The organism is Rahnella sp. EDr1-12, assembly GCF_049206505.1.
GTDB classification, from domain to species: domain Bacteria; phylum Pseudomonadota; class Gammaproteobacteria; order Enterobacterales; family Enterobacteriaceae; genus Rahnella; species Rahnella rivi.
This window is the reverse complement of record NZ_JBLZNY010000001.1, coordinates 461,373-689,619: the sequence shown is the minus strand read 5'-3', so window position 1 is coordinate 689,619 and position 228,247 is coordinate 461,373. Positions and strand designations below refer to the sequence as shown.

Below are 228,247 nucleotides of genomic sequence, written 5' to 3'. Positions count from 1 at the left end.
AATAAAAAAGCCGGAGGAGTGATCCCCCGGCTTGTGGTTATCAGAGACCTAACAGGCCAATCCAGTAACCGAAGATACCGATGGCGAAGAAGCCAACGATGATCCACAACGCGTTCACTTTCTTACGCAGCAACCACATACAGCCGAAGGTCAGCAGCAATGGCACCAGACCTGGCATCAGCTGGTCCAGAATCGTCTGTACCGTGGTGACTGTGGTGTGGCCTGTCTGGTCGGTAATTTTCGATACCACCAGCGGGATGTTAACGTGGGTCCATTTGTTAACCAGCGCCCCCATGACAAAGAGGCCGAGAATCGACGCCCCCTCAGTCAGTTTTTGCAGGAAGCCGCCGCCCATATCACTAACGATATCGACACCTTTTTTATAGCCATATGCCACGCCGTAATAACGGGTCAGCAGGCGCACTACGTTGAACAGAATAAAGAACAGCAACGGTCCGAGCAGACTCCCGGTCATCGCGATACCTGCACCCAGCGCAGCAAACACCGGACGTACAGTACCCCAGAAGATCGGGTCACCCACACCGGCCAGAGGCCCCATCAGACCGACTTTCAGACCGTTGATGGCTGCGTCGTCGATAGGTGCGCCGTTGGCACGCTGTTCTTCCATCGCCAGCGTTACACCCAAAACAGGCGCTGCAACGTAAGGATGGGTGTTGAAGAATTCCAGATGGCGTTTGATCGCCGCTTTGCGATCGTCGTTATTTTCAGGATAGAGACGACGAATTGCAGGCACCATACAGAAGCAGAAGCCCAGAGCCTGCATACGTTCGAAGTTCCATGACCCCTGGAAAAGGTTGGAGCGCATAAACACACCGCGAATGTCGCTTGCCGTGAGTTTTTTAACTTCAGTTTTATCAACCATGTCCTTCACCCTTAATCCAATTCGTTATCGAGATCGTTAACACCCGGAGCCGCCGCTGCTTGCGCAGATTTGTTGTATTTCGGGCTCAACTGGATGTAAAGCACTGCCATCACCACACCAATTACACCCAGTGCTACCAGGTTGAAGTTAGTGAATGCCGCAGTGACGAAACCGAGGTAGAAGAAAGGCATCAGGTAGCCAGCACGCATCATGTTGATGACCATGGCGTAACCGACAACAACAATCATACCACCCGCGATATTCAGGCCGTTGGTGACCACTTCCGGAATCGATGCCAGCAGATCATGAACGATGGCAGTACCCACAGAAACAGCAACAATCACGGCTGGAATGGCGATACGCATTGCCTGAAGAACCAGTGCCGAAACGTGGATCCAGGTGATGGCGCTCAGATTCCCTTTCTCAGCGGCTTTATCAGCAGCGTGCTGGAAGGCAACGGTGATGGTACGAACGATAATGGTTAATACCTGGCCGGCAGCTGCCAGAGGGATCGCCAGCGCGATACCCGCACCGACAGACTGTCCGCCGGCAATAACCAGAATGGTCGAGATGATAGAGGCGAGAGCAGCATCTGGCGCAACAGCAGCACCGATGTTCATCCAGCCCAAAGCGATCATTTCCAAAGTACCGCCGATGATGATCCCGGTTTTAACATCACCCAGAACAAAACCGATCAAAGTACAGGCAACTAACGGACGGTGAAACTGGAACTCATCCAGAATCGAACCCATCCCGGCAATACATGCAACAATAAATATCAGCACAATTTGTAGTGTGGTGATCTCCATTGCACTTCTCCTATGACCAAAGGACGCTGAGTAAAAACAAGCACATAGGGCACAGATAACGTTGAGGTCATCTGCCCGAAACGCATGTGCTTATTAATTCATCTTATTAATAAGATCCATCATCTTGAGACGTGAATCCGAGGACACTTTACGCACTTCAAGTTCAATACCTTTAGCATCCAGTTTTTTGAATGCTTCGATATCTTTCTCGTCGACGGACACGGCATTATTCACCTGGGTTTTACCCTGACGGAATGCCATACCACCGATATTGACGGTCGTAATCTTTATGCCACCTTCCACCACACGCAACACGTCGGTTGGATTGGTGAACAGCAACATCACACGGTCGCCTGCGTATTTTGGGTTGTTGTAGACACGGATAGCTTTCTCCACATCGACAACGTGTGCGGTAACACCGGGAGGAGCAACCTGAGTCAGCAACGTTTTACGCACGGTATCGGCAGCGACTTCATCGCTGATAACAATAATGCGGTTGACGTTGGTTTCTTTGGTCCAGCGGGTCGCTACCTGGCCATGGATCAAACGGTCATCGATACGGGCAAGACCGATCTTCATGTAGTCATTCGGGCCGGAAGGTTGAACCGGGGCGGCTTTTTTTGGCACAGGTGCGGCGACAGGCGCTTCGGTGGCAGGTTCCGGGGTTTTCAGCGCTTTCACGCCAATACGTCCGGTTTCCACTGCAATGGCAACCAGCTCTGCGAAAGAGGGGTTGTCATCACGTGCCATGAACGTTTCTGCCAGCATTGGGATATTCACACCGGTGACAACTTCGTAATTTTCCTTATCGACAACAATGCGGCTGGCGGCGTTAAACGGGCTGCCACCCCAGGTGTCGACCAGGAAAAGGACGCCGCTGCTGGTGTCTAAACCACCCAACTTTGCCGTGTACTTTTCGATCAGGGTTTCGGCGTTCTCGCCGGGTACGAAATCGATATAGGCGACGTTATCCTGTTCACCTAAAATCATTTCCGCTGTTTTCAGCAACTGCTCAGCTGCTGACCCGTGCGTGCCGATGATAATAGCAATACTCACTCGCTACCTCCTCTGTTAACTCCGTTAAGAGTTATGCACATAAGTAATGGTGCTGACGATGACATCCGCCCGTTTTTATTCCTGAGGCGGACAGGGCATTCCCTGCATGAGACTGAACTCAAAGAACGTCCGTTAATTTCTGATAACACTGATAAACAGTAAAACAGCAGAACCTCAACAGGTTGTGCAACGTGATTTATTTTAGTGTGTGAAAAAATAATTTTTGTGACGACTGTCCGTTATTCAACGACGTATTGTGAATACGCTTTCACGTGCACAATAAAACAGCATAGATGTTTCAGAATGATGCTGGAGGTAAAAGATCATACTTTCCCCTGATAATCATTCCTGATAAAGTGATTTTCCAAATAATTGAACAGGAGTACCGGGCCTCAGCCCTCCCTATGGACTGTCACCGACGTCACTATTCTTCGCTTCTTCACCTCATCAATACCGGCAAATCCGCCCCAATGGGCCTGATTTTTGCCGCACTGAAACCGCTTTCATCTGTGAGTTACCCAGTTAAAACTTTTTGCCGGGCGTCTGAATGCTCAGCGAATCGCGTTTCTTTGCGTCTTTTTTCTTTAACTCATTGCGGAGTCTGACATGGAATTTTTGATGGACCCTTCAATATGGGTCGGTTTGCTGACACTTGTCGTCCTGGAAATTGTTCTGGGTATCGACAATCTGGTCTTTATTGCCATTCTTGCGGACAAACTGCCGCCAAAACAGCGTGATAAAGCGCGTATCATCGGCTTGTCATTAGCCCTGATCATGCGTTTAGGTCTGCTGTCGCTGATTTCGTGGATGGTCAAACTGACCACGCCGCTGTTCAGCATTGCCCAGTTTAGTTTCTCTGGTCGTGATCTGATCCTGTTACTCGGCGGGGTTTTCCTGCTGTTCAAGGCGACGACAGAGCTGCATGAAAGGCTGGAAGGGCATGAAGAGCACGGTTCACAAAATCGTGGGTACGCCAGCTTCTGGTCGGTCGTCGCCCAGATTGTGGTGCTGGATGCCGTCTTCTCTCTCGATGCGGTGATCACGGCGGTCGGCATGGTGAATAACCTCTACGTCATGATGACGGCGGTTATCATTGCCATGGGCGTCATGCTGATGGCCTCGAAATCGCTGACGCGCTTTGTGAACAATCATCCGACGGTGGTGGTGCTGTGTCTCAGCTTCCTGCTGATGATCGGTCTGAGCCTGATTGCAGAAGGTTTTGGCTTCCACATTCCGAAAGGTTATTTGTACGCTGCGATCGGCTTCTCCATTCTGATTGAATTGTTTAACCAGATTGCCCGTCGTAACTTCCTGAAAAGCCAGTCCACCAGGCCGATGCGTGAACGTACCGCCGAGGCGATTCAGCGTCTGATGGGCGGGAAACGCCAGCATCAGAATGAAGATGAACCTTCCGGTGATGTGCTGCCTGCGAATGAGACGTTTGCCGAAGAAGAGCGACACATGATCACCGGCGTACTGACGCTGGCATCACGCTCACTGCGCAGCATTATGACGCCGCGTACCGAAATATCCTGGGTGGACTGCGAACGTTCTCCGGCAGAAATCCGCAGTCAGTTGCTGGATACGCCGCACAGCCTGTTCCCGATTTGCCGCCATTCACTGGATGACGTGATCGGTGTGGTGCGTGCGAAAGATCTGCTGGTGGCGCTGGAAAACGGTGAAAGTATCGTGGCCTTTGCCGAAAAAACGCCGCCCATCGTGGTGCCGGAAACCATGGATGTCATCAATCTGCTGGCGGTGCTGCGCAAAGCGAAAGGGCGTCTGGTGGTGGTCAGCAACGAGTTTGGTGTGATTCAGGGGCTGGTTACGCCGCTGGACGTGCTGGAGGCGATTGCCGGTGAATTCCCTGATGAAGATGAAACGCCTGACGTGATTGCTGATGGCGACGCCTGGATTGCCAAAGGGGGCACGGATTTACATCTGTTGCAGCAGATCCTGGACATCAACACCCTGGTCAGCCCGGACGATGATTTTGCATCACTGGCGGGGCTGCTGTTGTCAAAATCAGGTCAGATGCCTGTGGCCGGTGAAGTGATTGATATGGCGTCGCTGCACTTTGAAATCCTTGAAGTGACGGATTACCGTATTGAGCGTGTACGCATAACGAAAATTCAGTCTGAAAACGGGTGGGAAGAAGACCAGTAACCGCGGTGTACTTCTGCTGAGAACGGCGACTTCGGTCGCCGTTTTTTATGGCTGTTATTCGTCAGACTCCTCTTCAACCGGTTGAAGTGCCTGGGTCGATTTCTCGTAGCGCGCCAGCCAGATCGGAAACACTTCAATCGGCATTGGCCGGGCAAAATAGTAGCCCTGCAGGGAATCGACTTTACGTTTACGCAAATAATCGACCTGCTCACGGGTTTCCACCCCTTCGGCAATCAGTTTCAGATTAAGGCGCTGCGCCAGCGTGATGATCGTATCCGTCACCGTGGCATTGATGGCATCGGTGCCAATTGAGGCGGTAAACGCCTGGTCGATCTTCAGCACGTCTGGGTTGAGCGTTTTCAGATAACTCAGTGAACTGTGGCCGGTACCAAAATCATCGATGGCCAGTAAAATCCCCATCTCCTTCAGTTGAGAAATCTCGGCAGCTCTGAGCTCCTGCAACCGCGTGCGTTCCGTCAGCTCCAGCATCAGTGAGACGGAAGGCTCAGCGGGAAGCCAGATTTTGCGGATATCATCCACAATTTCCATATTATTGAAGTGCTGCGCTGCGACGTTAATACTGACGTAAAACCCCGACGTGGCGGGGAAAACAGCGAGATTATCGGTGACGGTTTTAATCAGATAGCGGGTGAGCGCGATGATTAATCCGTGCTGCTCGGCGAGCGGAATAAACACATCTGGCGACACCCACTCCTGCCTGCGATTTTTCCAGCGCATCAGCGTTTCCACGCCAATGCAGCGGCCATCGACGCTGTTAATAATGGGCTGGCAATACACCTTAAATTCGCGGTGCGAAATCCCGTGGCTTATCGGATAGGCAAGGCTTATCCGGCTGCCTGACAATAAATAGACTGCTGTCGCCGTCAGTAAGCTTATCAACATGGAAAGAGGCAGATGAGACGCCAGCTCTGACCACGCCAGCGCCGAGGCCTCTTCGCCATAAATGGACACGGTGAAATCATAATTTGGCGACGTGACGGTCAGTAACGGCTGCTGCGGCAAATTCACACTGGGAATAATTTCGTTCTTTCCATATTCCAGACTTTGCTTCATGACGTTCAGAACAATATGGCGCGCATACGGCGGTTGCGGTTCGAGCAGGAAATTCGACAGGATCCCGATGTTATACACAAACAGCTGACCGTTGAGATTATCGGGCGTGGCGGGCTGCCAGAGCAGCAGGGTAGGGATGTTCAGCCGGCTTAATTTCGCAGCGCGAAGTTCCAGCCGCGTTTTGCCTTGCGCGATATCGGGCAGCGTTTTATCGAGGCTGAGATCCAGTGCACCAATCAGGCTTGAGCAGGTGATGGTGCCATTATTGACGAGGGTGATAGAACGCAATGTCTGCATCAGAGCGACAGTTTGCTGCAAGGCCGGTTGTAATTCACGGCAGGTCAGCGCCGGATCGACAGGGGTGGATTGCGCAGCAGGTATAGCGGGTTCAAGCAGTTTTTCGAGTTTCTGAACGGTGTGTAAGGCGACGCGTTGCTGATCGGCGGTGATCACCTGGCTTTGTTCATAAATACGGATACTGAGTGTTAACAGCAGGGTAAAAATACCCATCGCGCCGGCCAGTGCAAGGCGATAGTAGCGATACTTCGCAAGTCCGGTCTGGGAGAACAGCATCGTTCTAATCCTTTTATCCCGTGTAAAGTGCAGGCTTACAAGTGTTCATTTTAAAGGTTTACCGATGCAAAACAGCCGTTTCATTATTATTGATAGTAGCCGTAAATCGCCGGATGCTCTTCCTGCGTGAAGAAGGAAAATCAGAGAAAATCCAGATTTGTGACGTTGTCACTTACTTAGCGTCTGTTCATTTTATCTTATACGTGATGGTACAGAGTGAAGCAGTCTGTGCGGCAAAACAAGCGGAAATCAGCATGCCGCACCTGCAAGGTATAAGCAAGTCTCACGGCCATTAAGTATTGATAATACAACAGGTTTTTCTTAACAAAGATTTAATGACTAAGTGACAGTTCCAGGCTGATATATCCTGCGGCGAACGGTTAAAAAAACAGTTCTTCGCCGCCGCAGGCACAAGGAAAACCTTGGTAATATCAGTCGCACTGTACCTTGATCGCCAGACCGCCGCGGGAGGTTTCACGGTACTTGGCATTCATGTCTTTACCCGTTTCGTACATGGTTTCAATCACTTTATCGAGAGAAACCCGGGGCTCACTGGTGCGGCGCAGCGCCATGCGTGCTGAGTTAATGGCTTTTACCGAGGCAATCGCATTACGCTCAATACACGGCACCTGAACCTGACCGGCGACAGGATCGCAGGTCAGGCCGAGGTTGTGCTCCATCCCGATCTCTGCGGCGACGCAGACCTGCTCCGGGCTTCCGCCCAGCAATTCTGTCAGACCGGCAGCGGCCATAGAACAGGCGACGCCGACTTCGCCCTGGCAGCCGACCTCAGCCCCGGAAATAGAGGCATTCATCTTATAAAGAATACCGATGGCGCCGGACGTCAGGAAATAGCGCAGATAAATGTCCGGGCTGACCGACTGAATGTACTTGTCGTAGTACGCCAGCACCGCAGGAACAATCCCGCAGGCACCGTTCGTCGGTGCAGTAACCACGCGTCCGCCGGCTGCGTTTTCTTCATTCACCGCCAGCGCAAACATGTTCACCCAGTCGATGACGTTCATCGGGTCTTTTGACAGCTGATCGTTTGATACCAGCATCCGGCGCAGTGCCGAGGCGCGGCGGGGGACACGCAGCGGGCCGGGAAGCACGCCTTCCGTGTTTAAACCGCGATCGATACAGGCCTGCATGGTGTGCCAGATTTTCTCGAAATACTGCTCGATTTCCTGTTTGCTGTGCTGCGCCAGCTCGTTTTTCATCATCATGCCGGACAGCGACAGGCCATTTTCTTTGCACTTCGCCAGCATTTCACTGGCCGAATTAAAGCTGAAAGGCACCGCCACTTCATCCAGCACCGGCTGGCCGAAATGCTCGTCATCGACAATAAAACCGCCGCCGACGGAGTAATAGGTTTTGCTGTAAACCAGTTTGTCACCGGCAAAGGCGTGGATCTGCATAGCGTTTTCATGACGCGGTAAATTCTCGCTCCGGAAAACCATGCCCGTGTCGCGCGGGAAATCGACTTCGTGCTGCGTTTCACCCAGCGGCAAACGCTCACGTTGCTCAACGTCGCGGATAAAGTGGGGAATACCGTCGATGTCAACGGTATCTGGCTGGTTACCCGCCAGACCTAAAATAATGGCGATATCTGTGTGGTGGCCTTTACCTGTCAGTGACAGGGAGCCAAAAACGTCCACGGCGACACGCGTAACGGCAGGCATCATGCCCTGTTCGAGCAGGTCATCAGCGAACTGTTTGCCTGCTTTCATCGGGCCCAAAGTATGGGAACTGGAAGGGCCAATCCCGACCTTGAACATGTCGAAAACGCTAATCACGTCGAATACTCCTGTAATTGATAACGGCAGGGAACGGGATCCCTGACACCCATAACTGAAATCTGGCCCCGTGGGGAGATCTGATCTTATGGGTAGATCCATAGTGTAAAAGGGGTTAAGACCAATAGTTTCATTTTTCGCATGAAATAAACTTATTTGATGCGAAAGTGTGATCGATGTGTAACCGTTGAGGTCAGTCTTTAACCTGCCGGGCCAGCTGACGAATGATCGACGCGGTAAGTCCCCAGACAAATTGTTGCTGATACCAGGATAAATACACCCGGTGGTGGATCCCTCTGCGATGAATATCCAGAGAGTGATAGCGGGCCAGATCGAACGCTTCCTGAAGCGGCATTTCGAACAGCTCTGCCACCTCGTCTTCCTGCGGGTGGAATGTCACATCCACCGGTAACAGGCCAATGACCGGGGTCACCTGAAACCCGCTGCTGCTGTCCTGCGGTGCCAGCGTGCCTAACACGTGCACCTGTTCGGGCGGAATGGCGACTTCTTCCTGCGCCTCGCGCAGCGCGGTGGCAATAATCGACGCGTCGGTGGCATCGGCTGCGCCGCCGGGAAACGCCACCTGGCCGGGATGCTTGCGCAGGCTGTCTGATCGCCGGGTCAGTAAAATGGTTGGTTCTTCACGGCAAATAATGGGGATCAACACCGCTGCCTGACGGGTTCCGCGCAAATGTTGTGCGGGCAGGCGGGGCTGCTGCAACTGAAAGCGCAGAATAAAATCTTCCACGGCGGGTGAAAATGCCTGCAAGGTCGGCTGTTGTTCCAGCAACGTCACGGCTGTACGACTCCTAACTGTGGCAGGATGCGGGCAATTTTATCGAACGTCTCCTGATATTCGGCCTGTTCCTGACTGTCTGCAACGATGCCGCCGCCTGCCCAGCAGTAGATTTTCCCCTGCTCGGTAAGCAACGTGCGGATAGTGATATTGCTGTCCATAGTGCCGCAACAACTGAGGTAAGCAATACTGCCGCAGTAACCGTTTCGTCGCTGCGGCTCGAGTTCTTCGATGATTTCCATCGCGCGTACTTTCGGCGCACCGGTAATCGATCCGCCAGGGAAGCAGGCGCGCAGCAGGGCGCTGGCGTGGCAGTCGTCCGGTAACTGCGCGGTGATGGTGCTGACCAGATGATGAACAGCCGGGAAAGGCTCGACCACAAACAGTTCGGGAACCCGCACGGTGCCGGGCGTGGCTACGCGACCAATGTCATTACGCAGTAAATCGACGATCATCAGATTTTCGGCCCGATCTTTTTCCGACGCGGCCAGACGTTCAGCCTGACGGGCATCTTCCAGCGGATCTTCACAGCGCGGCAACGTGCCTTTGATAGGGCGGGTCTGGATCTGCTTATTCCTCAGCCAGATAAAGCGTTCCGGCGAAAGGCTGAGCACGGCGTTTTCCGGCAAGCGCAGAAATGCCGAGAACGGCGCGCGGTTGGCCTGATTCAGCCGCAGGAAAGCCTGCCATTCATCTCCCTGATAATCTGTGGAAAAACGCTGCGCCAGATTGATCTGATAACAGTCACCGCTGTGAATATATTCCTGAATCTGGCGGAATTTCTCGCCATATTCCCCGCGGCTCATGTTCGCCTGCCAGGGTGCATTCAGGCGAAAAGACGCGGTATTTACCGGCTGCGCATGCGCTTCGAGCCAGCGCAGACGTGCCTGCACATCGCCATGACAGACCAGCGTCAGACGCTGTAAATGATGATCGGCGATCAGCGCCCAGTCATAAATGCCGACGGCCATGTCCGGCAGATGAATATCGCGCCGGGCGATATCCGGCAGTGTCTCGACACGACGGCCTAAATCATAGCCAAACAGACCCAGCGCGCCGCCCTGAAAAGGAAAATCATCCGCGCTGGTTGCCTGTAATCCGCTGGCCGAAAGCTGCTCTTCCAGCAGGGTGAACGGATCATCTTCCCGCGATACCACGCTGCCGTTTTGCTCAACCAGGGTGACGTTGCCGCGCGTGGTCAGCGTTATCTGCGGATCCGCCACCAGAATGTCGAAGCGGTTATGCTGATGCTGTGCGGCACCCGAGTGCAGCAACATGGCCCAGGGCAACGCAGAAAGTGGCGCGAACAGCGTCAGCAAGGCATCTGGCTGATAGGGCAACGAATGATGAACAACGGAGTGAGCGGGTTGCATGGCGGGTTTCAGTTTCTCTGGCGCGATAAATGATGTAACAGACCTGTGATCCTAACATAGATCAGGCCACCGGAAACCAGCGCAGGCGATTTGCGTGAATAAGGCGTATACTGTTCAACCCCGCAGCCTGCGGGTGTTGTTTCTCTCTTGCCTCATCCAACACGTACAACAGGAATTTCCTATGCTGACAGGTATGCCTTCACTTTCACATAACGAACAAGAACAGGCCGCCGATCGTATCCGCCAGTTAATGGAAAACGGCATGAGCAGCGGCGAAGCCATTGCCACCGTTGCGGCAGAAATCCGTGAAACGCATAAAGGCGATCGCGTGACCGTCATTTTTGATGACGAAGACGAATAACATTCGAACCTGAGACGCTTATAAGAGCCGATCTCGTGATGACAAAAAAGCCGGACCCTTTACAGGTGTCCGGCTTTTTTTCGTGATGAACTGACTGAGATTAGCCTTTCACACTCACGGCGGCGGCGGCCAGCTTCGCCTGCTCGACGGCATCTTCCACATTTTCGGCAATGGCCAGCGCCACACCCAGACGGCGTTTACCGCTGATTTCCGGTTTGCCGAACAGGCGGATCTGATTGTATCCGGTCAGTGCATTTTCCAGACCGCTGAAAGTCACGTTGTTACTGGTCAGTTCAGGCAGGATCACGGCAGAGGCGGAAGGGCCGAACTGGCGGATATTACCTACCGGCAGGCCGAGGAAGGCGCGAACGTGCAGGGCAAACTCAGAGAGATCCTGAGAAATCAGCGTTACCATGCCGGTATCGTGCGGGCGCGGTGACACTTCGCTGAAGACCACGTCGTCGCCGCACACAAACAGTTCGACGCCAAACAGGCCTTTGCCGCCCAGAGCTTTCACCACTTTTTCGGCGATGTCTTTCGCGCGCTGTAACGCCAGTTCGGTCATCTGCTGCGGCTGCCAGGATTCACGGTAATCACCGTCTTCCTGACGATGGCCGATCGGCGCGCAGAAGTGGATGCCGTCAACGGCGCTGATGGTCAGCAGCGTGATTTCGAAATCAAATTTTACCAGCCCTTCAACAATCACGCGCCCGCCGCCAGCACGGCCGCCTTGCTGCGCATAATCCCATGCGGTTTGCAGCTGGTCTGCGCCACGGATCAGGCTCTGGCCTTTACCGGAGGAGCTCATCACCGGTTTGATGATGCACGGGTAACCGATTGCGTCTACCGCCTGGCGGAAAGACGCTTCATCATTAGCAAACTGGTAGCTCGACGTTGGCAATTGCAGCGTCTCTGCGGCCAGGCGACGAATACCCTCGCGATTCATGGTCAGGCGCGTCGCTTCAGCGCAAGGTACGACGTTGTGACCCTGTTTTTCCAGTTCAACCAGCATGCTGGTGGCGATAGCTTCGATTTCCGGCACGATGAAATCAGGGCGTTCGCTTTCAATCACCTGTTTCAGGGCGTCGCCGTCCAGCATATTAATGACATGGCTGCGGTGAGCGACCTGCATCGCCGGTGCATCAGCGTAACGATCGACGGCGATCACTTCCAGGCCAAGACGCTGGCATTCGATCGCCACTTCTTTACCGAGTTCGCCAGAGCCTAACAACATGACGCGGGTGGCGCCGGTGCGCAGTGCAGTACCAATGGTTAACATAGCTTCGTACCCAGATCTGTGATGAAGAAAAATGAGAATTTCGGCGCGCAGTATATCTGAATTTATGCCATACGAAAACGATTGCGCAGCATCTTAAACGATTTCAGCGACGCAATCCGGCCAGGGCATCTGCGGATTTTTTCAGTCCGTTTTCTGCCGTTTAAGGCAGTCGGCGGGCGTCTCTGTTATCATTTGGCCAAACCATGGCGCCAGACCTTCTGCCGCTGCCCCGATTTTTGCCTCACATAAAGAGTTATCGCCTTGAGCACGCATTCCTTTTCAGCCCTGACATTGCCCGCTGAGCAACTTTCTAACCTGACCGAACTGGGTTATGCCGAAATGACCCCGATTCAGGCCGCTTCTCTGCCTGCCATCCTGCAAGGTCAGGACGTCCTGGCGAAAGCCAAAACCGGCAGCGGTAAAACGGCAGCCTTCGGTATCGGCCTGCTGAACAGCATCACCGTGGCACAGTTCTACGCGCAGGCGCTGGTGCTGTGTCCGACCCGTGAACTGGCGGATCAGGTCAGTAAAGAGTTACGTCGTCTGGCGCGATTCACCCAGAACATCAAAATCCTGACCCTGTGCGGCGGCCAGTCCATCGGGCCACAGCTGGAATCTCTGGTTCGTCAGCCACACATTGTTGTGGGCACGCCGGGCCGCATTCAGGAACATTTGCGTAAAGGCACCCTGAAACTGGATCAGCTGAAAGTGCTGGTGCTGGACGAAGCAGATCGCATGCTGGATATGGGCTTTAGCGAAGATATCGAAGATGTGGTCAGCTATACACCGCCAGCCCGTCAGACTCTGTTGTTCTCCGCGACCTATCCGGATGGCATCGAGCGCATCAGCTCTAAATTCCAGCGTCAGCCGCTGAAAGTCGAAATTGAAGGCGAGGAAGATGTTGCTGATATCAAGCAGGTCTTCATCGAAGCCGATAAACATCAGCGTTTGTCCCTGCTGGCGGCGGTGCTGTATCAGCATCAGCCGACGTCGTGTGTGGTGTTCTGTAATACCAAACGCGACTGCCAGGACGTGTGTGATGCACTTTCCGGTAAAGGCATCAGCGCACTGGCGCTGAACGGCGATCTGGAACAGCGCGACCGTGACCGCGTGCTGGTGCGTTTCTCTAACGGCAGTTGCCGCGTACTGGTGGCGACTGACGTGGCTGCGCGCGGGCTGGACATCAAAGATCTCGGTCTGGTCATCAACTACGAACTCTCTTTCGATCCTGAAGTGCACATTCACCGCGTCGGTCGTACAGGCCGTGCAGGCACCAGCGGTCTGGCGGTCAGTCTGGTGACGCCACAGGAAATGGTGCGGGTGCACGCGCTGGAAGATTATACCCGTCAGACCTTTACCTGGCAGCCCGCAGCGCAGGCGCTGGCAGCGACACCGGTGGCGCTCGATCCTGAGATGGCGACGCTGTGCATTGACGGGGGGCGTAAAGCCAAAATTCGTCCCGGCGATATCCTCGGTGCTCTGACCGGTGAAGCGGGTCTGACGGCTGCGGAAGTGGGTAAAATCGATATGTTCCCGATCCACGCGTACGTGGCTATCCGTCAGAAAAGCGCCAAAAAAGCGTTACAGCGTTTGCAGGAAGGCAAGATCAAAGGCAAAAACTGTAAGGCTATTATCTTGCGTTAACGGATTTTCATCCCGCTTTTGCGTTGCAGGTCTTATTGTTAATGTTGTGTTATTACCTTGTTGAGGATTATATTATCTGACGCAAGCGATGACCTTGTCAGTTGTAGGGATATGGATCCTGCAAGGTCAGTGATAACGATCGACAAAAAGCGGGAAGACGCACAATGAAAAAGATGATCACAGGCGTGGTAATAGCGTTAGCAGGAATGAGCGGGATGAGTCAGATGGCGCAGGCCGCTGAACCTGAAGTCAGAACGGCGACGGTCGCACCTTGTTCCACCGCCAGCAAAGATGAGATTGCAGCGCTGGTTAAACGTGATTTCCTGCAAAACCGTATTCCGCGCTGGGATGCCGATAAGAAAACCCTCGGGACTTCCACACCGGTGGCGTGGGTCGTTCCGGACAGCATCAGCGGCGATAATGCCCGTTGGGAGATCCCGCTGAAAGTTCGTGGCGATCATACCGACAAAACCTATCAGGTGACGCTCAACTGTCAGCTTGGCGAAATCAGCTACAGCGCACCCGTTTAAGCATTTCCTGCGTCCGTTGCCAGCCAGCGGACGCATTATTCCTTTCTTTTCCGTCCCTTGGTTTCCCCGCATAAACCTGTCACTCTTACTACACCACTAAGAGGACAAAGAGATCCCGCGATGATGACACCTCCAAAGGCTGAAAAACGCCCTGAAACCCTGAGCGTACACGGCGATGAACGCGTCGATAATTATTACTGGTTGCGTGACGATGACCGCACCGACCCTCAGGTTTTGGCCTATCTGACCGCCGAAAATGCCTACACCGATCAGGCCATGCAGCCGCATCAGGCGCTGCGTGAAACCCTTTATGGCGAGATGGTGGCACGTATTGCCCAGCAGGATCATTCCGTTCCGTATGTTAAACACGGTTTCCGTTATCAGACACGCTATGAGCCGGGCAACGAATACGCCCTCTATCTTCGTCAACCTGCAGACGAGACGGAAAACTGGCGCACGTTGATCGACGGCAACGAACGCGCCAAAGACAGCGAGTTTTATACGCTGGGCGGGCTGGATATCAGCCCTGATAACAAACTGATGGCCGTTGCTGAAGATTTTTTGTCGCGCCGCCAGTACGACATCCGCATCAAAAATCTGGATGACGAAACCTGGACCGACGATCTGCTGAAAAACACCTCCGGCAGCAGCGAATGGGCGAACGATTCACAGACGCTGTATTACGTGCGCAAACACAAAAAAACGCTGCTGCCGTATCAGGTTTATCGCCACGTTATCGGCACTGACCCGAAAACAGACAAACTGGTGTACGAAGAAAAAGACGACACCTTCTATGTGGGTCTGGATAAAACCACGTCAGAAAAATACATTCTGATCCATCTCGACAGCACCACCACCTCGGAGATTTTACTGCTGGATGCTGACGATCCGCAGGCGACACCTCAGGTCTTCCTGCCGCGTCGGAAAGATCACGAATATGCACTCGATCATTACCTCGGCAAGTTCTATATCCGTTCCAATAAAGACGGTAAAAACTTCGGCCTGTATCAAAGTGACCGCGGTGAAGAGTCCGCCTGGCAGGCTTTGATTGCGCCGCGCGATGAAGTGATGCTCGAAGGTTTTAGTCTGTTTCGTGACTGGCTGGTTGTGGAAGAACGTGAGCAGGGGCTGACGCATCTGCGCCAGATCCACTGGCAGACCGGTGAGGAAAAGTCGCTGGCGTTTGACGACCCGACGTACACCACCTGGCTGGCCTATAACCCTGACCCGGACACCTCGCTGTTGCGCTATGGCTATTCTTCCATGACCACGCCGAGTACGTTATTTGAGTTGGATCTGGATACGCAGGAACGCACCTTACTCAAACAGCAGGAAGTGAAAGATTTTGATCCGGCGAACTATCGCAGTGAACGTGTTTGGGTCACAGCCCGCGACGGCGTGAAAGTACCGGTTTCACTGGTTTACCGCGCGGAGTTATTTAAGCCGCACCAGAATCCGCTGATGCTTTATGGCTACGGCTCTTACGGCAGCAGCATGGATCCGGCGTTTAGCGGCAGCCGCCTCAGCCTGTTAGATCGCGGTTTTGTTTTTGCTCTGGCGCATATTCGCGGCGGCGCAGAGCTCGGTCAGCAGTGGTATGACGACGGTAAACTGTTCAACAAACTGAATACCTTCAACGATTTCATCGACGTGACCAAAGAACTGATCGCTGAAGGTTATGGCGATGCGAAACAGGTGTACGCCATGGGGGGCAGCGCAGGCGGCTTGCTGATGGGCGCTATCATCAATCAGGCACCGGCGTTGTATCACGGCATCGTGGCGCAGGTTCCGTTTGTTGATGTGGTGACAACGATGCTGGATGAATCTATCCCGCTGACCACCGGTGAGTATGACGAGTGGGGTAACCCGAACGACAAAGCCTATTACGACTACATGCTGCAATACAGCCCGTACGATCAGGTGCGCGCCCAGGCATATCCGCACATGCTGGTCACCACCGGCCTGCATGATTCTCAGGTGCAATACTGGGAGCCGGCAAAGTGGGTGGCGAAACTGCGTGATGTGAAAACGGACAGCAACCAGCTTCTGATGCACACGGATATGGATTCCGGCCACGGCGGCAAATCTGGCCGTTTCAAAGCTTACGAAGATATCGCGCTGGAATACGCCTTTGTGCTGGCGCTGGCGGCAAAAAAATAAGTCTGCAAGTCCTGAAAAAATCCCATAAAAAAACCCGCGCTGAGCGGGTTTATTCTACGAAGTACATTGTTAAGCAGATGCTTTCTTGGCTTTTTTATCAGCCTTTTTTTCGGCAGGGGTTTTCAATGGCTTTTTCTTCGCATTCTTTTTGCTATCCATTCCTTTACTCATGATTGCCTCTCTTTAAAGCTGGTGGATTGGGTTGCCCGTCTATTTAGTGCCAAATTGGCTCAGGTTGCAAGTCCCTTCTTGTTTCTGACAGGACTTTACAGTCATGTCTTCCGGTTCATCACCGGGAGTTCCTGATGAAATTGCGTGATAAGTATGCGAACAGCATACAAAAATTCGATTTTGATGCAGAACAACTTGTCGTTGGCTGGCCGATGCGCTGTTATTGAGTTGTAAAAACATCTATCAATACTCTGGCCAAATAGAACAGGAAATGTCATGCCAAAATTAAAAGGGTTATATCCTCCGTGTGAGGCTTATGCCAGCGGCTTGCTCGATACCGGCGATGGTCACAAGGTTTACTGGGAGCGCAGCGGAAACCCGAACGGCAAGCCGGCTGTCTTTATTCACGGCGGGCCGGGCGGCGGCTGTTCATCGGTACATCGCCAGCTGTTTGATCCCAATGATTATGACGTCATGCTGTTTGATCAGCGTGGCTGCGGGCGCTCCACACCCCATGCGAGCCTCGACAACAACACCACATGGCATCTGGTTGAAGATATTGAGCGTCTGCGCAAGCTGGCGGGCGTGGAAAAATGGCTGGTCTTCGGTGGCTCATGGGGTTCCACGTTGGCACTGGCTTACGCCCAGACCCATCCCGAACACGTCAGTGAAATGGTGTTGCGCGGTATTTTCACCATGCGCAAACAGGAGCTGACCTGGTATTACCAGGATGGTGCGTCGCGCTTCTTCCCTGAAAAATGGCAGCGTATCCTCTCTATTTTATCCGAGGAAGAACGCAAGGATGTTATCGCCGCTTATCACGCACGCCTGACATCCAGCGATCGCGCAGTGCAGCTCGAGGCTGCAAAAATCTGGAGCTTGTGGGAAGGGGAGACGGTCACGCTTCTGCCTGCGGAAGGTTCGGCGTCATTTGGTGAGGATAACTTTGCGCTGGCTTTCGCCCGCATCGAGAACCATTACTTCACGCATCTTGGCTTTTTAGACAGTGATGACCAGTTGATACGTAACGTTGAGCGTATCCGGCATATCCCGGCGGTGATCGTGCATGGTCGCTATGATATGGCCTGTCAGGTGCAAAACGCATGGGACCTGGCGAAAGCCTGGCCGGAAGCTGAACTTCATATTATCGAGGGGGCAGGGCACTCATTTGATGAGCCTGGGATCCTCGATCAGCTGATTCGTACCAACCAGCAATTCGCCACCCGCCGGTAATCGCTTTCCCCTCCCGTTTGCCTAAAGCTGCGTTACTTTTGCTTCGGTTCATAAGGTAAACGGGAGAATTTATGGGATTCGCCGCGATAATGCATCACACGCTCACGAAAGTAGGTGCGCAGATGTTCAGGCTGTTGCCGTTCTACCATTTCGGCCACAACGGGCATGTTGTAACGCTCTTTGAAAGCGACCGCTGAAGCCGCCAGATCGATGTTAATCCGATCCATCTCATCTTTACTGATTTCTGCCAGATTGATACTCATTGCAACCTCCCGTGCATCTCATTTGCGCGCATTGTACCCGAGCACAACGCCGGGGTGAACGTCGTTGGCTCACTTTTATGTTCCGCTCAAAAACCCATTTTCGTTAAATGCAATTTAAGTAAATAAGAACTATTCAGGTTGTGGAAGTGATAATTATATTCATCAACATGCTTTTAATTAATTTCGCGAATAGGAATGATTCTTTTTAATATACATTTAGATGTTAATGGTTATCATTATTGGATATTTACGATAAAAATAAATCCATATATATCAATGAATTATTTTTAAATGTTGCCTGTATGGATAATAATGTGAATTGGCTGTTCTTATTTTGTATTGATACGGGCATAATGCGGGTAAATAAACACATCCGCCTGCCTTAATTATTTTATGGAGCCGCATCATGCTTAAAAAAGAAATGATCGATCAGCTTAATGAACAGCTGAACCTTGAATTTTATTCAGCCAATTTATATTTGCAGATGAGTGCATGGTGCAGTGACAAAGGCTACGAAGGCGCGGCAGCGTTTCTGAAAAAGCACTCGATGGAAGAAATGGATCACATGCACCGCCTGTTCAAATATGTCAGTGATACAGGTGCATTGCCGCTGCTGGGCGCTATCGCCGCACCGCCGGTCAGCTTCGAATCCCTGTCTGATCTGTTCATGCAGACCTATGAGCATGAGCAACTGATTACACAAAAAATCAACGAACTGGCCGATCTGGCGATGACGCTGAAAGACTATTCTTCCTTCCACTTCCTGCAATGGTATGTGGCAGAGCAGCATGAAGAAGAAACCTTGTTCAAATCTGTTCTCGATAAACTGGCTCTGGTCAGCAACACCGGCAACGGCTTGTTCTTTGTCGATAAAGATCTTAAAACCATGGCGGCACAAGCCCCGGCCGTATAAACCCGGTTTGTGATGCTCATAAAACGCAGAATGCTCCGGCTTCTGCGTTTTTTTATGCATTTATGACAAACGTTTTACATGGGATTGCGATAAAGTGGCGGCGTTATAAATTCATCATTACGCAAGCCAAGGAACTATCGTGTTGAAAAAAACCTCCTCTCTTTGCCGTGCCATGGCAGTCTCAGCCGTATTGCTGAGCGGATTTATCTCACAGCAAGCCCTCGCGCATGCACATCTTAAAACCCAAACTCCCGCTGCGAACGCCGTTCTGAGTGCCAGCCCGACCGAACTCTCCCTTGGGTTCAGTGAAGGTATCGAACCGAACTTCAGCAAAATCACCCTGGCAGACGCCGCCAAAAAAGCCGTTAAAACTGGCGCGATGACACTGGCTGCCAATGACAATACCCAGGCGGTCGTTCCTCTGCCAGAGGCGTTGACATCCGGCAAATATACGGTGTCGTGGAACGTGGTGTCAGTTGACGGTCATAAAACCCACGGTAACTACAGTTTTACCGTTAAATAAGTTATGAGTCTGACTGCACTGTTCGTCCTGTGCCGGTTTGCCCACTTTGCGTCGCTGATGCAAATTTTCGGGTTGAGTGTGTTTTGCTCCCTGCTGGCGCCTGCTGGTTTTTCGGGGATGTTACTGCAAAGAAATCAGACCCTGATGATGTGGTCCGGCGTGGTCGCCGCGATCACGTCTGTCGGAATGTTGGCGATTCAGGCTGCGCTGATGGGCAATGGCTGGAGTGACGGCCTGAACCTGAATGTCTGGTTGCTGGTGCTGACCACCACTTTTGGCGAAGTATGGCGCTGGCACTTGTTGCTGACTGCCGCGCTGCTGCTGGTGTTACTGATGGACTGGCTTCCGGTTCGCAACCTGCTGGTATTTCTGTGCTCGCTTGGTCTGCTGCTCAGCCAGGCGCTGATAGGCCATGCCGCCATGCATCAGGGGTTATTAGGGCTGGTGCAACGCATCAATCATATGGTTCATCTGCTTAGCGCCGCCTACTGGTTTGGCTGTTTGCTCCCGTTGCTGACATGCATGTTCTACGCCCGAAAACCTGAAGTCCGGCCTTACGCTATTGCCACGCTTATCCGCTTTTCGACCTGGGGCCACGCGGCAGTCGCGCTGGTGATACTGACCGGTATCGCCAACACTGCCATTATCCTGCAACGTTGGCCGACAGATATGACCTCGCTTTACCAGTGTCTGCTTGAGATCAAAATCGTGCTGGTTGGCATAATGGCCGCCGTCGCCGTATATAACCGTTATCATCTGGTACCACTGATGAGCAAAGAACCCGAGCAGGCCGAACGACGTTTTGTGCTGATGACCCGGATAGAATGGGCTCTGGCGTTGATCGTTCTGCTGCTGGTGAGCCTTTTTGCTACGCTGGCACCGCGCTGAAACAGTTATTAATAACGTATTAAGAATAAAATTATTACCGAGGAAATATCATGAGGAAATCACTGCTTGCCTGCGTATTGCTGACCTTGTCCGCCAGCAGTCTGGCCGCGCCACAACTGGAAACCGTCAGCCGTTTACAATACGGCAAGGCATGGGCTTTCACCCGGGAAGAGGTGATGCTGCAATGCCGTCCCGGCCATGCGTTATATGTGATCAACGACAGCACACTGGCGCAATATCCTTTGAACGATGTGGCGAAAGAGCAGGTGAAAAATCGTCAGGTCCAGGCGGTTCCGCTTGAAAAAATCTGGCTTGATGACCCGCAGAATCCGGGACAAAAAATGAGCCTCGCGCCATTTATCACCAAAGCGGAATCACTCTGCTGAGTTGCTGTGCGGCGAATAAGTGACTGTTGTTAAACTCATGCTTTGCGAATGTTGTCACATAATGAAAATAATACAGCATTGTTATTATCACTATGTTGCGAGTTGAGTGGAAAATAGTCAGCTGTCGGCTATCCTTTACATTGTACGGCTTAACAGCCTGCATTAATGCCAACTTTTAGCGCACGGCTCTCTCCCAAGAGCCATTTCCCTAGACCGAATATAGGAATCGTATTCGGTCTTTTTTTTGCCTGTTTTTGAAATCAACCACTTATAATAAAAACAATCACTTAGGCTCTTTTCACTTACCCTCAATGTTACTCATTTGGATTCTCCATCGCCATTTTATCGCCACTGATTTGAGCCAGCGGATTCATGTAAATAGCGTCTTCTAAGTGATCGGGGGCGAAGTGTGCATAGCGCATCGTGACGCGTATATCTGAGTGCCCGAGGATGCGCTGCAACACGATGATATTGCCGCCGGCCATCATGAAGTGACTGGCAAACGTGTGCCTTAGAACGTGCGTCATCTGACCTTCTGGCAGTTCGATACACGCCAGCCTGATCACCCGATAGAACTGCTTATAGCAGGGCGAGAAGGGCACGCCTTCGCGGGCGACCAATTCGTCATACAGAGGGCGGGCGAGGGGAACGGTACGATTCTTTTTACCTTTGGTATTGATGAAGGTGAGTTTGTACGGGGAGATCTGCGAGCTTTTGATTTTGGCGGCCTCGTTCCACCGTGCGCCGGTCGAAAGGCAGAGTTTAACGATCAGCGTTAATTCATCATTCCCGTGCTCTTCACAGGCGGCCATGAGCCGCAGAATTTGTTCCTGGTTCAGCCATGCCATCTCGCGTTCCGGCTGATCAAACTCGCGGATATTCTCGAGAGGGTTTGGCAGCGACCATTCTCCCAGGCGTTTCAGCTCATTGAACACCGCCCGCAGAAAAGCGTGCTCACAGTTCACAGTGCCGGTCGAAACCTTACGGGTCGCCAGACTGGTACTGTAGCCGTTATCAATCTCACCGCGCAGCCGCTGATCGCGATAATGCGCCCAGTCTTTCGGCGTTATGGTACTGGCTATCGGGTCACCCATGCCCGCGCTGATAATCTTCAGTTTGCCCAACCGTCCCTTTTTATCATTCAGAGAGCAGCCGTGCAGGCTGTACCAGAGATCGACCAGTTCGCTCAGCTTCCGCCGGTCTTCCTTCTCACCCAACCACGGTTTATTCTTTGCCTGATCCATAGTGTAAGTCTCAAAGGAAACGGCTTCACCTTTGGTATCAAACTGCCTGCGGCATCGCTTACCTCCACTCCCGTTCGGGTAGCATTCACATAACCATTTACCGGTAGACAGCTTTCTTACACTCATCACATCCTCCTTTTTGAGAATGTGAATTTTACTGTATATAAAAACAGTGTAAATGTTTGATTTAGTCAGGCGTATACATGTAAGGGGATTAATTCACTGAATCTATGAAAGTAAAAACCCGCTTTCGCGGGCTTCGTCTCAGTGCATTTGCAACGACTGCTGACTATGTTTATCCGGATGCAGCAGCACGGCATGGACGGTTCCTGGCTCAACAATAATATCGGCGATCGTTTCATGAGTTTTGAACGTGCAACTGCAATTGATATTCTGACACTGGTGATAACGCTCTTTGGTATTGGTGCTGAGGTAACGGCTTGAACGGGCGTGAGCTGCGTGCTGGCATTTGGGGCAATGCATCATAATAATCACCATATAATCATTTAAATCAGATTCAATCATTGTATGTTATTTCGAAAATCATACACTCGCTATTACAGTGTTTTACATTAAACAAAGAGGTTGCAGTGGGCGTCGAATTTCATATCACACGTGCTGAGTTCTGGGCTGATAATGAAGATAGTCAGATTTCCAGCGAAGAATGGTTGAATGTTGTTAATACCGATCCTGAGTTTTCCATTTATGAGCCAAGTGGTGAGTTCTTTGCATTATGGTCAGGTGAAAGCGCTTATCCAGAATCATGGCTTGAGTGGTGTAATGGCAATATCTCAACGAAATGGCCTGATACAGCCTTGTATTTGAAAATGCTTGAAGTCGCTAAAGTTCTAAATGCGAAAGTTATGGATGATGATGGTACCGAATACTCTTCACCAGGTGAGTGGGTGTTTACACCAAAATCTTGACAAAAGAACGAGGCGCTAATACGCCTCGCCACTTTCCGATGCCTCATAACTCACATCTGACAACAACACCTCCAGTTCCAACCCGGTCGTATAGCCGCCATTGTTCAGGCTGTGCGTGACCTTGCTGATTATCCATGGCTGCGCGTCGATCACAGCTTTAAAGCCTGACACCGCCAGCGGGGTTTCGGGGAACAGGTCGGCACGTCCGCGAGCTAGTGAGATAGAAAACTGTGCGACGCCACGCTGTAGCTTGTCCCATTTGGCCTGTGCTGCCCGCATGGCGGCCTTCTGCGTGGCGTAGACCGTCGTCAGCGCAAACACGTTTTCATCACTGCCCGCCAGATATTCGCCTTCTTTCGCCTCCGGCGCTTTTTGTGCTTTCGCCGTGGTCTTTTTAGCCGCCGGATGTTGCAGGGCGCGCAGGTGCTTTTCTTTTTTCTTCCGCTGTACCTTTACCCTTTTGGGCTTTGGTTCTTTGGTATGCAGCCAGGTTGCTGATACGCCGGTGTAAGCGTCACGGTCAGCAATATTGAAGGTGTGCCCGTCGCCGTCGCTGCGGGTCAGCGTCATTTGCGGGATCGGCTTGCCACTGGCGGTGAGGGCTGAGCCTGGCTTAATAAAAATCAGTTTACCGGCCTTGATGGCGACAACCCCGCCGTTCAGTTCGGCCAGACGGGTGATAAACGCTGCATCGGTTTCCTGCGTCTGGTCGATGTGCGAAACCTTCACACCCTTGAGCGACTCGGCGACGGCGGGCTCAAGACTGTTGCGCGCCGCCACGGCGGAGACAATCGCCTCCAGCGTCGTGTCGTGATAGGACTGATCGCGGCGGGAATTCAGGCTGCCGCGATAGTCCGCGCTGCGAGCGCGCAGCGTCAGCGTATCCGGTGCGCCCCGATGCTCCACTTCGTCCACCGTAAACTCCCCCTTATGGAACAGCGCCTGACCTTTCCAGCCCAGAAAGACGCTCAGCACCGCGCCGCGGGGAGGCATCTGCATCAGCCCGTCCGCGTCGTCCAGCTCGATGTCGAGCTGGTCAGCCTCAAAGCCGCGGTTGTCGGTCAGCGACAGCGAAATAAGTCGCCTGCTGATATCCGTGGTGATGTCTGAACCGGCGAGTTTAACCATGTAGTCCGGCGCAATCTGTGCGCCGTTATCCATTGCGATCGTGGACATCATGACATCAGCCCGCCAGCATACTTCTGCGCATTGCTGGCAATCCCGCCCGCCTGATCCAGAAGGCCGTCGGCCTGAGTTTTGATATCGCCGAACATGGCGGTCAGGCTTTCGTCCACCCGCTTGAGGCTCAGCGTAAACTCAATTTTGCGGGCGGCACCGTTAGCGAAAAACTCCGAATGTTCGTCACTGAGGCTTTCCACCACGAACATCCCGTAAATCGCACCGTTGCCGCCAATCAGCGACCAGGCGCGACCTTGATCGGCCATCAGGCGCAGCGCGTCCAGGCTCAGCCTGCCGCCGGTGATTTCCGGCAGCAGCGTGCCGGTCAGGGTGATTTTTTCATCCCCTTGACCGAGAAACTGCGGCGCGGCGCGCAGGCCGATCCGGTCATTGGTCGGCCAGCGGTATTCCGCCGAGCGTTGCAAACTCTGATACGGCAACGTTTGCAGCATAAACACGAACATCCCCAAAGCCAGCATCATAGAAACCTCCTTAGCCGTAATTCATTGAGCTGCGCGCCGCAGAACGCTGGCGGCGCATGTAATCTTCAAATAAACGCATTGCCTCGGCGGCGACATCCTTCGCACTTTGTCCGGGCGCGGCGTAGACGTTGAAAGTGGGGGCGGCAGCCGGAGCCTGATTCCGCATCAGCGCCGCCGTATCACGACGCCCCGTGACGCTTACCGGACCACGTACCAGCTCCGCGCCGTTCTCGCCCACAATGCCGACTTCACCAGCGGAAATGTCGCCGCCTTTATCAAACATGCCCGCATAGCCGTAAGCCTCGCCGCCGGTGCCATAAAACTGCGCAGGGGAAGAAAACCCTTCCGCCGGTTTCGGCAGTCCGTTGCTGACGCTCACCGAAATGGTTTTATCGCCGTCCGATTTCATCCAGTCCGGAAGAAAATCCGTCATGCTGGAAAGCTTGTCTTTCAGCGCCTGCCACTTCGCGGCAATCCCGTCCATCAGCGCGGTGATCATGCTGCTGCCCGCTTCCTGAAATTTGGCCGGAAGGCTTTTCACCACGTCGAAAATCTTCTGGCCAAAAGACTTGAGGAAATTGATATAGGCCGCAAACCCCGCTTTTGCACCGTCTTTAATGCCCGTCCAGACCGCTGCGAACTTATCCGATAATCCCTGCACACCGGCAACGATGCTGTTCCAGGTGCCGGTCAGCCAGTCGGTGATGGTTGCCCAGGCTTCGGTCGTCCAGGCGGCAATCGCGTCCCACATCTTTTTAAACTTCGGCTCCAGCGTGCTCCAGTTCGCCCAGATATAAATCGCCGCCATCGCGATCAGTGCGACCACGGCCAGCAGCGGGTTTGCCATCGCGGCGCGTCCCATCCACAGCAGCGCGGTGCCCACGCCTTTCAGTGCCATGCCGATATAGCCCAGACCTTTCACCACCGGACCGACCACCACGCCCAGCACGCCGAGGCCGACAACCAGGCTCGTCACCGCCAGCGCAGACTTAACGATAGTGCCGGTCAGCTTCGGGTTGGCCTTCACCCATTTGCCCACATTGCCGAGCCAGTCCGTCGCGGATTGCGTCAGCTTTCGCAGGCTGGAGTCCTGTTTATCGAAGGTCTCGATCTGCAAATCCTCGAACGCGGACTGCATGTTTTTCAGGTCGCCGTCGAGGTTATCGGTCTGCACTTTGGCGACCGACGCCGCCGATCCCTGCGAGTTTTCCAGCGCGGTTTTCTTTTCGGTCAGCCTGCCGTTGCCTGCTGCCTCCACCAGCTTCACCGCGCCTTTCATCGCTTCCTCACCGAAGATCACTTTCAGGTATTCGGCCTGCTGTGCCGTCCCGAGCTTGTTCCATTTGAATGAGACGTTGATGTCGGTGAGGATTTTCTGAACAGGCAGCATATTGCCTTTCTTATCCCGCGTGCTGATCCCCAGCTCCTTCAGCGCCGCCGGTGACTGCCCCGTCGGTGCCTGCAACCGGCTGAACATCGCGCTGGCACCGGTGCCCGCCATGCTGCCTTTGATGCCGTTATCCGCCAGCACGCCGAGCATCGCGGTAGTGTCTTCGATACTGGCACCCGCCGCCTGGGCGATAGGTGCCACGTATTTCATCGCCTCGCCCAACTCAATCAGGTTGGTGTTCGAGCTGGTAAACCCTTTGGTCATCACGTCAGAGACGCGCTTAATCTGATCCATCGGGATGTTGAACGCCGACTGCATGTTAGTGACGATGTCGGCGGCGTCGGCGATATCAATCCCCGAAGCCAGCGACAGGTTCACCGTGGATTCGGTTGAGCTGAGAATGGAGTCGGCGTTATAGCCGGAGCGGGCAAGTACGCCCTGCGTGCGTGCAACGTCCATCGGAGAAAATGCCGTACTTCCGCCGATATCGCGCGCCTGCTGCCGGATAGCCGCCAGCTTTTTGTCGGTTTTATCCAGCCCGAGGATCGCCTGTGTGCCGGACATCTCTTTATCAAAAGTGATGCCTGGGGCGATAAATTTCCCCTCTGCATACAGCGCCGCCGAACCCACGCCCATCGCTACCGCGCCGTTATTTCGGATAGTGTCGCCTGCGCGCTGGGTTGCCTGAAAACGCCTGCGGCTGTTGTCCCGCCGCTGCTGCTGCCGGTTCAGCCTTGCAAGCTCCTCCCGCTGACGGGCAAGCGTGGCGTTCGCCTCCTGCGAGCTGGCTCGTAACCGGCGCTGCTCGGCGGCGAGGTTCCGCGTGGAAATCCCCGCCGACTCCAGCGCGCCGCGCTGACGTTGCACAGAGTTGCGCAGGCTGTTTTCTTTGGCCTGTAACTCGCTGGCGGCGCGCTTCGCTGCCTCCATCAGCCGCGTCTGCTTAGCCGTCGGGTTCGCGGTATTGGCAAACGCCTGCGACAGCCGGCTGGCTTCCTCTTTGGCTTTTTTCAGGCTGGCACGGGTGACGGCCAGCTGCGCGCTGGCCTTGCGAAAGCCGTCGATTTGCGACGCCTGCGCGTTGAGATTACGCAGGGTGTCCTGCGTGTTGCGGATGTTTCCGCTGAGTGCCTTACTGGCTTTTTCCACCGAGCGGAAAGGACGCGACGCCCGATCCACGGCGTTCAGCAGCACCTGCAATCGTAAATTACTCACTTTCGGCTCCGCTACGCAGTAACGCGCGACGCCGCCAGCCGATAATCTCGGTCAGCGACATCGCAAAGAGTTCCGAGGGCTGCCAGTGAAACACCGCCGCAATGTCAGCCATCAGGTCGTCAACTATCAAAGAGGCGGGCAGTTTTACTGTTCCGATTTCGGCGATAAAAAACCGACCACCTTGCTCGCCAGGGCGATCAGGTCGGGCAGGCAAAGCGCGTTGCACTCCTGTTTGGTGAGGATCGGCAGCGTGATGCGCGGCAGCACCGTCACCAGCGCGTCAACGTCCGCATTCGACAAGGAGGCAAGGCCGATGCCGCGCAGATGACCGGCGTTTGGCTTGATGATTTCAACCTGACTAATCACCATTTCGCCACGGGTGATCGGTTCTTCCAGGGTAATGACGTTTTCGTTTTCGATAGCGGCTTCATTAATCTGTTTCATGACATTCTCTTAAATCGTAAGGGGTATAGCAGCGCCGCGAACCAGCGCCGCTCAGGGGTTACAGGCCGATGTTTTTGCGGTGCTCCGCCAGGCGGTCAACGCCGTTGACGATTTCCACCATGTTCACGGTGTCCACCTCGATCACATCCTGCCCGTTGATGCTCAGCTTGAAATAGGTGCACTGGGTGGACACTTTTGTTTCGGTGTCTTCGCCCTGTTTGTACTCGCCAAAATCAATCTCTTTGTGACGCCCGCGCATCACGACTTCCACCGCGAGCGTTTCGCCGGTGTCGTCCTGCTGGAAGGAACCGGCAAAGCGCAGCGGCGTAGCGTCAACCGCCCCCCACTGCTGGAGCACCAGCGTATCCAACCCGCCCATCGTCCATTCCAGCGTCAGCGCGTCATCGTCCAGCCCGAAGTCAATCGGCGCGGCACCGTTCATGCCGCCGCCGCGATAGTTCTCCAGCTTGCGTGTCAGCTTTGGCAACGTCAGCGCGCTGACCACGCCGACGTAGTTGTGACCATCGTTAAACAAGTTCAGGTATTTCAGTTTCTTTGGCAGTGCCATGGTTTAGCGCCTCTTAGCTGTTGATGGCCGTGGCGAACGTCGCCAGGTACTGATCGGTGATGCGCTGACGCAGGGTTAAATCTTCCAGCGGCGGCACCGGCGTATAGTCGTAATCAATGAACAGCTTGCCCGCTTTCAGGGTTTCGACGGTGTTAGCCTCCGCGTCGTACCAGCAGGTGCCGTCGATGATCAGACCGACGGTTTTCATTTCGCGCAGTTTGGCGTTGATGCCCGCAATCATGTCTTTGATAAGCGTCGGGGTCATTGGCCTGTCCATTGCCCACAGGTGCGCTTCGGCCATGGTGTCCGCCAGCACCTGCGCGGTGCGGGTGTAGTTCTCAAACAGGAACAGCGGATCGTCAGAGCAGGTGCGCTGCCCCCAGAACTTAAATCCGCCTTTGCGGATAAGCGTGGTGACGCACGCCTGGTTCAGCAGGTCGGCGTCGGTGCCGGTGGTCTGTAAATCCCAATAGACGCTGGCAGACAGGCCGGTCACGCCATTGATGCCGACGTTTGACAGGGTTTTATGCCAGCCGGTTTCGGCGTCGATTTTGGCACGCAGGCCGAGGGCATAGGCGGTGGCGGGCGCGATGTCGCTGGCGTTGGTGGTGGTGTTCCAGGCGACGAAATCCGGCCAGATGACCATCAGCTCACGCTGGCTGAAATTCTCCCGGTACTTGATGGCATCGGACACGGTTTTGCAGCCGTAGGCGCTTACGTAGCCAAAGGCGCGCAGCTGCTGACACACGGCACCGAGCGCCGTCGCGACGTCCAGATTATCCAGCCCCGGCACGCCGAGAATGCGCGGCTTTACGCCGAGTTCGGTTTGAGCAGACAGCAGGGCCTTCATGCCGGTATACATGCCGGTGGCGTCGGTGCCGCCGATGATGTTCGAGGTGGTTTCCGCCTCGGTGTCACCTTCTGCCACGCGCACGACAACGACAACGACAACGGGTTTAGCCTGGTTGGCAATTGCCATCAGTGAGGCGCGGAGTGTGCCGGTTTTACCGGCCTTGCCGGCGGCGGTCAGTACGTTGGTGATAAGCACCGGCGTATCGAGCGGGAACGCGTCAGCGTCAGCATCATCGCTGGTGCAGACCATCCCGATAATGGCGGTGGAAACGGTGGAAATAACGCGGGTGCCGTCGTTGATTTCAACAACGCGCACACCGTGATGATAATCAGCCATGGTGTTTTTTCCTGTGATTGGGGTGAGGTCAATCATCGCGTGTTGTGTACGCGCAGGCACGGCGGGCGGGGTGTGTGGGAAATGGCACAACGTGGTGAAGGCCAGATACAAAAAAGCCCCTCGTGGGGGCAGTGGTCAATAGAATTGAAAAGCGGGGGAGTTAATTCTCCAAACCTAATTTTTCAGCCAGCCGGTGCAAAGCACAAACGGACATCACGCCCTCAGCGGCTTGTGAAAATGCCGCCCAGTTTGCCGCGATAAAACCCGCAACTATCTCCGCTTCTTCCTGGTTTAATTCCATTTCATCCTCCTAAAAAGTCTGGGGATATCCTTAGACATATACGGGACATGTTCAAATAGTTACTACTGATCAATTATCCGTAATTGATCGTTTTCAGCGATCAATTTATTCAGGTACAGCAGGCCAGTCGATATCCGGCGCAGCGGATAAATCCAGGCGATTCAGCGCAACGCGGTATTTCTTCCAGGCTTTCAGGCTCGCCAGTTCCTCGTCGGTGGCGTCGTCAACATCAACCGCATCCTGTAGCGGAGCAATGGCGGCGGCGGCCTGGCTGAGCAACGTATTTTTTTGCTATGCGGCGACTTCAATCGCAGGCTGTACAAATTTCACGAACTCGCCGTTTGCATAGCTGTAAGGGTGATCACTGACATCTTCCGGCAGCGCTTCGCGGCTGATTTCGTAAATGCTCACGCCTTCAGATAGGGTGAGAAAGTTCGGGTTACCCGACCAGGTAGAAATAAATCCGTCAGCACCAACGGCAATGAAACAGTTTTCGCCCTGCCATTTTTCATCTCGCAGTTTGTACCAGTCCTGACCCGTTTCATCTTCGAAATACATCACGGGCAGGGGAATGCCTTCCTCTAACACCTGCTTAGAAATTTTGATATTTTTAAATGTGATCATCTTAGTTACCCACCTGACGCCAGCTTCCGCTGGCCGTTCTAATCATTAATGCGCGGTAGTATTTCCCCATCATTCGGCAGTCGCCCATATCCGAGCGGATATTTAACCCCGTCATGAAACAACCGGTAGGCGCTTCCCAGTTCTGTTGCGCCGTCCATCCCGCATTCTCCAGCGCCTGGCTGCCGCGCTGCACGTCATAAATAAAGCGAGAGTCCGACCAGGCGCTGGTTGCTAAATAAACCAGCGCATTATTTGATGCACGCCTCATGTAAGGGGCATTTGGGTTATCAGCCTCGAGGCCAACATAGGTGATCCAATCACGGTGAGCATACCCTGACAAATCTTGCTGCGGCGGCGGGAAATTGGTGGTGTAAACCTCTCCCATATCAGAAGAATCTACCTGAATTTTGACCTTAGAACCCGTCCATCCGATATAGACTTTGTTGCTCTGCATACCGGCACCGCCGCCTTGCTGAACAGCGGCAAAGTTCCCGACATTCCCCAGCCCGACATTCGAGTTGGTGAGGTTGATGTCTTTGGTGCCGTCAAAGGCCACACCGGCAATCTTGCGGGCGGTGGCGAGTTTAGAAGCCGCGACAGCGGTACCGCCCGCCGGTAACGCGCCGACGTCTGTCGGTGTCGGTTTGTTGGCCTGACAGTAAATTTCATTCCACGCAGACCACGGACCATCAACACCGTTCCACGCACCCGTCATAGAGCGGGTGAATTGCCGACCGTTGTTATTAAAAGCAATTTGCTGCGTCGCATTCGGACCCCAGGTAACGAAAATCACGCCGACAAAATTATTTATCGGATAGCCTTTTTCTGTGGTCGCCGCAGCAGCACCTGGCACGCCGTAATGCCCAAACATGCTGCTGCCGCGCAAGGTGTTCGGCGTATCCGCTGCGGCAAGGTTCGCGCGGATTTTAAAGGCGGTCGCAATCTCATCCGAAAGTGCCTTTTCACTGGCGACGCTTTGCGCTGCCGTCCATGCGCCTACATCTGCGGCTGTGGGTTTATTGTTGGTGCCATACAGAGCAACCCATGGGCGCCATGGTCCATCCTTCCCGTTCCAGTTGGAAGAAAGCCCGCGCACCCAGATGTTGCACGTATCAAAAGTAATAAACATCTGCTGGCAGCCGTAAGCGCTGCCGGTAACAAACAGCGTGCCCGCTTTGGCCTCGGGGTAATTTCTGTCTGCCGTCGCGGATGCGTTGGCGGACTGGTGATAGATCGCCGCCTGAACAGCCGTCAGACTAAATCCCACGGTGTTTAGGTCAGTTGAGCCGAGGGCAGAGTTTGCGGCAACAGAACCGACGGTGCTGGATTGCACCCAGTCACTCCATGGACCATCTGTCCCGTTCCAGACGTTGCTCGATGCGCGCTGCCAACATTTACCGGAAAGGTGTTCGGTGTAACGCTGGATCACGCCGTTAGTGTAGGCACCCGGAAACACTTCCAATATACCGGCCAGCATTGCAGGGTAGCCGTTGGCTACTGTTGCCTGCGTAGGGGATGTCTGGGAATAAATGCCGAACTTGTCACGCCCAAACGTATTGATATTGGTGTTGCCGAGATTGGTAGACGATAGTGGCATCGCTCCCACGTCCACCGCCGTCAGAGTTTGGTCTGCGCTTAACGCCTTACCGTTAATTTTGCGCGTGGAAGGTACGCGGGTATTGGCGTTGTCGTTGGCAGCCTTCACCGCTTTTGGCGTGGCGGCCAGCGCTTCGCTGGTACTGCTGACCGAGCTGCTCAGCTGAACAAATCCCTTTGCCGCCGTCGTGCCGTCTGGATGATTGCGTGATTTCTCATGCGCGGCCAGCAGGTCATTCACATACTGCTCAGTAGCCATAATCACCGAGTCGTCGATCAGCAGGCTGATTGCCTCGGTGTTGCTGACCGCAATCACCATGCGCAACGTCTGCGTGCGACCTGAACCCTCCGCAAGCGTCGGTTTATAGGTGTCCGCCATGTTGCAGACGGCAATCAGCGCGCCGTCGCTGCTGAACAACCCCATTTCACGCATCCAGAAGCCGCCGACGCTGGCGGAAATCACCGCCTCAGCAATCACCCAGTTACCATGAGTCGGATCGAGCTTTAAGGAATTGAGCGGCGTGCGGTAGACCTCTTTCACCAGTTTGGTCTGTGAGGCAAAAGGCGTTGTTGCCTTGCCGTTGCCGTCGCCGACGGCCAGCTGCGTAATGTTAATGTCAGTCCCCGCCGCAATGGCCGCCGCGATGCGCGCCTGGCCGAGCGTGGTGACAACGGATTTAAATGTGCTCATATCGTCCTCTTATGCGGGATAAACGGTCAGCAGCTCGCCGACGTACTGCGCTGCGCCGATGTAAACGTCGCCTTTAATATCCTGGGTAATGGTCAGCCCGATCAGATGACGGCTTGCGGGTTTGGCGTCGGCTATCAGCCGCTCCATCTCTAAATACATTTCTTCAGTGATGCCGGTTTCCAGCACGCCGATGTCCAGGCGAAACGTCCCCGGTTCGTCGTTGGTTTCCCACCACTCAGTCACGTTAATCAGGTAGCCGAGCGGCTCCACCACGCGGCGGATGGCACCGATGGTTCCCTTATGGCAGTGAATGAACCAGGCCGACTGAATGACGCGGCGCTTAGTGGCAACCGGCCAGTTTTCATCCCAGCGGTCAACCGACAGCGCCCAGGCCAGATAGGGCAAAAACTTCACCGGACAGGCCAGCGGATCCCAGAGCTGCCGCAGCGGCACCGGCACGTTTTCAAGCGCGGCGCAGGCGTCGGCGGCGGCCACTTCCAGCGGGGAGGAACCGACGGGCAGCAGGCCATCACTCATCGTAGCCGCCCACTTTTAAGGTGTAGGCGGTGCAGAATGACGCCTGGGTTTTGTCCAGCTCGATGTCGGCCTTCGGGCTTTTCAGCTCTACCCGCTGGACGCCCTCAACGTGCAGCGCGGCGTAAATGGCAGACAGCCGGATGTCGCGGCCTAGCCGATGCTGCGCGGTGGTGTAGGCGATAAGCTTCGCTTCGGCGGCTTCGCGGATGGGTTCGGATTCGGGACCAGGGAACAGATACAGCACGGCATCAATGGTGTAATTCACGACGGTGGCTGACTGAACGGTCACGCGGTCGGCCACGGGGCGCACGTTTTCATCGTTGAGCGCGGCCTGCACTTTCGCCAGCAGGTCAGCGGGCGCGGTGCCGTTGCCGGTCTGTGCCAGCACGGAAATCGTCACGCAGGCGGGCGACGGACTGATCACCGAAATGTCCGCCACGCGCCCGTCGGCAGAGCGCCCGTGATACTCATACGCGCCGACCGGACCCGCCACGCTCAGCCCTTCAAACGCCTGCTGCGCGCGGATATGAAAATCGGCGTCGCTTTCCATCACCGCAGCCACGGCGGGCACGCTGGCGGTATCCGCAGGCGTGATCGTCAGGCGTTCGACGCTGAACGTCGCCGCGATGTTGTCCAGGTCTGCGCCGGTGGCGTAGGCCAGCATCACGGCCTGCGCTGCCTCGTTAACCCGCTGACGCAGGATCACTTCGCGGTAGGCGTTTTCCTCCAGCAGTTTCACAATCGGCTCAGACTCCAGCGTCAGCGTGCGGGCGATGGCGGCCTGCTGGTCTTCGGGGTAAAGCGACACCAGCGTGGCTTTGCGCTCCGCCAGCAGAATTTCATAATCCAGTACCTCCACCACGTCGGGGGCGGGTAACTGGCTCAGGTCGATAGTTGCCATTATTCAGCTCACTGGAAGGGTTAAGGAGATGGCGGCGGACGTGTCTTTGCGGATGCCGGTGAGTTCAACCACCGCTTTCCCGTCGAACGTCGTTTCAAAGGTGATGCCGGTGAGGCTGACGCGCGGCTCCCATTTCAGGATCGCGCTGTAACAGGCCGCCATGATTTGCAGCCGCAGCGCCGCGTTCTGCGGGCGGTCAGTCAGCTCAGACAGCAGCGAACCATAGTCACGGCGCATGACGCGGGAACCGACGGGCGTGCGCAAAATGTCGCTGACCGACTGCTGGATGTGCGCCAGGTCTTCGACGCTGCGCCCCGTATCGCGAGCCAGCCCGATGTATTTTGCGTTACTCATGACGGCACCTGCGTTTGACCGCCGCCCGTCTGGACGCCGCCGTGTTTATGGGTATGCACAACCACGCCGTTTGACGTGATGCTGCCGCCTGAATGGGTGAGGTTGCCGGTCATGGTGCCGCCCTTTTTAATCTCGATGGTGGCGGTGGTGAGTTTGTTAGTGCAGACCACTTCCGGCGTGTCGAGAGTGATGCGGGTTTTCGCCGTGCATGTAATCAGTGGGGCGGTGACAGCCAACTTATCGGCAGCGTTCACCGTGGCTGACTTAATGCCGGTTGCCAGCAGCGCGCCGGTTTTGGGTTCGTACTCAATCACCGCGCCGTCAGGGAACGTGACGTGTACTGCATCCGCCGAGGCAGACGGGGCGGGGAATTCATCAGAGAAAACGCCGGGCATCACAAAGGCGGTATCCAGCTCTCCGCCCAGGCAGAACAACAGAACCTGTTCACCGGCGGACGGTGCCCACCAGGAACGGGAACGCCCCGCGTGGGAAGTTATCCAGTGCAGCCAGTCGGTGACGTTGCCGCCGGTGTTTACGCGACAGGTGCCCGCAACTAAATCCACCTCGGCAACGGTGCCAATGCGGATCAGATTGCGCAGCAGGCGCGGAATGTCGTTGTTTGGGATAGATGTATTCATCATTTAATGATGATGGAAAAGTGATTTTTTTCGATGCAAATGGATTGTTTGATGCATCAAACAAAAGTATTTTAGTAAAAACCTAACTCTAGGGAGAGTGGTATGGCGACGAAAAGATCTAAAAAAAGACTGTCATTTACAATAACTATTATCATGGCTCAATCGATTGCGCCGAATACAATTCAACGAGATATGCCCTATCGGTACTCGAATGGGCACAGTGACTCTCTTTATATAAGCAATTCTAAAATAGTAATTTCTGGCGATCGAATCAAAGAGGTTGACTTCATAGGAGTATTTTCAAATTATAAAAGTGAAATTTACTCACAGATTGTAAAATCTATAATTTATTATTTTTGCGTTGGGGGTTTTATTTGTAAAATAAAATCCATAGAATTATATAATAAAACAGGTGAACAAATCGGGGAGTTTGAAGATGGAACGATAAATCAATTAAGCAAAAAGTTTATTGAATGCCAATTTTTGAAGAACATTAATCTTGAAAAGCTTAATGTTATTTTTGAAGCCAATAAAAAAGCAGGTTCATATTACTATTCTTTAAGCTATATAATAAGAGCTTACTGTATTAATAATCCTTACGACTCCTTTGAAAAACTCTGGAAAGCATTTAATTCTATTTATAAAGAAGTCTCTAATTCTGAGCAAGACTTGGCAGGTCAGTCAAAAATTCGGGATCTGATGATTAACAGACCTCAGGACTTTCCTGAAATAAATGCATTGGTGACAGGTTTAACTGCAAAACAAATTAGAGATAAAGTAAAATGGTTTGAAATGCTTAAAAATGACTACAACACACAGGCCAAAACAGAAGCTTTCAAATCTTTCATAATACGTAATGAAGACTTTAGGTTGATGACTATCTTTGATGAGACTTTAAGTTTCAGAGAAGATTTCTTGACTCAACACGGTTCTTATAACCTTGTTAAGAATCATATTGACAACCATATTGCTTTGCAAACAATTAATAATATGCATGTGGCTGCAACTTTGTGTATCAAATACATGTATTTCATAAGGAATAAATCTATACATGCAGAGCACGCGGATGGAGCTTTTAGATTATTTCCACACAATAAAGAGGATAAATCTGTTAGATGGTGTTCATCGTTACTCACAGCTCTATTAATCGACCTTATTAATAGTAATTAAAAACTCGAAAAAGGACATGTGCGTTATGCATCTGAAAGATAATTGACACTTCAATTATTTAATGAGGGTCATAATTAGTTCATCTTCAACAATCTTCATATCCTCCGCGTCCAGCCCCAGCAGCGGGCGCGCCGGATACCGCACTTCCTCCGCCCTGACCGACGGGCGATCCCGCAGCCCGTACTGATGCACCTTCGCCATGCGCTGAACCTGGCCGGTGAATTCCACCACCACGTCCCTGTCCGTGCCTTTGGACTTCATGTATTTAGCCGTGCGCAGTTTGGCGAACATCTCCCGTTTAATGCGGCCTTTCTTGTCCCTTAAAGGCTGTGACTGACGCGGGGCGAACGGCTGCCCCTCCGGCGTGACCTGCCGCTTAATACGCTGTTGCTGATGTTTGCGCAGACGCTTTGCTATGGTGGCGGCCATGGCCTTACGGCTCTGCGGAGACAGTGCCTCAATCAGCCCCGCCAGGCGGTTATCAAACGCGGTCAGCTCACTCATTCCACTGACTCACTAACTCGCCGTGCAGGTACAGCTCACGCGGCCTTTCCACCGGCTCCGGCATCGGCGGTTCAGGAAAATGCTCCACGTGCAGACCGGCGTCAATCTGTTTGACGATCACGCGCTCGGTGAGCTGCAAATGAATAGCGATGTCATAGCTCCCATCATTGAGCATATCGGCCTTAAATGTGTAGCCATTCTGCTGTTTTTCCGGCGTCGCCATGATGTCCGGTTGATGCTCACGCAACCAGGCAAGAATGGGCACCATGACCAGATCGCTGTCCTGTGTAAAGTCGGTGATCAGCAGCTCGACCTGGTACTGATATTCGAATGACAGAGAACGGGCTAACGTGGAAACGATGCGCCCGTTATCCACAAACATCCGCAGCTGGTCGGGGCTGGTTTGCAGCACCGGCACGGCGTCAGTCAGGGCTTTTCGTAGCTGTGCGGGTTTTAACACGGTGTTCCTCCTGGCATTGTTTGACCGCTTCCACCTAGAGGCCGCAGGCGGTCAGCGCGGCCTCCAGGTTTCTGACATCACTGCTTAAATCGCCGTTAGTGGCGGGTGAGCTTGCCGGTATCGGGCAGCTCGTCACCGCCGGACAGCCAACGTAAATAATCTGCGGCGCTGGCGAAGGCGGGACGGGCGTGCATCCGGCCAATGCCGACAGGCAGGCGAGCGCTATACCAATCACGCATTTCCTGATTTTCATTGAGTAACCTTTGAATTGTGTATTCCCGATCCCGCGCCCGCTGACCGGCCTGCGAGAGCTGCGCGCGCAGGCTTTGTTCCTGGCGTTCACGCGTCACGGCGTCTTCATTCAGTCGGTGAATGGCGTCGTCTCGGCTTTCGATACCGGCGGACAGCGTGCCGATAATACGCTGCGCTTTTTCTACGTCATCAGTCAGGCCGCCGATACGCCAGGTTTGCAGCCCCGTCAGCGCGCACGCGGCCAGCATTAACAAAATTAAAACGCGCATCAGACACCCCGCAGGCAGTAGGAAAGCTCATTCGCGCGGCGTCGCTCCAGCCCGGTGACGCGCACGCCGTTCACAAACACCCAACGCGACAGCTGTTCGCAGGCTTTTCGCCATTCGCCCTTGTTGATGAAAAACGCCAGGGTGGATTTACACGCCGCCGTGACGCCGACGTTGAACGCGAACGACATTACGGCGTCATATACCGGCTGCGGCATGGCAACCGGCATACATCGGGCAATGCCTTTCTCCACCCGCATCACGTCTTCCACCAGATTCACGGCGGCCTGACGTTCGCTTATTTGAGTCTGCGGCTTCACGCCTGCGGTGTGCCCGATGCCGTTTGTCCAGACGCCCGCGCTGCACTGGTAGGCGGTAAGGCGGCAGCCTTCAAAATCAGCGATAAGTGCCAGACCGGCGGCGGACGTTTTCAACGTCGGCGTTTGCGGCAGCAGCGCGGCAATCGCCAGGACAGCGGCGACGGCGCAGCGTCTAACGATTGATGGCTGCATTTATGTCTCCTCTGACGCCCATAGCTTTCAGCAGGCGGTAAGTTTTGCGCCGGTAGTACCAGTTCACCAGGAAGGTCGCGACGCCGACGGCGGCACCGACTAAAAAGGCAATATCCTGCGGCGACATTGCGCCGAGCCACGCAAGAAAGGCCGCGACGCAATAACAAATAAACGAGGTGATGCGCTCCATGGTCATCAGTCCCAAAGTGAGACGGTTTCACTGACTGCGGCCTGGGTTATGTCCGGCAGCTCCACCGCGTAGCCATGGGGCAATATTGCCCCGGCAGCGGCCAACCCAACGTTAGCCGCGTAAACCTGCTCAACCACCGACTGGGTGCGCCCGTAGTATCGCCAGCAGAGCGAATCCACGGTGTCGCCTTGCTCGGCAATGACTTTCATCAGAGCAGCCCGATCACACAGTGCGACACGCCAGCGACATCGCTGATCGCGTTTCGACCGTCACGCCATAAATCATCAACGGTGCTTTCGACGATCACGGCCTTTTTACTGCCCGCGTCGGTGGTGTCGCTGTTCGGATATCGTTCTGCAAGAATGGCTGCCGTAATGGATGAAACCGCCCGCAGATAGGCACAGACTTTGATACTTTCATCATCAATCTGGTCTGCCGGGACATCAGCGAGAGTTTTGTATCCCTGAGCCAGTTGTGCGACGCGGTAGCTGTAAAGCTCGGCATTCACTTCGGTCAGAGCGTACTTAATGACGGCGCGCAGACGTTTGGTGGTCACCGTTCCTTCCAGGCGCAGCGTGTCGCGCAACTCCACCGGACTGATATCCGGCCAGAAGTGCGTGTTTTTGATCGCGGGTTCCGTCGCGGCGTCCGGCTTTGGTGCAGGTACAACAAGAGACATAGTGACCTCTGAATAGGGGACGGTGGACGCCAGCGTTGAACGAGGTCACAGACCTGTCGCGGCTGGCGTGCCGTCCGGCGCGGGGCGCGTTCTGTTTAGCTGCTGGCAGCCTTTTTGATGGCTGATTCCAACCGCTCAATATCCTTTTTAACGCCGCAGTTGCTGTTCAGCTGGAAGGCGCGTTTCAGGTGTTGCAGGGCGAGCGGTAGTTTCTCCGCATCGCGATACAGGTAACCGGTAATTTTGTGCAGCTTGGCGCGTACCTGATCCGGCATATCCTGACTGTCAGTCAGTTCCATCGTGGTCATCAGTACATCGAGACTGACCGGCTCACCGGCAGCATGAGCGCGGGTGCTCATGTCGGCGATTTCCTCCGCCAGCGCATAACCGGCAGGACGTTTGCCGAACGGCATCGCCAGCTTGTAATGCAGCGCGTAGCGGGCGATTTCCAGCGCACCAGCGTAGTCACCGGCATCAATACGCCAGATCATGATGGTCATCAGGATGGCGTCCTGAGCACCTTTCCCCTCGGCGAGAACGCCCGCCACCCACGGCGCATATTCGGGCAGCATCTTGCGTTTGAGTTCTGCCTTTTTCTCAGCGGAATAGGCTTTCTTCAGGGCTTTCTGGTCAGCATTAAGCTTTTGCAGCAGCAGTTCATAGCCGGTGGCATGACGCAGCAGGCTGGTATCCTGCTGCGCGGCTTCGATAGCTGACTGCCGCAACAAATGACGTCGGGCAGGGCTGGTCATGGTTTACTCCTGAGCTGCCGGTGCGGTGGTACCGGATGCAGTTTTGATAGCATCAACGATCGCCGAGGTGAATTTACTGAGTTCGGCCTTTTCAGCAGCGTCGTCTTCTCCGGCGGTCACTTCGATGTTCTCGATCAGGCAGCCGCAGCCGTAATCTTCCACCACGTAATCCTCGTTAATGGATTCGTAGTTTTCGATACGGTCACGCTTTGGTACTTCCTCAACGTGGCGGCGGTGCGTGCCGTCCTGCCAGTAAATGGACAGGTTATCCAGACGGGTGATCAGCATGGCATCGGCAGGGAAGCCGGGGACACGAACGGCGGGCAGATTGCCGATGCGTTTCTGGCTGACAATCAGGTCGGCGGCCATCGCCTCAGTGTTTGGCTGCTGTTTGTTGATCAGCGGGAAATACTTATCCGCGAGCAGCTTGCGGCCGCAGATCACCACCAGTTCGGTGTCGTCCTGATAGATGGGGTCGATCAGTTCATTCACCGCGTCAAAGACCAACGCGTCGAGGTTTTTGTACTCACCTTCGCCACCGACTTTCACCGCCTCATTGGTCACGGTGCCGTCTTCGGCGACAATCATGCCCATCACTTTAGACGGGGCATTCAGGCGGTATTTTTGCAGCCAGCCCACGCCGACATCCTGCAGCAGCGGATTCTGAACGCGGTTAGAAGTCGGTGCGCGGGAAACACCGTTAAAGCCGACCAGGATGCGATCCAGCGCCTGACGCTTAATAATGGCGTCACGCAGGCGGGTCTGAAAATCGTTATAGCGCGCCCACAAATCCAACTTGCTGTACATCCAGTGGAAGTCGTAGTTGGTTTTGGTGCAGTGGTAGCCTTCCTGATCCAGCTTGGTGAAATCAGCCGTTTCGCGCTCGTCACCCGCATCAGTGTTGGTGGTACTGGCAATCGTGCCGGTCACGCCGACGCCCACTTTCGCCCCCATCATTTCGTCCACCGGAATGATGTTGATGCGGGTCAGGAACTCTGAGGACTCCTGCAATCGGGTCATCAGCGTCTGCGTGACGGACGGCTCGACGTTAAATTTTTTATCCAGCGTGCCGACGTCAACGTTGTTGAGCTTTGCGAGCTGGGAGAGGAACGCATTAAATTTAAAGCGCGTTTCTTTTTTCATGACTTATTTCCTGAGGGTGAATTAAAGATGTCGGATCAGCAGTCGGTCACTGTCTCGTCAGCGCTTGTACCGCCGGTTGCGTGTGGGCGCTGGTTAAAGTTCTGCGCCGGTGTCTGCGCAAGCTTGCCTTTCAATTCAATGAGGGCGTCATGTTCGGCAGCGGTGGATTTTTCCAGGGTATCGACGCGGCTCAGTAGGTCAGTCAGGCTGGTTTCATGTTTATCAATTTCGGTCTGAGCGTATTGAGCTACCTCGCTGACAGCTTCGTGAATATCGGCCAGGCGTGCATCGTCGGACGCCTGCTTACGTGAAAGCTTTTGTTTCACCAGCGCGAAAAGAGAAGGGGCAGTTTCCGGCGCATCTTCAAACTCAATCAGTGCTTCGGTGGCGACGGTGAAGAGGCTGTCCGGATCGGTTTTACGACCGGCAAGCGGGTTCTGTTTTGCTGTACGGCTGAACTCCAGCATCTCAGTGCCGAGGCTTGCGGGGTCGTCGGTGACGGCCAGACCGACCAGGTAGGATTTATTTGAGTTGGCGAAGTTGCGTTTGATCTCCATCGAGGTGTAAACCTTCTGCCCGTCGCCGACCATCTGCGTTAAATCCGCGGTCGGGCTGATCATTGCGTACAGCGCCCATTTGTCATGGAGCAGCGGTTCAGCTGCATCATCAATTTGTTCGGCTTTCAGCTGGATCACGTCGCCGTAGCGGCGGAAATCGCTGGTCGGTAAAACGCCTTTGATGTGCTCCAGATTGACGCGGGCGCCATAGGCTTTCGCGCTGTATGTCTCCGCCATTTGTTTGATGTCGTTAGCATCAATTTCGCGGCCGTCGCAGGTGTCGCCTTCGACCCCGATGCGAAACCATTTCGATACTTTCTTTGCCATGTGACTGACTCCGGTAATGAGTGTTGAGAACGGGAGTTAGTTTCCAGACAGTCACCGCAGGCCGCCAGCCGATGCAGGTTGTTGCCCGATGGCACAACGTGGGCAGCGCGAAAAACGGCTGTCTGGCCGGTAACGTGGCGGCATGAATATTTCAAACTCCACCATCATCAGCGACCCGCGCCGACAGGCGGCACTGCTTTACTGGCAGGGTTTTTCTGTGCGGCAAATCGGGGAGATGCTGAGCCAAAAAACGCCGACCGTGCAGAGCTGGAAAACTCGCGATCAGTGGGAGGCCATTGCGCCTATTTCCCGCGTGGAAACCAGCATGGAAGCGCGGCTGATCCAGCTCGTCATGAAAGATGTAAAGGAGGGGAAGGACTACAAAGAGATCGACCTGTTAGGCCGACAGATTGAACGCCTGGCACGGGTAAATCGCTACAACCATACTGGCAGCGAGGCTGATTTAAACCCGAACGTTGCTAACCGTAATAAGGGCGAACGAAAGGTACCCGATAAGAATGTTTTTAGTGATGAGGCCATTGAGAAACTCGGCGACATCTTCATTGAAACGTCGTTTGAGTATCAGCGTGGATGGCATCAGGCAGGGCTTCAGCACCGTATCCGCAACATCCTCAAGTCCCGCCAGATCGGCGCAACCTTCTACTTTGCCCGGGAAGCGCTGATTGATGCGCTGACCACCGGACGGAATCAGATTTTCCTGTCAGCCAGTAAGGCGCAGGCGCACGTCTTTAAAAACTATATTATCGACTTTGCCCGACAGGTCGATGTCGATTTAAAAGGCGACCCGATTATGCTGCCGAACGGCGCACGGCTGATCTTCCTCGGTACCAACGTCCGAACTGCGCAGAGCTACACCGGCAATCTTTACCTGGATGAATACTTCTGGATCCCCAAGTTTCAGGAGCTGCGCAAAGTCGCCTCCGGCATGTCGCTGCATAAGAAATGGCGAAGCACCTACTTTTCCACGCCATCCAGTCTGGCACACAGCGCCTACCCGTTCTGGTCGGGAGAACTGTTCAACAAAGGCCGTCGCAACAAAGCCGACAGGATTGACCTGGATTTAAGTCACGCTCACCTGTCGAAAGGCGTGATGTGCGATGACGGCCAGTGGCGGCAGATTGTGACGGTGGAAGATGCGCTGTCTGGTGGTTGTAACCTGTTCGACCTGGAACAGCTGCAACTGGAATACAGCCCCGCCGAATATGAAAACCTGCTGATGTGTGAGTTTGTGGATGATCAGGCATCGGTGTTCCCGTTCGCCGAGTTGCAGGGCTGCATGGTAGACAGCCTGGACGAGTGGGAAGACTTCGATCCGTATCTGAAACGGCCATTTGCCTATCGTCCCGTGTGGATTGGCTATGACCCGTCGCATACCGGCGACAGCGCAGGCTGCGCGGTAATTGCTCCGCCGGTGGTTTCCGGCGGCAAGTTCCGCGTGCTCGAGCGTCACCAGTGGAAAGGTATGGACTTTGCCGCGCAGGCCAAAAGCATCGAGGAACTCACCAATCGTTATGCCGTTGAGTACATCGGTATCGATGCGACTGGCATCGGGCAGGGTGTATTCCAGCTTGTGCAGCAGTTCTTTCCTGCGACGCGTGAGATCCGTTACAGCCCCGAAGTGAAAACCGCGCTGGTACTCAAAGCAAAAGACACCATCAGCTCCGGCCGCCTGGAATATGACACCGGCCATACTGACATCACCGCGTCGTTTATGGCGATCCGCAAAACGATGACCGCCAGCGGCAACCGTTCTACCTACGAAGCCAGCCGCAGTGAAGAGGCCAGCCACGCCGACGTCGCGTGGGCAATCATGCACGCCCTGTTAAACGAACCGCTGACCGCCGCTAATGGCGGACAAAGCCCGAACATTCTGGAGTTCTATTAAATGAGCAAGCGCAAATACCGTAAAGCTACGCAGACCACGACAACTGAAAGCCAGCAGGGCGCAGAGGTATTCAGCTTCGGTGATCCGACGCCGGTTTTAGACCGCCGCGAGATTCTGGATTACATCGAATGCACCGGTAACGGCCGCTGGTATGAGCCACCGGTCAGTTTCGACGGACTTGCACGCAGTCTTCGCGCCGCCGTTCATCACAGCTCTCCTATTTACGTGAAGCGTAATATCCTCGCCTCGACATTTATCCCGCATCCACTGCTGAGCCAGCAGGAGTTCAGCAAATTCGCGCTGGACTATCTGGTGTTTGGGAATGCGTACCTGGAACTGATCCGCAACCAGCTCGGAGAACCGCTGCGCTTTGAGGCTGTTCCGGCTAAATATGTGCGTCGCGGAGTGGAAGAGGGGACGTACTGGTTTGTGCAGGGCTGGAAAGAGCCGCATCAGTTCGCTACAGGCAGCATCTTTCATCTGATTGAACCGGACATTAACCAGGAGATTTACGGCCTGCCGGAATACCTGAGCGCACTGAACTCTGCCTGGCTGAATGAAGCAGCGACGTTGTTCCGCCGCAAGTATTACCAGAATGGTGCGCACGCGGGCTACATTTTGTATATGACCGACGCCGCGCAAAGCAGCAGTGATATTGATTCAATGCGTAAAGCAATGAGGGACACCAAAGGCCTCGGCAACTTCCGCAACCTGTTCATGTACGCGCCGAACGGCAAGAAAGACGGCATTCAGATCCTGCCGCTGAGTGAAGTCGCCACCAAGGATGATTTCTTCAACATTAAGAAATCCAGCCGTGACGACCTGCTGAGCGCGCACCGCGTTCCGCCGCAGATGATGGGGATCATTCCTGATAATGCGGGCGGGTTTGGGGATGCGGAGAAGGCGGCGCAGGTATTTGTTAGGAATGAACTGACGCCGCTGCAGGAGAGAATGAAGGAGATTAATGGTTGGTTAAAAAGAAATGCAATAGCTTTTATTCCATATGGGTTCATTGCTGCGAAAGAACCCATATAATTTAATTACATCATTCCTAACGCTTTTTTAATTACTGCGTCCAAATCATCTCCTTTTGGCAAGTTGGGGCCAGTCGTGAATCTTTTTGAAAATTCGTCTAAATCGAAAATGATTTCTCTTTCACTGATTAGTTTTCGTTGTTCACCATTTGCAGCTGGCTCACCTAAGGAGTATGTATGAACTGTTATGCTTTTATTCGTTTGTGTTTTTAAAAGAGGTATGTCTGCACCAATAACATCTTCAAATTTATTATAGACAATCTCAGGCAATATAAAATAAAGACCTTTTTTTACATAATTTGATCGAGAGTAAACAACTCCTTTTCTTATTATTTGTGGTATGAGTCTTTTGTGTACATTAGCCCAATTCAGTCCATGTTGTGAAGTTGGTAAGTTATCAATGATATCTATAGGTTTGAGGTTTTTGTAAGCATGCCAAGCATCTCTGTAATTTCCAGTTATATCAATGCTTTGTATTTCTACGCCTACGTATTCTTTAAGTTCCCCGTCAGTGATTCTGACCAAAACCCAGTCCATCGATAGAGCCCTGCCAACTTGAACTTCTTTCCCTGAGTTTTTACCGAGGGCTACGATACAGTCTTTGTAAGTCGCCCTATATTTTATGAAATTACTATAAGTCAAAAAAGGGACATCATCACCAAATGCATCGCGACTGACTTTATGCAAGGTTTCATAGTCATTAGCATAAAGCCTATTTGGACAAATAATAACGTCTCCATAAGGAGACGTTACACTGCATGTGCCATAAATTATTGTTTGATCATGATTTACTTTTATGCATTCTTTATTAAGAAATGGGCATGCTCCCAAGTTCCAAAGAGCCCTGACTTCAGGGCTAAGGTCCATAGGGTTATAGCCAAATACTTCAACCAAATCTCTTCTTTTTTTCATTTTGACATCCAATCATTTTAGCAATTTCTAATCCAATAGCCCGAGCCATAAGTGGTGGTACGGCATTGCCAACTTGTTCATATTGCTGGGTTAAATTACCTTTAAATACGTAACTATCTGGGAAGGATTGAATGCGTGCCGCTTCTCTAACAGAAAGAACCCTATCTTGGGTTGGGTGGAAAAAACTACCCCAATGAGGATCACACTTCGTCAGAATAGTCGAGCATAATCCGTCAGGATGCAATCTGCCGTAACGTTTCGTATGGTCACTTCTCCGAGCTCTCTTTAAGCCGTCCGGCAAGAGTTCGAAAGGTATATCTCTCCAGCTTCCTCCTTGAGGAATATGCTTAAGCCGATCTAGATTGACTTTACCGAGTTTGGCGCACTCATGGTTATAAATTATGTTAGGTGAGTCCTGTCTTAAAACTTTCTGATAATCTGATTTTGGTTGAGAAAGATATACCGACTCATGAGATCCATTTCCACCAGTTATCGGAGGTAAATCTGAGATGGCATCCCACACTGTTGTATGTGGTATCAATTGGTCAGCAAATAATGGTGGAACTTGAAAGCACAGTTCTTTAGAACCAGCAAAATTTGCCACAGCTTTAGCGTTGTATTCGGGCTCTGGAAAACTAATCGATTTTCCATGACCGTAGATTGCTATAAAAATAGTTCTAAATCTCATTTGAGGAACACCGTAATGCCCTGCAAATAAAATTTTATGTGCAACGCTATATCCCATCCGATTTAATTCTTTATAAATTTGCTCAACAACAGTTCCTTTACCTAGGGATACGATCCCAGGAACATTTTCTATCAGAATTGCTTTAGGTTTTAATACCTCTGCAACTCTTAAGTAATCCTTGAAAAGATGGTTTCTAGTATCGTCAAGTGTGCGGATTGGTGCATTGATTGAGAAACCTTGACAAGGTGGTCCGCCAGCTAATAAATCAAGTTCTCCGGCCTTCAAGCCCAAAGATTTCATTAGATTACTTTCGGCAATAGCGCGGATATCACCAACAACCATCTCAGCATTTGGATGATTTTTGCTGTAAGTTTCTGCATAAACAGGAACAAGTTCATTGGCAAAGATTGATTGAAAACCAGCCATGTCTAATCCACATGTTAGACCACCAGCCCCTGCAAATAAATCCAATGAAATCATTTTGTTACTCATATTCCAACCTATCAATCCAATTTACACAAGGGCAGCTAATGCTCTGCATGATACCTTCCGTGCCTGTTTTTATCCATTTCAACCTTTAAACACATAGCGCGCAATGCTATCCCCGCCACGCCTGCCCGCTTTATAGGTCGCTTTTGATGCAGTTGCGCGATCCGGTGTGATCCACGCCAGCACTGGTGTGGCGGGGAGAAAAGAGCAGGGCGATCACCATGCGAAATCATGCACTCAATGCATGCAGAGCTGCTAAAAGAGGATCACCCGATGTTCCAGGCTATTCTTCGTCGTCGTAAACCGTGAAGGGCGGATACGTGGCTTCCTCTTCATCCAATACCTGATCAGCCATATCAGAGATCATTTCCATAACCAGTGCGTACTCATCATTTCTGCACTGGGCTGACTGTGCGATGTCAGCCATTAGCCGGATTTTAGTCAAAGCCATTTTTAGCTCATGAGAGGATTCCATTACTCACTCCAATGCACTGGTTATTTGTACAGTATAATATGTCCATTCTTTAACAAATTCCATAAAAAACTGCATGTTAATGGTCGAGCCATAGTTCTGATGAATACTTAATCAGTTATCATTCCCATAAAATTCTGCCCAATCCTGCAGCGGAGGGTATTGGATCTCAACGTCTCCAAAAGTGATTTTTGCCCCCCTGACTAATGCCTCCAGCTCCCACTTCTCCGGTCTGATGTCGTGTTTGAGCAACTCTTGTTGAATCTGAGGCAATCTGTCACGTTCCTGCGGGGTCAATCTGGCAGAAGGAGCTGCAACACGCCTTTTAGTCGGGTCAAAACTACGCTGAGCTTTGCTGATCCTCGGTGTTTCTTCGCGTATACGCGCCACAATCGCCTTCACGGCGGCAGTGTCTGTCCAGTCAATAACTCGCAAGTTGTCAGAAGTGCTCGCTGTGGTGACGCTCCCAGCAGGGTTATCGCGCCCATTTGCGGCCGTTTTGTTCCCTCCCAACCCACAGTTATTGACAGGACTCCGAGGCGCGCCGTGGGCGCTTTTTGAGGTCAAAACCTCAAGGTCAACGGCGGAAGAAACGATGCGCCATTGTGTTGTACGGGTTTCATAAACACGGGAGTCGCCGAGGTGAGGCGCGAAAATACCCACAACCTTTTTCACTTCTTCGTCGTAGGCGTTCAGTTCAGCAGCAACCCGACGAGCTACACGAACGGTCTGATCTTCACGTGGAACATTCGCGCCGCCTTGAGCCTCCATGTACGCCATAAAATCACCGGCATCAGCAGCTGCGCGTACGGCTTCGACTTCTTCGTCAAAGGTTTGGGTCAGGCTGATGGAACGGATACGGCGACACTCGCGGTATGAACCCATCGTTGGCAGACCGATAGGGTGAAACTGCGGGATACGCCAGGTAGCAGCCCAAGCAGTAACAGCGGCAGCGGAGTCTGTCAGCAACTCTCCGGTTTCGTGATCACGCTCGCCTTCCAGTGCGTAGCCATCGATATTCTTCGCAATGTATTTAGCGATGTAGCCAGCCGCGCCGCCACGGTTCAGATGTTTACAGTCAAAACGGTTCTTTGCTGCACCGCGTTCGTCGCCGTCTTCTTTCATGGCATATTTGCGCATGATATCGGTCACCGGCTGACGCATGGCGGGTTTGGTGAATAGCATCATGTGCCAGTGCGGCGTCGCGTCGTGGTGAGGTTCCACCACCCGCATCCCGTAAACGGACAGGCCACTGTCTTTGAACGCGGTGCGCATTTTGCTCCAAATCCCGCACAGATAACGCTGCGCGTCTTTCGGGGTATAGGCCTCTTTGTCCCATGCGTGATTGCGCTGAACGCGCTTTTTATCGCCCTTGCCAACCATGCGGGTCGGGTGAAATTTGGAAGGCGTGGTGATGGTCAGTAACATCCCGACGTCGCCATTTGCGGCGGCATACTTTTCTGTGCCGGCGATCGTGCTCATTAACTCCATGCGGCGGATCTCAGGGTTTGAAATACTCGCCATCACTTTGTCGATCAGACTGAAACGTTCCCCGGTTTCGATGTTCTCCAGTTCGCAGCTTTTCAGGTAGTCGAGATTCGACAGACGGCGCGCACGCACTTCACGGATAGCCTGCTTACTAGCATATGGGGAAGCGTCGCGGTTCACTTTGCCGATGGCGATCAGTAAAGATTCACGCCAGCGGGTGCGCTGACCTTTTAGCTGGCGTAACCACCAGTCCGGATTAACCAGACGCGACATGGCAGCGATAGCGGAAACGGCATCCAGTTTGCCTTTGCAAAATTTTGTCCAATACATCGGCGTGATATTGAAAGCCTGTGCCATACCGGCGATTTCGCTGTACAGCTCGCACTGGGTATCACGCTCAAAAAGAATCGAATTATCCCCGTTGTACTGAGCAAGCAACTGATCGCAACGTTCTTCATAGATTTCTTTCAGTTGTCCGGCGATGTCCTGAGCGAACCGGCGCAGCGGTTTATCGCTCATACCCGGCAGGCTGTGATAGGTATCTGCCTCAGACATGAATTTCATGGAGGCTTTAATATTCATTGCGTGAGCGGCATTGACCGCCCCGACGCGGGGAAGGATGCTGCGACCGAGGGTATAAACCAGATATTTATTGGCGGCGTGAATACCCTGAGTTTTCAGCAGATACGCATGACGACCTGTGAAAATTTCTCGCAGGTCGGTAGAGAGGTTTTTTACTCTGATTAAAACAGCTTGCCCCTGATCGTATTCATCACGGGTAAGCGGTCTTTCAAAGCCAGAAACGGCCTGGCGTGGTTTGTTCCAGGGAAACGCCCAGACTTCGGGCGTTATAATCTGAGGGGGGAAGCGGCTTGCCAGCATCATTCTGAAACCGGGTGGTTAGCCTGAAATACAGCAACCGCAAAACCACGAGGCGTAGCACTGCGTTTATTTTTGGTGGCAGTCGATTTGCCACCGCAAAACCGCCAGCCTGGATTGTCTTTATGCAGCGGGGGGACGCGTTTCAGTTTCGGTTTTTTAAAGCCATTACCGGACCAGATGCATGTCCCTTTGTTGTAGGCATCCTGACCCGGGTAAACATCCGGATAAACCGGATGCTGATCGTCAGATGGCAGATATCCGCCGAAGTCGCAGGGATGGAAAGTGAAATCAGGTTTGCGGTAAATACTTGAAAGCACACCCACCGGATTTTCAAATGCCCAGCGGGAATTCACCATTAATCCAACCAGACGGACTAAATCAGCCAGCTCAGCAGCTTCAATCTGAAATAAAGGGTTGGCTTTACGTTTTGATTCAAAATGACGCGCACCGGCTACAGTCAGATCAGTACATTCCGGAAAACCGAAAACCATCGCGACGCCGGAACCCACCATTTCAGCTATTTCACGCGCCTGTTGAAATTTTTTATCAGCGGAGAACCACATGCCGACCTTTACGTGGTTACCATCCCGGGTGATACCTGCATCATGCTGCCCGTCAAAACACCAACATTCATAGCCTGCATCGAGCCACGGCTGAGCCATAAGGCCGGTGTAGTCGTAGAGGAAAATAGCTTTAGGTGAAGTACGTCCATCGACTAAACCGCATGCTGAATCCATTACAGACCACCTTTAAAATCAGAGAAAAAATAGCGGGCTGCGTTCACGCCAAGGAGAAGAAGAACTATTGAGAAATAGATCATTGCTTTCTCCGGTAATGTTTGGCGTTCAGCTCAGCGCGTTCTTTGCAGTAGACACAAAGCTCAACACCAGGAAGAGCTGCGCGGCGTGCTTCGGGAATCGGTCGGTCACAGTCAAGACAGAACGTTGAGGAAACACCCGCAGCAGATGCGCGGGCGGCTTGGATTTGGGCTATCAGAATTAGGTCTGTGCGCTCTTGTGCGGTATCAATTACATCAGCCATTGTTACGCCTCCGCTTCACTTTGGATTCGGTTAGCTTCGATACGGAGTGCTTCTGCAGCCTCAACGCCTGTCATTTCACGTTTGAGGATGAAACTGGCAATCGCTTCCAGGCGGCCAGCAAATACCACCGCTCGATTGGCGCGTTCTTCATTACGAGCAGTGTCCAGCATCAACGATAAATCAGGAACAGAAGTGTAATCGTGTTCTGGTGAAGCTAAATCAATGCCCATAACTGGCAAAGCAACAATATTCTGACGGGTGTTATCAATCATGTTTTTCATATAAGAACTCCTGTTTTCAGGCAAAAGAATGCCCGGCGGGTTGACGCCAATTATTTTGAATTCGGGTTAGTGTTTAATATTAATCTTGCAATCATCATCACTGATAAATTTCGGCAGTGATTCAGTTAAACCAAGCAAAGAATTTAGCGCCGTAACTACTTGATGCCTTTCAGTCGGCGTTAATTCAGCAAACTTCATCTCAAGATGGCGGCGAGATAAGCCAGCATGAAAACAGATTGTTCTACGCATATGCAGCGGCTGAGTATCAAATGTTTCCTGCGCTACATTCTTTCTGAAATCAAACATCTCTTTAATTCTGGAAATATGTTTTTTGCCTATTTGAATATGTTCTTCATTGACTAAAGACATAATCACCTCAACTAAACAGACGCTTTAAAAGCGTTTTTGAATTTCTCACGGCCTGCGGGGCAGTGGCTTGTAACATTGAAGGGTTCCAGCGCTTTCCACCTGGCAACTCGATGCAGCCATTGCCGAAGTGGCGAGAGGGACTTTGCTGTTTTAAAAATGGAGCGATAGAAACAGCCATAGTCACATCAGCCCATTTGTCGTCACGCTTGCAATAGCACCCACTGCGGATGCCAGGGCAGGGGATGCCTGTACTCGGCCTTGAACAACTAAACCGATCAATGACAGATGGCGAATACCGGCATTAACACCTTCGAGCAAGGACATTCGACGCTGAGAACTGACCGTGCCACCTTTCACTGCATCAGCTGCAATAGAGCCTACGGCGGCAGTTGCCTGTAGTGCGTAGGTTGAAAGATTAGAAGTAGCAATCTCATTGACAGGAACAGACGGCAGGCAATTTATCTGTGCCAGCATGCCATCGAGAAGGGCGGCATCCTCGGTCAAATCTGTGATTAAAAGAACTTCCTCACAGGTAAGCTTATGAGGTTGCTCAGGGTTGAGCTTATTGCGCAGGATTTGGGGCTTAGTGCCCATCATTGCTGCAAGTTCGGTAAGGTTATGACGATTCACAAATGCCTTACATGCATCGTCAAAGTGAGCGTGTTTGGAAACGCGATAATCAAACATTGTTAGTCCCTGCTAGTTTGAATAATCTGACTCAACGATTTATGTAGCGGCACTTGATGGCTTGCTGACGGTTTTTTTCACGCCAGGCCTCAAGATTGATCAGGGCATTGCCATGACGTTCCATAACGACAGTTTGCATTTGACCTGTTTTTCGGTTTTTGCGTTGCTGGGTGATTGTAGTTGAAGGAGTTGGTGCAAGAAGGACGACTCCATTCGCGATCCACTTTTCGAGGACTGCGGAGCTGATACCATTAATTGCAGCAAAATCTTTCTTAGAGATTGTTGGGGAATTGGCAAGCGTAGTCAGTTGCAAACTTATTGAGTTCACAATAGTTGCAGACAGAGCTGACTCCAAGGCCGGTAGCAACTGGGAAACAACCGAGTTTAATAGTTCCTTAGAAACGACTTTCTTATCAATGGTCGCTTGAATTGCATTCTGATTAGACATAAAGCAAAATCTCCCTTTGAGCAGTTTGAGTTCTACTGTGTAACATGTGGTGTGTTGTCACTTTAGAACGCTTTATTTGAACTGTAAATCTCTTTTAGCGATTTATTGGTAAAAAAAATGCGTCTAGAAAATGCTGTAGCTGCTGATGTGCTGGAAAGAATCCTTTCGGCATATGGGTTTACGATGCAAAAAGAACTGAGTGATAAGCTCGGCATTGCGAAGAGCAATGTTGCTAGTTGGCTTCAGCGTGGGCAGGTTCCAGGTAATGTATTGGTGCAGTGTGCGCTTGATACCGGAGCGGATGTTCAATGGTTAGTGACTGGTGTGTTTGCAAATGCAAATAAATTTATTTCCCGGGAGTCGCTAGGACATTCAATACTTAAGGGGCAGCCTCTGATTGCGAAAATGCTGCAATCAGGTGGAAAACCTGTTCTGCAACGCATCTTGGAAGCTTACGGTTTCAAAACTCAGAAAGAGCTTAGTGAATATCTTGGAATCTCGACAGGAACCATAAGTACATGGGTGCGCAGAGAGTTTTTTCCTGGTGATGTAGTGATTGCATGCGCCTTGGAAACCGGGGTTTCACTTGCATGGCTCTCAACAGGTGAGGCAGATTCAAATCATCTCTTGAAAGGCAATACATATCCTTCTCAACCTTATGTTGTTTTGAAAAAATTTACGATTTCATCATCCATTTTAATTGAAGATGGAACTTGGATTGCAGATGCCTCCTTAGTAACAAATGGAAATAAATCTTTGTGTTATGTTGAGAAAGATAATAATTCATGGATTGTAGATTTCGGCGAAAAAATAATTGGAAACGGGAAATGGCTATTAAATGTTGATGGTGCCCATGATATATATACTATATCAAGAATACCCGGAAATATGATTAATGTCGTGAATGGGAAAGCTGGTTTTAAATGCCAGCTTGATGATGTGAAATATATTGGGGAAGTAAAAAGAACAATAATATTGGAATGATTACTTTATGCGTTGTACTCTTTCAAGGAGGCAGCGAAGAGGAGAAGGCGATGAGTGCTTACATCGATGATTTTAAGTCATTTCTTTTGGAAAACACAGCAACCGATACTTTCAGGCGATTTATACTTCATTCAGACTGCCAGATGATAGACTCTAGCCAAAGTTATGCGCTGAAAAGTAACATATGCGATAAATTTGGTATTAACTTTGACAATGTGGTCATTGTCGGTTCATGTAAGTTAGGATTTAGCATTAAACCTAATAAAAGATTTGTTCCATTTGGTGAAGAGTCTGATATCGATGTTGCAATTGTTTCACCATTTTTATTCGAGAAAATCTGGAAGTCAGCAATTGAATATAAGTATAGTGGTGCTGATTGGCCAAGTAAAAATAATTTTTTTCGATATCTTGCTGCTGGCTGGATTCGCCCTGACAAATTTCCGCCAAGTAGTAATTTTGCATTCTCAGGGGATTGGTGGGATTTCTTTTCAGAGATGACAAATTCTCGGAGATATGGGGATTTTAAAATTGCTGCGGGTATTTATTACAATTCTTTTTTTTTGGAAAAATATCAACAAGTTTGTCTGGAACAATGTATCTCGGAGATTCGATCATGACAATGAATACTTCAGCTTCAAATAGACGTTTAAGGGTTTTGCTAACGGCAATTGGATCAGGGGCACTGATCCCTCAGCCTGACTTTCAAAGGCGTCTTGTTTGGACGAATAAAGATAAAGTTGAGTTCATAAGAACGGTTATTTCGGGTTATCCTTTTCCTGAGATTTATATTGCAGCAGGTAGAGTTGATCCTAAGACAGGTGAGGGTGCAGAAGTATTAGTAGATGGCCAACAGAGAGTAACAACACTATACCAATACTTTAAAGGCGATCCTGACCTAAGGTTACCAGCAGATATAGAAAATTATGAAAATTTGCCAGAAAACAAACAAATTGAGTTTCTTGAGTATAGTGTGGTTGTTCGAGATCTAGGTGCTATGTCAATTGAAGTAATTAAGGATATTTTTAAAAAAATAAACTCAACTAGCTATGGTTTAAATGCAATGGAGATAGACAATGCTAGGTATGATGGTGAGTTTAAAAAATTCAGTGAAAAACTATCTGAACATAAGTTTTTCTATGACTATAGGATTTTTACTTCGTCAGATATAAAAAGGATGAACGATGTAAGATATTGTTTAGGGCTTGTTACCACAATAATGTCTACATACTTTAATAGAGACAAAGAGATAGAAGTATATCTGGAAAAATATAATGAAGAGTTCGATGCCAAAGACCTGCTAAATACGAATGTCACCATGGTTTTGAGCTTCATTGACTCGATGAACTTTACTGCCAGTAGTCGTGCAATGAAAAAAGCTGACTTTTATACTTTATTTGTTGAGGTTCATCGTCTGATGATATATGAGGGTGTGGATTTAGATAATTCTAAATGCAGAAATTCTTTAGATGCTTTTTATGAAAAAGTTGAAGAGGTATCTTCAAACACATATAAAGGAACAGAAGATGAACCTCAAGTATATTATAAGGCTGCATTACAAGCGAGTAATGACCGTAGCAATCGTATAAGTAGAGGGAGGATCATTCACTCAGTACTTATCGGTGATTGATTTGAATTACGGTAGTGGTTGTTTAACTACCGTATTTTTATATGTGTTAAGGATTTGAGTGGTTTGAATATGACCTTGCAAACAATAAAAGATATATTACTAGTGTTTAGCTTCATTATTTCTATAGCTACGCTAATTGTTCACTTCAGAAATAGTAAACTTCAAAAGTTAAGTTATTTAATGAATCGTAATAACTCAAGGGTTGGAGAGACAAATTTTGAGTTCGTTGAATGTAAACAGGTAGGTGATGAGTATATTTTAAAGTTAGTACTTTTCAATCCTAGTTCGGTTGCAACAGTCGTTAAAAGTTTGACAGTTACAAAAACTGTAGAGCACCCTAATTTTATTATGTGCAAGTTAGGATTTATGAAAAAAGTTAAGGTGCAATTCAGGTGGAGCCCTGCCGTAGACAGCCACAATTTTATAGTGACTCTTTATAAAGAGTCCTATGAATTACTGTATGTCAAAGATGTTGCAGTCTTTTTTGTAGCGATATCAGGACATGTCAATCGTGATTTGCATCATATCGAGCTAAGAACAAATCATGATTTCCAAACGGTCACAACGAGAATCGATGGTTTCAATGCTCGTTTCCCAATTCATTTTGAACAATGGTTCAATGGTTGATGCATATTTATCGCCACATAATCGCCAATTGTGGTGATAATCAACTGATTTAATTCATTTGTAGTCGTATTCGGTCTTTTTTTTGCCTGTTTTTTAAATCAGTAAATTGCATTTAAAACAATCGCTTACTTCAATTTTTATTCCTCCTGGTTTTACGGATCCGGACTTTCTGCCGCCACTTTTTCGCCAACCATTTGAGCCAGCGGGTTCAGATAAATAGCGTCTTCGAGGTGATCGGGAGCGAAGTGCGTATACGCAGTCGGCCACGGGACGCACGTTTTCATCGTTGAGCGTGGCCTGAACTTTCGCCAGCAGGTCAGCGGGCGCGGCCGGCGCAGGAAATTCATCAGAGAAAACGCCGGGCATCACAAAGGCGGTGTCGAGTTCGCCACCCAGGCAGAACAGCAGAACCTGCTCACCGGCGGACGGTGCCCACCAGGAACGGGAACGCCCCGCGCGGGAGGTCAGCCAGTGCAGCCAGTGCAGCCAGTCGGTGACGTTGCCGCCAGTGTTCACGCGACAGGTGCCCGCAACTAAATCCACCTCGGCAACGGTGCCAATGCGGATCAGATTGCGCAGCAGGCGCGGAATGTCGTTGTTGGGGATGGAAGTATTCATGCATAAAAGAATGCCGCCCTGTCAGGCGGCATACAATTTGAGGCGGGTTGATAGCGGGTGGCACAACGTGCGGATCACTGACTGAAGAGTATTAGCTCAGATTTGATCTGACAGTCTGGTTTGAGCGATAAACGGACACTGAATTATGAAATGTCGTTCATTGCGCAATGATTGAAGAACGAGTTTATATTATTAGCAGTGTCGATAAGTGCATCTCAATTAGAGAGGTTTTCGATTTCTTCTAAATATTTATCTATTCTTTCCAACTCTATTTTTATTTTATGAGCCATTGTTAATCTGTATTCATTTTGTTCAAAATTTGTGATGTGCAGCTTTCCATCCATGGCTGTAAATGACTGCCCTCCTCGTAGGCCGTTCATTGCACGACTTACACCCTCCATTTCACTTCGATATAAAGAAACTTTTTCATAAGTTGCTGATATTAATGTTTTTAATAATTCTATTCTTGCGGACTTTTGTGCGGATTTCCCACTTTCGGAAAGCTCTTCCTTCTGAGATAAATAAGTTCTTATCAAGTAAAAAAGAGTTATCAACGATATTAATGGATTTGCGCTGTTGCTGATGTTTTCGCAGACGCTTTGCAATGGTGGCGGCCATTGCCTTACGACTCTGCGGAGACAGCGCCTCAATCAGCCCCGCGAGGCGGGTATCAAACGCGGTCAGCTCACTCATGCCACTGGCTCACTAACTCGCCGTGCAGGTACAGTTCACGCGGCCTTTCCACCGGCTCCGGCAGCGGCGGTTCTGGAAAATGCTCCACGTGCAGACCGGCATCAATCTGTTTAACGATCACGCGCTCGGTAAGCTGTACATGCACAGCGATGTCATAACCGCCATCGTTGAGCATGTCGGCGGTGAATTTAAAGCCGGTTTGTTGCTTTTCTGGCGTCGCCATGATGTCCGGCTGATGCTCACGCAGCCAGGCCAGAATGGGCACCACGATCAGATCGCTGTCCTGGGTAAAGTCGGTGATCAGCAGTTCGACCTGGTACTGATATTCAAACGACAGCGAGCTGGCTAACGTGGAAACGATGCGCCCGTTGTCCACAAACATCCGCAGCTGGTCGGGGCTGGTTTGCAGCACCAGCACGGCGTCAGTGAGGGCTTTGCGTAGCTGTGCGGGTTTTAACACGGTGTTCCTCCTGGCATTGTTTGACCGCTTCCACCTGGAGGCCGCAGGCGGTCAGCGCGGCCTCCAGGTTTCTGACATCACTGCTTAAATCGCCGTTAGTGGCGGGTGAGCTTGCCGGTATCGGGCAGCTCGTTATGGACTTTGCCGCGCAGGCCAGAAGCATCGAGGAACTCACCAATCGTTATGCCGTTGAGTATATCGGCATCGATGCGACTGGCATCGGGCAGGGTGTATTCCAGCTTGTGCAGCAGTTCTTTCCTGCGGCGCGTGAGATCCGTTACAGCCCCGAGGTGAAAACCGCACTGGTACTCAAAGTAAAAGACACCATCAGCTCCGGCCGCCTGGAATACGACACCGGACACACAGACATCACTGCTTCGTTTATGGCGATCCGCAAAACCATGACTGCCAGCGGCAACCGTTCAACCTACGAAGCCAGCCGCAGTGAAGAGGCCAGCCACGCCGACGTGGCGTGGGCAATCATGCACGCCCTGTTAAACGAACCACTGACCGCCGCCAACGGCGGACAAAGCCCGAACATTCTGGAGTTCTACTAAATGAGCAAGCGCAAATACCGTAAAGCCACGCAGACCACGACCACTGAAAGCCAGCAGGGCGCAGAGGTATTCAGCTTCGGTGATCCCACGCCGGTTTTAGACCGCCGCGAGATTCTGGATTATATCGAGTGCACTGGCAACGGCCGCTGGTATGAGCCGCCAGTCAGCTTCGACGGACTTGCCCGCAGTCTGCGCGCCGCCGTTCATCACAGCTCTCCGATTTACGTGAAGCGGAATATCCTCGCCTCGACGTTTATCCCGCATCCGCTGCTGAGCCAGCAGGAATTCAGCAAATTTGCTCTGGACTATCTGGTGTTCGGAAATGCGTATCTGGAACTGATCCGCAACCAACTCGGCGAACCTTTGCGATTTGAGGCCGTTCCAGCAAAGTATATGCGTCGCGGGATAGAAGAGGGGACTTACTGGTTTGTGCAAGGATGGAAAGAACCGCATCAGTTCGCTGCGGGTAGTATTTTCCACCTGATCGAACCGGATGTAAGTATCCCGGCTTTAGTTCCACACACTTTTTGAGATTTCCGGTCTGCCGGAATACCTGAGCGCTCTTAACTCTGCCTGGCTAAACGAAGCCGCGACGTTGTTCCGCCGGAAGTATTATCAGAACGGTGCTCATGCGGGCTACATTTTGTATATGACCGATGCAGCACAAAGTAGTAGTGATATTGACTCAATGCGAAAGGCGATGCGAGACACCAAAGGCCTGGGAAACTTCCGCAACCTGTTCATGTACGCTCCAAACGGCAAGAAGGATGGCATCCAGATTTTGCCGCTGAGTGAGGTCGCAACCAAGGATGATTTCTTCAACATCAAGAAATCCAGCCGTGATGACCTGCTGAGCGCGCATCGCGTTCCACCGCAGATGATGGGGATCATTCCTGATAATGCGGGCGGGTTTGGGGATGTAGAAAAGGCGGCGCAGGTGTTTGTTAGGAATGAACTGACGCCGCTGCAGGAGATAATGAAGGAGTTAGATTATTTTATTAGTGAGAATGTAATTCGATTTAAGATATATAGTCATTAATACTAATGATTAAACTATTCTGCAATCATGTTATTGCGGAGAAAATTCTCCGCTTTAATTATGCTTTAATATATTTAAATCTAAATGCATGAGCAGACGGATCCAAAGGTTTAATTTTTTCATCGGAGCGGAGTTTTTGTAAGGCTTTTTTAACTTTTTGCATGTCATCTTCGCCACTGAGTTGTCGCGCTAACTTGTTAGTAAGTTGTCCAGTTGGGTTATCATCAAAGTATTTCATTATAACGTCTTCTATAGAGGCTATAGTCTGATGCTTTATAATCACAACAAAATTATTACCCCTTTCTTCAAACTCAGGTTCGACTAAACCAGCTTTTCTCAGCTCATTTTTTGCAGTATCAAGACCTTCACCAATGTCATGGTTCACTGGATTTGGTAGCCTATGAAGTAATCGAACCAAGTTCGGATTACGTGAAAATCGTTCTTCATATAAATTAGCTATAGTCATATAACCTGGAAGCCTGCCAGGGCTTAGAATCTCAATGCGATTGTCATAAACTTTAACGTGAACATCATCATTCAAACTGTAATCACGATGTATAACAGCGTTCACTAAAATTTCTTTTAGAGCTTCTGCTGGATAGCTCAATTTTACAAGGTTATCACCGTCCTTAAAAGAGGCGCCATCTACATACTCTCTGACCTTTTCGATAGTTTTGAGAATGACACCTTCAAGAGTCCCGTCAATTGTAACGGGGTCTTCTTGCAACTGCTCACGTTTGTATTCTGTTTCCGTAGTTCTAAGCCGATAGACTTTAACAGCACATCGAGTATCTAAGCTTCCTTGAGGTTCTTCATCAAATAATAAAACACACCCTACATTAGGTATGAAATCGCCATCCTTTTTTGTTAGCAATCTATTTTTTTTCAGAAATACTTGGGGTGCCTGTGTTGTATCAACTCTTTTAAGATAATCATGATAATATGCACTGTCTAAAATATCTTGTGTATCAACAACGTCAACCGCCCTTTTCTCATACGGTTCAGCCCCTTTTGAATAAGATAGCTGAGTAATTCTATCCCCTTTTATTTTTACTTTTTGAGCATTAGTCCTTAAAAAACAATCACCAGATGCAGTCTAGTGAACCTTCGGGCTTTTAGGTATGTCAATATGTAAAATCAAACCATCATTTGGCGTTCTAAAATAATCAATTTCCACATTTTCTACTGCAGGGTTGGTGTTTTCCAAAAGAATAGCGATAATAGCATTAGCATCTTCGGGTTCATCGAATCCCAAAATGCGATCACGTTGAGTATTTGCATCCTCTATGCCTACAAAAATGTTGCCACCATCGGCATTGGCGAAAGCAACAAAAGTTTCTTGTAATTTATTTGGGGCAATTTGTTTACTTTTAAAATCATTAAAGTGATCTTCGACAGTATCCAATAATCCTTTAACTTCCTTTTCTGACATCTTGATGATCTCATACATCTCTAAAAATCCCTTGTGCAATCATTGATTGTTCTAATTTACCATTCTTCGTATTTTTCACAAGGTGACAGTTAAAGCTCTGAAAGTTTGCGCGCAATGCTATCCCCGCCACGCCTGCCCGCTTTATAGGTCGCTTTTGATGCAGTTGCGTGATCCACTGTGATCCACGCCAGCACTGGTGTGGCGGGGAGAAAAGAGCAGGGCGATCACCATGCGAAATCATGCACTCAATGCATGCAGAGCTGCTAAAGGGGGATCACCCGATGTTCCAGGCTATTCTTCGTCGTCGTAAACCGTGAAGGGCGGATAACTGGCTTTCCCTTCATCCAATACCTGATCAGCCATATCAGAGATCATTTCCATAACCAGTGCGTACTCATCATTTCTGCACTGGGCTGACTGTGCGATGTCAGCCATTAGCCGGATTTTAGTAAAAGCCATTTTTAGCTCATGAGAGGATTCCATTACTCACTCCAATGCACTGGTTATTTGTACAGTACAATATGTCCATTCTTTAACAAATTCCATAAAAAACTGCATGTTAATGGTCGATCCATAGCTCTTATGAATACTTAATCAGTTATCATTCCCATAAAATTCTGCCCAATCCTGCAGCGGAGGATATTGGATCTCAACGTCTCCAAAAGTGATTTTTGCCCCCCTGACTAATGCCTCAAGTTCCCACTTCTCTAGTCTGATGTCGTGTTTGAGCAACTCTTGTTGAATCTGAGGCAATCTGTCACGTTCCTGCGGGGTCAATCTGGCAGAAGGAACTGAAACACGCCTTCTAGTCGGGTCAAAACTACGCTGAGCTTTGTTGATCCTCGGTGTTTCTTCGCGTATACGCGCCACAATCGCCTTCACGGCGGCAGTGTCTGTCCAGTTAATCACTCGCAGGTTGTCAGAATTGGACGCTGTAGGCGCGCCCGCAGCTTGGCTATCGAACCTATTTGCGGCTCGTTTCTTTGAACCTAACCCACAGTTATTGACAGGACTCCAAGTTTGCACCATGAGATTAATATTGCTATGGGGAGAAAGATAGTATTTGAAATTTAAATTCTTAAGAGAAAAAGGCTAGAAGGCTGAGGTATCTCTCAATAGCGAGCAAGTCATCTGAACGAGTTAATCATCTGTCCCTAGGCAATGATGAGGTGGGGCTAACATATTGGGAATGCATTAATAGCTTAAGGAAAAATACCCTGTATTGAATTCTACAGGGTATTATGACTTTTCTAAATTATTTTAATTATAACGGTCAGCATAGAGGTAGCGACAATAAGTTGTTGTTCCACTTACCGTCAGCATATGTCCTTATAAATTTCGGACTTCCGTTACCTGGATCAACTACACCTACATCCGCACGGCCAGCAGAAGCGGCTTGAACAAAGAAAGTGTGTGTCTTATTTTCAATGTGATTTACTACTTGTGCTACAGTCATTTTACTACCTTGTGGTGTGAAATTTGGGCTACCCACATGTGTAATATGCTCATGAACTTTATTCGTACTAGAAAGTGTAATACAAGTTATCTGCACGTCTGACATCTGCTTCTCCATTTTGCTGTGTTATTAAAATTTCTCTGGCCAAAATCAAAAAATCACATACCAACCTGTTTAGATTAGAATGAATATTTGAAATTTTGTTTTTATGGTCAGAGTTGCATCATGCTTCAAGTTGATTAAAGCATGATTTTTTGTTGCAAAGTTTGATTGACTTCACAAATAGTAGGGGCTTAATCATAATCATTAATCTTTCTCAAATGCATTGAGTGACATCAATCCCCATGCTAGTTTACGTAATCTCCACATTTTTACGAATGTTCTCAGCTGAATATAGTAGACTTTAAAAATAATACATTTTGGGTGATAACTTAATGAGCTAACTTAATGAGCTAAGTTAGCTAAGGATTTAATCATGCACCCCATTCATGTCAATTTAAGAATGCTCAGGCCTAAGTATACATGGGGTAAACGACCCAGTTGGTAGCATCATTTATTTCATTTTAAAGATTTATGGAAGGCGTAACGTTACTGATTTGCTTCCTAGAGTCTCCCCAATTAATTCTGAAGAGGCGAGAATGGCAACGAGTATACATCGTGAGTTATCACGAAATTTTATCTTAGCGAATTTAGAAAGTTTTATGGCAGGACAAAATAAAAAATGTATAGGCGTTTTATGTGAAAGTTCTATATCCAAATTTTTTTCGGGAGGATTAATTTACTCTCGGCATACTAATAACATTCCCTATGAAAGTGATGATTTATTTGAGCGATTAATGCCTCAACTCAGTAATCAGGATATTGCTTAAGTTTTCATTGGCGTGGCGGCACTTCAGTGAGTCAGGCCTGCCGTCCGAAAATATTGTGCAATATAAATGATAGTCGAGTTTCTAGAACGAGCGCGAGCGTATTTAATGCTGGCTTTAGCGTAACTGAACCTCAGTAACGTCCGCTTCTGGAAAGAAGCGGACGCTATAAAAAGATTCAAGCTCGATAAAAAAGAGAAGAATGTATTTTTTAGGTAAGATGAATAGCGCAACTAATTAGCATGTATTTTTAATATTTCAAAGCAACTTTCTTAGGGCGTGTTACCTTTATATTTACCATATTGCTATCTCCTTTACGACCATTAAAAACATAATGCACTTCGCAAAAAATTCTATACTGCGAAAAAAATTCTGAAAATGCTATATGTAATTCACGTGCCCATGGAAGACGCTCAACTTCCTTATCAAAAAAATGACGTATAAACCCAGTATTTTCTCTAAGATGAAAAATATTATTTCTAAATATCCTGAGTGAGTTCGAGTGCTCTTTCATCAACTTTCCGATACTATCTGAAATTGGTAATAATTCTTTAAAATCTCTAGGGCGTTCATTATCGAGTAAGAGTCGCATGTTTAAGATTTTAAATCCTTCGCAGACCACACCTAAAAAACCTAACCATGTAGAAAGATAAATTCCCATGTCAAATTTTTCTTTCTGACTCAAATGGCCTTTCTTTGCCATTTTTTGGTTGAGCTTATTGTAATTTTTAAACATAAGATCAGCCGTTTCAAAATAATTAATTTGGAGTGTTAATACACGGTCTCGATTGCGACATGGGAGCATGTCATCAGGGGTTCGGCAATCTGTATCTATAGCATAAATATGTGGGGAATTAGCAAAGTAATAAAGGTCATGATCTGAAGAAATCAGCTCTCCATCATCTAGGGCCTTATTTAAATGATCAGTGACATCACCAAAATTTCTGAAACCGTAATCTGTTAATTTTTTACCTGCAAAGTTGGTTAACCACCAAGAATTAAACCCTCCTACCTCACCTCGCTCCCCAAAATCAAAGTCTACGCTCCCAGAATTTAGATCTACCCTGCACCCAGCCCCATGTTTATAATATTTTACACCACCATCTAACTCACCAATACGGGGTATATCAGATTCAATCCATCCATTGCAACTAGATGGCATGTTAATTCCAGACCGATGCATTAGCTTTAAAGCAACTTGGACATTATCTTGAAAGTCAACAATCAAACGATAAAGATTATTATTCATACCACAAGCTCGCTTCGTATTATTGATAAAGGGATGCAATACGTGACTTGGAACCAAAAACGCTATTAAGGATAATATCTCCTTTTCCGAGAAATTAACACTGGCTATGCTCTCAATACCCGCTCTTAGCACAGAGCTGCCTATCTGATTAGGTTTGGCTCTGTGCCGCAGTTGTGTCAGGTTAAGCCTGAGCCAATAAGTATTAGCAATTCATCTTCCACGATTTTCATATCCTCCGCGTTCAGCCCTAAAAGCGGGCGCGCCGGATACTGCACTTCTTTTGCCCTGACCGATGGGCGATCCCGCAGCCCGAACTGATGCACCTTCGCCATGCGCTGAACCTGACCGATGAATTCCACCACTGCGTCTTTGTCCGTGCCTTTGGCCTTTATGTATTTAGCCGTGCGCAGTTTGGCAAACATCTCCCGCTTGATGCGGCCTTTCTTCGGTCGCAGAGGCTGCACCCGTCGCGGGGCGAACGGCCGCCCCTCCGGCGTGACCTGCCGCTTAATGCGCTGCTGCTGATGTTTGCGCAGACGCTTTGCAATGGTAGAGGCCAGGGCTTTACGGCCAGCCGTTCGCTGATGTGCGTCTGAGGCTTCACGCCTGCGGTGTGCCCGATGCCGTTTGTCCAGACGCCGCGCTGCACTGGTAGGCGGTAAGGCGGCAGCCTTCAAAATCAGCGATCAGTGCCAGACCGGCGGCGGACGTTTTCAGCGTCGGCGTTTGCGGAAGTAGGGCGACGATCGCCAGTACGACGGCGACGGTGCAGCGTCTAACGATTGATGGCTGCATTAATGTCCCCTCTGACGCCCATAGCTTTCAGCAGGCGATAGGTTTTGCGCCAGTAATACCAGTTCACCAGAAAGGTAGCGACACGGACGACGGCACCGACCAGAAAGGCGATATCCTGCGGTGACATTGCGCCGAGCCAGGCGAGAAAGGCCGCGACTCAGTAACAGATAAACGAGGTGATGCACTCCATGGTCATCAGTCCCAAAGTGAAACGGTTTCACTGACTGCGGCCTAAGTAATATCCCGCATCCACCGCTGAGCCAGCAGGAGTTCAGCAAATTTGCGCTGGGCTATCTGGTGTTCAGAAATGCGTATCTGGAAATGATCCGTAACCAGCCTGGCGAACCGATGCGCTTTGAGGCCGCGCCGGCTAAATATATGCGGCGCCGAGTGGAAGAGGGGACGTACATGTTTGTACAGGGATGGAAAGAGCCGCATCAGTTCACAGCAGGCAGCATCTTTCATCTGATCGAGCCAGATATTGACCAGGAGATTTATTGTCTGCCGGAATACCTGAGGGCGCTGAACTCTGCCTGGCTGCTTAAAGCAGCAGTGATATTGACTCAATGCGCAAGGCTATGAGGGATACAAAAGACCTGTGCTATTTCCCAAACCTGATCATATACGCACCGAACGGCAAGAGAGACGGCACTCAGATTCTGCCGCTGAGTGAAGTTGCGACCGGGGATGATTTTTTTAACATTAAAAAATCCAGCCGTGATGATCTGCTAAGTACGCGTCGTGTACCGCCGCAGACAATGGGGATCATTCCTGATAATGACGGAGGGTTTGGGGAGGTGGAGCAGGCGGCGCAAGAGTTCGTATGGAATGAACTGAGGCCGCTACAGGAGAGAATGAAAGTTATTAACTCAATATGCACAATCATTTCATTTGCTAACTATGAGTTTGATATAGGAGTGATTTATTCAGTCGTTCAGACACGATAAACTTGCCACTTACTAATTAATAAAGATTGATTTTTTCTAACAGCAATTTATTTCGTATATATAAATACAACATATACAAATGAAAATGGTGGTGCGAGTGGCCCTTCTCATATGTTCAGAGAAGAGCCCAACATTAGAACTTGGTCCAACCACCTGTTTCTGTGGCTAATAAGGTGTTTTTTTCTCGTATATTAGGTCTGATAACGGGAATTGTTGAAGAAGACAGAGGGGCTTCATATTCTATTTTAAACACAGAGACAATTTCTGTGAGTTGACGTGCTTGCTCTTCCAGTGAAGCAGCTGCAGCAGCTGATTGCTGAACCAGTGCGGCATTTTGCTGTGTAACACTGTCCATTTGAACTACAGCTATACCAATTTGACTTATCCCTTTGCTTTGTTCAGATGATGCAGCGGCTATCTCGCTCATGATGTCATTTACACGGCTGACTGAACTCACTATTTTATCCATTGCTCCGCCAGCCAGTGTAACTTGTTCTGACCCGGACTTAATGTTCTCGACCGATTCATTAATGAGCACTCCAATCTCTTTTGCCGCTTGCCCACTGCGTTGTGCAAGGCTTCTTACTTCACTGGCAACGACTGCAAATCCCCGACCTTGCTCACCGGCTCGCGCTGCTTCAACGGCAGCGTTAAGTGCAAGGATGTTGGTTTGAAAAGCGATACTGTTGATCACGCTAATAATATCGACGATTTTATGTGAGCTTGCATTAATCTTTATCATTGTGGATACAACATCGTTAACTATATCGCCACCTTGATTTGCTTCCCGAGTTGCCTGATCTGCCAGAGTACTCGCCTGAGTTGCATTATCTGCGTTGTGTCGGACGGTTGAGCTAAGTTGTTCCATGCTGGCAGCAGTCTGTTCAAGTGCTGAAGCCTGTTCTTCAGTTCTGGATGAAAGATCGGTATTTCCAATAGAAATTTCACTTGAGCCTTTGTAAATTGAATCAGCACTATTGCGTATGTCGTATACCGTTTTAGCCCAGTTAGTCTGCATTTTATTAATATAAGGAGTTAACTGGCCTACACAGTTGTTACCTTGATCAGAAAGCTTGCTGTCAAGTTTACCTGATGCCAAAGATTCAAGGTGCGCTTTTACAATATTTAATGGTTTAACGAGAAAGTTTGCTAGATAACGATCGCTCGTTAGCATGATTACAACACTCACACCCAAAGCACATATAAGTATATACTGACACCATTGAACCCATTGAGTAATCCTCTGATTTGCCTCAGCATTAAGAGTCATTATTTTTTGATTGTATTTATCAATGGCACTACTAAAATTTCTTCTCAGTGGAAGATACTTATCATTTTTTAAAGACTGGAAAACACCTGTGTTTTTTTCTATCGCTGATTTGTACATCGGAGATAAAGCATCGTTAAAAAGAGATAACGAGCTGTTATATATAGCATTCACAGTGTTTGAGTCGAGATTTCCATGTCTAATGCTTTTAAATTGATTAAGTCCACTTTTAAGACTTTCTAACTCGATAAGGGCTGCTTTTGACTCTAGATCGTAAACTTCATTTTCATTCTTATCCAAACCTATCATTGCACGCTCTAATGCTGTGACAGCACGATAATACTGCGCGTTGGCATTATTGATGATATCGCCGTTTTGCTGCTGAACATTAGTAAGACTAAGCTCCCCTTTCAACTCAGTAAGCGAGTATAACGCAAAGCATGATGCCCCAGTCCACAAAAAAGAAAAGGTAACGAGAATAGTAATTAATGCTGTTCGTATTTTTATATCTCTTATGAATCTCACTTTATATACCTCAAGTGTTGGATACTGTACTGCGCCTGAGAAAGCCGCGAATTTTTCATAATCTATATAACAGCCAGGACAGTTGTTTTATATTTTACTAACAATGATATCGGCAATATTATTTTTATCTTGAGATGTTTAGTGATTTTAAAAAATAAAAATGAATAAATTAGGCCTTCATGTTGAAAAGTATGAATATTATTTCAGCGTGTAGAAGTGTTAATTTTTTTTATTCTAATTGTATCTCGTTCTTAAAAGGCTAAAAAAATGAATACTTAAAGAAAATTATTTCCTAATAGAGCGCAATGCTATCCCCGCCACGCTTGCCCGCTTTATAGGTCGCTTTTGATGCGGTTGCGCGATCCGTTGTGACCCACGCCAGCACGGGTGTCGCGGGGAGAAGTGAGCAGGGCGATCACCATGTGAAATCATGCACTCAATGCCTGCAGAGCTGCCAGAAGGGGATCACTCACTCTTCTCTGCACCGTATTCCCTTTACTGCAAGCTCCTCGATGATTAACAGCTTCGCAAAGCTATGCTTTACTGAAACCATACCTGGTTGAATCTGATTGGAGGAAGCATGTTGATTTACAATGTTTTCGGGAGATACCTCGGGGTTTTAAAAGTGCCTGAGGGTTGGCAGGTTTTTCGCGTGGATATCACCGAAAGAAAGTTCTCGCGGCTTTATGAAATTATCATTCCTGATGAAATGACTGAGAGTGAGATCCCCGGCTGGCTTGGGGATATTTTTCATGAGGCAGCGAGTGAACGGCACCCTGATGTGGTTAGAGTTGAGTGACCATGTTGAGGACAAAAAAAAGCCCGCTCGGGGCGGGCTGAAAGGGGTAAAGCGAGGGTCTTACATATCGGGAAGGACAGTTCCCGATTGACACAGGAGAAGAAACATCGTCTTCGGAATCTAAGGTATCAAACAGAATGTAGGGTTATGTCAGAGCAAAGTAAGTTTGCCTGGTGACATGTAACCCGTGCAGTAGCGGGTTTACATTGAGCTTATAACCGCTATCTTTTTAACAGGAACATAAGCCTGATAAAGGGAATGTGATGCGATATTGGACAGGCACGATAGTTATTTTCAGTATCGCCATACTCTGCGCCCTGTGGCTTGGCGACCGTATTCCTCAGGCTTATAACCCGTTCGCGCCACTGGCTGTCAGCGATGCGCCCAACCTCATTACACGCTATAAACTCCGTCGTCTCGACGGTAACCCGCAAGCCTGTCTTGATGCGCTTGATCGCGCGCAATCATCCGGTGCGATTCAGTTTATTCGTGCAGAAAATATGGGGGGAAAGTGCCCGCTGGAAAATCCCGTGCGGGTGAGGGGATTTGGAGATGTGGCACTCAGTTCAAGTTATCTGGCGAGTTGTCGTCTGGCCCTGAGTAGCGCGATGTATGTTTCTCAGGTTGCCAAACCACTGGCGTCAGAGAAATTGGGTTCACCGCTTACACGCATCGACCATTTAGGCAGTTATGCCTGTCGGAATATCTATAGCAAACCTGATGCCCGGCTGAGTGAGCATGCCACCGCTGAAGCGCTGGATATCGCCGGGTTTCGCTTGAAAGATGGCCGGCAACTGACAGTCTTAAAGCAGTGGCCGCAATCCGGTGATGAAGCACAGTTTATACATGCACTGTTTTCAGAAAGCTGTCCGTACTTCGGAAACTCAATAGGGCCGGATTACAACGCAGCGCATGCCAATCATTTTCACCTTGGCATGCGCTGGTTTGGTTTTTGTCGTTAATAGATGAGAACTTTATTCGGCCAAATACCGTTCAACCAGACGCGTCCAGTAGGCTGCCCCAAATGTCAGGCTCTGATCGTTAAAGTTATACGCCGGATTGTGCAGGGCGGCGCTGTCTCCATTCCCCAGGCGTAAAAAGCATCCCGGTTTTTGCTGCAGGAAGTACGCAAAGTCCTCACTGCCAGAAATCGGGGGTAAATTGTCTATTACGTTCTCTTCCCCCAGCAGTTCTTTTGCCACACTGAGAGCGAAAGCAGTTTCCTGATCGTGATTAACCAAAACCGGATACCCAGGAACATACTCGATTTCCGCCCGTGCTCCGTATCCTGTTGCGTGATGTTCAACCAACGTGCGGATGCGTTCTTCAAGGATCTTACGAACCCCGGCATCGAATGAGCGAACGCTCATTTCCAGGCGAGCAGTTTCAGGAATAACGTTTGACGCATGGCCCGAATGCAGTGAACCGATGGTGACCACCGCCGTTTCGTTAGGATCAATGCTACGTGACACAATCGACTGCAAAGCAACCACCAGGCTGCCCGCAACCAGAATGGGGTCTACGGCCATATGTGGCCGTGCAGCATGGCCGCCTTTTCCATGAATAGTGATGTTCACCGTATCGCAGGCCGCCATGAAAGGTCCGGAGCGGAACATCATTTTCCCAACCGGGTAGCCTGGATGATTGTGCAGGCCGTAAACGGCGTCGCACGGAAAACGCTCAAACAGCCCCTCTGCCAGCATGCGTTCCGCACCGCTGTTAAAGCCGATTTCCTCCGCAGGTTGAAAAATCAAATGTATGGTGCCGGAGAAATTTTTGCTTCGGGCCAGCTGTTCCGCCGCACCCAGCAACATGGTGGTATGTCCGTCGTGACCGCAGGCATGCATTTTTCCCGGGTACTGACTCGCATAACTCACGCCAGTTCGTTCAGCGATAGGTAATGCATCCATATCTGCGCGAATGCCGATGCTGCGCGACCCGGAACCCGACGTCAGCGAACCGACCACACCGTGTCCCCCCAGACCCGTGGTCACCTGATAGCCCAGCGCACGTAATTTATCCGCAACCAACGCAGCGGTCGCGGTTTCTTCGTTTGAAAGTTCAGGATGTTGATGCAGGTGTTGGCGAATTTCTCGCAGTCCCGGCTCGAGATCGGCGACGTCAGCGATGGTGCAAAGTGTTTTATGAGTCATTATGAGTATCTGTCTGTGCCTGAGAGATATCCGGTCTACGTGACCGGTGCCACATGGTTACTTCAGACAGAATGCAATGCCAAATCTGGGCTGGCAATCACTAAATAAATCCTCTGATAAGGTTTGTTCAATATCTGGAATGTTCAATTCAATACCGCTATGTAATTGATGTAACGGATTAAAGTATTTTACGTGATGTCGTCCAAAAAATGATTTGCGCTCTGGACAGTCGGGAGAGGGTTTTGGGAATATCTGGCAGGCGGAAAGTGACCTGCCAGAAAGGCATTCATTTAAGAGGGCTTGAGAAATCAGGCAGGGAGGTAAGTGATCGAATGTTCCAGGGAGTCACATTGAGAATCAATGAGGACATTCCAGATACCTTTATAAGGGATGCCGACATAGGCCGTGTTTTGATCTTTCACCGTCAGTACGTCGCCGAAACCTGAGTGGCGGTTCTGTTGCTCCGTGTCATTTTCGCACATGAGATGGATATGGCATTTCTCTGAACAACGAATGACGACAGTGTCGCCCCCAAAAAGACTTAATCTGGCTCGCACATTTGGCATGACTGTCCCTCAATATAAAGTGATGTATCTGAAATACGCCGTAACTGAACACTGCCAGGGTTTACGCCGGACTCTCTGGAGTGATGTAAGTCACACAACGTTCTGTAACTTATAAAAGCAGACTGCAGGTGGCGAAATAATGACCTTAATCAATAGTTATGAGATTGCGCATCAGATATTCAAATGAGTCATCGATGTGTTGTAAATAAGGGTGCTTAAAACTTCATCAAAAAGGTGTCATGTGTTTTCACGGTTAAGAAAGGGTAAAGAAGCAAGCGGGGCGGTAACATTCATCGGTTATCGTGAACGTCAGTGACTGCCGATATTCATTCGTTACAGAGTAATAAAATAGCTGCTTTTTCTTTCGCAAGCTGACACCCTATAGGTCTGGCATGTGTGCACGCTTGAAATTGATTCTTATCGGATTTTTTACCGTCTAACTCGCTTGTTTAGCGGGTCATGAAAAGAGTGTGCACTACACTTTCTTATCTCATTCAGTCATAAGGGCATCGGATGATTTGCTCCGAAACATTCAAACACTTCAGAAATTTCAGTGCATTAGCGTTGATTCTGAACGCGACTTTTAGCCTGCCGGTACAAGCGGATGATGCGCTGCTACGGGCTTGTGGCAATGCAAATACGGCAAAAGATTGCCAGTTACCTTTCCAGCAGGGGCTTTCCCCGGTTCAGGTGAGTTTGACCCGTGAACCTTTATGGGGTTATGTCGATACCAGCGGACATATGGTGATTAAACCCGCCTTCAGCGAAGTCAGCGGCTTTGTTAATGATGTTGCCGCCGTCAAAAAGGGCGATAAGTTCGGTTATATCGATAAAAAAGGCAACTGGGCGATTGAGCCGCGCTTTACCCGCGCTACCGATTTCAATGCTCTGGGGACCGCTCTGGTCGTGACGGATAATCGACTGGCGATGATTAATCGCAAAGGTGAAGTCATCAAAACCCTACCTTTTGCTGCCTCTTCCGACACTAAAGGATTCACGCAGGGTCAGGCGCTGGCGAGTGTACAGGTTCAGGTGTCACCGGCATTATGGAATGCCGCCACCGATCGATCTCTTGCATTACCTGATGACGTGATGGCCCTCGATTTACCGCAATCGGGTCTTATTCCGGCGAAAAAACGTGATACCGCCACTGACGGATTTTGGGGTTATCTGGACGAGAACGGTCAATGGGCCATTGATCCGATGATCCTGAAAACCCGCGACGAACCTGTGCTTAACGGCAATGTGGTTGCGGTGAAAACGAAGAACGACTGGACATTTGTTGATCGTCAGGGAGTTTCCCTGAGCAAAGAGCAGTACAAATCTGTTCGCCCGCTGTCCTCTGGCAGCTGGTTGGTGACCCTGAACGATAACGGCAAACAACTGCTTAGCAGTAAGCTTGAAAAAGTGCAGGATATCCCTGCCGATCAGGCTGAAAACGTCCTCGTCTGGGGCCGTGCCATTATCGGGCAAGGCAGTAAGGGCGTTACCATTATTGGTGCCGATAATCAGATCGTCTCGGTGAAAGCCAACAAACCTCAGTTATTACAGCAGGGTGGCCGACTTTGGGTCACGCAAAACGAAGGTAAATCGCTGCAGGTCATACAAATCTATAACAATAACGGCGTAGCGCTGCTCAATGATGCCACGCTCGCGGCGTTAAAGGATTATCAGTTGCAACCGCTGGCGACCAGCGTCATGACGGATGATGCGCCTGTATTACCCGCAGAGAGTCAGGATGCCTCGCGGACTTTGCCATGGGCTGTGCTGACCTCATCAGATGCCGCCAGGCCACCCGCCATTTTAACCTCGCAAGGCGCGGTGCTCTCGGACCCGCAGTGGGCATCGATTGATAATGCAATCTCTCAGTCACCACTGATTATCCATACTCAAACCAAAAAAACAGGGGCGGTGGATTCAGCAGGGAAATGGGTTATCCAGCCGGTCTACTCGCAAATCAGCCCGTTTAACGGCGATTACACCTGGGCCGTGGACGACAGCAACAAAGCAGAGACTCGTCGTTTAATCGACCGCAACGGCAATGCGGTTGATGTGCCTGCGGATATTCAACAAAATGCCCAGCGTCTTTCTGCCGCAATGTTGTATTACGCGGTAGGCGAAGGTGATTCACGGCGCTGGGGTCTTTGGGATATTGCCAGCAAAAGCATCAAAGCTGCCCCTCAGTACCTGCAGATTGAATCCTTCGACGACGGTTATGCGCTGGCGAAAACAGATGCTGGCTGGGGCGTGATTAATCTTGATGGAACCTGGGCAATTGCACCGGATGCCAGCCTCAGCGGCAAACCTCAGTATGTGGGTGACGGGATGTTTACCTTCTCTGATAACGATCAGCCCGGTGAACGCGGTGCAGTGACCGGTCATTTCGCCCTTTATAATGCGCAAAGTGGCCAGGCGATGGCCACTGACTTGATAGCCAGTCCGCAACGGGTTGGGGAAAATCACTGGCTGATTAAGCCGTCGGAAGGTGGCGTGTCCTTAATCGATGATGCCGGCCGTGCGCCTCTGAGCAAAGGTATTGTCGCATCCTCAAGCTCTGTTAAAGGTGACTGGGTGATGCTGAATTTCTCGGCACACTTCGGCGCCATTAACGGCAAGGGTGAATGGCAGATCCCGCCACTGTATACCGCAGAGTTTAACTTCATTTCTCCACTCAACTGGAGCCGTGCGGTAAGTGACAACAATACAACGCTCATCAACGATCACGGCGGCGTTCCGCTTGATGGTTTTGACCAGGCACAACCGCTGAATTCACTGGTTCGTCTGGCAATGAACGATGACGCTACTGGTGAAACGGTACTGTTCGATAACGATGGCAATGAAGTCCGTCGCTTCTCAGGGCTCAACAGTCTGCTGGCCGATAAAGCGAGCTCAGGCGTAATCCCAATGCGAGACAATAAAGGCCTGTTCGGGTTTGTGGATCAGCAGGGCAAAAAACTGATCGGCGCCTATTTTGATCAGGTGGGATCGATGAATGACAATTTCGCCGCCGCTATGAAAAAATCGACCTACGGTAATTTGTTCGGTTACATCAATCCTACCGGCCGGTTTGCAGTGTTGCCTAAATTTAACTGGGCAGGCGATTTCAGTGAGAAACATGCGTGGGCGGGCGGTAAGGGCGTGGTCAGCCTGCTGAACGCTGAGGGTGCCGTTCAGGCGAAGATACAAGTGCGCTGCAATCAGCGTGTCATTGTTGATACGAAAGGTGCCTACCTCTGGCCAGCCAAAGCGCCTTCTTGCAGTAACGGAGGCAATTAATGATTGTTAGTAAACCTTCAAGGTTACATCGCGCACTTTTCGGTGCGTTTCATACCACCAGCGCGCTGGCCTTATTGACACTAACAATTCCCGCGATGGCGGCAGAGTCCGACAGTTGTTTCGCACCATTACCCTCGGCTCAGGCTGAAATGCAGGCGCGTAATGCGCAGCCTCTGGTTCAGAATCTGTGTCTGCGTGATGTTCACGAAGGGCGGGCCGCCGTCCGCTTACCGGAAGAGAACGGAAGCGGTGACCGTTGGGGCTTTTTAGACAACAAGGGCCAACTGGTGATCAAGCCCGTCTTTGATGACGTCGGGGATTATCATTACGGAACCGCCGCCGCGAAGCAGCAGGGCAAATGGGGTTTCATTGATACGACCGGCAACTGGCTGATACAACCGACTTTCGACAGCGTGCAGCCTTTCACACAGTCGGGTCTGGCTGTGGTGACGCTCGCGGGCAAACCGCAACTGATTGATCGCAAAGGAGCGCAGGCCGGTAAAGCTTTTGATGAGTTAGTTGATGAAGCAACCCTGACTGACGGTGTTCCTGCGCGTTTGCAGCTTTCGTTTAAAAGTGTCTTGCTGTCGCCGGACGGTGTCCGGCATGTCGCGACGGACAAAATGGAGATCGTCGAGCCTTTTGGTGCCAGCGGTTTGTTCATCGCGTTTGATGCAAACAAAGGTTATGGCATTGCTGACGAGAATCTCGCCTGGCGTGTTGAGCCCCAGTATTCGGCGCTGACGCTCGACCCGAGAAATCCTGCTGTTGCATTGGCTAAAAATGCCGACGGTATTACGCTTATCCGCGCAGATGGTGTGCAGGATGAGCAGAAATATCTGACGGTCAGTGAAGAAACCGGCGCATTCTGGCTGGCTAAAACCGCCGATGGCATTAAGTTGCTCGATAATTCAGCCGCTGTCATCGCGACATTTAGCGAAGCCGGGGCGTCTGCATTGCAGGTGTCAGGTGACTATGTTCTGAATCCATCGGGCAAAGAAGCGTTAACGGTCTTTGTTCCAGGGCGCAAACAGCCGCTGACGGTGCCTGCTGCCAGCCAGCCTCTGGGGCAAAACACCGGTGAGTTTTTAGTGCTGACCAAAGGTGAGCAGAAGAAAGTGAACACCATCGTGGCGCCATCCGGCGGCATGATCGGCGGGGCACAAAATGTCGGATGGCTGGCACAAATCGCCAGTGCTGAAGTGATTGATCATCGCCTGTGGCTACGTGATGAACAGGGCGACGTGTTAAACGTCGTTGATGCTGCCGGTAAGGCGCTGCTGAATCAGAAAAGCCTCAGTGCCCTTGGCGACAGCCGTATTGAGCCCCTGAACGCCGGTTCGGAGCCTGCCGGGGCGCAATCTCCGTTGGCCTTAATTCGCCCAGACAATGATTCGGGCAAAGCCGGTGCGGGTTTCCTGCGTTCAGATGGTTCACTTCAGATTGAAACCAAATGGCTGGATATACAGCCTGCAGACAGCAGCCAAAATGTCGGTCAGTTCATTGTGCGAACCGCCGGGGGTACTGGCGTGGTGGATGCCCAGGGCAAAACGCTGATCCCACTGACGGAAGACAATATTTCTCCGTTTGTAAACGGTTATGCGCTGGATTATCTGGACGGCAAGCTGACGGCAATGGATCACGCAGGCAAACACTATGGCCTGCCGGATGTGTTCGAGCTGGAATCTGTGGGCAACGGCTGGTTCCGTTACCATGAGACGGCTGCGGAAGGCGCGCTGTGGGGGATTTTTGACGCGAACAGTCAAAAAAGCATTTCACAACCCGCGTACAAAAGTGTCGGCAATTTCGCTAATAATCAGGCTGAAGTACAGATGCCAGACGGTTTATGGGGCATTGTCGACGCTCAGGGTAAAGTGCTGGTCCAGCCAAAGTATGCGGAGGTTAAGCGTATCAATGCCGCATTGTGGTTGCTTACTCAGCCAGCTGTGGCTGATCAACCTGAATCAAGCACTATCGCTGAAATCATCGGCAATGATACCCAGACACGTATTTCCCCTGTTGCAGGATTATCCGTCACCCAGTTCAGCGATGGCCGCATTTTGGCCACGTCAGCGGCGGGTCAGTCCTGGTTACTGGATGCCAAAGGAAATGTTCAGCTTCACGAGCAGCAAACACATATCAGCGCGCTTGGCGATTGGGTGAAACTTTCCCGTCAGCCACAGCAGGGCTACCTGACGGCTCAGGGTGAGTGGCAAATTCAGCCTGTCGCGGTGTCCGAAGGCTCTGCTTTCGGGCAGGGGCGCGCGTTGCGTTCAACACCAGCGGGTGCTGAGTTGATTGATGATAAAGGTGCACGCATCGCCGCCATGCCGGAAGGTAAATGGGTACTGCCGGCGGGCAGCGCCTGGTCTGTCTCTTACGATCCGCAGGACGATGAGCCAGCCACCCGTTATGTTGACAGTACGGGCAAGCTGGTGCTGACGGTTCAGGGTTTTGCCAGCCGGATGACCGACGGCCACGCTGTGCTGACCCGCGCTGACGGCAGGAAAACCTGGATTGATGCACAAGGAAAACCGACTGACGGTGTCTCATTTACCGATTTAGGATTGCCGGTTGACGGCCTGGCATTTGCGCGTATCGATCAGGGTTATGGTTTTATTGATGCACAAGGCAACTTTGCAATTCCGCCGGTGTTCAGTGCCGTTTCCCCGTTTGACAGCGGCGTTGCCGTGGTGTCGACGCCAGTAATGTCGATGATGATTGATAAAACCGGTAAGCCTCTGGCGCGTATCGATAAAGAATGTGGTATTTCGGTCTTGTACGGAGCGGGAAGTACAAGACAGTGGCCGCCGGTTATGCCAGAAAACTGTACCAAATAGCCGGTGCGTTCTCTGACTGAAACCCGCTTCGGCGGGTTTTTTTGTGCTAATGTTTACAGGTAATCGTTGTGAACTATCTCAATTGAAAGGATAAATTATGATCCCGCAGATCCCATTAAAATACAGGGACGCAGAACGTTGGTCTTTTGGTGATACTGAATCATCCGCAGATGAACTGGCAAAGCGCGTTATCGACGGCACAAAAACAGCGACCTGTTCAAACCTCGATGATGACCCGGAGCCTGAAGCCGGTGAGATCTTTGTTGTGGTTGATGGCCGCAACAATCCGGTCTGCGCCGTTCAGCTGACTGACGTGAAGCAGGTGCCTTTCGACCAGGTGACTGAGCAACACGCCTGGGAAGAAGGTGAAGGCGACCGTACGCTGGCCTACTGGCGCACAGAACATCAGCGTTTCTTTGAAGAGTATGAAATGTTTGAGCCCACCATGCCGTTGTTGTTGATGAAATTTAAGCTGGTGGAAAAATTCTAATATTTTTCGTTCAGGCCCTTTGCGGGCCTGAATATCCATCACTCAGTTATTCCCCGTCTTGTTCATCCGCATCCCGTTCAGGAAACCGTTATGTCTGCAAAGTCTGCTTTTCAGAATGCATTTTCTACCCAATCTGTGATCCCTTATTTCAGCCAATGGGAAGATCCTGATGCTGCTGCGGGGATCATTGCCGGGGAGATTTCGCTGTCGGAAGTGACGCTATGGCGTGAATCAGGGGCATCTTCACAGGATGAGTTTATCGAGTGGGCTAACCATGTCTGCGGAATGTGTTGTCTGAAAATGGTACTGGCAGCAACGTCTGGCAACGTAGTGCCGATATTAAATCTGACTCAGAAAAGTTTACCGTATGGCGCTTATGTGCGGGATGGCGAAAATATCAAAGGCCTGATTTATGCGCCCTTTGTAGAGTTCGTGAGGAAGGAGTTATCGCTGAGTGCGCAGGTGAAAGTCGGGATATCCGCCAAAGATATTGCCGGTGAGTTGGAAAATCACCGTTTTTTCATCGCGTCGGTGCACCCGTCAATCCGTAAACCTGAGTCATTGCCGCCGCATAAAGGGGGCCATCTGGTTCTTGTTACCCGGGCTGACGCGCAGTCTGTAACGTTTCATAATCCTTCCGGCCACGATATCTCTTCTCAGCAGGACGTTACGCTCTCCGTTGATGCATTCTCACGCTTTTTTGCCGGACGGGGTATTTCACTGGTGGCTGCCTCTAAGTGACCGCATAGCGGCATGGCGAACAACGTCCCGTTCGCCATGCTGTGTCACTCCAGTCTCATGATCCATTCGTCATTCTGTTTGTCATATTTTTCTTTGTACAACACGGAATGACGGCCATCCAGTATCGCCGGTACGCTGGTGTTATCGTCCCAGGCATCCAGTTGCATGCATAAATCAGGATCTGATTTGCAGGGGATATGAACCTTATCGCCGCCTTTTGCTTCAGGTGTTGATAACTGCGCATCATCAATTTCATAACTGCCAATTCGTATAATCGATTTTCCCATCAGGTACTCCTTGCCAGATTAAAGCCAGTGATTTGAACAGGATCAGGTACGACCAGTTGATCGCCCTTACTTGAGAATAGTCGAGAGCACAAAAAGCGCCATAAGAAATTTTCAAGCAGGGAAGAAGTGGGATGAATCTCATGAGACGTGCTGAGGGCAAGGAGGAGAAATGCCGGTGCGTCAGTAAGACGTTCCGGCATTTTCAGCGGGTTAAAGTGGGTTAAATCTCACAGAAACCGGCATGGCGTTGATCTGATTGCGGCCGTTATTTTTCGATAAATACAAGGCTTCATCGGCAGCGCTGACGATATCCGACTGATCGTCAAGGCCGGGGTCCTGATCGGGCATATAGGTCGCAATGCCCTGGCTGATGGTCACCCGGTTAAATTCGCTGAAACTGTGCTTGATGCCCAGCGCTTCAATGGATTCCATGATGTGCTGCGCGACGATCCAGGCACCTTTCAAATCGGTATCGGGGAGGATCGCGGCAAACTCTTCGCCGCCGAATCGCGTGACCACGTCCGTGCTGCGTTTTAACGATTTACGCAATGTGCGGGCGACCAGACGCAGGCAGGCATCGCCTGATAAGTGTCCGTAGTGATCGTTGAAATGTTTGAAATAATCGATATCAATCATCACAACGGTCAACGGCGTGCGGTTGCGCTTGGAACGCATGTATTCGTGACTGAGCACTTTTTTGAATTCGCGGCGGTTTGGCAATTTGGTCAGTGAATCTGTGCGGGCCTGAATTTCCAGACGGCGGTTTGCCTTCACCAGTTTCAGTTCCAGCAGCTTACGCTCGTGTACATCTTCCGCCGTGCCGTACCAGCGCTGGATTGAGCCATCCGGTGCATAACTGGCTGCCGCGCGAATGCGCATCCAGTTCCAGCCGCGATCCACATGGCAAAAACGCACTTCGATATCCAGCGGTGCACCGGTTTTCAGGCATTGTTCCCAGGTTTGAACCGCGCCACGGCGATCTTCCACATGCATGCTCTGGATCCACTTATCGGCCAGAATATCCTGACGGGTCATGCCCGTTATGCGCTGAAATCGTGAACTGACATCATTGAGCATGCCGCGCGGATCAGCGGTCCACGGAATTTGCGGGTTCAGCTCGACCATATTGCGGTAATGTTCCTGACTTTCCCGCAGAGCCTTCTCCATTCGCTTCAGGCTGGTGATATCCGTCATCGCCACAGACAGTCCGTTCAGCTGATTTTGTCCGTCGTAAGCGGCTTTAATGCGCACGAAGAACACCTGATTTTTGCCCGGAACCGAAAACTCTCTGTCCGGTGTATGCTCGTTGCGCTGCGCCAGTTCCAGTGCGTTGTTGAGTAATGGCGACAGGCCGGGCAGGAAAACACCGACTTTGCGGCCAATGGCTTCAAAAGGTTGCAGGCCAATAATATTTGCCATGGCGTCATTCACCGTCACATATCGCATGTGAAGATCGATGAAGCACAGCCCAACAGGCGCGTTCGAGTAGATGGATTCCAGCTGAAAAAGACGTTGTCCGGGAGCCTGATCCAGTGTGGTCAGATTGCGGTCGATGCCGCGATAGCCCCGGAAATTGCCGTCGGGGTCAAACAGTGGTACACCGCTGGTTTCGAGAATAACTTCCGTTCCATCCGGGCGGATATTACGGTTAAGCAATCCGCCGAAGGGCGCGCGCCGTTCAACGATGGCGGCAAATTGTTCGCCCACACGTTTCGCTTCGTCTGGCGGCATAAAGTCGAACGGGGTTTTACCTATAACCTCTTCAGGCGGGACTCCCAGAAACTCGATGCATTTATTCGAGGAAAAGACGTAACGTCCTTGTGCATCGACTTCCCAAATCCAGTCAGAATTGTTATCGATGATATCCCGCAGACTGGCCATTTCCTGTAAAAGCAGTCCATCTGCTGATTCGAGTTTCATTTCATCCGACATGATACTTCTCCGACTGGCAGCTCTTTACTCAACATCAGGCACTATGATTCATTTAGAAAAATGATATATCACTAGCAATGTTATCTTGAGGGCAATAATACATGGCAGGCTAGGATTATTCCTACTTATAATTCAATAAACCTTAATAGATAAAATAGCTTCATATCAAAGATTTGCAGGATAAAATTTTTATCATGCATTTGATTCATGAGATTAGCTCTCGGAAGTTCACTTAAAGGGATGAGTAAGGAGTATTAACTAAAGTGCGTCTTTGGGGGATTTTGCTGTTTTTAGAAAAGTATAAAGAGAATATTCTGCGCCAGCAGGGTGATCTTCTGGCGCGGTAAACTTTAGCAACAATCACGTTAGCTGATCGTTCGGCAAATTCAGATGGCGGATGGCGCCATCTCTGACCAGTTCGCGCGGCAAACTATTTTTGATTCTGCTGCCTATCCGCTTCGCCAGACCGAGCGGTTGCGCCTGCCAGGTCACCAGACATTCATCTTTCGGGGGGGCAGTGTCAGGGTAGATATCCACGCCACGCAGCCAGTTTTGCGCCAGTTCATCATTTATCTCAAAACGATTCACCGCATCCGCGGCGCTGAAAGCGATCACGGCCTCATGCTGCCAGCGGAAACCTTTCGGGAAACGTTCTGCCAGACGCAGGCCGATACGCGAGAAGCGGACTTTACCAAACAGCGGTTCCAGCACGGCCGGGAACAACCAGATTTCTTTATCACGCTGCCACAAGGTGAACTGTTTTTCCGGCCAGCGCAGGCCGGACAGTTGCGCTGCATTCACGATCTCGGCGCTCTCCTGACGTGACATAGGAGAGAAAGGAAAACGGCCTACTTTATAGCCGGGCACCGGCAGACGTGGGACGGAATCTGTTTTACGAAAGCGCGCGACAAAGAACCCCTCGCTGTCATAAACCTGAGGGAATACGTGCAGGTAACCTTGCGGGGTAATGGCTTTCGATGCGTCAGTAAATAAGTGTTCAAGCGTTTCCACTTCAACGGCATCCGCATAGGTATCAAGTAACCACTGACAAACCTGCTGATTTTCCTGCGCGTTGAGGGTGCAGGTGGAATACACCAAAACGCCACCCGGTTTTAATGCATGGAACGCGCTGTCGATAAGTTCGCGCTGGGTGGCTGCAATTTCCAGAACGCTGGCCTGCGACCAGTTACTCATTGCATCCGCATCTTTACGGATCACGCCTTCGCCAGAGCAGGGCGCATCCAGCAAAATCGCATCGAACGTTTCCGGCAGGGCAGCACCAAACACACGGCCGTCAAAATGGGTCAGCGCGGTATTGCTGACGCCGCAGCGGCTGACGTTGGCATGCAGCACTTTGACGCGGCTGGCAGAATATTCGTTGGCAACGATGCCGCCCTGGTTATTCATCAGTGCGGCAATTTGCGTGGTTTTTGAACCGGGCGCAGCGGCAACGTCCATCACCAGCACGGGTTGGGTGTCGTTGGCAAACAGCGCGGTGACAGGCAGCATGGAACTGGCTTCCTGAATATAGAAAAGCCCGGCAAGGTGCGCGAGCGCGTTGCCTAAGCGTGATTCATCCAGAGCATGACGGTTGATCCAGAAACCTTCCCCGCACCAGGGCACCGGTTCTAATTCCCACTGATAGCTGGCGGCCAGTTCGAGAAATGCCGCCACGCTGATTTTTAGCGTATTGACCCGCAGGCTTGGGCGAAGAGGGCGCTGACAGGCTGCAATGAAATCTTCCATGCTGAGGTTTTCAGGCATGATCTCGCGGGTCGCGTCGAGAAAGGCGGCGGGTAATTTATCGGCGAAGGCGCCGGTGGTGGTGAGTTTTGACAAGAGTGCGGTTCCAGAACTGAATAAGTTTTCCAGCGACGGAGTCTAGCATATTTACACCCGATGAACGGCAGGTGCGACAGACCAAAATGAACAGGCCACCCGAAGGTGGCCTGTGTGCGTGAGGGGGCGATCAGTTTCTTGGGATTGCGGTTCCCCAGTCCTGCCAGTCTTTCGGTGCCTCCGGATTAAGCAGGAAGTGATTGCCGCTGGCGGCTTTCGGTGCCAGAGGTGTCGTCGGTGGCGTTGCGAAGGCAATTCCGCCACGAATGAACTGCTGGAATGTGCCGCTTTTGAACACGCCGCCGGTCAGACCGAATTGCAGGTCATACCCGGATGCCAGCCAGAAGACCGTGTTTGCCCGCACCAGATACTGATACTTCTTACTGATACGCAGCGTGACGTTCACCCTGTCGGCCATCGCGCCAAGGTATAAGCCGGATACGGTACCCACTTCGATACCGCGGAACAGCACCGGCGTACCAATTTGCAGCGAACCGACTTCGGCGGCATCGACCACAATCCCTAATCCGTCGGTATAACGGGAATCGGTTATGGTTGATTCCTGCAAGTCAAAGTTGCGCGTCGGTGCGCCTTTGCCCGCTTCCACATTAATGTAGGGCTGGAGCAGTGTATCCAGATTGCTGACGCCACCGGCAGAAATCTCAGGTGAGACAATCGAGAAGCGCGAGCCGCGACGGGCAAACGCATCAACATATTCCGGATACAGCACCGCTTTGGCCGCCACCTGGTTCAGTTGCTGATCCAGTTTCAATGATTCGACCTGACCGATAGTGATCCCGAGATAACGCAGCGGCATCCCCGGCGACAGTTTGCTGGCATCGTAGGTATTGAGAACGATCTGGCTGCCGACAGCGCGGGCTGAGGTTTCGGAGTCATACAGATTACGTTTCGCACCTTTGGTCAGCGTCACGCCTTCCAGATTATCGAAACTGATGGCGCCTTTTAATGCGCGATCGAGCGGTGAAGCCTGAACGGTCAAACCGCTGCCGTTGAGCTGAACCTTCGCGCCGCCTTCTGCCCAGAAAATACTTTTATCTGTGAGCAAGTTGCGATACTGCGGCTGGATGTAAACGTCCACGTCGAATTCATTGGCCTTCGGGCGAACATTAACGATTTCACCGACCTGGAATTTACGGTAGAGCACCACAGAGCCGGTTTGTACGTCTGGCAGGCTTTTCGCGGTCAGCGTCAGCGTTGCGCCGGGTTGCTCACCCTGAATACCTTCGGCCGCTTTTTCGGCGTTGCTGTAAAGCGGGTATTTCTGCGCCGGTGCGCCTTTGGTGCCCGGAATGATGCGTACACCGCCATCTACCCACTCCTGAGCGCTGGCGCCGAGCACTTCCATTCCGTCGATACCCAGTTTGACGTCCACGCGACTGTTGACCACAAACTTGCTGTCTTTATGCAGCAGGTCTTTGTATTCCGGCATGATGGCGGCGTTAAACAGGATGCCTTCGTCGGTCAGTTTACGATCCATCACTTGTCCGACCGTGATGCCATACAGTTTGATCGGCTGCCCGGCGTCAATGCCGTAGCTTTGCGGAGCAATCAGCTGAACTTTGACGGTGCCGGGGTCCTGAAGCAGCTTGCGGTTACTGTCCAGCACCACGAAATGCTTCTGCGGTTCACCTTCGCCTGGGATCAGTTCGAGCGTGTTGCCAGTGAGCAACTGGCTGAGGTTGGCGTTGTTAAGGCTGATGCGCGGGCTGTTCATTTCAATGCGCGTGCCGGTGCGGATCATATCCAGCACAGACGGGTCGACGGTCAGTTTACCGGTGACTTTGCTGTCCGCCTGCAAGGTGATTTTGGTCAGCGTACCGACCTGAAGCCCCTGGTACATCAGAGGTGTCTGGCCTTCCGACAAACCATTGCCATTCGGCAGATCCAGATCGATTTCTACACCGCGCTGGCTTTGCGCCAGATCGGGATAAAGGACATAAGACTGATCGGCTTTTGCAGGTTTACCTTCGTTAGGTGAATCCATTGAAATAGCGCCATTCACCAGTGCCGCCAGACTTTCCATCTGTACTTTCGCACCGCTGAGGCTGAAATCACCTTTGAAACCTGAGACGTTCCAGAAACGGGTGTTGTCTTTTACCAGACCGGCAAAACGTTTATCGATCAGCAGATCAATCGTCACACCGTTATTACCGCTTTCAATATCGTAATCGTAAACTTTACCGATCGGAATTTTACGGTAATACACCAGCGAACCGGTACTCAGTGAGCCCAGATCTTTGGCGTGCAAATGAATCATCAGTTCGCCGGTATTGAGGCGGAATTTAGGCTGCGTATCAAGCGCCACAAAATGGTCTTTCTCTTTACCCGGCCCTGGCATCATGCCGATGTAATTACCGCCGACCAGCGCATCAAGGCCGGAAACCCCGGCAAGCGACGCTTTCGGGGTGACCAGCCAGAATTGTGTGCCATCGCGCAGCGCATCAGTGAGATCACTTTTGATGCTGACCTTCACCTGAATGGTGCGCAGATCCTTGGTCAGGCTGATGGATTCAACCGTCCCGACTTCGACACCCTGATAACGCACAGGCGTACGGCCCGCCACAATCCCTGCGGCAGACTGGAAGTCGATGGTGACTGTTGTGCCGCGCTCCTGAAAGTTGCTGTAAATCAGCCACCCGGCGATCAGTAAAGCGATAAACGGCAGCAGCCAGAAAGGTGAAATCCGGCGTCTGTGTTTTATCCGTGCTTCAGTCGGTGTATTCGGCGTTTCCTGTTGCATGTGCATCCCAAATCAAGCGGCTATCAAGCCATTCAACGGCAAGAATGGTCAGGATCACGGCGGAGCCAAAGTAAAAGGCGGCCGGTCCCATTGTAAATGACAAAAGCTGGTCACGATTTACCAGCGACATCATCAATGAAATTACAAACAAATCGAGCATCGACCAGCGTCCGATCCAGGTCACCAGCCGTAATAAACGAATGCGCGTTTTCAGTCCCTGAATCGCTTTAAAATGGATGCTGAGCAGCAGCGTCAGCATCACGATAACTTTCGTAAAGGGCACCAGCACGCTGGCGATGAATACAATCGCGGCGATCGGAACATTTCCTGAGGTGGCGAGCGACACTACGCCAGAAAAAATGGTGTCCTTCAACTGCTGACCGTTGGCGTAAATAATTGAAATGGGCAACAGGTTCGCGGGAATCAAAAAGATCATCGCTGCAATCAGCGCAGCCCAGGCTTTTTGCAGGCTGTGTTTGTAACGCACACGCATTGGCGTATGGCAACGCGGACACCGCCCACGGTCATCAGGCTGACCGGTGAATTTGCAGGATAAACACAGACGCAGCGACGAAGGCACGCCTTTAGGCTGGCGCTGCGGATAAAACTCTTCCCACAGCTGTTCTATATTAAGATTTATCATGGTCAGCGTGACCATTACCGTCATCATCAGATACGCGGCCAGCGCCACGCCGACATTGATATCGGCATACTCTTTCACCTTGATGCTGGCGACGGCCATGCCCACCAGGTAAATATCGAGCATGACCCAGTCTTTCAGGCGGTCGAGCATCAGCAGCACGGGTTTGAGATTCATGCCGAGTTTGCTGCCAAAATGCAGATAAAGGATGGAGAGGGCCAGCGTGAGCGGTGCGCCAATGGTGCAAAACGCGACCATGCTGGCTGTGACCGGATCGCCCTGACGTGACATCTGCCAGATGCCTTCGAGCAGGCTTGCGTCTATACGGGTGCCCAACAGACGGATGCTGATCAGCGGTTCGGTGAATGCGAAAGGCATCAGCAATAAGATGCTAATGGCAATAGTGATCAGGCGGGGCAGGGAGCAAACCCGGCCCTTTTCGACTTTGGCATTGCAACGCGGGCAATGTGCAGTCTGTGTGCGTTTCAGCGCCGGAAGCGAAAAAAGATGATCGCATTCGCTACAGCGTTGGTAGCGAACTTGCGGGATCTGGGCTGATATCGTGTGTATTTTCATAGTACCTGGAGTAGTAAGAATACCTGTTGTTACAATTACGCATCCCCTCAGGGGGTCAGGCGAGGCCATCAGGCCAAGATCAGCCAGGTTTTTTTGACAAAATAACGTATTATGCGGTCGGCAAACAGTTATTGTAGGTGAGTCTTTTTGATGTCACACAGGATTAATCTTTTCATATGGGCAATTAATGCTTATTTTAGAGAGGTTAAGCACACCAGAACGGCTCAATGCCCTTAGGTTATTATTGGTTACTACATGAATAAAGAAGCATTCTACACGGAATTAAAACGTGATTTGAGCGCGTTGATCGCCGGAGAGAACAATTTTATTGCCACTCTGTCGAACACCAGTGCCTTACTGTTTGAACGTCTTGAAGGCGTCAACTGGGTAGGTTTTTATCTGATGGACCGCACCACACTGGTACTCGGCCCATTCCAGGGTAAAATTGCCTGTGTGCGTATTCCGGTAGGAAAAGGCGTATGCGGTACCGCAGTGGCGGAAAATACCGTTCAGCGCGTGGGCGATGTCCACGCCTTCCCGGGCCACATTGCATGTGACGCATCAAGTAATGCCGAAATCGTTCTGCCCATTACGGTGAAAGGGACGGTTATTGGCGTATTAGACATTGATAGCACCGTTTATCAGCGCTTTGATGAAGCTGATGAACAGGGGCTGACAGAGTTAGTCAGCGGGCTTTGCCAGCATCTTGAAAACAGTGATGCTGAAAAATATGTCAATCTGATCGCAAGTTGATCGTCGGATAACGTGGCATTTAATAATGGCGTCATTATAATGGCGCCTGTTCATGCCTGCGCCGGTTGGCAAACCCGTTGTAATCAGGAAATTTCATGGAAAATCAACCTAAGTTGAACAGTAGTAAAGAAGTCATCGCCTTTTTGGCTGAGCGGTTCCCGCTCTGTTTTACCGCCGAAGGCGAAGCACGCCCATTAAAGATCGGTATCTTTGCGGATTTGGTCGAGCGCGTGCAAGGTGAAGAGAATCTGAGCAAAACTCAGTTACGCTCTGCTCTGCGTCTGTATACCTCAAGCTGGCGCTATCTCTACGGCGTTAAAGTGGGCGCTGAACGCGTTGACCTTGATGGTAATTCATGTGGCGTACTGGAAGAGCAGCACGTCGAACATGCCCGTAAACAGTTGGAAGAAGCAAAAGCCCGCGTTCAGGCACAACGTGCAGAACAACAGGCTAAACGTCGTGAAGCCGGTGAAACCGCTGAGCCACGCCGTCCACGTCCGGCCGCTAAAAAGCCTGCGCCGCGTCGTGAAAATGCGCCCGCTGCTGTGGCTGGTCAGGAAAATCGCAAACCACGTACACCTCGTCCACCGCGTGAGGAAAAACGTGAACCGCGTCATGTGCCAGTAACAGACATTTCAAAACTGCAAATTGGCCAGGAAATCAAAGTCAGAGCAGGACAGAGTGCGATGGATGCTACCGTTTTGGAAATTGCCAAAGACGGTGTTCGCGTTCAACTCTCTTCGGGTCTGGCGATGATCGTGCGCGCAGAACACTTGCAGTTCTGATACGGAGGCCAACTCAGGCATGAACAAATTTGTCAGATTAAGCGTTATCGCAGGTCTGTTAATGGCAGGAGCAGGGCTGGTTAATACCAGCTTTGCAGCGAATGAGAGTGCACCGGTCACTCTTGCTCAACTCCCTGACCTGACACAGGATCCTCAGGACGCCACGGTGAGCGAGCGTGTTACGGCACGCTTTACCCGTTCGCATTATCGTCAGTTCGACCTTAATGCAGATTTCTCAGCGAAGATCTTCGACCGTTACCTCAACATGCTCGATTATGGCCACAACGTATTGATGGCTTCCGATGTCGCACAATTTACTGATAAACGTGCAACCTTGGGTGAGGAACTGAAATCCGGTCAGTTAACCACGCCATACGCTTTATTCAATCTGGCGCAAAAGCGTCGCTTTGAACGCTACGACTATGCGTTAAAAGTGCTTGCCCGCCCGATGGATTTCACTGGCAACGACACGATTCAACTTGATCGCAGTAAATCCCCGTGGCCGAAAGACCGCGCGGAACTGGACAAATTGTGGGATGCGAAAGTCAAATATGACGAGCTGAACCTCAAGCTGACCGGTAAAAACGATCAGGAAATTCGCGACGTGCTCTCCAAACGCTATCATTTCGCGATGAAGCGTCTGACCCAAAGCAACAGCGAAGATGTATTCCAGTTGGTGATGAATGCCTTTGCGCATGAAATCGACCCGCATACCAATTACCTTTCTCCTCGCAGCACTGAGCAATTCAATACTGAAATGAGCCTGTCTCTTGAAGGTATTGGTGCCGTTCTGCAGGGTGACGACGATTATACGGTGATCAACTCAATGGTAGCAGGCGGCCCGGCGGCCAAAAGCAAAGCCATTGCAGTGGGTGACCGCATTGTCGGCGTAGGTCAGGTTCAGGCGGGTAAACCCTCACCGATTGTTGATGTGATCGGCTGGCGTCTTGATGACGTCGTCGCGCTCATCAAAGGACCAAAAGGCAGCAAAGTTCGCTTGCAGATCCTGCCAGCGGGCAAAAATGCTAAAAATCATGTGATTACCCTGACGCGCGAAAAAATTCGTCTGGAAGACCGTGCAGTCAAAATGACCATCAAAAATGTCGGCGCTGAAAAAGTTGCTGTCATGGACATTCCTGGCTTCTACGTTGGGTTGACGGACGACGTCAAAGTTCAGCTACAAAAAATGGCTAAGCAGAACGTTAACAGTCTGGTTATTGACCTGCGTACCAACGGCGGTGGCGCACTGACGGAAGCGGTTTCTCTGTCAGGTCTGTTTATCCCAAGTGGCCCGGTGGTTCAGGTTCGCGATAACAATGGCCGCATCCGTCAGGATAGCGATACCGATGGCGTCGTTTACTACAAAGGACCGCTGGTGGTTCTGGTTGACCGTTTCAGTGCTTCTGCGTCTGAAATCTTTGCTGCGGCAATGCAGGATTATGGCCGTGCGCTGATTGTAGGTGAACCGACCTTTGGTAAAGGTACCGTTCAGCAATACCGTTCGCTGAACCGTATTTACGATCAGATGCTGCGCCCGGAATGGCCGGCCTTGGGCTCCGTGCAATACACTATCCAGAAGTTCTATCGCATCAACGGCGGCAGCACTCAGCGTAAAGGGGTTACCCCGGATATTCTGATGCCTACCGGTATTGAATCGATTGAAACCGGCGAGAAGTTCGAAGATAACGCACTTCCGTGGGATAGCATCAACGCCGCGACGTACAATAAATTGGGTGACATGAAGCCGTTCCTGCCTGAGTTATTGAAAAATCACGATGCGCGTATTGCTAAGGATCCTGAGTTCCAGTACATCCAGCAAGATATTGCACGCTACAAAGCGCTGAAAGATAAACGTGATATTGCCTCTCTGAATTACGCACAGCGTGATAAAGAAGATAAAGAGGATGATGCACTGCGTCTTAACCGCCTGAATGAACGCTTCAAACGTGAAGGTAAGAAACCACTGAAATCTTTGGATGATTTGCCAAAAGACTATGTGGCACCGGATCCGTATCTTGATGAAGCCGACAATATCGCGGTTGATCTCGGCAAGCTGGAAAAAGCATTGAGTGATCAGGCTCCGGCTGCTGCGAAATAATCGCTTCGCTGATCTGCCTGTGAATTTAAGAAGCGCACTTCGGTGCGCTTTTTTTATGCCGTGAAAATGAAAGACAGCGCAATCTCGATGTTATATACCGTGGCTTTATCTGTGAAATAAAATACTTCAAAATGTAAAGTATTGTGATTTTGGGCCTTTAACGCCGCGGAACGCTTGAATCCGTGGAAGAAGCCCATAGGATCACTATCAGCCGGACGGGCATGTCCCGGTGGCAGGACCCAATGAATAATAATGAAGTAACGAAGAGGAATTGAAAATTTTATGATGCGTATAGCGTTGTTCCTGATGACAAACCTGGCAGTTATGCTGGTCTTTGGGCTGGTGCTCAGCCTGACAGGCATCCAGTCCAGCAGCGTGCCGGGGCTGATGATCATGGCCGGGTTGTTTGGCTTCGGCGGTTCCATCGTCTCTTTGCTGATGTCTAAATGGATGGCGTTGCGCTCGGTGGGCGGTGAAGTTATAGAGCAGCCACGTAACGAAACAGAGCGCTGGCTGGTCGAGACTGTGCGTCGCCAGTCACAGCAGGCGGGCATCGGTATGCCACAGGTGGCGATTTATCACGCGCCGGATATCAATGCGTTCGCTACCGGCGCACGACGCGATGCCTCTCTGGTTGCTGTCAGCACCGGTTTATTGCAAAGCATGAGTCAGGATGAAGCCGAAGCGGTTATCGCCCATGAGATCAGCCATATTGCGAATGGCGATATGGTGACCATGACCTTAATCCAGGGGATTGTGAATACTTTCGTGATCTTTATTTCCCGTCTGATTGCTCAGGTTGCCTCAGGCTTCCTGTCTGGCAACCGTGACGGCGAAGAGAGTAACGGCAATCCGATGATCTATTTTGCTGTCGCGACAGTGCTCGAACTGGTCTTTGGTATTTTGGCCAGCATCATTACGATGTGGTTCTCGCGATATCGCGAATTCCATGCCGATGCCGGTTCTGCGAAGTTGGTGGGCCGTGAGAAAATGATCGCAGCATTGCAGCGTCTGAAAACCAGCCATGAGCCGCAGGAAGCGGGCAGCATGATGGCGTTTTGCATCAACGGTAAATCTAAGTCTTTCAGTGAGCTGTTTATGTCTCACCCGCCGCTGGATAAACGTATTGAAGCACTTCGCAGCGGCGAATATCTGAAGTAATCCTCAGATATTGCCCATAAAAATGCCCGGCAATCGCCGGGCATTTTGCTTTCTGAGATCTGCTCAGGATTTCAGGTCTTCAGCAGCCTTTTGACTGCTGGTTTTCTGCGTCATTCTGAGCAGGCTGACCAGCGCGCCGGTTCCTGCCAGCGTACCGGCCAGTATCAGTGATGCATGTGTGCCGTGTTCCGGAAACAGGTTAAACATCAGCGCCACCATAGCCGCACCGGTCGTCTGCCCCAGAAGACGTGCGGTGCCTAACAACCCGCTTGCTCCGCCGCTGCGGTTTCGCGGCGCGGAAGTGATGATGGTGTGATTATTGGGAGACTGAAATAGCCCGAACCCCGCGCCGCACAACAGCATTCGCCAGATAATATTCAGATGTGAAGGCTCAGGCGGTAGCAGTGACAGCGAAAACAATCCGATTGAAAAGACGATAAGCCCGATACCTCCGAGCATGCCGGGGTGATAACGCTCAACCAGGCGACCGGCGATGGGTGCCATCACCATGGTTGCTAACGGCCATGGCGTCAGCAGTAAACCGGTGTCGACAGAGTTCAGCCCTAACGTATTTTGCAGGAAGAAGGGCAGAGAGACGAACGCCAGCATCTGCGCACTGAAGGAACACAGCGATGTGCCGAGAGAGAGGCTGAAGATCGGGATACGCAGTAAATCTACCGGCAATAACGGGAAAGGCTGTGAGAGCTGACGGCGTACAAAGAACCAGCCAATTATCAGCAAGGCGATGACCTCAGCCAAAATTAAGCCATGATTCTGACCCTGAGCAAACCCGCTGATAGCGATGATGAGCAAACCGAAGGTCAGTGCATTCATCACGCTGCTGGTAAAATCAAAACGCTGCCCCTGACTGCGTGTCGAATTGGCGGGCAGGAATTTAAGACCTAAAAGCAACGCCGCGACACCGATCGGCACGTTAATGGCGAACAGCCATTGCCAGGATGCCACTGACAGGATCCCGGCAGCAATCGTCGGGCCGGCGGCAGAGGAGACGGCCACAATCAGCGCGTTAATTCCCACTCCACGCCCCAGAAAGCGTTGCGGATAGATGATCCTGATCAGCGCCGTATTGACGCTCATGATTGCCGCTGCGCCAAAACCTTGTAAAACCCGTGCAATGGTCAGCGTCATCAGGGAGTCTGACAAAGCGCAAAACAAAGATGTAATGCTAAAAACCAGCAGACCTGTTTGATAAATGCGGCGATAGCCGAAAATATCGCCCAGAGAGGCGAGTGAAAGCAGGGAGATGGTAATCGCCAGCTGATAGGCGTTGACGACCCAAATCGACGCGGCCGGGCTGGCGTGAAAGTCATTGGCAATGGTCGGCAGGGCTACGTTGGCTATCGCGCCATCCAGCACAGAAACGGTGATACCCAGTGCGATAGCCAAAATCGCGCCGTATCGCTGGGGAAGGGGAAGTCCGTCGTTGGGTATAGCATTTTGGGTCATAGGATCTGTCAGCGCATAGTCATCAGTGAGGGTAATATTACTACGCTAATGAACTGAAAGTGACAACAGTCACAGTCTGTGACGAATTATTTAGTCTATGCATATTATGAAACAGGGTTAACAGTTCTCACATTCCTGTTCAACGGCTTGATTGCTTCTGTGTGACGCTTGCCACTATAATAAAAACCACGTTCTATTTTTTTTGAAACAAAACCAACGCGAGCAGGTAATTCACTCTATGGCTATCGCAGATCTTGATAAGCAACCCGATTCCGTTTCTTCCGTTCTGAAAGTTTTTGGTATTTTACAGGCGCTCGGCGAAGAGCGTGAAATTGGTATTACTGAACTTTCTCAACGCGTAATGATGTCGAAAAGCACGGTGTATCGCTTTTTACAGACGATGAAATCTCTGGGTTACGTCGCGCAGGAAGGGGAGTCAGAGAAATATTCACTGACGCTCAAATTGTTCGAGCTGGGTGCAAAGGCGTTGCAAAACGTTGATCTGATCCGCAGCGCTGATATTCAGATGCGTGAATTGTCACGCCTGACGCGCGAAACCATCCACCTCGGCGCGTTGGATGAAGATGGCATTGTCTACATCCACAAAATCGATTCCATGTACAACCTGCGTATGCATTCCCGTATTGGCCGACGTAATCCGTTGCACACAACGGCGATTGGTAAGGTGCTGATGGCCTGGGGTGACAAAGCCGAAGTAAGCGCACTGTTGCAGGAAATTGAGTTCACCCGCAGCACTGAAAATACCATTATGAATGCCGCTGACTTACAAACAGCGCTCGATCAGGTACGTGAACAGGGCTTTGGGGAAGATAATGAAGAGCAGGAGCAGGGCCTTCGCTGTATCGCCGTGCCGGTGTTCGATCGTTTCGGCGTGGTGATTGCCGGATTAAGCATTTCCTTCCCGACAATTCGTTTCTCTGAAGAAAGTAAGAGTGACTATGTTGCAATGCTGCATACCGCAGCGCGTAACATTTCAGAGCAAATTGGTTTCCACGATTATCCATTCTGAATTTGTGCCGAGCAGAACGACGTCTTCGCAAACCGAAATGATGACACGTGAAACGAAATGTTAAGCTTTGATTGAACACCTGATGGTGTCGACTGTTTCACACTGGCCGTAGTCTCACAGAGATTACGGCTTTTTTGTGTGACTGAATGAGGAACCAGGCCCGATGTTAATGAACTGCGATGTGTGTTTCTGATTACTGAACATGCCGCCAAAGCCAGCGGTTTCGGCTAAACATGTTCAGCATTCAGAACTTAGCGGTGTGCCAGCTCAGCTGTTTCTTCTGAATCCATAACTGCTTTATCAGTTTGTTTCATGATCTGGCTGGTGATCGTACCGGCTGTCATGGAACCACTCACGTTCAGTGCAGTACGTCCCATATCAATCAGCGGTTCCACTGAAATCAACAATGCAACCAGGGTAACCGGCAGGCCCATTGCCGGGAGCACGATCAGGGCTGCAAATGTTGCGCCGCCACCCACACCGGCTACACCGGCAGAGCTCAGGGTGACGATACCCACTAATGTTGCAATCCACACCGGATCAAACGGGTTGATGCCGACCGTTGGCGCCACCATCACTGCCAGCATGGTTGGATATAAACCTGCACAACCGTTCTGACCAATCGTTGCACCGAAGGATGCGGCGAAGCTGGCGATGGATTCAGGAATACCCAGACGGCGAGTTTGCGCTTCAACACTTAGCGGAATAGTTGCTGCACTTGAACGGCTGGTAAAGGCGAAAGTGAGCACCGGCCACACTTTACGGAAGAATTTCATCGGATTCACGCCGGTGAAAGACAACAGAATGGCATGGACGACAAACATAATCGCCAGACCCAAATACGAGGCCACAACGAAGCTGCCGAGCTTAACGATATCCTGAATGTTGGAGCCGGCCACGACTTTGGTCATTAAAGCCAGTACGCCGTACGGGGTCAGTTTCATCACCAGACGTACAAGCTTCATCACCCATGCCTGCAGGGTATCGATGAAGACCAGAACACGCGGGCCTTTTTCAGCATCGTCTTTCACCAACTGCAGGGCAGCAACGCCCACGAAGGCGGCAAAGATCACTACGCTGATGATCGACGTCGGGCTTGCACCGGTCAGGTCGGCAAACGGGTTCTTAGGAATAAAGGAAAGGATCAGCTGAGGTACACTCAGATCAGCCACTTTACCCACATAGTTGGATTGAATCGCCGTCAGACGCGCTGTTTCTTGCGTGCCTTGTACCAGACCTTCGGCGGTGAGTCCGAACAGACCGGTGACGAAGATACCCACCAGGGAGGCGATAAGCGTGGTAAACAACAGGGTACCGATGGTCAGGAAACTGATTTTACCTAAAGAAGATGCATTATGCAGTTTCGCCACGGCACTGAGAATTGACACAAAGACCAGCGGCATTACGATCATTTGCAGTAACTGAACGTAGCCGTTGCCGACAATATTGAACCAGGTAATTGACGTTTTCAGAATCGGGTCATCTGAACCATAGATCAGTTGCAGTGCCAGACCGAATACCACACCCAGACCCAAACCGGCCAGGACTTTTTTTGCCAGGCTCCATTGTTTATGACGTGTTTGCGCCAGCAATAAAAGCAAAGCGACAAAGACCACTACGTTAAGAACGAGCGGAAGATTCATACCAAACTCCAGACTTATAGTTTTATATTTAAACGGGTGTTCCCAAAGGGATTGCACCATCCCATAGCGTTGGGGTGCAGAATATCAGTTTGGGTGCCCGATCATTTATATCCAAAAAGAATGCATTATAACTTTTCGATGGTTTTTGTATTTATTTTCACCACATCGTCGCTATTTCAGTCTGATCAGATGAACAGCTTCAAAAGATGATTAAAAATGTCAGGATTGATTGCACCAATAATGGGCGTCCAGTCTGGCCAGAACAGCGTAAGCCCCACCAGCATCAGACAGAGCGTTCGTTCCAGCTGATTACCTTTCTGACTGTTAATAATGGGCAGGCGAAAGCGCCACCGGCATGGCCAAAGCAGGGGAACCCCCGCTGGCGTGAGCATATCTGCAAGTATATGACTGAGATAACCAATGATCATGGCATGAAAAGCATCAGCCGGAATAACCCAGTCGTGGGGGAAATGCGTGCGTAGCAGGAAAATGCCGCCAATGACGGCCAGCAAACTGTGTGTAAAACCGCGATGCCCGAAGGCGCGTGCTATGGGGTGAGAAATCCATTTCAGACGCTGGCCAATCAGAGATTTGGGATGATCGATGTCCGGCAACAGGCAGGTCAGTAATGAACCGGGAATAATATGCCACCAGTCGCCGTGCGCCAGCTCGGGAGAGAGCTGCGCCTTCTTGGCAAATACCGCACAGGCGATAGAAAAAATGAGGTGGCCTTCCGCCGTCATGACGCGTCCGAACTGGATAACTGTTATTTTATCCAGTATAAGTGAAACTGTCACAATCTTGAAAGCAGAACCCTGTAACTAATTGTCAACGGTATGATTAAAATGAAAAAGGCGTATAAAAATACGCCTTAATACTGTCACGTATTCTCAGTTAGCGTGCCAGCCAGCCTCCGTCCACGGCAATGGTATATCCATTGACGTAATCAGACGCTTGAGAGGCCAGAAACACCACCGGCCCCATTACATCTTCCGGTAAACCCCAGCGTCCCGCAGGAATACGATCGAGGATCTCCTTGCTGCGTTCACCGTCTGAACGGAGCTGCTCAGTATTATTAGTCGCCATATAGCCCGGCGCAATAGCATTGACGTTAACCCCATGTTTGGCCCATTCATTGGCCATCAGTCGCGTAAGGCCCATCACCGCACTTTTAGACGCTGTATACGAAGGTACGCGGATCCCACCCTGATAGGATAACATTGAGGCAATGTTGATGATTTTCCCGCCGGTGCCTTGCTTAATAAACTGTTTAGCCACTGCCTGAGACATAAAGAATAACGTCTTACTGTTGACGTTCATCACGTCGTCCCAGTTTTTTTCACTGAACTCAATGGCATCTTCGCGGCGAATAATGCCTGCATTGTTAACCAGAATATCAATATGGCCGAACTCATTAAGCGCCTGAACAATCAGTTCAGGAATGCCCTGAATACTGCTCAGATCGGCACGGAGATCCAGAAAACGGCGTCCGGTAGCCATGATTTTTTCAGCCGTTTCGCCTGGCTCAGAAACATTAATGCCCACGATGTCGCACCCGGCCTGCGCCAGTCCCAGCGCCATTCCTTGTCCAAGACCCGTGTTGCAACCGGTCACAATGGCGACTTTACCTGTTAATTCAAACGCATTGAGGATCATAATCAGAGTCTCTTTTGCTTCGGCACGTTCGCCTGAAAGATTGGATGACTCCGCCATATCATGGCGGAGTCGCTGGATTAGCGAATTTCGCTGACTTTGACGTGATCCATATCGTCGAAGACCTGGTTTTCTCCCACCATGCCCCAGATAAAGGTGTAATTCTTAGTACCGACGCCGGAATGGATCGACCAGCTGGGTGAAATTACGGCTTGTTCGTTATGCACCAGCAGATGGCGCGTTTCCTGTGGTTTGCCCATCATATGGAAGACGGCGGTTTCTTCTTCCATGTTGAAGTAGAAATACACTTCCATGCGGCGTTCATGCGTATGGCACGGCATGGTATTCCACAGGCTGCCTTCTTCCAGCTTGGTCAGCCCCATGGTCAGCTGACAGGTTTCCAGCACGTCCGGAACAATGAATTTGTTGATTGTCCGGCGGTTGCTGGTGGCAGCATCACCGATGGTTTGCGGCGATGCTTCTGCCAGCGTGATTTTTTTGTTTGGGAAAGTGGTGTGCGCAGGGGCGCTGTTGTAATAGAACTTGGCGGGTTTTGTCGTATCAATGCTGCTGAATTCAACCTGCTTTGCGCCTTTGCCCACATACAGCGCTTCTTCATGACCAATCTCATACGTTGTGCCATCAACGACGATAATACCTGGCCCGCCAATGTTTATCACGCCCAACTCACGTCGCTCAAGGAAATAGCTGACACCGAGTTGCTTACCGACTTCATCACCGACAGAAACCGATTTTTCAGCGGGCATTACGCCACCGACGATGATGCGGTCGATATGGCTATAGGTCATGGTGTAAGTATTTCTTTCGAAAATTTTCTCGATAAGAAATTCGCGGCGTAACTCAGCAGTATCGAGCGTTTTAGCGTGGTCGCTGTGAATGCTTTGACGAACTTGCATGTCGTGCCTCTTGTGCGTTGTGTTGTGCATATAAAGGAGGACTTGCCGGGCTAGTCTGACCGTTGCGTGGCAGTGACAGCGTACAGAAGCAGGAGAGCTCCCGGCTCGTCCGTGTTGCAGAAATCATAAGGTCATCGGTATATGAATTCAATAAAAATGAAATAACGTTTTATTTATTTTTGAGGCAGCTCAAGATTTCTGACATTAATCCGTTGTGATGTCAGTTTTAGTGCAGATAACGCGAGGGATTTAGCAGGAGGAGAGGAGGCGCAGCTGCAAGAATGCGCTGCGCCTCAGGTTCAGCTGATGTGCGAAGGACGCAATTCTTCGAGAGTAGAAAGCCGGCTATCGGCCAGGGCCCAGCGAGGATCTGCACTGAACTCATGAGCCGGCACCACTATTGAGCGCATACGTGCCGCTTTCGTCGCGATCATGCCGTTAAACGAGTCTTCCAGCGTCACGCAATGCAGCGGATCCACCTGTAACTGTGCGGCGGCGAGTAAGTAAACTTCCGGATGTGGCTTGCTGTAGGGTAAGTGTTCTGCAGAGACGCGAACCTGAAAATACGATTGCAGGTTAAACATTTCCAGTACGGTATCCAGCATATGCAGTGGCGATGCTGAGGCCAGACCGATCTTCAGCCCCTGATCGCGGCAAAGCTCCAGCGCGTGCGTGACGCCAGGCAACAGCGGGCGAGTTTGTTCCACCAGTTCAAGGGTGCGGGCGATGACCATCGCCGATGCTTCTTCCTGGCTTGGGCCTTGCCACGGCAATACCTGATACCACATCCGCACCACCTGATCGATGCGCAAACCAAGGGTATCCGGCAGTAAATGGCGCTGTGAGATATCCACACCGAGGCTGCTAAAAACATCCAGCTCTGCCTGAACCCATAAAGGTTCAGAGTCAATCAACAGACCATCCATATCGAAAATTGCGGCGTTAACGGGGCGGGCATAGGCCATGCGGGCGAACTCCATATCAGTGAATTAGACTGTTACTGTATCACCGGCTGAGAAAGGGTTAAATCTGTTGCAAAAAATCCTAAAGCAGCCATTTTCAGGTCAGTATTTTGCTAACTGGTTAAAATGATGAGCGGTTCAGACTTTCTGTGGGTAAACTTAGCGGAAGATAAAGACGTCCTAACAAGGGGAATTCATGACGTACCAACAAGCCGGGCGTGTCGCGGTCCTGAAAAGAGTTGCCGGGTGGATAATTTTCATTCCCGCGCTGCTTTCCACATTGATTTCATTGCTTAACTTCATTAATGAACACACTAAAACTCAAGAGGGTATCAACGCGGTAATGCTGGATTTTGTCCATGTTATGGTGGACATGGCGCGTTTTAACACCACATTCCTCAACGTGTTCTGGTACAACTCGCCTGTGCCGTCACTGGGGCAGGGATTCACCAGCGCGAATATTATGTTCTTCGTTATCTACTGGCTGATCTTCGTCGGGCTGGCACTTCAGGCTTCTGGCGCAAGAATGTCACGTCAGGTGAAACATATTCGGGAAGGCATTCAGGATCAGCTGATACTTGAGCAGGCAAAAGGCGCAGAAGGGCGTACACGTCCCCAGATTGAAGAGCGCATCGTGATCCCCCGACATACCATTCTTGTGCAATATTTTCCGCTGTATATTCTGCCCGCCATCATTGCGGTTATCGGCTATTTCATTTTGAAATTATTAGGTTTACTGGGGTGACCCCGGTGAAACCGGCGGGTTAATTTAAGCCGCCTTGACGCATAAATAAGGCCTGAATATTTCAGTTATTCAGGCCTTATTCGTTTGTGCATTTACTCATGTATCCTGCTAATTAAAATCTTCGTGTAACAACCTTTCCACCGCGCGTTGCGCGACGACCTGATGCTGGCCACCGAATAAATTGCTGCGGTTCAGCAGATAATATAACTGGTATATCGGTTGCCTCGAAATGAAGTCGTCGGGAAGCGGCGTCTTGCTCTGATAGCCGTCGTAAAGCTGAGGCGGAACGTTAGGATATAATGGCAGCATCGCCAGGTCGCACTCGCGATCGCCCCAGTAACAGGCAGGATCGAAAATCACCGGACCGTTTTCAGAGAGTCCACAATTATGCGGCCATAAATCACCATGCAGCAGGGAAGGCTGAGGCTGATGGTTCTGTAGCCGCCCATGAACCATTGCAGTGATGTCGTCTATATTGCCGAAAATCATGCCTTTTTCAGCTGCCAGCTGTAATTGCCAGCCGATGCGTTGTTCGGCAAAAAATGTTGCCCAGCGTCTCTGCCAGCTGTTGGGCTGAGGAAGTGTTGCCAGTTCATTATCGAAATCCAGCCCGAACTGCAGTTGTTCACTCCACTGGTGCAGAGCGGCAAGTTGTTGACCTAAAAGATAGGCATTATGCGCATCGAGAGATTTTTGCGGAATATATTCAAGTAACAGAAAACTGTAATCCCGGTCACTGCCCACGCCATAAACCTCAGGAACGCGGACTGTCTGACTGCGGGCGAGCAGGGCGAGTTGATCGGCTTCGGCGGCGAAAATAGGCAGCATTTCGCGCGCGTTGCATTTCACAAACACATCCCTGTCACCATAACTCAGCCGCCAGGCGGGATGTATTTCACCTCCCGGAAGCTCAACACGTTCGCGGATTTCTGCACTGCCCAGATGTTCACTCAACAAACGATTGACGGCTTGCCACATGGTATGACCCCTTCTGACTGGCCCGATAATTCATTAAGTTAGCGTTTTTTCCGCTTCAAAAACCCGATCCGGCGCACGGCTGAACCAGAAGACGGTGTTAATTTTCGCCCTATGAGATGCAGACTTCCTGAACTTGAAAAACAACGAAAATGCTAATTTCAGAATATGTGAAGTGAAAGAGGTTTTATAAGCAGAATTATCTTATCGACATGCTTCTAACCCCTTTGTTTAACAAAACATTAATAATAATAGACTAAAAATATATTCAGGTGAGGAAAGAAGATGTATATGCTACATCTCGTCCAAGTCGCGAGAGAGATAATGTGAAACCAAACATTCTTTATTTGATGGCCGCGCTATTACTGGCGGGTTGCGCTAAAGAAACGCCGGTTCAGACGACGCATTTTTTGAAACCATCACCGCCTTCACGGGCTGATACATCATTAATGCATCAGGGCCCCTACGGCGAAGTGATTCGCCAGGCGGCAAGCACTTACGGCGTAGATGAAACACTGGTAAAAGCCATCATTCAGGTCGAATCTGGATATAACCCAACCGTTGTCAGTAAATCGAATGCGATTGGGTTAATGCAGCTAAAGGCCTCAACGGCAGGACGCGATGCCTACCGGATGAAAGGACGCTACGGTCAGCCTTCACCGCGTGATCTGAAAGATCCTGCGGTGAATATCGATTTGGGCACCGCGTATTTGAGCATTTTGCAGCAACAGCTCGCTGGTATAAATAACCCTGAGACGCGCCGTTATGCCACTACCGTAGCCTATGTCAACGGTGCTGGCGCGTTGCTGAGAACCTTCGCGAAAGATAAAACATTCGCGATTGCTCAGATCAACCAGATGTCGCCAACGGAGTTTTATCAGCATGTTCAGAACAAACATCCTGCTCCACAGGCGCCACGTTACTTGTGGAAAGTGAACAATGCTTACCTCGCGATGCGGTAAGCATTGAATTTCCCGCCCGCGGTTCAGGCTGCTGGCGGGAAGGTTTTGATAATCTCAATAATACCGTTGATGACGAACTGAACGCCCATACACACCAGCAAAAATCCCATCAGACGCGAAATCGCTTCAATCCCGCTTTTACCGACCAGACGCATAATGGCGCCTGAACTGCGTAGTGAAATCCACAAAATCATGCCCACTAAAAAGAAAATCATCACCGGTGCAACGGTAATAATCCAGTGCGGATAGTCAGATGATTTCACGGTCGCAGCACTGCTGATGATCATGGCAATGGTGCCCGGCCCGGCGGTACTTGGCATAGCAAGAGGCACAAAAGCGATATTTGGCGAATCCTGTTTCTTCATTTCCGCCGTTTTGTTCTCGATAAGAATTCTTTCTTCGACGTGTGGCTGCGGGAAAAGCATTCTGAAGCCGATAAAGGAGACGATAAGCCCCCCCGCAATTCGCAGGCCGGGAATCGAAATCCCGAACGTATTCATCACCACCTGTCCGGCGTAATACGCCACCATCATGATGATAAATACATACACCGAGGCCATCAGCGATTGCTGGTTTCTTTCCTGAGTGGTCATATTCCCTGAAAGCCCGAGCATTAATGCCACGGTTGTCAGTGGATTTGCCAGCGGAAGCAGTACCATCAGGCCCAATCCCAAAACTTCAAATAACTGCCTGACTTCTGTCATATCCTTCCCTTTTTTGAAATGCTGCTGTGGTTACCTTAGCGTGTCAGGGGGGGATTACACGAAAAATATCCGCTTTTAGCAACACAGGTCGCTGGAAATTCGCACTTTACGGATGGTAAACTCCTTGCCTGTTTTTACGTCGCATCCCGGTACACTCTCTTGATGTATCGAAGGTGTCTATATTTGGCAAAGTAAAGCTGAATAGCGTGAATAACTAAATGAATTTACACTCAAATATTTTTCTAGATGTGCTCTGTCGTGTGGGGCACCACTGTAGATTAAGGAATTAACATGCCTGTTATTACTCTTCCTGACGGAAGCCAGCGCGTTTTTGATCGTCCCGTTTCCCCCCTTGATGTTGCGCTTGATATCGGACCTGGTCTGGCCAAAGCCTGTATCGCAGGTCGCGTAAACGGTGAGCTGGTTGATGCCACCGATCTTATCGAGACAGACGCTCAACTGGCGATCATTACTACCAAAGACGAAGCCGGTCTTGAAATTCTGCGCCACTCCTGTGCGCACCTTTTGGGTCATGCCATTAAACAATTGTGGCCGGATACCAAAATGGCAATCGGCCCGGTTATCGACAATGGCTTCTATTACGACGTGGATTTAGATCGTACGTTGACTCAGGAAGACATCGAACTGCTTGAAAAGCGCATGCACGAACTGGCTGAAAAGAATTACGACGTTATTAAAAAGAAAGTCAGCTGGCAGGAAGCACGCGATACCTTTGCAAGCCGTGGCGAAGAATACAAAGTGGCGATCCTGGATGAAAACATCAGTCATGATGACCGTCCGGGCCTGTATCACCACGAAGAATATGTTGATATGTGCCGTGGTCCGCACGTGCCTAATATGCGTTTCTGCCATCATTTCAAATTGCAGAAAACCTCTGGTGCGTATTGGCGTGGTAACAGCGACAACAAAATGCTGCAACGCATTTACGGCACCGCGTGGGCTGAGAAAAAACAACTCAACGCCTATCTGCAACGCCTTGAAGAGGCGGGTAAGCGCGACCACCGTAAAATCGGTAAACAGCTTGACCTGTATCACATGCAGGAAGAAGCGCCAGGTATGGTGTTCTGGCACAATGACGGCTGGACCATCTTCCGCGAGCTGGAAGCCTTTGTGCGCATGAAACTGAAGTCTTACGACTATCAGGAAGTGAAAGGTCCGTTCATGATGGACCGTGTGCTGTGGGAAAAAACAGGGCACTGGGAAAACTACAAAGAGGCCATGTTCACCACGTCTTCTGAGAACCGTGAATATTGCATCAAACCAATGAACTGCCCGGGACACGTTCAGATCTTTAATCAGGGTCTGAAATCCTACCGTGATCTGCCGCTGCGTATGGCCGAGTTCGGCAGCTGCCACCGTAATGAGCCATCAGGCGCATTGCATGGCCTGATGCGTGTTCGCGGCTTCACTCAGGACGATGCACACATCTTCTGTACTGAAGAGCAGGTGCGCGACGAAGTGAACAGCTGCATCCGCATGGTTTACGATATGTACAGTACATTTGGGTTCCAGAAGATTGTGGTGAAATTATCCACCCGTCCTGAGAAGCGCATTGGTACTGACGAAATGTGGACTCGTGCAGAGGACGATCTGGCGGCAGCACTGACAGAAAATGAGATTCCGTTCGAATATCAGCCGGGTGAAGGTGCGTTCTACGGTCCAAAAATTGAATTTACCTTGCACGATTGTTTGGATCGTGCGTGGCAGTGTGGTACCGTGCAGCTCGACTTTTCATTACCTGGTCGCTTGAACGCCTCTTATATTGGCGAAAGTAACGACCGTCAGGTCCCGGTAATGATTCACCGTGCTATCCTGGGTTCAATGGAGCGCTTCATTGGTATTCTGACTGAAGAATACGCAGGCTTCTTCCCAACATGGATGGCTCCGGTTCAGGTAGTGATCATGAATATCACTGATACACAAGCTACCTATGTCGAAGAATTAACTAAAAAACTGCAAGAAGCAGGCATTCGCGTTAAAGCCGACTTGAGAAATGAGAAGATTGGCTTTAAAATTCGCGAACACACGCTACGCCGTGTTCCTTACATGTTAGTTTGTGGCGATAAAGAGGTCGAAGCGGGCAAAGTTGCCGTTCGAACTCGCCGCGGCAAAGACTTAGGAAGCATGGACGTTAGCGAAGTCGTTGACAAACTGCTGGCGGAGATCCGCAGCAGAAGTCTTCATCAACTGGAGGAATAAAGTATTAAAGGCGGAAAACGAGTTCAACCGGCGCGTCCTAATCGCATTAACAAAGAGATTCGCGCGCAAGAAGTTCGCCTCACAGGCGTCGATGGCGAGCAGATTGGTATTGTCAGTCTGAATGAAGCTCTTGAAAAAGCTGAGGAAGCGGGCGTCGATTTAGTAGAAATCAGTCCGAATGCCGAGCCGCCAGTTTGTCGAATCATGGATTACGGCAAATTCCTCTACGAGAAGAGCAAGTCGACTAAAGAGCAGAAGAAGAAACAAAAAGTTATTCAGGTTAAGGAAATTAAATTCCGACCTGGTACCGATGATGGCGACTATCAGGTCAAACTACGCAACCTGATTCGCTTTCTGGAAGATGGCGATAAAGCCAAAATCACCCTGCGGTTCCGTGGGCGTGAAATGGCGCACCAACAGATCGGTATGGAAGTGCTTAACCGCGTCCGTAAAGACCTGTGTGAAGATTCTGAACTGGCCGTTGTCGAATCCTTCCCTACGAAGATCGAAGGTCGTCAGATGATCATGGTGCTCGCACCTAAGAAGAAACAGTAAGGCTTCCAAGTAATCCTGCTGCGCGGTGTTCGCACCGCGTATGCTGGATTCGCCTTTCTGATTCATGTTAATAACAATGCGAAGTGGAATGTAAAATGCCAAAGATCAAAACAGTACGCGGCGCCGCTAAACGCTTCAAAAAAACCGCCAACGGTGGTTTTAAGCGTAAGCACGCAAACCTGCGTCATATTCTGACCAAAAAAGCTACTAAGCGTAAACGTCACTTGCGTCCAAAAGGCATGGTATCCAAGAACGATTTGGGCCTTGTCTCTGCATGTCTGCCGTACGCATAAATACACTTTTTTCATTTAGAATATAAAACTCAGGAGAGCATATGGCTCGCGTAAAACGTGGTGTGATTGCACGTGCACGTCACAAGAAAATTTTAAAGCAGGCGAAAGGTTACTACGGTGCCCGTTCGCGCGTATATCGTGTTGCATTCCAGGCTGTTATCAAAGCTGGTCAATACGCTTACCGTGACCGTCGTCAAAAGAAACGTCAGTTCCGTCAGCTGTGGATCGCGCGTATCAACGCAGCAGCTCGTCAGAACGACATGTCTTACAGCAAATTCATTAACGGCTTGAAAAAAGCTTCTATTGAAATTGACCGTAAGATTTTGGCTGACATCGCAGTCTTCGACAAAGTGGTATTTGCCGCTCTGGTTGAGAAAGCGAAAGCAGCACTGGCGTAAGTCAGGTGAAAGAGGGAGCTTGCTCCCTCTTTTATATTTTGTGTTTGAAATCAGTCCGATTCGTTGTTTAATAGCGACAACGTCGATTCATTTTCGGTTCAAGAGTGTCCATCAACAAGGTAACGCAAGCATGAATGCTGCTATTTTCCGTTTCTTTTTTTACTTTAGCGCCTGACTCAGGAAGGCTTTCGCGCGTAAGAGAAGAAACGAAAAGTAGCGCCTAAGCCTCCCTCGTGGAGGCTTTTTTGTATCTGTGCTTTATAAACTAAGGTTCAGGGTCAAAATCGCGCCCCTGATTAATCACGGTTATTTTACATCGGGCCATATTGGCCAGAAGAAGAGGAAAGCAATGCCACATCTCGCAGAGCTGGTTGCCAATGCCAAGGCAGCCGTAGAGAGTGCTCAGGATATCGCCACGCTCGATAACGTGCGTGTTGAGTATCTGGGTAAGAAAGGCCACCTGACACTCCAGATGACGACCCTCCGTGAATTGCCTGCGGAAGAACGCCCGGCAGCGGGTGCCGTGATCAATGAAGCGAAAACGCAGGTTCAGGAAGCCCTGAATGCGCGCAAAAATACGCTGGAGTCTGCGGTGCTGAATGCGCGTCTCGCCGAAGAAACGATAGACGTTTCCTTGCCTGGCCGTCGCATCGAAAACGGTGGTTTGCATCCGGTGACCCGTACTATTGACCGCATCGAAACCTTTTTCGGTGAATTAGGCTTTACCGTCGAGACTGGCCCGGAAATCGAAGATGATTATCACAACTTTGATGCCCTGAATATTCCCGGCCATCACCCGGCACGTGCAGACCATGATACTTTCTGGTTTGATGCCAAGCGCTTGTTGCGTACCCAAACATCGGGTGTGCAGATCCGTACCATGAAGGATCAGCAACCGCCGATTCGTATTATCGCGCCGGGCCGTGTTTATCGTAACGACTACGACCAGACTCACACCCCGATGTTCCATCAGATGGAAGGCCTGATTGTTGATAAAGACATCAGCTTCTCCAACCTTAAAGGTACGCTGCACGATTTCCTGAACAACTTCTTTGAAGCTGATTTGCAGATCCGTTTCCGTCCTTCCTATTTCCCGTTTACAGAGCCTTCAGCGGAAGTTGACGTCATGGGCAAAAACGGTAAATGGCTGGAAGTGCTGGGCTGCGGCATGGTGCACCCGAACGTATTGCGTAACGTCGGTATCGATCCGGAAGTGTATTCCGGTTTTGCTTTCGGTATGGGCATGGAGCGTCTGACCATGTTGCGTTACGGCGTGACTGACCTGCGTGCATTCTTCGAAAACGATCTGCGTTTCCTCAAACAGTTTAAGTAAGGCGGGAATATCACATGAAATTCAGTGAACTCTGGTTGCGTGAGTGGGTAAACCCAGCCATCAGCAGCGAAGCATTATCCGATCAAATCACGATGGCCGGCCTGGAAGTTGACGGTGTTGAACCTGTCGCTGGCGCATTTAATGGCGTGGTGGTAGGCGAAGTTGTGGAGTGCGGTCAGCATCCTAACGCAGACAAACTGCGAGTCACCAAAGTGAACGTGGGCGGCGATCGCCTGCTGGACATCGTGTGTGGCGCACCAAACTGCCGTCAGGGCCTCAAAGTTGCCGTGGCAACTGTCGGTGCCGTACTGCCGGGTGATTTCAAAATCAAAGCCGCAAAACTGCGCGGTGAGCCTTCAGAAGGGATGCTCTGCTCGTTCTCCGAGCTGGGCATTTCCGAAGATCACGACGGAATCATCGAGCTGCCGCTGGATGCGCCGGTCGGAACAGATATCCGCGAATTCCTGAAGCTGGATGACAGCACCATCGAAATCAGCGTAACGCCAAACCGTGCAGATTGCCTCGGTATTATCGGTGTAGCGCGCGACGTGGCCGTGGTTAATCAGCTTCCACTCAACGAACCTGAGATGAAAGCCGTAGCTGCAACGATCGACGCATCAGTGTCTATCGATGTTCAGGCACCGCAAGCGTGTCCTCGCTATCTGGGCCGCGTGGTGAAAGGCATCAACGTTAAAGCGCCAACGCCACTGTGGATGCGTGAGAAACTGCGTCGCTGTGGCACCCGTTCTATTGATGCCGTAGTGGATATTACCAACTACGTGCTGCTGGAATTGGGTCAGCCAATGCATGCCTTCGATCTCAGCCGTATCAATGGCGGTATCGTGGTGCGTATGGCGCAAAAAGATGAAGCGCTTACGCTGCTCGATGGTACGCAAGCAAAGCTGAAAGAAGACACGCTGGTGATTGCCGATCACCAAAAAGCGCTGGCAATGGCCGGTATTTTCGGTGGCGAGCACTCTGGAGTTAATGACGAAATGCAGGATGTATTGCTGGAGTCGGCATTCTTTGCTCCGCTGGCGATCACAGGCCGCGCACGCCGTCAGGGCTTGCACACTGATGCATCGCACCGCTATGAGCGTGGCGTTGACCCTGAACTGCAGTTCAAAGCCATTGAACGTGCCACCGCGCTGCTGTTAAGCATTTGTGGCGGTGAAGCCGGTCCGGTCATTGATGTGACTTCTGCGTCAGATTTACCGAAAGCGGCAACCATTACGTTGCGTCGCGAAAAACTGGATCGCCTCATTGGTCACCATGTTGAGGATGCACAGGTCACGGATATTCTGACCCGACTGGGTTGTGACGTTGCCCATAACGGCGATCACTGGGTGGCAGTCGCACCGAGCTGGCGCTTTGACATGCAGATCGAAGAAGATCTGGTGGAAGAAGTTGCCCGAATTTACGGTTACAACAACATTCCAGATGTGCCGGTAAAAGCGAATCTTGAAATGACCCGTCACCGTGAAGCCAATTTGTCGCTGAAACGTGTGAAAAATCTGCTGGTTGATCGTGGTTTCCAGGAAGCCATCACTTACAGCTTCGTTGATCCTAAAGTGCAGGCCTTGCTGCATCCGGGCGAAGACGCGCTGATTCTGCCAAGTCCGATCTCCGTGGAAATGTCAGCAATGCGCCTTTCCCTGTGGTCTGGCTTGCTGACTGCGGTCGTTAACAACCAAAATCGCCAGCAAAGTCGCGTGCGTTTATTCGAAAGCGGTCTGCGCTTTGTGCCTGATACTCAAGCTGATTTAGGTATCCGTCAGGACGTCATGCTGTCTGGCGTGATTTCCGGCAATAAAAATGAAGAGCATTGGGATCTGGCGCGTCAGGCAGTTGACTACTACGATTTGAAAGGTGATCTTGAGGCTATTCTTGAGCTTACCGGCAAAATGAACGACGTGCAGTTCAGGGTTGAAGCCAATCCTGCATTGCATCCGGGGCAGAGCGCAGCGATTTATTTACGCGGCGAACGTATTGGTTTCATTGGTGTAGTCCATCCGGAACTGGAACGTAAACTCGATCTCAATGGCCGTACTGTGGTCTTCGAAATGCTGTGGGATAAGGTCGCAGACCGCGTACTGCCTGATGCGAAAGAGATTTCCCGCTTCCCGGCGAACCGTCGTGACATCGCCGTTGTTGTGGCTGAAAACGTGCCCGCAGACGATATTTTGGCTGAGTGCAAGAAAGTTGGCGCAAATCAGGTAGTTGGCGTAAACTTGTTTGATGTGTACCGTGGCAAGGGCGTAGCTGAAGGTTACAAGAGCCTGGCTATCAGTCTGGTGTTGCAGGATACCGCCCGTACACTGGAAGAAGAGGAGATCGCCGCTACCGTTGCAAAATGCGTAGAGGCTCTAAAACAGCGATTCCAAGCATCCTTGAGGGATTGAACCTATGGCGCTTACTAAAGCTGAAATGTCAGAACACCTGTTTGAGAAGCTTGGGCTTAGCAAACGGGATGCCAAAGACCTTGTTGAAATATTTTTCGAAGAAGTCCGTCGAGCTTTGGAAAATGGCGAACAAGTTAAACTGTCTGGCTTTGGCAATTTCGATCTGCGTGACAAAAACCAACGTCCGGGACGTAACCCGAAAACCGGCGAAGATATTCCGATCACGGCGCGTCGTGTGGTGACTTTCCGTCCGGGACAGAAATTGAAGAGTCGCGTTGAGAATGCCACTCCGAAAGAATAAGTAACATCTTCTAAAAGGCCGCGAAAGCGGCCTTTTTTTTAACCAAAATTATTCTGCTGGTGGGTAATTTTCCAGGGTTTTAAGTAATTCGCACAGAAAGCGAAAAGATAGTGTTAAAGCGGTGGGCGGTTCAGGATTAGTCTGATAGATTTAATTCACGCGCTAAAGACTCTTATTATTTCTTTGCGCTATGCTGAAGCCGATTTTGTGACATAAATAAAATAACAAAATAAAAGCACAACATCAGAAACAGAAAAGGGGCCGAAGCCCCTTAAATGAAATGATTAAACCGGTAGCGGGAAATGGAGTGGATTATTTATCCGCTTTCGCCGGAATAAATTGAATTCGAAAGATAATTAATGGTTATAGAACATGCGAGGTCCACCAGGACCCCCGCCGCCATGACCACCACCGTGACCGCCGCCACCAGGGCCCCAAAACGGAGGAAACAGACAACCGCTCAGGCTGACAACAACCAGGCCAATACTTAACAGGGCTAAAATACGACGCATAAAATAGATCCTTTTTGAATAAACAGAGCGAGTATAAATAATTACTGAATAAGCTGTTGTCAGGCTTGCGTTAAGGTTCGTTAATATTTCAATAAGAATTGAACAGATAACACATTCACGCCTGTTGAATTATTTCAATCAGGATACGTTTGTATTTATTACGTAAGCCCGCAGCAAGTTAAACGAAAATCCGCCTTTGGCTCATAGTCAGTTCTGTACCCCCCTGATATAAAAAACACGTCATATAAAATATAGAAGGCGTGACTACCGTGAAAAAATCTCTCTTATTGCTTTGTTGTGCGCTGGCCTTGCCTGTGATCGCACAGGCAAATGTTTCCATTGACGTTAACGTACCTGGCGTAACGCTTCACCTCGGGGATCAGGATCAGCGCGGTTACTACTGGGATGGTTACGACTGGCGTCCGCCGCAGTGGTGGCGCGCGCATCAGGGCCATCATTATGGTGAGCGTAACGAGCGCGGGATGTACTGGCACGGCAACCGCTGGGATGCCAAACCGCCTCAGCGAGGTCATAGCGCGCCACGGCCGCCACAGCAGCCGCATAATCAGGGCCGCCCGGATGGCGGTGATCACCGTGATAACAACGGACATCAGGGTGGTGGCAACAATAATCATCAGGGTGGCAATAGCGGTCATCAGGGGAACGGCCAGCCGATTCCGCCCAATGGTCAGCCAGGCCGTTAACCCTGATCGTCTTTGCAAAATACAAAAAGCCGGTGCTCAGTCACCGGCTTTTTCATTTTCTGTTTCCGCGCAGTGGAGCTAACTGTTTAATATCGGTAGGATAGCGAGATCACTACTATTCCTTTCAGCCCCCGGAAACTGCAATTCATGTCTAACCGGCAGACCTTTTCGACCCTGGAACATCAGCAAAAAAAGCGTGATCGGCGCGGGCTTTACGGTCTGAGCGTGCTCTTAATTCTGGTGCTGGGGCTGAGTCTCAGCGCGGGCGAAAACTGGCTGTGGCCGGATCAATGGCTCAGTAATGAAGCGCGGTTATTTGTCTGGCAGTTACGCTTACCGCGTGCGATAGCGGTGATTCTGGTCGGCGCGAGTCTGGCTGTCGCCGGTGCCGTCATGCAAGCACTGTTTGAAAATCCGCTCGCGGAACCCGGCCTGCTTGGCGTGGCGAACGGCGCGGGTGTCGCGCTGGTCTTTTGTGTGATGCTCAGTCACGGGATGCTGCCGGTTTGGGTCATGAGTCTGGCTGCCGTGGCGGGGGCGTTAGTCGTCACTTTCTTTCTGTTATACGCCGCGCGCAGGCATCGGCTGAATAATGCCCGTCTGCTGCTGGTGGGTGTTGCCATTGGTATTGTGTGCAGCGCCCTGATGACCTGGGCTATTTACTTCAGCAGCAATCTGGATTTACGCCAGCTGATGTACTGGATGATGGGCGGTTTCGGTGGGGTGGACTGGCGACAAGTCTGGCTCGGCGTCATGCTGTTACCGGTTCTGCTCTGGCTGACAGGTCAGGGTAAGACGCTGAACCTGCTTTCACTGGGTACGCAGCAGGCGCAGCAACTGGGCGTTTCCCTGACATCCTGGCGCTATATTCTGGTGCTGGCCGTCGGCTGGATGGTCGGCCTGAGCGTTGCGCTGGCAGGTGTGATAGGGTTTATCGGTCTGGTGATCCCCCATATTCTCCGTTTGTGCGGTATGACCGACCAGCGTCGTCTGCTTCCGGCCTGCGCGCTGTGCGGTGCGGCAGTATTGCTGCTGGCGGATGTGCTGGCACGCATCGGGTTGTACGCGGCGGAGTTGCCGATCGGTGTCGTCACGGCGACGCTGGGCGCACCCGTTTTCATCTGGCTACTTGTCAGAGCCGGACAAATACGCTGATCATCTTTCAAGAGATCAACTATTCTCTCCCTACCTTCTACCTATCAGGATAAAAAGCGATGAGTAATGACATTTTTGATATCTCCCTGAAAACCATTGATGGCGAAACCAAAACGCTTGGCGATTACAAAGGTTCGGTGTTGCTGGTGGTCAATGTGGCGTCACAATGCGGCCTGACCAAGCAATACGAAGGTCTGGAAAATATTTATCAGGCCTGGCATGACCGGGGTTTTGAAGTCCTCGGGTTCCCTTGCAACGAATTTGGCGCGCAAGAACCGGGCACAGAAGATGAAATCAAAACGTTCTGCACCACGCAGTTTGGCGTTAAATTCCCGATGTTCAGCAAAATTGACGTCAACGGCGAAAACCGTCACCCGCTATACAGCGCGTTGATTGCTGCCCGTCCTGAGGCGGTCAAACCTGAAGCCAGCGGTTTCTACGAGCGTCTGGCGAGTAAAGGGCGTCAGCCGGTGAAACCTGAAAATATCCTGTGGAACTTCGAAAAATTCCTGATTGGCCGCGACGGCACTGTCGTCCAGCGTTTCGCACCTGACATGGCACCGGAAGATCCGATTCTGATGGAAGCGATTAAGGCCGCACTGGCGAAGTAATTCATTAACGTCGAAGGGCAGGGAGCGCGGATGCTGGAGTGTCGTGAAATCAGTGTGGAAGGGCGCCTTCGTGCATTCAGCGCGAAGATTGCGCCGGGCAGCCGCGTTCACCTTATCGGGCCGAACGGCGCGGGTAAAAGTACCTTACTGGCAAGGCTGGCGGGGGTATTTGAAGGAAAGGGCACCCTGACGGGTGATGTGCAGTTTAACGGCCAGCGGGTTGCCGATCTCGGTGGCTTGCAGCTAGCGCGTTATCGTGCCTGGCTTTGCCAGCAGCTGACCCCGGCGTCCATGATGCCGGTGTTTCAATACTTATCTTTGCACCAGCCCCGCCTTGCTCAACCTGCCGCCGTTGAAAAGACGATTGCGCGTCTTTGTGACGCTTTACAGCTGAGCGATAAACTGGCGCAGCGAGTCACGCATCTTTCTGGCGGCGAATGGCAGCGGGTACGGCTGGCGGCCGTGTTATTGCAGGTATGGCCGTCAGTGAATCCAGATTCGCTGATGTTATTGCTGGATGAACCGATGAACAGCCTTGATGTGGCACAGCAGCAGGCGCTGGATCAATTGCTGACGGAGTTCTGCGCCTCAGGCCGCGCTGTTGTGATGAGCGATCACGATCTCAATCACACCTTACATTATGCCCGTCAGGTGTGGCTGATGTCGGCGGGAAACGTTGTGGCTGCCGGTGAATGTGCTGACGTCATGCAGATTGAAAGGCTTTCTCAGGTATACAACGTCCAATTTCAGATACATTCTCTTGCCGGACGTCAGTGGATAATGACCACGGCGACGCCTTTTTCGTTAAATGAATAGCGGTTTAATTATATTAACGAACCCTATTTTAAACACGAAACACTCTCATCGTTCATAAAAAACACTGCCTGAGGTTCTATTAATAAAGTTCATTTTTTTAATAAATCCTTAATATACTTTAAGTTATTGTTTTTATTGATTTTGTAATCGACGATACTATTTATCCCCTTCCTATTTAACTTCTGTTTAACTTCACAAAACTGGCAAATCCTTAAGGTTAAATTAAGCTTAAACCGACATCATAAGATCCAAAATTCAGGGCGGTGTTTACTTACGGTTAAATAAACACAGTCTACAGTCGTGTTGAGCTAATTACCTTTTGGGATAGTGAAATGGAAAACTTTTTGCCTTTCTCCCGTCCGTCTATGGGCGAAGAAGAGATCGAGGCTGTAGGGCAAGTGTTGCGTTCAGGTTGGATCACGACCGGCCCGCAGACACATCAGCTTGAACAAGATTTTTCTGCTGCCTTTGGTTGTAAACATGCCATTGCGGTCAGCTCCGCAACGGGTGGAATGCACGTTACATTGATGGCGCTGGGCATTGGCCCCGGCGACGAAGTGATTACACCTTCTCAGACCTGGGTGTCGACGCTGAACATGATTGTTTTGCTCGGTGCCGAGCCGGTGATGATTGATGTGGACCCGGACACGCTGATGGTCAGCGCAGAGGCTATTGCCGCCGCCATTACGCCTAAAACCAAAGCAATCATTCCTGTGCATTACGCCGGTGCCCCTTTAGATCTCGACCCTGTATACGCCGTGGCAAACCAGCATGGTATTGCGGTGATTGAAGATGCGGCTCACGCCGTCGGTACGCGTTATCGCGATCGCTGGGTTGGCGCGCAGGGAACGGCAATTTTCTCCTTCCACGCGATTAAAAACATGACCTGCGCCGAAGGTGGCCTGGTTGCAACTGACGACGATGAGCTGGCCGCCAAAGTGCGTGCGCTGAAATTCCACGGGCTGGCGGTCGATGCGTTTGACCGGCAGGTTCAGGGGCGCAAACCGCAGGCAGAAGTGGTCGAGCCTGGCTTCAAATACAATCTTTCAGACATTCATGCCTCCATTGCTGTCGTGCAGCTCAAACGCCTGAGTGAAATGAACGCCCGTCGTGCCGAACTGGCGCAACGTTACCTCGATAAATTACAAGGCTCGCCGTATCTGCCAATGAAAGTGCCGGATTACCCGCATCTTCACGCCTGGCATTTATTCATGATCCGCGTAGATGAAAAACGTTGTGGCATAAACCGCGATGCACTGATGGAACGTCTGAAAGAGCAGGGCATCGGGACCGGTTTACATTTCCGGGCTGCCCACACTCAAAAATATTACCGCGAACGTTATCCGCAACTTAGCCTGCCAAACAGTGAATGGAACTCAGCCAGTTTGTGCAGCCTGCCGCTGTTCCCTGATATGCAGGACAGCGACGTTGATCGTGTCGTCTCGGCTCTTTTTTCCCTTTTGGAGGCGCAGTAGTGGCGCATTATGAACCTATTCGTAAAGTCTCGGTGGTTATCCCGGTCTACAACGAAGAAGAAAGCCTGCCCGCGTTATTGACGCGTACTCAGGCAGCGTGTCAGCAACTGACGCAGCAATATGAAATTATCCTGGTGGATGACGGCAGCGCCGACAGCTCCGGCGACATGCTTGCCGCCGCCGCAGAGCAGCCTGACAGCCACATCATCGCGGTTTTGCTTAACCGCAATTACGGGCAGCACTCGGCGATCATGGCCGGTTTTAGCCATGTTACCGGCGATCTGGTCATCACCCTTGATGCCGATCTGCAAAACCCGCCGGAAGAAATCCCGCGTCTGGTGGCGAAAGCCGATGAGGGTTATGACGTCGTGGGCACGGTAAGGGCAAACCGCCGTGATTCCTGGTTCCGTAAAACCGCCTCCAAAATGATCAACATGATGATTCAGCGCGCCACCGGCAAATCGATGGGCGACTACGGCTGCATGTTGCGGGCTTACCGTCGCCACATTGTTGAGGCGATGCTGCATTGTCACGAGCGCAGTACCTTTATTCCTATTCTGGCGAACACCTTTGCACGGAAAACCGTGGAAATTCCGGTGCAGCATTCTGAGCGCGAATTTGGTGATTCCAAATACAGCCTGATGAAGCTGATTAACCTGATGTATGACCTGATCACCTGCCTGACCACCACGCCGCTGCGCATGCTTAGCGTTGTCGGCAGTGCGATCGCCATCTTCGGTTTCGTGCTGGCGATTTTCCTGATCCTCATGCGGTTGATTCACGGCCCGGCCTGGGCTGCGGACGGGGTGTTCACCCTCTTTGCTTTGCTATTTATGTTTATCGGTGCGCAGTTTGTCGGCATGGGATTACTCGGTGAATACATCGGGCGGATCTACAACGATGTTCGCGCACGTCCCCGTTATTTCGTTCAAAAAGTCGTCGGCGTTCGTTCCGAAGAAAACAGTCAGGAAGAAGAGTGATGAAAGCGATTGTATTTGCCTACCATGATATTGGTTGCGTTGGTTTACAGGCTCTGGTTGATGCCGGTTATGACGTTCAGGCGGTCTTTACCCATACGGATGCACCGAATGAAAACCAATTCTTTTCTTCTGTCGCCCGTCAGGGTGCCGAATTAAATCTGCCGGTATACGCGCCGGAAGACGTGAATCATCCGCTGTGGATTGATCGTATTCGCGCCTTGCAGCCTGATGTGATTTTTTCTTTCTACTATCGCAATATGCTCAGCGAAGAGATTTTATCTCTCGCGCCGCAGGGCGGTTTTAACCTGCACGGTTCACTGCTGCCGCGTTACCGTGGCCGCGCACCGGTAAACTGGGCGCTGCTCAATGGTGAAACTGAAACCGGCGTCACCCTGCACAAAATGGTGAAGCGCCCTGATGCCGGTGACATTGTCGGCCAGCGTAAAGTGGCGATCGCCTCAGATGACACGGCACTGAAGCTGCACGCGAAAGTACGCGAAGCGGCGAAAGAACTGCTGACCGATTTACTGCCAGAAATGAAAGCAGGCAAGATAACCCTGACGCCGCAAGATGAAGCGCAGGCGAGCTACTTTGGTCGCCGTACGGCGGCTGACGGTGAAATTCATTGGCATAAATCAGCCACTGAGATTAACAACCTGATCCGCGCCGTAACAGAACCTTATCCGGGTGCGTTCACTTTCCTCGGGCAACGAAAACTGACGGTTTGGCGCGCGTTGCCGCTGAACACTCAGCACGACAAACAACCGGGCACCGTCCTTTGCGCTGATCCGCTGACCATTGCCTGTGGCGAAGGTGCGTTGCAGATCCAGGCCGGTCAGAGTGAAAACGGGTTGTACGTTCAGGGTTCTCGTCTGGCGCTGGAACTGGGCATTATGCCGGAAATGCGTCTCTCCACACTGCCTACTGCGGTGATGAAACGCCGTACCCGCGTGCTGATCCTGGGCGTAAACGGCTTTATCGGTAACCACCTGAGCGAGCGTTTGCTGCGTGAAGACCGTTACGAGATCTACGGTCTGGACATCAGTTCTGATGCTATCAGCCGCTTCATGGGCAATCCGCATTTCCACTTTGTTGAAGGCGATATCAGCATTCATTCCGAGTGGATCGAATACCACATCAAAAAATGTGACGTTGTGCTGCCGCTGGTTGCCATCGCCACGCCAATCGAATACACCCGTAATCCGCTGCGCGTGTTCGAGCTCGATTTTGAGGAAAACCTTAAAATCGTTCGTGACTGTGTGAAATACAAAAAACGCATCATTTTCCCGTCCACGTCTGAAGTGTACGGCATGTGTGATGACAAGGAATTTGACGAGGATAACTCGCGTCTGATCGTCGGGCCTATCAACAAACAGCGCTGGATTTACTCAGTATCCAAACAGTTGCTGGACCGAGTAATTTGGGCATACGGCGTCAAAGAAGGCCTGAAGTTCACGCTGTTCCGTCCGTTTAACTGGATGGGGCCGCGACTGGATAACCTCGATGCCGCGCGTATCGGCAGCTCCCGTGCAATCACTCAGCTGATCCTCAATCTGGTAGAAGGTTCGCCGATCAAACTGGTTGACGGTGGCGAGCAAAAACGCTGTTTCACCGACATCAACGACGGTATTGAAGCCTTGTTCCGCATCATTGAAAACCGTGACAACCTGTGTGACGGCCAGATCATCAACATCGGTAATCCGACCAACGAAGCGAGTATTCGTGAACTGGCGGAAATGCTGCTGGCGAGCTTTGAAGCGCATCCGTTGCGCGCACAGTTCCCGCCGTTTGCCGGTTTCAATCTGGTGGAAAGCAGCACCTATTACGGCAAAGGCTATCAGGACGTTGAGCACCGCACGCCGAGCATCAAAAATGCCCGTCGCCTGCTGAGCTGGAAACCGGAAGTGGGCATGGATAAAACCGTCGCCGACACCCTGGATTTCTTCCTGCGCTCCGTAAACCCGGAAGCGGATCACTCCTGAAACGGTGCCATTCATGAAGAAAGTGGGTCTGCGCATTGATGTAGATACCTGGAGCGGCACCCGCGAGGGTGTCCCTCAGCTTCTGCAAGTGCTTGCGAAACATAAAATTACCGCCAGTTTCTTCTTCAGCGTCGGGCCGGATAACATGGGGCGTCACTTGTGGCGCCTGCTTAAACCGCGCTTTCTGTGGAAGATGCTGCGCTCCAATGCCGCGTCACTCTATGGCTGGGATATTTTGCTGGCCGGTACCGCGTGGCCGGGTAAACCTATCGCGCGCGATTTGGGTTATCTGATGAAAGAAACGGCCAAACGCGGGCATGAAGTCGGGCTGCACGCCTGGGATCATCAGGGCTGGCAGGCCAAAGTGGGTAAATGGTCCGAAGCACAGCTTGAGCAGCAAATTCAGCTGGGGCTGGACGCACTGGAAAAAAGTCTCGGTCATGACGTCGAGTGTTCAGCGGTGGCAGGCTGGCGTGCTGACGAACGGGTGATCGAAGTTAAAGAGCGTTTCCACTTCTATTACAACAGTGATTGCCGGGGAAAATACCCGTTCCTTCCTGTGCTGGAAAACGGCACCCTCGGGACAGTACAAATTCCGGTGACGTTACCGACTTACGATGAAGTGGCGGGTGGCGACATTAACGCCGATAACTTCAACGACTTTATCCTCAAGGCCATCACTGAGGATCAGGGCGTGCCGGTTTACACCATTCACGCAGAAGTGGAAGGCATGTCTCTGGCTGCACAGTTTGACGCGTTATTAACCCGTGCGGCGGCGCAGGGGATCCAGTTCTGCGCACTGGGTGATCTGCTCCCGCAGGATCTGAGTTCGCTGCCGAAAGGCAAAGTGGTTCGCGCCAGTTTCCCGGGACGGGAAGGCTGGTTAGGTTGTCAGCAAGAAGGTTTTTCCTGATGTCGAAAGCATATAAAAGCGTGTGGAGTACACTGGTTCTGGTGTTTTTCGCGCTGGTTTACCTTGTTCCTCTTAACACCCGCCTGTTGTGGCAACCCGATGAAACCCGTTATGCAGAGATCAGCCGGGAAATGCTGCAACGCGGCGACTGGGTGGTGCCACATCTGCTGGGTTTACGGTATTTTGAAAAACCGGTGGCTGGCTACTGGTTCAACAATATCAGCCAGATGATCTTCGGTGACAGCAACTTTGCTGTCCGCTTTGGTTCCGTGTTCAGCACCATGCTCAGCGCGTTGCTGGTGTTCTGGCTGGCAAACCTGATGTGGCGTAACCGCCAGACGGCGTACATCGCGACGCTGATCTATCTTTCCTGCACGCTGGTGTTCAGCATCGGCACCTACAGCGTGCTGGATCCGATGATTACCCTGTGGATGACCGCCGCGATGGTCGCCAGTTACTTTTGTCTGCGCGTTTCGGGCACGCCGCAAAAGGCGTTGAGCTGGATTGTGCTGGGGCTGGCCTGCGGCATGGGCTTCATGACCAAAGGTTTTCTGGCGCTGGCGTTACCGGTCATTGCTGTATTGCCGATTGTCTGGCGCGAAAAACGCTTCAAAACCCTGTTTGGCTGGGGGCCGCTGGCGATCGTCAGTGCCGTCGCCCTGAGCCTGCCTTGGGTGCTGGCCGTCGCACGTCAGGAACCGGACTACTGGCGCTATTTCTTCTGGGTCGAGCATGTTCAACGCTTTGCCGAATCGAACGCACAGCACAAAGCCCCGTTCTGGTATTACCTGCCGGTGCTTTGCCTCGGCGCGCTGCCGTGGCTGGGGCTACTTCCGGGAGCACTGCGCGATGGCTGGACTAAACGCGTGCTGCGACCTGAGCTGTTCTTCCTGCTGAGCTGGGCTGTGATGCCGCTGATTTTCTTCAGCATCGCCAAAGGCAAGCTGCCGACATACATTTTACCGTGCTTTGCACCGCTGGCGTTGCTGCTGGCCGATCACCTTGATCAGATCCGCCAGTCAGGAAAATTGCGCGCGCTGAAAGCCAACGGCATCATCAACATCGTCTTTGGCGTGCTGATGGCCGTGGCGGTGCTGGTGATCTCCGGAATATTGCCGGTTCATGTTAAAGCGGTGTTTGGCCGTGCGGAACTGCCCCGGGCGCTGATTGGTATTTTGTGCTTTGCAGTCTGGGCGCTAGCCGGTGCTATGTCGCTGACTGATCTTAGAAAACGCTGGTACTGGGCGGCAATTTGCCCGCTGGTGCTGGCATTGCTTATCGGTCAGGCTATTCCGCAGAAAGTGATCGACTCCAAACAGCCGCAGGCATTCCTGGATCAGAACAGCGCGCTGCTTCACCAGAGCCGTTACATTCTGGCAGATAACGTGGGTGTGGCGACCGGTTTGGCGTGGATGCTTAAACGCAGTGACATCATCATGTTTGATGAAAGGGGAGAGCTGGAGTACGGCCTGAGTTATCCTGATGCGCAGGATAAATTTGTAGATGCCGCCGGATTCCCGGCATGGTTACAAAAAGCGCGGCAGGAGGGGAATATTTCAGTGGTCATCAAACTCGACAGCAACATTGTCTCTGCCGATAAACTGCCACCGGCGGATCATACGGTGCAAGTGAACCGTCTGGCTCTGCTGTTCTATAAAAAGCTGCCATGACCGGACTCCTTCTGGTGCTTGCGGTCAGCGTGATCACCTGTGCCGGCCAGCTTTGTCAGAAGCAGGCCGCACAGGTTTCAGGCAAAGGGGTGAGTTTCGTCCTGCGCTGGCTGGCGCTGGCGGTGGTATTGCTGGGGATTGGCATGTTGCTCTGGCTGCGGGTCTTACAGCTTTTGCCTCTCAGCCTGGCGTATCCGATGCTCAGCCTGAACTTCGTGCTGATCACGCTTTGCGCCCGCTGGTTCTTCCATGAATACGTGGATACCCGACACTGGTGTGGCGTCGTGCTTATCATGTCGGGTATTGCGCTGATGAGTGTCAGTTTATGAAAGGCTATCTGTGGGGCGGTGCCAGCGTACTGTTAGTGACGCTGGCGCAATTACTGATGAAGTGGGGCATGGTACAGATCCCGTGGATTTCACTTTCACAGATCACAATTGTGTTTGTACAGAATCACTTAAGTGCGCTGACGGCGGTGTTTTTTGGCCTGTGCGGCTATGTGCTTTCCATGGGCTGCTGGTTCTTTGCGTTACGCGTTTTACCTCTCAACCGCGCCTATACGTTGCTGAGTCTGAGCTATGCGCTGGTCTACATCGCCGCTGTCGCGCTGCCGTGGTTCAATGAGAGCATCAGCCTGACGAAGACCCTCGGCGGGTTACTGATCCTCTCAGGCGTGTGGATCATTCACAGCAAACCCTCTAAAAAATCACATTAACGCCCTCCGGCAACGATAAAAATCATCATTTAAAGGTTGGATGACGGATAAAATAGCGCTAAATTCTATTAGTTCTTAGATAACGGCGACTTATCCGGCCTGCGCAAATCCTCGCGTTTCGGCCTTGGCCGTGACGCTATTCGAGAAGGAATGCACTATGCGCTGGTCGTCCGTATCCATGTATTCCCTGCTGGCTGTTGCCGCGTTAATTCTTAACGGCTGCAGCAGCCACGCACCGCCGCCAAGTGGCCGCTTTGCCGATTCCATCACCGTGGTTGCCGAGCTTAACGACCAGCTCAGCCAGTGGCATGGCGCACCGTACCGTTATGGCGGATTACAACCGAGCGGCGTCGATTGCTCCGGTTTTGTTTTCCGTACCTACCGCGACCGTTTCGGCGTCGTGCTGCCACGCACCACCGCCGATCAGACAAAAATTGGCACTAAAGTATCCCGCGATGAACTGCTTCCCGGCGATCTGGTTTTCTTCAAAACCGGCAGCGGTGAAAATGGACTCCACGTCGGCATTTACGACACCGCCGACCAGTTTATTCATGCATCCACCAGCCAGGGCGTCACCCGTTCTTCACTCGATAACGTTTACTGGCGTAAGGTCTACTGGCAGGCGCGACGCATCTGACGTATTCCCCCTGAATTCCCTGCGTATTTCATCCTGATTTTTGCTGTTATTATCAAAACAGACTTTTTCAGGATGAATACGCGATGACACCTCTCAGATTATTACTCTCCGACTCTTACGACCCCTGGTTCAATCTGGCTGTAGAAGACTGCATCTTTCGTGAAATGACCACGCAACGGGTGCTGTTCCTGTGGCGTAATGCGGAAACCGTGGTCATCGGGCAGGCGCAGAACCCGTGGAAAGAGTGCAATACCCGCCGGATGGAAGAAGACGGTATTCGTCTGGCACGTCGCAGCAGCGGCGGCGGCGCGGTTTTCCACGATCTGGGTAATACCTGTTTTACTTTTATGGCCGGTAAACCGGAGTACGACAAAAGCGTCTCTACCGGCATCATTCTCAACGCATTAAAAACGCTGGGTATTGATGCCAGTGCCTCAGGCCGCAACGATCTGGTGGTTCAGACGCCCGAAGGCGAGCGCAAAATTTCCGGTTCAGCCTACCGTGAAACCGTCGATCGCGGTTTTCATCACGGCACTTTATTGCTTAATGCCGATCTCAGCCGTCTGGCTAATTACCTGAATCCTGATGTGAAAAAGCTTCAGGCCAAAGGCATTACCTCGGTGCGTTCACGCGTGGCAAATCTGAATGAATTTGTTCCCGGCATTGACCATCAACAAATCAGCACCGCCGTGGCTGAGGCTTTCTTTGAGTGGTACGGCGCACGGGTGGAACCTGAAATCATCTCACCGGACGTTTTCCCTGACTTACCGGGTTTTCCTGAGCGCTTCGCTAAGCAAAGCAGCTGGGAGTGGAATTTCGGTAAAGCGCCAGCGTTCAGCCATGAACTGAATGAGCGTTTTGTCTGGGGCGGCGTGGATATTCACTTTGACGTGGAAAAGGGTGACATCAGCCGGGCACAAATTTTCACCGACAGCCTGAATCCGGCCCCTTTACTGGCGCTGGCGGGGCAGTTAACCGGAACGCGATACAATGCTCAGGATGTCTCAGAAGTGTGCGAGAAAATTATTCAGCAGTATCCGGCCTTCCGGTCAGAATTAGCGGAACTTCATACCTGGCTGGTGAGATGCATTAAATAATCTGCCCGGAGAGTGGGGTGTCACGCACTCTCCGGAGCTTGCGCAATATCTTATAAGACACTATAACCATTAGCGAAATTGACATTTTTCCGCCTCCGGACCAGTGAAAATGTGGGGATCTCCCATCCCCTGCACATAAAACGTCATCCGCATATAGACGGAGTTGCACGTTATACATAATGGAAATAAGATTAGTCCTAAACTATTTTTTGATATTCAATTTTTCACTTTCCGGTAATACCTCGGGATTACATGATTTTTTGCTCTGACCGCGACACAAGAAAGACTGTAATCACCTCGCAGTGCCGTTGAAGTTTTGGAAAATAATGAAAATACAATTCGATACGGCCTTTAACAGCAGCTACCTGTGTCAGCCAATTTATTCCGTTCAGGGGAAATTGCTTGCGATTGAATTAATTTGTCGCTTCTCCAGCACAGACAGTAAGTTAACTATGCCGACAGAACTGGTGCTGAATTTGCTGTCACAGGCCCAGCTGTTACGTTTTCTCAATGAGCAACAACGTTGGGCGACTGAACATGCGCAATGGTTCAGTGATAACCAGGTCATCTTAAATATCGGTGTTGAAGAGCGGCTGGTGGCGATTCTGCTGGAGGATGAACCGCTGCGAAATGCTTTTAAAGCCCATGCGTTTGTACATCTGAATCTGAGCGAGTCGTTTCCGCAGCTTGCGCAAGGCCGGAACAATCCGCAACTGGTCGCCCTGCAACAACATTTTACGCTGTGGCTGGATAATTTCGGATCAGGCAACGTCACGATGACACCGGTTTACGACCATCTTTTTAAATGGGTAAAACTGGATAAAAACTTATTCTGGCAACTTTACGAGGGAGAGCATTTCACCATCGTTATGCCTTCTTTATTAAGAAACGTCAGCCGTTTCTGCCGCAACATTGTGGTGGATGGGCTGGACAGTCAGGACTATTTTGATGCCTTACGTAAAAATGACGTTCAGGGCCTTAAAGGCTTGTTGTGGCCGGGCGTAGACCCGGAACAACTCGACAGCCTGCTGATCAGGCCCGACCAATTTCATTAATCGTCCGTCTTTATGAGTATGAGTCAATCCCGGCCAGGCCTTGCTGCGCCGGGATTTTTTATGTCGCGACACCAATCTCCCTGCGTTTACTCCGTGTTAATCCCGGCAGGGCGGCTCTACACTAAAGAAAAGGGGGATTTATGCCGCTATTCGAACACCATTATGCCGATCAACTGGACGGATTTTACACTGCCTTGCCACCCACGCCGCTCAAGGGCGCGCGGCTCTTGTATCACAGCGCACCACTCGCGCGGGAGCTGGGACTGGATGAAACGCTCTTCGATGATGCCCACCGCGAATTCTGGTGCGGTGAGACATTTTTCCCCGGCATGTTGCCGCTGGCGCAGGTCTACAGCGGCCACCAGTTTGGTCAGTGGGCGGGGCAGCTGGGCGATGGCCGGGGTATTTTGCTGGGTGAGCAGGTATTGCCTGACGGCAAACGTGTTGACTGGCACCTGAAAGGCGCCGGGCTGACGCCATATTCGCGCATGGGCGATGGCCGCGCAGTGTTGCGCTCCGTCATCCGTGAGTTTCTGGCCTCCGAAGCCTTAAACCATTTGTCCATTCCGACCACGCGCGCGCTGACGATCGTCACCAGCGATCAGCCGGTATTTCGGGAGCAACCTGAACGCGGCGCAATGCTGATGCGCATAGCCGAAAGCCATATCCGCTTCGGTCACTTCGAGCACTTCTATTACCGCAAACAGCCTGAACAGGTAAAAATGCTGGCCGACTATGTCATTGCTCATCACTGGCCGCAGCTGTCAGAAAATGAGCCCGTGGCGACAAGCCGTTATCAGCAATGGTTCAGCGACGTGGTGAAGCGAACGGCGGAAATGGTTGCCCGGTGGCAAAGTGTGGGGTTCGCGCACGGCGTGATGAACACCGACAATATGTCGATTCTCGGGCTGACGATGGATTATGGCCCCTACGGTTTCCTTGACGATTACCAGCCGGGTTACATCTGTAATCACTCGGATCATCAGGGGCGCTACAGTTACGATAATCAGCCGGCAGTCGCGTACTGGAATCTTCACCGGCTGGCGCAGACCTTGTCCGGGCTGATGAGCACTGAACAGTTACAGGCCGCGCTGAGCGGGTATGAGCCAGCGCTGATGAAAGCCTACGGCACGCTGATGCGGGGCAAACTTGGGTTCTTTACCGAGAATAAGCAGGACAACAATCTGCTCACCGGGTTGCTGAGTCTGATGGAAAAAGAGGGCAGGGATTTCACGCAAACTTTCCGGTTGCTCAGCCAGGTTGAGCAGCAACAGGCCACGTCGCCGCTGCGCGATGCGTTTATTGACCGCGCGGCGTTTGACAGCTGGTACCAGAGTTATCGTCAGCGTTTGCAGGAAGAGGGCGTGGAGGACGCCACCCGTCAGCAGGCAATGAAATTGAGTAATCCGCGCATCATTCTGCGTAATTACCTGGCACAGCAGGCCATTGAACTGGCGGAAGTGGACGATATCAGTGCGCTGACGGCGTTACATCAGGCGTTGCAGGATCCATACGGTGACGATCCGCAGTACGATCATCTGGCCGTACTGCCGCCTGACTGGGGCAAACATCTGGAAATTTCCTGCTCAAGCTGACCCGCACGCTCTGCAGGCAGATTTACTGCCGCAGAAAGACCTGTGGTAACGCCGTTTCCGGATGCGGGCAGACGTTCAAATCTGCCTGATACCAGCGGCTCAATGTCTCCTCGCTCAATACTGCGGCAGGTGTTCCGCTGGCGACCACTCTGCCGCTGTGCAGCAAAATGATCCTGTCGGCATACAGCGCCGCCAGATTCAGATCATGCAGCACGCAGCACACGGACAGCGGCGTCTGCTGCGTCAGCTGACGTAACAGGCGCAGCGCATGTTGCTGATGATATAAATCCAGTGCCGATGTCGGTTCGTCCAGAAACAACCAGCGCGGTGAAGGGTCGGGCTGCCAGAGCTGAATCAGTACGCGGGCCAGCTGGACGCGCTGCTGTTCGCCGCCTGACAGATGACGATAATCACGATCCGCCAGATTCAGACAACCGGTTTGCGCCATGACGTCGTTCAGCGCCTGCTGCATATTCAGCTGACCATGCGGCGACCGCCCGAGCGTCAGCACTTCCCGCACACTGAAACCAAACGCCAGCGTACTGTTCTGGCGCATGACCGCACGGGTACGCGCCAGTTCCTGCGCGGACCACTCTGTCAGCGCTTTTCCCTGCAAGGTACACCGGCCTTTTTGCGGTGCCAGATAGCCGGTCAGCATGCGCATCAGTGTCGATTTTCCGGCACCGTTAGGGCCAATCAGCGCGACCATTTCACCGCTGTGCAGACTGAGCGACACATCGTCAATTAACCGGCGGCCTTCAACGGCGTACACCAGATTTTCTGCCACCAGGGCGGAGGAAAAATCAGACATTACGCGGTACTCCAGGGCGAAGAATCAGCCATAAAAAGTAAGGGCCGCCGATGATACTGGTGATCAGCCCGACCGGCATTTCTGCCGGTGCCACCAGTGTGCGGGCCAGTGTGTCGGCCAGTAAGAGCAGGCAGGCACCCGCCATCGCCGACCCCGGCAGCAGCCAGCGATGGTCGGCACCGATGCGCATGCGCAGCAAATGCGGGATCACCAGTCCGATAAAGCCAATCACGCCTGACACCGCCACCGCGGCACCGACCAGCAGCGCGCTGAGAAGCAGCAATTGCAACTGCGTCCGGCGAACATTGACGCCGAGGTAATGCGCATCCTCTTCGCCCAGTTGCAAAATATTAAGACGGCGGGACATGAAAAAGGTGGCGATACAGGCGGGCAAAATAAGGGAGGAGGCCACCGCCAGCGTCGGCCATTGCGCCTGCCCGAGGCTGCCCATACTCCACAGCGAGAACTGGCGCAGTTGCTGATCGTCACTGACATAGGTCAGCACGCCAACCGCCGCGCCGCACAGTGCATTAATCGCAATTCCGGCCAACAGCAGGCGCGATAATCCGCCGTGTCCGAACCGGCTCAGCGTGAAAACCACCAGTGAAATCGCCAGGCTGCCTGCAAAAGCGCTGATCATATGGCTGTACAACGCCAGCAGCGGCGGCAGGGCCAGCGGCATCACTATGGTCAGCGCCACCGCCAGCGCGGCACCGCTGCTGATCCCAAGAAGGCCCGGATCGGCCAGCGGATTGCGGAACAGCCCCTGCATCACCGCGCCGGAACTTGCCAGCGCACAGCCGACCACCACCGCCAGCAACACGCGCGGCAGGCGGACGGTTAACCACACCTGCCATAATCCGTCACTGAACGGCAGGCCTGCCAGAGTGCGCAGCGACAGCGACATGGCACCGGTATTCGCCGCCAGAATAGCCAGCAGCAGCAGAGCTCCACCGAGGCCCGTCAGCGCCCAGACCGGCGAGCGCCGGCGGGATGGCATTGGGGGGCTCATGCTGCTCATTTAACGTTTTCCGCCGCCTGACGGAGCTGAGTCATCACTGCCGGAGTTTGTAATCCAAAGCCCAGCAGGGACATATCATCGAGCACCAGTACGCGTTTGTTTTTACCGGCTGGCGTCATGGCCACGCCGGGTAATTTCCACACCTGATCCATTCCGCCTAAGCTTTTAATTCCGTCAGCGGTCAGCAGCAAAATGTCTGGCGCGCTGGCAATCACCCCTTCCTGGGACAGCGGACGATAGCGGCTGAAACCTTGCATGGCATTCTTCGCGCCAACCGACGTGATCATCGCATCGGCTGCCGTATCCTGACCGGCGGCCATCGAGGTCATGCCGCCGTGGCTCATCACAAACAGCATTTTTACCGGCAGAGGATCGTGTTTGACGGCAGAAAGCTGGGTGCGATAAGTCGCAATCAGCTTTTCACCTTCAGCCTGACGGTTCAGCGCTTTGGCAATCACATCAATCTTTTTCGGCACGGCATCCACTGACGCCATGCCCGGCACGCGGACGACCTTCACACCGTTTTGTGCCAATTGCTGTAATACCAGCGAAGGCTCGGCCAGTTCACTGCTCAGCACCATCGTCGGGTGCATGGAGAGAATGCCCTCGGTATTAAGCTGACGCATATAACCGACGTCCGGCAGCGCCAGCACGGCTTTGGGGCGCAGACTGGTGCTGTCGCGCGCCACCATTTCATTGCCCGCACCCAGTGCGTAAACAATTTCAGTCACGTCACCGCCGATACTTACCAGCTTTTCTGCGGCGTGGATCAGCGGCGAAGAGAGCAGGGCGACGGTGGCGATCAGCGTTTTCAGTGTGTGTTTCATACCGTGGCGCCTTCGTTGCTCAGTTGTGCCAGCTGTTCGCGCCATTGCGTTTGTTCAGGCGTGCCTTCGGTGCGCTGACCATACAGTTGCGCAATCTGAGTGCCATCTGCGGCGAACAGTTCCAGACTGGTGACGAAGCCATCTTTGGTAGGTTTACGGGTGATCCAGCTCTCTGCAATGGCACTTTCCACCAGATGGAGTGTGAAACGCGTATTGAAAACGTTGATCCATTCGCCGTGTGGCATCACTTTTTCGATCTTGCCGGTGAAGATTTGCACACAGCCTTTGTTGCCGATGAAAATCATGATCTCGTTCTGACTGTCTTTGGCAATGTTCAGTAAACGGGTGAGGGAATCGTTTTCAACCCGCCAGGCCAGATCATCGCCAACCGCGTTGAATGCCTGCTGGCGCGTGACATCATGACGTTTAAGCAACTGGAAAAACTGGTGAACGTCTGTCATCGCACGCCACTCGGCATCAAGAGTGCTGGTGTCTGCAGGTGTCGGTTCCGGTGAAGCGGGTGCGGCTTCGAGTTGCAGCGGCGGGTTAACGTCGCTTTTGTACTGTTCAACCAGCGCATTCCACGCCGCCATGTCCGTTTCATCGGTGGTATAAACTTTATGCACCGCCTCGCCCTGAGCATCAAAGAACTGAATGCTGTGACGATCGCCGCGTGCGGTGGATTCCGTCATGCTGAAAATATGCAACCAGTGTTGCAGGAACAGGCGCAAATCCAGCGCACGCGGATTGAGGATAAGCCCGGCGTGTCCGTTCAGATGCTGATTCTGATAATGGCCCTGTTGTTCGTGAACGGCATATTCGTTGCGGGTGATGGATTTTGTGCCGCCGACGTGTTCCAGCGCGGCGAGCAGCGTGCGGGCATCAACATTCAGTCTTGCTGAGTCGTGGGAAACGCGCAGGGCCGTTAATTCGGCTTCGCTGATACCAAGAATGTTGGCCAGATCGCGTGCGTATTTACCTGGATTAGCGTCTTTTGCCTGTAAATAATCCTGATAGTGAACTGAATGCATGGCTGTCTCCTCGTAGTCTTAAACGTCATCCGCCATTGGGCAGATAAAAATTTGAGCTGTTATGTGAATGATTTGTAAAATATTGTTCCGCATGACCACTATCTCGCTCAAGCATGGTAATGGGAATTAATATCAATTTGATAATCATTATCAAATCATTGCAGAAACACATCAAGAAAATTTTTGTTGGCAGAATGTAATTTTCGGAAAATAGCCCTTTAAATACCGGGGGATAACGCAGTGGTTTTGAAAATATTGAGGTGAACGTCAGGGCGATCTGAAGGCATAAAAAAGGGCAACGTGAACGTTGCCCTGGGCTGTCTTGCGTGGTTTACCGGAAGGGATCAGAACCGGCTGTCGGTGGCATCCGCCAGCATGGACAGCAGCGTTTCTGTATCTTCCCAGCTCAGGCAAGGGTCGGTAATGGATTTTCCGTATACCAGCGGTTTGTCGGGCACGATAGGCTGAGTTCCTTCGACCAGGAAACTTTCCGCCATGATGCCTGCTACCGCTGTAGAACCGCTGCGAATTTGCTCGCAGATATCGGCCGCAACATCCAGCTGGCGCCGGTGCTGTTTCTGACAGTTACCGTGGCTGAAATCAATGACCAGGCGCTGTGGCAGGTCGAATTCGGCAAGATTCAGACAAGCCTGTTTAAGATCTTCAGCATGATAATTCGGTTTTTTACCACCGCGCATAATGACATGGCCGTAAGGATTACCGGCGGTGCGATATATCGTCATCTGACCGTTTTTGTCCGGCGACAGGAACATATGGCTGGTGCGGGAGGAGCGCATAGCATCAATGGCGATGCGGGTGTTGCCGTCTGTACCGTTTTTAAAACCCACCGGACAGGACAGGGCGGACGCCATTTCGCGATGGATCTGGCTCTCAGTGGTACGCGCACCGATAGCGCCCCAGCTGATGAGATCGGCAATATACTGGCCGATCACCATATCCAAAAATTCGGTCGCGGTAGGAATACCCAGCTCATTGATGGCCAGTAAGACTTTGCGCGCCAGCTCGATACCCTCATTAACCCGGCATGAGCCGTTTAACTCCGGATCTGAAATCAGACCTTTCCAGCCCACCACGGTGCGGGGTTTCTCAAAATAAGTTCGCATCACGATTTCAAGGCGATCCTGATATTTCTCACGCAGAACATTCAGCTTTCCGGCGTAATCAATAGCGGCTTCAATATCATGAATTGAGCAGGGCCCGACAACCACCAGCAGACGCGGGTCTTCACCGGTAATAATTTTTTCAATACGTTTACGTGATGCCATCACGTGTTGGGCGACCGACGGAGAGATTGGCAATTTATCTGCCAGTGCCTGAGGCGTAATCAGGCTGTCGATGCGCGTCGTACGCAGCTCATCTGTTTGTGACATGGTGCTCTCTAAAATTTGTTTCTTCGCTGCGGCAGGAATACCGGGAAGTGATGGCGATCACAATAACGTAATAACAGATGAATTCAACCACTGTTGGCGGGTTATGCCACCCACATCAGCAAAAGGCTCAGAACATGCGGCGACTCATGCCGAAGCTGTCCATGATCTTCGCTGCAATCTCCTCAACAGAATAGTTTGTGCTGTTGAGATAGCGGATCTGATTTTTACGGAAAAGTGCTTCCACTTCAGAGACTTCCATGCGGCACTGGCGCAGGGAGGCGTAGCGGCTGTTTTCCACCCGTTCCTGACGTATAGCGGTTAAGCGTTCAGGATCGATGGTCAGCCCGAAAAGCTTATGCATATGAGGTTTCAGTGCCGCAGGCAGCTGAATATTATCCATATCATCGGCGGTAAACGGGTAGTTTGCCGCGCGGATCCCAAACTGGAGTGCCAGATAGAGGCTAGTCGGTGTTTTGCCGCAGCGGGACACGCCCAGCAAAATCACCTGCGCCTGATCCAGATTTCGCAAAGAAATCCCGTCGTCATGCGCCAGGGTGTAATCAATGGCGGCAATACGTGCATCATATTTAGTGATATTGCTGGCGGTCAGGCCGTGCGTGCGGTTGGCAATCGGCGTTGGCTCCACGCCCAGCTCATTTTGCAGCGGCGCCACCAGAGACTGCACAATATCCTGACAAAACCCTTCACTGGCTTTGATGATGTCACGAATGTCCGGTGAAACGATCGAGTAAAACACCAGCGGGCGGTCACCCGTGTTTTCATAAATGGTGTTGATTTGCTCGCACACTTTTTTAGCGCGTTCCTCACTCTCGACGAAAGGGAGCGAATACGTGGTCGCGTTGACCGGAAACTGTGACAACACGGCATGGCCTAATACCTCAGCCGTAATTGCCGTACCGTCGGAAATGTAAAATACACATCTGTCCACACACCGCTCCTGAAATTCTTTCTGTTTACCTCACCCTTTCGGGAACACGCTTAGTAATACCGAGAAATCGCATAAATAAAAAGGCTATTTCACCTGACCTTCAGACTTATGTTCATTGCTGCGAGACAGTGCGCAAAATGACTGTAATAAATGAAATAGGATTTTAATTTTTTCGCGATTCTCCGCAGCTTTTTGATTTGCTTCAGCAGCGCGTCAGCTTCTCTGGTAGCCTGATTTTTGTGACAGGTTTACAGACAATTTCATGCTGATTCATAAGGAATATTGTGATTTTCACCTGAACGGTCCGCCGCCGGGCTGTGGAATTTTCCGAAACAAAAATAGTTTGTTTTGCTGGATCGATTCACCTGTCCTGCTCTTATGGATCATTATGCTAGTCTCGAAATAACAGCGTGATATATGAACCGGTGTTAACAGACACGCTGCCAGATAAAATTAAGTCATTTGTCTTCTGACTGTGCGAATGAATGACGACTCTCTGCTCTCCTACTGAATATTAAGAAAGGATTGTTTCATGGCTCATCTCGATCCCGATTTACGCAATGTTATCTGGTACAACCAACTGGGTATGAACGACGTTGATAAAGTCGGGGGCAAGAACGCATCCCTCGGGGAAATGATCACCAATTTGTCTGAGTTAGGGGTATCTGTCCCTAATGGTTTTGCCACCACTTCTCAGGCTTTCAATGACTTTCTCGACCAAAGCGGCGTGAATCATCGCATCCATGAGTTACTGGATAAAACCGATGTAGATGATATTGCGCAGTTAACGCAGGCGGGGGAAAAAATTCGACAGTGGATAGTGGAAACGCCTTTCCTGCCTGAGTTTGAAGCCTCCCTCCGTGAGGCTTATCAGCAACTTTCTGAAGGTGAGCCTGATGCTTCTTTTGCCGTGCGTTCTTCCGCCACGGCTGAAGATATGCCCGATGCTTCTTTTGCCGGGCAACAGGAAACATTTCTCAACGTTCAGGGTTTCGATGCCGTACTGACTGCAGTGAAGCACGTTTACGCGTCGTTATTTAACGATCGTGCAATCTCGTATCGTGTGCATCAGGGTTACGATCATCGCGGCGTTGCGCTTTCAGCCGGCGTACAACGCATGGTGCGTTCTGATCTCGCGGCCGCAGGGGTGATGTTCACCATAGATACTGAGTCTGGTTTTGATCAGGTGGTCTTTATCACGTCAGCCTTCGGCCTGGGCGAAATGGTGGTTCAGGGCGCGGTAAACCCGGATGAGTTCTACGTGCACAAACCGACGCTGGCGAAAAACAAGCCGGCCATCGTGCGCCGCACCATGGGCTCCAAGAAAATTCGCATGGTGTATGCAGCCAGCCAGGAGCACGGCAAACAAGTTCAGATTGAAGATGTGCCCGCCCAACTCAGCACAACCTTCTCGCTGACGGACGAAGAAATTCAGGCGCTGGCGCGTCAGGCATTGTTAATTGAAAAACATTATGGCCGTCCGATGGATATCGAATGGGCGAAAGACGGACATAACGGCAAGCTGTATATCGTGCAGGCGCGCCCGGAAACTGTACGTTCTAACGGTCAGGTGATGGAGCGTTACCAGCTCAACGGCAGCAGCAACGTGCTGGTGGAAGGCCGGGCCATCGGTCACCGTATCGGCGCGGGCCCGGTGAAAATCATTCATGACATCAGTGAAATGCATCACGTTAAGCCCGGCGATGTACTGGTGACCGACATGACGGATCCTGACTGGGAACCGATCATGAAAAAAGCGTCGGCGATTGTCACCAACCGCGGTGGCCGAACCTGTCATGCGGCGATCATTGCCCGTGAACTGGGGATCCCGGCAGTGGTTGGCTGTGGTGATGCCACTGAAAAACTGAAAGAAAAACAGAAGGTCACGGTGTCCTGTTCCGAGGGCGACACCGGCTATGTGTATCAGGATGAGCTGGACTTCACGATACAAAGTTCTGAGGTAGATGAACTTCCGGCGCTCCCGCTGAAAATTATGATGAATATCGGTAACCCGGATCGCGCATTTGATTTTGCCTGCCTGCCAAATGAAGGTGTCGGTCTGGCGCGGTTAGAATTCATTATCAACCGCATGATAGGGGTGCATCCGAAAGCATTGCTGGAATTTGACCAGCAGACGCCGGAGTTGCAGAACGAAATCAGTAAACTTATTCAGGGATATGACAGCCCGCGTGAGTATTACGTGGCGCGGCTGACCGAAGGGATCGCCACGCTGGGCGCAGCTTTCTGGCCAAAACGCGTGATCGTGCGTTTGTCTGATTTCAAATCGAATGAATACGCTAACCTGGTCGGTGGCGAGAAATACGAACCGCATGAAGAAAACCCGATGCTGGGCTTCCGTGGTGCGGGCCGTTATGTGTCTGACAGCTTCCGCGATTGTTTTGCGCTGGAATGTGAAGCCATGAAACGGGTGCGTAATGACATGGACCTGACCAATGTTGAAGTGATGATCCCGTTTGTTCGCACCGTTGCACAGGCTGAAGCCGTGGTTGCAGAACTGGCCCGTCAGGGATTAACACGTGGTGAGAACGGCCTTAAAGTCATCATGATGTGTGAAATCCCATCGAATGCGCTGTTGGCAGATCAGTTCCTTGAACACTTCGACGGTTTCTCTATTGGCTCAAACGACATGACCCAGCTGACGCTGGGGCTGGATCGCGATTCCGGCGTGGTGTCTGAGCTCTTTGATGAACGTAACGAAGCGGTGAAAGCGCTTTTATCGATGGCGATTAAAGCCGCGAAGAAACAGGGCAAGTACGTAGGCATCTGCGGACAGGGTCCTTCTGATCATCAGGACTTTGCCCAGTGGCTGATGGAAGAGGGTATCGACAGCTTGTCGCTCAATCCGGATACCGTCGTGCAGACCTGGCTGGCGCTGGCAGGCAAGTAAATAAATTCCGAATGTAGGTGAAATAATGAATGCAGGCCATCGTGTAAAAGCGATGGCTTTTTTTATGAACTAAAAATACCGGGGTATGTCAGGTGCGAAAAATAACCTAGGGCAAATTTCGGATAAAAAAAAGCCCGTCACGAAGACAGGCAAAGACTACACACAGCAATTTGGGGTATACATGCTTTAGGGGAAAGCGTGTATATAAATCAGTGGGTTGAAATCCGAACTGTTAATAATACTAGGTTTCTCAAGGTATTTAGTCTGTAAGAATCCTCCTAATAGGTTTTATTATTAGCTGAAAGAGGATAAGACGTTTTTTTAACACAAGAAGAGGTAAAAATATTGGCGGGAATAACAGGCAGTGGCGTTGTCTCATTATTCAGATGGGACAACGCCAGAGCGTTAATGAATGTCTGAAGGTATCACTCGTTTAGCGCTTTTAATGCTTCTTCCGGGTTTGACTCAGGCTCTGGTGCCTCATGCACCCAAAGCGAAATCAGGCGGTATGAAACGGCCAGTACCACCGGGCCGATGAACAGACCAATCATGCCGAAAGCAAACAGGCCACCGATAACGCCTGACAAAATCAGCAACATAGGCAAATCGGCACCCATGCGGATCAGCACCGGGCGCAGCACATTATCCAGTGAACCGACCACACAACTCCAGACCAGCAGCACCGTGCCCCAGGTATTATCACCTGACCAGTAAAGCCAGATGATGGCAGGGATAAGCACCAGCAACGGGCCAATTTGCGCGACGCAGCAGACAAACATCACGACGGTTAATACGGTCGCATAAGGAATGCCGGCAATCGCCAGTCCGATACCCCCGAGAACGGATTGCACAATGGCGGTCACCACCACACCCAGAGCGACCGCGCGGATCGCCTGACCGGCCAGAATGACAGCCGCATCGCCGCGCTCTGCCGCCAGACGCACCGCGAAGTGGCGGATCCCCATCGCGACTTGTTCACCCCGGCTATAGAGCAGGGCGCTGAACAACAACATAAGAGAACAGTGAACAATAAAGCGCCCCAGATGCCCGGCCTGCGTCAGGAACCAGGATGCCGTTTGTCCGACGTAAGGCTGTACTTTGGTCATCAAAACATTGCCGCCGCCATTAATCAGCGCGTGCCAGCCGTAATACAGCTTATGACCCACCAGCGGGATCGCTTTCAGCCACTGAAAATCCGGCATATGCAAGGTCGAGGGATTGCCTGCCAGCGCCACCAGCGGCGCACCATTTTCAATGGCGCTGCTGACCAGTAAAGCAATGGGTAAGACGAAGAGTAAGATCAGCAGCAGGGTCATGACGATGACGGCAAGGAAACGTCGCCCCCACAATATGCGCTGTAATTTGATCATCAGCGGCCAGGTGGCAATCACCACCATTCCCGCCCAGGCAAAGCCTAATATAAAGGGCTGAACTATCCAGATGCTGGCAACAGTCATCAGCGCAATAAAGAGCACCCCAAACATAATTTGTGGTAAGTCATAACGTTTAATTGGGAGATTCATTCATGTTTCTCATAAGGATAAACGAAGAGGCTTCAGCCTTGAGCCTCCAAAATAGCGATACGCCGCGCCGACGGCATCCATCAATAATCATGGAACATTCAGTCAGGTTTGGATAGCGCGCCGCAAATTTAGTTGCAACACGGTGTTGCCAGACCGGCATTTTGCGGAACGTCATGAAACAATTGAAACAAAGTTCAGCCAGACGGAGCGCTTAAAAACGAAGTATGTTAGTTTTTATTCTGGGTAAAGAACAGGGTGGATCTGCCCGGCAGATCCGGCAAGCGCTTAGCGTCTGCCAGGCATACAACAAAGACAGAGTCATAATTCAATGATCCCACAGATTTCTCAGGCGCCGGGTGTCATCCAGCTGGTGCTCGATTTTTTGGAAGCCTTAAAGAGCAACGGTTTTACCGGTGATCTAACCACGACATACGCGGATCGCCTGACGATGGCGACCGACAACAGCGTATATCAGCTGTTACCGGATGCGGTCCTGTTTCCGCTGGCAACCTCAGACGTTGCCCTGATTGCCCGCGTTGCCGGGCAGGAACGTTTTAAAACGCTGGTCTTCACGCCGCGCGGCGGGGGCACTGGCACGAACGGTCAGGCTCTGAACCGCGGCATCGTGGTTGATATGTCCCGTCATATGAACCGCATTCTCGATATCAACACTGAACAGGGGTGGGTCAAGGTTGAGGCTGGTGTTATCAAAGACCAGCTCAATGACTATCTGCGCCCTTTGGGTTATTTCTTCTCACCTGAATTGTCGACCAGTAACCGCGCGACGCTCGGCGGCATGATCAATACCGATGCGTCAGGGCAGGGGTCGCTGGTTTATGGCAAAACCTCGGACCATGTTCTCGGGGTGAGGGCGATTGTGCTCGGTGGGGAGATGCTCGATACCACCGCCATGCCCGCTGCGCTTGCCGACAAACTCGGTGAAGAAGACTCGGTGATTGGCAGAATCTACCGCACGGTATTAGACAGTTGTCGCGATAACCGCGCGCTGGTGATTGAAAAGTTTCCAAAACTTAACCGCTTCCTCACCGGTTACGATTTGCGCCATGTATTAAGCGATGATCTGCAAACCTTCAATCTGACACGGATCCTGACCGGTTCCGAAGGTTCGCTGGCGTTTATTACTGAAGCGCGCCTGAATATCACACCCATCCCCAAAGTGCGTCGGCTGGTCAATATTAAGTACGACTCCTTTAATTCCGCGCTGCGTAATGCGCCGTTTATGGTCGACGCCAGAGCCTTGTCAGTGGAAACCGTCGATTCAAAGGTGCTGAATCTGGCACGTGAGGATATCGTCTGGCATAGCGTCCGTGAGTACATTAAGGACGTTGACGGCAAAGATATGCAGGGGTTGAACATTGTTGAATTCGCCGGTGACGACGCCGATCTGATTGAAGATCAGGTGAGTGCATTATGCGAACGTCTTGACGGGCTCATGAGCGACAAGGAAGGCGGGGTGATTGGCTATCAGATTTGCGCCGATCTCGCCGGAATCGAACGCATTTACAATATGCGTAAGAAAGCGGTTGGGCTGCTCGGAAATGCCAAGGGGCAGGCAAAACCGCTGCCGTTTGCAGAGGACACCTGCGTGCCTCCGCAGCATCTGGCGGATTACATCGTGGAGTTTCGCGCACTCCTCGACAGCCATAATCTGAGCTACGGCATGTTCGGGCACGTTGATGCGGGTGTACTGCATGTGCGTCCGGCACTCGACATGTGTGACCCGCAGCAGGAGATGTTGCTGAAACAGATTTCTGACGAGGTGGTGGCGCTGACGGCCAAGTACGGCGGTTTGCTGTGGGGTGAACACGGCAAAGGTTTTCGCGCCGAATACAGTCCTGCATTTTTCGGCGAAACGTTGTTCCATGAATTACGACGGATAAAAACCGCCTTCGACCCTGATAACCGCCTGAACCCCGGCAAAATCTGTGCGCCGCTTGACTGCGATGAGCCGATGATGAAAGTGGATGCCGCCAAACGGGGCACCCTGGACCGGCGTATTCCGCTCGAGGTGCGTCAGTCATTCCGTGGCGCGATGGAATGTAATGGCAACGGTCTGTGTTTTAACTTTGATGTGAAAAGCCCGATGTGCCCGTCAATGAAGATAACCGGCAGTCGTATTCATTCGCCTAAGGGCCGTGCAGGTCTGGTGCGCGAGTGGCTGAGATTGCTGTCAGAGCAGGGCGTTGATCCGCTGGTGCTGGAAAATGCCCTGCCGGAAAAAGGCCTGAGTTTCCGCACTCTGATCGATCGCACGCGTAATACCTGGCATGCCAATAAAGGCGAATATGATTTCTCACATGAAGTTAAAGAGGCCATGTCAGGCTGTCTTGCCTGTAAAGCCTGTTCAACGCAATGTCCGATCAAAATAGATGTTCCCGGGTTCCGTTCGCGTTTCCTCCAGCTTTATCACACGCGCTATCTGCGCCCAACCAGCGACCATGTGGTCGCGAGCGTGGAAAGTTATGCTCCGCTGATGGCGCGGGCGCCAAAGTTGTTTAACTTCTTCCTTAAACAACCCTGGGTGCGGGAGATGAGCCGCAAAAGCATCGGCATGGTGGATCTGCCGCTGCTGTCTTCACCGACGCTACGTGAGCAATTGCTGGGGCACCGTGCCATTACGATGACGCTCGAACAGCTGGAAAAAATATCACCGGCTCAGCGAGGGGAATATGTTTTGGTCGTTCAGGATCCGTTCACCAGCTTCTACGATGCGCAGGTGGTGGCCGATTTCGTTCGTTTAATCGAAAAACTCGGCCTGAAGCCGGTGCTGTTGCCGTTCTCCCCGAACGGAAAGGCGCAGCATATAAAAGGTTTCCTGCAACGTTTTGCCAAAACGGCGAAGAAAACGTCGTTGTTCCTCAACCGCGTATCGCAATTGGGAATGCCGATGGTCGGCGTCGATCCTGCGTTGGTATTGTGTTATCGCGATGAATATAAAGAAATTCTCGGTGACACCCGCGGGTCTTTCCAGGTTCAGCTGGTGCACGAATGGCTGGATACCTGGCTGGCAGAACGTCCGGCGCAGCAGCAAAGCGGCGAATCGTGGTATCTCTTTGGACACTGCACCGAAAGCACGGCGCTGCCGACCAGTGGAAAACAGTGGAGCGATATTTTTGCCCGTTACGGCGCGAAGCTGGAAAATGTCAGCGTCGGATGCTGCGGAATGGCAGGCACCTACGGTCATGAAGCTAAAAATCTAAAAAACTCACTCGGAATTTATGAGCTGTCATGGCATACCTCGCTGCAGCGCTTACCGCGTCAGCGCTGTCTGGCGACGGGTTACTCATGCCGCAGCCAGGTCAAACGTATTGAGGGTAATGGGGTTCGCCATCCGCTACAGGCTCTGCTGGAAATCATTCCCTGAGGATAAGGAAGCACAATGTCATTCTGGAAAAGAACCACCACGCTTGAAGCGCTCAATGAGCGCAGTCAGGGATGCATGGTAGGGCATGTAGGGATAGTGTTTACCCGGCTGGGTGATGATTTTCTTGAAGCCACCATGCCGGTAGATGCCCGTACCACCCAACCTTTCGGTTTATTACACGGCGGCGCATCCGTGGTGCTGGCAGAAACCATGGGATCGATGGCCGGTTACCTGTGCAGTGAAGGTCAACAGACGGTGGTCGGCGTGGAGATTAACGCCAGCCATATGAAGTCGGCCAGAGAAGGCCATGTTCGCGGGGTGTGTCGTGCATTACGCACGGGGCGTCGCAGTCAGGTCTGGCAGATTGAGATTTTCGATCAGCAAGGTGAATTATGCTGTGTTTCCAGGCTAACGACGATGGTCATCGACAGATAACTAAAGTGAATGAGCGGGACTTATAGCGCTGGAAGGGGCGGACATACTGAAAAGTTGTCCGCCTTTTTTATTCAGAAGTCTTTCTGCGCTAACGTGTTGAAAATATATCAAAGATGATAAGGAACACGTTTTGCGAAGTCGGTCTGGAAGGCCGTCGCTTTTTCCCAGATGCCCAACATGGCATAATACTGGCAAATGAGTTTGAGCGTGTGCCGCGCAAAATGGTAGCTCTGAACACGGAAGAGTTCACATCGAACGACGCTGTTTATTTCCAGTATCAGGCGGTTATGCAGTTTGCATAACGCGTGCAGGTAACTGTGATCATCCCCGTTTTGCAGGCATAAATTGGCCATGTCCAGGCAAATGCTATTAAAGCGTTTCAGCTGGCACAGATGTGCCTCAGGGCGTCGTAAGGCTGCATCAGCCATATAGAAATCCACGGTGGCATCGCGGACAGTCGATTTGTATTCGTCAATCTTGCCTTGCAACCACGCATTTACCGATTGAGCCATTCTCAGTATTCCGGGTTATCTGAATGATAATCATTATCAAAGAATAAACATCATATTGGCAAAAAATCAGCGGATCAACGTTTTCATCGGATTTTTTCGTTTTGTCATCTGCCAAAGCATAGACAAAAAGAGCCTTATTATTGCGTTTAGGGTGAATTCATAAATAGGCATTTCCGATGAATGTTTTATAATAGACATAATGAAAGCTATTAAACCATGCGATTTGTAAGGTTAATTTTGAGTTTTTTAACAAAAAATTGACAACTTATTCAATCAGTTGATGGTTGCGGTGTTCAAGACCCGCTGGCAACCGGACCCAAAGCCGATGCACATTGAGCGACGTTCCTCGTGGGTCATCGCTATACCCTCTTAAAACAAGAGGTTGAAGTGATAATTGTAATCACTAGAATAGAGACAATAGGTCTTGTCTATGACCATAAAACTATGAGGTAAGACAGATGCAAACTGAAACTGTCGGCTCGTTCTCTTTAGACGACAACGTATGGCAAGGCGTGATCCTGACCGATTCTGCGGCGAAACAGGTTAAGACCCTGATGACCCAGGATCCTGAAGTGAAAGGCCTCCAGCTCTCGGTAAAACAATCGGGCTGTGCCGGCTTTGGCTACGTTCTGGATTTAACCAAACAACCGGCCAGCGATGACCTGGTGTTTGAGCATGACGGCGCTTTGCTGTTTGTTCCGCTGAAGGCGATGCCTTTCATCGACGGAACCGAGGTGGATTTCGTCCGTGAAGGGCTGAATCAGATATTTAAATTCAATAATCCTAAAGCGCAACACGCCTGTGGTTGTGGCGAAAGTTTCGGCCTGTAAGACCGAATCTTTTGATTTTTAAGATTATTGTAAACAAAGCGATGTAACCAACATGTCACGAAGCAACGTAGAAATTCCAGACGATGTGCAGTCTTGGGTCGGCGAGGGAGTGAATTACAAGGAAGGGTTTTTCACCCAGCTGGCAACCGATGAATTAGCATCAGGCATCAACGAAGATGTGGTTCGCGCGATTTCCGCGAAGCGCAACGAACCTGAGTGGATGCTGGAGTTCCGTCTGCAGGCTTATCATGCTTGGCTGAAAATGGAAGAGCCGCACTGGTTGAAAGCGTATTACACGCCTCTCGATTATCAGGATTACAGCTATTATTCTGCGCCATCCTGTGGCAGCTGCGATGATACCTGTGGTTCTCAGCCTGGTGCCACACAGCAGCCTCCGGCAGACTCGCACAGTATTCCTGCGCTTGAAGGTAAAAACTACCTGACCAGCGAAGTTGAAAAAGCCTTTGAACAGTTGGGCGTCCCGGTACGTGAAGGGAGAGAAGTGGCGGTCGATGCAATTTTTGACTCCGTTTCTGTCTCCACAACGTACCGTGAAAAACTGGCGGAATCTGGCGTCATTTTCTGTTCTTTCGGTGAAGCCATTCACGAATATCCAGATCTGGTTCGCAAATATCTCGGCACCGTGGTGCCTGCGCAGGACAACTTCTTCGCCGCACTCAATGCCGCTGTCGCCTCTGACGGCACGTTCGTTTACGTGCCGAAGGGCGTGCGCTGCCCGATGGAGCTGTCGACCTATTTCCGTATCAATGCCGCGAAAACGGGTCAGTTTGAACGAACTATTCTGATTGCCGATGAAGGCAGCTATGTCAGTTACATCGAAGGCTGCTCCGCGCCGGTGCGTGACACTTACCAGCTGCATGCGGCTGTTGTAGAAGTCATTCTGCATAAAGATGCAGAAGTGAAATATTCCACCGTGCAGAACTGGTTCTCCGGCAGTAAAGACAGCAGCGGCGGGATCCTCAACTTTGTGACCAAGCGCGCATTGTGCGAAGGCGCAGGGTCGAAGATGTCCTGGACGCAGTCTGAAACCGGCTCGGCGATCACCTGGAAATACCCAAGCGTTATCCTTAAAGGGGATAACTCGATCGGTGAGTTCTTCTCCGTGGCGTTGACCAGTGGCAAACAGCAAGCTGACACCGGCACCAAGATGATCCACATTGGTAAAAACACCAAATCCACGATCATCTCGAAAGGTATCTCCGCAGGCCATAGCCAGAATAGCTATCGCGGTCTGGTGAAGATCCTGCCGGGCGCGGAAAATGCCCGTAACTTTACGCAGTGCGATTCCATGTTGATTGGTCCGGACAGCGCAGCGCATACCTTCCCGTATGTTGAAGTGCGTAATAACACTGCTCAGCTGGAACATGAAGCAACAACGTCGAAAATTGGCGATGACCAGCTGTTTTACTGTCTGCAACGTGGTATCAGCGAAGACGATGCTATTTCCATGATTGTTAACGGTTTCTGTAAAGATGTCTTTTCCGAGCTGCCGCTGGAGTTTGCTGTCGAAGCACAGAAACTGCTGGCGATAAGCCTTGAACACAGCGTCGGTTAAAAACCCGACGTCTTTTCTGCCGTCGCAGCGTGGTGTGACGTCGCGGCGGACAGGTTTGAGTTCAGCACAGTCAAAGCATAATCAGAATTATGAGCGCGCAGGCGCAAACTCAAGGATACGTATGTTAAGCATCAAGAATTTGAAGGTCCGTGTCGAAGAAAAGGAAATTCTCAAGGGACTCGATCTGGAGATCAAACCGGGAGAAGTACACGCCATCATGGGCCCGAACGGCTCAGGTAAAAGTACGCTCTCCGCGACACTGGCTGGCCGGGAAGATTACGAAGTTACCGACGGTTCCGTAATGTTCAACGGTAAAGATTTACTGGATCTTGCTCCGGAAGACCGTGCTGGTGAAGGCGTTTTCATGGCCTTCCAGTACCCGGTAGAAATCCCGGGCGTGACCAACCATTTCTTCCTGCAAACCGCAGTGAATGCGGTGCGTAAATACCGCGGTCAGGAAGCCATGGACCGTTTTGACTTCGCGGATTTCATCGAAGAAAAAATCGCGATGCTGAAGATGCCTGCCGATCTGCTGACCCGTTCAGTGAACGTCGGTTTCTCCGGCGGTGAGAAAAAGCGTAATGACATTCTGCAAATGGCGGCGCTTGAGCCAAATCTTTGCATTCTCGATGAAACCGACTCCGGTCTGGACATCGATGCGCTGAAAATCGTTTCTGACGGTGTTAATTCTCTGCGTGACGGTAAACGTTCGTTCGTTATAGTCACTCACTACCAACGCATCCTCGACTACATCAAGCCTGATTACGTGCACGTTTTGTATCAGGGTCGTATTGTAAAATCTGGCGATTTCAGCCTGGTTAAACAGTTAGAGGAGCAGGGTTATGGCTGGCTTACCGACGAAGAGTAATGCACCTGCAGCGGGCAGTTCACATGCCATGCAGCAGCTTTACCGTCTTTTTGAAAGCCGCGGTGGCGAGCAATCTGTTCACGCCCACACGCACTGGCAACAGGTGCTGCGCCTCGGTTTCCCACACGCCAAACTGGAAGACTGGAAATATACGCCGGTTTCCTCTCTGCTGGGCAATCAGTTCTTTGCCCCTCAGCAGCAGGCCGTAACGGCTGAGACAGTGAAGTCTTTAGCATTGCCGCTCGATTCATATCGTCTGGTTTTCGTCGATGGTCGTTTCGATGCAAACCTGAGTGATGCTGAAACCGGTGCATTTGAGATTCAGAAACTGAATGCGGCGGCGCAGCAAACGCTGCCTGACCCGGTTCAGTCTGAAGTCTTTTTGCACCTGACTGAAAGTCTGGCGCAGGATCCTATCGCTGTACGCCTTCCTGCCGGTAAACAGGCAGACAAACCGCTGTATCTTTTACATATCAGCAGTGGTCGCGACCAGTCGCGTGAAATGAATACGGTGCATCATCGCTATCATTTAGACATTGAAAGCGGTGCAAATGCAGAAGTGATTGAACATTACCTGAGTCTCAACGATCACGGGCACTTTACCGGCGCACGTATGACGGTAAATGTGGGCGATAATGCGGACTTTGCGCATTACAAATTGGCGTTCGAAAGCCAGGCCAGCTTCCACTTCTCGCACAATGATTTGGTGGTCGGGCGTGATGCACGAGTTTCCAGCCACAGTTTCCTGCTGGGCGCGGGTCTGACCCGTAATAACACCAGTGCGCAGCTGAACGGTGAAAATACCCATCTCAACATTAACAGCCTGGTTCTGCCGGTTGACAGTGAGATTGCGGATACCCGTACCTATCTTGAGCACAACAAAGGTTATTGCAACAGCAACCAGTTGCACAAAGTGATCGTGAACGATCGCGCAAAAGCGATTTTCAACGGCATGATTAAAGTGGCGAAGCACGCACTGAAAACTGACGGGAAAATGACCAACAACAACTTGTTGCTGGGTAAACATACCGAAGTTGACACCAAGCCACAGCTCGAAATCTATGCCGATGATGTCAAGTGCAGCCACGGTGCGACCGTCGGTCGTATTGATGACGAACAGCTTTTCTATCTGCGCACCCGTGGTATCAGCGGTGATGATGCTCAGCAAATGATCATTTTTGCTTTTGCTGCTGAACTGACGGAAGCCATCGAGAATGAGACCCTGCGTGACGTCGTGATTGCCCGTATTGCGGGTCGACTCAATCGAGGTAAGTAATGACTTTTCCACTGGAAAGAGTTCGAAGCGATTTCCCTGTATTGAGCCGCGAAGTTAACGGCCAGCCGCTGGCCTATCTTGACAGTGCTGCCAGCGCACAGAAACCGCATCAGGTTATTCAACGCGAAATGTCTTTTTTCGAGCAAGGTTATGCTGCGGTTCACCGCGGCATTCATACCATGAGCGCAGAAGCGACTGAGCAGATGGAAAACGTCCGCACTCAGGCCGCACATTTCATGAATGCTGCATCGGCGGAAGAAATTGTCTTCGTCAAAGGTTCCACGGAAGCTATTAACCTGGTGGCCAATACCTGGGGGCGTGAATTTTTACACCCTGGTGACCGCATTATCCTGACCGAGATGGAGCATCACGCCAATATCGTTCCCTGGCAGATGCTGGCTAAAGAACGTGATTTGCACATCGACGTCTGGCATCTGACGCCGGAAGGTGAGCTGGATTTATCTCAGCTTGAAGGGCTTATCACACCGCGCACTAAACTGCTGACGTTGGCGCATGTTTCCAATGTGCTTGGCACTGTTAACCCGCTCGAAACCATCATCCCGCAGGCGAAAGCGGCCGGGCTGACTGTGCTGGTTGATGGTGCACAGGCTGTCATGCACTACGCGGTCGACGTTCAGGCGCTGGGCTGTGATTTTTATGTCTGGTCTGGTCATAAGCTCTACGGGCCGACCGGCATCGGTATTCTGTATGGGCGTAAAGCACTGCTGGATCAGATGCCACCCTGGGAAGGTGGCGGTTCGATGATCAAGCATGTCAGCCTGAGTGAAGGTACGACCTTCGCGGCCGCACCGTGGCGCTTTGAAGCCGGCACGCCAAATACCGGTGGTATTATGGGGCTGGGCGCGGCGATGGACTATGTGACTGAACTGGGGCTGGAGAATATCCATGCTTACGAGCAGGAACTGATGACCTACGCACTTGAGCAGATGGCGACAGTGCCTGATATTCAGATTTACGGTCCGGCACACCGTTCAGGCGTGATAGCGTTTAACCTCGGTAAACATCATGCTTACGATGTGGGCAGTTTCCTTGATCAATACGGTATTGCCATCCGCACGGGGCATCACTGCGCGATGCCATTAATGTCTTTCTACGGTGTTCCGGCTATGTGCCGTGCGTCGCTTGCGATGTACAATACCCGTGATGAAGTCGACCGTCTGGTCGCAGGACTGCAACGTATTCACCGGTTGTTGGGCTAAGCCTGACAACCTCGATCAGGATGTTGTTATGGCTTTGCCAGATAAAAGTAAGTTAGTGAGAAATTTTTCCCGGTGCCCGAACTGGGAAGAGAAATATCTGTACGTGATTGAACTCGGCGGGCAGTTACCTGCTTTGCCGGAGGAACATCGTCAGGACAAAAATCTGATATCAGGCTGTCAGAGCCAGGTGTGGATCGTGATGCGCACGGATGAAACCGGCGCGCTCACCTTTGAAGGCGACAGCGATGCGGCTATCGTGAAAGGATTAGTGGCGATTGTGTTCAGTCTGTACCAGGGGCTGACGCCGCGCGATGTTGTTGAACTGGATGTCCGTCCGTTCTTCGCAGAGCTGGAACTTAGCCAGCATCTCACGCCTTCACGCTCGCAGGGGCTGGAAGCGATGATCCGTTCTATTCGTGCTAACGCAGCAACGCTGGCTTAAGCGCTGATTGCTCACTTTGCTCATTAGGAATCGTCTGCTAATGAGCAAAGCCATTTCTGAATATCCCCGCGTTTTATTCTGTTTTACTCCTGACTTTTCATTCGTTTAAAAAACCGTTTCACTGTGTTTTCAACCGGTCATGCCATTAGGTAACTTTCTGATTTTCTGCAGTTTGATTGCCTTGAAGTTCTGCGCTGCTAGTATTAACTGACAAGATAATTGTCTGGCCTCAGATCCTCTGAGTGCAGGCCGAAAAAGGACTGAGTATGAGACGCGCATTACCCCTTTTGGCGATGTTAGTTGGCACAATGATGGCAACGCACTCCCTGACCGCAAGTGCAGCGGAATACCCTCTGCCGCCGGATAATAGCCGCCTGGTAGGCGAAAACACGACTTATGTGGTACCTAATGACGGTCAGCCGCTGGAAGCCGTAGCGGCTAAATATCAAATTGGTCTGATTGCTATGCTTGAAGCGAACCCGGGTACGGACCCTTATTTGCCAAAAGCCGGTAGCGTGCTGACCATCCCTTCGCAAATGCTTTTACCAGATACCAAACGTGAGGGTATCGTTGTCAACCTCGCGGAACTTCGCCTCTATTATTATCCAAAAGGTGAAGACAAAGTGATCGTCTATCCGATTGGTATCGGCCAGTTAGGGCGAAATACCCCGGAGATGGTGACGTCAGTCAGCCAAAAAATCCCCAACCCGACATGGACTCCGACCGCCAATATTCGTAAAGCTTACCTGAAAGATGGCATTAAACTGCCTGGAATGGTGCCCGCAGGGCCGGAGAATCCAATGGGGCTATTTGCGATGCGTCTGTCAGCCGGGACCGGACAGTATTTAATCCACGGCACCAACGCCAACTTTGGTATTGGAATGCGAGTGAGCTCAGGATGTATCCGTTTGCGTCCTGATGATATCGAAGCGTTGTTTAATACAGTGCCGAAGGGCACGCGTGTGCAGATTATCAATCAGCCAATCAAATATGATATTGAGCCAGACGGTAAACGCTATATCGAGGTACATCAGCCACTGTCTCATACTGAAAAAGATGATCCGCAAACTAAGCCGATAGCCTTGACGGCAGCGATGAAAAAATTCATTAAGCATGACGACACCAATGCTGCGATGGTGAAAGAAGCGATTACACGTCGTTCCGGTATGCCTGTGGTAGTGAATGTGGGGGATAAAGCCACCGGTACGGCGCCCGCTGCCAGCGAACCACAGACGGCTGCAACGTCACAACCAGATGTCAGTACCGCAAGGACGCAGTAAGCGCCGCAAAACCACTGCTGAAGCGATTTTTTCCTGAGGAGCCACTACGGCTCCTTTTTTGTTCCTGGCGCTCAGGGGCGCAGCGAGAGAGGTATTTAGAAACGTATTGTTAAGTCAGATGCGTTAGCTGGAAACAAAATGGAATGTCGCGAGATGGGAGGAGTACGAAGAGGGGAAAGAAGGTGAGGAAAAACAGATAAAAAAATGGCGCACTGAGTGCGCCATTGAACTAGAGAAGTAAATATTACTTCTTGTAAGCGTGAGCTTGGTTGTCAAGACGTTGGTTAGCACGTGCTGCGTCGTCTTTAGCTGCCTGAACGTCAGAACGCATTGCGTTCACGTCGTTGCTCAGTTGGTCAACTTTAGAGTTCAGAGTAGAAACGTCTGAAGACAGTTGATCGATTTTAGCGTTGCTTGAACAACCAGCCAGCATAGTTGAAGCAAGGATTACAGCGCCCAGTACCAGTTTAGTGCGATTCATTATAAAACCCTCTAGATTAAGTTAATCTCCATGTAGCGTTACAAGTATTACACAAACTATTTTCTAATGAGAATAATTTTTTGTAGGTAAACGCTATATTTTGATCGTTCGCTCAAAGAAGCATCTTTTTTTACGAAAAAGTTAAAAATTGCTTCGAAAACAGCTGTTTTCCATGGGACTTATCCCAATTTCAGTACGTCTGCCTTCAGCCATTTTTAAGAAAAAATGCTTCCCGAAGAAATAAACGCCACGGGATGCGGCGTTTATTCATGCTCTGGGTCACGTTTTTATTTAAACAACGTGCACCGAAGAAGTATTGGTTGTGCCGCTTTGAACCAGCGCGCCAGAAACCATCACTACGATATCACCTTTCTGAGCTAAACCGCTTTCAATCGCCGCTTCTTTACCAATGCGGTAGAAATCATCAGTAGAGGCAATTTCTTTCACCAGCTGAGTCACTACGCCTTTGGTCAGGATTAACTGACGGGCAGTGATTTCATTCGTGGTCAGCGCCAGGATAGTCGCGTGCGGGAAGTATTTACGCACAGCTTTAGCAGATTTACCACCGCTGGTTGCAACAACGATCAATGGAGCATCCAGTTTTTCAGCAGTTTCTACTGCGCCACGGCAAACGGCTTCAGTAATACGCAGTTTGCGATTGTCGTTCTGACCATCAATGCGGCTTTGCATAACGCGGTCAGTACGGGCACAAATGGTCGCCATGATTGTCACGGCTTCCAGCGGATATTTACCTTTAGCACTTTCACCGGACAGCATCACAGCGTCAGTACCGTCGATGATGGCGTTAGCCACGTCGCCTGCTTCAGCGCGAGTAGGGCGTGGGTTTTTGATCATGGAATCGAGCATTTGCGTAGCGGTGATAACCACTTTGCGCGCGCGGTTACATTTTTCGATCATCATCTTCTGCGCGAAGATAACTTCTTCAACCGGGATCTCAACACCCAGGTCACCACGTGCAACCATGATGCCGTCTGATGCTTCGAGGATTTCGTCGAAGTTGTTCAGGCCTTCCTGGTTTTCAATTTTGGAGATGATCTGGATATGCCCACCACCGTGATTTTTCAGGTGCTCGCGAATTTCCAGAACGTCAGAACGTTTACGGATGAAAGAAGCAGCAACAAAGTCAACGCCTTGTTCACAACCGAAGATCAGGTCGCGCTTGTCTTTTTCAGCCAGCGCAGGCAGAGCGATAGAAACGCCTGGCAGGTTAACGCCTTTGTTTTCGCCCAGGTCACCGTTGTTCAGAACTTTACAGGTAACTTCGGTTTCGGTGACGTTAGTCACTTCCATGCCGATCAGGCCATCGTCCACCAGAATGGTGTTGCCAATTTTCAGGTCGGCGGCGAAACCTGCGTAGGTCACAGCAACGCGTTCGGTGTTACCGATTACGCTCTGGTCGGTAGTGAAGGTGTAAGTCTGACCCGCAACCAGTGCAGCATCTTTGCCGCCTTCCAGTTTCATGGTGCGGATTTCAGGACCTTTGGTGTCCAGCAGGATAGCTGCTTTGTGGCCGGTAGAGGCCATCACGTTGCGGATGTTTTTAATGCGTTGACCGTGCTCTTCGTAATCACCGTGAGAGAAGTTCAGACGCATTACGTTCATGCCTGCATCAAGCAGTTTGGTCAGCATTTCTTCGGATTCAGTTTTCGGTCCGATGGTACAAACAATTTTGGTCTTTTTCATGACGATTTTATCTACAAGTTGTGATGGATTGGAAAAGTGTTTGCCTGACAGCAGGGCTGCCCGCGCGGAATTGAAGTCTTGCCTGGTTGAATCAAATCATTACTAAGCGTAGAAGACTGTGAAAGGAATGGTGTAGTTAGTTCAGCCAAAGCATAGCGATTAGTGCGATTTAAGATCGCTACGGGAGTGGTCACGCTTTTATAAGTGCGATATCGACAGATCAAGGGGCTGAAACCATTCAATCGAAGAGACGATGCGTATTATAGAGGGGAACGAGGCGGGAAACCAAATAAAAAACGTGATAAAGCGCAAGCTTAGGGCAGATGACAGAGTGTTGTTGCGCAAATACCCAAAGTGGGCAGAGCGGAAACCACAGGGTATAACAGATTCGTTACGGGACCGGCGAAAATGCCACAACTTCGAAATAAACCGGTTAAAGTCAAGACGAACATATGGGTGGGGTCGGGAAATTCTGAAAACAGATAATCATCAGAGGAGGTGCTGGTGTGTATAGAGGAAGCGGCTGGATTCAAAGCAGGGAGTGAAATCGGGGAAAGTCATACAAGGAGTAACTGGCATTGCTTTGGTGCGTCCGAGTGGACTCGAACCACCGACCCCCACCATGTCAAGGTGGTGCTCTAACCAACTGAGCTACGGACGCACATCATGCAACGGTACTGCTTCGAAATTGGTGCGTCCGAGTGGACTCGAACCACCGACCCCCACCATGTCAAGGTGGTGCTCTAACCAACTGAGCTACGGACGCATCGTTTTCTTTCTTGTCAGCCAGTGCTGGCGACGGGGACGAATATTAACGACGTCTCTGAATACTGGCAAGGGAAAAAAGACATTTTTCTTTCATAATGTGCACGACTGACGAGCTTATGCGCATTGCGTTGTTTTTTTAGGCATAACGGCCTTCGCTCAGGGGCAAAAGCCACGCGCAGATGAATCATTTTTAGCGCGTGGCCAGTGATTGCGTAAGTGAAAGAAGGTTAACGGCCTGCTTTTTGCAAAATCGTGAACGACGTTTGTTTTTGCAACCAGCGCATGCGTACCGTCATCATCACGGCGGCGAACGTCAGTCCGAGAATAAATCCGCACCAGAATCCACTCGGTCCCATTCGCGGCACCAGCAAATCGGTCAGTCCGAGGGTATATCCTACCGGAAGACCCAGAACCCAATACGCAACAAACGTAATATAGAAGATGGAACGCGTATCTTTATAGCCGCGCAAAATGCCGCTGCCGATCACCTGGATCGCATCTGAAATCTGAAACAGCGCAGCAAAGATCAGAAGATGTGACGCGAGGGTAACCACTTCCGGGCTGTCGTTATACAGCGCCGCGATGTGCTCACGGAACAGAATCGCCGTCATCCCGGTACAACAGGCCATGACGATACCGGTAACAATACTGGTGTAAGCGGCGACTTTTGCCCCTTCAACGGAAGATTCGCCAAGCCGTGAACCGACGCGGATCGTCGCAGCCACACCCAAGGACAGCGGGACGACAAACATCAGTGAACCGACGTTAAGCGCAATCTGGTGGCTGGCAACGGCCACAATTCCCAGCGGAGAAACCAGCAGGGCAACGATGGCAAACAGCGTCACTTCGAAAAATAATGCCAGCGCGATCGGCAAACCCAGCTGGATCAACCGGCGTAGCGTCGGCCAGTCAGGTTTAGCAAAGCGTGAGGGCGGGGCAATATCTTTCAGTGCGCGATTATGTCGCACGTAAAAGCGCATCATGAAAAACATCACCCAATATACGGCACCCGTTGCCACGCCGCAGCCGACCCCGCCAAGGGCCGGAGCACCGAATTTCCCGTAGATGAAAATATAGTTAACCGGAATATTCACCAGTAGGCCAATAAAGCCAAACACCATGCCCGGCTTGGTTTTAGACAATCCTTCACACTGGTCGCGCAGCACCTGGAAAAACAAATAGCCTGGCGCGCCCCACATAATGGCGTGCAGATAGCCGATGGCTTTTCGTTGAAGCTCAGGGTCAATGTTATGCATCAGACCAATGATCTGATCGCAGTGATAAAGTACGGCGATGATCAGCACTGAAACACCGGAGGCCAGCCAGAAACCTTGCTGCACCTGATGTCCGATTTTATCCCGTCGTCCCGCGCCGTTGAGATGCGCAATGGTCGGTGTGAGCGAAAGCAATAAACCGTGACCGAATAGGATGGCCGGTAACCAGATGGAGGTCCCGACGGCGACGGCAGCCATATCCGTCGCGCTGACTGAACCGGCCATTATTGTATCCACCACACCCATGGATGTCTGGGCTATTTGCGCAAGGATGACCGGGATGGCAAGTGCTAATAACACCCGCGCTTCTGCGAGGTACTTCTGCACAGATACACCTTTATTGTTGATTATTTTGAATAAAAAAACGCCATTTAAGGCGACATTGACGTGTAGAGAATAGCCAGAAGATTGTACCTTTTCAGTATTTTTAAGCAAACGATGCGGTTAATGGTTGGTTAAATAATGAGATCCCCGGAACCGGTGCTATTTGTGCCGCAGAGATTTGGCTTTCAATTAAATCTGCGGCAAACTGGCGGCAGCGTTGTCTTAATACAACAGATTTCAGAATTGAGGAAAGGGCTATGTTTACCGGAATTGTTCAGGGTACCGGAACGGTTGTATCGATTGATGAAAAACCGAATTTCCGTACCCATGTTGTACGCATGCCAGAGGATATGCTGGATAATCTTCAGCTCGGCGCTTCGGTATCGCACAACGGCTGTTGCCTGACGGTCACGGAGGTACAGGGTGATCTGGTCAGTTTTGATTTGATGAAAGAGACTCTGCGGCTGACCAATCTTGGTGATTTACAGGTTGGCGATCTGGTCAATCTGGAGCGTGCTGCACGATTTAATGATGAAATCGGTGGCCATTTAATGTCAGGGCATATTATTTGTACTGCCGAAGTCGCAAAAATTCTCACCTCAGAAAATAACCGTCAAATCTGGTTCCGCATGCCGCATGAAGATTTGATGAAATATGTATTACATAAAGGTTATATCGGCATTGATGGTATTAGTCTGACCATTGGCGAAGTCACCCGCACTCGTTTTTGCGTGCATTTAATTCCTGAAACGTTGCAGCGCACAACATTAGGCGCCAGACGCCTTGGCGACAAAATTAATATTGAAATCGATCCGCAAACTCAGGCGATCGTCGATACGGTTGAACGTGTATTAGCCAGCCGCGAAGCGGCTATTGCGACGGCACAGGCGATGATTGAGAAAGCGGAATAATTGCATCGCACTTTCAGAAGTGAATAAAAAAATCCGGGCGCTTATGCCCGGATTTTTTATGTGTTGCGCTGCCATTAATTAACGCGGAACGCGCAGTCCACCGTCAACCCCTTCAGGGCTGAAGACCACTTGCCAAAGCTGAAGATCGCGCGCGCGGAAAGCCCCTGCGCAGGCGTTGAGGTAATACGTGAACATCCTGTGAAAGCGATCGCCGTAGCGCTCTGCCAATTCCGGCCAGTGAATCTGGAAACGTTCATGCCACGCCATTAACGTTCTGTCGTAATCTGCACCGATATTGTGCCAGTCTTCCATCACGAACAGGGATTCACTGGTGTGCGCAATCTGTTGAATCGATGGCAGACAACCGTTCGGGAAGATATATTTGTCGATCCACGGATCCACGCTCAGGTCGGTTTTATTTGAGCCGATGGTATGCAGCAGGAATATGCCGTCAGGCTTGATGTTGCGCTTCACGACATTGAAATAGGTCTGATAATTCTTCGGCCCAACATGCTCAAACATCCCAACCGACACAATGCGGTCAAACTGATCGTTCAGGTCGCGGTAATCCTTCAACAGAATCGTGACATCCAGCCCCTCACAACGTGCCTGTGCGAGCTTTTGCTGCTCAGCGGAAATGGTCACACCCACCACGCTGACCCCATAATGGCGCGCTGCATATTCAGATAATCCGCCCCAGCCGCAACCAATATCGAGCAAACGCAGCCCCGGTTTTAATTGCAGTTTGTCGCAGATCATTTTGAGTTTCGCTTCCTGCGCCTGCTCCAGGGTGGTGGCTTCTTTCCAGTAGCCGCAGGAATATTGCATATAGGGATCGAGCATGAGAGTGAATAAATCATTGCCCAGATCGTAATGCTCTTTACCGACAATCCACGCGCGTTTACGGGATTGCAAATTGGTGAGACGTGCTGCTGCGATGCGTAATGTGTCTTTAAAATGGTGGGGAAGTTTATCTTCTAAACCGGCTCGCAAAACGCGCTGGAAAAAGATATCCAGACGTTCACACTCCCACCAGCCATCCATATAACTTTCACCCAAACCCAGAGAACCTTCCTGCAAAACACGCTTGAAGAAGTCAGTGTTTTTTACTTTAAGGTCAAAAGGGCGATTACCATTAATCTGGATGTCAGCGGAAGATAACATTTCGCTGACGATCCGATACCACTGATTATCCTGAATGCTTTGGTCTTCAATACACGATGAACTCATAGCTTCTCCATCACTTTCTCTTCTGACTTATTAACCTGCCGGGAAAAGCAAAGGCTATTTGTGCAGGTCTTTATGAGAACAGACGACTCAGCGCCCCGTCCGATATTCGACACCAACAGAGGAAATTTAGAGGAACCCCTGCAAACCAACAGGTTTACAGGTCAATCATCCTTGAAATAATAGTGTGACGCGATCCGCGTAGCACACAAAAGCTTGTAATAAAGATTTTGTAAAAGTGTTATTTTTAGAGGTTTTATTGAGTATAGGCTCGCCTGCATGCATTCTCAATAGTTAATCGACTTGAGCACTAATGACCTTTAAGTGATTGTAACTCAAGGTCATTATTGCGATCAGTGAGTAGAGCGTGCTTCAGTCTGCTGACAGGACTCTTCGCTGTCAGCCTGGCGTTTTGTTTGTCGCTGTGACAACCAGCGACCTAAAACTACCAAGATGAGTGTAGACAGCATGGTGGTAACTGTCGCCATAAGAGGTTGCGCAATAAATGCGGAAACCATCAGACTGGCAATAAAACATAGCCCTAACTGAAGGGTATTCTGCAACGCGGCGGCTTTGCCTGTATTAGCAGGAAATGGCATTAATGCATTTGCGACGACAATTGGATAGATTGCACCATTCACCAAAGCCATCAAACAGAACGGAATCAGCAGACTCACCAAACCGGCATCGGTGAACATCGCAATAACAAACAGCCAGACAACGCTCAGGCAATAACCTGCTAATAAAAATGGCAGAATTTTGTTGCCATCCATTTTGCTGATCATTAACCGGCAACCAAAACCCCCCAGCAGGAACGCGATTGTCTGCGGTACGTAGCTCAGGCCAATAACCGCCGGTGTGTAACCCATATCACTCAAAATGAACGGTGAACCGGTCAGCCATGCGAAAAAACCCGCAGAGCAGGCGGCGTAAATCATCACATTACCTGTGTAAATACGGGAAGTGAGCAAAGTACCAAAACCGGCTTTATTTTCGGGCGGATGTTCTGCGTGCTTTTTATCACGCAAGGTCAACGTGGTGATAAGGAGGATCACCGTAACCCCCGTCAGCAGAGCGAAAATCGCTTCCCAGTCAAAGTGATTCAGTACCCATGCGCCGAGCAGCGGTGCCAGAGCCGGCGAGAGTGCGACCAGCGGCATGATGCTGGCGAAGGTTTTTTTCGCCACATCCGGGGAGAAACGGTCAACGACGATCGCCTGCCATGTGACTGCGGCGGCACACACACCAACGGCCTGTAAGAAACGCAGCGCCAGCAGCGCACGCACATTTTCCACCCACAAAATACCCAGACAGCCAATGGCAAACAGCGTCAGGCCGATAATCAGCACCGGTTTACGGCCAATGCGGTCGGAGAGAGGGCCCCAGAGCAGTTGCCCGATCGCGAAACCGCCGAGGAAAATACTCAGGCTGGCGCTGATCATGCCCGGACTGGTCATCAGGCTGATTTGCATCGCGCTGAAGGCGGGAAGATACATATCTGTGGCTAAAAAGCCGAGCATGCTCAATCCGGCGAGATAGAGCATAAATCCAAAGGAGGGTTTCATTTTTGTCTCGTTAATTTATGTATTGCAGATGATGTGATGCAGAAAACAGTTGGGATGCAGAGTTTAACGCTTTGATAACAGTCTTGTGAAACGCTAATATTTGCAATCTGCTGTGAAAAATATTGAAGGCTAAGTGATGTGGTCAGAATACGCCCTTGAAGTAGTTGATGCGGTAGCACGTACCGGTAGTTTCAGCGCAGCAGCGCAGGATCTTCACCGTGTGCCTTCTGCCATCAGCTATACCGTTCGTCAGCTGGAGAACTGGCTGGCTGTTCCTTTGTTTGAACGGCGTCACCGTGACGTGGTGCTGACGCCTGCCGGAAAAGTTTTCGTTGATGAAGCACGGATTCTGACAAAAAAAATGATAGCTACGCGTCGGCAGTGCCAGCAGGTTGCAAACGGCTGGCGTGGCGAGTTGCGGGTGGCGGTAGACCGAATTGTGAAACCCGCCAGAACGCGGCGGCTGGTGCTCGATTTCTACCGTCATTTCCCCGATACGGAACTTATCATTCATTCCGAAGTATTTAACGGCGTCTGGGATGCGCTGGTCGATGGCCGCGCAGACGTGGCAATTGGCGCGACGCGGGCGGTGCCGGTGGGCGGGCGTTTCAGTTTTCGCGATATGGGTTTTATGGACTGGCACTGTGTCGTCAGCCCTCAGCATCCGCTTGCGCAACTTTCCGGCGCACTGAACGATGACCAACTGCGGCCTTATCCGGCGCTGTGTCTGGAGGATACTTCGCGCACCTTACCCAAGCGTGATACCTGGACGCTGGATAATCAGCGGCGCCTGGTCGTGCCTGACTGGACTTGTGCGCTGGAATGTCTGAGCGAAGGTTTATGCGTAGGGATGATGCCGGTTCATCGCGTGAGTCATCAGATTGAACAGCAAAAATTACAGGTTCTGGCGCTGGAGAATACGTTCCCTGACAGCCCGTGTTGCCTGACGTGGGATCAGAGTAATTCCTCTCCTTCGCTGGCCTGGCTGCTGGAATACATGGGCGATACAGAAACGATGAATCAGGAATGGTTACGGGATTAGAAAAAAAACATCCACCTCTATGTGAGGCGGATGTTGGCTGGTGTGATAAATGTTTGGTCAGAACGTAACTCTTACCCCCGCATTGGCCTGCCAGGAGTTAATACCCTCATCGTCGCTGCTTAAACGCTGCTGATACCGGAAGCCAGTATTGATCGGGACGAGAAAAAACGCCTGCACAGGCAGGCGTCAGATTTTTGTTAACGGCGATAATCGCGGAAAGGGCCGTCGGCTACTGACCGGCGCTCGACCAGTTTGGGATGGACCTCAATGGTCTGTGATTCTTCGCGTTTGCTGATAATTCTGTCCAGCAGCATGGTAAACGCCATTTCGCCCAGACGCTCTTTCGGCTGATGCACAGTGGTTAATGCCGGAGAGAAGTAACGCGCATTTCGCACATTGTCATATCCGATCACCGAAATATCCTGCGGTACGCGTAAACCGAGCTCATCTGCCGCACAGATAGCCCCCATCGCCATCACATCACCGCCACAGAAAACAGCGGTAGGGCGCTGTTTCTGCATCAGGATTTTGTGCATCGCCTGATAACCCGATTCCGGTTCGAAATCACCCTGAACCACCCACTCTTCGCGCAGAGGAATGTTGGCTTCGTTCAGCGCCTTGACGAAACCCTGGAAACGACCGCCACCGGTATTACGCGCCAGTTGCCCTGGGATCACGCCAATATCACGATGCCCGCGTTCAATCAGATAACGACCGGCCATATAACCGCCTTCAAAGGCGTTATCGATAATGCTGTCAGTGAAGTTTTTGCGCGCCTCGCCCCAGTCCATGACGACCATCGGAATGGAGCGGTATTCTTCCAGCATATTCAGCAGTTCATCCGGATATTCCGCGCACATTACCAGCAAGCCGTCGACGCGTTTTTGCGCCAGCATTTGCAGATAGGCCTGTTGTTTCTCCAGATTATTATGCGAGTTACACAAAATCAGCGTGTAGCCTTTGGAGAAACAGCTGTTTTCAACGGCTTCAATGACTTCGGCAAAGTAGGGCGCTTCACTTGAGGTCGCCAGCAGGCCAATGGTTTTGGTGTTATTGACCTTAAGGCTGCGCGCAACGGCGCTTGGCGAGTAGTGAAGCTCTTTAATAGCCAGCAGAACCGCGGTTTTGGTGTCTTCGGCGACGAAACGTGTTTTATTGATGACGTGCGACACGGTTGTGGTGGAAACGCCAGCGCGCTTAGCGACATCTTTAATCGTTGCCATGTAAACAATGACTCCTGAACTCACGTGTTTCAGCACGTTAGCATTATGTTAATCGTTTGCTTGCGTGGATTTCACTGCGGACTTTTAAAAAGGCAGTGAAATCGTTGGGTGGATTCGTCAGAGTGAGGCGCAAAACGCTCTCGGGTGAAATCGACCGGCACACAGGCGTGGTAACCGACAATTTTCTCTTATAATGCAGCAAAGTGGAAGTGTTATTGTGGAATATCGCGCATGAATCAACGCGGGATTTTAGCGATGAAGTATGAGAAAATGCGTTGGCACACATTTTATGTGGCTTAATGAAACGCCACAATTGATCCGTAAGGGGGTTTTATGGACAGTAATCTGAAATTGTCGTTGATTACCACCGTTTGCGCGTTGCTTATGATTATCGCTTTCAGCTTCACCGCAGTGATGAACTAAAAGCTCTGTCATCGGGCAACAAAAAGGGCGAACCCTGATACAGGGATCGCCCTTTTCAATTTTGCACACTGACCTTTTCGCCGACATTCTTCCCTGCACAAACGCTTCGTTAAATGCTATTCAGTGATGATTAGCGGAACTTCAAATTTAACGAACTGCTTATTATCGGATCGTTTTCGGGGTCATTACCCGACGTGCACCTACATAATGATCTTGCCAGTAATCGTCGCCCAGTGAGGTAATTTTGATGTCTTCACCGGTACGCGGAGACTGAATAAACTTGCCGTTACCTACGTATACCCCGACATGGTCCGCGGCACCACGGTTATTAATTCTAAAGAAGACCAGATCGCCGGACTCCAGTTCACCGCGTTTCACCGGTGCGGCATCGCGCAGGTGGTACATCTCGTTGGCAGTGCGTGGCATTTTGATACGAATCAGATCTTTATACGCGTAATACACTAAACCACTGCAATCGAAACCGGTATTGGGGGAGGTTCCACCCCAGCGATAAGGTTTGCCGACCTGGTGCATCAGCTTGGTCATCGCCGTTTGCTGAGCATGCTGATAACGTTTCTTGTGGGTTGCGCTTAACGTAATGGGCTTGCTGTCTTCTTCGGCTAATTTCTTGCCTTTTCGGTGTCGGCCATACGCTTCTTTCTTGCTGGTCTTTACAGTGGCGTTTTTCGCCAAAGCCCGGGTTTTACTTTTCTTATCTGCTTTGGTTTCAGCTCTGGTGGTTTTGAGTGATTTTTCTTTCTTACTCTCGGCCTTACTTTCAGCTCGCGTCGTTTTCACTGTTTTGACAGAAGAGGCCTTTCGCGTCACCAGTTCGGTGCTTTTGACTCTCTTCCTGGCATTTTTTTCCTGACTCTGTTGTTCTTTCACCGGTGCCACTTTGGTTTTTTTAGTGGTTTTCGCTGCAACCGTTTTTCGCTTTCGACGTTCCTCAGGGGCAACCTGATTAACATGACTCTTTCGCTGATCGGCAGAAACACGACTCTGCGGTGACGCATGAGCAATATTCAGAAACAGCTGGGTAAAGAGCAGCACAAAAAGCGTGAACAGTAAGCGCATAGCTTCGTTACCATAGGTGGTTAGGTTAAACATCAGAGATGTCAGAGTATTGCCTAAAAGAACCAGACAAAACAGCACGAATTGCATCGATTCTAGATCATATTGTGAGAAAAAGTTAATAGCTTTTAAAACGTCGAAATAAACGCCATTTTTAGTGAATAAAATGACCATTTTTCAGTAGGTTAATATTTGTGTTAAACCATGGCGAAATGCAAATCCCTGGTTAATGTCATCGCCAAAAATGTTATTCTCGATGAATCTTTATTTTAGTGAGCCCGCACGCAGGCACTTAAAATAGTGAAATAAAATGTCAGTATTGCGAAAGACCCTGCAAAAAATGGCGTTTTTATCTGATAGCTGCCATCGTTACAATAGAGGGCAATGTGATTCAGCACTTTTTTGTGCTGCGCGTGAAGAGTAATGACCGTGACAGCCTGTACCGGCTTGAGGAAGCAAGAAATGACCACTCCAACAATTGAAAAAATTCAGAAGCAAGTTTCTGAAAACCCGATTCTGCTGTACATGAAAGGCTCGCCAAAACTGCCAAGCTGCGGTTTTTCTGCACAAGCAGTTCAGGCATTGTCTGCCTGTGGTGAACGTTTCGCTTACGTCGATATCCTGCAGAACCCGGATATCCGCGCAGAGATGCCAAAATTTGCTAACTGGCCTACCTTCCCGCAGCTGTGGGTTGATGGTGAACTGGTCGGCGGTTGTGACATCGTGATTGAAATGTATCAGCGTGGCGAACTGCAACAGCTGATCAAAGAAACCGCTGAGAAATACAAATCTTCTGAATCTGAAGAGTAATCAGCAGCGGAAATTGGCCGCCTTCAGGGCTGCTGATGACAATAAAAAGAGCGACATTGCGTCGCTCTTTTTGTTTTTATGCGTCCGGCCTGTTTGTCCGTCAGCGTGTTCCTTCACGTCAACCGCTTACTGCTGATGTTCTTCTGATGCGGTTTCGTCTTCCTGCTCTTCGGCGCTGATGGCCAGCGGCCAGCCGCCCAGGCGCTTCCAGCGGTTTACCAGCTCGCAGAACAGTTCAGCCGTGCGCTCTGTGTCATACAAGGCGGAGTGCGCCTGGCTGCTGTCAAAGACCATCCCCGCGCTGATACAGGCTTTTGCCAGCACCGTCTGCCCGAGAACAAGCCCGCTCAGCGCTGCGGTATCAAAGGTCGCGAACGGATGGAACGGGTTACGTTTCAGCCCGGCGCGTTCGGCGGCGGCCATCAGGAAGCTGTGATCAAAATTGGCGTTGTGCGCCACGATGATCGCGCGGTTGCAGTTCTGCTCTTTCATCCCTTTACGAATGACTTTGAAAATCTCATGCAGGGCGTCATATTCGCTGACCGCACCACGCAACGGATTTGTCGGGTCGATACCGTTAAACGCCAGCGCCTCTGGCACCAGAATGGAACCCTCGAAAGGCTCGACGTGGAAATGGACCGTCTCGTCGCTTTCCAGCCAGCCGTCTTCGTCCATTTTTAGCGTGATGGCGGCAATTTCCAGCAGCGCATCAGTTTTGGCATTGAATCCGGCAGTTTCAACATCGATCACTACCGGATAAAAACCACGAAAACGGCCTCTCAGGGCGTTAATGTCACTATTCTCGGCCATTAGTTTCTTATCTTTATCGAATTCAGCGCACATTATGACAAATTTTGCCGCGAGTTGCAGGCGTGTGGCGAATATTCGACATTTCAGTGGGCAAAAAAAAGGGCGCTTTCGCGCCCTGAGACTGCACGCAACGGATCAGTTGCCCAGACCCTGGCCTGCGTGTTTGGATTCGATCAGCTCGATTTTGTAGCCGTCCGGATCTTCAACAAAAGCGATAATGGTGGAGCCGCCTTTGACCGGGCCCGCTTCACGGGTGACTTTGCCACCTGCGTTACGGATGTCGTCGCAGGTTTGCGCCACGTTATCCACGCCTAACGCGATGTGCCCATAGGCAGTGCCCATGTCATAGCTGTCAACGCCCCAGTTGTAGGTTAACTCAATGACTGCGCCTTCGCTTTCATCCGTGTAGCCAACAAAAGCCAGCGAATATTTGTATTCCGTATTTTCACTGGTACGCAGCAGGCGCATGCCTAAAACGTCGGTGTAGAAGCTGATTGCGCGTTGTAAATCGCCAACGCGAAGCATGGTATGGAGTAAACGCATAGGTTCCTCTTTATTTGCAGGATGAGAATAATCAGTTTCAGCCTAACCGATAGCGGCGGTTTTGTCTGTAAAACCCCGAACAGCTGCTGGATCTCTGACCAAAAAAACGGCGGCCGGAGGGCATCGGTCGCCGAAAAGTGGAGATAACTTTTATATCATTACAGGGTCGGGTAATCGGTATAACCCTGAGCGTCGCCGCCGTAGAAGGTTTCGGGTTTTGGCTCGTTAAGCGGTGCATGAGATTTCAGACGCTCAACCAGATCCGGGTTAGCGATGTAGCTGCGGCCAAAGGCTACGGCATCGATGTAACCTTTTTCGATCAGTTCTTCGCCTTTCTCAGCCGTGTAAGCGCCGGCACCGACAATCACGCCCTGATAATGCGCGCGGATCACCTCACGGAACTCAGTGGTGTAAGGCTTACCACCAGCCCAGTCAGGCTCAGAAATATGCAGATAAGCCAGTTTACGTTTGTTCAGTTCATCCAGCAGATAGATGGCTGCCTGCACCTGATCTTCACCGTTATCCAGGCCGTTAAACGGTCCCAGTGGTGAAATACGGATACCCACACGTTCTGCGCCGAGCTCTTCAATCGCAGCATCCACCACTTCCAGCGTCAGGCGTGTGCGGTTTTCAATGTTGCCACCGTACTGGTCTTCACGCAGGTTAGACGCCGGAGACATAAACTGGTGCAACAGATAACCATGCGCAGCATGCAGTTCGATGTAATCGAAACCGGCTTCTGCAGAGCAGGCCGCAGCGTGACGGAAATCATTGATGATGCCCGGAATTTCACTCAGTTCTAACGCACGCGGAGTAGGGCAGTCGACGCGGATCGCGTTGCCTTGCTCATCACGCAGACTGGTGCGGGTATTGGGGTTGACGGCAGAAGGCGCAACCGGTGTCTGATTGTCCGGCTGCACACTGTTGTGTGAGATACGCCCGGTGTGCCACAGCTGAACGGCGATATGTCCTTTTTTATCATGAACGCCTGCAACGATTTTCTTCCACGCAGCGACCTGCTCAGGCGTGTGCAAACCGGGTGCGCCCGCATAACCTTTCGCCTGGAAAGAAACCTGCGTCGCTTCAGTGATGATCAGGCCAGAGGTGTGGCGCTGGGCATAGTATTCGCCCATCAGCGGCGTCGGGATATCACCCGGTTCAATGCTGCGCAGACGGGTCAGTGGAGCCATAAATACTCGATTCGGTAAGGTATTTTTACCGACAACAATCGGGGAGAAAAGCTTGGTCATGTCAAAAACTCCAACGTTAATGGACTGATCGGTAAGACGTTAAGGGATCTCACTCACGTCAAACGATCTTAAATAATGGTGTCTTTTTTATCCCATCTTCATTGCCGGTGACTACGCGCACGGTGCTTTTTCGCGAAATATCTCTCATAGCCGGGTGTGCATGGCGGGTTCAGGAACAGAAAAAGAATAAAAAAGAGCCGGCGGGTGCCGGCTGAGGTGAGGGCAAATTTCTGTTTTCTTGATGAGGGCAGGCGAAACAGTCTGACCATTTCCGACAGGTGAAATGGCTGAACGGACGGTAGCAGATCAGTGTTGCAGTAATTTGAAGAATGAAATGCATGACATGATTCACCTTGCGGGATGGCGGGAAAACGTCTTGAATAAAAGTTCAGCACTATTTGCGGAGGGCCTGTGGCTCAGCAGCTCGAGTTTTTTGACATCCCCAGCCCGTGCCGTGGCATCTGCCAGGCCGACGAACGGGGCTATTGCCGCGGTTGCCTGCGCAGCCGCGATGAACGCTTTGGCTGGATAAAAATGACCGACACCGAAAAACGCCATGTGCTGCGTTTATGTCAGCAGCGGTTGTTGCGTCAGCAGCGCGCCGGAAAAACACCCGATGAACCTCAGCCGGAGCAGCCGGAGCTGTTTTAATCATCAAAGCGGGCGTCTCAGCTTCACATCCTTTTGTTTCTGCCTGTCAGCATCAATACAGCGCGATGGCCGTTGTGTATTCTGTTGGTCGAAAATATCAAAAATAAGGAGATGATCATGGATCCACGTACCCCTTTATCGCCACAAGGCCCGGTTTTCTCAACGCTGATTTGCGGTTACTGGCGTCTGATGGAATGGGAGATGACAGCGCAGCAGATTCAGACGTTTATGCAACAGCATATCGAACTGGGCATTACCACCGTCGATCATGCTGACATTTACGGAGGTTATCAGTGTGAAGCGGCATTTGGTGAGGCTCTGCGCTTAAAACCGGCGCTGCGTGAGCAAATGGAGCTGGTCAGTAAATGCGGTATTGCCACCACTGCCGATCCTGACAATAAAATCGGGCATTACATTACTGATGCGCAGTACATCATTGCACGCGCGGAAAAATCCCTGACCAATCTGCACACTGATTATCTGGATCTGCTGTTGATCCACCGCCCGGACCCGCTGATGGATGCCGACGAAGTGGCAGAAGCGTTCACACAACTGCACAAAAGCGGCAAAGTAAAACACTTCGGCGTCTCTAACTTCACGCCAGCACAGTTCAGCCTGTTGCAGTCACGCCTGCCGTTTTCGCTGGTCACCAATCAGGTTGAAATCTCTCCTATCCATCAGCCTGCGATCCTCGACGGGACGCTGGATCAATGCCAGCAATTACGCATTAAACCGATGGCCTGGTCATGCCTGGGAGGCGGCCGTTTGTTCAGTGAAGCCGGGTTCCAGCCGCTGCGCGATGAGCTGCAAAACGTGGCGAATGAAACCGGCGCCGACACTATCGAACAGGTGGTGTATGCCTGGATCATGCGTCTGCCGTCGCAGCCGTTGCCGATTATCGGTTCCGGTAAAATTGAACGCGTGCAGTCTGCGTACAAAGCGTTGTCTCTGGAGATGACCCGCCAGCAGTGGTTCCGTATTCGCAAAGCGGCGCTGGGTTACGACGTTCCGTAACCCTTTGCGGGTGAATGGTCAGGCGGGTTTTGTGGTGGTTAACGCAGGATCCGCCGGGCCATCTTCCGTCGAAATCGCCTGTTGAAGTTGTGACAGTGAGCAGTACAACCGCCAGATTACCCCCGCCAGTTCACGCGCCGCAGGTTCAGGATGATGCGCCAGCGAGTTGCTCATGCGCAATAATTCCGTAAGTGTCGCATCCAGATTTTCATGACTGACACCGCGCTCGGTCATCACACCCTTCAGACAATGAATACAGACGTCGCGCACCGCTGACAGCGGATCGGAGCGGGTTTCCCATTCGCGTAACTGCCAGACGATGTGACGGCAGTTGAGCAGCACCACGCCCCAGCGCAACAGCCATGTGCGGGAAATCTGATCTTTACTCTGACTCAGCTGGTTCATCCGGTGATAAATCAGTGATTCAAACTGGAAATGGCTCAGGGAGGGTTTGCGGCTAAGTTGATCCATGAAATCCCGGCGCAGTGCCCGGATTATGCGACGGCTTTTGCGCTTATCAGAGCTTGGCCGCAAAACCTGAAACGCAATGCCGGCTAACATTACGCCCGCGATTTTTGCCACGCCGTCGTTCATGAACGCACCATAGTCATAATCCGGCGGGTTAGTGACCGCAAGAAACGAGCCCATAAACACGATCATCTGCCCCCACAATCCGGCAAAGCGTTTATATTGCAGTTTCATCATTTGCATGGTGACCAGCATTGGCAGGAAAAAGGCACAGAACACCCAGAAGTTATCGATCTGAATCATCAGCCCGAACTTAAGCACAAAGCAGCCGATAAACAGTAACCCCAGGGATTTGATCAGCAATGTCACGCTGCTGATGGGAGACGCGGTGGAGGAGTAGAGCACACAGCTGACCGCCGTCAGCGCCACGGCACCGGCGCCGGAATCCCATTGCGTTGTCATCCAGAACGCGCAACCGATCACAATGCACAGGAACGTTCGCAGGCCGTTATAAGCGGCTTCAACGGTATCTGTATGCTGCGCCAGATGGGTGATTTTTGGCGGCTGAAGGGTTTCGGCTTCGGCCACATTAGCGTTCTCCACGCGGCGTAACCAACGTTCGCTGCGCACGTACAGCCAGCAGAAATCGCGCAAACGCGTCCAAAACGCCTGATGGCGAAAATCGGCGGTGTCCTGAGGTTTTATCAGCAGAAGGATCTGCGAAAGCCGGTATTTGTCGGTGTCGGGTTTACGCAGTTCATCGAGCAAAATACTCAGGACTTGAGCAAGATTTTCAGGCGGCTGCGGCCAGTTCAGTAACATGCGGCGCAGGCTGGAAATAAAACTGGTCATGCGCAGTTGCTGGTGCAGCAAATAATTAAGCACATTGTTTTGACGACGTAGCCGGTAATGGCTCCAGACCGCCTGAATACGTAACAGATTCAGCGTCAGTATCTGACCGATCAGCCCCTCGTGAGAACTTCGGATTTGGTCATTGATTTCTGCATTCCATAACAGTTGCGCATGTTCCAGTAACTGGGTGTGCATTTTGCGCAAAGAGGTGAGCAGGGCATCGCCGTCCGACGTGCTGGGCAGCACCATCATCATGAAACCACCGCATAAAATACCGGTGATCACTTCACCTACTCGCGCCTGAGCGATGTCAAAAATTTGGGTAGGATCCGTGACGTCGACGGTTGAAAACGCAATGATTGCCGCCGTGTAACCGGCCAGCGCGAAAGCGTATGAGACGTTGTTTTGATAATGGTTGGAGACGTAAGTACACAGGCCAAGCCAGGTGGCGATGGCCAGCGTGAAAAGCCAGGGTTCATTGAGACAATGCCCGGCGATAAAGACGGCCCCCATCGCACCGAGCAGGCTGCCAATAATACGGCCGATACTTTTACTGATCACGCCGCCCACGGTGGGAAAGCTGACTACCGCTGCGGAAGTTAACGCCCAGTAGGGTTCATCCATCTGAAATTCAAAGGCGATATACAGCGCCAGTATCATGGCGATGGAGTTGCGCAGGGCGTACCGCCATTGGCCGCCGGTGGCTTTTCCCCACGGGGTATTCTTCCATTCCAGCCAGGAGAAATTCACGGCATGGCCTTAATTAAGGATTGAAATGGTGCAGGTGGTGCCTGCAACCAGAATGGTGTTTGCGGGGACCGTGTCGAGCTTGATGCGCACGGGCACACGCTGCGCCAGACGCACCCAGGGTACATTCGGTTTGACGTTCATCAGCAGGTCGTCAGAGGCGTCCAGGCTCTGGTCATAAATCGCCCGCCCAATACTTTCCACATGGCCTTTAAGAGGAATATTACCGTTAAATAAAGTGATGTCCGCCAGATCCCCTTCACGGATATTTTTCAGTTTGGTTTCTTCGAAATAACCCAGCACATAGAAAGAATGAATATCCACCAGGCCGACCAGAGGTGTGCCGGTGGTGGCATAATTGCCTTTGCGGGTTTGCAGATTGGTTATATAACCGTCAGTGGGGGCGACAATATTGGTTTTACTCAAATTCCATTTGGCTTGTTCTAATGAGGACTGCGCCCCCTGATAAGCCGCCTGCATGGCTTTGGCGCTAATATTGGACTCATCCAGTGACTCGGCAGAAATAACGTTGGTGCCCAGACCACGACGGCGCGCGGCTTCATGATTGGCTTTGGCTAAATCCGCTGCCGCTTTCGCCAGCGCCGCTTCGGCATTATCGACGGCAATTTTAAAGGGGACCGGATCCAGGCTGAACAGCGGATCGCCACTTTTAACAAACTGATTATCATGCACATTAATGTCAATGATCCGGCCTGAGACTTCCGGAGTGATATCAACAATTTCAGCCCGCACCTTACCATCCCGCGTCCACGGGGATTGCATGTAGTAATTCCACATCCACCATCCGGCACATATTGCGACCGCGAAAACCAGCACAGTTGAGAAATATTTAAGGGTTTTGAATTTCATTTTCAGAGGTTCACCATAAGCAACAGTGCGGCGCAAATACAGATCACAAACAGGGATAAATCCATCAGCGTCGGATGCCAGACTTCGCCGGAATAAATCCAGTCACGTACCACCCGATGAATCAAAAGCCAAAAAACCAGTCCCAGTAAAAATGCTTTAAACATCGGGGGGAAATAAAGTGAGGCACCGACGACCAAATCGGGGAGCGGGAAGCCTGCGTGAAACATTTGCGCATTCACAATATTAATCTCTGCCGGTGATTGTGTTATAAACGAGTTTACCTTTGGAAGCATTGTGGCCGCTTCCGGATGCAACAGTACCTACCATTATATATAGAATTGTAATTTCTCGATTAAAGTTCCTAAAACTAAGCTAAACTCTGGGGAGTTATCTTAGCATGCTAATTATAAGGAGGGGATAATTGGAATCGAATCTGGGGTCAGATCTAGCACGATTAGTTCGTGCCTGGCGTGCGTTGATTGACGATCGGCTAAAGCCGTTAGAACTCACGCAAACGCATTGGGTAACATTGCACAATATCAATATGTTACCTCCGGAACAGTCACAAATTCAGCTGGCGAAAGCCATCGGTATCGAGCAGCCTTCTCTGGTCCGCACGCTGGATCAGCTCGAAGAAAAGAAGTTGATCACCCGGCAGACCTGCGCCAGCGATCGCCGCGCCAAACGCATCAAACTCACCGAAGAATCTGCGCCGATCATCCATGAAATGGAGACGGTGATTGACTCAACGCGCAAAGAAATTTTGTCCGGTATGTCTGCTGCTGAAATTGAACAACTGGGGGGGATGTTGTCTCGCCTGGAAAAAAATATTGCTGCATTGCAAAGCAAATCATAAATCACTTTTGTTCTGTTCACGTCACACAGCGTTGCTTTGACTCTTTCTTTAAGGGTTGCCCATAAAAAAACCGAAGCCTTTGGCTTCGGTTTTTTGGTTTCAGGCTGTCTTACAGACTGAGAAACTATCAGGCACCCGGAGAAACCGTGATAGTGCTGCCACTGCTGGCCATGCTGACACGTTGTCCGACGCTGAATTTAGTCGCACCGGCTTTCTGAACAACCTGAATCGTTGACCCGTCATCACGACGGATTTGCAGCTCTACACCGTTAGAACGGTTGAGGGTGCTTTGAACGCCCTGACCCGCCACGCCACCGGCCACTGCGCCCGCAGCGGTTGCCAGACTACGACCGGTACCACCACCGACGGTATTACCCAGGAAGCCCCCTAACACGGCACCGCCCAGCGCGCCGATAATGTTGGAATCATCGCCACCCTGAATCTGTACTGCACGGGTAGAAACGATGGTGCCGTAGGTAACCTGCTGGATTTGTTTGGCCTGCGAAGAGGAGTAAACGTCGCCAGACAGAGAATTATCGCTGACGCAGCCAGCAAGGGAAACGCCGGCAAGTGCGACGACCAGTAAACGCTTAATCATAAATAGCTCCTTTATATGCTGCTGCACATCTTTCAGGGTAGAGACAACAACAGAGAAAAACCGATACACAGTTCAACATCACTGTCGAGGCTGTCATATACCATATTCACTTAACTGTCTTCGAGTATACCGAAGTTCGCCTCAACTAATAATAAACGCAGGTTTAAGTTTAAGACAGCTTTGTGTTAAATCAAAAACACCGGCAGTTAACATAGTTAAATGTTGATTTTTACATTGTGGATATTTCTGAAAGAGGAAAACGTGGGATGAAAAACACGGAGTCATCACAAGGCGTAATAAAAATTCAGTAATTCATGGTGTTGTCATCGTAATTCTGCCTACTCTGTGTCAAACCCTGTCGGCACTTTTTAGTGAGGAGTGAAGGATGTTATCTATAAAGTCGGGTCGCTATATTGGCGTGATGTCCGGCACCAGTCTGGATGGCGTGGATGTGGTGCTGGCGGCCATTGATGAACGCATGGTGGCGCAGCAGGCAAGTTATTCGCATCCCATCCCCATCGCGCTGAAAAATGCCGTGCTGGGAATGTGTCAGGGACAGCAGGTGACACTGCAACAGGTCGGTGAGCTGGACACGCAACTGGGTATTCTCTTCGGGGAAGCGGTGTTGGGCTTACTGAAAAGCGCAGGAATTTCACCCGAGGAAGTCACGGCGATTGGTTGCCACGGCCAGACTGTCTGGCATCAGCCAAAAGGTGACACCACATTTTCCATGCAACTGGGTGATAACAACCGCATTGCGGCCATGACCGGTATCACGACCGTAGGGGATTTCCGCCGCCGAGATATGGCGTGGGGCGGGCAGGGCGCGCCGCTGGTGCCTGCGTTCCATCAGGCATTGCTGGCCGATACGGCCGAACGGAGAATGATCCTCAACATCGGCGGCATCGCCAACCTTTCAATGCTTCTGCCCGGACAACCGGTCCGTGGCTATGATACCGGCCCCGGCAACATGCTGATGGATGCCTGGATCTTGCGTCACAAGCATCAGCCTTACGACAAAAACGCGGAATGGGCGACTCAGGGGCGGGTGAATTTACGGTTGCTGCAGCAGATGCTTTCTGACGCCTATTTTGCCGAGCCAGCGCCGAAAAGCACCGGACGCGAATACTTCAACATGGCGTGGCTGGAGAAACAGCTGGCGCGCGGCCACGAAATCTCTCCGGTCGATGTGCAGGCCACGCTGACCGAACTGACGGCCGTCAGTATTGCCGAACAGGTTCAACTGACCGGCGGCTGCGATCGTCTGATGGTGTGTGGCGGTGGTGCCCGAAATCCGTTGCTGATGGCACGGCTCTCCGCCATGTTGCCAGGCACCGAAGTGTGTACCACGGATGCCTTTGGCATCAGCGGTGATGACATGGAAGCGCTGGCGTTTGCCTGGCTGGCGTTCCGCACGTTATCCGGCCAGTCGGGTAATCTGCCCTCCGTGACCGGCGCCAGCCGCGAAACCGTGCTCGGTGCCATATATCCGGTGGTTTCCCCCCGATCCTGATGCGTTCTCGGTTTTATCTCAATGTGCCGCGCCAGCGGGCGTGGTACATAACTGAGAGAGACTAAAAACAATCAGGGAGCACAAAATGAAAAAGGCGATTTTCGCTGCTTTAGCAGGATTAACGCTGGCCGGATGTAGCCAGTTTCAACATCAGGCTGAGAGCCCGACGCAGGAGTTACATTATCAGTGCGGCACTTTGCCGCTGACCGTCACGCTCGATAAACCGGCGCAGCAGGTGAGCATGGTGCTCGACGGTGAGCAACTGAAACTGAAACAGGTGGAATCCGCCTCCGGCACTAAATACAGCGACAGCCGTTACACCTTCTGGTCGAAAGGCAGTCAGGCCTTCGTACAGCGTGGTGATAACGTCATCATCGATGACTGCGTGCAGAAATAACCCCCTTAGCCTTTCCCAACCCGCCGCGTCAGGAACATTGAGATCCTGACGCGGCGGGTGCACAATGCCATTACCTTTTGTTGAGATGCAATTGAACCCATATGGCTGATAATAATGAATTTGATGTTGCTGACTCGCGCCGGGAATACACGCGCGGCGGGCTGCGTCGCGCCGATCTGACTGCTGAGCCGCTGCCTTTGTTTGAGCACTGGCTGAAACAAGCGTGTGACGCGAAACTGGCGGATCCGACAGCAATGGTCGTGGCGACGGTCGATGAACAGGGTCAGCCTTACCAGCGGATCGTGTTACTCAAGCATTACGATGAAAAAGGGCTGGTGTTCTACACCAATCTGGGCAGCCGCAAAGCACAACAGCTGGCGAACAACTCCCGCATCAGTCTGCTGTTCCCGTGGCATATGCTTGACCGTCAGGTGATTGTGCTCGGTCAGGCTGAGCGTCTATCCACGCTCGAGGTGATGAAGTATTTCACCAGCCGCCCGAAAGACAGCCAGATCGGCGCGTGGGTTTCACAGCAGTCCAGCCGGATTTCGGCGCGCGGCGTGCTGGAAAGTAAATTCCTCGAACTGAAACAGAAGTTCAGCAAAGGCGAAGTCCCGTTGCCGAGTTTCTGGGGTGGTTTTCGCGTGAAAGTGGATTCGATGGAGTTCTGGCAGGGCGGCGAACACCGTCTGCACGATCGGTTCATTTATCAGCGTGACACCGCCGAAAGCCAAACTGGCTGGAAAATAGACCGCCTCGCCCCTTAACCACGAAAAAACACGCGATTCCCTAGCGCTCGGGCGACGAGCGCTTTATTCTATGGCGTTCCCCTTAATGGTGAGAGAAAAGGCACATGCGCGGCATGATGCCGGACATGAATCTGCACAGGTTCAGTACTTAATAAATGGAGTCTTTGATGGCGAGCAGCAACCTGATTAAACAATTGCAAGAGCGGGGCCTCGTTGCCCAGGTGACGGATGAAGAAGCGTTAGCAGAGCGACTGGCGCAAGGGCCAATTGCACTGTATTGCGGTTTCGATCCTACCGCAGACAGCTTGCATTTGGGGCATCTGGTGCCATTGCTTTGCCTGAAGCGTTTCCAGCTTAACGGGCATAAGCCTGTTGCACTGGTGGGCGGCGCGACCGGCCTTATCGGCGACCCAAGCTTCAAAGCCACCGAACGTAAGCTGAATACCAACGAAACGGTAAACGAATGGGTTGAGAAAATCCGTCATCAGGTTTCCCCGTTCCTGGATTTCAACTGCGGTGAAAACAGCGCCATTACGGCAAACAACTACGACTGGTTTGGCGGCATGAACGTGCTGACTTTCCTGCGTGACATCGGTAAGCATTTCTCTGTTAACCAGATGATCAACAAAGAAGCGGTGAAACAGCGTCTGAACCGCGATGACAGCGGCATCTCCTTCACCGAATTCTCTTACAACCTGTTGCAGGGTTACGATTTCTCTTCACTGTACGACCTGCACAAGGTGGAACTGCAAATTGGCGGCTCCGATCAGTGGGGCAACATTACGTCAGGTATCGATCTGACGCGTCGTCTGCATCAGAAACAAGTGTTCGGCCTGACCGTTCCGTTAATCACCAAATCTGACGGCACCAAATTCGGTAAAACCGAGGGCGGCGCAGTCTGGCTGGATCCGAAGAAAACCAGCCCGTACAAATTCTACCAGTTCTGGATCAACACCGCCGATGCAGACGTTTATCGCTTCCTGAAGTTCTTCACTTTCATGAGCATTGAAGAGATTAATGCGCTGGAAGAAGAAGATAAAAACAGCGGCAAAGCACCGCGCGCGCAATACGTGCTGGCGGAAGAAGTCACCGGCATGGTGCATGGCGCCGAAGGTCTGGCTGCAGCCAAACGTATCACCCAGAGCCTGTTCTCAGGTTCCCTGAGCGAAATGACCGAAGTCGATTTCGGCCAGCTGGCGCAGGATGGCCTCGAGCTGTTTGAAGTGCCACGTGATACCGATCTGCAACAGGCGCTGGTGATTGCCGGTATGGCTCCGTCAAAAGGCCAGGCGCGTACCATGATTTCCTCAAACGCAGTTTCCATTAACGGCGAAAAACAGACTGACACTGAATACAACTTTACTGACAGTGATCGCCTGTTTGGTCGTTATACCTTGCTGCGTCGCGGTAAAAAGAACTACACCCTGCTGCTCTGGGCGTAAGCGTTACGACCGGCATCACGAGGGGCGTTACAGCCCCTCGTTTTTGTCCTGTGAACTCAGTAATACCGCCATCTCCCGATGACGTTGCTATCGGAAATTCCTCATGAAAAGCATTCTTTCTATCCAGTCACACACCGTTTTTGGTCACGCCGGTAACAGCGCGGCAGAATTTCCTATGCGCCGCATGGGGGCGAATGTCTGGCCTCTTAATACCGTTCAGTTTTCTAACCATACGCAATACGGGCACTGGACCGGTTGTGTGATGCCTGCAACGCACCTGACAGACATCGCTCAGGGCATTGCGGAAATCGATCGTCTGAAAGATTGTGATGCGGTACTGAGCGGGTACATCGGTTCGCCTGAGCAGGGCCAGAGCATTCTGGAGATTGTCCGCCTGGTGAAAGCAGCGAATCCTGATGCCTGGTATTTCTGCGACCCGGTCATGGGGCATCCTGAAAAAGGCTGTATCGTGGCACCCGGTGTGGCGGAGTTCCATTGTAATCAGGCGCTGGTGAACTGCGATATCATCGCGCCAAACCTGCTGGAGCTGGAATTACTCGGCGGCCATGCGGTGGCGAGTGTTGAAGAAGCCGTTGCGACAGCGCGTGAGCTTATCGCCAAAGGCCCTAAAATTGTGCTGGTGAAGCACCTGAGCCGCGCGGGGTATCACAGCGACCGCTTTGAAATGTTGCTGGTTACCGCAAACGAAGCCTGGCATATCGACCGCCCGCTGGTCGATTTCGGCGTACGTCAGCCGGTCGGCGTCGGTGACCTGACCAGCGGATTATTGCTGGTAAATCTGCTGAAAGGTGAAGCGCTGGATAAAGCGCTGGAGCACGTTACCGCAGCGGTTTACGAAGTGATGCTGGCGACCCACGCGATGGGCGAGTACGAACTGCAAATCGTGGCGGCGCAGGACAACATGGTCAAACCTGAACATCATTTCCCGGCCGTTAAGCTGTAATTATCTCTTTAGTATGTGCCAGTAAAAACGCCCCGTGCTGATTCAGCCGGGGCATTTTATTTTTGCCGTCTGTAACCGCGACAAAATTCACATCACAAAAAACTTATTTCAGACCTTCGGCGGTCAGCGCAGCATCAACGGCCGGTCGCGCCGCCACTCTGTCGAGATAGGCGTTCAGCTCGGTCAGTGCGCTCAGGTCGAATTTCAGTGCTTTTGCCCAGCCCATGACGGTAAACAGGTAGGCATCGGCCACGCTAAAACGTGCACCCAGCAGGAAATGATTGTTTTTCAGCGACTCATTCACGTAAGCAAATTTCTTACTCAGCGCTTCACGGGTGACCGTTTTGAAGTCTTCCGGCGTTTTCGGATTGAACAGCGGAGAGAAACCTTTGTGCAACTCGGTCGCAATGTAGTTCAGCCATTCCAGTGCATGATAACGGGCCAGCGTACCCTGTTCCGGCATCAGCTGGCGGTCTGGTTTCTGGTCAGCAAGATACTGCACGATCGCCACGCCTTCAGTCAGGATGGTGCCATCATTAAGCAACAGCGTTGGGATCTGTCCTTTCGGGTTCACCGCCAGAAAATCATCGCCGGTTTCCGTTTTCTTGGTTGCCAGATCGACCTTTTCGATACTGAAGTCCAGATCGGCTTCGCGAAGAATAATGTGCGGGGAAAGGGAACAGGCGCCGGACTTATAATACAGTTTCATAGTTACTCCATCTGATGAGGACTCAGGCCAACCCTGGCAATGCTGTGATGCACGGGCAGCGACAGGGCATAGACACGCTGCTTCTATCCTAGAACCGGCGGGAGTAAAAGTCAGTGTTTAAATTGCGCCTGCCGTGCTTATGTCGCCTTTATGGCGAACATTGAAGCGGTTCGCCAGGAGTCAGCAATTAACGCGCGTGCTGATTCAGATAATCGCGGACGGCCTGTTCAACAGATTCGGGCGCAGGCAGCATGGGGGAACGTAATTCGTTCGCCATCAGCCCGTCCAGCGACAGAGCAAACTTTATCGCAGCCGGATTGGGTGCGGAGAACATCAGGCGAATCATGGGCAACAGGCCAAAGAAAGTTTTGCGCGCGGCGACGATATCCTGAGTTTTAAACTCCCGGATAAGCCGGACAAACTCTTCCGGGAAAATATGCGAAGAGGCTGCAATAGCCCCGGCACCGCCGAGACTGAGCGTCGAGAAAATCTGCACATCTTCACCACACATCACATCCAGCTCACCGTCAGCAATCAGCGACAGCGTCAGATCAATGCTGCCGCCGCAATCTTTGATGGCCGTGATCCGCGGATGTTTCGCCAATTGACGCAGCGTGTCGATCTCCATCTGCACACCGGTGCGATAAGGAATGTTATAGATCATCACCGGCACCGTGGCCTGATCGGCGATTTCAGTAAACCACGCCACCAGCGCGGGCTGAGACGGGCGGATGTAATAAGGCGCAGGCACTAACAGCCCGGCGACCGGACGCTGTGAAATCGCATTCTGCATATCGCGGATAACCGGCATATGCGTGCCGGACAATCCCATGATCACCTGATGTCCGGGGACGATTTCCAGCACGGCATCTAACACCTGCAGCTGTTCTTCTTTGGTGAGCATCGGCGCTTCACCGGTTGTTCCACAGACGACAACGCCATCCACGCCCCGTTTGAGCAGCCGGGTGCACAATGATTTCAGTGCGGTAAAGTCGACCTCACCCTGATGGAAAGGTGTGACCAGTGGGACCCAGATACCTGAAAACGATGACATGATGTATTCCTTAAACGGCGTTATTTATCAGCCACGGATCATGTCAGTAAAACAGGGGCCAGTGCCAATTGAATGAATTAATAAGGTGTTTTGAGTTATCTATGGCGCTTATGAGAGCCGCCTCAGGAGCTGGCTAAAATATCCATTTCGGCGCCCAGGAGGTTTCGTAACACCTCAACCGAAACAGGACGGGAGAATAAATATCCCTGGAGATGTGAGCAACCTGCTGAAACTAAAAAGGATTTCTGCAACTGATTTTCAACGCCCTCGGCGATGACGTTGAGATGCATTTTATTACCCAGCTGGGAGACGGCGGTCACGATGGCGGCAGTATCGTTCACTTCTGTGACGTACTGCACAAACGAACGGTCAATTTTCACGCTGTCTACCGATATATCTTTCAGCAAACTCAGACTTGAATAACCCGTACCAAAATCATCCAGAGAAATTTTGACCCCAAGCTTACGCAGTTCCATCAGATGGCTGAGGCTGGTGGCGTTCGCATTCATCACCGACGTTTCGGTCAGTTCGAGTTCAAGCCGCGAGGGCGGAAAATCCTCTTCCTTCAGCAAGGCCAAAAGTCGCGCGCCGAAGTCGGGTTCACCGAGCTGTACAGCAGAGACGTTAATGGCCAGATTGAGCTTATCCAGTGGCTTGATGTCGCGACATGCCTGGCGAAGAACGATGTCACCGAGCTGAATCACCAGGCCTGTCTCTTCGGCCAGTGCGATAAATTGCACCGGGGAGACGGCCCCCAGCACGGCGTGATTCCATCTGGCCAGTGCTTCCACGCACACCACTTTCTCATCGAGGCTGCGCAAAATCGGCTGATAAACGCAGGAAAGATCCCCTTCCCGTGAGAGGGATTCTGCCAGCGCTTTCACCATAATGCGTTTGCTGACCGTGCTGGCATCAAGTAATTCGGAATAATAAGAAAAGACATTTTTACCCCGTTGTTTGGCCTCCAGCAGCGCGGTATTTCCACGGCGCATGATCTCACCGGCGGTAATATTCTCGGCGCCAAACATGACTATTCCAAACGACAGGGTGATCAAAGGATTGGCCCGCGTCAGAGCAAATGGCTGGCGCATCATGACCAATATTTCCAGCGCCAGATTTTGCGTCATTTCATTTGTCGGGCTGTCGCGCAGAATAATAGAAAATTCATCCCCACCGATACGCGAAACAATGCCGGTTGTTCCGACTTCATTGCGCAAACGCTGACCGAATTCACATAAAATAGCGTCGCCTGCCTGATAACCGTAGGTATCGTTGATGTAATTAAAATCATTCAGGTTAAGCAGGAAAAGGGCGTAAGTTTCCGGACGATACATTCTCTGCGCGGCGATCTGGCTGAGTTCTTCATTTAACGCCGTGCGGTTGGGCAGTCCGGTTAATACATCGTGGCGGGCCAGATAGCGGATCTGCGCTTCGGAGTTTCGCAACAAAGAAATATCCATGATCGACGTCAGAATATATTGCCGCTCTTCAAGCGTGACCCGGGATTTACGCACCAGAACATTTCGTCGTTTGCCCGCCGGGTCTATAAGCGTTTCTTCATGAACAGTTTTCTCACCGGTTGCCAGCACGTCAATATCACGTTCGCGCTGACGTGCAGCCTGCTCAGGGTCGGTAAAAAAGGACACGTCTTCACCGATCAACTCTTCCCTGGGGCGACCATAAAATTCGCTCGCTTTTTGATTAAGAAAGACCAGCTTGCGCGAATCATCTTTTAATACCGTGGCTTCGGGAAGGGCATCAAGAACCGCCTGGCATATCGCAATATCAGTAAGCATGAGTTAACTACCCCGAGCAGAAAATGTAAGTGATGTGGCCCCGTAGGTCAGGCAATAAGCTCATCAGGTTTTTGCAATTATTACTCACAATTGGATGAGAATATTATGGTTGTTTTTAAATTTTAAAATTCAATTGGTTATCATGTGCTAAGTAAAGTATTCGACATTTTATTCGGGTGAATAACGTTCAACTGCCGTCAGCGCGTTTTTTTCAGGACGAAAACGGGATTTCCCCTGCACACAATCGTGCTGAGCGCTGAATAAAATACAAATTAGGATTTTCTTTATCAGGAGAAGGCATATTCACCCGTAAGGCAGGAATGATGACGGTAAAGAAAGCAGGCGACTGACGATAAACTTCAGGTCTTAACTACAGATGTTTCTTCGTACCGAATTTTTTGTCCCACTCACGCCGGTATCCGCGAGACTGTTTACGGCCTTTTAACCACAGTACGGTACAAACGATGCATACCCCCGCCGAGAAGACAATATTACGCATATCCTGATCGTAAAAAATGACCAGCACGCAGTCGAGCGCTGCCACAATCGCAAACCATTTATGCATATGAGACTGACGCCGGGTTTCGGCATTCATGCGTTTTAACTGACGTCCTTCATCCAGGACTTTACGTTTTTCCATCGGCTGTTCCTGGTGAGTCGTTTGAGTTAAGGGAGGCGGGGAGTGACAAAGCGTCTGTTAAGAATAACAAATTGGCGATCTCTTTTCCTCCCCGTTATTTTTGTACAGAGATTGATCTCCCGGTATCGCGTAGAGTATCTTTTAGGAATTATCTTAATTTCCGGTGCGAAAATGAGCGATTCGTCTTCACGAAAGATTGTTGATGGTGCCAACATTTATCAGGATTTCGAAACCCGTTTCTATGAATGGGAAGACGGAATGTCGAGTGCGGGTTTCAAACTGGAACTGCCCGATAAGAACCGGGAAGAGTTTGACTGGGGCGTTACCGGTTATAACTTTGGCCGCGTGATTGGCGGCGTTCTGACGGTGAGTGAGCACGATATTAACCGCCAGTACGGAAACCTGTTCTCCATGCCCGATCATATCGTGATTTTTATTGTGATTATCGGCGGTATGGATTGCCTGTGCTTCGGTGAACGTTTTCAACTGGCACAGGGCGATATCCTGATTCAGGATATGTCGCAGCCGATACAAATCCACGTCTATCCGGGAGACGTCAAACCGCGTCTGGGCACTTATCAGTACATCATTATGCCCAAACACAGCCTGCATTTTAATGTCGATATTGCCTCGCTGCACGGTAAGAGGGTGCCGGCCTCATCTCCGGTGAACATTATTTTGCGCAACCATTTTGCCACCATGGTGCAGGTATTTGACCAGATGACCGAGCAGGAAGTGCTGAGTACGGGTGAAGGTGCTGCCTCGGTGTTTCTGCAAACCTTGCATCTTATTGCCGGGAAAAAGGTGGAACATCCCTTCGAGCAAAGCGCACGCCTCGAGCGTATTTGTCTGCATATTGAAAAACACCTGAGCAAGCCGATCGGCATTGATGCCTTGTGCAAACACTTTGCTATTTCCCGTTCCGGGCTATACCGGTTGTTCGAACCCCTCGGCGGCATCGCTCAGTTTATTCGCAGCCGGCGGGTGTTGCTGGCAAAGCGTTTGTTACGCACCTCGTCGATGTCCGATCAGAGTCTGGCGGCCATTGCCCGCCAGTGCGGACTGGAGCTCAGCGTGCTTCGCCGCTACTTCAATGAGTTCTACGGCGCAACGCCGTCTGAGATGCGCGAACGATTCCGCCGCGATGCGGAGCAGTCTGGTCATCCGGGGGCGACGCACGTCAATTGGGTGAGTTCCCTTTAAAGAATTGATTTAACAACTAATGTTTAAAGGTTGTTAATAAATGATATTTTTTATGTTCTGTCACTATTCTGATTTTGCCTGTACGTGGCGGAATCAGCGCCGAATTTTGAGGCAAACGCAGTAGACTTGTTGAGATGTCCAACGGTAATGACTGAGAGTCCATTATGTTAGTCCCTCAACAGGCAGTAGATGAACAGGCGCGTCTGACGATACTGGCGTCACTGGGCATACTGGATACGCCCAGGATCGAGGAGATAGATCGCATTACCCGTATGGCGGCCCGGCAGTTTCAGGCTAAGGCGGTCTTAGTCTCGCTGATTGATTCCGACCGGCAGTGGTTTCTCTCCCAAACTGGTCTCAATATCAATCAGTCTCCCCGCGACACCTCTTTTTGCGGTCACACCATTCTTGAAGCAGGGCCGTTAATTGTCAGAGATGCCCGGCTTGATCTGCGGTTTCACGACAATCCTCTGGTTTGCGGCGACCCGCACATTGTGTTTTATGCAGGATGCGCGCTGCATTCCAAAGAAGGTGTTGCACTCGGCGCATTCTGTCTTCTGGATGACCAGCCCCGCGAGTGGAGTGATGAAGATCAGCAAACTTTGCTGGATATGACCGCGCTGGTCCAAAGCTACATTCTGCATCTCGAAAACCGCCAGTACACCGCGACCGTGGAAGATAATCTGGCAAAAAGCGAAGCCCTGTTTGAGCAAACATTTGCCCATGCTGCCGTGGGATTCTCACTCGTCGCGCTCGACTGGCGCTGGCTGCGCATTAATCCGCAGGTCTGTAACATGCTCGGCTATGCAGAGTTTCAGCTGCGCGCCTGTCTGTTGCATGACGTGACGCACGCCGACGACGTCTATGCCGAAAACATCCTTATCCCGCGATTACTGTCGGGTGAAATCAACAGTTTCAGCGTCGAAAAACTCCTGCAACGTGCCAATGGCAGCACTCTTTGGGTCACCCTGATGGCGTCGCTGGTGCGCAATGCGGCGGGGGAAGCGCATCACTATATCGTGGTCATCAGCGACATTACCGAACGCAAACACATCGAACAGGCACTGTACTCCCTGCAGGGCGATCTTGAGCGCCGCGTTGCTGCGCGCACCGTCGAACTGCAGGTCGCAATGGATCAGCTGCATCAGGAGATTGCCCGGCGCCTGACGCGCGAAAGAGAACTGACCGAAAGTAAAAATCGTCTGCGGGCCATCACCGATAATATCCCCGCGCTTATCTGTCACGTAGACGCCAGCGAGCAATACACCTTTGTGAATCATTTTCATGCCAACTGGTATGGCGTGGAGGAGGAGAAGGTCAGAGGTCGGCAGGTGCGTGATGTAGTGGGCTACGCGAGTTATCAGATCATTCAGCCCTACATCAGGCAGGTTTTGCAGGGCATGACAGTCAGTTATGAGATCGAATTGCCGGATAATTCGGGGTTCGGCATGGGGGGCGTACTGCATACCACGCTTATTCCCTGCGACGATGTCCGAAACGGTTACTACGGTCTTTCCACCGACATTACCGAGATCAAAAAACTTCAGGCGCAGCTGGAGTTCGAAGCGAATCATGATTCACTGACCGGGCTGCCAAACCGCCGGGCGTTTCAGCAGTCCCTGATGTATGCCGCAAAACAACAAGAAAAAGCAGATAAAGACATCGCATTGCTCTTTTTGGATATTGATAATTTTAAAGCTTACAACGACACCTACGGGCACGAATTTGGCGATCTGGTGCTTAAGTTTTTCGCAGACACCCTGCGAACTAATTTGCGTTCGCAAGATATCGTCGCGCGACTGGCGGGCGATGAATTCACCGTTTTACTCAGCCACCTGGGCAACAGCGAAAATGATGTCAGCCGCATCTGTCTCGGGCTGATAAGCGCCCTCACAACCATCGAAAAAATCGCCGGTGTGCCGATCGCATTGTCTGCCAGCATCGGTGTCTCCATCGGGCGTGCGCGTCAGCCTATGATGCCCGACACGCTGATGGCACGCGCAGATGCCGCCATGTATCGCGCCAAGCAGGGCGGGAAAGGGCGTTATTATCTGGGCTGACTGAAAGCGCGATTTACTCTGTTCTGACAATGATCTTATTGGTTTTTTCGGTATAGCAAACGACATCATCCGGAATGCTTTTATTGATAAAAGACATCGCACCAATCACAACATTATTACCAATCGTGATGTCGTTCCCAATAATGCAGCAGTTCGCGCCAATATCGACATTATCGCCAATGGTCAGGAGCACACCCTCCACATCATCTTTGATTCCAATCGTCGTATTTTGCCGGATGCGGACATTTTTCCCTATGTTGCAATAGGGATTAATCACGATACCTGTGAAATGGGGCAGCCTGATCCCTTCACCAATTTGCGTACCCAGCATAATTTCAATGTTGTATTTTTTGATGAGGGAGAAGTTGATCTTCCGCGCACGGCTTTTACAAAAATGGCTGTCGGTTGAGTACAAGTAACTCGCGATCCTCCACCAAAAAATGTATCTGTGCTTAGGCTGTTTAATGCATCGCAGGATGATGCGTCGCCATGAGAATGACTTTTTATTTTTGAGGATATCAGCAGCTAAACAGCGCGTGAGTTGTTCATATTTGGTGTAACGGTTGCTCATCAGAAAGGGCCATGTCCGCAGGAGTAAACTTACACAATCCTAACACAATGAAGACCTTTGCTAAATTAGCACCAAAAAAAACGCCTCCCGAAAGGAGGCGCTCTGTAACCATCATCAAACGCTTTCTGTGATTATTGCGCAGAAGCCAGATCAGGTTGTTTTTCGTCAGTGTCACGATCCAGTGTCATGCGGTGCAGCTTAGACGCGGTGATCAGCATCAGCACGGCAATGACGGCGGTCGCCATACCAATCTGCAGGAACACATGGCTGTAAATGGCCAGCGAAGCGTGCGCATCCTGAATGTCGGCAGGAACGGCCGTCAGATTAGCCACGTAGCCTGCAATAATCGCAGCGGCTGCGGTCGTCAGGAACCATGCGCCCATGATGAAGCCCATCAGACGTTGTGGAACCAGCTGTGCCACCATAGCCAGACCGAGGCCAGAAATCATCAGCTCACCGATACTCTGCAATGCGTAGCTCAGTACCAGCCAGTTAACAGACACAATACCGTTTTCATTCGCCAGGCTCGCACCCCACGGCAGCACCAGGAACGCACCGGAACACAGCACCATACCGATAGCAAACTTGTGCGGCATTGGCATACGGTCACCGACTTTGGTGTAAACCGCAGCAAGCAGCGGGCTGGCAACCATGATCCAGAACGGGTTCAGCGCCTGGAACTGCTCAGGCTGGAAGCTGATACCCAGCAGGTCATGACCGACGTTATGAATTGCAAAGAAGTTCAGAGACGTTGGCATCTGGCTGTACAGCACGAAGAACACCACAGCTTCCATCATCAGCAGGAAAGCCACGATCATTTTACGGCGTGCAATGCCTTTCATCGCGAACGTTTCTTTGGCAAAAACAATGATGATACCGACAGAAACCACACCCAGAACCATACGTGCGATGGTTTGGTTATGCAGCAACCAGCTTGAAATGAACACCAGCGCGACAACACCCACCAGCACCATCAGCAGTTTCTGGAACTGTAAAGGTTCGAAATCCGGTTTTGAACCCTGACGTTTTACCCATTTGCGGCAGAACAGGAAGTTCACGATAGTGATAAGCATCCCGACCACGCTCAGAGAGAACGCCACGCTCCAGCCGTATTTGGCTGCCAGCCAAGGCGTTGCCAGCATTGAGAAGAATGAACCAATGTTGACGGACATGTAATACATGGTGAATGCGCCATCAAGACGCGGGTCATCTTTTGCATAGCAGGTAGAAAGCAATGAGGATGGATTTGCTTTAAACAAGCCGCTGCCGACGGCGATGGTCGCCATACCCAGATAAACCCAGAAAACTTCGTGGCCGGAATAGGCAACGAATGAATAACCTAACGCCAGAACAATCGCGCCCAGCACGATCACGCGTTTTGAACCGAGCACTTTATCGCCCAACCAGCCGCCGATAGCCACGAAGCCGTAGACCAGCGCACTGAATGAGGAGAACAGGGTAATGGAGTCGGCTTCACTCAGGCCAAGCATTTTGACCAGGTAAACCGCCATGATGCCTTGCAGGCCGTAGTAACCGAAACGTTCCCACAGTTCGATGGAGAAGATCAGATAAAACGCTTTAGGTTGTTTGAAGGCGTTCAGACTCACGCTTTCATTGTTTGGTGTTTTGTTTGCAGTTGACACTCGTACCTCTGTTTATTCCTTCCGGCCGTATGGCGGAAACGCATAAGTGGCGCGAAATAAGCACCCTTTGCATTGTTATAAGATGGGGATGACGGCAGGTAATGTTCACTATCTACGTAAATGAGGCAAGGAGTTTGACATATTCCGTTACATATAACTTATCCGACCTGATTAAACTGTGTTCGAAATGTTATGCAGAATTAACGTTTATGTTTTTGAAATAGGCAACGCGAATATGTTGTATGAATATTCATCTTCAAAGGCATATAAGTTTAATTTTTCCATCGATATCAATGATGGTTTAAATCACTCATTCATCGTGAATAAACAGTGAATAAACCCGGTTAATTTGCAGTTTGTGGCATTTTATTCATTCTTGGTGCGTTCAAAAATCAGCGTTTAAAACGACAACAGGGGTAATGTGATCTACTTCTCGTTTTAACACTAAATTTCCGATTGAAAATAAGATTAGTACGACTTAGGGAGGTTAAACGGCGAGGGTGTTTACATTTGATGTCTCAGGCAGGGGGAAATCCTGCCGGAGTTGACGAATAAAGCATCAGTGGGAAAGCGGGGAATTTAGCCGATCATTTGCTCAGCGTATCGCCAAGCGTCTGAATCAGTCGATTCGACCAGCTGAACAGCGCCGTGGTCAGCAATATATCCAGAGATTGTGTTGCGGTATAACCGGCGTCAGACAAACCGTGCAGCAGACGCGCATCGAAACGTTCCGGTGTACGGGTTAGCGCAATGACACTTTCCAGCAATGCCGCTTCTGCACTGCCGGCCTGTTGTTGTGACACCGCATCCACAATGTCATCACGGTGAGTCGCCTCAAACAACTGTTCGATTAATTCCGGCTTGCCTTCGGCTTCCAGATACAAACGCCCGTGTATGCCCGCGCAGTACAGGCAACCGTTCAGCTCTGACGTAGCCACAGCGGCCAGTTCGCGCCAGGCTGCTTTCGGACGCTCGCCCGCCTGCATGATGTTATTGAACACCGCCGAGAATTCACTCAGTGCATCGGCATTGTGAACCAGCAGCGTGTAAAACGAAGAGGAGCGCGCATCGGGTGCAATCAGATCCAGCACATCCTGCTGATGCTGGCTGGCACTTTCAGGCGCGACTTCCGGCAGCCGTGATGTCCATTGCAACATCGCCAGTGAAAAGCCCTTTTGCTCACAACCTTCAGGGGAAGGGAAACCTGGCAAAACGGCGGCTGCGCGGCCGCGTAATCCGTTTAAAATAGCCAGCACTCTCGCCTGATAACTCACAAAACCGATCAGTTGCGTAAAGGTGACAATATCCTGCGTGCTCAGGCCAATATCATTGAGCTGTTTCAGCATTGGCGCGGTGATTAACGTTGGTTGGGTGGCAAGTAATCGTGCGAACTGGGTGATGTGAGTCTGGCGGATGTTACTTTCACGAGAGGCGTCCGGGCTGGAGAGCGGGGCGAGGCGGGCGGCGTAATGGCTACAAAGTGGCTGTACGCCGCTGACCTGGGCCACGGTGAGCGCACTGCTCAGGCGGTCGTATAAAGAGAGCGTTTCAGTGCGCGACACGCGCAGGCTGTGCGGAAAAAGCACATCGTAACACGCTCGTGAGGCGTTCAGCAGCCCCTGACGCTCGTTGATCAAGGCGCGCAGCGTAGGGTCCAGTTGTGCATCCAGCCCAAGCAAGAAGCGATCCTGAGCCAACGCAGCATGCGGATCGAGCGGCAGATAACCCTGCTGGCTGCATTGTGTCTCGTGATACCAGCCGCTGTGCGCGGCCTTGCGTTGTTGTTCCATGATCGGGTCCTTTGCATCAGGCAAATTAACAGACCCTATCGTTGCCTATCCTGGTGTCGAGATAAAATAATGTTAAGCGATAAATCATAGCGAAAAGGAATAGATAAACGCAGAAATGCCAGCTAAATCTATTTATGACGAATATTTGTACCGCAATGGCTAAAAAAAACGGCATCAGATACCTGACACCGTTTTTTAGAAACACGCATGATGAGATTTATCAGCGTCCGTTTCCGTCACGACGCCAGGCGTCGGCGGTCAGCGCTTCACCAAAGTGGCTGGAAATCAGTCGCTTTGTGAGATCGTGCAGCGGTGCTGCCAGCACTTCCGCGGTATTACCACGCTCAACCACTTCCCCTTCATGCATCACCAACACCTGATCGCTGATGTGTTTCATCATGCCGAGATGCTGTGTCACGTAGATATACGAGATCCCCTGTTTTTCCTGTAATTCGAGCATCATGTTGATAACTTGCGATCGCATCGACATATCCAGCGATGCCAGGGCTTCATCGGCCACAATGACTTTAGGTTGCAGGATCAACGCGCGGGCGAGGGCGACGCTCTGCTTTTGCCCGGAGGCCAGCATATGCGGATAATAGTTAGCATGGTCTGGCAGCATCCCCACCAGACGTAACGTCTGGTTAATGCGCTGCTCCCGTTGCTGGGCATCCATTTCGCTGTTCAGGCGCAGCGGGGCTTCAAGTAACTGGCCGATACGCTGACGCGGATTGAGTGATGTGCTCGGATCCTGAAAAATCATGCGGATTTGCTGGCTGCGAAAACGGTAGTCACGAAATGCCAGAGGATGATCGTCAATCAGAATCTCACCGCCGCTCGGTTCCACCATGCCGGAAAGCATTTTCGCCAGCGTCGATTTACCCGAGCCGTTTTCGCCGATAATCGCCAGCGTCTGTTTTTCCCGCAGCGTAAAGCTGACAGGTTTTACCGCCTCAAGATTCATTTTTCTGAACAGCCCGGTGCGATAGCGGAACGTTTTGCTCAGGTTACGCACTTCGAGGAAAGTTTCGGCCATTATTGCTCCTCCATGTTCAGCGGAAAGTGGCACGCATAAGCATGGGTTTTCGCCAGGCGCAGACGGGGAGTTTCAATGCATTTTTTCTGTGCATAAGGGCAGCGCGGCCCCAGACGGCATCCGATGGGCAGATGCTCAAGCGAAGGGATCGCGCCGGGCAGGGTATTCAGACGACTTTTGTGGGGCAGCGAGCGGCCAAAGTCAGGCATCGCGCGGATCAGCGCCTGCGTATAAGGGTGGTGAGGCGTGGCCAGCAGATCTTCGCAGGTGGCGCTTTCGACGGTCTGCCCGCAGTAAAGCACGTTAATGCGGTTTGCCCATTTGCTCATCATTTGCAGGTCATGGCTTATCAGCAAAATGGTGGTGTTATTGTTCTGATTCAGCCGCGCCAGCAGGCGGAAAATCTGTGCCTGCGTGGTCGGCTCCATGGCATTGGTCGGCTCATCGGCAATCAGCAAACGTGGCTGATTCGCCAGTGCAATGGCAATCATCACTTTCTGGCATTCACCTTCAGTCAGTTCATAAGGATAACTGGCCATGATGTCTTTATGATCTTTGATGCCGACGCGATGCAGCAGCTCGATGGCCCGGTATTTACGCCAGCGAAAACGCTGATACCAGCGGCCTTTATAGGTCCAGCCGGGGATAGCCTGAATCAGCTGGCGTCCGATATTCTCGGAAGGGTCCAGACAGGATTGCGGCTCCTGAAAAATCATCGAGACGTTCTGCCCCACCAGCTTGCGGCGTTCGCGCGGTGTCAGTTGCAACAGATCGATATCGTCAAAGCGCATCCGGTCAGCCGTTACGCGCCAGTTATCTTTGGTCACGCCACAGATGGCTTTGGCGATCAGGCTTTTACCGGAACCCGATTCTCCCACCAGGCCGCGGATTTCCCCGGCGCTGAGCGTCATGCTGACGCGGTCGACGGCTTTAACCGGCCCTTCTGAGGTCATAAATTCGATGGTCAGATTGCGGATATCAAGTAATGGCATTATTCCACTCCCGCATTGATCGCCCGACGCACACCGTCACCCAGCAGGTTAATCAGCAATACGCTGATAAGAATAGCGGCCCCCGGCAGCATCACTGTCCACGGCGCGACGTACACCAGTTCGAGCGAATCACCGAGCATGGCACCCCATTCCGGCGAAGGCAGCTGCGCGCCCAAATCGAGAAAACCGAGCGCGGCGATATCCAGAATTGCCATCGACAGCGCGCGGGTAAACTCGGTCGCCAGTACGGCCACAATGTTGGGCAGCACCGCGTAACGCAGAATTTGCCAGGTCGAGGCACCGTCGAGGCGCACGGCGACAACGTACTCTTTCTCCAGCTCATCATGCACCGCGCTGTAAATGGTGCGGGAAATACGCGGCAACAGCGCCAGCCAGACGGCCAGCATTGCGTGCTCGAGTTTAGGGCCGATAAAAGCCACCACAACAATCGCCAGCAATAAAGAAGGAATGGATAAAAGCGTGTCGAGAATATGGTTAAGAATGGCGGATTTCAGCCCGCGGGAGATCCCCGCCAGAACACCGATAATCACGCCGCACAGAGAGGCCGCCAGCGTAATCACCAGCGCACCGCCGATGGTCGGTGCCGCCCCGGTGAGGATGCGGCTCAGTAAATCACGCCCCAGATCATCAGTGCCGAGGAAGAAAGAGACATTGCCGTAGCGTGACCAGGATGGCGGCAGTAGCTGATACCCTAAAAATTGCTGATCCAGCGCGTAAGGAGCCAGAAAGTGCCCGAAAACACACAGGAACAGCAACCCGATAACGCCGTAGAAACCAATCATCGACAATGTGTCGCGATAGAAAATTCCCCACGTATGACGCAGCGGGCTGGGTACCTGTTTTTCGCGGTATACGTTATCGAAGGGCATACCATTCCTTATGTTTCAATGGATTCATCAGCGCACCCAGAATGTCTGAGAACACGTTAACCACAATGACCAGCGATCCGACCACCATCACGCCGGCGGAGATCGCCGCGTAATCCTGCTGACGGATGGCATTAATCAGCCAGCGCCCGATGCCCGGCCAGTTAAAGACCACTTCAGTGATCATCGCCAGCGTCAGCATGGTGGAGAATTGTAAACCGAGTTTGGGAATGATCGGCGGCAATGCATTGTGCAGCACATGGCGGCGGATAATCGTGAAGCGTGATAATCCCCGCGTCGCGGCGGCTTTCACATAGTTTTTTGTCAGGATCTCGTCGGTTGAAATCCGCATCAGACGGACCACTTCTGTGGTGGGCGCCACCGCCAGCGCGGCGATCGGTAAAACCATATGACGAATGGCACTGACAATCATTTCATGACGATACGGAGAATCAGACAACCAGGCGTCGATAAGCGTCAGGCCGGTGACGGTTTTCAACTCATACAACAGATCCAGCCGTCCGGACACTGGCAGCCAGCCAAGCTGTAGCGAGAAGAACAGCATCAGCAACACGGCCAGCCAGAATACGGGGATCGAGAAGCCGAGCAGGGCGAGACTGCTGATCGCGATGTCCGGCCATTTTCCGCGCATTACGCCTGCGAGAATGCCGAACGGAATGCCGACCAGCAATGCCAGGGCAAAGGCCAGCACACATAGTTCCATGGTCGCCGGGAACACCGCTCTGAGCTGGTAGCGGATGCTTTCACCGTTAATGCTGGAAACGCCAAAGTCCAGCTGGCATAAGCTGGTGAAGTAAAAATGGTAGGCATCCCATAATGACGCCCCGCGCAGCGGTGCGTTTGGGGTGAAATAGCTCAGGCTGAAGGCCACCAGGCTGAGAAAAAACAGCGTAACCAGCAGCAAAAGAACGCGACGTAACGTGAAGATGATCATGGTGCTTTCCTTCCTTCGTCATCGCGAAAGACACCTGCAAACGAAGAGTTGCCGAACGGGCTCAAAACCAGCCCTTTGATGTCATAACGGTAAGCCTGAAGGCGCAGGGAAGAGGCCAGTGGCAGCACCGGGAGTTGCTGCTCAAGAATTTTTTGCGCCTGCTGATAAAACTCAATGCGTTGCGAAAGCTGCTGGGAAAGCAGGCCCTGACGCAGCAGTTCATCAAACGCCGGGTCACACCAGTGAGCATAGTTGGTCTGTGAAGGGATCGCCGCACAACTGAGCATCGGCCTGAAGAAACTGTCGGGGTCATTACTGTCGGTAGACCAGCCGGTCAGGGTCAGATCGTGATTCATCTCCATCAGCTTAGCTTCCTGAAAACGTCCCTCGACCGGCACGATGATCACTTTAATCCCCACCTGTGCAAGGTCTGCCTGTAACAGTTCGGCGGTTTTAAGCGGGCTCGGGTTAAACGACTGCGAGGCGGTCGGCACCCATAAATGCAGGGTCAGCTTTTCCTGCCCTAAATCTTTGAGGATTTTCTGCGCTTTCTTCGGATTGTATTCCGTCACCTGCGCGTTGCTGTCATACGCCCACGACGCGCGCGGCAAAATAGAGGCAGCGGTTTCGGCTGTGCCGTAATAGATCGACTGCATCAGGCGTTGATTGTTAATGGATAACGCAACCGCCTGGCGGATCCGCGGATCGTTAAGCGGTGCTTTATTCGTATTGAAGGCCAGATACGCCACGTTCATACCGGGGCGCAGCGACAGGCGCAAACGCGGATCTTCACGCAGAATCGACAGCTGGCTGGCGGCAGGATAGGCCAGCACGTCGCATTCACCGGTCAGGAGTTTGGATAAACGCCCGGTGCCGCCAACGCCCATATCGATCACCACCTGCGCCATGCGCGGTTTGCCTTTCCAGTATTGCCCGTTACGCATCAGACGCACGTACTGTCCGGTACGGTATTCACCGAGCTGGAACGGACCGGTGCCAACCGGCTGGCGGTCGATCTCTTCTTCATTGCCGGCTTTTTGCAGACTGGCGGCATATTCCGCAGACAGCACCGGTGCGTAGTGCGTCGCCAGGTGCCAGAGGAAAGAGGCGTCCGGATTGTTCAGGCGAAACTCAACCGTTGCGTCGTCAATTTTTTTGATGCTTTTGATGGTTTTGGCGAATTGCAGGCTGTCGAAGTAGGGATAATCTTCACCGTTGACGCCGTGATAGTGATTGTTCGGATCAATGATGCGCTGGAAGCTGAAGACCACGTCATCGGCATTCATTTTGCGGGAAGGCGCGAACCAGCCTGTCTGCTGGAAAGGCACGTCTTTACGCAGATGGAAGCGGTACGTCGCGCCGCCGTCAAGAACTTCCCAGCTCTGCGCCAGCTCAGGGATGAGACGATAGGTGTAGGGGTCAACATCCAGCAGGCGGTCATACAATTGTGCTGCGAGCGTATCAATGATCAGCCCGCTGCTGGCTTTCTGCGGGTTAAACGTATTGATCATGCCGTTGACACAATAGACAAAGCCACTCTGGCGAATATCTTTCACCGGCGCAGTGATGACCGGCGCGCTGGCGGGTGTTGGGGCAGTCTCAGCAAACACTGCTGTGGACAAACCGCTCAGTAAAAGCATCCACAAGGTTAGACGATGCATAAAGGCTTCAAAGTTAAGGTGCAATGCCTTAAGTGTACCGTACTCTGCGAGCTACCCCAATCCATTGCGCGAAACACCGCGTATTCCTGCGGCACATCGCGCAAATTTTATGCGGATAAAAATAAAACCCTTGAAGTTGGATTGATATTGTTATGTTATAATATAACAATAATCGCAGGCGAAGTATTCCTGCGCTCTCCTTCGATAAGAGGTTAACGATGTCCTTACTTCCCGTTACCGTGCTGTCCGGTTTTCTTGGCGCGGGCAAAACCACCGTACTTAATCACATTCTTAATAACCGGCAGGGCATGCGCGTGGCGGTGATCGTCAACGACATGAGCGAAGTGAATATCGATGCCGCGCTGGTCGCCAACGAAATTACCCTCGACCGCCAGCAGGAAAAACTGGTGGAAATGAGCAATGGCTGCATCTGCTGCACGCTGCGCGAAGATCTGCTGATTTCGGTGCGCGAACTGGCGCAGGCGGGGCGGTTTGACTATCTGCTGATTGAGTCGAGCGGTATCTCGGAGCCGCTGCCGGTAGCGGAAACCTTCACTTTTGAAGATGAAAACGGCGAAAGTTTGTCGCAGTTTGCCCGGCTGGATACCCTGGTCACCGTGGTCGATGGCGTCAATTTTATGCAGCAATATCAGGAAGCGCGCAGCGTGCAGGAGGCAGGCGAAAGTCTGGGTGAGGAGGATAACCGCAGCGTGACCGATTTGCTGATCGACCAGATAGAGTTTTGCGACGTTCTGCTGGTGAGTAAAACCGACATGCTCGACAGTCAGCAGCAGCGGGAAGTTATCGCGTTGCTGAAAAGCCTCAATCCGGACGCGCATATACTTCCGATTTCGCCGGGCAGTTTGCCGCTGGAAAGCGTGCTGAATACGGGGCGTTTCGATTTTGCCAAAGCGCAGCGGGCACCCGGCTGGCTGAAAGAGCTGCGTGGCGAGCACACGCCGGAGACTGAGGAATATGGCATCAGCAGCTTTGTTTACAGCGCCCGCAGGCCGTTTGATCCGGATAAGTTTTACCGCGTGGTGCACGGCGACTGGGGCGGTGGCAATCTGCTGCGTTCAAAAGGCTTTTTCTGGCTGGCGACGCGGCCACGATTCGCCGGGCAGTGGAGTCAGGCGGGGGGAATTGCCCACTACGGCATGGCGGGTATTTTCTGGCGCGCCCTGCCGGAGAGCGACTGGCCGCAGGATGAGGAAACGCGCGAGCAGATCATGGAGAAATGGGTGGAACCGTTCGGCGACATGCGCCAGGAGCTGGTGTTTATTGGTCAGCATCTCGATAAGGTGGAGATTATCCGCCAGCTGGATGCGTGCCTGTTAAGTGAAGAACAGATGGCAGAGGGCATCGATAACTGGATGGCAATGGCCGATCCGTTCCCCGAATGGTAATCCTTAAGGAGGCTAAGGTTGTTCAATAAGTAGCCATAATGACGCTGTGGTAATGAGAAAAATTCTCAACAAAGTGCTTTACAGACGATACTGAGAACCATTATCATTCTTTTCACCGGACGAGAGGTGTCCCGCCAGGGGCATTAATCGCGAGGTACGACATTGCTCACATTGCTTCCAGAATGACTTAGCCAGCTCGGGTGCTGGCTTTTTTTTGTCTGAAATTCAGTCACTTTCCTGCGCATTTACCTGTATTCCATGCTTCTTCAACATGCCGCGTAACTGATGATAAGTGACGTTCAGTAATTCAGCCGCCTTGCGCTGGTTGAAACGTGCCTGCCGCAGTGCCTGCTCGATCAGATTTTTTTCCTGACCGGTCACCCATTGTTTTAAATCCAGCGGTAAGGCCGGCAGCGCCGTGTTATCAGCGGGCGTCTCCGGCTTTTCCGAAGCGGTGCGTTGTGCGAAAGGATTGAGAATAATGTTGTCGAGCGGAAACTCGCTGGTGCCGTGGCGGTACATCGAGCGTTCGACGACGTTTTTGAGCTCCCGGATATTTCCCGGCCAGCGATAACGCATCAGCGTGTCATGCGCATGTTCAGTGAAACCGGGAAACAACGGCAGTGAGAGTTCGCGGCACATCTGAATGGCGAAATGTTCGGCCAGTAACATGATGTCCTGCTGGCGCTCACGCAGGGGCGGCAACTGAACCACGTCGAAAGCCAGACGGTCGAGCAGGTCGGCGCGGAATTTTCCTGCTTCAGCCAGCGCGGGTAAATCATCATTCGTTGCGCACACCAGCCGCACATCCACCTGCAACGGCTGGCTGCCGCCGACGCGCTCCAGATGACCGTATTCAATCACGCGCAGCAGTTTTTCCTGCACCAGCATCGGCGCGGTCGCCAGCTCATCGAGGAACAGCGTTCCGCCGTCGGCGCGCTCAAAGCGGCCCAGATGGCGTTTCTGCGCACCGGTAAATGCGCCAGCCTCGTGGCCGAACAACTCGGAATCCAGCAGGTTTTCATTCAGTGCCGCACAGTTAAGAGAAATGAACGGCCCCTGCCAGCGCGGGGACAGATAATGCAGACGATGCGCGATCAGTTCTTTACCGCTGCCGCGTTCGCCGGTGACCAGAACCGGTTTGTTCAGCTTTGCCAGTTGTGACACCTGTTCCAGCACTTCGATGAAGGCGTTGGCTTCGCCAAGTAAATTGTCTGTGTTATCCGTCATTTGGTCTTCCTTGCGTGGTGAAACACACTAACACTTAGTGAAAATCATCATCTTGAAAAATAAGCATAGCAGAGTCGTCATTAAAAAATTCAATTTATTCATGAAGATAAAGATTTTAAAAAGTTGGCACGGATCCTGATATAGGTTTATCGCCGCAGCTGAAAAATTTCCTGCGGATTTGACCGGTAATCATTTGGCCGGAAACCAAACAGAATCAAAGAGGAATTTCGATTATGGGTATTTTTTCTCGCTTCGCTGACATCATTAACGCCAACATCAACACGCTGCTGGATAAAGCTGAAGATCCGCAAAAACTGGTTCGTCTGATGATTCAGGAAATGGAAGACACACTGGTTGAGTTACGTTCGACCTCTGCCCGTGCGCTGGCAGAAAAGAAACAGCTGATCCGCCGCATCGATCAGGGCGAGTCTCAGCAGGCCGAATGGCAGGACAAAGCCGAGCTGGCGCTGCGTAAAGGAAAAGACGATCTGGCGCGTGCTGCGCTGATTGAAAAACAGAAACTCTCCGATCTGGTCATTGTGCTGAAAAACGAAGTGACCGTCGTGGAAGAAACGCTGGATCGCATGAAGTCAGAAATTGGCGAGCTGGAAAGCAAACTGACCGAAACCCGTGCCCGTCAGCAGGTGCTGACTCTGCGCCATCAGGCCGCGTCATCTTCCCGGGACGTTCGCCGTCAGCTGGACAGCGGTAAAATTGATGAAGCGATGGCGCGTTTTGAGCAGTTTGAACGCCGCATCGATCACATGGAAGCCGAGGCTGAAACGGTCGGTATTGGCAAAAAGAAATCACTGGATCAGGAATTCGCCGAACTGAAAGCCGACGATGAAATCAGCGCACAGATCGCTGCCCTGAAAGCTAAAATGAACGGTAGCCAGGACGCATAATTGCGCATTGCACCGTTGATGAACCTGCCTGCGGGCGGGTTCACATTGCAGGACAAACGCCTTAACCGGCACAAAAAAGACTCATAAGGAGAGACAATGAGCTTCCTGTTTTTAGCTATTCCGCTGACCATTTTCGTTTTATTCGTGGCGCCCGTGTGGTTGTGGCTTCACTACAGCAATCGCCAGCAAAATGGCACTCAGCTCAGTCAGCATGAGATGCAAAATCTCTCCAGCCTGACGCAAGATGCGCAGCGCATGCGTGAACGTATTCAGGCGCTGGAAGAAATTCTGGATTCCGAACATCCGGGCTGGAGGCAATCATAATGACGAGCCGAATGTCAGAACGAAAACTCTACCGCGTACCGGAAGAGGGCGTGATAAAAGGCGTCCTTGCCGGTCTGGCGCACTACCTGGGCGTACCGGTAAAACTGCTGCGGATCATGGCGGTGCTGTCGATTTTCTTCGGCCTGTTTATGTTCACCGTGGTGGCTTACATCATTCTCAGTTACGTGCTGGATCCGGTACCCGCCAGTGAGTTCGACGGTGAAGCGGCACCCTCGCCACGGACGTTGCTGCAGGAGGCCGATCGTGAGCTGAAAGCCAGCGAACAGCGCTTGCGTCAGGTTGAACGCTACGTCACCTCGGAAACCTTCGGCGTACGCAGCCGTTTCCGTCAGCTGTAAATAACGCTTCTGGCCGCCGGACGTCGCGCCGGTTGCCACCTCCTTTTCACGTCCCCGCTTAAGGAATCTTTATGACCCGTTATCTGCATTCCTCGCTGCCGGGTAAAAGCAGCCTGTTAAAGAAAATTTTCGGCGTGATCGTGACGCTGGCGCTGACTTTTGGCCCTGCCGGGCTGGCGGCGCGCGTGCTGGGCGTGGTAGCAAAAGGACCCGTTCGTTACGTTTTAGCACTATTATTAGAACCGTTATTCAAACGTATTTTGACCGCGCTGTTTGGGCGCTACGCCAGGGAGAGCAATGAAAAGACTACAAAACGAGTTTAATTCACTGATCAATCGCGGCATGGACAGGCATCTGCGGCTGGCCGTCACCGGTTTAAGCCGCAGCGGAAAAACCGCATTTATTACCGCCTTCGTTAACCAGCTTTTACACATGCACAGTGGCGCACGTTTACCGCTGTTTTCGGCTGCCCGCGAGGAGCGACTGCTGGGCGTGAAACGCGTACCCCAGCGTGATCTGGGCGTCTCGCGCTTCGCCTATGATGAAGGGCTGGCGTCGCTTTTCGGCACGCCGCCTGCATGGCCAACGCCAACCCGTGGCGTCAGCGAAATCCGCCTCGCACTGCGTTACCGCTCCAACGACTCCCTGCTGCGTCACTTCAAAGATACCTCCACGTTATATCTGGAAATTGTCGATTATCCCGGCGAATGGCTGCTGGATTTACCGATGATCGAGCAACAGTATCTCGACTGGTCACGCCAGATGGCGGGGCTGTTACAGGGCGATCGCGCAGAATGGGCGAAGCCGTGGCTGACGCTGTGCGAACAATGCGATCCGCTGGCGCCGGCGGATGAAAATCTGCTGGGCGCGATTGCACAGGCGTATACCGACTATCTGGTGCGCTGCAAAACCGAAGGTTTGCACTTTATCCAGCCGGGGCGTTTTGTTCTGCCGGGCGATATGGCCGGTGCGCCCGCACTGCAATTTTTCCCGTGGCCTGAACTGAACCGCTATACCGACGCGCAACTGGCGCAGGCAGATAAAAACAGCAATCTCGGCATGCTGCGCGCGCGGTTCGACTACTACTGTCAGCACATCGTGAAAGGCTTCTATAAAGATCACTTTGTGAAATTTGACCGCCAGATTGTGCTGGTCGATTGCCTGCAACCGCTCAACAGCGGGCCGCAGGCGTTCAATGACATGCGCCTCGCGCTGACTCAGCTGATGCAAAGTTTCCACTACGGTAAACGCACGCTGTTCCGCCGCCTGTTTAATCCCTGCATCGACAAACTGATGTTCGCCGCCACCAAAGCCGATCACATCACCGGCGATCAGCACGCCAATCTGGTGTCGTTGTTACAGCAACTGGTGCAGGAAGCGTGGCAGAACGCGGCGTTCGAAGGCATCAGCATGGATTGCGCCGGACTGGCTTCTGTTCAGGCGACGGAAACCGGCCTGGTGGAATATCAGGGGCAAAGTTTGCCTGCGCTGAAAGGTCACCGTTTGCAGGACGGCGCGCCGCTGACCGTTTTCCCCGGCGAAGTGCCGGCGCGCCTGCCGGGGCACGCGTTCTGGCAAAAACAAGGTTTCCATTTTGACGAGTTTCGTCCGCGCGAAATGAGCGTGGATCAGCCGTTGCCGCACATTCGTCTGGATGCGGTGATGGAGTTTTTACTGGGAGATAAAATGCGATGAGCGAACCTTTAAAACCGCGTATCGATTTTGAAACGGAATTAAAAGCCCCGGCCGAACCGGTGATCAAACCGGCGCTGGCATTTGACGAATTCGCTTCAGAGCGCTTCATTCCGGTCACCACCGAAACGGATGAACAACAGGAAGAGGGCGAGGCCGAAGCGGTACTCAGCCGCGCACTCAAACCGCGCCGCAGCGTGTGGAGTAAACTGGTGCGTCTGGGCGTGGCGGTGCTGGGGATCAGCGTGGTGGCGCAGGGCGTTCAATGGGTACATCAGGCCTGGATCCAACAGGACTGGGTGGCACTCGGTGCCTGCACGGCAGGCGGGCTGATTATCCTCGCGGGTGTCGGCTCAATCGCCACCGAATGGCGGCGCTTATACCGCCTGCGGCAGCGTGCCGACGAGCGCGATAAGGCACGTGAGTTAATGCACAGTCACGGACTGGGGCAGGGGCGGGCTTTCTGCGAAAAACTGGCGGCGCAGGCGGGGCTCGATAACAGTCATCCGGCATTACAACGCTGGCAGGCGTCGCTGCATGAAACCCAGAATGACCGTGAAGTGGTCGAGCTTTACGCGCGGTTAGTTCAGCCGGTGCTCGATGCGCAGGCGCGACGCGAAATCAGCCATTCAGCGGCGGAATCGGCGCTGATGATTGCCGTCAGCCCGCTGGCGCTGGTGGATATGGCGTTTATCGCCTGGCGCAACCTGCGTCTGGTCAACCGCATCGCTGTGCTGTACGGCATCGAACTGGGTTATTACAGCCGCATCCGTTTATTCCGTCTGGTGCTGCTGAATATGGCCTTCGCCGGGGCGTCCGAACTGGTGCGCGAAGTGGGGATGGACTGGATGTCGCAGGACCTGGCGGCGCGCCTGTCTGCCCGTGCGGCGCAAGGTATCGGTGCCGGATTGCTGACCGCGCGTCTGGGCATAAAAACCATGGAACTCTGCCGCCCGCTGCCGTGGCTGGAAGGGGATAAACCAAAACTCGGCGATTTCCGCCGTGAGCTCATCGGCAAGCTGAAAAACAGCATGGTGAAGAGCGATAAAACCAGGGCGGGTGTCTGACGTTTATTTGTCATAAGTAAATCAGTAAATCTGCGACAAAAAAAAGCCCCCAAATTAATGGGGGCTGGTATAACTCTGATTAACCTTTAAAGACTGTAAACTAGGTTGTCAGATAGTTCTGTGCTTTAGCAAGACCGTCGGAAATTTGTGAATACGCTTTGTTCACCGCATTACCGGTATCACTTACCGCGTCCTGACCAAAGTTTGACAAGCGGTCGGCCACTTTATTCACATCTTCCGACCAACCCGCACCATTAACCATTTCAATATCACGTTCTGTTAATTGTTTCATCTTAGGTCATCCTCTTATCTGTTAAAGCCAGTCCCCGATATTCCGGGGGCGATGAAAACATTGAGTAATGCTATGGAGATAATTTCTACGCAATGTCTTCACAGGGAATAAGCCTAGAGCACCCGGAGAAGAATTTGACTAGGAATAATCTCCTAAGTGGGTGTTTAAGTTTAACTTATTGTTTTTAATGTAAATTAATACTTAAGTTTATCTGATTTATTCATTTGGCGTATAAAAAATAACCGGGTGACTGAGAGATATTATTTTTACTACAGAAAGTAAATTAATATTACCGCGTGACTGTCTCCATACGGAAATACCGGCCAGCGATGTTTCAGAGTAATCGCGGTGGCAGGAGGTTTTCTGGCTGCTATCTTTCAAAGATTCTGTTTTTACAGCCTGTTTTTCCGGAACAAAAAATATGCTCTTTCGCAAAGAGGTCAATGAACATCAGCAAAATCACTGGACGGGTAAAGCGTTATTACTCGCCGGCTGGCCCCTATGGATTGTGACATCACTGACCGCTGTTTTTCTTATTTCCTTACTCATATTCCTAATCTTCACAAATTACACCCGACGGATAAATGTCAGTGGTGAAATTATCACCCAGCCGCACAGCATTAACTTATTCAGCCCCGAGCAGGGCGTGATCACTGAACTGTATGTCGATACCGGTAAACCGGTTAAAAAAGGTCAGCCGCTGTATGAAATTGACGTCAGCCGGGTGACGCAGGCGGGCAACGTCAGCACCACCACGCTCGCCGCGATTAAAAAACAGCGCGAGCAAATTGATGCCATCGTCGCGCAACTTCAACGCAATAAGCAGGAAACGCTGCAAAACCTGCAACAGCAGTTAGCGCAATATGAGAAAGCCCATCAGGTTTCACAAAGCATGGTGGATTCCGCGCAGGAAGGACTGGATGCGATGAAGAAAAGCATGCAGAACTACGGTGCGTATCAGAAGAAGGGGCTTATCAATACCGATCAGCTGAATAATCAGCGCTATCTGTTTTATCAGCAACAAACGTCATTCCAGAGCCTGAACACCCAGGCGATTCAGGAAGCGTTGCAAATCACCAATCTGCGCAGCGAACTGGTGACGCGCGCCGCCGAGTTCGATAACCAGATTTCGCAGTACGGCTATCAGCGTAATGATCTTGAACGTCAGCTGGCGCAGGCCGATGCCAGAGGTTCGTTGCTGATCACGGCGCCAACCTCCGGCAAAATCTCCTCGCTGAGCGTCACGCCTGGCCAGATGGTCAATGCCGGGGACAGCCTCGCGCAGCTGGTACCTGCCAGCAATTCCCCGTTCTTTCTCGTTGCCTGGTTGCCCAATGAAAGCGTGCCTTACGTGAAAGCGGGCGAGCACATCAATATTCGTTATGAAGCCTATCCGTTTGAAAAATATGGCCAGTTCCCCGGCAAGGTGGAATCGATTTCCTCTGCGCCGGTTTCGGAGCAGGAACTGAATTCCTACGCCAGCGCGCCGCGAAACGCCAGCGGCACGGTCAGCGGGCCGTATTACAAAGTGATTGTGTCACTGGATAAAAAAGCGATGGACTGGCACGGCGAGACGCTGAATTTATCCAGCGGCATGAAAGCCGAATCGACATTATTCCTGGAGAAAAGGCCGCTATATCAGTGGATGTTGTCTCCGTATTACAGCATGAAGAAAAGCGTGGTGGGGCCGATCAATGAATCTCGATAATGTACGGGAGCTGGCTGACCGCCTGCACTTTAGCTGGCGCCAGCGTGTGCCGCAGATTATCCAGACTGAAGCCGCCGAGTGCGGGCTGGCGAGTCTGGCGATGGTGTTTGGTTATCACGGTAAACACGTTGATCTACAGAGTCTGCGCCAGCGCCACGGCATTTCGTCACGCGGTGCGACGCTGCGCACGCTGATGGATATCGCGGCGGCGAATGAGATGAAATCCCGCGCACTGAAGCTGGACATCGACGAACTTAACGCGCTGAAAACGCCCTGTATTTTACACTGGGATCTCAACCATTTTGTGGTGCTGGTCGGCGTTAAACAGGGCAAGGTGATTATTCACGATCCCGCGTTTGGCCGCCGTTCACTGGGGCTGCGCGAAGTTTCCGAGCATTTCACCGGCGTGGCGCTCGAGCTGTGGCCGGACAATGGTTTTACCTCTGAAAAACCGCGTGTGCGTCTCAATCTGCGCAAAATGATGGGTAACGTCAGCGGGCTTATTCCGGCGCTGACCAAAATCTTCTGCCTGTCGCTGATGATTGAATCCGTCAATCTGTTGCTGCCGGTGGGGATGCAGCTGGTGATGGACCACGTGATCCCGGCGAAAGACCCGGATTTACTGACGCTGATTTGCCTCGGCCTGCTGTTCTTTATCATTTTCCGCACCGGCGTCAGCATGCTGCGCGCCTGGACCTCGCTGGTGATGAGTACGCTGATTGACGTGCAGTGGAAAGCGCGGCTGTTCGATCATCTGATGAAACTGCCGCTCGACTATTTTGAGAAGCGCAAACTCGGCGACATTCAGTCTCGCTTTACCTCGCTCGACACGCTGCGTACCACGCTGACCACCAACGTGGTGAACAGTATTATCGACGGCATTATGTCGGTGGGGCTGATAGTGATGATGGTGTTGTACGGCGGCTGGCTGATTTGGGTGATCCTCGGCTTCACGGCGGTGTACGTCGTTTTCCGTCTGGCAACGTACAACGCGTATCGTCAGGTTTCGGAGGAACAAATCGTCAAAGGCGCGCGCGCCGGTTCGCACTTTATGGAAACGCTCTACGGCATCAGCACGCTGAAAGCGCTCGGTTTATCGAAAGCGCGCGCCAATTTCTGGCTGAATCTGAACATTGATAACGCCAATGCGACGGTGCGTAAAACCAAGTTTGAAATGATGTTTACCGGCGGTAATACGCTGATCGCCACGCTGGATCAGGTGGCGCTGCTGTGGCTGGGCGCCACGCAAGTGATCGACGGCCACATGACGCTCGGCATGTTTGTGGCGTTCAACACCTATCGCGGGCAGTTTTCAGAACGAGCGGCCAATCTGCTGAATCTGATGTTACAGCTGAAAATGCTGTCGCTGCACCGTGACCGCATCGCGGATATCGCGCTGACCGACACCGAAAAATCGCTGCCGGAACGTGAGTTGTTGCGGGCGGGCGAGGCGGCGTCGCTGGATGTGCGCGATCTGGTGTTTCAGTACGATGGCCTGACCGCGCCGCTGATTAACGGGCTGAATCTGTCGGTGGCAGCGGGGGAGAGTGTGGCGATCACCGGGCCGTCCGGGCAGGGCAAAACCACGCTGATGAAAATCATGACCGGTTTACTGACGCCAACCGAAGGCCGCATTCTGATCAACGGCATGGACATCACCACCGCCGGTCTGAACAATTACCGCAGCTGCATCGCCTGTGTGTTACAGGATGATACGCTGTTCGCCGGATCCATCGCCGAGAACATCGCCAGTTTTGACGAGCAGAAAGACGACGCGCGCATCATCGATTGCGCCCGCCGTTGCAATATCCATGATGATATTGAACGCATGCCGATGGGCTATGAAACGCTGATAAGCGAACTGGGCGGCAGCCTGTCCGGCGGTCAGAAACAGCGCGTGCTGATCGCACGTGCGCTTTACCGCCGTCCGGCTATTCTGTTCCTTGATGAGGCCACCAGCCATCTGGATCTGGACAACGAAATGCACATTAATCAGGCCATCAGCGAACTGGATATCACGCGAATATTTATCGCGCACCGGCCTTCGACCATTGCCTCTGCCGATCGCGAAATCAGGCTGGGTTAGTGTGCGTCAGGCGATCCCTTATCCGGGATCGCCTTGCCAAAAATGCGGCCTCTGTTACATCTCCTCACGGAAAGTTCATCATTTGTTTAAAAGTTATTATAAAATGCGGGCTTCATCGTCTGACGGCGCTGCCATGCCTCCTGCCGTCTGAACTGTCTGCGCTCCTGTTTTTAAAAATTTCAGCGCAACAGATTAATTTTTAGGAGTTTTCATGTCGAATCAGTTCCCGAGCTCACGCCTTCGCCGCCTGAGACAGTCCGAATCCCTGCGTACACTTTTTCAGGAAACTGAATTTAGCGTCAACGATTTGGTGCTGCCGATTTTCGTAGAGGAAGAGTCTTCTGAATACGTACCTATCGAAGCCATGCCCGGTGTGCAACGTATCCCCGAATCCCGTCTGGCGTTTGAAATTGAACGTTATGCCCGCGCCGGTATCCGCTCCGTCATGACCTTCGGGATTTCGCATCATATGGATGCCACCGGCAGCGATACCTGGAACGAAAACGGTCTGGTTGCCCGTATGGCGCGCATCTGCAAAGACACCGTGCCTGAAATGATTGTCATGTCTGACACCTGCTTCTGCGAATACACTTCGCACGGCCACTGTGGCGTCCTGCACGATCACGGCGTAGATAACGATGCGACGCTGAAAAACCTCGGCAGACAAGCCGTGGTGGCCGCCGCCGCTGGCGCAGATTTCATCGCGCCTTCCGCTGCACAGGATGGTCAGGTGCAGGCTATCCGCAGCGCTCTGGACGAAGCTGGCTTCATCGACACCTCGATCATGGCGTACTCCACCAAATTCGCGTCTTCGCTCTACGGACCTTTCCGAGAAGCGGGCGGCAGCGTGCTGAAAGGCAACCGCAAACAATATCAGATGAACCCGATGAACCGCCGCGAAGCGGTGCGCGAATCCCTGCTCGATGAACAGGAAGGCGCCGACGCGCTGATGGTGAAACCTGCCGGTGCCTATCTCGATATTATCCGCGACATCCGCGAAGCCTCCCGTCTGCCACTGGCGGCGTATCAGGTCAGCGGCGAATACGCGATGATCAAATTCGCGGCGCAGGCCGGTGCCATCGACGAGCGTGCCGTGGTGCGTGAAAGCCTGGGTGCGATCAAACGTGCAGGCGCAGACATTATCCTGACGTATTTCGCCATGGATATTGCCGAAAACGGGTTGTAATTTCTGCACATGCTGCAAACGAAAACCGGGCAAAAGCCCGGTTTTTTTATGTCAGCGCAGCGGAATGATGTTCACGAAGAAGCGTCTGCCTCCTGCTTGCAGCGTTCGTTCGCGCTAAACGAACGTGATGAACAACATGGTGTCTCAATCAACCTGCATCAGTTCAGAGGATGAAATTGATATGTGTTCATGTAGAGGCGGTGGGTAACGTTACCGGCATCTGCCAGTGGAATAAAGCCAGCACCTTCATAGAAGCTGAATGCTGACTGAGGCGCGTTAGTATTGATAAAATCAAACCAGCGCTCAGAACCTTCCAGTATTGTTTTGAGCAGAGTGATACCAGCCCGCATTCTTCTCCACTCGATTCCTACATAGAGATGACGGAGTCGTCCGGCCCGGACTGAAGGCATGTAAGGATCTTGGTTTAATCCGCATACGGCAATCAGTAATCCGTCAGCGTAAAAACCTAACAAATTCTCACCGGGTTTATCAAAGCGGTTCTGCCCGTTGAGCCAGTTTTCTTCAAGTCTGCGTAGCATGTTAAATCCAGCAGCCATGCTCTCCTCTTTTAACGCCAAAAAACCGTTGTTGTCCGGAGTGATTTTCGCGATAAGAATATTCATGCGTCTCTCTTTGTATTCAGCGCGGATAATCCAGACACTCTCAGGTCCTGTTCTTTACAAACTGGACGTCCGTGGATCTTTTGTGTCTGCATACTGGCGGCTTTGTATCAGAAGCCCTGGTTACGTTTAAATCATTTTAGCGAAGCGCCATAAAATGATTAAAGTAATAAGCGCGACTGTCAGAATTTAACGAGGAGGAACGCCATGTTGCTGGAAAAGCTTACATCGCTCGAATGCACCCTTCAGGGTGCCAAAAGGAACGATCGGAAATGGCTTGAACAGATACTTCACCCTGAGTTCACGGAAATCACACGATCAGGTGTAAGGGTGAATCGGCAGGAGACGATAGATTCTCTTACCGCCGAACAAGGTGCCCCGGCTATTCTCAGCAGCGACTTCCGGCTCATCAGCATCAGGGATGATTTTGCCATATTGTATTACCGGACAATTCATCCGGAGGGTACCAGGGCTTCCCTTCGTACTTCATGTTGGGAGTGTTCTGATAGCAGGCATTGGAGGCTGGTTTTTCATCAGGGAACCCCAGAGCCTGGAAGCCTGGAATAGGGAAAGATGGAGGGCTGCTTCTTGCCAGATGCAGACGTTGGCTTGAAGCGTCATTTTCTGTGATGCTCGCCAAGAGTAGCGGAGCTATAAAAAAACACTCTAGTCGGTATAATCTCTTTCATGTTTTTCTTTTCGGTATCTAACACCATGAGCATGTCAGCATTACAACCGCAGATAGTTAAAGCAATGAAACCAAAACATGGAAAGGATTGGATGTTAGTCCGGGGAGACACGGTTTTCATCCGCTTTTTAGCTCAAAATGATGATGGTAATTCTTTTGAAGTGCAGACACCAACGAGGCCCGAAGAGAGAATTCGGATAGGGGGTGGTTTGACTATCGGATACAAGCTGCCAGTAAACCAGAAGCTCCTTTTTTTGGTCGCTGAGACCTTAGCCCAAGAAAATCATCATCAACCTGAGAATAAAGTAGACCGCTTTCAGAATAATTGCATCTCCATGTTTTCCATTACTATAGATCACGGCAAAACAATACAAGATGAGGTTAACGAGGAATGGGTCACTCGCTTCTTTGAGCTCTTCGATGCTCATGGGATTTCGACGAATATTGTCGAACGTGGCATGGTCGATATTTATTCTGACCTATGTGTTGAGGATGGCGAAGACGTTTATCTGAGTGATGGTATGTACATGCGCCCGAACGGGACAATTTACGAACGTTGATAATGTAGGTGCGAAAGCATAAATCAATTCCCGGTTGATAGCCGGGATATCACTTAACCATATCCGAAAATTAGTCCAAGTAGCCCCACTTCATCAGGCGACTTTTCGTATTCATGACCACTCTATGATTTAGTTCGCCGCCACGCTCTGGACTTATTTCCTCTGCTTTCAGACGATCTGCTATCTCCTTCTCTCTTCATACATAGACAAAAGTCCGTTCCTCGCTCATTGCTGCCTTTATGGCTTTTACTGCTACACGTGAGAGTTATAAGCGGATTTGCTAACTAAATGGTAGGCTTTACACCCCAAATCTCACTTTCAGCCCATGCTGTTTTCCAGCACTCCCATGAATTGCCAGTGGCCGGGTCGTCATACTTTTCTTCAATTTTGAGTAAGTCGAAGCCTATAGTATCAGCCCAAATTTCAAATCGCTCTTCGCAAGTATTCATAATTAATCACTCACTGCTAGTCAGGTTTTATATAGCGTCTGGAAGATTTCATATAGAACAATAACTTGATCCCAACTGATTGACACACGGCATTGTTAGCAATATCCATGAGGAGTCAATTTCGAACGTCTGCTGGTCGCTCAATGCAGCCTGTCATGCTTGGTTATAAAACAGGCTTAACGTAGGATATTTTCCCTTTTCTAAGCGGACTCCTATGAATAGGGTTCTAAGTTTGAACCCCCAGTATTTCTACCGACTCTATGCTTCAGCCGTAGCGACTGCGTAAAGCACATCGACTAACTTCACCGCGTCCACATTATCCCAACTCCAATAGGAGGGTAGTTGATGATGTTCGTGGCTGTCAGGTGCGCCTAAAACATCGCTGACAATTGTCTGATGATCTAAAGATGCCGTTACGCGTACACCCTTTTCCATTTGCATAAAGCAGGTTAACCCTTTCAGATCATCACGTCTGATATTTTTCTTATGCTGATGTACTTCCTGTTTTGTAACGCTTATGTGCATGGCTTCTGTTCTCCAGTAGATAGGATTCCGTTTGTTACTAAACAATTTAGACGCCAAAGGGCTAAGCGAAGTTGTACCAACCGTTAGCACTTACAATAAGAAGCGCCTGATCTACCAGCACATTTAATGCAGGTCGATAGTCTTCCCATTCAGCATTTCCGCTCAGAACGTAGAAATCCCAAAAATTAAAGAGGAATACTTGCTCTTGGGGGAATCCGGACTGACAGAATGGCTCTAAATCGCCATTTTGGATTGATTGCCATATATCATTGCTAATACTCATAGTTAACCTCAATGTTTTTTATTAATATAATATTTATGGCTGAAGGCATCAAACTTGCTACTGCCTAATGACTCCAATCACAACGACAACGATTTGACTTAAAACCCCGTTTAAGACAGCGTGAAATCATCATCAAAAGCAGTGATATTAGTGAGTACTTTCTCCACCTGGTTGATATACATGATGCCTTCTCTTAGTTAGGTGGGTTGTGGGATGCCAGATTCAAACCAAAAGCAATCTTGATAGGTTCGTCCGAGCCAGTAGCCCCCACCACACTCTTTAGCACGCTGAAAGGATACATATTGGCTTGGATGCATTATTTCGAGAAAATATCCTCTATATACAATCTGATAGGTTAAATTTTTACCGCCCATAAGAGCCACCACCCACAATAGATCTGTAAATATATACAGTATAAATAAATGTTGTGTATCGTCAACGTTCAAGGGGTTTTTTCCGGCTGGCAGTTGAGCTAATTAATCTGTTTAAGCCTTAATTTCACTATGGAATTAAATTAAATCATCAACATAGCTCATTATTGATCGTACAAGATTAATGGCGAACTTTGCATCAGCTTCATTGAGTAACATAGCTCCCGGATGCGCCAAACTATTGTGGTTACGCAGTTCATTTATTGTTTTCAGAATAGATATCGCTGACCTCAGCATATGAAAAACATCAATGTTTCTTTCTGAATCTTGTGTTGTTTTTAAATGAGTATTTATTAAGCTTAACAACCCTTGTATAGTTTCATCGCCTTTAACATCTATATTATTATTAGAACATATTTGCTTAAGAGTACCGTGCAAAGCGGTGTGCATTCGGTCATAAGCATGCTGTGGACCTTGCTGTTCAATTAAAATTTCTGCATCTTCAAGCGCTTTGTATATGTTTTCATTGGTATTTTTTTTGGGTGATGAAGACACTCTTTTATGTGAGTCATCTTTAATGATGGACTCTATTTCATAATATAAATTCTCATCTTTTATTTTTATGTTGCGCTGGACACGATCCATCTCCCATATATTTAAAATATTTCCTGAGTCTTTGTCTAAAACACTATTAATGGCCTCTATGCAAACACCTTTAATCTCAGGATTATTCCAGTGTACATGTCTCCAAAAATTATTAATCCCTTCTGGAACATCCTTGCAATTACATAGAAGAAAAAGCTCAACCCAATCACCTTCATTGAAATTATCACTTAGAATTTTCGCCAGTTTTATTCTTGACCCAATGTCCAGTATTTTGGCACTCATACAAAATTCCTTATAGTTTATTAGTGATAAAATCTTGTTCTTTAAACGTTTTTACAAAATCTTTATAGCGTTCTATCATCAAGCCGGACGTTTCTCGCATATTACTCTGATGCTGACGATATTTTTTTTCGCTCTCCTCACCTTTGTTCCTCCAGTCATAAGGTAAATCTAACCTGTGCGGTTCTTTTTCAATATGATCAACAGAAAGAAAGCCTAAATAACTATTAACAAATGATTCAACCGAATCAATAAACGCATTTTTCGAATCATTAACAGAGGCATTAAAGAGGCGATATTTTTCATCCTTATACTTTTCAGCACCCTCCAAATTTTGGGAAAACTTTAACAACATTCCGACAAGATAACTTAGATCAGCCTGCTCAATTGTTTCTTCATAAGGAAGTAATATCAGTATTTCTTCTATGATTTTTAAATCATGGTCATGCTTTATTTTTAAAAGTAATGCGTTTTCATCCACACTATCATAATTATTATTCGTAATATTGTTCACATCGCGTCCAGCCAGGCTTAACGCCCCCTGAACATGTTTTGCTGTTTGTTTTATTTTTGTATTCCTGGTTTTATCATTGAGAGCTGGTGTTGCACGATAATAACCATAAATAGTCAGAGCAACCCCTGCAATACCAAGAATCCAGCCCTGATACGTAGCCCAATCAGTACCTACGTGTGTGTTAAGCCACTGAAGCATATTAATTTTCCTATTTATTTTGATGCTCTGCATCATACCAGAGTTTATTTTGCACATTCAGTTAATTCTTTACAATTATTACCACCATTCTGTGAATGGTGCTTGACGCCCCGTAATGTAAAACCACGCTTAGGTAATGGGAGCACAGCGATTAGTATCTGGTAACGGCAAGCTTTGTTTAAGGGGGCAGTTTGGAGATCGGAAATTATTGTACGCTAAGCCTGTTATGTGAACAGGCTACGTTGTCGCAGTAGGGTGTACTCCCGCGCTATACAGCGTTTTCAGGGGATTTGGCCTTAATCGGATAGCCTAAATGCGATAAAACTAGAGCGATAACATAAAAGCGATAGCCACTGACGCTAAATCAATCCATTACGTATCTGGTTTGCTTAAATAATGTGCTTAACGTACAAAAATTTCCGATCTCCAAACTGACCCCAGTAGAGCATTATCAATGGCGATGACTGTTCTGAACATCCGCTCCTCGCTCAAAGCAGCCCTTGGCTTTGCCTCTGGCTGCTTCGTGCCCATGCAGCCCTTGCAAAAACAGGCGTAAATAAGTCAACGGGGAGCGGAAGGTGAGTGTTTGTCAGCCCGGTTTATTCCCATGGGTATAAATATCAGGCCGGGTAATGGTCCATGCATAGTTTTCGCGATTTACGGGCTCATACCCAAGCTTTTCATAAAGCCAGGGAGCTGTTGTTGTGAACAACATTATTCTGCGTAGCTTTTCAAACACAGGGTGAAGGTGTATGCATTCCATCACCCATCTTCCAAGCCCTTCTCCCTGATACTCTTCAAGCACATAGACATCGCAAAGGTAGGCGAATGTCGCATAGTCCGTTATCAGACGAGCGAAACCTATCTGGATTTCATTATGATAAACGCCAAAGTTAAGGCTGTTTTCTATTGATGCAGAGACAATATCCAGATCAATACCTTTAGCCCAGCTAGACCTGGTCAGATACCGGTGTATAGCCGCTACATCCAATTTTTCTGTGTCTGTGCTTACCAGGTACATATCCTTTTGCCATTCATGTTTCTCTGAAATGCTCACTTTCATTCCTGCCCGGAAGATTTAGGGAAATCTCACCTTATCATCCGATGGAAAAATTGTACTGCCTGAATCGATCGGGGCAGGGCATCCATTAACGTCACTTCCACATGATTAAACAGATGACGACTACGTTTATCTTTCGTAAGGTAAATGCCGATTCAAAGATTCAAAGGGGCGTAATGATGGGAAGATTTCACGGTAAACGTGTACTTATCACGGGTGGCACCAGCGGTATTGGGCTGGCAGGCGCGCTGCGAATTGTGAAAGAGGGGGACAGGTTGCCATCACGGGGCTGAGTGATGAACGTCTGGCCCAAACCCGCACGCTGTTGCCGGACACCGCGCTGATCCTGAAAAGTGATGCGGCAAGTGAGGCGGATATTGATGCGCTCGCCACCGCAGTCAGCGGCTGGGGGCGGCTCGACGGATTGTGGCTGAATGCGGGTTACGCAGAAATTGATTCACCGGAATCCGTTACGGCCGACGCCTTTAACCGCATGATGAATGCCAATGTTCGCGGGCCGATGTTGCAGCTTGCATCACTTTCCAACATGTTGAACCCAGGTGCATCCGTGTTGGTCACCGCATCGTCTTCGGTCTATGAAGGTGCGCCCATGACGAGCTTATATGCTGCAACCAAAGGCGCCGTGGTTGCCATGGTAAAAAGCTGGGCCGCCTCACTGGCCGCGCGCGACATTCGCGCCAACACGCTGATGCCAGGACCTGTCGAGACGAATTTCAGGCACTTCATGTCCGAAGAGTCGCGGCAAAAGTTTGAAGATTTTGTGGTAAGCCAGGTGCCTCTCAGGCGAGCCGGTACCGCTGATGAAGCTGCGGCCGTCGCACTTTTTCTGCTCTCAGATGATGCGTCCTACGTAACCGGAAGCCAGTATGCGGTGGACGGCGGGCTGGTTCACTATTGATGTGAAAAAGCAATTTAAATCATTATCTTACTAAATCAGTTGGTCATCGATTCATTTACCCGTTTTGGGTAGGTGGATCATGCTGACGCGGCAGACAGCGGCTGCGAACGACAGGGTGATCGGCTGTTACTAAGAAGGTTATAAGATGTTTTTGCCAGAGTTGAGTGTTAAGCAAACCCTATGTCAAACGTCATTTCAACAATGAGTCGTCCGCTGTTTATTTCTCTGGACGGGCCCAAGGGCGTCGGCAAAACCACACTGCTGGAGGCCATGACGAAAGTGCTCAGGGCAGATAACAAGAAGGTGATCCGACTTAGCGAGAAAAAAAGCGATCCTTACAGGGGGGAAACAATGGCCCTCGTGAACAGGCTCGCCAGACACCCCTCCCTGGAATTGGAACGGGAAGTGTGTGAGCGCTTTGCTGATAGCCGTGCCTGGATTTCCGAGCATGTGCTGCCTAAACAGCCACCGGACAGCATTATTTTAATGGATCGCTGGTACCCGTCGGAAGCCGCGTTTCGCCGGAAGGTTCCATTTGCAGAAATCTTACAGCTTAATATTGAACGAAACGTGCGTACGCCAGACCTGCATATCGGGGTGGTTACTGCGCCTGACATTTCATGGGCCAGAGCCGCGGCCAGAACGCGTGGGCTAAGCAGTACTGTCATTCATAAACTGGAAGAGCATGTCGCTTGTAGCAGGGCGTTCGAGCGAGAAGTTGCGGCTCAGGGTTGGGTGTTATGCCGTAATGAAGGAATTATCGAAGACGCAACGGCGCAGGTTATTTCTGAGATCTACAGAGTGCTTAAATGCCCGGCAGGCATCGGTTTTGCGGGCTGAGCTTCTGCCGCATGTCGCCTGTTATTACAGCAACTTATTCCGTCACCCTCTGTTCGACTTTGCACATATTCTCTGAGGAGCCCGACATGACCACCTTTCATCAACTCACCGCCACCAGTCTGGGTGGACAGCTCATTTCTATGGCCGACTATGCGGGTAAGCTGGTTCTGGTGGTGAATACCGCCAGCCATTGTGGCTTCACGCCGCAGTACGCAGGCCTTGAATCGCTCTACAAGAAGTACGCTGCCCAGGGGCTGGTGGTGCTTGGTTTCCCCTGTAACCAGTTTGGTAATCAGGAACCCGGCGGTGCCGACGACATCGCGCAGACCTGCCACATCAACTATGGTGTGAGCTTCCCGATATTCGAAAAAGTGGAGGTCAACGGCCCGGCTACGCACCCGGTGTTTCGTTACCTGAAAGACGAATTACCCGGTGTGCTGGGTGGGCGGATCAAGTGGAACTTCACTAAGTTCCTGATCGGGCGCGACGGCAAACCCCTCAGGCGTTTTGCACCGATCACTACGCCGGAGAAAATGGAAGCCGTCATTGTTGCTGCACTTTAAATCTAGGCGTTCGTGTAATTCCAATCGTCCACATTCAGAGAGCTTCTGACAAACTGATTATATCCGGATGCGGTTAACAACCGCTTTCGCCCTAAGCTGCCCCGCACCAGTGCTTTCGGACTCACCTTAAATAGAATGCGGATGACTAAAATAGGCATGAACGCGGTATTATAACTTCCAGAGTAAAATATAAAGTAAGTGATGTTAAGGAAACTATGATGAAGAGAGATGCATTATACAGCTACGCACGAGAACACTTTAAATCTGAACCGGAATATCTCTGGAGCAACCTGCCGGGCTCCGCAGTACTCAGGCATCACGACGGAAAGAAATGGTTCGGTATCGTGATGAATGTATCTGGCACTAAGCTGGGTCTATAGACGGAAGATCAGGTCGATGTGCTAGAAGTGAAAGTCAGACCGGAGCACATCGGCTCATTGCGTAAAAAAGAGGGTATCTTTCCTGCTTACCACATGAACAAAGAGCACTGGATAAGCATACTTCTTTCCAGTCCGCTATCTTCCAAAGAAATATACGAGCTGCTTGAAGATAGCCATGATCTAACAGCCTGATAAAATATATCAGGAAGGGTTCAATGAAAAAGCTGGGCTCACACCCAAAAATATATACACCAAAGAATCTTCACAAAGTTATGACCACTATGATTAGTTGGATATAAAAGCGCATATGTCTTCTGCGAGAGCTAACCTTCAGCTTTTCGCTCACAGCGGACCATTCATATCAGTATGTCTGCTTCGTGCCAGAAGCGGACATTGCTCATGGTCAGTTATACCAACCAACGAAGATCAGGTCTGTTGCATTGAAGAATTTATGTCTACATAGAAACGCCTGAATACGTATTTCCCCCCTTATCAAACTCAGCGATGATCCTTTCTCCGGAAAATCATCCGGGCAACAACGCATAAAAGTTACGTTTCGCTATTTAACTTTGTGAATTTCATCTGCAATGTGTCTAAGGGTATTCCATGCAAAATAAAAGCACTCTGCTTTTACTGGCGCTGTCTGTGGCTGTTTTCGGGGTAATCACCACCGAAATTGCCATCATCGGCTTACTGCCAAAACTGGTTTCTCAGCTCCACGTCACGCCCACCCAGGTCGGTTTTCTGGTCAGCATCTATGCCATTATCGTGGCCGTTACCGGGCCTTTTATCACGCTGATGCTGTCTGGCTTTAACAAGAAAACGGTTCTGCTGAGCATTCTTGTCGTCTTTATTGTGTCGAACCTGATTTATGCCACCACTGACGTGTTCAACCTGATGTTGGTGTTTCGCATTCTGCCTGCGCTGGCTCATGCCGTCTTCTTTGCCGTTGCGCTGGTTGTGGCCGCTAATTCCGTACCGAAAGAAAAAGCCGCAGGCGCTGCAGCAAAAGTGTTTGCCGGAGTGGCCATTGGGCTGGTGCTGGGTGTCCCCCTCAGCTCTCTGATTGCCGAGCATTTCTCTTTATCCGCAGCGTTTTACTTTGGTGCTGCAGCGTGCGTGCTGGCCTTCCTGGGCGTCCTGTTCCTGATGCCATCAATGCCGACCCTGCATAAGGTTTCCTTTGCCAGCCAGCTTTCCGTTCTGCGGAACGGTAAGCTGTGGCTGACCATCTCAACGGTAACGTTAATTTTCGCCGCAATGTTTTCCAGCTTTAGCTATGTTGCAGATTATCTTTCACGCGTTACTCACCTGAATAACAATTACATCAGCGCCATGCTAATCCTCTTTGGTGTCTGTGGTTTTGCTGGCAACTTCGTGTTCAGCAGTTTCCTGCAAAAGAACGTAGTTAAAACCACTCTGGTTTACCCGCTGCTGTTCACCTTGCTTTTGCTTTTGGTATGGTTCTTTGGCTTTTCACCGTTGGTGATGTGCCTGCTGACCGTGTTCTGGGGCGCATTCCACTCATCCGGCCTGGTGGTCAGTCAGACCTGGCTGATGCGTGAAGCCAGCGAAGCGCCCGAGTTTGCCAACAGCCTTTATATGTCGTTCTCCAATCTGGGAATTACCCTCGGTTCACTGACGGGTGGATGGTTTATCGCCCGCCTGGGGACGCACTCGGTGGTACTGAGCAGCGTGATCTTCACTCTGCTGGCATTTGTCAGCATTCTGATTAAACACCGCTCTGATACTAAATCAGTACCGGTTCAGGAAGAGATGGCCTGAAAAAAATAAAGACGGATCGCTGCTCTAAGTAGAATCTATGGAACCTCTGTTCGGAACAGAACGGGGGTTTTATTCCCTCTTTCAGCACCGCATTATGGAGTTCAGTGATTAAAAGGAGCCTGTAATGGAAAAGTTGTTTACTTCATACACCGTCGGCGACACGACAATTCAAACCCGTATTGTCATGGCACCGATGACCCGTTCCCGGGCCAGAGAAGGGGATATTGCCGATAACCTCACCGCTAAATATTATCGTCAGCGCGCATCAGCAGGCCTTATCGTCAGCGAAGGCTCTCAAATTTCCGTTCAGGGGCAGGGGTATCTTTTTACGCCTGGTATCTACTCTGCTGCACAGGTAGAGGGATGGAAGAAAACGACTCAGGCTGTTCATCAGGCAGGCGGCAAAATATTCATCCAGCTCTGGCATGTTGGGCGAATTTCGCATGTCAGTCTGCAAAAGAATGGCGCCGCCCCCGTCAGCTCAGTTGCCGTCAGGGCTGAAAACTCGACGTGTTATGCCCGTGATGAAAATGGCATTGCTGGACCTGTTCCGGTTTCATTCCCGCGCGCTCTTTCAGCCAAAGAGATCGGTTTGGTCATTCAGGATTATGTACAGGCCGCTGAAAATGCTATTGAAGCGGGTTTTGACGGCGTCGAAATCCACGCGGCAAACGGCTATCTGCTTGAACAGTTTATTAATGGCGCTCTGAACACGCGCAGCGATGAATACGGTGGTGAGAGAATTGAGAACCGACTGCGATTCGTGCTTGAAGTGACTGACGCTGTATCACGGGCGATCGGTGGAGGAAAAACCGGCATACGACTTGCGCCATTTGGTCGTCTGTTTGATATGCATGCATTCAGCGGTGAAGAACAAACCTGGCTGACGCTGGCAGAAGAGCTCACGACACGCCAGCTGGCCTATGTTCACCTGAGCGATCAACAGACTTTAGGTGAACAGGCTATTCCTGAAGGATTCATTGAGAAATTCCGAAAGGCCTACAGTGGCACTCTCATTATTGCAGGGGGATTCGATAAGCAACGAGCCGAAATTTACCTGCAGGAAGGAAAAGCGGATCTCATTGCTTTTGGCAGACCCTATATTGCCAATCCTGACCTCACAGAGCGGATGAAAAACAACTGGCCGCTGAATGAAGTTAACCGGGCAACAATGTATGGTGGGGCTGAGGAAGGCTATACCGATTATCCGTTCTGGCCAGATACAACGGCATAGCCGTCCCATCAGTCAAGTAAGCCGTCTTCTGCTGCCTTTATCAACGTGTCCACAACATAACGAATTTTAGGTAACAGTTGGCGGTTTTTAGGCCAGAGCGCACTGATGGGCATTTCTCCACCGGAATGTCCGACCAGAACCTCTTTCAGCTCCCCTGATTCAAGATATTTTCCAACCAGCCATAACGGCAGTTGTGAAAGCCCACAGCCCGCCAGCGTGGCCGATAACATCGCATCTCCGTCCGCAAACTCATGGGTCGCTGGCGGCGTATACCGCGAAATCTGACCATCATTTTCTTTGAGTAGCCAGGAGATCGGCTGATTCCGGCGAAACCCCACCACACACTGATGCTGGCTCAGTTCTTCAGATGAAACGGGTTCTCCACCGTACAGTAAATAGTCAGGAGAAGCGCAGATAACCAGTTTCTGCGTGGTCAGCCTTCTGGCAACCAGCCCACTGCTGTCGGCAAGTTCACCAATGCGGATGACAAGGTCAATACCCTCCTCAATGAGGTCGACAAATCGTTCGCTGAAAGTGACGGTCAATGCGAGTTCGGGATAACGGCGTGTAATCTGCAGCAGGATCGGCAAAATACGCTGTCTGCCAAAGGCTGCGGGTAAGTCCACCCGAAGCCGCCCTGAAGGCTGGCAGATATGAGAGGTCAACTCGGCTTCTGCCTGCTCAAGAATATCCATGGCATTTTGACAACTTATCAGGAAACGCTCACCATCCGGCGTCAGGCTCAGACGCCGCGTGGATCGCAGAAACAATTTAAGTCCCAGCCTGGCTTCAAGGCGACCCACACTTTTACCCACGGCTGATTTTGTCAGCCCGAGTCTCTCAGCCGCCGCGGTAAAACTTCCCTGCTGTGCAGTAGTGACAAAGGCGGTAATTCCGCCCAGGTGATCGGTATTTCGCATGTTGAATATTCCGTTAAGTGCTTCAGGACCAGTCTGCGTGACGAATGACGAGGTAGCGGCCTCCCTCTTCAGCCAGTTCCAGGCAGAGTCTCCGTTCAATACCATCTACAGGAAGTAACAGGGTGCTCTTCATCGCCAGAATGTCTGTCTCTTCAATACTTATCCCGTCGGGATCGGCACTGCGTAAAAATGCGGGTAAATTCTGCCGTGTATTCTCATCGGCTTTCCCGGAAACGATCGTTGAAACAGCCCCAGACCTTGCGGTCAGCATAAGCTGAAAGAAACGGGCTATAAACGAATGTACCCGGTTTTCACTGAATGACTCACGGAATACCTTATCAGGGTTTTGATATACGGGAGTTTTCTGCATGAAAGTAAAAAAAGCGTCCTCTCCCTCACCGAATAAGAGCGTTGTCCGGTATTCCGAAAGTGCCCCTCCCACCGTCAAATCACTTTCGACCCTCTGGTAGCCAATATCCATATTAACGGTTGCCTCGTTTTCCTGGCCGGGAATAAATTCAAAGCGCCGGATAAAGTGCGAGCCCTTTTCGTATGGCAGGCTTTTCAACCAGCTATCCATTCCGTCTTTTCCCTCGGCCAGAAGATGCGTGCCGGCATGAACCAGCCTGACGTACGGAGTAAAAATATCCAGATGCCGGCTGACCTCCTCTGTTTGTCCCTCAAAAAAAGCAAACCAGCGATGGGCAATATCACATGCCGAGTAATACCGGGCTTTCCAAATCTGCTCTTCAGTCATGGTTTTTCCTTGTCTGTCTGTCGTGTCGTGTCGCAGGTGGTTTTGGTTTGTTGACGCAGAGTAAGACATCAAAGATACCCCTAAAGAAGAAACAGGATTGTAGAATCTAAGTCCGCATAGATGCGACCGAAACCCGATTTATCATCCGTGTAAAAACAATCATAGTAATTTCCGAAATGATTAATTTACCTCCGGACGACTGTTCCGGCGATGTGGAGATAATGATGAAAGAGAAAACAATCCCCCTGTCACTGCTTGACCTGGCACCCATTACCGAAGGCAATACCCTTTCTGACGCCATTACCAACAGCGTGCGGCTGGCGCAGGCGGCCGAAAAAGCCGGGTATCACCGTTTCTGGATGGCAGAGCATCACAATATGGTCGATATCGCCAGCGCGGCGACGGCGGTGATACTCAGCCATATCGGCGCAAAAACTGAAAAAATTCGTATTGGCTCGGGTGGCATTATGCTGCCAAACCATGCACCGCTTGTTGTCGCTGAGCAGTTTGGCACCCTTGAGATTATGTATCCGGGCCGCGTTGATTTAGGACTGGGCCGTGCGCCGGGCACTGACCAGGAAACATTGCAGGCGCTGCGCCGTGAAACCCGCGCCAAGGGACTCGACTTCCCCGACATGCTGGATGAACTACAGCATTTTCTTGCGCCTGCACAACGCGGACAGCGTATTACGGCCGTGCCTGGTGCGGGGCTCGATATTCCGTTGTGGCTGCTGGGTTCGAGTACCTTCAGTGCACAGCTGGCGGCGCAGAAAGGTTTGCCCCTTGTTTTTGCCTCTCACTTTGCGCCCGATGCCATGCTCGCTGCCATTGATACCTATCGTTCAGGCTTCCGCCCATCAGAATCGCTTGCCGAACCGTATGTGATGATTTGCGTCAACGTCGTCGCCGCTGAAAACCAGAGCGAAGCAGACTATCTGGCGACTACCGAACTGCAGAAGTTTGTAAATCTTGGGCGGGGCGTTGAGGTGAAATTACCGAAGCCGGTAGACGATATGAATGCGCTCTGGCATCCGGTAGAGGCTCAGCGCGTACTGACTCAGCTGCGTGAATCGGTGTGGGGCACAAAAGAGACCGTCCGGACCGGCCTGAATGACCTGGTCCGCCGTACCGGTGCGGATGAAATTATGGTGAATTCGTGGATACATGATGCCGATGCAAGGATCAGGTCACATCAGCTCATCGCTGAAGCCTGGAACTGATGGCTATGAAAAAGCTATTTACCGGCTACAGGCTCGGCGATATCACCCTGAAAAACCGCTTTATCATGGCGCCCATGACGCGCTCCCGCGCACGGGACGAGCATGCTGATGCCTTAACGGCACTTTATTACGCACAACGTGCCAGCGCCGGATTAATTATTTCTGAAGGTTTACCGGTCTCTCGCGAAGGCACTGGCTATCTCTTTAATCCGGGGATCTATCTCGACAGTCATGTTGAAGCCTGGCTGCCCGTCACACAGGCCGTGCATAAGAAAGGAGGAAAAATATTTGCTCAGCTCTGGCATGTTGGACGGGTATCTCATACCAGCCTCCAGCCTGGAGGGCAGCCCCCTGTCAGCGCCGTCGCCGTTCAGGGTGGCAGCGCCTTTGCCTGGGATGAAAATGGTGAACCTGCAACGGTTACTGCAAGCCTGCCCCGCGCCCTGCTGACTGAAGAGATTAAGCTGATAGTGGCTGATTTTCGCAAGGCCGCTGCCAACGCCATTTCGGCGGGGTTTGATGGCGTGGAGGTGCATGGTGCCAATGGCTATCTCATTGAACAATTCATTAATCCTGTACTGAATACGCGCGATGACGGCTATGGCGGCGGAAGCCTGGCAAGCCGTACGCGCCTTCTTCTGGAAATTGTTGACGCCATTTCAGATGAAATTGGTACAAGCCGGACGGGCGTGCGCCTTTCCCCCTGTAATCAGCTTCAGGACATGGCTCCTTACGCCGATACCTCAGAAACCTATCTTTATATCGGTAAGGAGCTTAGCCGCAGAGGGATAGCTTATGTCCACCTGATGGCCCAGGAGCCCGTGATGTTTAACGGCCTGTTGCGCGATTTCCGAAAGGTATGGCGTGGCACGCTTATCCTCGCCGGTGGCCTTACTCCCGCTCAGGCCGCGGCACTTATCGACGATGGGCTGACCGATCTTGCGGCTTTTGGCAGTCCGTTTATCGCCAATCCAGATTTTGTTGAGCGGGTCCGCAAGGGCTGGCCACTGACTATGGCCAGGCGAAGTTCCTATTACGGCGGGGGGGAAGAAGGCTATACCGACTATCCCTTCCATGTTGAAGATCATAACTGAGGCGCAGCCAGTGAAATGTCCATGCGCGGGCACATCAGGCAGCACTAACCTGCTGATGGTCATGTAAATGGCATTGAGTCCAGATGCACCAGATTAATCAATAACACCTTTTCAAACAATGAATTGCAGGACACTGCACACAGGAGAACACGATGACACCTTCAAACGGCTTCAAGCATGTGGGCTTTCTTATTCGTAAAAAAGGACAGAGTTTTGAAGACTTTGTAAAGCACTGGGATGAAGTACACACGGAAATTGCTCTGCGTTTGCCGGGATTACGGGGCTACGTTTTAAATCCCGTCGATCGGGAAAAATACCCTGATGCCCCGGTAGATGGGTTTTCTGAATTATGGTTCGACTCCATTGAAGATGCCGTGGCTGCATTTGACTCGCCGGTTGGTCAGGAAGCCTTCCGGGATGTGCCGAACTTTGTCGATTGGGCCGCCATTACCTACATCACCGAAATCAGAAAGCGTTAAGACATCACTCTTAGCCTGCGATCGCGTTGGTTAATTCCGGACCGTTAAAAATGCCCACATCAGACAGAGAAATATCGAAAACAGGCGCTGTACAGACAGGAGATATTCAATGATTACCCCCCTTAGCCGCTCAGATGCACTCAGTTTTATGGAAACACTTCGCAAAAGCTGGGAATCCGGCCACTGGGCCGATACGGATTGCTCTGTGGCTGAAACGGTCAAACTCAGAAGCAGCCACAAAGGCATACTTCATGGTAAATCAGCATTAATCACAGCGTTACGTGAAGATACATCCTCTGAAAAGCATCTAAATCTGGTGACCTCTAATTTTTACGCGGCTGCGGACGGAGAAGGGACCGCCATGGTAAGCGCCTATCTGTATGGTGAGGTAGCACCAGGCGCAAAATATAATCCCGTTGCCCTGTTTGGCGCAGTGTTGCGACTGACGCTGAAAGCAGAGTCTGATGGCTGGAAGCTGACCGAAGTGCTTATAAACATCGGCTGGGCGGAAGGTGATACTGATTATCTGGTTAACTGGCGTCTGCCTCCTGGGCAACAGGGGTGGCGTCCGGGAGATGCGCCACCTGTTCTGGTCAGTGAGCTGGATTCCCCTTGGCATTGCATTGCGCAGAACCAGATAAAGGCGACTGAAGAAGAGCAAATTGAGGAGTCCTATTCACGTTATTCGTGGGGGATCGACCAGAATGATTTTAGCCAGTTCCGGACCTGTTACACCTTAGATGCTTGCGGACAATTCCCTCCACTGGGACCATTAAAAGGTCTGCACAGTATTGTAGGATCGCTTAAAGAGTTTCGTCGTCACTGGCCCTGGATGCAGCATTATGGTGTCCCACTAAAAATCACCCTCAGAACAGACGGTACAACAGCTGAAATGTGGACGGGGCGCTTAATACCAGGACAGATAAAAAATAAGAATGGTGAGTGGATGTACGGTGCTCATTATCGAATTGAGCTTCGCAAAGAAGAGGGTTTGTGGAAGTTCAGCTGGAGCGAGTACGTTCCCGGCTGGTTCTCTGAAGAGAATCCTCCTTTTCTGAACTGAAACTCTTCGCGCATTCTCTGGCAATTAAGCTTTCTGGTTATGAAGGCTTAATTGCTGAGAAGTTGTTTGTTTGAGGTCCCCCCCTCAACACCATACATTCCATAAACAAGGTCCGCTTTTCGCTCTTTGCGGCCCGTTAGTTCAGTTAGCGTTGCATCGACTCGTTGAACTCACAGCGCGTTGCCGACCTGGGTTTCGTTCAGGCAGCAGGCGGCGGTATCAATCAGGCGATAACCCGTATTGATGGCATCAATAACGGCGCGCTGCATACGGCGGCATCCGTCATCTGAAAAACACCAAAGTCCAGCAGGGGCATGTCGATACCATTGTAAAATGGTACCGTTTGTATGAGGTTATCCTTCAGCTGTTGTGTCGGAAAAGCATAACGCAGAGTGATTAATTTGATTATAGTGGGTAATTCTCTAGGGTTTATTAGGTGAGCTCATTAATTTAGAGGGAGTGATGGTCGGCTTTGTGCTGCGGGTTAAAACCCGGCGAGAGGGCGGAGGGAACCGACTTCCTTTGTTACCCATTCTGATAACTTAAGAGGTCGTCCGGGTGTGACAATATTTCGGTAATCATGAGTTTACGCCTTTATCTGACAGAGGTACTTTTGAGTTACCTGTTTTACCTGACAACTGCCCCGATCGCAGCGAGCCTGTGCGGTGTGGTGCGTCAAACTGACACACGAAAACACCGTCTCCATGGGTCCTGGTTTTAAACATCATCCACCACTACGGAAATTCAATATGCTGCAGTCTTCATCCGTTCGCTTCAGGGTGGCGGTTATCCTCCGGGTTTGCATGGCACTCACTACTGCTGCCATTGTGGCCATCAGCGCAGGTTCCCCACTGGGCACCTTCCGTGAAATCATGTCCAGTCCGGGGTTATATATTGATCTCTTCTTCCTGCTGCTCCTGATTTTTACCTTGGGGAATGTTGCCTGTGTTTTCGTTGACGGACGTCCCCTGAGCGGAGCAATTAACGGCCTCATACTCTGGATCGCTGCAGGTGCATTCGATGTGATGGATGAAATAGTCAGTCAACCGCGATGGGTGGGCTACTTCTGCGAAGATTTGTTAAAGCTGTCCGGAATGCTTCTCACCGTTATTAGCGTCTATTGCATCATCATGCGGATGAATTCACGTTTTTCCGTGGCGCAGACCAGCGCCCTGCATGATGAACTCACCCGGCTTCCGAATCGGCGTTATTTTGTGGAAACCCTCAGCAGCGCGACCAGTACACAGCTGTCAATGATGATCATCGATATTGATTTTTTCAAGCACATCAATGACCGGTGGGGGCATGATGCCGGTGATGGTGTTTTGTCCAGATTCGGCGGACAGCTTGCGGGTATCAGTGGGCCTGCACTGAAAGTTTTCCGTATCGGTGGAGAGGAATTTGCGGTAATCGGCGAGGGGCTTTCCCGGTATGAGGTGATTCGCTATGCAGAATCCATCTGCAGGAATGCCCGGAACATCAGACTGGATGATGGTCAGGGTATCTCCGTCAGTATCGGGGTTGCTTTCCGGAAAGTTGGGGAAAGCCAGCAGTCGTTAATGAAAAAAACCGACATGGCGCTCTATCGGGCAAAGGAAAACGGACGAAACAGAATTGAGTTGGCCGGCAATGAAAGGTCTGTATCTTAACCTTGTTCAGATATCCTCCTGACATTAAGGTAATTTCCGCCCTTTCGCAGCCTGTCAGTGTCAGTCGTAAAATAGACATGAATATAGTAATCGAAGAGTTTTGCATTAGATAAAAATGTGATTTACATCACAAGTAAACTCTCTTTAATCGCCTAAAAATCAAGCTATTACATTCGACGACAGGGATGAGATGTCACCCTGCCGTTTTTTATGTGACACAGCGATTTATCGCTGATGTGCAGCGCCAGGCCACAGCACGGAGATATCGTTGCGGCCAGCGTGCAGGGGGAGTTTATGATCAAATGGCTTCTGCGGACGTCGAGACTGACGCTGCAGCCCATGACCCCTCCTGGTCGCCGATTCATGTCTAATGAGATGTATACGCGCGACTCCCTCAATACATTTAACGCCGAGCTGGCAAGGTCAAAAGACTCTGCAGCGCTGATCGGACCTTCTGCTCAGTGAGTCAGTCCGCTCCGTGCCAGAACCGGACATGGCAAATGCCACGATGTTTCAATTAACCGGCACCAAATAAATAAGCAGGCTTTGACCCCCTTCGTTTTTCTCATTCACTCAGACATTAGTCAAAATAAGGTTTCAACACTTCTTCAGTCCACTTCATAAAAGCCCTCACTCTTTGCGAAAGATTGCGTCTGTGCGCGACAACGAAAGATGCATTTAGCGGCATGGGCCGCAGATTGGGAAGGATTTCAACCAATGTTCCACGTTGAATATGGGGCAGGAGGGCGGAATACCCTCCCTGAATTAACCCTAAACCCGCCAGTCCTGCTTCGTGGTAGGCCGGTACGCTGTTAACCGTCATCGTGCCGGGTAACATCAGCGACTTGTAGCCATCACCTGACGGATATTCCCATCCGTCAGGTTTCGCGCCAAAATTGCGCATGTAATGAACCATCCTGTGCCCCTGATTAAGAAGATCATCAATCGTCTGCGGCACATCGAAGCGTTTCAGATAGCCAGGGCTCGCTGCATTGATCATCCTTAATTGTCCTAGCGGCCGGGCGATCAGGGTTTCATCAACAACAGGTCCCAGACGAATGACGCAATCAAATCCTTCCAGAACCAAATCAACACGGCGATCAGTACTCGAAAGCTCAAGTTCGAATTCCGGATGAGCGTCCAGTAGTTTTGGGAGTGCGGGGATAATCACGCTTTCTGCCAGAATAGCAGGCATATCAACACGCAAACGTCCTCGCAGAGACATTCCGCCAGGTGAAAACATTGAATGCAGTTCGTCTGCTTCCGCCAGCAAGTCTCGTGCACGCGAATAAAAAATGCGGCCATCTTCGGTCAACTGCACCGTCCGGGTGGTGCGGTGCAAAAGTGTAGCGCCTACGTCATGTTCGAGCTCGCGCACCACGATTGAAGCACGTCCTTTCTGAATACCAAGGCTTTCAGCTGCCTGGGTAAAACTCTTCATTTCCGCAACTCGCGCGAAAATAATCAGTGCCTCAAGATTTTTCATTGTTCCTCTTTAAGATAACAGTGCGTTAATTATCAGGTTATTTATGCCTACTGTAATGCTTAATAGACTGTCTTCACACCGCGTTATCCAGCGCAGACACTTGCTGAAGGCAATTATCATGACTCAACCCCTTTCAATCTGCCGATGCTGCCCCTGAAGAAATGTCATCAGGTGATCCAGAAACAGCACGCCTGTATGGCGCCGGAATAAATCACACCTAACAAAAGAGATAAAGAAATGAACAAAGGATATTTAATCGCGCATGTCACTGTATCGGACGCTGTTGCCTACGCCGAATATGCTAAGGCTGCCGGAGAAGCAATGCAGGCGTTCAGTCCAAAGGTTGTTGCCTGGTCCGGGCAGTATGAAAACCTTGAGGGGGAATCCCATGAAAGGCATGTTGTTTTTGAGTTTGCTTCTTTTGCCGAGGCCAAACGTTTTTATGAGAGTCCTCAATATCAGGCAGCCAAAGCAATACGTGCAGGTGCTGCGACCGGAACTTTTGTGCTGGTTGAAGGAGGCGCTTAATATTCGGCGTAATGCTTGATAGAAAAGATAACGGCTTTGGCACGAAGGTCTGCCTGATGAAAGACCTTCGTGCCAGATGTGATGCTCATTGGGCATCATGGGAATGTTATGAAAGGAAACCACTTCACTATTTGCTGCCTGCGGTGAGCTAAAACTCTAAGCGTATGGCCACCAGGGTTTAAATCTAGCCTTACCATTATCCTCGCGCCATTTCTATCATCCCTCTTTCAACACGAAATACAGATGGCGTTCCTCGCGCAGCCCCAGGGTATCAATGACGTTGACGGGGCGGCAGATGGGCACTATTTTTGAGCCTGGTTCACGAGTACCAGCAGCAAGGTTCAGGTACTGAACATGCATAAGCCAGGCAAAAAAACTCAGGCACAGTGCCTGGGTATTTTTGTGATGATCAAACTTTCCGGGACTAATGTTGATGAGATTACGTTCGCTGCAAGTACTCTGTTTGCTCAACTTTTTTATCGCTGATGTCCGCGATGGACTCGGGCCGTTTTTAGGTATCTTTCTGGTGTCCCATCATTGGCGCGCAGAAGAAATTGGTCTGGTGATGACGGTGGGAGGGCTGGCCGGATTGTTAGCCACGTTCCCCGCAGGGATGATCGTCGATGCCACACGTTACAAACGTCTGTTAATTATCACTTCATCCCTGCTCATTACGTTTAGCGCGCTGGCCCTCTGGTATTTCCCGACGTCCACCGTGGTGATTTTATCGCAAATCATTACCGGTATCGCGGCAGCTATCGTTGCCCCCGCCATTGCCGGCATAACCTTAGGCATCACCGGTCAGAAAGGCTTTTTGGTGCAGATGGGCCGAAATGAAGCCTTCAACCATAGCGGTAATATGGCGGTTGCCGTGCTGGCGGCCATCACCTGCTGGATCTGGGGCACCGGTTCCGTATTTTTACTGATGACCACGATGGCTGTATGCGCTGTGGTGTGCACATTAGCCATCAATAAAAACGATATAGACCATGATGTGGCGAGAGGGGTTGAAAAGCACCAAGGTCCGGCCGTTTCTGTCTCGATTCTGGCGTTGCTAAAGCGACCTGAACTGGCGGTAACCGGAGTGACTCTGCTCCTCTTCCACCTGGCCAATGCTGCGCAACTGCCGATGTTAAGCATGAAGGTCGCTTCCTCTCCCTCGGGTTCTCTGTTCACGCCGGGTACCTATGCTGCCCTTACGGTCGCGATTTCTCAGGCGGTGATGATCCCCGTTGCATTGCTGACGGCCAGATATGCCTCAAAATATGGCTACGCCAGACTTATCGACATTGCGCTGATCGTATTACCCTTTCGCGCCGCGATTGCGTCTTTATGGAGCAATGAATTCGTTATATTCCCCGTTCAGGCGTTAGACGGTGTCGGTGCAGGTATTTTGGGTGTGGCCGTACCCGGACTTATTGCCTCGTTATTTAATGGCTCAGGGCATATCAACGCAGCGCTTGGACTCGTGATGTTACTCCAGGGGCTGGGCGCCTCATTCAGTCCGGCGCTGGCGGGTGCCATCGTAAGCCATTCGTCATGGAGCTTCGCCTATATGATTTTGGCGGTCATTGCGCTCTGTGCTCTTTTCATCTGGCTGATTTTTAGCAGACACATCAGGGCTGTGACTTAATTACCAAATGGTCACTCGTTGTCAATTAAGGTTCATTAAGTTAAGCTGGAAAAATGACTAAAAATATCAATGTACACCCTCCAAGAGGGCCATCGGATCACAGCGTCCGCGATCAGATCGTGGACGCTGCGACAGAGCATTTCGGGCATTTTGGTTATGAGAAAACCACGGTGTCTGAACTGGCTAAATCAATAGGATTTTCAAAATCTTATATCTATAAATTTTTCGATTCCAAGCAGGCGATCGGCGAGGTGATCTGCGCTAACCGGCTGGCGATGATCATGGAAATTGTCAATTCTGCGATTGCAGATGCCCCGTCGGCCTCCGAGAAATTACGGCGTTTATTCCGCGCCCTGACTGAAGCCGGCAGTGATTTGTTTTTTCACGATCGCAAGCTTTATGACATTGCTGCCGTCGCTGCGCGGGATAAGTGGCCTTCGGCGGAGGCGTATGAAAAGCGGTTGCGGCTTCTGGTTGAGCACATCATTGTTGAAGGGCGGCAGTCGGGAGAATTTGAACGAAAAACGCCGCTGGACGAGGCCGCACATGCCCTGTATCTGGTGATGCGCCCCTATATCAGCCCGGTTCAGTTGCAGCACAATCTGGAGACGGCACCGGCTGCCGCGACTCTCCTGTCCTCCCTGATACTGAGAAGTCTGTCACCCTGAGTTTTGTGACCATTGACATTATTGGTCACTAGTCTGAGAATGCGGTTACTCTCCTGTTAACTGATTTAAGGGAACCCATGCTCAGGCTTAATCCTGCCACCTTTGCTGTCTGCCTGTTGCCGCTTGCCCTTGTGGCCTGCGGCGACACTTCCGGTACTGACGATCCCCGTACACAGCCACCTCTGGTCAGGTCTGCGACCGTAGTGAGTGCTGTAGATACCTCCCGCGCATTTACCGGCGTTGTCGTCGCCCGGGTCCAAAGCGATCTCGGTTTCAGAGTGCAGGGCAAAATCCTTGAGCGCCTGGTCGATACCGGCCAGACGGTTAAACGTGGTCAGCCATTGATGCGTCTGGATCCGGTTGACCTGGGCCTGCAGGCGCAGGCTCAACAACAGGCCGTTGCTGCGGCAAGGGCGCGGGCAAAACAAACGACAGTTGAAGAGGCGCGTTACCGCGGGCTGATCGCGTCAGGCGCCGTGTCGGCATCGGCCTACGATCAGATAAAGGCTGCCGCCGACACGGCCAAAGCTGACCTCAGTGCGGCTCAGGCACAGGCCAACGTGGCGCAAAACGCGACGGGCTACGCCGTGCTGCTGGCCGACGCCGACGGTGTGGTGATGGATACGCTGGCTGAACCCGGTCAGGTTGTCAGTGCCGGTCAGCCGGTAGTCCGGCTGGCGAGAGCGGGGCAGCGGGAGGCCACCGTGCAGTTACCTGAGACGTTACGTCCGGTTGCCGGAAGCGACGCGCAGGCAACGTTGTACGGCACCGCTCAACAGTCAGTTCCTGCAAAACTGCGCCTCCTTTC

Annotated in this window: 221 protein-coding genes, 2 tRNA genes, 12 pseudogenes and 1 other annotated feature (1 of these 236 running past the window's edge); of the genes and pseudogenes, 110 read left to right on the top strand and 125 right to left on the bottom strand. The window is 51.2% G+C overall.

Annotation, left to right across the window (positions count from 1 at the left end):
* Positions 1-40 precede the first annotated feature (40 nt).
* The 3 genes from ACO0U8_RS03155 to manX all read right to left on the bottom strand — a co-directional run bounded on the left by ACO0U8_RS03155 (position 41) and on the right by manX (position 2,748).
* Positions 41-883 (bottom strand): PTS mannose transporter subunit IID, encoded by an 843-nt coding sequence (locus ACO0U8_RS03155; protein ID WP_056778904.1) that lies wholly within the window; start codon positions 881-883, stop codon positions 41-43.
* 11 nt (positions 884-894) lie between these two features.
* Positions 895-1,692, bottom strand: a complete 798-nt coding sequence (locus ACO0U8_RS03150) for a PTS mannose/fructose/sorbose transporter subunit IIC (protein WP_056778907.1) — start codon at positions 1,690-1,692, stop codon at positions 895-897.
* A 93-nt stretch (positions 1,693-1,785) separates the two neighbouring features.
* The gene (gene manX / locus ACO0U8_RS03145; protein ID WP_122095660.1) at positions 1,786-2,748 is read right to left on the bottom strand and encodes a PTS mannose transporter subunit IIAB; all 963 of its coding nucleotides are present in this window, start codon (positions 2,746-2,748) and stop codon (positions 1,786-1,788) included.
* A gap of 606 nt (positions 2,749-3,354) precedes the next feature.
* On the opposite strand from manX, the gene ACO0U8_RS03140 reads away from it, so the two are divergent.
* Positions 3,355-4,914 carry a TerC family protein gene (locus ACO0U8_RS03140; RefSeq protein WP_122095659.1) on the top strand — a complete coding sequence of 520 codons (1,560 nt, stop codon included), beginning with the start codon at positions 3,355-3,357 and terminating at the stop codon, positions 4,912-4,914.
* A gap of 54 nt (positions 4,915-4,968) precedes the next feature.
* On the opposite strand, the gene ACO0U8_RS03135 is transcribed toward ACO0U8_RS03140, so the two are convergent.
* The 4 genes from ACO0U8_RS03135 to pabB all read right to left on the bottom strand — a co-directional run bounded on the left by ACO0U8_RS03135 (position 4,969) and on the right by pabB (position 10,526).
* The gene (locus ACO0U8_RS03135) at positions 4,969-6,561 is read right to left on the bottom strand and encodes an EAL domain-containing protein (protein ID WP_136375989.1); all 1,593 of its coding nucleotides are present in this window, start codon (positions 6,559-6,561) and stop codon (positions 4,969-4,971) included.
* Between the two features lie 431 nt (positions 6,562-6,992).
* The gene (locus ACO0U8_RS03130) at positions 6,993-8,357 is read right to left on the bottom strand and encodes an L-serine ammonia-lyase (protein WP_421670265.1); all 1,365 of its coding nucleotides are present in this window, start codon (positions 8,355-8,357) and stop codon (positions 6,993-6,995) included.
* Between the two features lie 193 nt (positions 8,358-8,550).
* Positions 8,551-9,153, bottom strand: coding sequence for a CoA pyrophosphatase (locus ACO0U8_RS03125; protein ID WP_421670264.1), 603 nt, complete (start codon positions 9,151-9,153; stop codon positions 8,551-8,553).
* Positions 9,150-10,526 (bottom strand): aminodeoxychorismate synthase component 1, encoded by a 1,377-nt coding sequence (pabB, locus tag ACO0U8_RS03120; protein ID WP_421670263.1) that lies wholly within the window; start codon positions 10,524-10,526, stop codon positions 9,150-9,152. The genes ACO0U8_RS03125 and pabB overlap by 4 nt, the downstream gene beginning before the upstream one ends.
* A 181-nt stretch (positions 10,527-10,707) precedes the next feature.
* Between pabB and ACO0U8_RS03115 the strand changes: the two genes are divergently transcribed.
* Positions 10,708-10,887: a YoaH family protein gene (locus tag ACO0U8_RS03115; RefSeq protein WP_056778924.1), complete on the top strand. Its 180-nt coding sequence runs from the start codon at positions 10,708-10,710 to the stop codon at positions 10,885-10,887.
* Between the two features lie 100 nt (positions 10,888-10,987).
* Here ACO0U8_RS03115 and purT read toward each other — a convergent pair whose 3' ends face one another.
* Positions 10,988-12,166, bottom strand: a complete 1,179-nt coding sequence (gene purT / locus ACO0U8_RS03110) for a formate-dependent phosphoribosylglycinamide formyltransferase (RefSeq protein WP_421670262.1) — start codon at positions 12,164-12,166, stop codon at positions 10,988-10,990.
* 261 nt (positions 12,167-12,427) lie between these two features.
* Here purT and dbpA point away from each other — a divergent pair, with 261 nt between their 5' ends.
* The 4 genes from dbpA (at position 12,428) to pip (ending at position 17,904) form a co-directional block, all read left to right on the top strand.
* On the top strand, positions 12,428-13,810 hold the full coding sequence (gene dbpA / locus ACO0U8_RS03105; protein WP_122095655.1) for an ATP-dependent RNA helicase DbpA: 1,383 nt from the start codon (positions 12,428-12,430) through the stop codon (positions 13,808-13,810).
* 164 nt (positions 13,811-13,974) lie between these two features.
* Positions 13,975-14,340: a protein YebF gene (gene yebF / locus ACO0U8_RS03100; RefSeq protein WP_136375985.1), complete on the top strand. Its 366-nt coding sequence runs from the start codon at positions 13,975-13,977 to the stop codon at positions 14,338-14,340.
* A 120-nt stretch (positions 14,341-14,460) separates the two neighbouring features.
* A complete protein-coding gene (locus tag ACO0U8_RS03095; protein ID WP_421670261.1) occupies positions 14,461-16,500 on the top strand; it encodes a S9 family peptidase in 2,040 nt (679 codons plus the stop codon).
* Between the two features lie 447 nt (positions 16,501-16,947).
* The gene (gene pip / locus ACO0U8_RS03090; RefSeq protein ID WP_421670260.1) at positions 16,948-17,904 is read left to right on the top strand and encodes a prolyl aminopeptidase; all 957 of its coding nucleotides are present in this window, start codon (positions 16,948-16,950) and stop codon (positions 17,902-17,904) included.
* Positions 17,905-17,936: 32 nt separating this feature from the next.
* Here pip and ACO0U8_RS03085 read toward each other — a convergent pair whose 3' ends face one another.
* On the bottom strand, positions 17,937-18,167 hold the full coding sequence (locus ACO0U8_RS03085; protein WP_056778941.1) for a DNA polymerase III subunit theta: 231 nt from the start codon (positions 18,165-18,167) through the stop codon (positions 17,937-17,939).
* A 406-nt stretch (positions 18,168-18,573) separates the two neighbouring features.
* Here ACO0U8_RS03085 and ftnA point away from each other — a divergent pair, with 406 nt between their 5' ends.
* From ftnA to ACO0U8_RS03065, 4 genes are all read left to right on the top strand, one after another.
* Positions 18,574-19,080, top strand: coding sequence for a non-heme ferritin (gene ftnA / locus ACO0U8_RS03080; protein WP_056778943.1), 507 nt, complete (start codon positions 18,574-18,576; stop codon positions 19,078-19,080).
* 136 nt (positions 19,081-19,216) lie between these two features.
* Positions 19,217-19,603, top strand: a complete 387-nt coding sequence (gene copC / locus ACO0U8_RS03075) for a copper homeostasis periplasmic binding protein CopC (protein WP_421670667.1) — start codon at positions 19,217-19,219, stop codon at positions 19,601-19,603.
* Between the two features lie 3 nt (positions 19,604-19,606).
* The gene (gene copD / locus ACO0U8_RS03070; RefSeq protein WP_421670259.1) at positions 19,607-20,491 is read left to right on the top strand and encodes a copper homeostasis membrane protein CopD; all 885 of its coding nucleotides are present in this window, start codon (positions 19,607-19,609) and stop codon (positions 20,489-20,491) included.
* A gap of 47 nt (positions 20,492-20,538) precedes the next feature.
* Positions 20,539-20,877, top strand: coding sequence for a YebY family protein (locus tag ACO0U8_RS03065; protein ID WP_235533464.1), 339 nt, complete (start codon positions 20,539-20,541; stop codon positions 20,875-20,877).
* Between the two features lie 314 nt (positions 20,878-21,191).
* On the opposite strand, the gene ACO0U8_RS03060 is transcribed toward ACO0U8_RS03065, so the two are convergent.
* Together ACO0U8_RS03060 and ACO0U8_RS03055 are read right to left on the bottom strand one after the other, a co-directional pair.
* Positions 21,192-22,247 (bottom strand): phage integrase, encoded by a 1,056-nt coding sequence (locus ACO0U8_RS03060; RefSeq protein ID WP_421670258.1) that lies wholly within the window; start codon positions 22,245-22,247, stop codon positions 21,192-21,194.
* 138 nt (positions 22,248-22,385) lie between these two features.
* Positions 22,386-22,607: a DNA-binding transcriptional regulator gene (locus ACO0U8_RS03055; protein ID WP_112168840.1), complete on the bottom strand. Its 222-nt coding sequence runs from the start codon at positions 22,605-22,607 to the stop codon at positions 22,386-22,388.
* A gap of 104 nt (positions 22,608-22,711) precedes the next feature.
* Between ACO0U8_RS03055 and ACO0U8_RS03050 the strand changes: the two genes are divergently transcribed.
* Complete coding sequence (locus ACO0U8_RS03050; RefSeq protein WP_120506034.1) at positions 22,712-23,047, top strand: hypothetical protein; 336 nt, start codon at positions 22,712-22,714, stop codon at positions 23,045-23,047.
* Positions 23,048-23,062: 15 nt separating this feature from the next.
* Here the strand turns inward: ACO0U8_RS03050 and ACO0U8_RS03045 are convergent, their stop codons facing one another.
* The 15 genes and pseudogenes from ACO0U8_RS03045 to ACO0U8_RS02975 all read right to left on the bottom strand — a co-directional run bounded on the left by ACO0U8_RS03045 (position 23,063) and on the right by ACO0U8_RS02975 (position 35,156).
* Positions 23,063-24,226, bottom strand: a complete 1,164-nt coding sequence (locus tag ACO0U8_RS03045; RefSeq protein ID WP_390974997.1) for a phage late control D family protein — start codon at positions 24,224-24,226, stop codon at positions 23,063-23,065.
* Complete coding sequence (locus tag ACO0U8_RS03040; RefSeq protein WP_112168783.1) at positions 24,223-24,708, bottom strand: phage tail protein; 486 nt, start codon at positions 24,706-24,708, stop codon at positions 24,223-24,225. The genes ACO0U8_RS03045 and ACO0U8_RS03040 overlap by 4 nt, the downstream gene beginning before the upstream one ends.
* A gap of 10 nt (positions 24,709-24,718) precedes the next feature.
* On the bottom strand, positions 24,719-27,313 hold the full coding sequence (locus ACO0U8_RS03035; RefSeq protein WP_421670257.1) for a phage tail tape measure protein: 2,595 nt from the start codon (positions 27,311-27,313) through the stop codon (positions 24,719-24,721).
* Entirely contained in the window at positions 27,306-27,425 is a 120-nt protein-coding gene (locus ACO0U8_RS03030) for a GpE family phage tail protein (protein WP_120506653.1), read from the bottom strand. The genes ACO0U8_RS03035 and ACO0U8_RS03030 overlap by 8 nt, the downstream gene beginning before the upstream one ends.
* 32 nt (positions 27,426-27,457) lie before the next feature.
* Positions 27,458-27,757 carry a phage tail assembly protein gene (locus tag ACO0U8_RS03025; protein ID WP_181955516.1) on the bottom strand — a complete coding sequence of 100 codons (300 nt, stop codon included), beginning with the start codon at positions 27,755-27,757 and terminating at the stop codon, positions 27,458-27,460.
* 58 nt (positions 27,758-27,815) lie between these two features.
* On the bottom strand, positions 27,816-28,325 hold the full coding sequence (locus ACO0U8_RS03020) for a phage major tail tube protein (protein WP_421670256.1): 510 nt from the start codon (positions 28,323-28,325) through the stop codon (positions 27,816-27,818).
* 13 nt (positions 28,326-28,338) lie between these two features.
* Positions 28,339-29,514 carry a phage tail sheath protein gene (locus tag ACO0U8_RS03015; protein WP_421670255.1) on the bottom strand — a complete coding sequence of 392 codons (1,176 nt, stop codon included), beginning with the start codon at positions 29,512-29,514 and terminating at the stop codon, positions 28,339-28,341.
* 160 nt (positions 29,515-29,674) lie between these two features.
* Positions 29,675-29,815: a hypothetical protein gene (locus ACO0U8_RS03010; protein ID WP_414060011.1), complete on the bottom strand. Its 141-nt coding sequence runs from the start codon at positions 29,813-29,815 to the stop codon at positions 29,675-29,677.
* Between the two features lie 105 nt (positions 29,816-29,920).
* Positions 29,921-30,103, bottom strand: a pseudogene (locus tag ACO0U8_RS03005) (tail fiber assembly protein); the annotation flags it as partial.
* 3 nt (positions 30,104-30,106) lie between these two features.
* Positions 30,107-30,439 carry a hypothetical protein gene (locus tag ACO0U8_RS03000; RefSeq protein ID WP_421670254.1) on the bottom strand — a complete coding sequence of 111 codons (333 nt, stop codon included), beginning with the start codon at positions 30,437-30,439 and terminating at the stop codon, positions 30,107-30,109.
* A gap of 1 nt (position 30,440) precedes the next feature.
* A complete protein-coding gene (locus tag ACO0U8_RS02995; protein WP_421670253.1) occupies positions 30,441-32,726 on the bottom strand; it encodes a phage tail protein in 2,286 nt (761 codons plus the stop codon).
* Between the two features lie 9 nt (positions 32,727-32,735).
* Positions 32,736-33,263, bottom strand: coding sequence for a phage tail protein I (locus tag ACO0U8_RS02990; protein WP_421670252.1), 528 nt, complete (start codon positions 33,261-33,263; stop codon positions 32,736-32,738).
* Positions 33,256-34,164, bottom strand: a complete 909-nt coding sequence (locus ACO0U8_RS02985; RefSeq protein ID WP_421670251.1) for a baseplate assembly protein — start codon at positions 34,162-34,164, stop codon at positions 33,256-33,258. Before ACO0U8_RS02985 ends, ACO0U8_RS02990 begins: the two co-directional genes overlap by 8 nt.
* Positions 34,165-34,167: 3 nt before the next feature.
* Entirely contained in the window at positions 34,168-34,518 is a 351-nt protein-coding gene (locus ACO0U8_RS02980) for a GPW/gp25 family protein (protein WP_136375978.1), read from the bottom strand.
* Positions 34,515-35,156 (bottom strand): phage baseplate assembly protein V, encoded by a 642-nt coding sequence (locus ACO0U8_RS02975; protein WP_421670666.1) that lies wholly within the window; start codon positions 35,154-35,156, stop codon positions 34,515-34,517. The genes ACO0U8_RS02980 and ACO0U8_RS02975 overlap by 4 nt, the downstream gene beginning before the upstream one ends.
* A 102-nt stretch (positions 35,157-35,258) precedes the next feature.
* Between ACO0U8_RS02975 and ACO0U8_RS02970 the strand changes: the two genes are divergently transcribed.
* Positions 35,259-36,326, top strand: coding sequence for a hypothetical protein (locus ACO0U8_RS02970; RefSeq protein WP_421670250.1), 1,068 nt, complete (start codon positions 35,259-35,261; stop codon positions 36,324-36,326).
* A 54-nt stretch (positions 36,327-36,380) separates the two neighbouring features.
* On the opposite strand, the gene ACO0U8_RS02965 is transcribed toward ACO0U8_RS02970, so the two are convergent.
* The 11 genes and pseudogenes from ACO0U8_RS02965 to ACO0U8_RS02915 form a co-directional block, all read right to left on the bottom strand.
* Positions 36,381-36,830 (bottom strand): phage virion morphogenesis protein, encoded by a 450-nt coding sequence (locus tag ACO0U8_RS02965; RefSeq protein ID WP_421670249.1) that lies wholly within the window; start codon positions 36,828-36,830, stop codon positions 36,381-36,383.
* Positions 36,823-37,290, bottom strand: coding sequence for a phage tail protein (locus ACO0U8_RS02960; protein ID WP_421670248.1), 468 nt, complete (start codon positions 37,288-37,290; stop codon positions 36,823-36,825). Before ACO0U8_RS02960 ends, ACO0U8_RS02965 begins: the two co-directional genes overlap by 8 nt.
* Positions 37,253-37,492: pseudogene (gene lysC, locus ACO0U8_RS02955) on the bottom strand (Rz1-like lysis system protein LysC). The gene ACO0U8_RS02960 and the pseudogene lysC (ACO0U8_RS02955) overlap by 38 nt, the downstream one beginning before the upstream one ends.
* Positions 37,386-37,811 carry an Rz-like lysis system protein LysB gene (gene lysB, locus ACO0U8_RS02950; RefSeq protein ID WP_421670247.1) on the bottom strand — a complete coding sequence of 142 codons (426 nt, stop codon included), beginning with the start codon at positions 37,809-37,811 and terminating at the stop codon, positions 37,386-37,388. Before lysB ends, lysC (ACO0U8_RS02955) begins: the two are co-directional and overlap by 107 nt.
* Positions 37,811-38,320, bottom strand: a complete 510-nt coding sequence (locus ACO0U8_RS02945) for a lysozyme (protein WP_421670246.1) — start codon at positions 38,318-38,320, stop codon at positions 37,811-37,813. Before ACO0U8_RS02945 ends, lysB begins: the two co-directional genes overlap by 1 nt.
* On the bottom strand, positions 38,301-38,510 hold the full coding sequence (locus ACO0U8_RS02940) for a phage holin (RefSeq protein ID WP_047609759.1): 210 nt from the start codon (positions 38,508-38,510) through the stop codon (positions 38,301-38,303). Before ACO0U8_RS02940 ends, ACO0U8_RS02945 begins: the two co-directional genes overlap by 20 nt.
* A 5-nt stretch (positions 38,511-38,515) precedes the next feature.
* Positions 38,516-38,719, bottom strand: coding sequence for a tail protein X (locus ACO0U8_RS02935; RefSeq protein WP_414066688.1), 204 nt, complete (start codon positions 38,717-38,719; stop codon positions 38,516-38,518).
* Positions 38,719-39,189: a head completion/stabilization protein gene (locus ACO0U8_RS02930; protein WP_421670245.1), complete on the bottom strand. Its 471-nt coding sequence runs from the start codon at positions 39,187-39,189 to the stop codon at positions 38,719-38,721. The genes ACO0U8_RS02935 and ACO0U8_RS02930 overlap by 1 nt, the downstream gene beginning before the upstream one ends.
* A gap of 95 nt (positions 39,190-39,284) precedes the next feature.
* The gene (locus tag ACO0U8_RS02925; RefSeq protein ID WP_421670244.1) at positions 39,285-39,941 is read right to left on the bottom strand and encodes a terminase endonuclease subunit; all 657 of its coding nucleotides are present in this window, start codon (positions 39,939-39,941) and stop codon (positions 39,285-39,287) included.
* A gap of 3 nt (positions 39,942-39,944) precedes the next feature.
* On the bottom strand, positions 39,945-41,084 hold the full coding sequence (locus tag ACO0U8_RS02920) for a phage major capsid protein, P2 family (RefSeq protein WP_421670243.1): 1,140 nt from the start codon (positions 41,082-41,084) through the stop codon (positions 39,945-39,947).
* Positions 41,085-41,119: 35 nt separating this feature from the next.
* Positions 41,120-41,968, bottom strand: coding sequence for a GPO family capsid scaffolding protein (locus ACO0U8_RS02915; RefSeq protein ID WP_421670242.1), 849 nt, complete (start codon positions 41,966-41,968; stop codon positions 41,120-41,122).
* Between the two features lie 23 nt (positions 41,969-41,991).
* On the opposite strand from ACO0U8_RS02915, the gene ACO0U8_RS02910 reads away from it, so the two are divergent.
* The 3 genes from ACO0U8_RS02910 to ACO0U8_RS02900 are packed head-to-tail and all read left to right on the top strand — an operon-like array spanning position 41,992 to position 44,909.
* Positions 41,992-42,114 (top strand): hypothetical protein, encoded by a 123-nt coding sequence (locus ACO0U8_RS02910; protein ID WP_421670241.1) that lies wholly within the window; start codon positions 41,992-41,994, stop codon positions 42,112-42,114.
* Positions 42,111-43,874 carry a terminase ATPase subunit family protein gene (locus tag ACO0U8_RS02905; RefSeq protein WP_421670240.1) on the top strand — a complete coding sequence of 588 codons (1,764 nt, stop codon included), beginning with the start codon at positions 42,111-42,113 and terminating at the stop codon, positions 43,872-43,874. Before ACO0U8_RS02910 ends, ACO0U8_RS02905 begins: the two co-directional genes overlap by 4 nt.
* Entirely contained in the window at positions 43,875-44,909 is a 1,035-nt protein-coding gene (locus ACO0U8_RS02900; RefSeq protein WP_421670239.1) for a phage portal protein, read from the top strand. It abuts the gene before it with no gap.
* A gap of 5 nt (positions 44,910-44,914) precedes the next feature.
* Here ACO0U8_RS02900 and ACO0U8_RS02895 read toward each other — a convergent pair whose 3' ends face one another.
* From ACO0U8_RS02895 to ACO0U8_RS02845, 11 genes are all read right to left on the bottom strand, one after another.
* On the bottom strand, positions 44,915-45,820 hold the full coding sequence (locus tag ACO0U8_RS02895) for a NotI family restriction endonuclease (RefSeq protein ID WP_421670238.1): 906 nt from the start codon (positions 45,818-45,820) through the stop codon (positions 44,915-44,917).
* Complete coding sequence (locus ACO0U8_RS02890; RefSeq protein WP_421670237.1) at positions 45,795-47,000, bottom strand: DNA cytosine methyltransferase; 1,206 nt, start codon at positions 46,998-47,000, stop codon at positions 45,795-45,797. Before ACO0U8_RS02890 ends, ACO0U8_RS02895 begins: the two co-directional genes overlap by 26 nt.
* Before the next feature lie 280 nt (positions 47,001-47,280).
* The gene (locus ACO0U8_RS02885; RefSeq protein ID WP_217171634.1) at positions 47,281-47,448 is read right to left on the bottom strand and encodes a hypothetical protein; all 168 of its coding nucleotides are present in this window, start codon (positions 47,446-47,448) and stop codon (positions 47,281-47,283) included.
* Positions 47,449-47,583: 135 nt separating this feature from the next.
* Complete coding sequence (locus ACO0U8_RS02880) at positions 47,584-49,839, bottom strand: replication endonuclease (RefSeq protein WP_421670665.1); 2,256 nt, start codon at positions 49,837-49,839, stop codon at positions 47,584-47,586.
* Positions 49,839-50,576 carry a Dcm methylase gene (locus tag ACO0U8_RS02875; RefSeq protein ID WP_421670236.1) on the bottom strand — a complete coding sequence of 246 codons (738 nt, stop codon included), beginning with the start codon at positions 50,574-50,576 and terminating at the stop codon, positions 49,839-49,841. The genes ACO0U8_RS02880 and ACO0U8_RS02875 overlap by 1 nt, the downstream gene beginning before the upstream one ends.
* A gap of 79 nt (positions 50,577-50,655) precedes the next feature.
* Complete coding sequence (locus ACO0U8_RS02870) at positions 50,656-50,880, bottom strand: TraR/DksA C4-type zinc finger protein (RefSeq protein ID WP_421670235.1); 225 nt, start codon at positions 50,878-50,880, stop codon at positions 50,656-50,658.
* 2 nt (positions 50,881-50,882) lie between these two features.
* Complete coding sequence (locus tag ACO0U8_RS02865) at positions 50,883-51,161, bottom strand: DUF2732 family protein (RefSeq protein ID WP_421670234.1); 279 nt, start codon at positions 51,159-51,161, stop codon at positions 50,883-50,885.
* Between the two features lie 66 nt (positions 51,162-51,227).
* Positions 51,228-51,530 carry a hypothetical protein gene (locus ACO0U8_RS02860; RefSeq protein WP_421670233.1) on the bottom strand — a complete coding sequence of 101 codons (303 nt, stop codon included), beginning with the start codon at positions 51,528-51,530 and terminating at the stop codon, positions 51,228-51,230.
* 7 nt (positions 51,531-51,537) lie between these two features.
* On the bottom strand, positions 51,538-51,708 hold the full coding sequence (locus ACO0U8_RS02855; RefSeq protein WP_421670232.1) for a phage filamentation protein Fil family protein: 171 nt from the start codon (positions 51,706-51,708) through the stop codon (positions 51,538-51,540).
* A gap of 2 nt (positions 51,709-51,710) precedes the next feature.
* Entirely contained in the window at positions 51,711-52,217 is a 507-nt protein-coding gene (locus ACO0U8_RS02850) for a phage regulatory CII family protein (protein ID WP_421670231.1), read from the bottom strand.
* A 31-nt stretch (positions 52,218-52,248) separates the two neighbouring features.
* Positions 52,249-52,665: a hypothetical protein gene (locus ACO0U8_RS02845; protein WP_421670230.1), complete on the bottom strand. Its 417-nt coding sequence runs from the start codon at positions 52,663-52,665 to the stop codon at positions 52,249-52,251.
* Between the two features lie 117 nt (positions 52,666-52,782).
* Between ACO0U8_RS02845 and ACO0U8_RS02840 the strand changes: the two genes are divergently transcribed.
* The 4 genes from ACO0U8_RS02840 to ACO0U8_RS02825 all read left to right on the top strand — a co-directional run bounded on the left by ACO0U8_RS02840 (position 52,783) and on the right by ACO0U8_RS02825 (position 55,903).
* Positions 52,783-53,649, top strand: a complete 867-nt coding sequence (locus ACO0U8_RS02840) for a phage repressor protein CI (RefSeq protein ID WP_421670229.1) — start codon at positions 52,783-52,785, stop codon at positions 53,647-53,649.
* Positions 53,650-53,699: 50 nt separating this feature from the next.
* Entirely contained in the window at positions 53,700-54,266 is a 567-nt protein-coding gene (locus ACO0U8_RS02835) for a hypothetical protein (RefSeq protein ID WP_250981405.1), read from the top strand.
* Positions 54,263-55,276: a GmrSD restriction endonuclease domain-containing protein gene (locus tag ACO0U8_RS02830; protein WP_421670228.1), complete on the top strand. Its 1,014-nt coding sequence runs from the start codon at positions 54,263-54,265 to the stop codon at positions 55,274-55,276. The genes ACO0U8_RS02835 and ACO0U8_RS02830 overlap by 4 nt, the downstream gene beginning before the upstream one ends.
* 69 nt (positions 55,277-55,345) lie before the next feature.
* Positions 55,346-55,903 (top strand): hypothetical protein, encoded by a 558-nt coding sequence (locus ACO0U8_RS02825; protein WP_421670227.1) that lies wholly within the window; start codon positions 55,346-55,348, stop codon positions 55,901-55,903.
* 93 nt (positions 55,904-55,996) lie between these two features.
* On the opposite strand, the gene ACO0U8_RS02820 is transcribed toward ACO0U8_RS02825, so the two are convergent.
* The 5 genes and pseudogenes from ACO0U8_RS02820 to lysC (ACO0U8_RS02800) form a co-directional block, all read right to left on the bottom strand.
* Complete coding sequence (locus ACO0U8_RS02820) at positions 55,997-56,521, bottom strand: phage baseplate assembly protein V (RefSeq protein WP_238485250.1); 525 nt, start codon at positions 56,519-56,521, stop codon at positions 55,997-55,999.
* 215 nt (positions 56,522-56,736) lie between these two features.
* A complete protein-coding gene (locus ACO0U8_RS02815) occupies positions 56,737-56,901 on the bottom strand; it encodes a hypothetical protein (RefSeq protein ID WP_217204702.1) in 165 nt (54 codons plus the stop codon).
* A 190-nt stretch (positions 56,902-57,091) separates the two neighbouring features.
* A pseudogene (locus tag ACO0U8_RS02810) lies at positions 57,092-57,214 on the bottom strand (phage virion morphogenesis protein); the annotation flags it as partial.
* Positions 57,207-57,674: a phage tail protein gene (locus tag ACO0U8_RS02805; protein WP_217204701.1), complete on the bottom strand. Its 468-nt coding sequence runs from the start codon at positions 57,672-57,674 to the stop codon at positions 57,207-57,209. The gene ACO0U8_RS02805 and the pseudogene ACO0U8_RS02810, both read right to left, overlap by 8 nt.
* Positions 57,637-57,813, bottom strand: a pseudogene (lysC, locus tag ACO0U8_RS02800) (Rz1-like lysis system protein LysC); the annotation flags it as partial. The pseudogene lysC (ACO0U8_RS02800) and the gene ACO0U8_RS02805, both read right to left, overlap by 38 nt.
* Here lysC (ACO0U8_RS02800) and ACO0U8_RS02795 point away from each other — a divergent pair.
* Positions 57,809-58,231 (top strand): annotated as a pseudogene (locus ACO0U8_RS02795) (oxidoreductase); the annotation flags it as partial. The pseudogenes lysC (ACO0U8_RS02800) and ACO0U8_RS02795 overlap by 5 nt on opposite strands.
* Positions 58,232-59,270 (top strand): annotated as a pseudogene (locus ACO0U8_RS02790) (phage portal protein). It begins immediately after the preceding pseudogene.
* Between the two features lie 58 nt (positions 59,271-59,328).
* On the opposite strand, the gene ACO0U8_RS02785 reads toward ACO0U8_RS02790, so the two are convergent.
* The 4 genes from ACO0U8_RS02785 to ACO0U8_RS02770 form a co-directional block, all read right to left on the bottom strand.
* Positions 59,329-60,144 (bottom strand): ATP-binding protein, encoded by an 816-nt coding sequence (locus ACO0U8_RS02785; RefSeq protein ID WP_421670226.1) that lies wholly within the window; start codon positions 60,142-60,144, stop codon positions 59,329-59,331.
* Positions 60,145-60,366: 222 nt separating this feature from the next.
* On the bottom strand, positions 60,367-60,720 hold the full coding sequence (locus ACO0U8_RS02780) for a helix-turn-helix domain-containing protein (protein ID WP_421670225.1): 354 nt from the start codon (positions 60,718-60,720) through the stop codon (positions 60,367-60,369).
* A gap of 273 nt (positions 60,721-60,993) precedes the next feature.
* Positions 60,994-61,161: a hypothetical protein gene (locus ACO0U8_RS02775; RefSeq protein ID WP_217204698.1), complete on the bottom strand. Its 168-nt coding sequence runs from the start codon at positions 61,159-61,161 to the stop codon at positions 60,994-60,996.
* An 814-nt stretch (positions 61,162-61,975) separates the two neighbouring features.
* The gene (locus ACO0U8_RS02770; protein WP_217204697.1) at positions 61,976-62,263 is read right to left on the bottom strand and encodes a DUF3892 domain-containing protein; all 288 of its coding nucleotides are present in this window, start codon (positions 62,261-62,263) and stop codon (positions 61,976-61,978) included.
* Between the two features lie 533 nt (positions 62,264-62,796).
* On the opposite strand from ACO0U8_RS02770, the gene ACO0U8_RS02765 reads away from it, so the two are divergent.
* Positions 62,797-63,027, top strand: coding sequence for a hypothetical protein (locus tag ACO0U8_RS02765; RefSeq protein WP_238485248.1), 231 nt, complete (start codon positions 62,797-62,799; stop codon positions 63,025-63,027).
* A gap of 247 nt (positions 63,028-63,274) precedes the next feature.
* Here ACO0U8_RS02765 and ACO0U8_RS02760 read toward each other — a convergent pair whose 3' ends face one another.
* From ACO0U8_RS02760 to ACO0U8_RS02745, 4 genes and pseudogenes are all read right to left on the bottom strand, one after another.
* Complete coding sequence (locus tag ACO0U8_RS02760; RefSeq protein ID WP_217204696.1) at positions 63,275-64,273, bottom strand: DUF6896 domain-containing protein; 999 nt, start codon at positions 64,271-64,273, stop codon at positions 63,275-63,277.
* A 176-nt stretch (positions 64,274-64,449) separates the two neighbouring features.
* On the bottom strand, positions 64,450-64,833 hold the full coding sequence (locus tag ACO0U8_RS02755) for a phage virion morphogenesis protein (protein WP_238485266.1): 384 nt from the start codon (positions 64,831-64,833) through the stop codon (positions 64,450-64,452).
* An 8-nt stretch (positions 64,834-64,841) separates the two neighbouring features.
* Positions 64,842-65,068 (bottom strand): annotated as a pseudogene (locus ACO0U8_RS02750) (glycoside hydrolase family protein); the annotation flags it as partial.
* A pseudogene (locus tag ACO0U8_RS02745) lies at positions 65,049-65,258 on the bottom strand (HP1 family phage holin). The pseudogenes ACO0U8_RS02750 and ACO0U8_RS02745, both read right to left, overlap by 20 nt.
* Before the next feature lie 50 nt (positions 65,259-65,308).
* Between ACO0U8_RS02745 and ACO0U8_RS02740 the strand changes: the two are divergent.
* A pseudogene (locus tag ACO0U8_RS02740) lies at positions 65,309-66,015 on the top strand (phage portal protein); the annotation flags it as partial.
* 133 nt (positions 66,016-66,148) lie between these two features.
* On the opposite strand, the gene ACO0U8_RS02735 reads toward ACO0U8_RS02740, so the two are convergent.
* Positions 66,149-67,807 carry a methyl-accepting chemotaxis protein gene (locus ACO0U8_RS02735; RefSeq protein WP_421670224.1) on the bottom strand — a complete coding sequence of 553 codons (1,659 nt, stop codon included), beginning with the start codon at positions 67,805-67,807 and terminating at the stop codon, positions 66,149-66,151.
* Between the two features lie 580 nt (positions 67,808-68,387).
* On the opposite strand from ACO0U8_RS02735, the gene ACO0U8_RS02730 reads away from it, so the two are divergent.
* Both ACO0U8_RS02730 and ACO0U8_RS02725 read left to right on the top strand, forming a co-directional pair.
* Positions 68,388-68,606, top strand: a complete 219-nt coding sequence (locus ACO0U8_RS02730) for a DUF7661 family protein (protein WP_056779223.1) — start codon at positions 68,388-68,390, stop codon at positions 68,604-68,606.
* Positions 68,607-68,869: 263 nt separating this feature from the next.
* Positions 68,870-69,568, top strand: coding sequence for an extensin family protein (locus tag ACO0U8_RS02725; protein ID WP_414071282.1), 699 nt, complete (start codon positions 68,870-68,872; stop codon positions 69,566-69,568).
* A 12-nt stretch (positions 69,569-69,580) separates the two neighbouring features.
* Here the strand turns inward: ACO0U8_RS02725 and ACO0U8_RS02720 are convergent, their stop codons facing one another.
* Together ACO0U8_RS02720 and ACO0U8_RS02715 are read right to left on the bottom strand one after the other, a co-directional pair.
* Positions 69,581-70,759 carry a M20 aminoacylase family protein gene (locus ACO0U8_RS02720; RefSeq protein ID WP_421670223.1) on the bottom strand — a complete coding sequence of 393 codons (1,179 nt, stop codon included), beginning with the start codon at positions 70,757-70,759 and terminating at the stop codon, positions 69,581-69,583.
* A 308-nt stretch (positions 70,760-71,067) separates the two neighbouring features.
* Positions 71,068-71,325, bottom strand: coding sequence for a DUF1883 domain-containing protein (locus tag ACO0U8_RS02715; protein ID WP_056779210.1), 258 nt, complete (start codon positions 71,323-71,325; stop codon positions 71,068-71,070).
* Between the two features lie 513 nt (positions 71,326-71,838).
* On the opposite strand from ACO0U8_RS02715, the gene ACO0U8_RS02710 reads away from it, so the two are divergent.
* The 4 genes from ACO0U8_RS02710 to ACO0U8_RS02695 all read left to right on the top strand — a co-directional run bounded on the left by ACO0U8_RS02710 (position 71,839) and on the right by ACO0U8_RS02695 (position 78,672).
* Complete coding sequence (locus ACO0U8_RS02710; protein WP_421670222.1) at positions 71,839-74,601, top strand: WG repeat-containing protein; 2,763 nt, start codon at positions 71,839-71,841, stop codon at positions 74,599-74,601.
* Positions 74,601-77,441, top strand: a complete 2,841-nt coding sequence (locus tag ACO0U8_RS02705) for a WG repeat-containing protein (protein ID WP_421670221.1) — start codon at positions 74,601-74,603, stop codon at positions 77,439-77,441. The genes ACO0U8_RS02710 and ACO0U8_RS02705 overlap by 1 nt, the downstream gene beginning before the upstream one ends.
* A gap of 97 nt (positions 77,442-77,538) precedes the next feature.
* Positions 77,539-77,931 carry an ASCH domain-containing protein gene (locus ACO0U8_RS02700; RefSeq protein WP_056779198.1) on the top strand — a complete coding sequence of 131 codons (393 nt, stop codon included), beginning with the start codon at positions 77,539-77,541 and terminating at the stop codon, positions 77,929-77,931.
* A 90-nt stretch (positions 77,932-78,021) separates the two neighbouring features.
* The gene (locus tag ACO0U8_RS02695) at positions 78,022-78,672 is read left to right on the top strand and encodes a C39 family peptidase (RefSeq protein ID WP_421670220.1); all 651 of its coding nucleotides are present in this window, start codon (positions 78,022-78,024) and stop codon (positions 78,670-78,672) included.
* Between the two features lie 44 nt (positions 78,673-78,716).
* On the opposite strand, the gene ACO0U8_RS02690 is transcribed toward ACO0U8_RS02695, so the two are convergent.
* From ACO0U8_RS02690 to yebS, 5 genes are all read right to left on the bottom strand, one after another.
* Positions 78,717-78,959: a DUF1480 family protein gene (locus ACO0U8_RS02690; protein WP_056773387.1), complete on the bottom strand. Its 243-nt coding sequence runs from the start codon at positions 78,957-78,959 to the stop codon at positions 78,717-78,719.
* A gap of 210 nt (positions 78,960-79,169) precedes the next feature.
* Positions 79,170-80,891, bottom strand: a complete 1,722-nt coding sequence (locus tag ACO0U8_RS02685; protein ID WP_217204688.1) for a sensor domain-containing diguanylate cyclase — start codon at positions 80,889-80,891, stop codon at positions 79,170-79,172.
* 360 nt (positions 80,892-81,251) lie between these two features.
* Positions 81,252-82,730: a 16S rRNA (cytosine(1407)-C(5))-methyltransferase RsmF gene (gene rsmF / locus ACO0U8_RS02680; protein ID WP_421670219.1), complete on the bottom strand. Its 1,479-nt coding sequence runs from the start codon at positions 82,728-82,730 to the stop codon at positions 81,252-81,254.
* A 130-nt stretch (positions 82,731-82,860) separates the two neighbouring features.
* Positions 82,861-85,491: an MlaD family protein gene (locus ACO0U8_RS02675; RefSeq protein ID WP_421670218.1), complete on the bottom strand. Its 2,631-nt coding sequence runs from the start codon at positions 85,489-85,491 to the stop codon at positions 82,861-82,863.
* Entirely contained in the window at positions 85,460-86,707 is a 1,248-nt protein-coding gene (gene yebS / locus ACO0U8_RS02670; protein ID WP_421670217.1) for a membrane integrity lipid transport subunit YebS, read from the bottom strand. Before yebS ends, ACO0U8_RS02675 begins: the two co-directional genes overlap by 32 nt.
* Positions 86,708-86,962: 255 nt before the next feature.
* Here yebS and ACO0U8_RS02665 point away from each other — a divergent pair, with 255 nt between their 5' ends.
* From ACO0U8_RS02665 to htpX, 4 genes are all read left to right on the top strand, one after another.
* Positions 86,963-87,460: a GAF domain-containing protein gene (locus ACO0U8_RS02665; protein WP_421670216.1), complete on the top strand. Its 498-nt coding sequence runs from the start codon at positions 86,963-86,965 to the stop codon at positions 87,458-87,460.
* Between the two features lie 95 nt (positions 87,461-87,555).
* Complete coding sequence (proQ, locus tag ACO0U8_RS02660) at positions 87,556-88,245, top strand: RNA chaperone ProQ (RefSeq protein ID WP_122096202.1); 690 nt, start codon at positions 87,556-87,558, stop codon at positions 88,243-88,245.
* 19 nt (positions 88,246-88,264) lie between these two features.
* On the top strand, positions 88,265-90,343 hold the full coding sequence (prc, locus tag ACO0U8_RS02655; RefSeq protein ID WP_056773407.1) for a carboxy terminal-processing peptidase: 2,079 nt from the start codon (positions 88,265-88,267) through the stop codon (positions 90,341-90,343).
* Between the two features lie 282 nt (positions 90,344-90,625).
* Positions 90,626-91,504, top strand: coding sequence for a protease HtpX (gene htpX, locus ACO0U8_RS02650; RefSeq protein ID WP_056773410.1), 879 nt, complete (start codon positions 90,626-90,628; stop codon positions 91,502-91,504).
* Positions 91,505-91,567: 63 nt separating this feature from the next.
* Here htpX and ACO0U8_RS02645 read toward each other — a convergent pair whose 3' ends face one another.
* Complete coding sequence (locus ACO0U8_RS02645) at positions 91,568-92,971, bottom strand: MFS transporter (RefSeq protein WP_421670215.1); 1,404 nt, start codon at positions 92,969-92,971, stop codon at positions 91,568-91,570.
* A gap of 238 nt (positions 92,972-93,209) precedes the next feature.
* Between ACO0U8_RS02645 and kdgR the strand changes: the two genes are divergently transcribed.
* The gene (kdgR, locus tag ACO0U8_RS02640; protein WP_056773416.1) at positions 93,210-94,001 is read left to right on the top strand and encodes a DNA-binding transcriptional regulator KdgR; all 792 of its coding nucleotides are present in this window, start codon (positions 93,210-93,212) and stop codon (positions 93,999-94,001) included.
* Between the two features lie 251 nt (positions 94,002-94,252).
* Here the strand turns inward: kdgR and ACO0U8_RS02635 are convergent, their stop codons facing one another.
* The 5 genes from ACO0U8_RS02635 to hxpB all read right to left on the bottom strand — a co-directional run bounded on the left by ACO0U8_RS02635 (position 94,253) and on the right by hxpB (position 99,179).
* A complete protein-coding gene (locus ACO0U8_RS02635) occupies positions 94,253-95,644 on the bottom strand; it encodes an L-cystine transporter (protein ID WP_217204684.1) in 1,392 nt (463 codons plus the stop codon).
* A gap of 185 nt (positions 95,645-95,829) precedes the next feature.
* Positions 95,830-96,387: a metal-dependent hydrolase gene (locus tag ACO0U8_RS02630; protein WP_122096205.1), complete on the bottom strand. Its 558-nt coding sequence runs from the start codon at positions 96,385-96,387 to the stop codon at positions 95,830-95,832.
* A 151-nt stretch (positions 96,388-96,538) separates the two neighbouring features.
* Complete coding sequence (gene kduD, locus ACO0U8_RS02625) at positions 96,539-97,300, bottom strand: 2-dehydro-3-deoxy-D-gluconate 5-dehydrogenase KduD (RefSeq protein ID WP_421670664.1); 762 nt, start codon at positions 97,298-97,300, stop codon at positions 96,539-96,541.
* Positions 97,301-97,377: 77 nt separating this feature from the next.
* Positions 97,378-98,214 carry a 5-dehydro-4-deoxy-D-glucuronate isomerase gene (gene kduI, locus ACO0U8_RS02620; protein WP_056773426.1) on the bottom strand — a complete coding sequence of 279 codons (837 nt, stop codon included), beginning with the start codon at positions 98,212-98,214 and terminating at the stop codon, positions 97,378-97,380.
* Between the two features lie 299 nt (positions 98,215-98,513).
* On the bottom strand, positions 98,514-99,179 hold the full coding sequence (gene hxpB, locus ACO0U8_RS02615; protein ID WP_421670214.1) for a hexitol phosphatase HxpB: 666 nt from the start codon (positions 99,177-99,179) through the stop codon (positions 98,514-98,516).
* A 193-nt stretch (positions 99,180-99,372) separates the two neighbouring features.
* Between hxpB and ACO0U8_RS02610 the strand changes: the two genes are divergently transcribed.
* The gene (locus ACO0U8_RS02610) at positions 99,373-99,921 is read left to right on the top strand and encodes a YniB family protein (protein WP_056773435.1); all 549 of its coding nucleotides are present in this window, start codon (positions 99,373-99,375) and stop codon (positions 99,919-99,921) included.
* Between the two features lie 108 nt (positions 99,922-100,029).
* Here the strand turns inward: ACO0U8_RS02610 and ACO0U8_RS02605 are convergent, their stop codons facing one another.
* On the bottom strand, positions 100,030-100,899 hold the full coding sequence (locus tag ACO0U8_RS02605; protein WP_056773440.1) for a fructosamine kinase family protein: 870 nt from the start codon (positions 100,897-100,899) through the stop codon (positions 100,030-100,032).
* Between the two features lie 323 nt (positions 100,900-101,222).
* Between ACO0U8_RS02605 and ACO0U8_RS02600 the strand changes: the two genes are divergently transcribed.
* Positions 101,223-101,858, top strand: coding sequence for a transglycosylase SLT domain-containing protein (locus ACO0U8_RS02600; RefSeq protein WP_082465712.1), 636 nt, complete (start codon positions 101,223-101,225; stop codon positions 101,856-101,858).
* Between the two features lie 23 nt (positions 101,859-101,881).
* Here the strand turns inward: ACO0U8_RS02600 and ACO0U8_RS02595 are convergent, their stop codons facing one another.
* On the bottom strand, positions 101,882-102,562 hold the full coding sequence (locus ACO0U8_RS02595) for a MarC family NAAT transporter (protein ID WP_122096208.1): 681 nt from the start codon (positions 102,560-102,562) through the stop codon (positions 101,882-101,884).
* Between the two features lie 291 nt (positions 102,563-102,853).
* Between ACO0U8_RS02595 and thrS the strand changes: the two genes are divergently transcribed.
* The 23 genes from thrS (at position 102,854) to ACO0U8_RS02480 (ending at position 125,981) form a co-directional block, all read left to right on the top strand.
* Positions 102,854-104,782, top strand: coding sequence for a threonine--tRNA ligase (thrS, locus tag ACO0U8_RS02590; RefSeq protein WP_122096209.1), 1,929 nt, complete (start codon positions 102,854-102,856; stop codon positions 104,780-104,782).
* Between the two features lie 3 nt (positions 104,783-104,785).
* Positions 104,786-105,337: a translation initiation factor IF-3 gene (gene infC / locus ACO0U8_RS02585; protein WP_013576136.1), complete on the top strand. Its 552-nt coding sequence runs from the start codon at positions 104,786-104,788 to the stop codon at positions 105,335-105,337.
* A 95-nt stretch (positions 105,338-105,432) separates the two neighbouring features.
* A complete protein-coding gene (rpmI, locus tag ACO0U8_RS02580) occupies positions 105,433-105,630 on the top strand; it encodes a 50S ribosomal protein L35 (RefSeq protein WP_056773448.1) in 198 nt (65 codons plus the stop codon).
* A gap of 41 nt (positions 105,631-105,671) precedes the next feature.
* The gene (gene rplT / locus ACO0U8_RS02575; protein WP_056773451.1) at positions 105,672-106,028 is read left to right on the top strand and encodes a 50S ribosomal protein L20; all 357 of its coding nucleotides are present in this window, start codon (positions 105,672-105,674) and stop codon (positions 106,026-106,028) included.
* A 125-nt stretch (positions 106,029-106,153) separates the two neighbouring features.
* Positions 106,154-106,278 (top strand) — a sequence feature (Phe leader region).
* Entirely contained in the window at positions 106,159-106,203 is a 45-nt protein-coding gene (pheM, locus tag ACO0U8_RS02570; RefSeq protein WP_106120997.1) for a pheST operon leader peptide PheM, read from the top strand. Its footprint overlaps the feature before it by 45 nt.
* A 99-nt stretch (positions 106,279-106,377) precedes the next feature.
* Positions 106,378-107,361 carry a phenylalanine--tRNA ligase subunit alpha gene (pheS, locus tag ACO0U8_RS02565; protein ID WP_056773454.1) on the top strand — a complete coding sequence of 328 codons (984 nt, stop codon included), beginning with the start codon at positions 106,378-106,380 and terminating at the stop codon, positions 107,359-107,361.
* Between the two features lie 14 nt (positions 107,362-107,375).
* On the top strand, positions 107,376-109,763 hold the full coding sequence (pheT, locus tag ACO0U8_RS02560) for a phenylalanine--tRNA ligase subunit beta (protein WP_421670213.1): 2,388 nt from the start codon (positions 107,376-107,378) through the stop codon (positions 109,761-109,763).
* Between the two features lie 4 nt (positions 109,764-109,767).
* Positions 109,768-110,064 (top strand): integration host factor subunit alpha, encoded by a 297-nt coding sequence (ihfA, locus tag ACO0U8_RS02555; protein WP_004089944.1) that lies wholly within the window; start codon positions 109,768-109,770, stop codon positions 110,062-110,064.
* Between the two features lie 781 nt (positions 110,065-110,845).
* On the top strand, positions 110,846-111,280 hold the full coding sequence (locus tag ACO0U8_RS02550; protein WP_122096212.1) for a DUF2502 domain-containing protein: 435 nt from the start codon (positions 110,846-110,848) through the stop codon (positions 111,278-111,280).
* A 147-nt stretch (positions 111,281-111,427) separates the two neighbouring features.
* On the top strand, positions 111,428-112,435 hold the full coding sequence (gene btuC, locus ACO0U8_RS02545) for a vitamin B12 ABC transporter permease BtuC (protein ID WP_421670212.1): 1,008 nt from the start codon (positions 111,428-111,430) through the stop codon (positions 112,433-112,435).
* A gap of 59 nt (positions 112,436-112,494) precedes the next feature.
* Positions 112,495-113,046, top strand: coding sequence for a glutathione peroxidase (locus ACO0U8_RS02540; RefSeq protein WP_122096214.1), 552 nt, complete (start codon positions 112,495-112,497; stop codon positions 113,044-113,046).
* 30 nt (positions 113,047-113,076) lie between these two features.
* Positions 113,077-113,862 (top strand): vitamin B12 ABC transporter ATP-binding protein BtuD, encoded by a 786-nt coding sequence (gene btuD / locus ACO0U8_RS02535; protein WP_421670211.1) that lies wholly within the window; start codon positions 113,077-113,079, stop codon positions 113,860-113,862.
* Positions 113,863-114,194: 332 nt separating this feature from the next.
* The gene (gene arnB, locus ACO0U8_RS02530) at positions 114,195-115,337 is read left to right on the top strand and encodes a UDP-4-amino-4-deoxy-L-arabinose aminotransferase (protein ID WP_122096216.1); all 1,143 of its coding nucleotides are present in this window, start codon (positions 114,195-114,197) and stop codon (positions 115,335-115,337) included.
* Positions 115,337-116,317 (top strand): undecaprenyl-phosphate 4-deoxy-4-formamido-L-arabinose transferase, encoded by a 981-nt coding sequence (gene arnC, locus ACO0U8_RS02525; protein ID WP_056773473.1) that lies wholly within the window; start codon positions 115,337-115,339, stop codon positions 116,315-116,317. The genes arnB and arnC overlap by 1 nt, the downstream gene beginning before the upstream one ends.
* Entirely contained in the window at positions 116,317-118,299 is a 1,983-nt protein-coding gene (gene arnA / locus ACO0U8_RS02520; RefSeq protein ID WP_390975097.1) for a bifunctional UDP-4-amino-4-deoxy-L-arabinose formyltransferase/UDP-glucuronic acid oxidase ArnA, read from the top strand. Before arnC ends, arnA begins: the two co-directional genes overlap by 1 nt.
* A 13-nt stretch (positions 118,300-118,312) precedes the next feature.
* The gene (gene arnD, locus ACO0U8_RS02515) at positions 118,313-119,212 is read left to right on the top strand and encodes a 4-deoxy-4-formamido-L-arabinose-phosphoundecaprenol deformylase (RefSeq protein WP_421670210.1); all 900 of its coding nucleotides are present in this window, start codon (positions 118,313-118,315) and stop codon (positions 119,210-119,212) included.
* Entirely contained in the window at positions 119,212-120,882 is a 1,671-nt protein-coding gene (gene arnT / locus ACO0U8_RS02510) for a lipid IV(A) 4-amino-4-deoxy-L-arabinosyltransferase (RefSeq protein WP_421670209.1), read from the top strand. The genes arnD and arnT overlap by 1 nt, the downstream gene beginning before the upstream one ends.
* On the top strand, positions 120,879-121,211 hold the full coding sequence (arnE, locus tag ACO0U8_RS02505) for a 4-amino-4-deoxy-L-arabinose-phosphoundecaprenol flippase subunit ArnE (RefSeq protein WP_136375154.1): 333 nt from the start codon (positions 120,879-120,881) through the stop codon (positions 121,209-121,211). Before arnT ends, arnE begins: the two co-directional genes overlap by 4 nt.
* On the top strand, positions 121,208-121,597 hold the full coding sequence (arnF, locus tag ACO0U8_RS02500; protein ID WP_056773493.1) for a 4-amino-4-deoxy-L-arabinose-phosphoundecaprenol flippase subunit ArnF: 390 nt from the start codon (positions 121,208-121,210) through the stop codon (positions 121,595-121,597). Before arnE ends, arnF begins: the two co-directional genes overlap by 4 nt.
* 157 nt (positions 121,598-121,754) lie before the next feature.
* Entirely contained in the window at positions 121,755-122,234 is a 480-nt protein-coding gene (locus ACO0U8_RS02495; protein ID WP_082465713.1) for an NlpC/P60 family protein, read from the top strand.
* An 83-nt stretch (positions 122,235-122,317) separates the two neighbouring features.
* A complete protein-coding gene (locus tag ACO0U8_RS02490; RefSeq protein WP_056773496.1) occupies positions 122,318-123,331 on the top strand; it encodes a lipoate--protein ligase A in 1,014 nt (337 codons plus the stop codon).
* 326 nt (positions 123,332-123,657) lie between these two features.
* On the top strand, positions 123,658-124,386 hold the full coding sequence (locus ACO0U8_RS02485) for an EAL domain-containing protein (RefSeq protein WP_122095596.1): 729 nt from the start codon (positions 123,658-123,660) through the stop codon (positions 124,384-124,386).
* Positions 124,387-124,526: 140 nt separating this feature from the next.
* Positions 124,527-125,981, top strand: a complete 1,455-nt coding sequence (locus ACO0U8_RS02480; RefSeq protein ID WP_421670208.1) for a protein adenylyltransferase SelO — start codon at positions 124,527-124,529, stop codon at positions 125,979-125,981.
* A 22-nt stretch (positions 125,982-126,003) separates the two neighbouring features.
* Here the strand turns inward: ACO0U8_RS02480 and ACO0U8_RS02475 are convergent, their stop codons facing one another.
* From ACO0U8_RS02475 to ppsR, 6 genes are all read right to left on the bottom strand, one after another.
* On the bottom strand, positions 126,004-126,792 hold the full coding sequence (locus ACO0U8_RS02475) for a heme ABC transporter ATP-binding protein (RefSeq protein WP_421670207.1): 789 nt from the start codon (positions 126,790-126,792) through the stop codon (positions 126,004-126,006).
* Positions 126,785-127,792 (bottom strand): FecCD family ABC transporter permease, encoded by a 1,008-nt coding sequence (locus ACO0U8_RS02470; RefSeq protein ID WP_136375160.1) that lies wholly within the window; start codon positions 127,790-127,792, stop codon positions 126,785-126,787. Before ACO0U8_RS02470 ends, ACO0U8_RS02475 begins: the two co-directional genes overlap by 8 nt.
* Before the next feature lie 17 nt (positions 127,793-127,809).
* The gene (locus ACO0U8_RS02465; protein ID WP_217203254.1) at positions 127,810-128,640 is read right to left on the bottom strand and encodes a heme/hemin ABC transporter substrate-binding protein; all 831 of its coding nucleotides are present in this window, start codon (positions 128,638-128,640) and stop codon (positions 127,810-127,812) included.
* The gene (locus ACO0U8_RS02460) at positions 128,637-129,671 is read right to left on the bottom strand and encodes a hemin-degrading factor (protein ID WP_217203257.1); all 1,035 of its coding nucleotides are present in this window, start codon (positions 129,669-129,671) and stop codon (positions 128,637-128,639) included. The genes ACO0U8_RS02465 and ACO0U8_RS02460 overlap by 4 nt, the downstream gene beginning before the upstream one ends.
* A gap of 344 nt (positions 129,672-130,015) precedes the next feature.
* Entirely contained in the window at positions 130,016-131,062 is a 1,047-nt protein-coding gene (locus tag ACO0U8_RS02455) for a 3-deoxy-7-phosphoheptulonate synthase (protein WP_217203259.1), read from the bottom strand.
* A gap of 127 nt (positions 131,063-131,189) precedes the next feature.
* Positions 131,190-132,011 (bottom strand): posphoenolpyruvate synthetase regulatory kinase/phosphorylase PpsR, encoded by an 822-nt coding sequence (gene ppsR / locus ACO0U8_RS02450; RefSeq protein WP_122095592.1) that lies wholly within the window; start codon positions 132,009-132,011, stop codon positions 131,190-131,192.
* 532 nt (positions 132,012-132,543) lie between these two features.
* Here ppsR and ppsA point away from each other — a divergent pair.
* The gene (ppsA, locus tag ACO0U8_RS02445; RefSeq protein WP_217203261.1) at positions 132,544-134,919 is read left to right on the top strand and encodes a phosphoenolpyruvate synthase; all 2,376 of its coding nucleotides are present in this window, start codon (positions 132,544-132,546) and stop codon (positions 134,917-134,919) included.
* 425 nt (positions 134,920-135,344) lie between these two features.
* On the opposite strand, the gene ydiK is transcribed toward ppsA, so the two are convergent.
* A complete protein-coding gene (gene ydiK / locus ACO0U8_RS02440; RefSeq protein WP_056773526.1) occupies positions 135,345-136,442 on the bottom strand; it encodes an AI-2E family transporter YdiK in 1,098 nt (365 codons plus the stop codon).
* A gap of 328 nt (positions 136,443-136,770) precedes the next feature.
* Here ydiK and ydiJ point away from each other — a divergent pair, with 328 nt between their 5' ends.
* Together ydiJ and ACO0U8_RS02430 are read left to right on the top strand one after the other, a co-directional pair.
* Positions 136,771-139,827 carry a D-2-hydroxyglutarate dehydrogenase YdiJ gene (ydiJ, locus tag ACO0U8_RS02435; RefSeq protein WP_217203263.1) on the top strand — a complete coding sequence of 1,019 codons (3,057 nt, stop codon included), beginning with the start codon at positions 136,771-136,773 and terminating at the stop codon, positions 139,825-139,827.
* A 15-nt stretch (positions 139,828-139,842) separates the two neighbouring features.
* Positions 139,843-140,262, top strand: coding sequence for a hotdog fold thioesterase (locus ACO0U8_RS02430; protein ID WP_056773534.1), 420 nt, complete (start codon positions 139,843-139,845; stop codon positions 140,260-140,262).
* 107 nt (positions 140,263-140,369) lie between these two features.
* Here the strand turns inward: ACO0U8_RS02430 and ACO0U8_RS02425 are convergent, their stop codons facing one another.
* The gene (locus ACO0U8_RS02425) at positions 140,370-140,774 is read right to left on the bottom strand and encodes a hypothetical protein (protein WP_056773538.1); all 405 of its coding nucleotides are present in this window, start codon (positions 140,772-140,774) and stop codon (positions 140,370-140,372) included.
* Positions 140,775-141,232: 458 nt separating this feature from the next.
* Between ACO0U8_RS02425 and sufA the strand changes: the two genes are divergently transcribed.
* The 7 genes from sufA (at position 141,233) to ACO0U8_RS02390 (ending at position 148,266) form a co-directional block, all read left to right on the top strand.
* Positions 141,233-141,604: a Fe-S cluster assembly scaffold SufA gene (gene sufA / locus ACO0U8_RS02420; RefSeq protein ID WP_056773540.1), complete on the top strand. Its 372-nt coding sequence runs from the start codon at positions 141,233-141,235 to the stop codon at positions 141,602-141,604.
* 52 nt (positions 141,605-141,656) lie between these two features.
* Complete coding sequence (sufB, locus tag ACO0U8_RS02415; RefSeq protein WP_056773544.1) at positions 141,657-143,180, top strand: Fe-S cluster assembly protein SufB; 1,524 nt, start codon at positions 141,657-141,659, stop codon at positions 143,178-143,180.
* Positions 143,181-143,301: 121 nt separating this feature from the next.
* The gene (sufC, locus tag ACO0U8_RS02410; RefSeq protein ID WP_421670206.1) at positions 143,302-144,048 is read left to right on the top strand and encodes a Fe-S cluster assembly ATPase SufC; all 747 of its coding nucleotides are present in this window, start codon (positions 143,302-143,304) and stop codon (positions 144,046-144,048) included.
* Positions 144,023-145,324: a Fe-S cluster assembly protein SufD gene (gene sufD / locus ACO0U8_RS02405; RefSeq protein WP_421670205.1), complete on the top strand. Its 1,302-nt coding sequence runs from the start codon at positions 144,023-144,025 to the stop codon at positions 145,322-145,324. Before sufC ends, sufD begins: the two co-directional genes overlap by 26 nt.
* Positions 145,324-146,544, top strand: a complete 1,221-nt coding sequence (gene sufS, locus ACO0U8_RS02400; protein WP_421670204.1) for a cysteine desulfurase SufS — start codon at positions 145,324-145,326, stop codon at positions 146,542-146,544. Before sufD ends, sufS begins: the two co-directional genes overlap by 1 nt.
* 28 nt (positions 146,545-146,572) lie before the next feature.
* Positions 146,573-146,986, top strand: a complete 414-nt coding sequence (gene sufE, locus ACO0U8_RS02395) for a cysteine desulfuration protein SufE (RefSeq protein WP_056773571.1) — start codon at positions 146,573-146,575, stop codon at positions 146,984-146,986.
* A 266-nt stretch (positions 146,987-147,252) separates the two neighbouring features.
* Entirely contained in the window at positions 147,253-148,266 is a 1,014-nt protein-coding gene (locus ACO0U8_RS02390) for a L,D-transpeptidase family protein (RefSeq protein WP_217203267.1), read from the top strand.
* A gap of 244 nt (positions 148,267-148,510) precedes the next feature.
* On the opposite strand, the gene ACO0U8_RS02385 is transcribed toward ACO0U8_RS02390, so the two are convergent.
* The 5 genes from ACO0U8_RS02385 to ACO0U8_RS02365 form a co-directional block, all read right to left on the bottom strand.
* Complete coding sequence (locus tag ACO0U8_RS02385) at positions 148,511-148,747, bottom strand: major outer membrane lipoprotein (protein ID WP_056773575.1); 237 nt, start codon at positions 148,745-148,747, stop codon at positions 148,511-148,513.
* 291 nt (positions 148,748-149,038) lie between these two features.
* On the bottom strand, positions 149,039-150,451 hold the full coding sequence (gene pykF / locus ACO0U8_RS02380; protein ID WP_421670203.1) for a pyruvate kinase PykF: 1,413 nt from the start codon (positions 150,449-150,451) through the stop codon (positions 149,039-149,041).
* A gap of 584 nt (positions 150,452-151,035) precedes the next feature.
* A tRNA-Val gene (locus ACO0U8_RS02375) sits at positions 151,036-151,112 on the bottom strand.
* A 28-nt stretch (positions 151,113-151,140) separates the two neighbouring features.
* A tRNA-Val gene (locus ACO0U8_RS02370) sits at positions 151,141-151,217 on the bottom strand.
* A 229-nt stretch (positions 151,218-151,446) separates the two neighbouring features.
* A complete protein-coding gene (locus ACO0U8_RS02365) occupies positions 151,447-152,820 on the bottom strand; it encodes an MATE family efflux transporter (RefSeq protein WP_056773580.1) in 1,374 nt (457 codons plus the stop codon).
* Between the two features lie 254 nt (positions 152,821-153,074).
* Between ACO0U8_RS02365 and ACO0U8_RS02360 the strand changes: the two genes are divergently transcribed.
* Complete coding sequence (locus ACO0U8_RS02360) at positions 153,075-153,728, top strand: riboflavin synthase (protein ID WP_056773582.1); 654 nt, start codon at positions 153,075-153,077, stop codon at positions 153,726-153,728.
* Positions 153,729-153,806: 78 nt separating this feature from the next.
* Here ACO0U8_RS02360 and cfa read toward each other — a convergent pair whose 3' ends face one another.
* A complete protein-coding gene (cfa, locus tag ACO0U8_RS02355) occupies positions 153,807-154,958 on the bottom strand; it encodes a cyclopropane fatty acyl phospholipid synthase (protein ID WP_122095586.1) in 1,152 nt (383 codons plus the stop codon).
* Positions 154,959-155,308: 350 nt separating this feature from the next.
* Positions 155,309-156,520 (bottom strand): purine nucleoside transporter PunC, encoded by a 1,212-nt coding sequence (punC, locus tag ACO0U8_RS02350; RefSeq protein ID WP_056773587.1) that lies wholly within the window; start codon positions 156,518-156,520, stop codon positions 155,309-155,311.
* A gap of 136 nt (positions 156,521-156,656) precedes the next feature.
* Between punC and punR the strand changes: the two genes are divergently transcribed.
* Entirely contained in the window at positions 156,657-157,562 is a 906-nt protein-coding gene (gene punR, locus ACO0U8_RS02345; RefSeq protein ID WP_122095585.1) for a DNA-binding transcriptional activator PunR, read from the top strand.
* Positions 157,563-157,759: 197 nt separating this feature from the next.
* Here punR and purR read toward each other — a convergent pair whose 3' ends face one another.
* Entirely contained in the window at positions 157,760-158,785 is a 1,026-nt protein-coding gene (gene purR / locus ACO0U8_RS02340; protein WP_056773596.1) for an HTH-type transcriptional repressor PurR, read from the bottom strand.
* Positions 158,786-159,118: 333 nt separating this feature from the next.
* Here purR and ACO0U8_RS02335 point away from each other — a divergent pair, with 333 nt between their 5' ends.
* A complete protein-coding gene (locus tag ACO0U8_RS02335) occupies positions 159,119-159,208 on the top strand; it encodes a YnhF family membrane protein (protein WP_122095584.1) in 90 nt (29 codons plus the stop codon).
* Between the two features lie 162 nt (positions 159,209-159,370).
* Here ACO0U8_RS02335 and ACO0U8_RS02330 read toward each other — a convergent pair whose 3' ends face one another.
* Positions 159,371-160,285 carry a C40 family peptidase gene (locus ACO0U8_RS02330; protein WP_217203334.1) on the bottom strand — a complete coding sequence of 305 codons (915 nt, stop codon included), beginning with the start codon at positions 160,283-160,285 and terminating at the stop codon, positions 159,371-159,373.
* Positions 160,286-160,744: 459 nt separating this feature from the next.
* Here ACO0U8_RS02330 and ACO0U8_RS02325 point away from each other — a divergent pair, with 459 nt between their 5' ends.
* A complete protein-coding gene (locus tag ACO0U8_RS02325; RefSeq protein ID WP_056773605.1) occupies positions 160,745-161,092 on the top strand; it encodes a Grx4 family monothiol glutaredoxin in 348 nt (115 codons plus the stop codon).
* A 126-nt stretch (positions 161,093-161,218) separates the two neighbouring features.
* On the opposite strand, the gene rnt is transcribed toward ACO0U8_RS02325, so the two are convergent.
* The 3 genes from rnt to ACO0U8_RS02310 all read right to left on the bottom strand — a co-directional run bounded on the left by rnt (position 161,219) and on the right by ACO0U8_RS02310 (position 163,695).
* Positions 161,219-161,935 carry a ribonuclease T gene (gene rnt, locus ACO0U8_RS02320; RefSeq protein WP_072158074.1) on the bottom strand — a complete coding sequence of 239 codons (717 nt, stop codon included), beginning with the start codon at positions 161,933-161,935 and terminating at the stop codon, positions 161,219-161,221.
* 102 nt (positions 161,936-162,037) lie between these two features.
* Positions 162,038-162,445, bottom strand: coding sequence for a lactoylglutathione lyase (gene gloA, locus ACO0U8_RS02315; RefSeq protein ID WP_056773609.1), 408 nt, complete (start codon positions 162,443-162,445; stop codon positions 162,038-162,040).
* Positions 162,446-162,603: 158 nt separating this feature from the next.
* Entirely contained in the window at positions 162,604-163,695 is a 1,092-nt protein-coding gene (locus ACO0U8_RS02310) for an alkene reductase (protein ID WP_056773611.1), read from the bottom strand.
* Between the two features lie 411 nt (positions 163,696-164,106).
* On the opposite strand from ACO0U8_RS02310, the gene ACO0U8_RS02305 reads away from it, so the two are divergent.
* Positions 164,107-164,346 (top strand): DUF1289 domain-containing protein, encoded by a 240-nt coding sequence (locus ACO0U8_RS02305; RefSeq protein WP_056773615.1) that lies wholly within the window; start codon positions 164,107-164,109, stop codon positions 164,344-164,346.
* A gap of 117 nt (positions 164,347-164,463) precedes the next feature.
* Positions 164,464-165,360 (top strand): aldo/keto reductase, encoded by an 897-nt coding sequence (locus tag ACO0U8_RS02300; protein ID WP_056773616.1) that lies wholly within the window; start codon positions 164,464-164,466, stop codon positions 165,358-165,360.
* 18 nt (positions 165,361-165,378) lie between these two features.
* Here ACO0U8_RS02300 and ACO0U8_RS02295 read toward each other — a convergent pair whose 3' ends face one another.
* From ACO0U8_RS02295 to ACO0U8_RS02285, 3 genes are read right to left on the bottom strand one after another with little or no spacing between them, the layout of a single operon-like run.
* Positions 165,379-167,430, bottom strand: coding sequence for an FUSC family protein (locus tag ACO0U8_RS02295; protein ID WP_421670202.1), 2,052 nt, complete (start codon positions 167,428-167,430; stop codon positions 165,379-165,381).
* A 9-nt stretch (positions 167,431-167,439) separates the two neighbouring features.
* Positions 167,440-168,297 (bottom strand): HlyD family secretion protein, encoded by an 858-nt coding sequence (locus tag ACO0U8_RS02290; protein ID WP_056773621.1) that lies wholly within the window; start codon positions 168,295-168,297, stop codon positions 167,440-167,442.
* A gap of 2 nt (positions 168,298-168,299) precedes the next feature.
* Positions 168,300-168,524: a DUF1656 domain-containing protein gene (locus ACO0U8_RS02285; RefSeq protein WP_056773732.1), complete on the bottom strand. Its 225-nt coding sequence runs from the start codon at positions 168,522-168,524 to the stop codon at positions 168,300-168,302.
* A gap of 194 nt (positions 168,525-168,718) precedes the next feature.
* Between ACO0U8_RS02285 and slyA the strand changes: the two genes are divergently transcribed.
* Positions 168,719-169,153 carry a transcriptional regulator SlyA gene (gene slyA, locus ACO0U8_RS02280; protein WP_056773626.1) on the top strand — a complete coding sequence of 145 codons (435 nt, stop codon included), beginning with the start codon at positions 168,719-168,721 and terminating at the stop codon, positions 169,151-169,153.
* Between the two features lie 127 nt (positions 169,154-169,280).
* On the opposite strand, the gene ACO0U8_RS02275 is transcribed toward slyA, so the two are convergent.
* The gene (locus tag ACO0U8_RS02275; RefSeq protein ID WP_056773629.1) at positions 169,281-169,751 is read right to left on the bottom strand and encodes a glycine zipper 2TM domain-containing protein; all 471 of its coding nucleotides are present in this window, start codon (positions 169,749-169,751) and stop codon (positions 169,281-169,283) included.
* Between the two features lie 394 nt (positions 169,752-170,145).
* Between ACO0U8_RS02275 and anmK the strand changes: the two genes are divergently transcribed.
* The 5 genes from anmK to pdxY all read left to right on the top strand — a co-directional run bounded on the left by anmK (position 170,146) and on the right by pdxY (position 174,816).
* Entirely contained in the window at positions 170,146-171,264 is a 1,119-nt protein-coding gene (gene anmK / locus ACO0U8_RS02270) for an anhydro-N-acetylmuramic acid kinase (protein ID WP_217203336.1), read from the top strand.
* A gap of 85 nt (positions 171,265-171,349) precedes the next feature.
* Positions 171,350-171,661, top strand: coding sequence for an MliC family protein (locus ACO0U8_RS02265; protein ID WP_056773634.1), 312 nt, complete (start codon positions 171,350-171,352; stop codon positions 171,659-171,661).
* Positions 171,662-171,762: 101 nt separating this feature from the next.
* Positions 171,763-172,428: a pyridoxamine 5'-phosphate oxidase gene (gene pdxH / locus ACO0U8_RS02260; protein ID WP_056773638.1), complete on the top strand. Its 666-nt coding sequence runs from the start codon at positions 171,763-171,765 to the stop codon at positions 172,426-172,428.
* 149 nt (positions 172,429-172,577) lie between these two features.
* Positions 172,578-173,852, top strand: a complete 1,275-nt coding sequence (tyrS, locus tag ACO0U8_RS02255) for a tyrosine--tRNA ligase (protein WP_056773644.1) — start codon at positions 172,578-172,580, stop codon at positions 173,850-173,852.
* A gap of 103 nt (positions 173,853-173,955) precedes the next feature.
* On the top strand, positions 173,956-174,816 hold the full coding sequence (pdxY, locus tag ACO0U8_RS02250; protein ID WP_056773648.1) for a pyridoxal kinase PdxY: 861 nt from the start codon (positions 173,956-173,958) through the stop codon (positions 174,814-174,816).
* A gap of 103 nt (positions 174,817-174,919) precedes the next feature.
* Here the strand turns inward: pdxY and gstA are convergent, their stop codons facing one another.
* The 4 genes from gstA to ACO0U8_RS02230 form a co-directional block, all read right to left on the bottom strand.
* Positions 174,920-175,525, bottom strand: a complete 606-nt coding sequence (gene gstA / locus ACO0U8_RS02245; RefSeq protein ID WP_056773651.1) for a glutathione transferase GstA — start codon at positions 175,523-175,525, stop codon at positions 174,920-174,922.
* A gap of 187 nt (positions 175,526-175,712) precedes the next feature.
* Positions 175,713-176,579 carry a 4-hydroxy-tetrahydrodipicolinate synthase gene (gene dapA, locus ACO0U8_RS02240; RefSeq protein WP_421670201.1) on the bottom strand — a complete coding sequence of 289 codons (867 nt, stop codon included), beginning with the start codon at positions 176,577-176,579 and terminating at the stop codon, positions 175,713-175,715.
* 122 nt (positions 176,580-176,701) lie between these two features.
* A complete protein-coding gene (locus tag ACO0U8_RS02235; RefSeq protein ID WP_421670200.1) occupies positions 176,702-178,375 on the bottom strand; it encodes a putative bifunctional diguanylate cyclase/phosphodiesterase in 1,674 nt (557 codons plus the stop codon).
* A gap of 370 nt (positions 178,376-178,745) precedes the next feature.
* Positions 178,746-179,015 (bottom strand): hypothetical protein, encoded by a 270-nt coding sequence (locus tag ACO0U8_RS02230; RefSeq protein ID WP_056773662.1) that lies wholly within the window; start codon positions 179,013-179,015, stop codon positions 178,746-178,748.
* 171 nt (positions 179,016-179,186) lie between these two features.
* Between ACO0U8_RS02230 and ACO0U8_RS02225 the strand changes: the two genes are divergently transcribed.
* Positions 179,187-180,218 carry an AraC family transcriptional regulator gene (locus ACO0U8_RS02225; RefSeq protein WP_056773665.1) on the top strand — a complete coding sequence of 344 codons (1,032 nt, stop codon included), beginning with the start codon at positions 179,187-179,189 and terminating at the stop codon, positions 180,216-180,218.
* Positions 180,219-180,382: 164 nt separating this feature from the next.
* On the top strand, positions 180,383-182,278 hold the full coding sequence (locus ACO0U8_RS02220; protein WP_421670199.1) for a diguanylate cyclase domain-containing protein: 1,896 nt from the start codon (positions 180,383-180,385) through the stop codon (positions 182,276-182,278).
* 13 nt (positions 182,279-182,291) lie between these two features.
* On the opposite strand, the gene ACO0U8_RS02215 is transcribed toward ACO0U8_RS02220, so the two are convergent.
* The 8 genes from ACO0U8_RS02215 to sapA all read right to left on the bottom strand — a co-directional run bounded on the left by ACO0U8_RS02215 (position 182,292) and on the right by sapA (position 191,813).
* On the bottom strand, positions 182,292-182,849 hold the full coding sequence (locus ACO0U8_RS02215) for a serine acetyltransferase (RefSeq protein ID WP_056773675.1): 558 nt from the start codon (positions 182,847-182,849) through the stop codon (positions 182,292-182,294).
* 131 nt (positions 182,850-182,980) lie between these two features.
* Entirely contained in the window at positions 182,981-184,492 is a 1,512-nt protein-coding gene (gene dtpA, locus ACO0U8_RS02210) for a dipeptide/tripeptide permease DtpA (RefSeq protein ID WP_390975151.1), read from the bottom strand.
* Positions 184,493-185,079: 587 nt separating this feature from the next.
* A complete protein-coding gene (locus ACO0U8_RS02205; RefSeq protein WP_056773681.1) occupies positions 185,080-186,282 on the bottom strand; it encodes a CMD domain-containing protein in 1,203 nt (400 codons plus the stop codon).
* A 220-nt stretch (positions 186,283-186,502) separates the two neighbouring features.
* Positions 186,503-187,318, bottom strand: coding sequence for a putrescine export ABC transporter ATP-binding protein SapF (gene sapF, locus ACO0U8_RS02200; RefSeq protein WP_056773684.1), 816 nt, complete (start codon positions 187,316-187,318; stop codon positions 186,503-186,505).
* Entirely contained in the window at positions 187,318-188,310 is a 993-nt protein-coding gene (gene sapD / locus ACO0U8_RS02195) for a putrescine export ABC transporter ATP-binding protein SapD (RefSeq protein ID WP_056773685.1), read from the bottom strand. Before sapD ends, sapF begins: the two co-directional genes overlap by 1 nt.
* Complete coding sequence (sapC, locus tag ACO0U8_RS02190; protein ID WP_122095575.1) at positions 188,310-189,200, bottom strand: putrescine export ABC transporter permease SapC; 891 nt, start codon at positions 189,198-189,200, stop codon at positions 188,310-188,312. The genes sapD and sapC overlap by 1 nt, the downstream gene beginning before the upstream one ends.
* Entirely contained in the window at positions 189,187-190,152 is a 966-nt protein-coding gene (gene sapB / locus ACO0U8_RS02185; RefSeq protein ID WP_056773694.1) for a putrescine export ABC transporter permease SapB, read from the bottom strand. Before sapB ends, sapC begins: the two co-directional genes overlap by 14 nt.
* Complete coding sequence (gene sapA, locus ACO0U8_RS02180; protein ID WP_421670198.1) at positions 190,149-191,813, bottom strand: ABC transporter substrate-binding protein SapA; 1,665 nt, start codon at positions 191,811-191,813, stop codon at positions 190,149-190,151. The genes sapB and sapA overlap by 4 nt, the downstream gene beginning before the upstream one ends.
* Positions 191,814-192,031: 218 nt before the next feature.
* Between sapA and zigA the strand changes: the two genes are divergently transcribed.
* Positions 192,032-193,219, top strand: coding sequence for a zinc metallochaperone GTPase ZigA (gene zigA, locus ACO0U8_RS02175; protein WP_421670197.1), 1,188 nt, complete (start codon positions 192,032-192,034; stop codon positions 193,217-193,219).
* Positions 193,220-193,444: 225 nt separating this feature from the next.
* On the opposite strand, the gene pspF is transcribed toward zigA, so the two are convergent.
* Complete coding sequence (pspF, locus tag ACO0U8_RS02170; protein WP_421670196.1) at positions 193,445-194,449, bottom strand: phage shock protein operon transcriptional activator; 1,005 nt, start codon at positions 194,447-194,449, stop codon at positions 193,445-193,447.
* A 233-nt stretch (positions 194,450-194,682) separates the two neighbouring features.
* Here pspF and pspA point away from each other — a divergent pair, with 233 nt between their 5' ends.
* The 6 genes from pspA to ACO0U8_RS02140 all read left to right on the top strand — a co-directional run bounded on the left by pspA (position 194,683) and on the right by ACO0U8_RS02140 (position 198,796).
* The gene (pspA, locus tag ACO0U8_RS02165) at positions 194,683-195,354 is read left to right on the top strand and encodes a phage shock protein PspA (RefSeq protein WP_421670195.1); all 672 of its coding nucleotides are present in this window, start codon (positions 194,683-194,685) and stop codon (positions 195,352-195,354) included.
* Positions 195,355-195,450: 96 nt separating this feature from the next.
* Positions 195,451-195,678 carry an envelope stress response membrane protein PspB gene (gene pspB, locus ACO0U8_RS02160; protein WP_056773709.1) on the top strand — a complete coding sequence of 76 codons (228 nt, stop codon included), beginning with the start codon at positions 195,451-195,453 and terminating at the stop codon, positions 195,676-195,678.
* Positions 195,678-196,037, top strand: a complete 360-nt coding sequence (gene pspC / locus ACO0U8_RS02155; protein WP_136377376.1) for an envelope stress response membrane protein PspC — start codon at positions 195,678-195,680, stop codon at positions 196,035-196,037. The genes pspB and pspC overlap by 1 nt, the downstream gene beginning before the upstream one ends.
* 71 nt (positions 196,038-196,108) lie before the next feature.
* Entirely contained in the window at positions 196,109-196,360 is a 252-nt protein-coding gene (locus tag ACO0U8_RS02150) for a phage shock protein PspD (protein WP_056773717.1), read from the top strand.
* Positions 196,335-197,732, top strand: a complete 1,398-nt coding sequence (locus tag ACO0U8_RS02145) for a YcjX family protein (protein WP_421670194.1) — start codon at positions 196,335-196,337, stop codon at positions 197,730-197,732. Before ACO0U8_RS02150 ends, ACO0U8_RS02145 begins: the two co-directional genes overlap by 26 nt.
* A complete protein-coding gene (locus tag ACO0U8_RS02140) occupies positions 197,729-198,796 on the top strand; it encodes a YcjF family protein (RefSeq protein ID WP_122095569.1) in 1,068 nt (355 codons plus the stop codon). The genes ACO0U8_RS02145 and ACO0U8_RS02140 overlap by 4 nt, the downstream gene beginning before the upstream one ends.
* Positions 198,797-198,896: 100 nt before the next feature.
* Here the strand turns inward: ACO0U8_RS02140 and ACO0U8_RS02135 are convergent, their stop codons facing one another.
* Positions 198,897-199,088 (bottom strand): hypothetical protein, encoded by a 192-nt coding sequence (locus ACO0U8_RS02135; protein ID WP_056781007.1) that lies wholly within the window; start codon positions 199,086-199,088, stop codon positions 198,897-198,899.
* A 421-nt stretch (positions 199,089-199,509) separates the two neighbouring features.
* Here ACO0U8_RS02135 and ACO0U8_RS02130 point away from each other — a divergent pair, with 421 nt between their 5' ends.
* The 3 genes from ACO0U8_RS02130 to hemB all read left to right on the top strand — a co-directional run bounded on the left by ACO0U8_RS02130 (position 199,510) and on the right by hemB (position 204,068).
* The gene (locus ACO0U8_RS02130) at positions 199,510-200,796 is read left to right on the top strand and encodes an HlyD family secretion protein (protein WP_421670193.1); all 1,287 of its coding nucleotides are present in this window, start codon (positions 199,510-199,512) and stop codon (positions 200,794-200,796) included.
* Positions 200,783-202,882 (top strand): peptidase domain-containing ABC transporter, encoded by a 2,100-nt coding sequence (locus tag ACO0U8_RS02125; protein WP_421670192.1) that lies wholly within the window; start codon positions 200,783-200,785, stop codon positions 202,880-202,882. The genes ACO0U8_RS02130 and ACO0U8_RS02125 overlap by 14 nt, the downstream gene beginning before the upstream one ends.
* 211 nt (positions 202,883-203,093) lie before the next feature.
* Positions 203,094-204,068 (top strand): porphobilinogen synthase, encoded by a 975-nt coding sequence (gene hemB, locus ACO0U8_RS02120; RefSeq protein ID WP_056780997.1) that lies wholly within the window; start codon positions 203,094-203,096, stop codon positions 204,066-204,068.
* A gap of 158 nt (positions 204,069-204,226) precedes the next feature.
* Here the strand turns inward: hemB and ACO0U8_RS02115 are convergent, their stop codons facing one another.
* Positions 204,227-204,691, bottom strand: a complete 465-nt coding sequence (locus ACO0U8_RS02115; protein WP_421670191.1) for a GNAT family N-acetyltransferase — start codon at positions 204,689-204,691, stop codon at positions 204,227-204,229.
* 204 nt (positions 204,692-204,895) lie between these two features.
* Between ACO0U8_RS02115 and ACO0U8_RS02110 the strand changes: the two genes are divergently transcribed.
* Complete coding sequence (locus ACO0U8_RS02110) at positions 204,896-205,255, top strand: DUF4440 domain-containing protein (protein WP_421670190.1); 360 nt, start codon at positions 204,896-204,898, stop codon at positions 205,253-205,255.
* 147 nt (positions 205,256-205,402) lie between these two features.
* Complete coding sequence (locus tag ACO0U8_RS02105) at positions 205,403-205,936, top strand: hypothetical protein (protein ID WP_421670189.1); 534 nt, start codon at positions 205,403-205,405, stop codon at positions 205,934-205,936.
* Between the two features lie 707 nt (positions 205,937-206,643).
* Here the strand turns inward: ACO0U8_RS02105 and ACO0U8_RS02100 are convergent.
* The 5 genes from ACO0U8_RS02100 to ACO0U8_RS02080 form a co-directional block, all read right to left on the bottom strand.
* Positions 206,644-206,910, bottom strand: coding sequence for a hypothetical protein (locus ACO0U8_RS02100; protein WP_421670188.1), 267 nt, complete (start codon positions 206,908-206,910; stop codon positions 206,644-206,646).
* A 61-nt stretch (positions 206,911-206,971) separates the two neighbouring features.
* Positions 206,972-207,193 (bottom strand): hypothetical protein, encoded by a 222-nt coding sequence (locus tag ACO0U8_RS02095; RefSeq protein ID WP_421670187.1) that lies wholly within the window; start codon positions 207,191-207,193, stop codon positions 206,972-206,974.
* A gap of 509 nt (positions 207,194-207,702) precedes the next feature.
* Positions 207,703-208,452: an abortive infection family protein gene (locus tag ACO0U8_RS02090; RefSeq protein ID WP_421670186.1), complete on the bottom strand. Its 750-nt coding sequence runs from the start codon at positions 208,450-208,452 to the stop codon at positions 207,703-207,705.
* A 10-nt stretch (positions 208,453-208,462) separates the two neighbouring features.
* Positions 208,463-209,161 carry a hypothetical protein gene (locus ACO0U8_RS02085; protein ID WP_421670185.1) on the bottom strand — a complete coding sequence of 233 codons (699 nt, stop codon included), beginning with the start codon at positions 209,159-209,161 and terminating at the stop codon, positions 208,463-208,465.
* A 589-nt stretch (positions 209,162-209,750) separates the two neighbouring features.
* Positions 209,751-210,224, bottom strand: a complete 474-nt coding sequence (locus tag ACO0U8_RS02080) for a GNAT family N-acetyltransferase (RefSeq protein ID WP_421670184.1) — start codon at positions 210,222-210,224, stop codon at positions 209,751-209,753.
* A gap of 176 nt (positions 210,225-210,400) precedes the next feature.
* Between ACO0U8_RS02080 and ACO0U8_RS02075 the strand changes: the two are divergent.
* The 6 genes and pseudogenes from ACO0U8_RS02075 to ACO0U8_RS02050 all read left to right on the top strand — a co-directional run bounded on the left by ACO0U8_RS02075 (position 210,401) and on the right by ACO0U8_RS02050 (position 215,942).
* A pseudogene (locus ACO0U8_RS02075) lies at positions 210,401-211,140 on the top strand (SDR family oxidoreductase).
* A 201-nt stretch (positions 211,141-211,341) separates the two neighbouring features.
* A complete protein-coding gene (locus ACO0U8_RS02070) occupies positions 211,342-211,980 on the top strand; it encodes a dTMP kinase (RefSeq protein WP_421670663.1) in 639 nt (212 codons plus the stop codon).
* 86 nt (positions 211,981-212,066) lie between these two features.
* On the top strand, positions 212,067-212,543 hold the full coding sequence (locus tag ACO0U8_RS02065; RefSeq protein ID WP_421670183.1) for a glutathione peroxidase: 477 nt from the start codon (positions 212,067-212,069) through the stop codon (positions 212,541-212,543).
* Between the two features lie 218 nt (positions 212,544-212,761).
* Positions 212,762-213,115, top strand: a pseudogene (locus ACO0U8_RS02060) (MmcQ/YjbR family DNA-binding protein).
* A 414-nt stretch (positions 213,116-213,529) separates the two neighbouring features.
* Entirely contained in the window at positions 213,530-214,708 is a 1,179-nt protein-coding gene (locus ACO0U8_RS02055; protein WP_119824549.1) for an MFS transporter, read from the top strand.
* A gap of 124 nt (positions 214,709-214,832) precedes the next feature.
* Positions 214,833-215,942 carry an alkene reductase gene (locus tag ACO0U8_RS02050; protein WP_217203311.1) on the top strand — a complete coding sequence of 370 codons (1,110 nt, stop codon included), beginning with the start codon at positions 214,833-214,835 and terminating at the stop codon, positions 215,940-215,942.
* A gap of 8 nt (positions 215,943-215,950) precedes the next feature.
* Here ACO0U8_RS02050 and ACO0U8_RS02045 read toward each other — a convergent pair whose 3' ends face one another.
* Both ACO0U8_RS02045 and ACO0U8_RS02040 read right to left on the bottom strand, forming a co-directional pair.
* Positions 215,951-216,862, bottom strand: coding sequence for a LysR family transcriptional regulator (locus ACO0U8_RS02045; RefSeq protein ID WP_217203313.1), 912 nt, complete (start codon positions 216,860-216,862; stop codon positions 215,951-215,953).
* A 22-nt stretch (positions 216,863-216,884) separates the two neighbouring features.
* Positions 216,885-217,619 (bottom strand): hypothetical protein, encoded by a 735-nt coding sequence (locus tag ACO0U8_RS02040; RefSeq protein WP_053142520.1) that lies wholly within the window; start codon positions 217,617-217,619, stop codon positions 216,885-216,887.
* A 224-nt stretch (positions 217,620-217,843) separates the two neighbouring features.
* On the opposite strand from ACO0U8_RS02040, the gene ACO0U8_RS02035 reads away from it, so the two are divergent.
* The 4 genes from ACO0U8_RS02035 to ACO0U8_RS02020 all read left to right on the top strand — a co-directional run bounded on the left by ACO0U8_RS02035 (position 217,844) and on the right by ACO0U8_RS02020 (position 221,475).
* Positions 217,844-218,839 carry an LLM class flavin-dependent oxidoreductase gene (locus tag ACO0U8_RS02035; RefSeq protein ID WP_041692051.1) on the top strand — a complete coding sequence of 332 codons (996 nt, stop codon included), beginning with the start codon at positions 217,844-217,846 and terminating at the stop codon, positions 218,837-218,839.
* A gap of 5 nt (positions 218,840-218,844) precedes the next feature.
* The gene (locus tag ACO0U8_RS02030; protein WP_421670182.1) at positions 218,845-219,933 is read left to right on the top strand and encodes an alkene reductase; all 1,089 of its coding nucleotides are present in this window, start codon (positions 218,845-218,847) and stop codon (positions 219,931-219,933) included.
* Positions 219,934-220,085: 152 nt separating this feature from the next.
* Positions 220,086-220,412 (top strand): EthD family reductase, encoded by a 327-nt coding sequence (locus tag ACO0U8_RS02025; protein WP_053142517.1) that lies wholly within the window; start codon positions 220,086-220,088, stop codon positions 220,410-220,412.
* A gap of 109 nt (positions 220,413-220,521) precedes the next feature.
* Positions 220,522-221,475: a nuclear transport factor 2 family protein gene (locus ACO0U8_RS02020; protein WP_053143969.1), complete on the top strand. Its 954-nt coding sequence runs from the start codon at positions 220,522-220,524 to the stop codon at positions 221,473-221,475.
* A 173-nt stretch (positions 221,476-221,648) separates the two neighbouring features.
* Here ACO0U8_RS02020 and ACO0U8_RS02015 read toward each other — a convergent pair.
* Positions 221,649-221,824 (bottom strand): annotated as a pseudogene (locus ACO0U8_RS02015) (aldo/keto reductase); the annotation flags it as partial.
* Between the two features lie 454 nt (positions 221,825-222,278).
* Here ACO0U8_RS02015 and ACO0U8_RS02010 point away from each other — a divergent pair.
* Positions 222,279-223,124, top strand: coding sequence for a GGDEF domain-containing protein (locus tag ACO0U8_RS02010; RefSeq protein ID WP_421670181.1), 846 nt, complete (start codon positions 222,279-222,281; stop codon positions 223,122-223,124).
* Positions 223,125-223,704: 580 nt separating this feature from the next.
* Here ACO0U8_RS02010 and ACO0U8_RS02005 read toward each other — a convergent pair.
* On the bottom strand, positions 223,705-224,610 hold the full coding sequence (locus ACO0U8_RS02005) for a LysR family transcriptional regulator (RefSeq protein ID WP_421670180.1): 906 nt from the start codon (positions 224,608-224,610) through the stop codon (positions 223,705-223,707).
* A 237-nt stretch (positions 224,611-224,847) separates the two neighbouring features.
* Here ACO0U8_RS02005 and ACO0U8_RS02000 point away from each other — a divergent pair, with 237 nt between their 5' ends.
* The 4 genes from ACO0U8_RS02000 to ACO0U8_RS01985 form a co-directional block, all read left to right on the top strand.
* On the top strand, positions 224,848-225,138 hold the full coding sequence (locus ACO0U8_RS02000) for a DUF1330 domain-containing protein (protein WP_421670179.1): 291 nt from the start codon (positions 224,848-224,850) through the stop codon (positions 225,136-225,138).
* A 433-nt stretch (positions 225,139-225,571) separates the two neighbouring features.
* On the top strand, positions 225,572-226,771 hold the full coding sequence (locus ACO0U8_RS01995; RefSeq protein ID WP_421670178.1) for an MFS transporter: 1,200 nt from the start codon (positions 225,572-225,574) through the stop codon (positions 226,769-226,771).
* 53 nt (positions 226,772-226,824) lie between these two features.
* Positions 226,825-227,439, top strand: a complete 615-nt coding sequence (locus tag ACO0U8_RS01990) for a TetR/AcrR family transcriptional regulator (RefSeq protein ID WP_421670177.1) — start codon at positions 226,825-226,827, stop codon at positions 227,437-227,439.
* Positions 227,440-227,516: 77 nt separating this feature from the next.
* On the top strand, positions 227,517-228,247 hold the 5' portion of the coding sequence (locus ACO0U8_RS01985) for an efflux RND transporter periplasmic adaptor subunit (protein WP_421670176.1). Its footprint extends 379 nt past the window's final position; 731 of the gene's 1,110 nt are visible here — the first part of the coding sequence; the start codon lies at positions 227,517-227,519; its stop codon lies beyond the right edge, outside the window.

Excerpts from the sequence above, each read along its gene's own strand:
- hemB (WP_056780997.1), top strand. The coding sequence starts at position 203,094 with ATGTCGAATCAGTTCCCGAGCTCACGCCTTCGCCGCCTGAGACAGTCC.
- ACO0U8_RS02130 (WP_421670193.1), top strand. The coding sequence starts at position 199,510 with ATGCTCTTTCGCAAAGAGGTCAATGAACATCAGCAAAATCACTGGACG.
- ACO0U8_RS03000 (WP_421670254.1), bottom strand. The coding sequence starts at position 30,439 with ATGATCACATTTAAAAATATCAAAATTTCTAAGCAGGTGTTAGAGGAA.
- ACO0U8_RS02310 (WP_056773611.1), bottom strand. The coding sequence starts at position 163,695 with ATGACCAAGCTTTTCTCCCCGATTGTTGTCGGTAAAAATACCTTACCG.
- ACO0U8_RS02970 (WP_421670250.1), top strand. The coding sequence starts at position 35,259 with ATGGCGACGAAAAGATCTAAAAAAAGACTGTCATTTACAATAACTATT.
- sapC (WP_122095575.1), bottom strand. The coding sequence starts at position 189,200 with ATGCCCTTCGATAACGTATACCGCGAAAAACAGGTACCCAGCCCGCTG.
- ACO0U8_RS02720 (WP_421670223.1), bottom strand. The coding sequence starts at position 70,759 with ATGACTCATAAAACACTTTGCACCATCGCTGACGTCGCCGATCTCGAG.
- ACO0U8_RS03085 (WP_056778941.1), bottom strand. The coding sequence starts at position 18,167 with ATGAGTATCAATCTGGCAGAAATCAGTAAAGATGAGATGGATCGGATT.
- ACO0U8_RS02870 (WP_421670235.1), bottom strand. The coding sequence starts at position 50,880 with ATGGCTGATGTAATTGATACCGCACAAGAGCGCACAGACCTAATTCTG.
- ACO0U8_RS03025 (WP_181955516.1), bottom strand. The coding sequence starts at position 27,757 with ATGAAACAGATTAATGAAGCCGCTATCGAAAACGAAAACGTCATTACC.
- ACO0U8_RS02770 (WP_217204697.1), bottom strand. The coding sequence starts at position 62,263 with ATGTCAGACGTGCAGATAACTTGTATTACACTTTCTAGTACGAATAAA.
- ACO0U8_RS02485 (WP_122095596.1), top strand. The coding sequence starts at position 123,658 with ATGAAAATACAATTCGATACGGCCTTTAACAGCAGCTACCTGTGTCAG.
- ACO0U8_RS02235 (WP_421670200.1), bottom strand. The coding sequence starts at position 178,375 with ATGCTTACTGATATTGCGATATGCCAGGCGGTTCTTGATGCCCTTCCC.
- pdxY (WP_056773648.1), top strand. The coding sequence starts at position 173,956 with ATGAAAAGCATTCTTTCTATCCAGTCACACACCGTTTTTGGTCACGCC.
- ACO0U8_RS02990 (WP_421670252.1), bottom strand. The coding sequence starts at position 33,263 with ATGAGTGATGGCCTGCTGCCCGTCGGTTCCTCCCCGCTGGAAGTGGCC.
- tyrS (WP_056773644.1), top strand. The coding sequence starts at position 172,578 with ATGGCGAGCAGCAACCTGATTAAACAATTGCAAGAGCGGGGCCTCGTT.
- ACO0U8_RS01990 (WP_421670177.1), top strand. The coding sequence starts at position 226,825 with ATGACTAAAAATATCAATGTACACCCTCCAAGAGGGCCATCGGATCAC.
- ACO0U8_RS02820 (WP_238485250.1), bottom strand. The coding sequence starts at position 56,521 with ATGAATACTTCCATCCCCAACAACGACATTCCGCGCCTGCTGCGCAAT.
- dapA (WP_421670201.1), bottom strand. The coding sequence starts at position 176,579 with ATGTCATCGTTTTCAGGTATCTGGGTCCCACTGGTCACACCTTTCCAT.
- kdgR (WP_056773416.1), top strand. The coding sequence starts at position 93,210 with ATGGCTATCGCAGATCTTGATAAGCAACCCGATTCCGTTTCTTCCGTT.
- ACO0U8_RS02860 (WP_421670233.1), bottom strand. The coding sequence starts at position 51,530 with ATGTCTTTAGTCAATGAAGAACATATTCAAATAGGCAAAAAACATATT.
- ACO0U8_RS02125 (WP_421670192.1), top strand. The coding sequence starts at position 200,783 with ATGAATCTCGATAATGTACGGGAGCTGGCTGACCGCCTGCACTTTAGC.
- gloA (WP_056773609.1), bottom strand. The coding sequence starts at position 162,445 with ATGCGTTTACTCCATACCATGCTTCGCGTTGGCGATTTACAACGCGCA.
- ACO0U8_RS02925 (WP_421670244.1), bottom strand. The coding sequence starts at position 39,941 with ATGACCAGCCCTGCCCGACGTCATTTGTTGCGGCAGTCAGCTATCGAA.
- yebF (WP_136375985.1), top strand. The coding sequence starts at position 13,975 with ATGAAAAAGATGATCACAGGCGTGGTAATAGCGTTAGCAGGAATGAGC.
- pip (WP_421670260.1), top strand. The coding sequence starts at position 16,948 with ATGCCAAAATTAAAAGGGTTATATCCTCCGTGTGAGGCTTATGCCAGC.
- ACO0U8_RS02290 (WP_056773621.1), bottom strand. The coding sequence starts at position 168,297 with ATGAAATTCAAAACCCTTAAATATTTCTCAACTGTGCTGGTTTTCGCG.
- ACO0U8_RS02595 (WP_122096208.1), bottom strand. The coding sequence starts at position 102,562 with ATGACAGAAGTCAGGCAGTTATTTGAAGTTTTGGGATTGGGCCTGATG.
- ACO0U8_RS02225 (WP_056773665.1), top strand. The coding sequence starts at position 179,187 with ATGAGCGATTCGTCTTCACGAAAGATTGTTGATGGTGCCAACATTTAT.
- ACO0U8_RS02825 (WP_421670227.1), top strand. The coding sequence starts at position 55,346 with ATGACCTTGCAAACAATAAAAGATATATTACTAGTGTTTAGCTTCATT.
- ACO0U8_RS03060 (WP_421670258.1), bottom strand. The coding sequence starts at position 22,247 with ATGAGTGTAAGAAAGCTGTCTACCGGTAAATGGTTATGTGAATGCTAC.
- ACO0U8_RS02035 (WP_041692051.1), top strand. The coding sequence starts at position 217,844 with ATGAAAGAGAAAACAATCCCCCTGTCACTGCTTGACCTGGCACCCATT.
- sapA (WP_421670198.1), bottom strand. The coding sequence starts at position 191,813 with ATGCATCGTCTAACCTTGTGGATGCTTTTACTGAGCGGTTTGTCCACA.
- pspC (WP_136377376.1), top strand. The coding sequence starts at position 195,678 with ATGACGAGCCGAATGTCAGAACGAAAACTCTACCGCGTACCGGAAGAG.
- btuD (WP_421670211.1), top strand. The coding sequence starts at position 113,077 with ATGCTGGAGTGTCGTGAAATCAGTGTGGAAGGGCGCCTTCGTGCATTC.
- ACO0U8_RS02985 (WP_421670251.1), bottom strand. The coding sequence starts at position 34,164 with ATGGCAACTATCGACCTGAGCCAGTTACCCGCCCCCGACGTGGTGGAG.
- sapF (WP_056773684.1), bottom strand. The coding sequence starts at position 187,318 with ATGGCCGAAACTTTCCTCGAAGTGCGTAACCTGAGCAAAACGTTCCGC.
- ACO0U8_RS02110 (WP_421670190.1), top strand. The coding sequence starts at position 204,896 with ATGTTGCTGGAAAAGCTTACATCGCTCGAATGCACCCTTCAGGGTGCC.
- ACO0U8_RS02980 (WP_136375978.1), bottom strand. The coding sequence starts at position 34,518 with ATGAGTAACGCAAAATACATCGGGCTGGCTCGCGATACGGGGCGCAGC.
- prc (WP_056773407.1), top strand. The coding sequence starts at position 88,265 with ATGAACAAATTTGTCAGATTAAGCGTTATCGCAGGTCTGTTAATGGCA.
- ACO0U8_RS02040 (WP_053142520.1), bottom strand. The coding sequence starts at position 217,619 with ATGACTGAAGAGCAGATTTGGAAAGCCCGGTATTACTCGGCATGTGAT.
- kduI (WP_056773426.1), bottom strand. The coding sequence starts at position 98,214 with ATGCAAGTTCGTCAAAGCATTCACAGCGACCACGCTAAAACGCTCGAT.
- ACO0U8_RS02635 (WP_217204684.1), bottom strand. The coding sequence starts at position 95,644 with ATGAATCTTCCGCTCGTTCTTAACGTAGTGGTCTTTGTCGCTTTGCTT.
- sufE (WP_056773571.1), top strand. The coding sequence starts at position 146,573 with ATGGCTTTGCCAGATAAAAGTAAGTTAGTGAGAAATTTTTCCCGGTGC.
- ACO0U8_RS02025 (WP_053142517.1), top strand. The coding sequence starts at position 220,086 with ATGACACCTTCAAACGGCTTCAAGCATGTGGGCTTTCTTATTCGTAAA.
- sufC (WP_421670206.1), top strand. The coding sequence starts at position 143,302 with ATGTTAAGCATCAAGAATTTGAAGGTCCGTGTCGAAGAAAAGGAAATT.
- sapB (WP_056773694.1), bottom strand. The coding sequence starts at position 190,152 with ATGATCATCTTCACGTTACGTCGCGTTCTTTTGCTGCTGGTTACGCTG.
- ACO0U8_RS02000 (WP_421670179.1), top strand. The coding sequence starts at position 224,848 with ATGAACAAAGGATATTTAATCGCGCATGTCACTGTATCGGACGCTGTT.
- thrS (WP_122096209.1), top strand. The coding sequence starts at position 102,854 with ATGCCTGTTATTACTCTTCCTGACGGAAGCCAGCGCGTTTTTGATCGT.
- ACO0U8_RS03030 (WP_120506653.1), bottom strand. The coding sequence starts at position 27,425 with ATGGCTGACATTGCGGCGGTGTTTCACTGGCAGCCCTCGGAACTCTTT.
- ACO0U8_RS02765 (WP_238485248.1), top strand. The coding sequence starts at position 62,797 with ATGGCAACGAGTATACATCGTGAGTTATCACGAAATTTTATCTTAGCG.
- ACO0U8_RS02065 (WP_421670183.1), top strand. The coding sequence starts at position 212,067 with ATGACCACCTTTCATCAACTCACCGCCACCAGTCTGGGTGGACAGCTC.
- sufD (WP_421670205.1), top strand. The coding sequence starts at position 144,023 with ATGGCTGGCTTACCGACGAAGAGTAATGCACCTGCAGCGGGCAGTTCA.
- ACO0U8_RS02205 (WP_056773681.1), bottom strand. The coding sequence starts at position 186,282 with ATGGAACAACAACGCAAGGCCGCGCACAGCGGCTGGTATCACGAGACA.
- purT (WP_421670262.1), bottom strand. The coding sequence starts at position 12,166 with ATGTTAACCATTGGTACTGCACTGCGCACCGGCGCCACCCGCGTCATG.
- ydiJ (WP_217203263.1), top strand. The coding sequence starts at position 136,771 with ATGATCCCACAGATTTCTCAGGCGCCGGGTGTCATCCAGCTGGTGCTC.
- ACO0U8_RS02865 (WP_421670234.1), bottom strand. The coding sequence starts at position 51,161 with ATGAAAAACATGATTGATAACACCCGTCAGAATATTGTTGCTTTGCCA.
- ACO0U8_RS02360 (WP_056773582.1), top strand. The coding sequence starts at position 153,075 with ATGTTTACCGGAATTGTTCAGGGTACCGGAACGGTTGTATCGATTGAT.
- ACO0U8_RS02920 (WP_421670243.1), bottom strand. The coding sequence starts at position 41,084 with ATGAAAAAAGAAACGCGCTTTAAATTTAATGCGTTCCTCTCCCAGCTC.
- ACO0U8_RS02470 (WP_136375160.1), bottom strand. The coding sequence starts at position 127,792 with ATGCCATCCCGCCGGCGCTCGCCGGTCTGGGCGCTGACGGGCCTCGGT.
- ACO0U8_RS03040 (WP_112168783.1), bottom strand. The coding sequence starts at position 24,708 with ATGATGCTGGCTTTGGGGATGTTCGTGTTTATGCTGCAAACGTTGCCG.
- ACO0U8_RS02880 (WP_421670665.1), bottom strand. The coding sequence starts at position 49,839 with ATGCTGGCAAGCCGCTTCCCCCCTCAGATTATAACGCCCGAAGTCTGG.
- lysB (WP_421670247.1), bottom strand. The coding sequence starts at position 37,811 with ATGCGCGTTTTAATTTTGTTAATGCTGGCCGCGTGCGCGCTGACGGGG.
- ACO0U8_RS02085 (WP_421670185.1), bottom strand. The coding sequence starts at position 209,161 with ATGCTTCAGTGGCTTAACACACACGTAGGTACTGATTGGGCTACGTAT.
- rpmI (WP_056773448.1), top strand. The coding sequence starts at position 105,433 with ATGCCAAAGATCAAAACAGTACGCGGCGCCGCTAAACGCTTCAAAAAA.
- purR (WP_056773596.1), bottom strand. The coding sequence starts at position 158,785 with ATGGCAACGATTAAAGATGTCGCTAAGCGCGCTGGCGTTTCCACCACA.
- ACO0U8_RS02780 (WP_421670225.1), bottom strand. The coding sequence starts at position 60,720 with ATGTATGAGATCATCAAGATGTCAGAAAAGGAAGTTAAAGGATTATTG.
- ACO0U8_RS02480 (WP_421670208.1), top strand. The coding sequence starts at position 124,527 with ATGCCGCTATTCGAACACCATTATGCCGATCAACTGGACGGATTTTAC.
- ACO0U8_RS03055 (WP_112168840.1), bottom strand. The coding sequence starts at position 22,607 with ATGATGCATTGCCCCAAATGCCAGCACGCAGCTCACGCCCGTTCAAGC.
- ACO0U8_RS02940 (WP_047609759.1), bottom strand. The coding sequence starts at position 38,510 with ATGGAGCGCATCACCTCGTTTATTTGTTATTGCGTCGCGGCCTTTCTT.
- ACO0U8_RS02030 (WP_421670182.1), top strand. The coding sequence starts at position 218,845 with ATGAAAAAGCTATTTACCGGCTACAGGCTCGGCGATATCACCCTGAAA.
- ACO0U8_RS02430 (WP_056773534.1), top strand. The coding sequence starts at position 139,843 with ATGTCATTCTGGAAAAGAACCACCACGCTTGAAGCGCTCAATGAGCGC.
- ACO0U8_RS02005 (WP_421670180.1), bottom strand. The coding sequence starts at position 224,610 with ATGAAAAATCTTGAGGCACTGATTATTTTCGCGCGAGTTGCGGAAATG.
- ACO0U8_RS03095 (WP_421670261.1), top strand. The coding sequence starts at position 14,461 with ATGATGACACCTCCAAAGGCTGAAAAACGCCCTGAAACCCTGAGCGTA.
- kduD (WP_421670664.1), bottom strand. The coding sequence starts at position 97,300 with ATGATCCTCAATGCGTTTGAATTAACAGGTAAAGTCGCCATTGTGACC.
- ACO0U8_RS03010 (WP_414060011.1), bottom strand. The coding sequence starts at position 29,815 with ATGGAATTAAACCAGGAAGAAGCGGAGATAGTTGCGGGTTTTATCGCG.
- ACO0U8_RS02265 (WP_056773634.1), top strand. The coding sequence starts at position 171,350 with ATGAAAAAGGCGATTTTCGCTGCTTTAGCAGGATTAACGCTGGCCGGA.
- ftnA (WP_056778943.1), top strand. The coding sequence starts at position 18,574 with ATGCTTAAAAAAGAAATGATCGATCAGCTTAATGAACAGCTGAACCTT.
- ACO0U8_RS02830 (WP_421670228.1), top strand. The coding sequence starts at position 54,263 with ATGACAATGAATACTTCAGCTTCAAATAGACGTTTAAGGGTTTTGCTA.
- ACO0U8_RS02385 (WP_056773575.1), bottom strand. The coding sequence starts at position 148,747 with ATGAATCGCACTAAACTGGTACTGGGCGCTGTAATCCTTGCTTCAACT.
- ACO0U8_RS02895 (WP_421670238.1), bottom strand. The coding sequence starts at position 45,820 with ATGAAAAAAAGAAGAGATTTGGTTGAAGTATTTGGCTATAACCCTATG.
- zigA (WP_421670197.1), top strand. The coding sequence starts at position 192,032 with ATGTCCTTACTTCCCGTTACCGTGCTGTCCGGTTTTCTTGGCGCGGGC.
- ACO0U8_RS02690 (WP_056773387.1), bottom strand. The coding sequence starts at position 78,959 with ATGGGAAAATCGATTATACGAATTGGCAGTTATGAAATTGATGATGCG.
- ACO0U8_RS02300 (WP_056773616.1), top strand. The coding sequence starts at position 164,464 with ATGGATCCACGTACCCCTTTATCGCCACAAGGCCCGGTTTTCTCAACG.
- pspF (WP_421670196.1), bottom strand. The coding sequence starts at position 194,449 with ATGACGGATAACACAGACAATTTACTTGGCGAAGCCAACGCCTTCATC.
- ACO0U8_RS03115 (WP_056778924.1), top strand. The coding sequence starts at position 10,708 with ATGCTGACAGGTATGCCTTCACTTTCACATAACGAACAAGAACAGGCC.
- sufS (WP_421670204.1), top strand. The coding sequence starts at position 145,324 with ATGACTTTTCCACTGGAAAGAGTTCGAAGCGATTTCCCTGTATTGAGC.
- ACO0U8_RS02275 (WP_056773629.1), bottom strand. The coding sequence starts at position 169,751 with ATGATTAAGCGTTTACTGGTCGTCGCACTTGCCGGCGTTTCCCTTGCT.
- ACO0U8_RS02645 (WP_421670215.1), bottom strand. The coding sequence starts at position 92,971 with ATGACCCAAAATGCTATACCCAACGACGGACTTCCCCTTCCCCAGCGA.
- ACO0U8_RS02715 (WP_056779210.1), bottom strand. The coding sequence starts at position 71,325 with ATGCCAAATGTGCGAGCCAGATTAAGTCTTTTTGGGGGCGACACTGTC.
- ACO0U8_RS02140 (WP_122095569.1), top strand. The coding sequence starts at position 197,729 with ATGAGCGAACCTTTAAAACCGCGTATCGATTTTGAAACGGAATTAAAA.
- ACO0U8_RS02975 (WP_421670666.1), bottom strand. The coding sequence starts at position 35,156 with ATGAATACATCTATCCCAAACAACGACATTCCGCGCCTGCTGCGCAAT.
- ACO0U8_RS02730 (WP_056779223.1), top strand. The coding sequence starts at position 68,388 with ATGTTGATTTACAATGTTTTCGGGAGATACCTCGGGGTTTTAAAAGTG.
- ACO0U8_RS03150 (WP_056778907.1), bottom strand. The coding sequence starts at position 1,692 with ATGGAGATCACCACACTACAAATTGTGCTGATATTTATTGTTGCATGT.
- ACO0U8_RS02855 (WP_421670232.1), bottom strand. The coding sequence starts at position 51,708 with ATGGCTGTTTCTATCGCTCCATTTTTAAAACAGCAAAGTCCCTCTCGC.
- sapD (WP_056773685.1), bottom strand. The coding sequence starts at position 188,310 with ATGCCATTACTTGATATCCGCAATCTGACCATCGAATTTATGACCTCA.
- ACO0U8_RS03135 (WP_136375989.1), bottom strand. The coding sequence starts at position 6,561 with ATGCTGTTCTCCCAGACCGGACTTGCGAAGTATCGCTACTATCGCCTT.
- ACO0U8_RS02885 (WP_217171634.1), bottom strand. The coding sequence starts at position 47,448 with ATGGCTTTGACTAAAATCCGGCTAATGGCTGACATCGCACAGTCAGCC.
- ACO0U8_RS02815 (WP_217204702.1), bottom strand. The coding sequence starts at position 56,901 with ATGAACGGCCTACGAGGAGGGCAGTCATTTACAGCCATGGATGGAAAG.
- punR (WP_122095585.1), top strand. The coding sequence starts at position 156,657 with ATGTGGTCAGAATACGCCCTTGAAGTAGTTGATGCGGTAGCACGTACC.
- ACO0U8_RS02675 (WP_421670218.1), bottom strand. The coding sequence starts at position 85,491 with ATGCAACAGGAAACGCCGAATACACCGACTGAAGCACGGATAAAACAC.
- ACO0U8_RS02725 (WP_414071282.1), top strand. The coding sequence starts at position 68,870 with ATGCGATATTGGACAGGCACGATAGTTATTTTCAGTATCGCCATACTC.
- ppsA (WP_217203261.1), top strand. The coding sequence starts at position 132,544 with ATGGCTCATCTCGATCCCGATTTACGCAATGTTATCTGGTACAACCAA.
- ACO0U8_RS02775 (WP_217204698.1), bottom strand. The coding sequence starts at position 61,161 with ATGGCTTTTACTAAAATCCGGCTAATGGCTGACATCGCACAGTCAGCC.
- ACO0U8_RS02325 (WP_056773605.1), top strand. The coding sequence starts at position 160,745 with ATGACCACTCCAACAATTGAAAAAATTCAGAAGCAAGTTTCTGAAAAC.
- arnB (WP_122096216.1), top strand. The coding sequence starts at position 114,195 with ATGGAAAACTTTTTGCCTTTCTCCCGTCCGTCTATGGGCGAAGAAGAG.
- ACO0U8_RS02930 (WP_421670245.1), bottom strand. The coding sequence starts at position 39,189 with ATGTCTCTTGTTGTACCTGCACCAAAGCCGGACGCCGCGACGGAACCC.
- ACO0U8_RS02150 (WP_056773717.1), top strand. The coding sequence starts at position 196,109 with ATGACCCGTTATCTGCATTCCTCGCTGCCGGGTAAAAGCAGCCTGTTA.
- punC (WP_056773587.1), bottom strand. The coding sequence starts at position 156,520 with ATGAAACCCTCCTTTGGATTTATGCTCTATCTCGCCGGATTGAGCATG.
- ACO0U8_RS02095 (WP_421670187.1), bottom strand. The coding sequence starts at position 207,193 with ATGAGTATTAGCAATGATATATGGCAATCAATCCAAAATGGCGATTTA.
- ACO0U8_RS02685 (WP_217204688.1), bottom strand. The coding sequence starts at position 80,891 with ATGTCGGATGAAATGAAACTCGAATCAGCAGATGGACTGCTTTTACAG.
- arnA (WP_390975097.1), top strand. The coding sequence starts at position 116,317 with ATGAAAGCGATTGTATTTGCCTACCATGATATTGGTTGCGTTGGTTTA.
- ACO0U8_RS02055 (WP_119824549.1), top strand. The coding sequence starts at position 213,530 with ATGCAAAATAAAAGCACTCTGCTTTTACTGGCGCTGTCTGTGGCTGTT.
- rnt (WP_072158074.1), bottom strand. The coding sequence starts at position 161,935 with ATGTGCGCTGAATTCGATAAAGATAAGAAACTAATGGCCGAGAATAGT.
- ACO0U8_RS02935 (WP_414066688.1), bottom strand. The coding sequence starts at position 38,719 with ATGAAAGTCATTGCCGAGCAAGGCGACACCGTGGATTCGCTCTGCTGG.
- btuC (WP_421670212.1), top strand. The coding sequence starts at position 111,428 with ATGTCTAACCGGCAGACCTTTTCGACCCTGGAACATCAGCAAAAAAAG.
- ACO0U8_RS02020 (WP_053143969.1), top strand. The coding sequence starts at position 220,522 with ATGATTACCCCCCTTAGCCGCTCAGATGCACTCAGTTTTATGGAAACA.
- ACO0U8_RS02050 (WP_217203311.1), top strand. The coding sequence starts at position 214,833 with ATGGAAAAGTTGTTTACTTCATACACCGTCGGCGACACGACAATTCAA.
- ACO0U8_RS01995 (WP_421670178.1), top strand. The coding sequence starts at position 225,572 with ATGAGATTACGTTCGCTGCAAGTACTCTGTTTGCTCAACTTTTTTATC.
- ACO0U8_RS02840 (WP_421670229.1), top strand. The coding sequence starts at position 52,783 with ATGCGTCTAGAAAATGCTGTAGCTGCTGATGTGCTGGAAAGAATCCTT.
- ACO0U8_RS02330 (WP_217203334.1), bottom strand. The coding sequence starts at position 160,285 with ATGCGCTTACTGTTCACGCTTTTTGTGCTGCTCTTTACCCAGCTGTTT.
- sufB (WP_056773544.1), top strand. The coding sequence starts at position 141,657 with ATGTCACGAAGCAACGTAGAAATTCCAGACGATGTGCAGTCTTGGGTC.
- rplT (WP_056773451.1), top strand. The coding sequence starts at position 105,672 with ATGGCTCGCGTAAAACGTGGTGTGATTGCACGTGCACGTCACAAGAAA.
- ACO0U8_RS02915 (WP_421670242.1), bottom strand. The coding sequence starts at position 41,968 with ATGGCAAAGAAAGTATCGAAATGGTTTCGCATCGGGGTCGAAGGCGAC.
- ACO0U8_RS02700 (WP_056779198.1), top strand. The coding sequence starts at position 77,539 with ATGATCCCGCAGATCCCATTAAAATACAGGGACGCAGAACGTTGGTCT.
- pdxH (WP_056773638.1), top strand. The coding sequence starts at position 171,763 with ATGGCTGATAATAATGAATTTGATGTTGCTGACTCGCGCCGGGAATAC.
- ACO0U8_RS02695 (WP_421670220.1), top strand. The coding sequence starts at position 78,022 with ATGTCTGCAAAGTCTGCTTTTCAGAATGCATTTTCTACCCAATCTGTG.
- ACO0U8_RS02890 (WP_421670237.1), bottom strand. The coding sequence starts at position 47,000 with ATGAGTAACAAAATGATTTCATTGGATTTATTTGCAGGGGCTGGTGGT.
- cfa (WP_122095586.1), bottom strand. The coding sequence starts at position 154,958 with ATGAGTTCATCGTGTATTGAAGACCAAAGCATTCAGGATAATCAGTGG.
- ACO0U8_RS02875 (WP_421670236.1), bottom strand. The coding sequence starts at position 50,576 with ATGGATTCAGCATGCGGTTTAGTCGATGGACGTACTTCACCTAAAGCT.
- ACO0U8_RS03015 (WP_421670255.1), bottom strand. The coding sequence starts at position 29,514 with ATGGCTGATTATCATCACGGTGTGCGCGTTGTTGAAATCAACGACGGC.
- ACO0U8_RS03140 (WP_122095659.1), top strand. The coding sequence starts at position 3,355 with ATGGAATTTTTGATGGACCCTTCAATATGGGTCGGTTTGCTGACACTT.
- ACO0U8_RS02900 (WP_421670239.1), top strand. The coding sequence starts at position 43,875 with ATGAGCAAGCGCAAATACCGTAAAGCTACGCAGACCACGACAACTGAA.
- ACO0U8_RS02705 (WP_421670221.1), top strand. The coding sequence starts at position 74,601 with ATGATTGTTAGTAAACCTTCAAGGTTACATCGCGCACTTTTCGGTGCG.
- ACO0U8_RS02945 (WP_421670246.1), bottom strand. The coding sequence starts at position 38,320 with ATGCAGCCATCAATCGTTAGACGCTGCGCCGTCGCCGCTGTCCTGGCG.
- ACO0U8_RS02845 (WP_421670230.1), bottom strand. The coding sequence starts at position 52,665 with ATGTCTAATCAGAATGCAATTCAAGCGACCATTGATAAGAAAGTCGTT.
- pspA (WP_421670195.1), top strand. The coding sequence starts at position 194,683 with ATGGGTATTTTTTCTCGCTTCGCTGACATCATTAACGCCAACATCAAC.
- ACO0U8_RS02285 (WP_056773732.1), bottom strand. The coding sequence starts at position 168,524 with ATGTTTCACGCAGGCTTCCCGCTCCCCGATTTGGTCGTCGGTGCCTCA.
- yebS (WP_421670217.1), bottom strand. The coding sequence starts at position 86,707 with ATGAAAATACACACGATATCAGCCCAGATCCCGCAAGTTCGCTACCAA.
- ACO0U8_RS03155 (WP_056778904.1), bottom strand. The coding sequence starts at position 883 with ATGGTTGATAAAACTGAAGTTAAAAAACTCACGGCAAGCGACATTCGC.
- ACO0U8_RS02710 (WP_421670222.1), top strand. The coding sequence starts at position 71,839 with ATGATTTGCTCCGAAACATTCAAACACTTCAGAAATTTCAGTGCATTA.
- ACO0U8_RS02215 (WP_056773675.1), bottom strand. The coding sequence starts at position 182,849 with ATGAGCAACCGTTACACCAAATATGAACAACTCACGCGCTGTTTAGCT.
- copD (WP_421670259.1), top strand. The coding sequence starts at position 19,607 with ATGAGTCTGACTGCACTGTTCGTCCTGTGCCGGTTTGCCCACTTTGCG.
- ACO0U8_RS02100 (WP_421670188.1), bottom strand. The coding sequence starts at position 206,910 with ATGCACATAAGCGTTACAAAACAGGAAGTACATCAGCATAAGAAAAAT.
- hxpB (WP_421670214.1), bottom strand. The coding sequence starts at position 99,179 with ATGGCCTATGCCCGCCCCGTTAACGCCGCAATTTTCGATATGGATGGT.
- ydiK (WP_056773526.1), bottom strand. The coding sequence starts at position 136,442 with ATGAATCTCCCAATTAAACGTTATGACTTACCACAAATTATGTTTGGG.
- ACO0U8_RS02665 (WP_421670216.1), top strand. The coding sequence starts at position 86,963 with ATGAATAAAGAAGCATTCTACACGGAATTAAAACGTGATTTGAGCGCG.
- ACO0U8_RS02080 (WP_421670184.1), bottom strand. The coding sequence starts at position 210,224 with ATGAAAGTGAGCATTTCAGAGAAACATGAATGGCAAAAGGATATGTAC.
- ACO0U8_RS02105 (WP_421670189.1), top strand. The coding sequence starts at position 205,403 with ATGAGCATGTCAGCATTACAACCGCAGATAGTTAAAGCAATGAAACCA.
- ACO0U8_RS02230 (WP_056773662.1), bottom strand. The coding sequence starts at position 179,015 with ATGGAAAAACGTAAAGTCCTGGATGAAGGACGTCAGTTAAAACGCATG.
- ACO0U8_RS02390 (WP_217203267.1), top strand. The coding sequence starts at position 147,253 with ATGAGACGCGCATTACCCCTTTTGGCGATGTTAGTTGGCACAATGATG.
- pykF (WP_421670203.1), bottom strand. The coding sequence starts at position 150,451 with ATGAAAAAGACCAAAATTGTTTGTACCATCGGACCGAAAACTGAATCC.
- ACO0U8_RS02995 (WP_421670253.1), bottom strand. The coding sequence starts at position 32,726 with ATGAGCACATTTAAATCCGTTGTCACCACGCTCGGCCAGGCGCGCATC.
- ihfA (WP_004089944.1), top strand. The coding sequence starts at position 109,768 with ATGGCGCTTACTAAAGCTGAAATGTCAGAACACCTGTTTGAGAAGCTT.
- htpX (WP_056773410.1), top strand. The coding sequence starts at position 90,626 with ATGATGCGTATAGCGTTGTTCCTGATGACAAACCTGGCAGTTATGCTG.
- arnT (WP_421670209.1), top strand. The coding sequence starts at position 119,212 with ATGTCGAAAGCATATAAAAGCGTGTGGAGTACACTGGTTCTGGTGTTT.
- ACO0U8_RS02335 (WP_122095584.1), top strand. The coding sequence starts at position 159,119 with ATGGACAGTAATCTGAAATTGTCGTTGATTACCACCGTTTGCGCGTTG.
- ACO0U8_RS02540 (WP_122096214.1), top strand. The coding sequence starts at position 112,495 with ATGAGTAATGACATTTTTGATATCTCCCTGAAAACCATTGATGGCGAA.
- ACO0U8_RS02425 (WP_056773538.1), bottom strand. The coding sequence starts at position 140,774 with ATGGCTCAATCGGTAAATGCGTGGTTGCAAGGCAAGATTGACGAATAC.
- ACO0U8_RS02760 (WP_217204696.1), bottom strand. The coding sequence starts at position 64,273 with ATGAATAATAATCTTTATCGTTTGATTGTTGACTTTCAAGATAATGTC.
- ACO0U8_RS02460 (WP_217203257.1), bottom strand. The coding sequence starts at position 129,671 with ATGCATTCAGTTCACTATCAGGATTATTTACAGGCAAAAGACGCTAAT.
- gstA (WP_056773651.1), bottom strand. The coding sequence starts at position 175,525 with ATGAAACTGTATTATAAGTCCGGCGCCTGTTCCCTTTCCCCGCACATT.
- pabB (WP_421670263.1), bottom strand. The coding sequence starts at position 10,526 with ATGCAACCCGCTCACTCCGTTGTTCATCATTCGTTGCCCTATCAGCCA.
- ACO0U8_RS02905 (WP_421670240.1), top strand. The coding sequence starts at position 42,111 with ATGAATATTTCAAACTCCACCATCATCAGCGACCCGCGCCGACAGGCG.
- ACO0U8_RS02475 (WP_421670207.1), bottom strand. The coding sequence starts at position 126,792 with ATGTCTGATTTTTCCTCCGCCCTGGTGGCAGAAAATCTGGTGTACGCC.
- ACO0U8_RS02135 (WP_056781007.1), bottom strand. The coding sequence starts at position 199,088 with ATGAAACAATTAACAGAACGTGATATTGAAATGGTTAATGGTGCGGGT.
- arnE (WP_136375154.1), top strand. The coding sequence starts at position 120,879 with ATGACCGGACTCCTTCTGGTGCTTGCGGTCAGCGTGATCACCTGTGCC.
- ACO0U8_RS02965 (WP_421670249.1), bottom strand. The coding sequence starts at position 36,830 with ATGAGTGAGCTGACCGCGTTTGATAACCGCCTGGCGGGGCTGATTGAG.
- ACO0U8_RS02145 (WP_421670194.1), top strand. The coding sequence starts at position 196,335 with ATGAAAAGACTACAAAACGAGTTTAATTCACTGATCAATCGCGGCATG.
- proQ (WP_122096202.1), top strand. The coding sequence starts at position 87,556 with ATGGAAAATCAACCTAAGTTGAACAGTAGTAAAGAAGTCATCGCCTTT.
- ACO0U8_RS02045 (WP_217203313.1), bottom strand. The coding sequence starts at position 216,862 with ATGCGAAATACCGATCACCTGGGCGGAATTACCGCCTTTGTCACTACT.
- ACO0U8_RS02465 (WP_217203254.1), bottom strand. The coding sequence starts at position 128,640 with ATGAAACACACACTGAAAACGCTGATCGCCACCGTCGCCCTGCTCTCT.
- ACO0U8_RS02115 (WP_421670191.1), bottom strand. The coding sequence starts at position 204,691 with ATGAATATTCTTATCGCGAAAATCACTCCGGACAACAACGGTTTTTTG.
- ACO0U8_RS02835 (WP_250981405.1), top strand. The coding sequence starts at position 53,700 with ATGAGTGCTTACATCGATGATTTTAAGTCATTTCTTTTGGAAAACACA.
- ACO0U8_RS02610 (WP_056773435.1), top strand. The coding sequence starts at position 99,373 with ATGACGTACCAACAAGCCGGGCGTGTCGCGGTCCTGAAAAGAGTTGCC.
- ACO0U8_RS02490 (WP_056773496.1), top strand. The coding sequence starts at position 122,318 with ATGACACCTCTCAGATTATTACTCTCCGACTCTTACGACCCCTGGTTC.
- pspB (WP_056773709.1), top strand. The coding sequence starts at position 195,451 with ATGAGCTTCCTGTTTTTAGCTATTCCGCTGACCATTTTCGTTTTATTC.
- pheS (WP_056773454.1), top strand. The coding sequence starts at position 106,378 with ATGCCACATCTCGCAGAGCTGGTTGCCAATGCCAAGGCAGCCGTAGAG.
- sufA (WP_056773540.1), top strand. The coding sequence starts at position 141,233 with ATGCAAACTGAAACTGTCGGCTCGTTCTCTTTAGACGACAACGTATGG.
- ACO0U8_RS02630 (WP_122096205.1), bottom strand. The coding sequence starts at position 96,387 with ATGACGGCGGAAGGCCACCTCATTTTTTCTATCGCCTGTGCGGTATTT.
- ACO0U8_RS02090 (WP_421670186.1), bottom strand. The coding sequence starts at position 208,452 with ATGAGTGCCAAAATACTGGACATTGGGTCAAGAATAAAACTGGCGAAA.
- pheT (WP_421670213.1), top strand. The coding sequence starts at position 107,376 with ATGAAATTCAGTGAACTCTGGTTGCGTGAGTGGGTAAACCCAGCCATC.
- ACO0U8_RS03045 (WP_390974997.1), bottom strand. The coding sequence starts at position 24,226 with ATGATGTCCACGATCGCAATGGATAACGGCGCACAGATTGCGCCGGAC.
- ACO0U8_RS02220 (WP_421670199.1), top strand. The coding sequence starts at position 180,383 with ATGTTAGTCCCTCAACAGGCAGTAGATGAACAGGCGCGTCTGACGATA.
- ACO0U8_RS02010 (WP_421670181.1), top strand. The coding sequence starts at position 222,279 with ATGGCACTCACTACTGCTGCCATTGTGGCCATCAGCGCAGGTTCCCCA.
- ACO0U8_RS02070 (WP_421670663.1), top strand. The coding sequence starts at position 211,342 with ATGAGTCGTCCGCTGTTTATTTCTCTGGACGGGCCCAAGGGCGTCGGC.
- ACO0U8_RS02495 (WP_082465713.1), top strand. The coding sequence starts at position 121,755 with ATGCGCTGGTCGTCCGTATCCATGTATTCCCTGCTGGCTGTTGCCGCG.
- ACO0U8_RS02605 (WP_056773440.1), bottom strand. The coding sequence starts at position 100,899 with ATGTGGCAAGCCGTCAATCGTTTGTTGAGTGAACATCTGGGCAGTGCA.
- ACO0U8_RS02850 (WP_421670231.1), bottom strand. The coding sequence starts at position 52,217 with ATGTTTGATTATCGCGTTTCCAAACACGCTCACTTTGACGATGCATGT.
- ACO0U8_RS02455 (WP_217203259.1), bottom strand. The coding sequence starts at position 131,062 with ATGTCACAAACAGATGAGCTGCGTACGACGCGCATCGACAGCCTGATT.
- ACO0U8_RS03020 (WP_421670256.1), bottom strand. The coding sequence starts at position 28,325 with ATGGCACTGCCAAAGAAACTGAAATACCTGAACTTGTTTAACGATGGT.
- arnD (WP_421670210.1), top strand. The coding sequence starts at position 118,313 with ATGAAGAAAGTGGGTCTGCGCATTGATGTAGATACCTGGAGCGGCACC.
- arnF (WP_056773493.1), top strand. The coding sequence starts at position 121,208 with ATGAAAGGCTATCTGTGGGGCGGTGCCAGCGTACTGTTAGTGACGCTG.